We start from the raw sequence: 230,686 nt of genomic DNA, 5'->3' as shown, positions 1-230,686 counted from the left end.
ACTGGCGAAAGGCTTAGACCCTGTGGAATTTCCTGCTGTTACGGCGATTGGCAGTATGGCACATTATATTACTACCGCTAATCCGGACCATTTTCAACCGATGAATGCGAACTTTGGATTGTTTCCTGCACTTCCGAAGAAAATTCGTGATAAAAAAGAAAGAAATATGGAATACGCACGCCGAGCATTAGAAACAATTCATAACTTTGTGAAAAGTTTGTAGAAACATTGCAAGGGCTGCTGATATATGTTACTATTTAGTAGCCCTGTGAGGTGTCCAACATGGAAGATGAGTTGAAGTTCTTTTTGCAGTATTTGCAAATAGAAAAAAACTACTCCGAATATACAATTGACAATTATCGCCGTGATATCGAGCAGTTTTATAAGTTCATGATTGAGCAAAGTATCAAAAAGGTCGAGGATGTGGAGTATATAGATGCCCGGCTTTTTTTGACGAAGTTATATGAAGAGCAAATGGCTAGAACGACCGTTTCTAGAAAAATATCCAGTTTAAGAAGTTTTTATCGCTTTTTAGAAAGAGAAAATAAGATTACTGGAAATCCATTTTTACTTGTGTCCCAGCCTAAAAAAGGAAAAAGGCTGCCTGACTTTTTTTATGATGAAGAAATGCAAGCTTTATTTGCTGCTTGTGAAGGCGAGGAACCCCTTGCCATCCGAAATAAAGCGTTGCTGGAACTATTATACGCCACCGGAATTCGCGTAAGCGAGTGCGCTAATATTCAAATGAATGATATTGATTTCGAATTGTGTACACTTTTAGTGAAAGGAAAGGGAAAAAAAGAAAGATATGTCCCTTTTGGCAGTTTTGCCGAAGAAGCCATCAAGCGTTACATACAAAAATCTAGAAGCATACTTATACAAAAAAATGACCATCAACATTCCGCCTTATTTGTGAATGCCCGCGGTGGACCATTAACGCCCAGGGGCATACGGCATATTTTAAATCAAATCATAAAAAAAGCATCATTATCAGGAAAAATTCACCCTCATATGTTAAGGCACACCTTTGCAGCGCATATGTTGAATAATGGGGCGGATTTGCGAGCGGTTCAGGAATTGTTGGGCCATTCTCATTTATCGTCTACTCAGCTGTACACACATGTGACGAATGAGCATTTGCGAAAGAGTTACTTAAATCATCATCCTCGGGCTTAGTCCGGATAAGGAGGAAGGATAGTGAGCAATTTTCATGCGACAACCATTTTTGCCATACAGCATAATGGTCAATGTGCAATGGCGGGGGATGGCCAAGTCACGTTTGGCGAAGCCGTAATCATGAAACACACGGCTCGAAAAGTCAGAAAAATTTTCAACGGACGTGTGCTTGCTGGTTTTGCCGGAAGCGTAGCGGATGCCTTTACTTTATTCGACATGTTTGAAGGAAAGCTTCAAGAGTATAATGGAAATCTGCAAAGGGCTGCTGTGGAGCTTGCCAAAGAATGGCGAAGCGATAAAGTGCTTCGAAAATTGGAGGCCATGTTGATTGTCATGGATCAAAAAGATCTTCTACTCATCTCTGGAACAGGGGAAGTCATTGAACCGGATGACGGTGTTTTGGCGATTGGTTCCGGAGGGAATTATGCACTGGCTGCCGGCCGCGCCTTAAAAAGATTTTCTGGAAATGAGCTCTCGGCGAAAGAAATTGCGAGAGCGGCTCTTGAAATTGCCGGTGAAATTTGTGTCTATACGAATGACCATATTATAGTGGAAGAGCTGTAAAGGGGTGAGTTTCCATGAAAAAAAGCGCTCTGGAATTAACGCCAAAACAAATTGTCGATCGGCTTGATCAATATATCATCGGGCAAAAGGAAGCGAAGAAAGCAGTGGCGGTGGCACTGAGAAATCGATATCGCCGCAGTTTGCTTCCGGATCATGTTCGGGATGAAATTATTCCGAAAAATATTTTGATGATTGGACCGACAGGAGTCGGTAAAACGGAAATCGCTCGACGAATTGCCCGAATAGTCGGAGCTCCATTTGTCAAAGTAGAAGCGACAAAATTCACGGAAGTCGGATATGTGGGACGTGATGTTGAATCAATGGTCCGTGATCTGGCGGAAGTTTCGGTCCGTATGGTAAAAGAAGAAAAAATGCTGGGGGTAAAAGAACGTGCAGAAGAAGCGGCAAACAGGCGGCTTGTTGAACTGCTCGTTCCCGGCAAAAACAATTCCCATCACTATAAAAACCCTTTTGAAATGATATTCGGCAGCAGCACCGAATCGGAATCAAATCAAGCGGGCGACGCGGATGATGATCAAAATATCCACGAAAAGCGCAAGATAATTGCCGAAAGGTTGGCAAAAGGGGAATTAGAAGACGAACTGGTCACCATTGAAATTGAAGAACAACAACCTTCCATGTTCGACCTTCTGCAAGGGTCCGGAATTGAACAAATGGGGCAAAACTTCCAAGAGGCCCTTGGCAGCCTTATGCCAAAGAAAAAGAAAAAACGAAAAATGCCGGTGAAAGAAGCGCGGAAAGTACTCACCAATGAAGAAGCTCAAAAATTAATTGATATGGACGAAGTCGTTCAAGAAGCCATCTATCGTGCTGAACAGACTGGCATTATTTTCATCGATGAAATTGATAAAATCGCCAATAAAAATGGAACCTCTTCTTCTGCCGATGTATCGAGAGAAGGTGTTCAAAGAGATATTTTGCCAATCGTAGAAGGCTCGACTGTGACGACCAAATATGGTTCAATTAAAACGGATTATATTTTGTTCATTGCAGCAGGGGCTTTCCATATGGCAAAACCGTCTGATCTCATACCGGAACTTCAGGGCCGCTTTCCGATCAGGGTAGAACTGCAAAAGTTGTCTGTAGAAGATTTTCAACGCATTCTTGTTGAACCTGATAATGCATTGATTAAACAATATCAAGCATTATTGGAAACGGAAGGTATAAAAATAGAATTTTCTGACGATGCTATAAAAAGAATCGCTGAACTTGCATTTAAGGTTAATCAAAATACTGATAATATTGGAGCCAGAAGACTTCAAACGATCATGGAAAAATTGTTGGAAGACTTATCCTTTGAAGCACCGGATATCAATTTGGAAACGATCCAAATCACTCCTCAATATGTGGATGAAAAATTAGCAGCAATTTCAAAGGATAAGGATTTAAGCCAGTTTATACTCTAGTTTGAATCTTCTTGACAGAGTTATAAAATAGGGGAAATGCAACGTTCATACCATAAATAAAAATTGAATAGTATTAGGAGGAACAGTAATGGATCTATTAACAAAAACTAGAAAAATTAATGCGATGCTACAAAAAGCTGCAGGAAAACCTGTGAATTTTAAAGAAATGGCGATCACGATGGCCGAAGTGATTGGGGCCAACGTGTTTGTGGTAAGCCGTCGAGGAAAATTGCTCGGGTTTGCTGTTCATCAGCAAATTGAAAATGAGCGTATGAAAAAAATGCTGGAAGAACGCCGTTTTCCGGAAGAGTATACGAATAACTTGTTCAACATTAAAGAAACTTCTCCAAACTTGGATATCGACAGTGAATATACTGCTTTTCCGGTTGAAAACAAAGACTTGTTCAGAAATGGCTTAACAACAATCGTGCCAATCGTGGGCGGAGGAGAGCGTCTTGGAACTCTCATACTTGCCCGTCTGCATGAACAATTTTCAGACGATGACTTGATCTTGGCGGAATATGGAGCCACTGTAGTCGGAATGGAAATTTTACGTGAAAAAACGGAAGAAATTGAAGAAGAAGCCCGCAGCAAAGCGGTTGTTCAAATGGCTATCAGTTCCCTTTCTTACAGTGAATTGGAAGCGATCGAACATATATTTGAGGAACTGGACGGCAAAGAGGGGCTGTTAGTGGCTTCGAAAATCGCTGACCGTGTCGGCATTACCCGCTCTGTTATTGTCAACGCCCTTCGCAAACTGGAAAGTGCCGGAGTGATCGAATCACGCTCTCTTGGAATGAAAGGTACTTATATTAAAGTATTAAACGATAAATTTTTAGTGGAACTTGAAAAATTAAAATCTCATTAATCATGTTCAACCGCCGATTTTTCGGCGGTTTTTTTATGAGTGAGCATTTTGCAAAATTAGATTTTTTGGATAAAAGTATAAAAAATAAAGCACTCGACAAATAGCTACCAGCATGTTATTTTACAAAATATTACAATAATCTTGTTTTCGGGCATACCTACAGAATTTTTCACATTGAATTTTTTTAAGCGGCTTTCTTCCCTTTATTTTCCTTTGCCATCGCTAGCGCTGAAACAAGTAATACAATAGCGTTCAGGTAAATATGGGTCTTTACTTTTTCAATTCCCCATACATGTAGGGAGTTCGCCGTAAGGTAGCTTTTCATTCTTGAATTACAGCGTTCTACACTTGTCCTCTCGTTGTAAAGCTCTTTCCAACGTTTTGTATCACGGTGCGGATTGGAATATCGGCGCACATCCTTTTTGATGTCGACTTTTACCACCATTCCATAGTTGGAAGATGAACAGGCTGCCATTCCTAATGGGCAATCCACTTTGCCGGTTGCGTGAGGACATCTGAACTTGAGCTGGTCCTTATCAGCTCCCCAATAAGTCATTTCATAACCCATGGAACAACGCGGAGTTCCATTGGAAGAAATCCCTTCAGGAGGCTCTTTTTCGTTGCGCAAATTGAGCGGGATAATGGCTTGCGCTCCAATGTTTTTGGCTGATTCATAGTTTTTTAGTTGGTCATATCCGCCATCCATGATCAGAAATTCAATTTTGGATTTGGTACGCTCTGCCACTTGCTCTATTCATTCTGGTGCGACTTCTCCATCGTTCACATGGGCAGGGGTTACTTTTATGGCCATTGGCAGTTCGCTTGCGGTATCGACTGAAAGATGCATCTTATAGCCAAACCAGGTAATTTTATTGCCGAAGGAATCATATTTTGCGCCCCAATTGGCATTACCCGTTTGTTCACTACGCTTTTTGGGCTGTTTCTTTTCATAGGCATCAATGGCGGCACTGTCGATGGCCTGGTGGCTGCCGTCAATTATTCCTTCCTCCTGAGCTAACTGTACCAAGTCAAGGAAGATCTTTTCAGCCAGCTTTTTTTTGGTAAGTGCCGCAAAAACCCGGCTGAGAGTGGAGATAGACGGTGCGGGGCGATCAATCGATAAACCGCATTGATAACGGAAACGAAGGTCTTTATCCAATCGATGATGAAGGGCGGTAAAGGTGTCGATGCCTTCGAGTGGGGCAGCGATGAGAGCCCTTAGAATCCCTTCTCTGGAATGACCGTCAGCCCCTCGGGGTGAAGAACTTCTCAACTGTTTAGCATAAGGGCGTAAATCAAGCGAGCTAAAAAAGATAGGTAATTTCTCTTTTGACTCTAATTTTTGCAGTTCTTCAAAGGAAAATAGGCTTTCTTGTAGAATATACAAAGTGACTTCCTCCTTTTGAATTTTTGTGCTTTCGTCACTTCAAAAATTCTACATTTTAGGGGTGAAGTCCTTTTTTGTGTCTTTGAAATCCTTATGGCTCTTGGGTCAAAAAATATGCAAAATGCTCGAGTATAAATACAAAAGACGAATGTAACATTTCAAATAAATGAACAATCGGATTTCAACAAATGGAAAAGTCTTATAATTCTCTTTTCATTGACAATAGTCATGCAATGAAGGAACTGGCTGTATTCACGTAGATGTACAAAAAATGACAAGATGCGGCCGTTCATATAAAGCGGTATAAGCCCAATGTATGATAGGAAAAGGAGATAACGACAAAAGTGTGAGTAAAATGTTTGTGGGAGAAATTCTTAGAATTCCCCGATGAGGGGGTTGGGAACGTATGTTCTCAATCCCCTCATCGGGGCCACCAAGCAAAGCGCGGTAGGATCCCAAGCAGGAAACATGAAAAAAGGACTCTCTCCCTGGTAAGATGATCATTGTTCACACCATCAAACAGGAGGAGAGAGTCCCATGAATATTCAACAACATCTTACCACAAATTCGTTGACATGGAAAGAGATCGAACTTGATTTGTTTCGAGCCTTGCAAAACGCCTTCACCGAGCTGTTTACGGCTCTGTTGGAGGACATCGACCGACAATTGGCGGAAACCCGGGACAAGCGCCGGTACCACTTGAAAGACAAACGACGCACCACGATTCAAACCTTGTTTGGCGAAGTTACCTTTGAGCGAAACTACTATTTAGACCGAGAACAAAACCGTTACACGTTTTTGCTTGATTCCTTTTTAGCGTTTGATGGATCGCAGTCAATCAGCCCTTGTCTAGAAGAAACGGCGATGGGATTGGCTGTGGAGTGCTCTTCCTATCGCAAAGCGGCTCATACGCTTGCCCAGATGGTCGGGTATCCGGTGATGAGCCATGAGACGATCCGCCAGTTGGTGCTCGAGGCTGAAGTTCCGCTGCACTGCCCGGTTGACCAGCGATATGGACGGGTGCTGTTTGTGGAGGCCGATGGACTGTTTGTCTCTCTCCAAGGGAAGGGAAAACGGGCCAAGGAAGACAAAATCCTGACCGTTCACGAAGGATGGAAGCGCAACGGCTCACGGATCGAATTCGTGAATCAGCGCCATTACGTCCATGAAGGCAAGGGGGAGGTGTGGGAAGGCTTCGAGGAATTTTTGATGAACGAATATGCCTATGATCCGTGTCGGGATCTTCTTGTCATCAACGGGGACGGCGCTCCATGGATTACCGCGTGCCGGGAGTATTTCAAAGGACGGGTCTGCTTCCAATTGGATCGATTCCACGTGGCGCGTGAGTTGCGCCAATGCCTCTCGGGCCATCCACGGTGGCAGGCGATTCGGCAAAAGCTGGCGAAGCAGGATGAAGAGAAGCTGCTTGTGGAACTGAACAGCGCCCTCGGCACGCTGGGGGACGAAGCGAAAGAACAACAGCTGGCTGCCTTGATCCACCGGATCGAATCGATGCCGGGATGCATCCGTGATTACCGGGAATGGCTGAAGGAGCAAGGAGTGGACACAACGGGCATGTATCCGATGGGGAGGGCTGAAAGCGTGATGAGCCAGCTGGCGTATCGGGTGAAATACCGCCGCAGTTGGACAGACAAGGGACTCAGGGCGTTTTTCAAGGCAATGATTGCCCGGATGGATGGGATTCGTCTTTTCGGACATCGTTTAGGAGAAGAATCGTCGCATCCGGCGGAGGAAACGGCATCTACCAAACAGACGATCGTGAACAAGGCGAAACAACGCATCCGCCGTCTTCTTCCAGAGGTAACGCGGAATAACGTGCCATATTTACAGCAATCGTCCGGGACTCCGATCTATCATGCCCTGTCTGAATTCAAGGGATGGTAAAAAAAGGTATACATATTCGTCTGTCATGGCAAGGGATGAGAGTCCGAAAGCGCTTACGGATGAAATTCAAAAAAATGGTTCGCTAACCTATGACTTACATCTATTTTCAGCGAACCAAAAAAATTCCCACAAAGTCTTGACTGACTCTCTCAATTAAAGGCGCTTGTGTAAACCAGGAATCCATGAGAACATAGTCAGCTATAATCCCTTTTTCAAGCGCATGATCAAGTAAAGCTGAAGCCACGTCCGGTTTTGATTTCAGAGCTTCCTGGCGACGCTTATAGCCAGATGTTCGTTTATCAATATTGGTATTGTTTTCTTGCAGGCGATTTTCCTTTTTCGGTGAACTTAGAAGAGCAAAATCAACGGGAATAAAAGTAAAACGATCGGTCCAGCCAAGGGTAAGCATTTGAAACCCTTTCAAGTACTGATGGGTAGAGTGATCAAAAACCTTAGCCAACAGTTCAACCGACTTACTACGGTTTCTTGAAAAGACAGAATCATCAATCACAAAAGCTGTGACACGATCTTTTGAAGTTAATGGTTGAAGCAGACGGATCATTTCACTGCTTCATGAAAGCAGAAACTTTCTCCAATGATAGGTTGGTGTATTTAAAAAGCGATAGACTGTATCCTTTCCGGGCAGATCCTGAGATCGTTTACTCATAAAAGCACGAAACCAGTTCTTATATTGGAAGACTAAAAGAAAAATCAGTTTGAAAACAGTAAGACAAGAATACCCGGAAAGTTTCGTAATATTCGCTTTTCTTAAATGATATCCAATATTTAATTCGGAAAATCCTTGTTTAATTTCTTTTGGTAATTGCGCAAAGTAGTCTTTATTCGTTATCATAGTGGTGACACCTTTCTTTTGGATTTGGTTTCGTCACCAATATTTTACCAAAAGAATAGGTGTCTTTCTTTATGTTTTAAAAAATGTCAAATGATAATTTTGTCTTCCCAAAACCATTTACATCAAGCATTTAAACAAGATTTTGGACTGCGAAAGCTGAGTTACAACTATATTAAGAGCAAAAAGTCCCAGTGTTTCGACAAAGGGAAATATGATATATTTTACATTGTAGGATTTTTTAGTTAATAGGTCATGGTACAAATATGTCCCATAGGTTATTATTGGTAAGGGGATGTTGAGATTTTTGTCTTGTCCATCATGATTGGAATTGGCCGCGACACCATCATTCTAAAAAAACATGATCAATTATCGAAAAAGAAGGATTTTGACGGTTTTTAAGACAAAGAATTCAAGGGATGGGGGGTGAAAAAATGGATTTCTTTTCAAATTCAATCACAACGCTAGAACAGGCGCTAAACTATTCGGCATTAAAACAAAAGGTCATAGCCAATAATATCGCCAATGTCGACACGCCCAACTACAAAGCCCAGGATGTCAGTTTCCAAAAACTGCTGGAATCGTCCAAGTCCAACCAATTAAGCGCTTATCGAACGGATCGGAGACATTTCCCGTTTCCGAATGAAAACACATTGTCTAGTGCCATTTTCAGTCGCCCATCCTCCTATAACGAAAATGGAAATAGTGTCGATATGGATAAAGAAATGTCGGATCTTGCAAGTAATCAAATTTATTATAATGCGATGGCCGAGTTGATTAGTGGAAAATTTTCTTCCTTAAATACGGTTATTAAAGGTGGGAAATAGTCATGTCGATTTTTCAAAGCTTGAATATAAGCTCTTCCGCATTAACTGCTGACAGAGTAAGAATGGACGTCATATCGTCTAATATGGCGAATATGGATACGACAAGGGCGAAAATGGTCAACGGACATTGGGAGCCTTATCGGAGAAAAACGGTTGTTTTGGAGCCGCAACAGACCAATTTTTCATCCTACATGCAGGCAGCGATAAATGGCGGCAATGCCCCCACTGCCGGCGGCGGCGTAAAAGTGACGAAAATTGTAGAAGACCAGACGACACCTTTTCAACTTGTTTATGATCCGGAAAATCCAGATGCCAATGCGGCCGGATACGTACAAATGCCCAATGTCGATCCTTTAAGAGAAATGGTGGATTTAATGTCATCAACCCGTTCGTATGAAGCAAATGTCACCGTACTGAATGCCACAAAGGGGATGTTAATGAAAGCTTTGGAAATCGGAAAATAAGCTCATAAACTTATAATCACACTGAAAGGAGTTATGCAAATATGGCGATTCAATCAATAGGTGCGGTTGAGTCCGTTTTTAAGCCGTCCGCTCCTACACTCACAAAAGCTGCTGATACAAACCAGCAAAAAGACTCCAGTTTTCGTGATATATTAAAAAATTCCATAAACAGCTTGAATGACAGCCAATTGCAGGCCGACCAACTTAGCCAAAAACTGGCTCTCGGTGATGATGTAGATCTTCATGAAGTCATGATTGCTTCCCAAAAAGCACAAGTAGCGCTGAATTTAGCGGTAGAAGTTAGAAATAAAGCGGTCGAAGCTTACCAGGAAATCATGAGAATGCAAGTTTAATATAACGGTTATGTTGAGAGATTAAGAGAAATAACCGGGGGATCATAATGAACGAAAAATTAAAACAGTATTTTGCGAACGCATCAAATTTCTGGAAAAGTCGTTCAAAGAAACAAAAAACGATTTTTCTAAGCAGCTTAGCGTTAATTGTGCTACTGGCGAGTGTTATCACCTTTTTTGCAACGCGAACGAAAATGGAGCCTTTGTACAGCAATTTATCGCCGGAAGAAGTCGGTTCAATCAAGCAAGATTTGGATTCCCGCGGCGTCAAGTATGAAATTACCGACGGGGGAACCACCATCATGGTGCCTTCAGATTCGGTGGATTCTTTGAAAGTGGACCTGGCGGCTGAAGGATTGCCTAAAACGGGACAGATTGACTACAGCTTTTTTAGCCAAAATGCAAAATTCGGAATGACAGACAACGAATTCAACGTGTTGAAGTTGGATGCCATGCAAACCGAACTTGCGAACTTAATTAAAAGCATTGATGGTGTCAAAGATGCAAAAGTCATGATCAATCTTCCAGAAAAAAGTGTGTTTGTCAGTGATAAAAAAGAAGAAGCATCAGCTTCTGTCGTTTTGCAAACCGAGCCGGGATATCAATTTGATAACAAGCAAATCAAAGCCCTTTATCATTTGGTTTCCAAAAGCGTTCCGAATTTGCCGGAAGATAATATTGTCATTATGAACCAAAATTTTGAGTACTATGATTTGCAAAATAATGACGATACAACCGGCGATGAGTTCGCACAGCAATTGAATGTGAGAAAGCAAGTGGAACGGGACATCCAACAGCAAGTCCAAACCATGCTCGGTACTTTGATGGGCCAAGACAAAGTAGTCGTATCTGTTACGGCCGATATCGACTTTACAAAAGAAAAACGGGACGAAAAATTGGTAGAACCTGTTGATAAAGAAAATATGAAGGGAATTGAGATCAGCGCCCAACGAATATCCGATACATATACTGGGACAAACGCTGCTCAAGGAGGAACCCCTCAATCCCAAAACCAAGCGGATACAGTAGGATCCACTTATGTTCAAGGTCAAACCGGCAGCGGAAATTCCGAACATAAAGAAGAAACGATTAACTATGAGATCAACCGCATTCATAGACAAATTGTAGAAAGCCCTTATAAAATTCGCGATTTAGGTATTCAAGTGTTAGTTGAGCCGCCAAAAGCGAATGATCCGGCGTCTCTACCGCAAAGCCGGGTGGACGACATAAAAAAAATATTGTCAACTGTTGTTAGCACGTCCATTGACAAGAGTACAGGAACACAGTTGACGGATAATGACATTCAAAACAAAATTGCCGTTTCTGTTCAACCGTTTAACGGCAAAATCAAGTTTCAGGATCAAAAGCAGCCGCTCCTTCCGTGGTGGGCTTATTTGATCGGAGCGATCTTATTATTAATCATTGGCTTGCTTGTTTTCTTCTTAATCCGTTCGCGGATGGCAAGAGAGGACGAATTAGAGGAAGAACTGTTGGAGTCTGAACTTGCAGCTGAAAAAATTCAACAAGAAGAAGAAAAAAATAATGAGCAATTGGAGCGCAGGAAGCAGATAGAAAAAATGGCGAAAGAAAAGCCAGAAGAGTTTGCAAAACTAATCAGAACTTGGTTGTCTGAGGAATAGGAGGGTGAAGGTTGGCCGGAACGAAAAACAAGTTAACAGGCAAACAAAAAGCGGCCATTCTCCTTATTTCGATGGGGCCGGATGTTTCGGCGTCCGTCTACAAACATTTGACCGAAGAAGAGATTGAGCGGTTAACATTGGAGATTTCCAATGTGAAAAAAGTAGATTCAAAGGCAAAAGACGAAGTGATGGAAGAATTTCAGCAACTTGCCATGGCCCAAGACTATATTTCTCAAGGAGGGATCGGTTACGCGAAAACGATCCTTGAAAAAGCGCTTGGCAAAGAACAAGCTCAGGACATCATCAATCGGCTTACTTCTTCCTTGCAAGTCCGTCCGTTCGATTTTGCACGGCGAGCGGACCCGAGTCAAATTTTAAATTTTATCCAAAATGAGCATCCGCAAACGATTGCGTTAATACTTTCTTATTTGGATCCGCAGCAAGCAGGGCAAATCCTGTCAGAATTGCCTCAAGATGTTCAAGCGGATGTGGCGCGTAGAATAGCGATTATGGACCGGACTTCGCCGGAAATCATCAGTGAAGTTGAGGCGATATTAGAAAGAAAATTAAGCGCCACCGTTACGCAAGACTACACGCAAACTGGAGGAATTGAAACAGTTGTTGAAGTTTTAAACGGTGTGGACCGTTCGACGGAAAAAACGATTTTAGATACTTTGGAAATTCAAGATCCGGAATTGGCAGAAGAAATTAAAAAGAGGATGTTTGTATTTGAAGATATCGTGACATTAGATAACCGTTCGATCCAGCGTGTTATCCGCGATTGCGAAAATGAAGATTTGCTGCTTGCATTAAAAGTCGCCAGCGAGGAAGTGAAAGAAGTAGTCTTTCGAAATATGTCGTCCAGAATGGCAGAAACGTTTAAAGAAGAAATGCAATATATGGGTCCTGTCCGTCTTCGTGATGTCGAAGAAGCTCAGTCGCGCATTGTCGGCGTCATTCGGAAATTGGAAGATGCTGGAGAAATTATCATTGCCCGGGGCGGAGGAGATGATATTATTGTCTAAAATATTGAAATCTTCGTGGGGCTACCAACAAAAACGATCCGCGAGAGTGATCAACATAAGAGAAGTCTCCACCACCGAATTAAATGAAGAGTCTGCTGCCGACACAGACTTAGACAAGGGGCAACTACTTGTAAAGGCAAGGCAAGAAGCAGATGAAATCATGGAGAAAGCGGAATACGAGGCAAAAAAGCTAAAGGAACAACTAGAACAAGAAAAATTGTCGTGGAAACAAGAAAAGGAATCTTTAATGGAGCAAGCTTATCAGGAAGGATATGAACGAGGGATAGAACAAGGACGGCAGGATGGCTACAAAGAATATAAAACGTTGCTTCAATCCGCGAAAAATGTTGTCGAACAATCAAAAATGGAAGCTCAAAAGAATATTATTCAGTCGGAAAAAGTCATTTTGGAGCTGGCGATGAAAACTGCGGAAAAGATTTTAGGGACGGTTTTAGAAAAAGATGAGGAACTGTTCTCGTCTCTTGTAAAAAGGAGTTTTAAAGAAATTAAGGATTCACGGGAAGTTGAAATCCACGTTCATCCGTCTCGTTATGAGTTTTTGCTTTCGCAAAAGGAAGAATTGGAGGCCATTTTTCCGGCTGTCGTTGAACTTTATCTGTATCCGGATGAAGACTTAGACATAAATGATTGCATTATCGAAACTATACATGGAAGGCTGGACGCCAGCGTTGACAGTCAATTGTTTAAAATCAGGCAGACGCTCATGGAAATGTTTGAAGGTGATCTTGCTTGAAAGCGGCTGATCTCATTCATAAAATCGCCAATATATCGTCCTATCAGCAATATGGACGAGTCAAGCGGGTCGTCGGACTTATGATCGAATCTCAAGGCCCCGATTGTTCGGTAGGCGATATATGCTATATTTACCCTTCGCAAAAACAATCAGATAAGAAGATTCTGGCGGAAGTTGTCGGTTTTCGCGATGAAATGGTCATTTTAATGCCATATACCCATTTGAGTGAAATTGCGCCAGGAAGTTTAGTAGAATCTGAGGGAAAACCGTTGGAAATTAAAGTAGGCTCCGCTTTGATCGGCAAAATTGTCGATCCGCTCGGTATGCCGATGGACGGTTCGGTATTGCCTAGAGGTCTCTCGTCTATCGCAACCGATCAAGAACCGCCCAATCCGTTAAAGCGCCCTCCTATATCGGAGCGCTTGGAAGTAGGGGTTCGTGCAATCGACAGCCTGCTTACGGTAGGAAAAGGTCAGCGTGTCGGCATTTTTGCGGGAAGCGGCGTCGGCAAAAGCACATTGCTTGGCATGATTGCCCGCAATACGAAAGCGGATCTCAACGTGATCGGCCTCATCGGAGAAAGAGGAAGAGAAGTGCGCGAATTTGTTGAGCGAGATTTGGGGCCGGAAGGTTTATCCCGTTCCATTGTAGTGGCTGCAACTTCCGACCAGCCTGCCCTCATGAGGATCAAGGGGGCCTATACGGCGACAAGCATTGCAGAATATTTTCGTGATAAAGGATTCAATGTCATGCTGCTGATGGATTCTGTCACCCGCGTAGCAATGGCTCAGCGGGAAATCGGGCTTGCTACCGGAGAGCCGCCGGCGACAAAGGGTTATACGCCAAGCGTTTTTGCCATTTTGCCTAAATTGCTGGAGAGAACCGGTACTAGCGAAAAAGGAACCATCACCGCTTTTTACACGGTGCTTGTAGACGGTGATGACATGAACGAACCGATTGCAGACACCGTTCGTGGAATATTAGACGGACATATTGTTTTGGACCGGAACCTTGCGAATAAAGGGCAATTCCCGGCCATTCATGTACTGAAAAGCATCAGCCGCTTGATGAACACGTTGGCGGGAGAAGACCACAAACATGCTGCTGCGCAAATAAGAGAAATGATGAGTACATATTTAAACGCCGAAGATTTAATTAATATCGGCGCCTATAAAAAAGGCTCATCCGAGGATATTGACAAAGCGATTGCCTATTATCCAAAAATTGTTTCCTTTTTGAAACAAGATGTGAATGAAAAGTCGACAATGGAAGAAAGTATCCGTTCGCTTATTCAATTAGGTGAAAAAGGAGACTGGCAGTAATGGGATACTATTTTAAGTTTGAAAAAATCCTGCAAATAAAAGAACGCGAAAAAGAAGAAATTCAATCGGGATATCACCGCGCCAAAAGGCAATTTGAACAAGTCGCCGAGAAATTATACGAGTTATTAAAGAAAAAGGAAGATTTGCTGGCGTTTCAAGAGGCCCAATTGGCATCCGGCTTTCCGGTGTATGAAATCCAGCATTATCAGCTGTTCATCAGTAATTTGGAAAAGATGATTGACTATCAGCAGCAACTGGTGATGAACGCTCGAAATAGAATGTTCTGGTTTGAAAACCAGCTGAAAGAAAAGAACATAGAAGTGAAAAAATACGAAAAAATCAAAGAAAAAGAATGGCAGAAATATAAAAAGTTGTTAGGGCAAATGGAAAACAAAGAAATGGATGAACTTTCCGTTATTCAGTTTATGAATCGGAGAAACAGGTGAGTCAATATGGCAAAAAACAAGAAATCCGGCAAACAAGACCAAGAAGAGAAAGGGTATAGCGCTTTTCAATGGATATTATTTGTTGGCATCATACCGCTTGTGTTTGCTGCTGTGATTGCTTATTTTGTTATGTCAGTGTCCGGTGTATCGTTTGCTGATGCTATCAAAAAAGCGGGAGGCAAAATTCCGTTTTTAGATCAAATGGCCGCTTCCCAAGAGCAGAAGCAAAAGATGAATGAATATGTGCACAAAATTGCTTCCTTAGAGAAAGAAGTGAAAAAAAAGCAATCGAAAATTGATCAATTGCAAAATCAGCTGGATTCTGCCAATTCAAAAATGGAGGATCTGCAAGTAGAAAATGATCGACTAAATATTGAGATGGAAAATCTCTCGAAGCAAAAACAAGCAGCCAATAAAGCTCAAATGAGCAAAAACGTTGCGAAAACGTACGAAACGATGTCGCCTCAAAATGTAGCGGCCATATTAATGAAAATGACGGATGAACAAGCGGTCAACATTTTGTCACAGCTGAATACGGATCAACAAGCTCAAGTGTTGGAAAAACTACCGCCAGTTACAGCCGCCAAATACACAAGATTGATGGCCAATCCGTAAAATGACATTTCTTCTGTAACGATAAGAGCTGGAAAGGAGGTGAGGGTTTGAATGCAGGGATGAAACAAATGCCCTTGTTGGGGAGCATGTTCCCCTTTTCAAGCAAAACCGGGGCTACTTTAAATGCAGGAATGATGAAAATGCCTTTGTTGGGGGCGATCCAATCAACGGCTGCATTAGAGATGCCTGATTTCCAAATGGCTGAAGGCTCGCCGTTTGCTGCTTTGTTCAGCCAAGTTATGGAAGAAAGCGGAAAGGGATCAAAGTCCGTTACCACATCGCAGCAAAACAATGCGTCTTCGCAAGACTGGATCGCTCGTGTTTTGCAGATTCTTGAGGGCAGTCAAGGCTCGGGGGAGGGTTTGGAAAAATCGTCCATCGAGTGGCAAGGCGAATCGTTAAAAGATCTAGTGTTGCCGTCTGAATTATTACAAAAGGCTCAAGCTGTGGTTTCAGATGCCCTCCACAAATGGCTGGGATCAGGAGCGCCTGACATCGAACAAAACGATTCAAAGATACAAAAGGATTCTGTTGAACAATTGATCGCAGTGTTAGAAGGGCTAGTCGCTTTACCGATCGATCAGTGGAAAAAACTAGATCCAAATGTAATGGTGCCACTGTTCGCAGCGGCAAAACAGCTAACGAACCTCGACAGTAAAGCACAGTTATCACCGAATGTATCAGAGTCTGTGCACTGGATTCAAAAGCTTTTAAGTGAAATCAGCCAAAAAGCGGAGACGGAAACGGTTGAAGCCGATAATCAGCAGCTGGCCATTTTGAAAAGGGCTTATTCCCATTATGTTCAACCGCAAACGCAAACGACAGATGGAGAAAAGGAACTGTCAGGACTTGAATCGGTCGCTAAATGGGGAGAGAGTGCAAAGGAAATTCAGCCGTTGAATGAACATGAAGCGTCTTTTAATTCTTCATTGCAGTCCAATACGGCTAAGGCCGGGGAAACGATTTCAGTTCCGTTGCAATCAAATCCGAAACTGATGAACTTGCAGCAGTTTATTGATAAATTTAGACAGATCTTAGAAAAGTCGCAATTTGCTAAACAACCGAATGCGAATACTTTAATGATTAAATTGTATCCAGAGAATTTGGGGACGCTGCGGATTGAGCTGCAGCAAAAAGATGGCGTTGTAACAGCGCGAATTTTGGCTTCCGCTCAAACCGTTAAAGAATTGATTGATTCTAATATAGCTTCTTTAAAACAGGCATTCACTCAACAAAATATTTCCGTAGATAAAGTGGAGATCGTGTTTCATCCGCCTGAATTAGACACATATCATCGCGATTCATCTGAAGGCGGGCGCCAAGAACAGCGGCAGCAGCCGCAAAAACAAAAGGACGATGAAAAAGAATCCGACCGTTCCTTTGAAGAACTACTCATTAATATGGAAGTTTAGGTGAGAATATGGGAAATACCATTGATCCAAGCCTTTATTTATCGACGACTAATAATCAATCCAATACGAATGGAAAAGACAATTCGATTTTAGGAAAAGATGATTTCTTAAAACTGTTAATGGCCGAGATGCAAAATCAAGATCCTTTGAGTCCGATGGACAATAATGAGATGATCGGCCAAATGGCGCAATTTTCGACGTTGGAACAAATCACGAATTTGGCTTCTTCTTTAGAAAAACTTTTGAACATGGAGCAGCAAAATCAATATATTGCTTACAGTTCTTTTGTCGGGAAAAACGTCACTTATCACAAACTGGAAGACAGCGATGATCCAAATGGAGACCCGGTGGTGCAGGAAGGACATGGAGTGGTATCATCCGTACGATTTACAGGAGACAGCGTTGAGTTTGTGTTAACGGATGGCACAGTATTGGAGCCTGCCAATATTTCAGAAATTCAAGCATCGTCTTCTAAAACTCCTAGTACGGATGAAACCTGAAAAAGTCTGTGCATGGCTTGATAAAGACGGAAACTGCCGTCATTTGAAGCTGGAAACGAAAAAAATGATGAATAGAACGGCCTCTTATTATGGGACTCTTTGAGACAAGCGATGAACTGTCGCAGAAAATCGGAAAGGGGAAATGTGATATGCTTCGATCCATGTACTCGGGAATCGGCGGAATGAAAAATTTCCAAACGAAACTCGATGTCATCGGGAACAATATTGCCAACGTCAACACTTATGGCTTTAAAAAAGGACGTACGATTTTTAAAGACCTCGTCAGCCAGGAAATTTCCGGGGCAAGTGCTCCAGTGGCTGGGGCAGTAGGAGGAACAAATCCGAAACAAGTCGGTTTGGGCTCTACACTTGGTGCTATCGATACAGTGCAAACGCAAGGAAGCTTGCAGACTACCGGCAGGACGCTTGATTTGGCCATTTCCGGTGATGGATTTTTTATTGTAAGTGATGGAACGAATGATTACTTAACTAGAGCCGGAAACTTTTATCTCGATAAAAATGGAGATCTTGTGAATGAAGATGGGCTATATGTAATGGGTATGGGTGACAAAAAAATTAATATTCCCACTTCAGCTAAATCGATTAGTATAGGTGCTGATGGAACAGTTACTTATGTAGATGATTCGGACACTCTAAAAACGGCAGGGCAAATCGCATTGGCTAAGTTGCCCAACCCCGAAGGTTTAGAAAAGGTTGGAAATAACCTTTATCAGGTCACAACTAATTCAGGCAATATGAATAGTAATGCACCAGGAACAAAGGGAGCAGGAAAAATTGTTCCCGGTGCTTTGGAAATGTCCAATGTCGATTTATCTGAAGAATTCACGGAAATGATTGTGGCCCAACGTGGCTTTCAAGCCAATTCAAGGATTATTACGACTTCGGACCAAATTTTGGAAGAGCTGGTCAATCTAAAACGATAGAATACGAGTTTTTTAGCAAGGGAGGGAGGGGCCGCAGGCTCTTAGCGGCCCTCTGACAGTATGATTACATTAACGCGCTTAAATGGAAGGCCCTTTCAGTTAAACGCACTTTACATAGAAACGATCGAAGCTTTTCCGGATACGACGATTACGTTAACGAATGGGCGCAAATATGTAGTGAAAGAATCCAAAGATCAGGTGCAAAAGCTGGTGCTGGATTTTTATCGGAGCATTCAGCTGTTCGGAAAATTGGATAAGGAGGTGTCTGGCGATGGGAAATGAAGCGGTTGGCCAAGGTCGAAATAAACTGCTGACCATTATGCTTATTATTTTAACCGTCATCACATTGGCCGGTGCTGTTGCGCTGGTGATCATGTTAAAGTCGAACAGCGGGCATCAAGGAAAAGAACCGGATATTGATCAAGTTCTGGAATGTTCCGTCGATGTACCGGAAATTACAACCAATTTGGCTTCAAACGACTTCATCCGCATTTCCTTTAAAATTCAAACCGACAGCAAAAAAGCAAAACAAGAACTCGAAAAACGTGATTTTCAAACAAAGGACATCATTATAGAATTATTATCTGGGATGAGAGCGGAAGATTTGAAAGGGGCAGCCGGAAAAGAAAAGCTGGCGGAAATGTTGAAATCAAGATTAAACGAGGTGATGCAGGAAGGAAAAATCGTCAAAGTGTACATTACCTCCTATATCATCCAACAATCTTGATGGAACCGTAAGGAGGTGAAGCTCTTTGTCGGAGGAAGTATTATCCCAAAGCGAAATAGATGCTCTTTTGTCGGCTCTATCTGCCGGGGAAATGAATGCGGATGAATTAAAAAGAGAAGAGGAAGAAAAAAAGGTAAAAGTATACGACTTTAAACGGGCACTACGGTTTTCAAAAGATCAAATCCGTAGTTTAACACGGGTGCACGAAAACTTTTCACGGTTATTGACGACGTTTTTTTCTGCCCAGTTGCGAACTTATGTACAAATATCTGTTGCTTCAGCGGACCAAATTCCTTATGAAGAATTTATACGATCGATCCCCAATTTGACGATTTTAAACGTATTTGAGGTTCCGCCGTTAGACGGAAGGATTATTATGGAAATTAATCCGAATATCGCCTATGCGCTGGTTGACCGTCTGCTGGGTGGAAAAGGATCAGGGACCAGTAAAATTGAAAAATTGACGGAAATCGAAACGAATATTATGTCGAATATGTTTGAACGAGCTTTTTATCATTATCGGGAAGCATGGGAAAACATTGTCGAAATCAATCCGTCATTGACTGAATTTGAAGTAAATCCCCAGTTTTTACAAATGGTTTCGCCCAATGAAACCGTCGTTGTCATTTCTTTGAACACGGTCATTGGCGAAGTGATGGGCATGATCAATATTTGTATCCCTCATGTAGTGTTGGAACCTATTCTTCCGAAATTATCCGTACACTATTGGATGCAAACATCTGAAAAAAAAGAGCGCAAGCCCGGGGAATTGGAGATTTTAGAAAAGAATCTACGAAATGCGCAAATTCCGGTGACGGCAGAACTGGGAACTTCTGAGATTACGATTGAGGAATTTTTAACGTTGGATGTGGGAGATGTCATCAGACTGGATAGAAAAATCGATGAGCCATTGATAATCAAAACAGGGGATGTTCCTAAATTTATCGGCCAACCGGGAAGAGTCAATAAACAACTGGCTGTGCAAATTATAGATTCCATTGAGGGGGGAGAAAACGATGAAAAATGATGACATGCTCTCGCAGGATGAGATTGATGCTTTGCTGAAAGGGACTTTGAATGACGCAGACGCTCCGAATCAAGAGATAGCCGATGAGGAAACTCAACAAGGAAAACAAGAACAACAGGCAATCATACATACGGAAGATTATTTAACGCCGGTTGAAGAAGATGCCCTGGGTGAAATCGGCAATATCTCGTTCGGCAGCTCGGCAACAGCCTTGTCCAGTCTATTAAACCAAAAAGTAGATATTACCACACCGTCTGTTTCGATTATCCCTCGGAGCAAAATTCAAGATGAATTTCCTCATCCGTATGTTGCGATATTGGTAGAATATCGCGATGGGTTTGCCGGAATGAATCTTTTAGTGATTAAACAGCAAGACGCCGCGATCATTGCGGATCTCATGCTAGGGGGAACTGGTGAGAATCCAAGCGAAAATTTGGATGATATCAAACTAAGCGCCGTCCAAGAAGCAATGAACCAAATGATGGGTTCAGCGGCCACATCCATGTCCACCATCTTCCAAAAGCGGGTAGATATTTCACCGCCTTCGCTCGTCTTAATGGACTTAAAAAACGGGGAAGGAACTGACGCTATACCTGATCACGAACTGTTCGTCAAAATCTCCTTCCGTTTAACGATTGGAAACTTAATTGATTCCAATATCATGCAATTATTGCCGATTTCATTTGCCAAAAGTCTTGTAGAAGAATTGGTGAACCCTTCAACCGATGGGGAAGAGCCGCAAATGGCAAATGAAGAAAACGCATCAGATAAAAATTCTGTTCAAAAAGGAACAATCGATGAGGGAAGGAAAGAGACTGCGTCGAAAACCGACCGACCACAACCCGATGTTCAGAAAGAAGAGAATGTAGGAAAAAGCAGGAAAACGGAACCGATGGTTCATGTGGAGCCTGCCGCTTTTGCGGAATTTCAACCGACAACCGCACCTTCTGTTGAAACAAGAAATTTAGATTTATTGCTTGATATTCCTTTAAATGTGACTGTCGAGCTCGGAAGAACCGTGCGCACGGTAAAGGATATTCTGGAACTTTCCTCCGGCTCTATCATTGAGCTCGATAAACTGGCAGGAGAACCAGTGGATATATTGGTGAATAATAGGTTGATAGCAAAGGGCGAAGTTGTGGTTATAGATGAAAATTTCGGTGTTCGTATAACGGAAATACAAAGCCAAAGTGAACGCATTCATCAATTAAAATAATCATTTGAGGAGGAATGAAAATGGGAAATCGTATTTTAGTCGTAGATGATGCAGCTTTTATGAGAATGATGATCAAAGATATTTTAACGAAAAACGGTTATGAAGTGGTCGGTGAAGCGGCCGATGGAAATCAAGCGGTGGAAAAATATAAAGAGTTGCAGCCGGACCTTGTGACGATGGACATTACGATGCCTGAGATGGATGGAATTGAAGCGTTAAAAGCGATAAAAGCGATTGATGCCAATGCAAAAGTCATCATGTGTTCGGCCATGGGACAACAGGCTATGGTCATTGATGCGATTCAAGCCGGAGCGAAAGACTTTATCGTCAAGCCTTTCCAAGCGGATCGGGTGATAGAAGCGATTAAAAAAACGCTTGGTTAATGTTAAGAAGGTGCTTTCGATTGAATCTGGAACGAATCAAAAAGTGTTTGATCATATTCATTAGCCTGTTTCTCTTGGGTATTGGCGGAACATCCGTCACTGCCGCGGGAACTTTGAGCGGAAACGTAAAAGATTGTATCGAACATCCTGATAAATGTCAGGATTCAGGAACATCTAAAAAAGAAAAAAGCACTGCGACGGACGATATTTCCGGAGTCAGTGCTTGGGATTATGCAAGAATGCTGTTCGCGCTCCTTTTTGTGATTGTATTAATCTACTTTTTAATCAAATTTATCAATAAAAAAAGCCAAACTTTTCAAGATTCGAAGCTGATCCAGCATTTGGGCGGTTCTCCTCTTGGAGGAAACCGCTCCATCCAATTGGTAAAGGTGGGAGAACGCATTTTTATTCTGGGGGTTGGTGAAAACATAGAACTGCTGAAAGAAATCAACGACCAAGAAGAATATAAACAGCTTTTGCAAGTTTACAATCAACAAAAGGATCTATTGCTGGATACGAAAGATATTTTTACGGTTGCTTTGAGAAAATGGCAGGAGAGAAAACAAAAAGCGGTCAAAAAAGGCGGTTCAGCGCCTTTTAAAAGTGTGCTTGAAAAGCAGTTGAACGAAATAAAAACTTCAAGGGAGCAAGCGCTCCAGCAGCTGGAAACCAAGGAGAAGAAGTCTGATGAATGAATTTATGCATTATTTTAATAACAGCTCCCCGGAAAATGTGTCATTGTCGGTGAAACTGCTTCTTCTTTTGACCGTTTTATCGCTGGCGCCGAGCATTTTGATTTTAATGACTTGTTTTACGCGCATCATCATTGTGCTGTCTTTTGTCCGTACTGCCCTGGGAACGCAACAGATGCCGCCGAACCAAGTATTGGTGGGCCTTGCTTTGTTTTTGACTTTTTTTATCATGACGCCGGTGTTTCAACAGGTCAATAAAGAAGCTTTGACTCCTCTTTTTAAAAATGAAATCAATCTGGAAGAAGCTTATGATCGGGCGAGCGTCCCTTTTAAAGACTTTATGAGTCGATATACGAGAGAAAAGGATTTGGACTTATTTTTGCAATATTCGAATGCGAAACGGCCAAAAAGCATAGAGGATATACCGTTAACCGCGCTTGTGCCGGCGTTTGCGATCAGCGAATTGAAAACGGCGTTTCAAATGGGATTTATGCTTTTTATTCCTTTTCTTGTCATCGATATGGTGGTGTCCAGTGTACTCATGTCTATGGGGATGATGATGCTTCCTCCGATTATGATTTCATTGCCGTTTAAAATATTATTATTCGTTCTTGTCGATGGCTGGCATTTAGTGATTGAGTCGCTTTTACAAAGTTATAAGTAGGTGAAGAGTACATGAATCCCGAAATGGTCATTTCTCTCGCAGAAAAAGGAGTTTATATGATTTTGATTCTATCCGGTCCGATCATGCTGATTGGGCTTATTGTCGGACTTGTCGTGAGTATTTTTCAAGCAATGACTCAAATTCAAGAACAAACACTCGCTTTCATTCCTAAAATTGTGGCGATGCTGGTTGGATTGGTATTTTTTGGTCCTTGGATGCTGACTCATATGATTTCTTATACTTCGCAAATTTTATCGAATTTAACACAGTTTGTGGGATGATGGCATGGATCAGCTAGTTCCGAAATTCTCCGTGTTTCTTCTCATTTTTGTCCGGGTAGCGTCTTTTTTTGTGACCGTGCCGCTTTTTTCGTATCGGACCATTCCGGCCATACATCGGATGGGCGTTTCTTTCGCTCTTTCTTGGATGATGTACTATACCATGAATACTGCGCCGATCGCGATAGATGGCGCCTACTTTTTATTAATATTAAAAGAGATGCTTGTCGGTCTGTTGATTGGATTTACAGCTGCGTTGGTGATGGCGGCGGTTCAAGTAGCCGGAGCTCTCATTGATTTTCAGATGGGGTCTACCATTGCCAATGTCATTGATCCTCACACAGGAATGCAAAGTCCGATCATGGGACAATATTTTTACATGTTTGCTCTGCTTTTTTTGCTTTCTGTAAACGGGCATCATCTTCTCTTGGACGGAATTTATTACAGTTATCAGCTCATACCGCTGGAACAAGGGAAGTTTTCGCTTGGCAGCAGCTCTTTTGCGCAGTATATGATTCATGCTTTCCAATCCATGTTTGTCATCGCCTTTCAAATGGCCATTCCGGTGGTTGCATCCCTATTTCTAGTCGACGTCGCGTTGGGGATTATTGCCCGCACCGTTCCGCAGATGAATATTTTTGTTGTCGGATTTCCTGTGAAGATTGCCGTGGCTTTTATTGTCATGATCGTGGTGATGAGTGCCATTTTCGCGGTGGTGCAACATTTATTTGAAATGATGCTATACGCGATGAGAGATGTGATGAAAATCATCGGAGGGACGTAAAGTGAGATTATTGACCGTTGATTTGCAGTTTTTTGCGGGGGAGAAAACGGAAAAAGCCACACCCAAAAGAAGGGAAGAAGCGAAGAAGAAAGGTCAAGTGGCAAAAAGCCAAGAGGTCGTTACGGCAATCAATCTGTTGGCTGTTTTTTCCTCGCTCTATTTTGCTTCTTCTTTTCTTGGCAATATTGTGAGGCGGCTCTTTTCACGTTCTTTTCAAGATTATATGCTCATGCCTATTACGGAAGGAAACTTAAAATCCATCGTTTTAGATGTATTGAAAGATTTTGCATATATGGTCGGCCCTTTTCTGCTTGTCGCATTAGTGGGAAGTTTAGCCGCCAATTATCTGCAAGTTGGGTTTTTATTTACGACGGAGACGTTGGTTCCCAAGCTGGAAAAAATCGATCCTATGAAAGGATTTCAAAGGATTTTTTCGATTAAGGCACTAGTAGAGTTACTGAAGTCCATTTTAAAAATTTCCATTGTCGGAACCGTGACCTTTGTGATTTTGTGGATGAATATGGACAGAGTACTTGGCCTGTCTTTTGAGTCATTGTCCGATTCATTGAAAACGGTAGGAACGTTAACGGTGCAAATGGGAATTTCTGCTTCGATCGCTCTGTTGTTTTTGGCCTTGTTTGATTATCTTTATCAGAAATACGATTTTGAAAAAAGCATCCGAATGTCAAAGCAAGACATTAAAGATGAATATAAAAACTCAGAAGGCGACCCGCAAATCAAATCACGGATTAAGCAAAGACAACGGGAAATGGCGATGAGAAGAATGATGCAAGAAGTGCCTAACGCAGACGTCGTAATCACCAATCCAACTCATTTTGCCGTTGCGCTGAAATATGAAGAGGAGAAAATGGATGCGCCGGTTGTAGTCGCTAAAGGGGCAGATTATTTGGCGCAAAAGATTAAGGCCATCGCCAAAGAGAATCATGTTGAAACGGTTGAAAACCGTCCGTTGGCAAGGGCTCTGTACACCCAGGTGGAAATTGGAGAGAGGATACCGGAAGAATTTTTCAAAGCGGTCGCTGAAATTTTGGCGTATGTGTACCGATTAAAAAATAAAGTGTAGGTCTTATTGAAAGTTGGGAGAGAACATCATGAAGGTAAGAGATTTTTCGGTGTTACTGGGAGTCATTTTAATCGTCGCAATGCTTATTATTCCTTTTCCTTCATGGCTATTAAGCATTTTGATTATCCTGAACATATCTCTTGCGTTATTGGTGCTGTTAACAACCATGAATATGAATGAAGCGCTCCAATTTTCCGTATTTCCGTCTTTGCTGCTTCTATTAACCTTGTTTCGATTAGGTTTAAACGTGTCGACAACGCGTTCTATTTTGAGCAAAGGGGAGGCAGGAGGCGTTGTCGAAACGTTTGGAACGTTTGTTGTCGGCGGAAATTTGGTTGTTGGTTTAGTCGTGTTCCTCATATTAATCATTATTCAGTTTGTTGTCATCACGAGAGGAGCAGAACGCGTTTCTGAAGTGGCAGCACGTTTTACTTTAGATGCTATGCCGGGTAAACAGATGGCCATTGACGCGGATTTAAATGCAGGAATGATATCGGAGCAGGAAGCGCGGGAACGACGTGAAAATATTTCACGGGAAGCAGATTTTTACGGAGCGATGGATGGTGCGACTAAATTTGTAAAAGGCGATGCGATCGCCGGTATTATTATCGTCATCATCAACTTGATTTTTGGAATGGTCATTGGCATGGTCCAGCAAGGTATGGGGTTTCAAGATGCAGCCAATCATTATTCATTGTTGACAGTGGGGGACGGACTTGTCAGCCAGATACCGGCATTATTAATTTCCACCGCTACTGGCATCATTGTCACTCGAACCGCTTCAAACAGCAATCTTGGCGAAGATGTAATGTCTCAATTGTTATCCTATCCTAAAATGTTATATGTTACGGCTGGTACCATTTTTTTGCTTGGAATTGCCACGCCTATTAATGATTTGCTGACGATTCCGGTTGCGGCGCTGCTTGCGATCGGAGGATACAGGCTTCAAAAAGTTCCGGATGAGCCGGTGGAAACGGAAGAGGTTCAAGAAGAGAACGAAGCAGAAGAATTGCGGCGGCCCGAAAATGTCGTCAATTTATTAAATATTGACCCGATTGAATTTGAATTTGGCTATGGACTTATCCCTCTTGCCGATGCAAACCAAGGCGGCGACTTGCTTGATCGGATTGTGATGATCCGAAGACAGCTGGCCATGGAATTAGGGATTATTCTTCCGGTTGTGCGCATCAGAGATAATATTCAATTAGCCCCGAATGAATACAGAATTAAAATTAAAGGAAATGAAGTGGCCAAAGGAGAGTTGTTTCTTGATCACTATTTGGCCATGAATTCCGGCGAAGAAGAGGATTCGATTGAAGGAATTGATACGATTGAGCCCTCATTCGGTCTTCCTGCCAAATGGATTACGGAAGAAGTAAAAGATCAAGCAGAAATGCTGGGCTATACTGTCGTCGACCCACCGAGTGTTGTTTCCACTCATTTAACGGAAGTATTGAAAGCAAATGCCCATGATTTGCTCGGAAGACAAGAAACGCAGCAATTGATTGACCATATGAAAGAAACGTATCCTGTTCTTGTTGAAGAAGTAACACCGAATCCTTTATCCGTTGGAGACATACAAAAAGTATTGGCAAAACTGTTAAAAGAAAATATTTCGATACGCAATCTGCCGATCATTTTTGAAACGCTAGCCGATTACGGCAAGTTAACATCCGACACCGATTTGTTAACCGAGTATGTTCGTCAAGCTTTATCACGACAAATTACCAATCAATATGCCGATGAAGGAACCATCAAAGTGATCACTTTGTCAGCGCAGGTGGAAAAATTGATCGCTGATAGTGTACAACAAACAGAGCATGGAAATTATTTGTCGATCGACCCGGTCAATTCGCAAAAATTAATAGAAGCCGTTTCAAAAAAAGTAGAAGAAGTTTCTATCATGCAGCAAATGCCGGTCATTTTATGTTCTCCGGCAATTCGAATGTTTGTAAGGCAGCTGTTGGAAAGATATTTTCCACGATTACCGATCCTATCTTTCAACGAACTTGAACCAAATGTGGAAGTACAAAGCGTCGGGGTGGTGACCATCGAATGAAAGTGAAGAAATTTATAGCCCCTTCCATGCCGGAAGCCATGAAAAAAATTAGAAAGGAGTTAGGCGAGCACGCTGTTATTCTGAATTCCAAGATTACGTACGGTGGAGGCTTTCTCGGTTTTTTTAAAAAGAAACAATTTGAAGTGATTGCCGCTGTGGATCCTGAACTGGAAATGATGGAAAGGATGGAAGCGGAACAGCCGAAAATGCCTCTCCATGTTTCAGAACGGCAAAAGCAAGCTGACCACGGCGAAAATCAACAGCTCAAACAGGAATTAGAAGAATTAAAGTCGATGATCGCTCTTTTGACATCAAAAGAGGATCGTTCCAAATACCCGGAAATGATTCATTCCATTCTGTCAGAATTGGAGCAAAAAGAAATCGGATCCGACCATGTGCGAACCATCGGGGACGAGCTATATGCGTTTTATATTGAATCCAAGGGCGAAGTGAGCGAAACAGAAATACGCAAACGAGCCATTGATTACTTAAAAAGAAAACTTCAATCAGTTCAAACCGACAACCCGCTATTTGCTAAAAAATATATCAATGTTGTCGGGCCGACCGGCGTGGGAAAAACGACTACGTTGGCGAAATTGGCGGCAAAAGCAGTGCTGGAACACAAGAAAAAAATTGCTTTTATCACCACGGATACTTTCCGAATTGCCGCGATTGAACAATTAAAAACTTATGCCAATTTGCTGAACGTGCCTGTAGAGGTTGTTTATAATTCTGCTGATTTTGAAAAGGCGACGCAAAAATTTTTGGATTATGACCTCGTTTTGATTGACACGGCGGGACGTAATTATCGGGAAAATCAGTATATCGACCAATTAAAAGAAATCATTCCGGTCCGTGAAGAGATGGAGACATATCTTGTGCTGGCTCTTACGTCCAAAGCAGAAGATTTGGAAGAAATAATAGAAAAATTTCAAGACCTTCCATTTGATCAATTTATTTTTACGAAATTAGATGAAACAAAGCGAAAAGGCTCATTGTTCAATCTTGTTTGCAAGTACAGGAAAAAAGTAGGATTCCTGGCGAATGGACAAAACGTCCCGGACGATTTATTGACTGGCAATCCTGAAATCATTTTGAAAGAAATATTGAGGGAGTAAGCATATGAAAGACCAAGCAGAAGGATTAAGGCTGAAATTGAGAGAGTTGCATCAGTCACCCGCTAAAACGGCTGCCGTGATCAGCGGTAAAGGGGGCGTGGGAAAGTCCAATATTTCTGTGAACATAGCTGTCATTTTGGCGCAGTTAGGAAAAAAAGTTTTATTGTTTGATTTGGATATTGGCATGGCGAATATTCATATTTTATCAGGTATTAGTGCGGATCGCTCGATTGTAGATTTTATAGAAAACGGATACGAATTGAAGGATCTGATCATTTCCGGTCCGGGGGGCTTTTCCTACATATTCGGCGGTTCTGGTCTTGGGCGTCTTCTTGAATGGTCTGAGAATGATTTTCAACGTTGGATCGAGTCCGTAGCAAAATTGCAGTGGGAATATGATTATATTTTGTTTGATATGGGGGCCGGAGCATCAAAAGAAAGCTTGGAGCTGTTGATGTCTGTTGATGATTTATTGGTGATCACGACCCCTGAACCGACTGCTGTGACAGACGCGTATTCCATGATGAAATATATTCAAATAAGAGATCAAGACAAACATTTTTATTTGATTTGCAATCGTGCTGAATCCAATCAAGAAGGACAAGTCACGCTCGAACGTATATCGATGGCCATGGAGAAATTTTTGCATAAAGAGGTTTCAAAACTCGGAATATTGCCTGAAGATAAAATCGTAAAGAATGCAGTCGCAAGCCAGACACCTTTCTTTTTATACAATCCTTATTCCAGTATTTCCCGCTCATTAAAATCGATCGTGGAAATTTATTTGTCCCAATCGAACGTAATGGGAACCATCCAAAAGGGTCGTTTTATTGGGAAGCTTCGCCAGTTTTTTCTGAAAGGCAGTGTTGGAGATGGGTAAAAAGAAAGTACTCATAGTAGATGATTCCGCATTCATGAGAAAATTGATCTCGGACTTTGTTTCCGAACATCCTGAATTGGAAGTGGTCGGGACAGCTAGAAACGGAAAAGATGCCATAGAAAAAGTGAAGACGTTATGTCCGGATGTCGTCACGATGGACATCGAAATGCCAGTCATGAACGGACTTGAAGCGCTAAAATGGATCATCAGCCATTATCAGCTGCCGGTTGTAATGCTGTCAAGTACGACGAAGGAAGGAACAGAAAATGCGATTAAAGCTCTTGAAAATGGAGCTTTTGATTTTGTGGCAAAGCCGTCCGGACCGATTTCGCTGGATCTGGATAAGGGAAAAAATGAATTGATCTCGAAACTTTTACTGGCTTCAAAGGTAAAAAAGGGAATGAAAAGCAACGTGCGGGTCCATACAGACGAGATGGATCGCGGCCTAATGACGTCCAATAGGGAGTCGGAGTTAAACCATCGGAGTACGAAAGAATATGCAAAAAGTTTAGTGCTAATTGGCACTTCCACCGGTGGACCGAGAGCGCTTCAAGAAGTTTTGCCGCAACTGCCAAAGGAAATTGGAGCGCCTATTCTAATCGTTCAACACATGCCTCCAGGATTTACAAAATCCTTGGCTGAACGTTTGAACCAACTGTCACGCATCTATGTTAAAGAAGCGGAAGACGGTGAACTGTTGAAAAAAGGAATCGCCTATATCGCCCCCGGGAATTTTCATATGAAAATCAAGGAGGTAGGAAGGTCTCTTGCCATCTCGCTTGATCAATCTCCCCGAATGAACGGTCACAAGCCTTCTGTAGATGTTCTTTTTGAGTCAGCCAGCAAATTGGAATTTTATAAAAAAATTGCCGTTATTTTAACTGGAATGGGTTCAGATGGGACTTATGGTCTGATAAAATTAAAAGAAAAAGGCAATGTACATGCCATCGCTGAGTCTAAAGACTCATGCGTTGTATTTGGAATGCCAAAATCTGCAATTGAAGCGAATGTCATTGATGAAGTGAAACCGATTCAAGATATCGCTCAATCAATCTTAAAATATTTGCCTTAGGAAGAGGTGGAACAGATGGAAACGACTCAATATCTTGAAATATTCATAGATGAAAGCAAAGAGCATTTGCAAGCCATTAATGAAAATCTTCTTGAGCTTGAAAAAAACCCGGAAAATATGGAGATCGTCAATGAGGTATTCACGTCTGCCCATACTTTAAAGGGAATGTCCGCCACAATGGGATTTGAAGATTTAGCAAACCTCACTCATAAAATGGAAAATGTTCTGGATGCCATCCGCAACCATAAAATAAAAGTTACAACAGACGTATTAGATGTTGTCTTTGCTTCGGTGGATGATTTGGAGGCCATGATTCAAGATATTGCTTCTGGTGGAGATGGCAAAAGAAATGTAGAGGAGATAGTGGCACGGCTTAAAGCGATTGAAAGCGGATCGAACGTCGAAAAGAAGGAGAAAAGTGAAGTACGAGAGCCAAGCCATTCAAGTGAAGGGAATTCTGTGCAATATGACGAATTTGAAACAACCGTTATTCAGCAGTCGAAAGAACAAGGATTTTCCTGTTACGAAGTGATCGTTACATTAAAGGAAGACTGTCTGTTAAAAGCGGCACGGGTTTATATGATTTTTGAAGTTCTTGAAAAATGCGGAGAAATCATTAAATCTGTTCCTGCAGTAGAAGAGTTGGAAGAAGAGCATTTTGATCATCGATTTACGGTAACGATTGTGACGAAAGACGAAGCTTCTGAGATTGAAAAGAAAGTGATGAAAGTTTCAGAAGTAGAAAAAGTGGTCGTTCAGCCTTTTGCAGATTCTCCAAAACAAGCCAGCGGCCATTCAAAAGAAACAGATCATTCCGACAAGGAGGAAAAGAAAAAGGCCTCTGCAGAAAAAAACGCGAAAGATCATCAAGCAGATGGAGGCAAACAAAGAAAATCCAAAAATGTTTCCAATAAAACGATTCGTGTCAACATCGAACGTTTGGACAGCTTGATGAATTTATTTGAAGAACTGGTGATTGACCGCGGACGACTTGAGCAAATCTCCCGTGAGTTAAATCACCCTGAATTGACTGAAACAGTGGAACGGATGTCCAGAATTTCCGGAGACTTGCAAAATATTATTTTAAATATGCGGATGATTCCGGTTGAAACGGTATTTAATCGTTTCCCGAGGATGGTTCGTCAACTAGCCCGCGAATTAGATAAACAAATTAATTTAGAAATCATCGGGGCGGAAACGGAGCTGGACCGGACGGTTATAGATGAAATCGGTGATCCGCTTGTCCACTTGCTCAGAAATGCTGTCGATCATGGAATTGAAACGAAAGAAGAAAGAAAAGCGAAGGGGAAACCGATAGAAGGTACAGTAAAGTTAAAAGCCTATACAAGCGGAAACCATGTTTTCATTGAAGTAGAGGATGATGGAGCGGGAATCAACCGTGAGAAAGTATTAAAAAAAGCCATTGATAAAGGAATTGTATCTCAAGAGGAAGCGGAGAAATTAACGGACAGTGAAGTATTTGGCCTCATTATGGAATCCGGTTTTTCGACAGCCGACCGTATTACGGATATTTCCGGAAGAGGTGTGGGACTTGATGTAGTCAAGGCGACAATTGAGTCGATTGGCGGATCCATCAATATCAACTCAGTTGAAGGCAAAGGTTCCGTCTTTTCTATTCAGCTGCCGCTGACACTCTCTATTATTTCAGTCATGTTGATCGAAGTAGGAAATGAAAAATATGCCATCCCGTTATCCTCCATCATCGAAACAGCCATTATCAAAAAAGAAGACATCTTAAGTGCGCATAGTAAAAAAGTCATTGATTTTAGAGGGAAAGTCGTGCCTCTTCTCTTTTTGGAAAAGCTCTTCGAGGTACCGAAAGAAGAGGCGGAAGATGATTACTTGTCAGTTGTCATCGTCCGAAAAGGCGACAAAATGGCGGCCTTGGTCGTGGATTCTTTTATTGGGCAGCAAGAAGTGGTCTTGAAAAGTCTCGGGAATTATCTAACGAACGTATTTGCCATATCCGGAGCAACTATTTTAGGAGACGGTCAAGTAGCATTAATCATTGATTGTAACGCACTAATCAAATAGGGAAGGGGAGAGAAAAAATGAGCAAAATATCAGCACCTTCTGTTCTGAAGGTTATTGCCTTTCAATTAGGCGACAACGAATATGCGCTGCCAATCCATCAAGTCCAATCCATCGAAAGATTGATGCCTATTACTCGAGTACCTAAGACGGTCCCGTTTATCAAAGGTGTGATCAATTTAAGGGGAGTGGTCACCCCGATCATAGATTTAAGAACACGATTTGGGCTTCCCGAAAAAGAGTTTGATGATGGTACAAGAATTATTGTTGCGACGCTGAATGAAATGGAAGTAGGGTTCATTGTGGACGGAGCAAATGATGTGTTAGATATTTCCGAAGAGTTCATCGAACCCCAGCCTGAAATGGTAGGAGAAATTGAAGCAGAATATATCACGGGTGTTGCCAAATGGGAAAAAAGGCTTCTTATTTTATTAAGTCTTGAAAAAATTCTAGAAAAATAAGGATGAAAGCTGATGAGTTACTTAGATCGGATACAAAACGCTCATTTAGACACGTTCAAGGAAATCGGAAATATCGGGGCGGGCCATGCAGCCACTGCTTTGTCCACTTTGATGAATAAAAAAATAAATATGGTGGTTCCCACTGTACAAATCCTTCACTTCGATGACGTGATGGAAATGGCAGGCGGACCGGACAACATTGTAGCAAGCGTTTTTTTGCGGATTGAAGGAGATATTGAAGGAAGCATGTTTTTCGTCCTCCAGCTGGAACAGGCAGCACTTTTTATACAAAAGCTGACTGGCGACCAATCTTTTTCTTTTGACCATCCGCCCTATTCGGAAATGGCTTTATCGGCGCTTCAAGAATTAGGAAATATTTTGTCCGGTTCGTATTTGTCTGCTTTGGGAGATTTTACGGGTCTGCATGTTTTTCCGTCCGTACCCGCCTTGGCCATTGATATGGTGGGAGCCGTAATGAGTGATGGATTGTTTGAAATATCCCAATACAGCGATTATGCCATTTTTATTGACACGACTTTGAAAGAAGCAGATGGAAAAGCCTCTGATTCCGTGAAAGGACATTTTTTTCTCTTGCCTGACCCGAATTCCTTTTGGAAAGTTTTGGATGCATTGGGAGTGCCGCTAGATGAATGAGACGGTAAAAGTCATTAAAGTAGGTATCGCTGATTTAAATGTGGTGCGCCCACCCGATCGAATTCGAACGGCTGGTTTAGGTTCTTGCGTTGGAATTGTCATATTTGATGAAAAAACAAAAATTGGCGGGTTGGCTCATATTATGCTGCCGGATTCTTCGCTAGCCAAGACGGAAACATTTAATAAAGCCAAATTTGCTGATACAGCTATTCCCCAATTAACGGATATGTTAATCAACGAAGGTGCGCTGCGTAAACGATTAAAAGCAAAAATTGCCGGAGGAGCACAAATGTTCCAATTCTCGTCCAAAAATGAAATAATGAGAATCGGACCGAGAAATGTCGAGGCAGTGAAAAAACAATTGAACAGAGAACATATTCCCATCGTAGCCGAGGACGTTGGCGGAAACAGTGGAAGAACCATTGAGTTTGATCCTTCCACTGGCCTTTTGGAAATCAGAACCGTGAATAAAGGCGTGTCCATCATTTAACATTTTCTGAAAGAAGCCCGTCTTTAAGCGAAATGAAGGGGCGACGAAAGGGTTTGTTATTTTAGATGTGTGTGACGGGAAAAGGAAACTTCTGATCGAAAAAATAGTAGAATACTAGATGTATTATCATTTCGTATACTCGGATACTGTCTCAAAGAGCAATAGACGATTTTTCATTCGCTTCGCTCGACTGTTGTTTGTTTCGAAATCACATCCGTCGCAATAAAGATCATCTATTTTCTGCTATTTTTACCGCATTCATTCAGGCAAACAAAAAATGGTTGTACGAAAACCGAATATCGGCCTCGCTATGAATCACAAACTTCCCTGGGAAACATTCGAGGAGGAGAATCATGATAGATGTACAACTTGTAGAGGAGAAAAAATGGTGGGATTTATGGCTTACATCAAGAGATCCGGACGCCGGGGATTTGCTTGTCAAACGATATACTCCGCTTGTCAGTTATCATGTTCAGCGCCTCTCTGTTCACATGCCGAAAAATGTAAGCCGGGATGAACTCAAAAGCCTCGGATTTTTAGGCTTGGTGGATGCGTTGACAAAATTTGATCCCTCCAGAGATTTAAAGTTTGATACATACGCTTCTTTTCGTATTAGAGGAGCGATATTAGATGGGCTCAGAAAAGAGGACTGGCTTCCAAGAGGGACGAGGGAAAAAGCGAAAAAAATCGAAGTCAAAATCGAAGAATTAGAGCAGCAATTTTTAAGACATGTCACGGCGGAAGAAGTCGCAAACGAACTAGACATGAGCGTAGAGGAACTTCAACAAATCATGGCGGAATATTATACGGCCAACATATTATCGATGGACGATCAAATAAAAGATCAAGAGGAAATGGATGGAAAAGGCTACGATATAAAAGATGACCGAATCTCTACTCCTGAAGAAGAGGTTGTCAAAGAGGAATTAATCCAAGAGTTATCCCGTGAAATTGCGGGATTGTCTGAAAAAGAAAAATTAGTGCTGAGGCTATTTTATCAGGAGGAGTTAACATTGACTGAAATTGGAGAGATTCTGAATCTTTCCACTTCACGAATTTCACAGATCCATTCGAAAGCTCTTTTTAAATTGCGGAACAAGCTAAAAAAAGTCAGCGGCATCCCTTTTCGCTGCTAAAAGAATTGAAATTCAGGTGGGAATCATGGTGTCAACTTTTTTGTTTTTCATATCCATTATTTTTAATGTCATCACACTGTTTGCTGTTGTGCTCCTTTACATGAGACAAAACCGCCTTTTCGGATTAAAAGAGGAGCAAGAAAAAATGATTCAAGATACGGAAGAAATGTTATCAACCTATCTTCTTCAAATGAAAGATGAAAATGAAGCATTTCTGAAAAAAATATCGTCCATAGAGGCCAAACAGCCGCATCATAAGCATAAAAAGGAAAGTTTCGAGATTCAGTCGAAACAGGATGAACGGAAATGGACCCAGTCCAAACAGCCTATCGTTTCGAAAAAAGAAGCGTTGAAAAAATACCAGCAAGAACCGTCGGTCGTTGGGCCTAAAGAATCCAAAACGGAGATGGACATATTGGATTGGACGGAAGACGACTTATATGAAAATGTATTGTTTTTACAAAAAAAGGGTTTAACGATTGAAGAAATTGCGCATAAATTAAATAAAGGTACAACAGAAATACAACTGCTTTTAAAATTTCGAGCAAATGGGCAATGATAAGCTTGATAGTTAGATTTGATTATGATATAGTAACTTTTGGTGTGAATACACACGTTCTCGGATTTAATCAGAGGGTGCTGATTTTTGTCAGTCTCTGTTTAAATATGAAGAGGACGGAGGATAATAACCCATAGGAGGAAAGAAAAAATGTCTGTTATTTCTATGAAACAATTATTAGAAGCAGGTGTGCATTTTGGACACCAAACACGCCGTTGGAATCCGAAAATGAAAAAATACATTTTCCAAGAACGCAACGGCATCTATATTATCGATCTTCAAAAAACCGTGAAGAAAGTAGAAGAAGCTTACCAATTCGTTAAAGAATTGGCTGCTAACGGCGGAAAAGTTCTTTTTGTTGGTACGAAAAAACAAGCACAAGAATCCGTAAAAGAAGAAGCAGAGCGTTCCGGAATGTATTATGTAAATCATCGTTGGCTCGGTGGAACGTTAACCAACTTCCAAACGATTCAAAAACGTGTTCAACGTCTGAAAGACATCGAAAGAATGGAAGAAGACGGCACATTCGATGTATTGCCTAAAAAAGAAGTCGTTCAGCTGAAAAAAGAACATGAACGCCTTGTGAAATTTCTTGGCGGCATTAAAGATATGAAAGAACTTCCTGACGCTTTGTTTGTGATCGATCCACGCAAAGAACGTATCGCAGTAGCAGAAGCACGGAAATTGAATATTCCGATTATCGGTATTGTTGATACGAACTGCGATCCGGATGAAATTGATTATGTCATTCCTGCGAATGACGATGCGATTCGCGCTGTTAAACTTCTGACTTCAAAAATGGCGGATGCTATTTTAGAAGCTAAACAAGGTGAAGAAACAGCTGAAGTTTCTGAAACGGTAGAAGTTGCTGCTGAATAAGCTCCAGCGCCAATCAAGATAAAAATGAAAAGGTGATAAGAGGGAAGGCCCTTATCACCTTTTTTTAAGAAATTTTACGGTGAAATCAAAAGCTGAATGGCTGTTTTGGCTATTGCGGCTTAGTACATATATTTTTAAGGAGGAAAAAAAGATGGCAATTACTGCGCAAATGGTAAAAGAACTACGTGAAAAAACGGGCGCCGGCATGATGGATTGCAAAAAAGCGCTGACAGAAACGAATGGCGATATGGAAAAAGCGATCGATTTTCTTCGTGAAAAAGGAATGGCCAAAGCTGCCAAAAAAGCTGACCGCGTAGCAGCTGAAGGAACAACTTATCTGTTAAGCGAAGGAAATAAAGCCGTTATTTTGGAAGTCAACTCCGAAACAGATTTCGTGGCTAAAAACGAAAGCTTCCAAAATTTTGTAAAAGAATTGGCTCAACATATTTTGAAAAATGAACCAAAAACAGTCGAAGAAGCTCTTGACCAAACGATGGAAAATGGCGCAAAAGTAAGTGAATACATCAATGAAGCCATCGCTAAAATCGGTGAAAAATTAACTCTTCGCCGTTTCGAAGTGAAGACGAAAGGCGAAAATGAAGTTTTTGGTGAATATTTGCATATGGGTGGACGAATCGGCGTTCTTGCGCTCTTAAGTGGAACGACGGATGAAAGTGTAGCAAAAGATGTAGCTATGCATGCTGCTGCCTTGAATCCAAAATACGTTTCTCGCGACCAAGTGCCGCAAGAAGAAGTAGAGCACGAACGTCAAGTTTTGAAACAGCAAGCTCTCAATGAAGGAAAACCTGAAAAAATTGTTGAAAAAATGGTTGAAGGACGTCTTAACAAATTCTTCGAAGAAATTTGTCTGCTTGAACAATCCTTTGTTAAAAACCCTGATCAAAAAGTTCGCCAATTCGTTGAATCTAAAGGTGCAACTGTCAAAGATTTTGTGCGTTTCGAAGTAGGAGAAGGAATTGAAAAACGCCAAGAAAACTTCGCTGAAGAAGTAATGAATCAAATGAAAAAATAATTTCGACCTTTCCAAGAATATCTGAGTGAGAAGATACTCACTATGCCTTATTTGAAAACAAGATGAATGTTTTTTGTTCTCGGAAATCGAGGGAATAGAGGGAACACAATGTGTTCCCTTTTTTTCAGAATGACATGACATTAAATAAGAGGGTACACAGCTAAACGAAAAAACTAGTGATTTACATACGGAGGTTCTTATGAGCGTTCCAAAATATAAACGTGTTGTATTAAAATTAAGCGGTGAAGCGCTGGCTGGAGATCGGGGCTTTGGCATTCACCCGGAAGTCGTGAAATCCATTGCGGAACAAGTGAAAGAAATTGCTGAACTTGGTGTCGAAGTGGCAGTGGTCGTTGGAGGAGGAAATATTTGGCGCGGGAAAACCGGTAGCGAAATGGGAATGGATCGTGCCACCGCTGATTATATGGGAATGTTGGCAACGGTTATGAATTCAATGGCGCTTCAAGACAGCTTAGAGCAGCTTGGAATTGAAACTCGTGTACAAACTTCCATTGAAATGAGACAGGTGGCGGAACCTTATATAAGAAGAAGAGCCATTCGCCATTTGGAAAAGAAACGGGTTGTGATTTTTGCCGCCGGCACCGGAAACCCTTATTTCTCTACGGATACGACAGCTGCGTTGCGTGCGGCGGAAATTGAAGCAGAAGTCATCTTAATGGCCAAAAATAATGTGGATGGTGTTTACTCTGCAGATCCAAAAGTAGATAAATCGGCTGTGAAATACGATCAGATTTCCTATCTGGATATGTTAAAAGAAGGTCTGGCCGTAATGGACTCCACTGCTTCTTCGTTGTGTATGGACAATGATATACCGCTCATTGTATTCTCTATTATGGAAAAAGGCAATATTAAAAAGGCTGTTTTAGGAGAATCCATTGGAACGATGATAAGGGGGAAAGCCGAATGACAAAACAAGTGATTGAGCAAGCGAAAGACAAAATGTCAAAAGCAATTCAAGCTTTATCCAGGGAATTGGCGACGATTCGGGCAGGGCGTGCAAATGCATCGCTGCTTGATAAAGTAGTAGTGGATTACTATGGAGCACCTACACCGGTGAATCAACTGGCATCAATTTCAGTTCCGGAGGCTAGATTGCTTGTCATTCAGCCTTATGACAAATCCGTTGTCGGAGAAGTGGAAAAAGCGATTTTAAAATCGGATCTTGGATTGACGCCTACGAGCGATGGCAGCGTCATTCGCATCACGATTCCGCCGCTTACCGAAGAACGCCGCAAAGAATTAGTGAAATTAGTGCGAAAAGAAGCGGAAGAAGCGAAAGTAGCAGTACGGAATGTTCGCAGGGATGCAAACGAAGATTTGAAAAAATTAGAGAAGAACGGGGAAATTACAGAGGACGATTTACGCGGCTATACAGAAGATGTCCAAAAGATTACCGATGAACATGTGAAAAAGATTGACGACATGGCGAAAAAGAAAGAAAAAGAAATTATGGAAGTTTGATCGTGTGAAAACCCTCTTGCCAAAAGGGGGTTTTTCCGTTATATACATACTTCGTTTTTATTGATGTGTCTATCGCTGGGATGGATTGTGAAATTCCATCGAAAAAATGAGGAAGATCGGTAATTAATAGAGATACTGTCACAAGTTTTTGGTATTATAGATTTGCACCGTGTGAAAAATAAACACCAATGAGCGCTTATCGCGATAAATGATTGGTAAGGATGCGAAGTGGAGGATGTTATATGATTAATAAAAACAAGCTTTGGAAAACCCATAACAATCTCTCACTGGAAGAACGAATGGAGATTGTTAAAAAAGGCCCCATTCCGAGCCACGTCGCCATCATTATGGATGGAAATGGAAGATGGGCGAGAAAACGCGCCTTACCGAGAATTGCCGGTCATCACGAGGGAATGAAAACCGTTCGCAAAATCACTCGGCTCGCCAATCGTTTAGGCGTGAAAGCATTAACTCTTTACGCTTTCTCAACCGAAAATTGGAAACGTCCCAAAAAGGAAGTGGATTATTTAATGAAGCTTCCCCAAGAGTTTCTTGGAACGTTTTTGCCAGAACTGGTTGAAGAAAATGTAAAAGTGCAAATGATGGGCAACCAACAGCAATTGCCTTCCTATACGGTAGATGCCATTAAAAAAGCGATCAATGATACAAAACAGAATAACGGGCTTATTCTCAATTTTGCCTTGAATTATGGAAGCAGAGCAGAAATTATGGAAGCCGTCCATCATGTACTGGAAGACATTAGAAACGGTGTAATGAACGAAAAGCTTTTAAATGAGGAAACTTTTTCCCGCTATTTAATGACGAAACAGCTGCCTGATCCGGATTTGTTGATTCGTACAAGCGGGGAAATTCGTTTAAGCAACTTTATGCTTTGGCAGCTGGCCTACACGGAACTATGGTTTACAGATACTCTTTGGCCGGATTTTTCAGAACACCATTTTCTTGAAGCGGTGGAATCTTATCAAAAACGGTCACGCCGCTTTGGTGGATTAGGATAATGTCCATTCACGAAAGAGGATGATCAAGCAAAGCGGTTTGTAAAGATTCGTGATCATCGATCAAGGAATGAAGATCATAGAAGAGCTTGAAAAAATCATTTGAAATCATTTTAAAAATGGTATTGTCTGAGATAACGTAGAAAGATGAATTCGGTGATAAAGGGATTTTTTATGAAATAGCTGCGTATGTAATCAAAGTTGGTATGGAGAAAAGTGAGGAGTCAATCGTATGAAACAGCGATTTATAACTGGTGTCATAGCGGCAGCCATCTTTTTGCCTATTGTTCTTTATGGAGGATGGCCGTTTCTAATATTAACGTATTTAATGGCGTCCGTGGGGCTTTATGAAGCACTGAAAATGAAGAAAATTCGGCTATTGTCGCTTCAAAGCGTGATCCCTTTTATTATGTTATGGCTATTGCTCATTCCGAATCGGTATGAGAACCTCATAGAAAAATGGGGGTATCATAAGCTTGAACTTTTGCTTTTCTTGGTGTTGATTTATTTAATGTATACAGTCGTTACCAAAAATCGTTTTACATTTGATGATGCGGCGTTTGGAGTTCTTTCCGCACTGTATGTAGGGTTCGGGTTCTATTATTTAATCGAAACGAGAAATGCGGGAGTGGCTTATGTATTTTTGGCGTTGTTTATCATTTGGGCGACTGACATCGGCGCCTATTTAATAGGAAGATCGTTTGGAAAGAAAAAATTGTGGCCTGATATCAGTCCTAAAAAAACAGTCGAAGGTTTTTTTGGCGGCATTCTTTCCGCCTGTGTAGTCGCTTTTGTCTTTGCGTTCTCGATCCATTTGGAGGTGTCTTTAGCGAAGCTCTTGATAGCGGCTCTCGTGATGGCTGTTTTTGGACAAATTGGCGATTTGGTTGAATCCGCACTGAAGCGGCATTATAATATTAAGGATTCGGGGAATATTTTGCCTGGACATGGCGGAATTTTAGATCGCTGTGACAGCTGGCTGTTTGTTCTGCCGTTGATACATATTTTTCACATCATATAAGACGGCGGAACCAATATGGAGGAGATGAGTTTTTTGAAGAACATCAGTCTATTGGGGGCAACCGGTTCTATCGGAAGGCAAACATTGGATATTATCCGGCAGCATTCAGACTATTTCCGATTATCGTCTTTTTCAGCCGGACGAAATATAGAGGAAACGCGAAAAATTATTAAAGATTTTTCTCCAAAGCTTGTGTCCGTATTGGAAAAAGATGATGCTTTAAGGCTGAAAGGAGAATTTCCTTTCGTTCAATTCGTATATGGAGAAAAAGGTTTAACGGAGACAGCCCTTTTTTCTGCATCAGATACGGTTGTCAATGCAGTCATGGGGAGCGTTGGACTGATTCCAACGTTGGAAGCGATTAAAGCGGGGAAAACAATTGCTTTGGCCAATAAGGAAACACTCGTTACAGCTGGCCATTTGGTGATGAGAGCTGCTCAAAAATATCATGTCGATATTTTGCCTGTGGACAGCGAACATTCGGCTATTTTCCAATGTCTTCAAGGTGAAAACAGCCAGAATGTTGCTAGGCTCATATTAACGGCTTCAGGAGGAAGTTTTCGTGATCGAACGAGAGAAGAGCTTCGGTACGTTACTCGTGAAGAAGCTTTGAACCATCCGAATTGGTCGATGGGTGCCAAGATCACCATTGATTCGGCTACCATGATGAATAAAGGATTGGAAGTCATCGAAGCGCACTGGCTTTTTCAAATGCCATATGAACAAATCGATGTTATACTTCATCGTGAAAGTATTATTCATTCTATGGTAGAATATCAGGACCATTCTGTCATTGCTCAGCTCGGAACTCCTGATATGCGTGTTCCAATTCAATATGCTTTAACTTATCCTGAAAGGCTTCCATTACCTGTTACAAAGCGGCTCAATTTAGCAGCCATTGGGTCTCTTCATTTTGAAGAAGTAGATTTTGACCGTTTTCGTTGTCTTGCATTTGCTTATGAAGCAGGAAAAGCAGGAGGCAGCATGCCTACTGTGTTGAATGCGGCAAACGAAGTGGCAGTAAAAGCCTTTTTGGATGGAAAAATTTCTTTCCTCAAAATTGAAGAATTAATCGGAAAAGCGCTAGAATGGCATACACTAATAAAAGACCCGGATTTAGAATCCATTCAATGCATCGATCGAGAAACACGCCGATTTATCGACTCACTATTATAAAAAGGTGGTTATTCATTTGAGTACAATTTTAGCCTTTGTTGTGATTTTTGGAGCTCTCGTGTTTTTCCATGAATTTGGCCATTTTATTTTTGCTAAAAGAGCAGGGATCCTTTGCCGTGAGTTCGCCATTGGATTTGGTCCGAAGATTTTTGCACACAAAAAAGGGGAAACCGTCTATACGATTCGTTTATTGCCGATCGGCGGATATGTCAGAATGGCCGGCGAAGATGCGGAAACGGTTGAATTAAAACCTGGTTATCGCGCCGGTCTCATCCTTAATGACAAAGGAGAAGCGGTGAAAATCATATTAAATCGAAAAGACCGCTATTCGAATGCAAAAGTAGTGGAAGTAGAGTACGCTGGCTTGGAAAAAGAGTTGTTGATCCGTGGCTATGAAGATGGCGAAGAAGAGTTAAAAACTTTTCCTGTCCATCGAGAAGCAGTTATCGTTGAAAATGGCATGGAAACGCAAATAGCGCCTTTAGACCGTCAATTTGCTTCCAAGTCTCTTGGCAAAAGAGCGATGACGATTTTTGCCGGACCTATGATGAATTTTGTTTTAGCGTTTATTGCCTTTTTGTTAATTGCCGCCTTGCAAGGAGTTCCAACCAATCAACCTGAATTGGGGAAATTAACGGATAATGGCGCTGCAAAACAAGCTGGATTAAAAGAAGGCGATGTTGTACTGAGCATAAATGGAAAAGAAACGAACAGCTGGAACGATATTGTGTCCATTATTCAAAAACATCCGGAACAAGAACTTCGTTTCAGCATAGAACGAGGCAAGAAAACGCTGGAAGTTCCTGTAACTCCCGAAGCAAAGAAAATCGATGGGAAAACGATTGGGATTATTGGCGTTTATAACCCTGTTGAGAAGTCAGTGTTCGGCACTATTACTTATGCGGCTGAAGAAACGTATTCTTGGACCGTTGAGATTTTTCACTTGTTAGGGAAACTTATCACGGGCGGTTTTTCCATTAACATGTTGTCAGGACCTGTTGGTATTTACGCATCCACCGAGACCGTCGCCAAATCAGGAATTATTTATTTAATCAAATGGGCGGGAGTGCTAAGTATTAACATTGGCATTATGAACTTGCTTCCCATTCCGGCGTTGGATGGAGGCCGTTTGATGTTTTTTGCCATTGAAGCGGTTAGAGGAAAACCGATCGATCAACAGAAAGAAGGACTTGTTCATTTTATCGGATTTGCTCTATTAATGCTGCTGATGATTGTGGTAACATGGAATGACATCCAAAGATTCTTTTTATAAATCAATGCTTCATAATCGAAATGAAAATTCCTCAAAAGGCGATGAAACGAAAGATAAGTTTGAAAGTTTATTCACGACCAATAGAAAAATCATGGATGCATGTATGAAAAAATGATCGATCGTTTGTTGCCTGATGAGGAGACTCCCTGCGAAGCAGCGATATTTGAAACAAGATAGAAGTATTAGAAATGATGGGGTGCTAAAGATGAGACAAAGTCAAACGCTTATACCAACTATGAGAGAAATTCCTGCTGATGCGGAAACAAAAAGCCATCAGCTTTTACTTAGAGCGGGATTTATCCGCCAAACAGCAAGTGGAATTTATACTTTTTTGCCTTTAGGGAAGAGAGTTTTAAAGAAAGTAGAAGAAATTGTACGTCAAGAAATGGATGCAGCCGGAGCAGTCGAAATGTTGATGCCCAGCTTGCAACAAGCTGAATTATGGCAAGAATCCGGAAGATGGTATACATACGGCCCGGAGCTTATGCGTTTAAAAGATCGACATGACCGCGAATTCGCACTAGGACCGACTCATGAAGAAGTCGTTACGAGCATTGTTCGTGATGAAATCAAATCATATAAACGCTTGCCGCTCATCGTTTATCAAATTCAAACAAAATTTCGTGATGAAAAGCGTCCTCGTTTTGGACTGCTTCGCGGCAGGGAATTTATCATGAAAGACGCTTATTCTTTTCATTCTAATACACAAAGTTTAGACGAAGTCTATGATCGTATTTTTCAAGCTTATTCTAATATTTTCAGGAGATTAGGATTGAACTTTCGTGCTGTTATTGCCGATTCTGGGGCCATGGGTGGAAAAGATACGCACGAATTTATGGTGCTCTCTGAAATCGGTGAAGACACCATTGCTTACTCCGACTCGTCTGATTATGCAGCAAACATAGAAATGGCGCCGGTAGTGTCTACATACGAAAAACCGGATGAACCGTTAAAAGAAAGGCAGAAAGTTTCCACACCAAATGCCAAAACGATTGAAGAAGTTTCAAAGTTATTAAACGTAGAAGAAACACGCTGCATTAAAACGCTTCTTTTCAAAGTGGATGATAAGTACGTACTTGTGCTTGTACGTGGAGACCACGAAGTAAATGACGTCAAGGTAAAAAATTATTTTCAGGCAAGTGTAGTGGAATTGGCTAGTCCCGAAGAAGTGAAATCCGTTTTAGGCTGTCCTATTGGTTCACTCGGACCTGTAGAAGTAAAAGAAGGTATTCAAGTGATTGCCGATCATGCAGTCCAAGCTATTGTCAACGGAGTTTGCGGCGCGAATGAAGATGGATGGCATTTTGTCAATGTGAATCCGGAAAGAGATTTTCAAGTGACAGCCTATACAGATTTACGTTTTATTCAAGAAGGCGACCCTTCTCCGGATGGAAAAGGAACGATTCGATTTGCGAAAGGAATTGAAGTCGGCCACGTGTTTAAGCTTGGCACGCGATATAGCGAAGCGATGGGGGCTTACTATTTAGATGAAAACGGAAAATCTCAACCGATGATTATGGGATGCTATGGAATAGGAGTCTCCAGAACGGTTTCAGCTGTGGCAGAACAATTTAATGATGAAAAAGGCTTTATTTGGCCTAAACAAATTGCTCCGTTCGATGTACATTTAATTGCGGTCAATACAAAAGATGAAGTTCAAAGAGAACTGGCGGAACAACTTTATCAATCGCTTCAAAAAGAGCGGTACGAAGTGTTGTTTGATGATCGTCCGGAACGTGCCGGTGTGAAATTTGCCGATGCTGATTTAATCGGGCTTCCTGTTCGTGTAACCGTCGGAAAAAAAGCTTCTGAAGGCATTGTCGAAGTAAAAGTGCGTAAAACACAAGAAACGTTTGAAGTCCCTGCATCTGACATTGTTTCTCAACTTGCATCTATTTTTGAGCGCTTGTAAAAAATCTTTTAGACAAGTCGGTCGATACCTATAAGGTGCCTGAAAGGCGCCTTTTTCTCTTTTGAATGGAATGAATTGGGGAATTTATAGAAAGGAAAGTTTCCTTCTATTGAAAGACTAGTGGTCTTTTTTTAAGATGATAGTAGTATGAAGAAATTTAAACAAATTGGGAGAGGTCACAAATGAATGAAAAGGCCGAAGGGAAAAAGCAACGGTTTCAGCTGCTTCTTGAGCAGTTGAATTTGAAAAATCAAGAGCTTGAAACCTATTTTTACAACGCTGAAATCGATAAATTAACCGTATTGCGGAAAGAAAAAAAGTGGCATTTTCATTTTACGTTTGAGCGAATCATCCCGGCGGTCATTTGGAGACAACTGCAGCAGCAGCTATCCATTGCTTTTCGGGAAATCGCGGATGTCACCTTTTCTGCAAAAGTGCTCGATCCTTCGTTCACAGAAGATTTGATAAGAGGTTACTGGCAAGATTGTATTCGAAATTTGGATGGAATTTCTCCGCCGGTGAGAAAAATTCTTGAAACCCAGGAACCGGTTCTTCAAGGAAACAAACTGTTGATTCAAGCCCCCGGCGAAATGGAAGCTTTGACGATCAAAAGAAAATATGGTTCTTTCATTCAAGCAAACTATCAAAACTATGGATTTCCCCTTTTGCAGGTGGATGTCGAGATCAGTCAGCAGCAAGACATGCAAGAATATGCGCAATTTTTGCAGGAAAAACAAAAAGAAGATGAAGAGAGAGCGAAGCAAGCCATTGCGGAAATGCGGAAACGAGAAGAACGTAAGAATGAAGAGGCCAATGGAAGTGCAGAAGATGATGGTCCGCTAATGATCGGATATGCCATAAAAGATGATGCTGATTTCCGGAAGCTGGAAGATATCGTAGATGAGGAACGTCGAGTTACGATCGAAGGTTATGTGTTTGATGCGGAAACAAAAGAGTTGAGAAGCGGCAGAACACTTCTTACTTTTAAAATCACCGACTACACTAGTTCGATCTTAGTCAAAATGTTTTCAAGAGATAAAGAAGATGCTGCTCTGTTAAACAAGGTGAAAAAAGGGATGTGGCTCAGGGTTCGCGGTTCTGTACAAAACGATACGTTTGTCCGCGACCTTGTGATGATCGCCAATGATATTAATGAAGTGAAAGCGGTAGTGCGGGAAGACAAAGCTCCTGAAAATGAAAAGAGAGTGGAACTTCATCTTCATACTCCAATGAGTCAGATGGACGCTGTCACTAGTGTTTCCGACCTAATCGCTCAGGCAAAAAAATGGGGTCATAAAGCAATTGCGGTCACAGACCATGCCGTCGTACAGGCTTTTCCGGAAGCATACAGCGCCAGCAAAAAGCATGGCATCAAAGTGCTGTACGGATTGGAAGCAAACTTAGTGGATGACGGTGTTCCCATCGCGTACAACGACGCAAACCGCCTGCTTGCCGATGATACATTTGTTGTCTTTGACGTGGAAACGACGGGACTCTCAGCTGTATACGACACCATAATTGAACTGGCTGCCGTAAAAATTCGTGATGGGGAAATTATTGATCGATTTGAACGGTTTGCCAATCCGCATCACCCGTTATCAGCGGAAACGATCGAATTGACGGGAATTACGGATGAAATGCTGGAAAATGCACCGGATGATGAGGTCGTTCTAAAAGAATTTTTTGAATGGGCAGGAGATTCGATTTTAGTAGCCCACAATGCTACATTTGACATGGGATTTTTAAATGTCGGTTTCCAAAAAATTGGGCTGGAACGAGCAAAAAATCCGGTTATCGATACTCTGGAACTTGCCAGATTTCTCTATCCGGAGTTGAAAAATCACCGGTTAAATACGTTGGCAAAACGATTTGATGTAGAATTGACGCAGCATCACAGAGCGATCTATGACGCGGAAGCAACCGGTTATTTGTTGTTGAAAATGCTGAAGGACGCCAAAGAAAAAGGAATTGAATACCATCACCAGTTTAATGAGCATATGGGGGAAGGAGAGGCCTATAAGCGGAGCCGTCCGTTCCATTGCACGCTGCTCGCGCAAAATCAAAAAGGATTAAAAAACTTATTCAAACTGGTGTCGATCGCCCATATCGACTATTACTACCGGGTTCCGCGGATTCCGCGCTCAAAGCTGCAACAATACCGAGAAGGCATCATTGTCGGATCCGGCTGCGATAAAGGCGAGGTATTTGTGGGAATGATGCAAAAAGCTCCTGAAGAAGTAGAGGAGATGGCCCGATTTTATGATTATTTGGAAGTTCATCCAAAACCCGTATATGCTCCGCTTCTTGAACAAGGTTTGATCAAGAACGAACAAGATTTAGAGGAGATCATTTCCAATATCGTGAAACTTGGAGAAAAATTGCATATCCCTGTAGTAGCAACCGGGAATGTGCATTATTTGAATCCGACCGATAAAATATATCGCGAAATACTGGTACGGTCACAAAGCGGCGCCAATCCACTGAATCGTTATCAGTTGCCTGAAGTTCATTTTCGGACGACGGATGAAATGCTTGAAGAATTTTCCTTTTTAGGGGAAGAAAAAGCGAAAGAAATCGTAGTGGAAAACACCAATAAAATTGCTGATTTGATTGAAGAAGTGAAGCCGATTAAAGATGAACTGTACACACCGAAAATCGAGGGAGCAGAGGAAGAAATTCGGCGAATGAGCTATGATCGGGCAAAACAAATATACGGCGATCCACTTCCGGAAATAGTGGAAGCCCGTCTGGAAAAAGAATTGCAAAGTATTATCGGGCACGGATTTGCCGTTATTTATTTAATTTCCCATAAACTTGTAAAAAAATCGCTGGACGACGGCTATCTTGTCGGGTCGCGGGGATCTGTAGGATCATCCTTTGTCGCCACGATGACAGAAATTACAGAAGTGAATCCTCTTCCGCCGCACTATGTCTGTCCAAACTGCAAACACTCAGAGTTTTTTAACGATGGATCTGTCGGATCAGGATTTGATTTGCCTGACAAAAATTGTCCTAAGTGCGGAGCCAAATATAAAAAAGATGGACATGATATTCCTTTTGAAACTTTCTTGGGATTCAAAGGCGACAAAGTACCGGATATCGATTTGAATTTTTCCGGAGATTATCAGCCTAGAGCCCACAATTATACAAAAGTGCTTTTCGGTGAAGATAATGTGTATCGAGCTGGAACGATCGGCACTGTGGCTGATAAAACGGCATACGGCTATGTGAAGGGATATGCCCAAGACCACAATTTGCAATTGAGAGGGGCCGAAATCGACCGCCTTGCTCAAGGATGTACAGGTGTAAAAAGGACAACGGGGCAACATCCGGGAGGGATTATCATTGTTCCGGATTATATGGATATTTACGATTTTTCGCCGATCCAATATCCGGCTGACGATCAATCTTCTGAATGGAGAACGACCCATTTTGATTTCCACTCAATCCATGATAATGTGCTGAAAATGGATATTCTCGGCCACGATGATCCGACCGTTATCCGGATGCTTCAAGATTTGAGCGGTATTGATCCGAAGACGATTCCGACCGATGATCCGGAAGTGATGAAAATTTTTCAAAGCCCTGAACCGTTGGGAGTTACAGAAGAGCAAATCATGTGTAAAACAGGAACGCTTGGCATTCCTGAGTTCGGTACTCGATTTGTTCGGCAAATGCTGGAAGACACAAAGCCTTCCACTTTTTCGGAGCTTGTGCAAATTTCCGGATTGTCTCACGGAACGGATGTATGGCTTGGAAATGCAGAAGAATTAATTCAAAATGGCACGTGCGAATTAAGCGACGTGATCGGTTGTCGTGACGACATCATGGTTTATTTGATTTATCAAGGCTTAGAGCCAAGTTTTGCTTTTAAAATCATGGAATCCGTCCGCAAAGGTAAAGGGTTGACGGAAGAGATGGAAGCGGAAATGAGGAATCATGATGTACCGGAATGGTATATCAATTCTTGCAAAAAAATAAAATATATGTTCCCTAAAGCCCACGCGACCGCTTACGTTTTAATGGCTGTCAGAATTGCTTATTTTAAGGTTCATCATCCGCTATTATTCTATGCCGCCTATTTTACGGTAAGAGCGGAGGACTTCGATCTTGATGCGATGGTACGCGGCTCTCAGGCTATCCGTGCTCGAATCGAAGAAATCAATGCCAAAGGTTTGGATGCCTCGCCAAAAGAGAAAAGCTTGTTGACGGTTTTAGAAATGGCGCTTGAAATGTGTGAAAGAGGCTACAAATTTAAAATGGTTGATCTCGAACGGTCGAGCGCTTCTGAATTTATCATCGATGGCGATGCGCTCATTCCGCCGTTTAATGCCATCCCGGGTCTTGGAACAAGCGCGTCCTTAAATATTGTGAAAGCACGATCTGAAGGCGAGTTTTTATCAAAAGAGGACTTGCAGCAAAGAGGAAAAGTGTCGAAAACGATCATGGAATATTTGGATCAACATGGCTGCCTGGATGCTCTTCCTGAACAAAATCAATTGTCCTTGTTTTAGCCATTATTCCGCACTATTGCATAATTTTAATGGTTATGGTATATTTTTAGTGGAAATACTAACAATAACTCTCTTTTGAAAGAGTGGGGTGTCCCCACTCTTTCGTGTTTGTTATCCTATTTTTCATTCTTGGTAAATTTTTTTTCGGCCAGGAGGTTTCTATGAGTAAAATTACAGAATTAGTAGAGCGGCTAGTCCAACCCATACTGGACGATATGAAACTCGACTTAGTCGATGTCGAATATGTAAAAGAAGGAAAAAATTGGTTTCTTCGCGTCTATATTGATAAAGAGGAAGGCGTGGACATCGAAGAGTGCGGAACGGTCAGCGAACGTTTAAGCGAAAAATTAGACGAATTGGATCCAATTTCCCATAATTATTTTTTGGAGGTTTCATCGCCCGGAGCGGAGAGGCCGCTGAAAAAAAAGAGCGATTTCGAAAAAGCCGTTGGAAAGCACGTTCATGTTAAAACTTTTGAACCTATTGATGGCGAAAAAGAATTTGAAGGGAAAATGATATCGTTTCGTGATGATGAATTGGTGTTAGAAATCCGCGTGAAAACACGGAAAAAAGAAGTCATCATTCCGTTCCAAAAAGTGGCCAAAGCCCGTTTAGCCGTTTCCTTCTTTTAATTAAGAACGGATTTAATTCAAAGCGAGTCAGTCTGTACTGTACAAAATCCGTGGAGAGGGATCCGCTTTCGAATGAACGTTATCATATAATGATAGAGCTTAATTGTGATCTTGAAGGGGGATGAACCGACAATGAGCACAGAGTTTTTAGATGCTCTTGTTATTTTGGAAAAAGAAAAAGGGATTTCAAGAGAAGTGATTGTCGATGCCATTGAAGCCGCGCTTGTTTCGGCTTATAAACGGAACTTTAACCAAGCCCAAAACGTTCGTGTCGACTTAAATGTAGAAACGGGAACGATGAGAGTTTTTGCCAGAAAAGAAGTGGTAGAAGAAGTATTTGATTCTCGTTTGGAAATTTCTCTGGACGAGGCTAAAAAAATAAACCCGTCCTATGAAATCGGCGATATTGTAGAATTGGAAGTTACACCGAAAAACTTTGGAAGAATTGCGGCCCAAACCGCGAAGCAAGTAGTGACGCAAAGAGTTCGGGAAGCGGAAAGAGGAATTATTTATTCCGAGTTTATTGACCGGGAAGAAGATATCATGACGGGGATTGTGCAACGGCAAGATTCTCGTTTTATCTATGTCAGTCTAGGGAAGATTGAAGCGCTCCTTCCGCAAAACGAGCAAATGCCGAATGAAACGTACAAGCCGCATGATCGAATTAAAGTCTATATTACGAAAGTAGAAAAAACGACAAAAGGACCGCAAATCTATGTATCGCGTACTCATCCTGGCTTGCTGAAAAGATTATTTGAAATTGAAGTTCCTGAAATTTTTGATGGCACCGTTGAAATTAAGTCGGTCGCTCGTGAAGCGGGAGATCGTTCTAAAATTTCGGTGTATGCGGAAAATCCGGACGTCGATCCTGTCGGTGCTTGTGTCGGTCCTAAAGGCGCCCGTGTTCAGGCGGTTGTAAACGAACTAAAAGGAGAAAAAATCGATATTGTCAAATGGTCCGACGACCCTGTAGTGTTCGTGGCCAATGCGTTAAGCCCTTCCAAAGTGTTGGATGTTCAGGTGAATGAGGAAGGAAAAGCGACGACTGTCGTTGTTCCTGATTATCAACTTTCGCTGGCTATTGGCAAAAGAGGTCAAAATGCTCGGCTTGCGGCTAAACTAACCGGATGGAAAATTGATATTAAAAGTGAATCGGAAGCGAGAAAACTTGGAATCTATCCTCGGGCTGCTGCAAACTCGGAAGAAGAAATAAACGAGAGTGATGAATCTGAAACGACGGAAGAAATGATACAGCTTGAGGAAGTGGAGAATTCACAAGAAACGGGTACAGAAGCAACTGATTTTTCATCTGAAAAAATCGAATAGGGGTGGAGAATCATGGCTGTTCAGAAAAAAATACCATTGCGTAAATGTGTTGCAACGGGTGAAATGAAACCTAAAAAAGAAATGATTCGCATCGTCCGTTCGAAAGAAGGAACGGTTTCGATTGATCCAACCGGCAAAAAATCCGGAAGAGGAGCCTATTTGTCAAAAGATAAAGAAGCGGTCCTTCTGGCCAAAAAAACCAATGCGCTTTCCAGACATTTAAATGTTCAGATCGACGATTCTTTATACTCAGAACTAATCGAGTATATCGAAAAGGAGAAAAAGTAAGTGAAACAGGAAAAGTGGGTTTCACTTCTTGGATTGGCCAATAGAGCGGGGAAAATTATTTCCGGAGAAGAATTGGCAGTGAAAGAAATTCGAACGGGTCGGGCAAAGCTCGTCCTTTTGTCGAAAGACGCCTCGGAAAACACCATAAAAAAAATAAAAGATAAATGCCTTTATTACCAAGTTCCTGTAAAAGAAGTTGACAACCGGTATTTGTTGGGACAATCGATCGGTAAAAAGGAAAGAGTCGTAGTGGCTGTGCTGGACGAAGGCTTTGCGAAAAAGCTGCATTTTCTGCTCGACGAAACTATACGGGGGTGAACATATGAGTAAAATGAGAATATATGAGTATGCCAAGACCAAGCATGTGTCTAGCAAAGAGGTGATTTCTAAGCTTCAGGAATTAGATATTGATGTTTCCAACCATATGACGACCATCAATGATGAAACCATTCAAAAACTGGACAAAGCGTTCGATCAATTACAAAAAGAAAAAGAACATGGCCATCGCCATGAGAAGAATCCGGAAAGGTCAAACAAGCCGCAATCGAAAGCTTCTCCTCAGTTCAAGCAGTCGAATGAGGAAAACGCAAAAGAAAATCGTGTGAAATCACAGCCAAGATCGGGATCAAAAGGCGGAGAAGGCAAAAAACATGATCATCATGATCACCGTCCGAAAGAAACTGCTTCCTTCGACCGTAAAGGAAACAAGCCAAAAAACAACAAGCATAAAAATCAAAAAGGAAAAAAAGCGCATCAATCATCCAATGCCCAACAGCCTTCTGCCAAGAAAAGAGAACTTCCTGAAAAAATAACATTCTCAGGATCTATGACAGTTGCTGAATTTGCCAAAAAATTGCATGTTGAGCCGTCCGAAATCATTAAAAAATTATTTATGCTAGGAATTATGGCCACGATCAACCAAGAATTAGATAAAGATGCCATTGAGTTGATTGCGGACGAATACGGTGTGGCGGTAGAAGAAGAAGTCCAAATTGATGAAACCGATCTGGAAGTGTACTTTACGGAAGATCAACCGGAAGATTTAGTAGAGCGGCCATCTGTTGTGACGATTATGGGGCATGTTGACCACGGGAAAACGACATTGCTGGATTCGATCCGTCATACAAAAGTGACGGAAGGAGAAGCAGGAGGAATTACCCAACATATTGGTGCTTACCAAGTCGAAGTGAACGGAAAGAAAATCACGTTTTTGGATACGCCGGGCCATGCTGCTTTTACAACGATGCGGGCCCGTGGGGCACAAGTGACGGACATCACTGTGCTGGTTGTCGCTGCCGATGACGGGGTAATGCCGCAAACGGTTGAAGCCATCAATCATGCGAAAGCGGCTAATGTACCGATCATTGTAGCGGTCAATAAGATTGATAAACCATCTGCCAATCCGGATCGTGTCATGCAAGAATTGACGGAATACGGATTGGTTCCTGAGGATTGGGGCGGCGATACGATCTTTGTTCCAATATCGGCCTTAACCGGAGAAGGCATCGATAATTTATTGGAAATGATCCTGTTGGTCAGCGAAGTAGAGGAGTTAAAAGCGAATCCGAATCGACTGGCGCTCGGAACGGTGATTGAAGCGCAGCTAGATAAAGGCCGTGGCCCTGTAGCCACATTGCTTGTTCAAAACGGTACTCTTCATGTGGGAGATCCGATTGTAGTAGGAAATACTTACGGTCGGGTTCGTGCGATGGTAAACGATCTAGGGCGTCGTGTCAAAACGGCTGGACCGTCTACTCCGGTAGAAATTACTGGTTTAAACGACGTTCCTCAGGCTGGTGACCGTTTTGTTGTATTTGAAGATGAGAAAAAAGCCCGTCAAATTGGCGAGGCAAGGGCTCAACAAGCACTGGCGGCACAACGAAGCGAAAAAGCGAAGGTCAGCCTCGACAATTTGTTTGAACATATGAAACAAGGGGAAATGAAAGAGTTAAATATCATTTTAAAAGCCGACGTGCAAGGATCGGTTGAGGCACTGGCTGCTGCTTTACAAAAAATTGATGTAGAGGGCGTAAATGTAAAAATTATTCATACGGGTGTTGGAGCGATTACGGAATCAGATATTATTTTAGCAAGTGCTTCCAATGCCATCGTTATAGGTTTTAATGTTCGTCCGGATGTAAATGCTAAACGTGCGGCTGAGACGGAAAAAGTCGATATCCGTCTGCACCGTATTATTTACAAAGCGATTGAAGAAATTGAATCCGCAATGAAAGGAATGCTTGATCCGGAATACGAAGAAAAAATTATTGGTCAAGCAGAGGTTCGACAAACGTTTAAAGTTTCTAAAATTGGTACCATTGCCGGTTCTTATGTAACGGAAGGAAAAATTACCCGTGATAGCGGAGTTCGGCTCATTCGTGACGGCATCGTCATCTTTGAAGGCGAGATTGATACTTTGAAACGTTTTAAAGACGATGTAAAAGAAGTCCATCAAGGATATGAATGCGGAATTACCATTAAAAACTTTAATGACATTAAAGAAGGAGATGTCATTGAAGCATTTGTCATGAAAGAAGTGGAACGTTAATGACGATCGGCAGCCTGGAAGTTGAATTTTTCATCCAGGATGCCCGGTCATTAAAAGAAAAACGGGCTGTACTTCAGCGTGTGTTAACACGTTTGAAGCAAAAAATGAATGTTTCCGTGGCTGAAATCGACCATCAAGATGTCTGGCAACGAACAAGAATTGCGGTTGTGACGGTAGCATCGTCACGACAAGCTTGTGAACGCCAATTGGAGAATGCCCTCCGTTATTTGGATTCATTTCCTGAGTGGGAAAGGTTAAGCGCATCTTATGAATGGTTATAGAGATAGAGGTGATAAATGTGAACCTTCGTGCAAACCGAGTCGGAGAACAAATGAAAAAAGAGCTGTCGGATATCATCGGCAGAAAAATTAAAGATCCGCGTATTGGTTTTGTCACTGTGACGGATGTGCAATTGACAGGCGACTTGCAGCAGGCGAAAGTATTTATTTCCGTGTTAGGCGATGAAAAACAAAAAAAGGATACATTAAAAGCTCTTGCCAAAGCGAAAGGATTCATTCGTTCTGAAATCGGCCAACGAATTCGCCTGCGGAAAACGCCCGATCTTCTTTTTGAATTTGATGAATCCATTGATTATGGCAATCGCATTGAAACGCTGCTGAAAGAAATCAGCAGCAATGAATCCAATCAGGAGAATTAAAGGAAGGGGATAGACCCACAAGTCTATCCTTTTTCTTTAAGGGTTCTGTACGATCTTAAAAAAGGTTCATGTTATGTAATGACCATTCAAACGATGTGTAAAAAGTTTTGAACCATTCAAACGAAGGAAATCGATATTTCTATTGTATTGGTCTGTAATCAGCCCTTTTTCTATATAGAGCTTTTCGTAAAAAATCATTTTCATAATGATAATGAAACCGTCTAGTGACAGAAAAAAAGGATGTGAATCGATGGACGGTATTGTAGCACTTTGGAAAGAACGAGGAATGACATCGCATGACTGCGTTTTTCAAATCCGAAAATTGTTTAAAACAAAACGAGTCGGCCATACAGGTACGCTGGATCCGAATGTGTCCGGTGTTTTACCTATCTGTATAGGCAAAGCGACTAAAATCGCCGAATACATGACGAATGCAGGGAAGACATATGAAGGAGAAGTAACGATCGGACTTTCCACGACAACGGAGGACGCTGACGGAGAAACCGTAGAAGTGAAAAAAGTAGATAAAACCTTTTCTCGAAAAGAAATTTTGGATGTGTTCGAGCGGTTGACGGGTACCATTGAACAAACGCCGCCCATGTTTTCGGCAGTGAAAGTGAATGGAAAGCGACTATACGAATATGCAAGACAAGGGTTGGAAGTGGAAAGACCTAAAAGAACGGTCACCATTTATGAACTGGAGTTATTGGATGACCGTGAATGGTTCTCTGGGGAATTTGTCTCCATTCCATTTAGAGTCGTTTGCAGCAAAGGAACATACATTCGTACTCTTGCTGTCATGATTGGTCAAGAGCTTGGATATCCTGCCCATATGTCCAAATTAACGAGAACAGCGTCGGGTGGTTTTTCCAAAACAGATTGTGTCACGCTTTCAGATTTATCCAAGCTGGCTGAAAAAAATCAGCTGGAAACAATCCTTTTTCCATTGGAACAAGGTGTGTCCCATTTGCCGAAATGGAATATTAGTGATAAAGTAGCGGAGAAAGTAAAAAACGGAGCAATATTGGAAAAACCTATTGATTGGCCGGAAAATGACAGAAAAGTGGCGGTTTTTTACAAAAATCGTCTGATGGCCATCTATCAAACACATCCTACGAAACAGCTATACATAAAACCAGTGAAAGTTTTGACTGAATGAGATAACGGACAGATGTCAGACTCTATTGTCGGCAAGAGCTGGACAGACTGTTTCGCGTCTGTTCAATTCCGCGAAGAGAAAAGCGGAAGAAAGAGGGATAGGTGAGGATAATGAAAGTAACGATGTTGAATCACCCGCACTCCATACAAAAAGAGAAACTGCCCCCGATGGCAATGGCATTAGGATTTTTTGACGGGGTGCATGCGGGGCACCAGCGAGTCATTGAGACAGCAAAAAACATTGCGAACGAGCGAAACTGGAAAAGCGCAGTGATGACGTTTGATCCCCATCCTTCCGTCGTGTTGGGGAAAAAACATGAAAAGATTCGGTATATCACTCCCCTTGATGAAAAGATTCGAATGATAGAACAGCTAGGTATCGATCACTTGTTTGTCATTCGATTTACTTCTGATTTTGCCCGCTTGGAGCCGCAGCAATTTATAGATCAATATATTATTGGTTTAAATGTCCAACATGTTGTGGCAGGCTATGATTTTACATACGGCCGGTGCGGAAATGGAACGATGGACACGCTTCCAGAGCATTCTCGTGGTTTATTTACGATCACGAAAGTGGATAAGCTTGCTTACGACGGAGAAAAAGTCAGCTCCACCAAAATTCGTTGCTTACTAACGGAAGGGCAAATCGAAGAAGCCAATCGTCTTTTAGGGCGGCCTTATCGAATTACCGGGACGGTGGTCCACGGTGACCAACGGGGAAGAAAAATTGGATTCCCGACAGCTAATGTGGAATGTGATGACGACTATTATCTGCCGAAAACGGGAGTATATGCGGTGAGAATGAAAGTGAAAGACAAATGGGTGAATGGTGTATGCAATATTGGGTATAGACCTACTTTTAAACACCCGGATGAACGTTTTATGTCGATTGAGGTTCATTTATTTGAATTTGACCACTCCATCTATGGCGAAGAAGTGACAGTAGAATGGTACAAGCACATTCGCCAAGAACGCAAATTCAACGGTGTTCAAGAATTGGTCGCTCAGATTGAAAAAGATAAACAATCGGCCATCAAATATTTTCAAAATGAAGCCGAATAGACTTGCTTTTTGTTTGAAAACATAGTATTCTAATTATCGTATGAAAAAGAACCATTACTTGGCATGACGTTGCTCCGGCGCTTGCTCAGTAATTGGGGATCGAAAAGAAAATGGAGGTGAAAAGGATGGCTTTATCACAAGAACGCAAAAACGAGATCATCAATCAATTCAAAACACACGAGAATGACACTGGTTCTCCAGAAGTTCAAATCGCTGTCCTGACTGAACAAATCAATGTATTGAATGATCATTTACGTGTTCATAAAAAAGACCACCATTCACGTCGCGGTCTTATGAAAATGGTAGGGAAACGCCGCAACTTATTGACGTACCTACGCAAAAAAGACGTGCAACGTTACCGTGAATTGATTCAAAAACTTGGTTTGCGCCGATAATCAGCAAAAAGCGGGATTTTTCCCGCTTTTTTGTTAGCAGAAAAATAAGTGGCTTTTAGTGCGTGATATAAGCAAGTCGACCGCGCTGAGCCTGTATGTTCCAGGATGACAGATGTTAAATTCGGTAAAAATACATAATACAGAGTTTTGTTCTAATGGGTCTTCCATTTACGACACCCTTAGTTTGTCCGTTTCGTGTTTCATGGCTCGATGGAAAAGTATGGAGATTATTTTTTGTCTATACTTTTCCTGAAAGCAATGATATTCTTGAAGGCAAGAGTGCGTCATTAGGAACTATGTGATTGAATAGAGAGGAGTTCATTTATGGAGCAAGAGAAACAAACATTTTCTATAGATTGGGCTGGACGCAAACTGACGGTGGAAATTGGACAGGTTGCCAAACAAGCGAACGGCGCTGCGCTCGTGTATTATGGTGATACGGTAGTTTTAAGTACGGCAACCGCTTCAAAAGAACCGAAGTCAGTGGACTTTTTTCCGCTTACCGTCAATTATGAAGAAAGATTGTATGCGGTTGGTAAAATCCCAGGCGGATTTATTAAAAGGGAAGGCCGGCCCAGCGAAAAAGCCATTCTTGCAAGTCGTTTAATAGACCGCCCGATTCGTCCGTTATTTGCGGAAGGATTTCGAAATGAAGTTCAAGTCGTAAGTATGGTGATGAGCGTTGACCAAAACTGTTCATCGGAAATGGCAGCGATGCTTGGTTCATCACTTGCGCTCAGCATTTCGGATATTCCTTTTGAAGGACCGATTGCCGGGGTCATTGTCGGGCGCGTTGACGGTGAATTTGTCATTAACCCGACAGTGGAACAAATGGAAAAAAGCGATATTCATTTAACCGTTGCCGGTACAAAAGATGCCATTAATATGGTGGAAGCCGGAGCGAATGAAGTACCAGAAGAAACCATGTTAGAAGCGATAATGTTCGGTCATGAAGAAATCAAACGGTTGATCGCTTTCCAAGAAGAAATCGTCAAATTAGTTGGCAAAGAAAAAATGGAAGTTCAGCTGTATGAAATTGATCCTGAATTGGAAAAACAAGTTCGTTCCATGTGCGAACAAGAAATGTTGGCTGCCATTCAAGTAAAAGAAAAGCATGCCAGGGATGACGCCATCCAAGAGATAAAAGACCGAGTAGTTGCGGAATTTGAAGAGAAAGAAGATATTGAGGAAGAAACGATTAAACAAGTAAAAGAAATACTGGATAAAATCGTGAAAGAGGAAGTCCGTCGTTTGATTACAGTCGAAAAAATTCGCCCGGACGGACGAAAAATCGATGAAATTCGTCCGCTTTCTTCTGCTGTTGGCTTATTGCCGCGTACACATGGTTCCGCATTGTTTACTCGTGGACAAACACAGGCTTTAAGCGTATGTACATTAGGAGCGCTTGGTGATGTTCAAATCTTGGACGGTCTCGGAATTGAAGAATCAAAACGTTTTATGCATCATTATAATTTCCCTCCTTTTAGTGTAGGGGAAACTGGACCAATGAGAGGACCGGGACGCCGGGAAATTGGGCATGGTGCATTGGGAGAAAGAGCTCTGGAACCTGTTGTTCCGAATGAGAAAGAATTCCCTTATACCATTCGTCTTGTTTCTGAAGTTTTGGAATCAAACGGATCGACATCTCAGGCTAGTATTTGTGCTAGTACGCTGGCGATGATGGACGCCGGTGTGCCCATTAAAGCGCCGGTTGCGGGAATTGCAATGGGATTAGTGAAATCCGGAGAACATTATACGGTCTTAACAGACATTCAAGGAATGGAAGATCATCTTGGCGATATGGACTTTAAAGTTGCCGGTACAGAAAAAGGCGTTACCGCTCTGCAAATGGATATTAAAATAAAAGGACTAAATCGTGAAATCTTGGAAGAAGCACTCCAACAAGCTAGACGGGGAAGATTGAAAATCCTTGAACATATGATGAGCACCATTTCAAAACCACGCACCCATTTATCGATGTATGCTCCTAAAATTTTGTCGATGACCATTAATCCGGATAAAATCCGCGATGTCATCGGACCAAGCGGAAAACAAATCAATAAAATCATCGAAGAAACAGGAGTTAAAATCGATATTGAACAAGATGGAACGATCTTTATTTCTTCAGTAGATGAAGAAATGAATAATAAAGCCAAAAAGATCATTGAAGATATCGTTCGAGAAGTTGAACCAGGGCAAATCTATCTTGGGACTGTTAAACGGATTGAAAAATTCGGTGCTTTCGTGGAAATTTTCAACGGAAAAGACGGCTTAGTCCACATTTCTGAATTGGCGGAAGAAAGAATTCGAAAAGTAGAAGATGTCGTGTCGATAGGAGACCAAATATTAGTGAAAGTCATCAATATTGATGAACATGGTCGGATCAATTTATCGCGAAAAGCGGTGTTAAGAGATCAAAAGAATAAAAATGAACAAGCATAATTTTCATCCAGCCATTGAAACGGATTTTCATCCTATGTTATAAATAATGAGTAAAGAGGTCAGGGGTTCCCTGGCTTTTTTGTTGCATGAACGCTTTCAAGAAACGCTGTTCTAACTGTCCCCCTTTTTTCATATGGTAGTGTAGGGGGAGGGAAAACCGTGGCTAAGTTAAGACGAATCTTTGGTATTCTGTTTTTGTGTATGCTATCCTTTTTCATTGTGGATAACCCGATGACGACCCAATATTTATCTTCTTTGAAAACAGAATCGCTTTCTGCAGATGCCAAAGTTGAGCCATCTTTGTATAACCAAATTAAAGAAGCTGATCATAAATATTCCCGAAAAGCTCAAGATGCCGTGATTGATCGGGTTTGGAAGAAAATCCCCGGTTATAATGGGATAAAAGTGGATGTGAAACGTTCTTACGAAAGAATGAAAAAAGACGGAAAGTTTAATGAGGATAAACTTGTTTTTCATCAAACGAAACCCCAAGTTCATTTACATAATCTTCCTCCCGCTCCCATATACCGCGGTCATCCCGATAAGCCGATGGTTAGTTTTGCGGTGAACGTGGCGTGGGGAAATGAGTATTTGCCCAAAATCCTTTCTGTCTTAAAAAAGCATCATATTCATGCCACTTTTTTTCTGGAGGGGCGATGGGTAAAGAAAAATCCGGATTTAGCCAAAATGATTGTGGACGGTGGACATGAAGTGGGAAATCATTCCTTCACACATCCTGACATGAAAACCCTCTCGTCCGACCGAATCAGGGAAGAGATGATCAAAACGAATCAAGTGATAGAGGCGACGACAGGAAAAAACGTTTCGCTCTTTGCGCCTCCAAGCGGAAGCTATCGCGATGAAGTTGTCAAAATTGCGGACAGTCTAGGGATGGAAACAATCATGTGGACGGTTGATACCATTGATTGGAGAAATCCTGCCCCAGATGAATTGGTTAATAGGGTCATTTCCAATGTCGGACCGGGGTCGATTGTTCTCATGCATCCGACAAAAAGCACCGCAGCTTCTTTGGAACGATTAATCACAAAAATTCAAAAAAAGAATTTGAAGATCAACACGGTGTCGCAGTTATTAAACGAAGAACGCATTTTTCCAATAGAAGATGAGAAAAATGACTAATAATGGAAGCAGCAAGATAGGAGGATGCAATTTGATCAAAACTTATACTTGTCAGAATGGAGTAAGAATCGTATTAGAAACTATTCCTACGGTCCGCTCCGTTGCCATCGGAATATGGGTAGGAACCGGTTCGAGGGATGAATCCCCTGAAAACAATGGCATTTCCCACTTTTTAGAGCATATGTTTTTTAAAGGGACAGAATCCAAGAATGCAAAGGAAATTGCTGAGAGTTTTGATAGCATAGGCGGACAAGTCAATGCGTTCACATCGAAAGAATACACGTGCTATTATGCAAAAGTTCTTGATAATCATGCCTCATATGCATTAGAACTGTTAGCCGATATGTTTTTCCATTCCACATTTGAGGAAGAGGAATTAAAAAAAGAAAAAAATGTCGTTTTAGAAGAAATTAAAATGTATGAAGACACTCCTGACGATCTTGTACACGACTTGTTAAGCAAAGCAGCATACGGACGGCATCCTTTAGGATATCCTATCCTTGGAACGGAAGAGACTTTGGAGAGCTTTACTAGCCATAAATTAAAAGAATATATGCATCAAATGTATACTCCGGATCGTGTTGTGATCTCTATCGCAGGAAACGTCGATGAAACGTTTATAAAAGAAGTGGAAAAACGATTTGGCTCTTATGAAGGTGGAAAACGTGATCGGGGATCCATTCAACCCACATTCCATGCTGACCGGATTTCAAAAACAAAAGACACCGAACAAGCCCATTTATGTATCGGTTTCAAAGGATTGGAAGTTGGACATGAAGATAGTTATAATCTCATCATTTTAAACAATGTGCTGGGCGGCAGCATGTCTTCAAGACTGTTCCAAGAAGTCAGAGAGCAAAGAGGGCTTGCTTATTCCGTCTTTTCGTATCATTCATCCTACCGTGACAACGGGATGATCGCCATCTACGGCGGTACAGGGGCCGATCAGCTGGATCAACTTTCTGAAACGATTTTTCAAACGCTGGAACACTTAAAGCAACAGGGTATCACGGAGAAAGAGCTACATAACAGTAAAGAACAACTAAAGGGCAATTTAATGCTAGGGCTGGAAAGCACAAACAGTCGTATGAGCCGAAACGGCAAAAACGAATTATTGCTGAAAAGACATCGCACTTTGGATGAAATGATTCAATTAATCGATCAAGTGAATATTCAGTCCGTCAATGAAATGGCGCAAGAACTTTTTTCGAAACCATATGCCCTTTCGTTGATCAGCCCTGATGGGAAATTGCCGTCATCCCTTATATAATCATCTCCATTCCAGCGGTTGACCGCGGGTGGAAGACGCTGATTAAAAAGAAGAGCTGTAGCCACACAGAACCAGTTCTCTACGTTTATTTTAATGAAAAAGTTGATGCACTGGATCTTTAATTTTTAAAAAAGATTTTTGGATTTTCACATTGAATGGATTTTTTGATGCATAAAAAAGGAATCTGATCCCCTTATAGTAGATAAAATCTGCTATAAGGGGTTTTTGTTTGGCTAGAAATGAGTGGTTCACCTTTTGATCTTGTGCAAAGTATGAGTGAGTTTTAGACGAAAAAAGGCTGCCCATGTTCATCCAAATTAGATCAATAAAACATATGGATTGCAAGCTAAAATTTTTTTGAAAGGAACAAATATATAAATATATAAATTGAAATAAAGGTTTTCTCCCGTTCCACGGCGAATAAATACAAAGAGAAAATAGGGGAACGGAGAGAAAATATGATGCCAAATCACAAAGACGAGATCGAAAAGTTGTCCACTGCCATGAAAGAAGCAAAAAGTAAACGAGCATATGAACGCTACCAAGCGATTTATCTTCATTTGCAGGGATATACCAAAGGAGAAATCGCAACGATTATTGGTCGATCCAAGAAAACTATTTATAACTATATTCATGCCTACGCCCAGCGCGGTCTTGATGGACTGGAGATGAAATACTCACCTGGCGCCCCACGTCGATTGACCCCTGAGCAGGAAAAAGAGCTGGCTTTGATCATTGAACATCAGCTCCCCGTAGATGTGGGATTCGAAGCAAAATATAATTGGACGCTTGCGATAATCGCTGAACTCATTCAACAAAAGTGGGGGCCAACATACACGCTTCGCGGAACAAGTGACATTCTGCATCGGTTAGGGCTAAGCTATACGAAACCGACCTATACACTAGCCAATGCCGATGAAGAGAAACAAAAAGAATTCGTCGAAATCACCTTCCCTGAAGTAAAAAAAAACTGGTAGATGGGAACATCGCCCATGTCCTCTTTCAAGATGAGTCGATGATTCGTGATTACCAAGCGATTCAAAAAACATGGTTTGTCAAAGGAAAACAACGAATCATTCCGACGTTTGGAAAACATCAAGGGCTGAAGCTGATTGGCACGTTGAACTACGAAACAGGGGAAGTGTTTTGCATCGAAGAAGAATGCTATGACGCGGAAACATTTCTTCGATTTCTTCAACTTGTGTTAGAACGCTATCCCACAGGCAAAATAGTGATGATTTTAGATAACGCTCGAATTCACCATGCCAAACTCATTCAGCCATTTTTAAAAGAACACGAAGATCGGTTAGAGCTCGTCTTTTTGCCACCATACAGTCCGCAATTGAACTTGATTGAAGGGCTATGGAAATGGCTGAAATCAGACGTGATTTACAACGTGTTCTATTCGAGTGTGCAAGAAATTAGAAAGAATGTCCAAGCCTTTATTCAGCGAATCAACCAGAAACCAGAACAAACGATCGATCGTTTGTGTGTTCAGTTGTAAATCTTTAATTCAACTTATATAGGTTAAATTCAAAGAAATATCCTGTTTTTTATGTCAACTATTTATTTGATAGGTTGACAATCAAAAATGGAAAGATTATGCTATTTGGTAGAGACAGAAAGGGGAGAGGGTGTTGAAACCAAGAAATATAAAGGCGATTGATTTGACGATGATGGCGTTGTTTGCTGCATTGATGATGATCGGGGCAAATATTACTTCTTTTGCACCTTTTATGGTCATTAATGGGGTGCCCATTACGTTGCAGACGGTCTTTGCCGTTCTGGCTGGTGCGGTTCTCGGCAAACGACTAGGGGCTATCTCCATGACTGTTTATGCCCTTATCGGAATAATCGGTGTACCGGTTTTTGCCCAATTTAAAGGAGGTTTCGAAACGATTTTTAGCCCGACATTTGGGTTTATATTGTCTTTTATTTTGGCTGCGTACATAACAGGATGGATAATCGAAAAAAAGAAAACGCAGACTGCCTACGTAATAGCCTCATTAGCCGGTATGGCAGCCAATTATCTTTTCGGAACAAACTGGATGTATATGGCGATGAAATTATGGGCAGATGCCCCGCCGGCTTTTTCTTATAAAGCCGCTTGGCTGACGATGTTAGTCCCGCTTCCGAAAGATATCCTTTTATCTGTTTTTGCCGGATTTCTTGCTTATCGGTTAGAACGTACTGTACTTTCCAAAAGCAAATTGCGTAATCAAAATGTATAGAAAGAAGGGAAAAAATGTCTAGATGGATCGAACTAGCTGAAAGCGTTTTAAATGGTTATGAAATAAGCGATTTGGAAGCGATGAATATTTTGAATTGCCCCGATGCAGAATTGCTTGAACTGCTTCAGGGAGCCTATCGGATACGGCACCACTATTACGGCAACAAGGTAAAATTAAATATGATTTTAAATACAAAATCAGGACTCTGTCCAGAAAACTGCAGCTACTGCTCTCAATCCGTCATATCCACAGCACCGATTGAAAAATATCGGATGATGGATAAAGAAACGATTTTAAAAGGAGCAGAAAGGGCGCGGCAATTAAATGCCGGAACATTCTGCATCGTGGCGAGCGGAAGAGGACCTAGCAATAAAGAAGTGGAACACATTGCTGCCGCCGTGGAAGAAATTAAAGAGCGATATCAAATGAAAATATGTGCTTGCTTGGGGATATTGAAGCCGGAACAAGCCAAGCGGTTGAAAGAAGCGGGGGTAGACCGTTACAACCATAATATCAATACATCGGAGCGCCACTATGAAAACATCACGACAACGCATACGTACGAGGATCGCGTAGAAACCATTGAAACGGTGAAAGAAAGCGGAATTTCCCCTTGTTCGGGTGTCATAGTCGGAATGAAGGAAACGAAAGAAGATGTCATCCATATGGCCCGCAGTTTGCATATTTTAGATGCAGACTCGATACCGGTGAACTTTTTAAATCCGATAGAGGGAACGCCGCTCGAAGGAGTAAGGGAGTTGAACCCGCTCTATTGTTTAAAAGTTCTATGTTTATTCCGTTATATCAATCCGTCAAAGGAAATTCGCATCGCCGGCGGAAGAGAAGTGAACTTGCGCAGTTTGCAGCCATTTGGACTCTATCCGGCCAATTCGATTTTTATCGGAGACTATTTGACAACGGAAGGCCAGGAAACAACCGCAGACCATCAAATGATTGCCGATTTAGGTTTTGAAATCGAATTCGTGCAAGAAAAAGAACAAGTGATTTAAATAAAAATGCAATCACAAAGAAAGGCTGATTCAGCCGTCGTACAGGACGTCGCTTCCATGAAGCGGCGATTTTTTGTGTTTCGTTCATGGAGGATGGTTTGTCTTGCGCAGGATGGTTAGGACAGTGACAATAAAAGGATGAGACCGTACAATCATGAACGGGTACGGTTGTGGACATCCTATCGTGATAAAAAGCTTAAGGCGTTGATAAAATAAGGACTTTTTTTCATTTCAATCATTCTACGGAAAATTTGTTATGATTTACATATATTTCAAATTATGATATCATTTTGATATAAATTCCACTAGGAAGGGGAAGCGAAAATTGAAAGAGAAAAATGCATGGCACATGAACGGATTTATCGGAATTTTGTTAATTGTCGCTCTGTTGGCTGTGGCTTTTTTAGCCATGACTCGAGATCATTTTTTTCGTTCTATTTTGTTGGTGATCATTGCCATACTGATCGGGAGTGGTCTGACTATTGTACAACCTAACCAAGCCAATGTAGTCGTTTTTTTCGGGCGTTATGTAGGAACCATTCGAAAAAGCGGTATAGCTTTAACTGTTCCATTTACGAATAAGAAAAAAGTGTCTCTTCGCGTGCGAAATTTTAACAGCAAAAAACTGAAAGTAAATGATGTGGAAGGAAATCCGATTGAAATTGCTTCCGTTATCGTCTTTAAAGTCATTGATTCAGCGAAAGCAACTTTTGATGTAGATGATTATGAAGAATTCGTGGAAATCCAAAGCGAGGCTGCCATTCGCCACGTCGCAACAAAGTATCCTTATGATACGTTGGATGACCACCATATTACATTAAGAGGCAATGCGGATATTGTTTCCAAAGAATTGGCCGATGAATTGCAAGAACGGTTAAACGTTGCGGGAGTTCAAGTAATCGAAGCGAGGCTGACCCATTTGGCTTATTCGACAGAAATTGCGAGCGCCATGCTTCAGCGTCAACAGGCCGCCGCCGTTCTATCTGCCAGAAAAATGATTGTAGAAGGTGCTGTCAGCATGGCTCAAATGGCCGTCGAACAGCTTTCGAACGATGGAACGATTGAACTGGATGAGGAAAGAAAAGTGAACATGGTGAATAATTTAATGATTGCGATCATATCTGACCGCGGCGCTCAGCCGGTCATTAATACCGGCAGCTTGTACTAATGGTTGTGGATCAACATGGCCAACAAGAAACATTTTCCGTTGAGAATAGATCCTGAATTGTATGCAATCATTGAACGATGGGCGCAAGAAGAATTCCGTAGTGTGAATGCCCATATTGAATTTTTATTAAGAGAGGCTGCTCGGCGTGAAAAGAGATTGCCAAAGAGAAAAAAAGAGGATGAATAATTTTTTCAAACACTTGCTTTTGATTCATAAATGATAAGGGGATATGATGTTCGTTCAAGAACATATATCCTTTTTTTTTATAGACGTATACGGGGGGACGGATCGATGAAAGGGATTGGCTGAATTTTCTACCATTCTTTTAGACTAGGAAAAAAGGCAGCAGGGAAATCATTGTTTATTCCTATTAAAATATGTTAATATTCTAATATATTATAATTTTCTGAACAATTGAGGGGATGAGTTATGCACGTTCCGTTAGTACTGACAGATTTTTTAGATCGCGCTGCCGAATTATATGCAGACAAAATTGGAATGATTAACGATGATCGCTATATCACTTATCGACAATTAAAAGAAAGAGTGAATCAGTTGTCTCATGGGCTGTATTCACTGGGCATCCGCAAGGGAGACCGCGTGGCATATTTAGCGCCCAACACGTTGGAAATGTTTGAAGGTTTTTACGGAATTTTTCAGATCGGAGCCATTATGGTTCCTTTGAATATTCGTCTGAAACCGGAAGATTATTTGTTTATGCTAAATCACAGTGAATCGAAAGTACTGTTTGTCGACCAAGGTCTTTACCATTTGATCCAACCGGTGAAAGACCGTTTAGCGACTGTTGAACATATTATTGTTCATTATAAAGACAGCGACAATGAAGAATTCGATTATGACCGTTGGTTGAGCATGTTTCCAACTAACGAAATAGAACGACCCGAAATCCATGAAGAAGATGTATGTAGTTTATTGTATACGAGCGGGACGACCGGGAACCCAAAAGGGGTTATGTTGACGCATCGCAATAATTATCTTCATGCACTTTGGTCGATGCATCATTTGCGCGTTTCGGATCGAGACACGTTACTTCATGTACTGCCTATGTTCCACGTCAACGGCTGGGGATCCCCTTTTTATTTCACAGCTAATGGTGCGACTCAAGTAGCTTTGCGAAAAGTGGATGCAAAAACCATATTTGATTTAGTGCAAAAGCATCGTGTCACCATCATGGAAATGGCCCCAACAGTATTAAATTCCTTGCTTCAATATAATGAAAAGCATCATCCGATCATTGAACAAGATGTGCGTGTCGTCATTGCCGGATCAGCTCCTCCGCCTTCCTTTGTGAAAAGAGTAGAGAATGAATTGGGTTGGGAGTTTATCCAAGTTTACGGAATGACGGAAAGTACACCGCTGCATTTGGTTTCCACCGTTCGTTCCCATTTGAGCCATTTACCTTTGGAAGAGCAATGGCGTGTGAGAGCCAAAGCCGGTTATCCGATGATTGGTTGTCGTGTTAAGGTTGTTAATGAACATGGGGAGGAAGTAGCACGAAACGGAAAGGAAATAGGAGAACTGGTTATTCGAAGCAACGCCGTGATGAAAGGTTGTTGGAAAAATGAAGAAGCGACAATGGAGACGATCCGAAACGGTTGGCTTCATACCGGCGATATGGGGACGATTGATGAGTACGGGTATATCGACATTGTGGACAGAAAAAAAGATATTATCATTAGCGGCGGAGAAAATATTTCCTCTATTGAAGTCGAGGGCGTTCTCTACGAGCATCCGGCTGTATTAGAAGCTGCTGTCATCGCCGTACCGCATGAAAAGTGGGGAGAAACTCCGCATGCTTTTGTAGTCAAGAAACCGAACGAAACCGTAACAGAACAAGAATTAATCGAATTTTCCCGTTCAAAGTTAGCTCATTTTAAAGCGATTACAGGAGTAACGTTTGTGGAGGAACTGCCGAAAACGGCATCGGGAAAGATTCAAAAGGTGTTATTAAGAAAAAATTATTGGGAATCAAAAGGAATAACGGGACGATTGGTCAATTAATGAAATGGGCGGCAAGTTTTTTTTTGCCGTTTTTTCATACATTTGGTTCCTCTCATACCCTTCATAACGTTGTTTACGAATATTAGCCGCACCTTTTTCTCCTAAATCAGGTCTGATTTTCTTTTTTGATCTGTACATTATTCAATAAGGAGAGTCGAAAATGGCATCAGGAAAAAAACGGTGTACGTACAATGAATTTTCCTTTACAATAGAAAAAGGGAGCGTACTCTGCTCCCTTTTTCTATCGTTATGGAAATGAGACACGTTTCACAAAAAAAGAAATGAGCTTAAAAAGGAACATTCCTTTTTGGGAGATGAAAACAATGAAAAATCCAATTCTTGATACGTTGAGTCGACCTTTGCGAGATTTGCGTATAAGTGTGACTGACCGCTGTAATTTCCGCTGTCAATATTGTATGCCCGCCGAAATATTTGGCCCGGATTTTGCTTTTTTGCCGAAAGAGGAAGTCCTTTCGTTTGAGGAAATAGAAAGATTGGCAATCATCTTTAGCAAATTGGGGGTCAGAAAAATCCGAGTCACAGGCGGGGAACCGCTCATGAGAAAAGAACTCCCCTCCCTCATTCAGCGATTGTTGAAAATTCCCGGCATTCAAGATATTGGTCTTACAACAAATGGAGTGTATTTGCCTAAATACGCAAAAGAATTGAAAGAAGCTGGTTTAAAACGGGTGAATGTCAGCCTTGACGCTCTGAATGATGAAATTTTTATGAAAATGAACGGCCGAGGAGTCCGTTCCAAGGCAGTCATAAAGGGGATTGACGCTGCTCTTGCCCATGGCCTTAAGGTGAAAATAAACATGGTTGTACAAAGAGGTATGAATGAAGACGAGATTTTGCCGATGGCAGAATTTTGTCGGAAAAAAGGACTTTCTCTCCGTTTTATTGAATTTATGGATGTCGGAAATTCAAATGGATGGAAATTAGATCAAGTGGTAACCAAAAAAGAAATATACGAAAAATTAAAGAGCCGTTTTCAATTAGAGCCAGTGGAACCGGCGTATTTTGGCGAAGTGGCTAAACGGTATCGTTATCAAGGTGAACAAACGGAAGTCGGTTTTATCACCTCTGTTACAGAATCTTTTTGCTCAAGCTGCACAAGAGCCAGAATTTCGGCCGAAGGAAAACTGTATACTTGCCTGTTTGCAAGTGAAGGCTACGACTTGAGAGCTCTTCTGCGAAGCGGGGCGAAGGATGAAGAAATTGCACAAAAAGTAGCAGACATTTGGAACCACCGAGCAGATCGTTATTCAGATGAACGTTTGGCTAATACTCATCATCCCCGTAAAAAAATTGAAATGTCCTATATCGGTGGATAACCGTCCAATAAGAAAAAAAAACAAATGCGCGTATTGTCAAAAACGAACACGATAAATCAGAAAAAATCGAAGGAAATCTTCCATTCAAGGGCTGAAAGTTGATCAAAGCCTGACATATGGAAAAAAGGAGCAAAAGTGACCGGACGGAAGAGATGGGGAATCCATTTCTCCCATTGGTATTTGCTGAACTTCAAAACGACGCCAGGGAAAATATGGTATAATCTACAAAGAATGAAGGATAAAAGAGAAGAACATCATTCGAAAATTTGTTAATTTCCCTTTTATAAAATGGATCGGAACGAAAAAATCACTCGATCGCTCTATATATGGATGAATGGAACGAGTATGGGTCCAACCGGATCAAGAACGTTGACTGGAACTGGCTCAAAGTTGCAGGCGTCGAAGAATGATGGTGGTAAAGAGAAAGGATGAGGATCATGGTGGAACGGAGAAGCCCGATCAAAGTTGGTGAAGCCGTTCGGAGAGTCATGGAGTGGAAGCAGCTTGGAGAAATAGAATATGTGGATATTGATGCGTGCGATCGTCGCTTTTTAGGAAAACCGTTAGTAGCGGATCACGATGTACCGCCTTTTGACCGCTCTCCTTATGATGGGTTTGCCGTCCGCAGCGAAGATACTGCAGATGCGACTAGCGACAGCCCGGTTTTTCTTGAAGTAATCGATGAAATTGGCGCCGGGCAAGTAAGTCCTTTTCGAGTTGGGAAAATGGAGGCAATCCGCATTATGACAGGAGCGGCTATTCCGGAAGGGGCGGACTGTGTCGTCATGCTTGAATTGGTTCATGAGGAAAAACGGGATGGCAAAACATTTATTGCGATCAAACGGCCGTTCCAAAAACATGATAATATTTCCTTTAAAGGAGAAGATGCCAAGAAAGGTCAGCCTTTGATAGAAGAAGGAATTCAAATTAACCCTGGTGTAAAAGCGTTGCTTGCAACTTTCGGTTATGCCAAAGTTCCCGTTGTGAAACCTCCCGTTGTCGGTGTACTTGCTACGGGATCTGAGCTATTAAATGTAGATGAAGAATTGGTGCCGGGAAAAATCCGCAATTCCAATCTGTACATGATCGCTTCGCAAATTGAAAGAGCAGGGGGAAAAGTCAAAACATACGGGCAATGCGCCGATGATGTCGATTCGGTATTAAATGCTGTTAAAACTGCGTACAAAGAATGCGATATAGTCATTACGACGGGCGGAGTTTCTGTAGGAGATTTTGACTATTTGCCGGAAATTTATCGCCAAATGAAGGCTGAAGTGCTTTTTAATAAAATCGCTATGCGTCCTGGTAGTGTGACAACGGCCGCCGTTTTGAATGGCAAATTGCTGTTTGGATTGTCCGGAAATCCTTCTGCTTGCTATGTTGGATTTGAATTGTATGTTCGCCCCCTTATACGTTACTGGCTTCATTCTTCTAAACCATACTTGCGCCAAGGAAAAGCTTTTTTACAATCAGAATTCCCGAAAGCCAATCCTTTTTCCAGGTTTGTGCGCAGCAGAGTCTTTTATGGCGAGGACGGAAAGCTGCATGTAAAACCGGTGGGACTGGATAAATCAAACGTCGTAACGTCCTTGGCGTGGTCAGACTGCTTAATGGTTCTTCCGGGAGGAACAAGAGGGTTTGGAAGCGGAGATCTTGTAGATGTTCTCTTTCTCGAAGATAACACGGGGAGTGAGTCGTGGTGGGAAGAGAGCAAAAGATCTTCCAAATAGTAGGGTATCAAAATAGCGGGAAAACAACTTGGATCGAATATTTGCTTGAATATGCTTCTTTTCACGGAAAAACGGTGGGCGTAGTGAAACATCATGGACATGGTGGACGACCTGTCATCGGAGATAAAGGAAAAGATACAGAAAGGTATCGGAAAAAAGGCGCTTATGCTGTTACGGTAGAAGGCGGAAACACAGCCGTTGTCACGATCAACGGTTACTATGGCTTAGAAGACATATTGAAACTGTATCAATCGCTTCCACTTGATTTCATTTTGATAGAAGGCTATAAAAAAGCTTCGTTTCCTAAAGCGGTTATAATTCACCGAGAAGAGGACAAGAATTTATTGAAATTGGAAAATGTACAAGCCGTCATCACGCCTTTCCCGCATCAATTTAAACAAATTCCTGCTTTTCACGTTGAGGATAAAAAATCAATGGCAGAATGGCTATGGAACTATTTCTTGTTTTAGGCGGAAAAACACGAAAAAATCATTTCAGCATGAAAAATACAAGCAGCTCATAATAAGATTTCTCTGAGATGAACCGTCTTGTTAAATGGTAAATGACGAAAAGCCAAGTCTTTTCCATTGTCTGCTTTTTTGTCGGTGTCAAACTTCAAACAACAGATAAGGACTTTTGTCTTTTCTGACGTTCTAGTAAGCAATTGAGACTGGATGGGAAAGTTTTCAACAGTAAGCACTTCACTTGAAGAGAGCATATGAAAGCCGGAAAAAACACTCAGCGGGTTTTCCCGCTGAGTGTCTCTATTGAAGTCGGTTTTCAACTTCACGACAAACTTCATCGGCGCTTAAGCCGTCGGCGTTGATGACTGGTCCTTTTATGACCGTATTTTGAATGCCTAACATATCGGAGTCCAATCCGGTGACCACACAACAATCGCAGCCGCGGGCGTCAGACTCCTTCTTCAATTCCACCACTTGATATCCTCTTTCTTTTAAGGCTTCGGATACATTATGCAATGATTCTTCTACTCCGATTTTTGCCATTCCTAACACCTCCCTTCCTATCGTTTTCTAGGATGAAAGGATTTATACACAATATGGTGTCTGTTTTTTTCGAAAACGATGAAAGATGGATTTTTTTCTCCATTCATTGGACGAATGAGTTACAATAAAATTAATTGTTATTTGAATTTTCGGTAAAATGGAGGTGTGAGGGATGAAGCAGGGATTTATTTTTGTGTTGCAAATCGCTTTTTTATGGCTTATCAATGAGATTAGCTATAGTATCGTCGAGTTTTTTCATATCCCCATTCCGGGAAACGTGCTGGGAATGGTGATTTTATTTATACTGCTTCTAACTGGAATTGTGAAAATTCATTGGGTGGAGAGGGGAGCTGCTTTTCTAAATAAGCATTTAGCGTTTTTCTTCATTCCCATTTCAGTCGGTTTCATGAGCTATGGGAATTTTTTTGTCAAAAATGGATTTGCATTGATCATTATTTTACTGGGCAGCTCCATTATCGGTCTGTTGATTACGGGGTATACAAGTCAATGGTTTGGAAAAGAGAAAGAAGGGAATATGGATGAAGATCGCCATTACAGTGTTTAGTATTGTCGTGACGATAGCGGCTTATTGGATTTCTCGCATTTTGACCCGGAAATACCCATCCCCCTTGACCACACCTGTTTTTTTGAGTACAGTACTCATCATCATCGTGCTTACGGTATGTAGAATGGATTACAAAGACTATGGGACGGCAAAGGATATTATGACTTATCTGCTTGGACCAGCGACAGTGGCGCTTGCTGTTCCGCTTTATCATAATAAAGATTTGCTGTTAAAAAAATGGATGCCTGCACTTGCCGGACTCGTCTTGGGTACCTTTTCAACCATCATTTCTGCTGTTTTGCTTGCCAAACTATTTGATTTTTCGGGAACCATTGCAGCCTCAGTAGCGACGAAATCGGTTACAACGCCGGTTGCCATAGAAGAAGCGAAGATTATAGGGGGAGATCCTGCGCTATCGGCGATTTTTGTCATGGTCGCCGGCATCTTCGGAGCGATGTTCGGGCCGTGGCTATTGAATGTGACGAGGATATCAGATCCGTTTTCCAGAGGACTGTCCATTGGTACGGTTTCTCACGGTATCGGCACAGCGCAAATACTGTCAGAAGGGTCGTTGCCGGGAGGAGTATCCGGGGCTGCCATGGGGTTTGCGTCCATTTTGACATCAGCCGTTCTTCCGTGGTTGTTTCCCCTCTTGTTCTGACGGACAAACAAGATTTAAGTCACGGACGTGGATTTCCATCCTAAAAAAGCAGCTGGTATGATGCATAAAAAGCGGCTGTCAAGGTAAAGTAAGACAGAGGTGATGGAAATTGAGCAAACGAGTAAAAAAAGATCCTTCCACTATTGGTTTAGGCTCTTCTCAAACGGAGGGGCAAGGAACAACGGAACGAGAAACAGCCGGCGGTGTGAGCCGCTCATCAGCAGAGAAAAAACAGAAAAAGTATTGATTTTTGTTGGTTTCCTCTGGTTTCCATTGGTCATCCTGACTTGGCCCGGAGGAAACTGATTTTTTTATTGAGCGTAAATGTTTGTGAATAACGGATGGACCAAAATAGGATTTTCCTATTTTTTATGTCGAATAAAATTTTCAGAATTTTATAAAATATTATTGTCAGGAATACTCTAATTGATATAACATACCATTAACGGCACATACCGACCGGTTAGTTAATAAAGGAGGCCAAACTTCTATGGATTTTTCGTTTTCCGAAAAAGTGATCAATCTTCAAAAGCGGTTGACAGCCTTTATGGAAGAATACATTTATCCGAATGAAAAAACATTCGAGGAACAGTTGAACGATCAAGAAACTCGCTGGTCCATTCCACCCATTTTAGAAGAGCTGAAGCAGAAGGCAAAGAAAGAAGGATTATGGAATTTGTTTTTGCCTGACAGCGAATATGGCGCCGGATTGACCAATTTGGAATATGCCCCGCTCTGCGAAATTATGGGAAGAAGCATGATCGCTCCGGAAATATTTAACTGCAATGCACCTGATACCGGGAATATGGAAGTTCTCGTCCGTTATGGAAGCGAGCAGCAAAAAGAAAAGTGGCTGAAACCTCTTCTGAACGGCGACATTCGTTCTTGTTTTTCGATGACGGAACCGGATGTTGCGAGCAGCGACGCCACCAATATTTCGGCCAGCATCGTGCGGGATGGAGACGAATATGTGATAAACGGTTTGAAATGGTGGTCTTCCGGAGCAGGGGATCCGCGTTGCAAATTTACCATCGTCATGGGCAAATCGAACCCCGATGCTCCAAAACACGAACAGCAATCCATGATTATCGTTCCTCTTGATACAAAGGGTGTGGAGATTAAACGCATGCTCCCCGTTTTTGGATATGATCACGCTCCACATGGGCATGCGGAAATTCTTTTTCACGACGTGAGGGTACCGGCGAAAAATATCATTTGGGAAGAAGGCAAAGGATTCGCCATCACCCAAGGTAGGTTGGGACCTGGACGAATTCATCATTGCATGAGAATTATTGGCGCTGCAGAAAGAGCGCTGGACGAAATGTGTAAGCGCGTACAAGAAAGGGAGGTTTTTGGCGAATCTTTATCGAAGAAAGGAGTGATCCAAGATTGGATTGCTCAATCGCGGATCGAAATTGAACAGGCAAGGCTGTTGACTTTAAAAGCGGCCTATATGATGGATACGGTCGGCAATAAAGCGGCCAAAAAAGAGATTGCGATGATTAAAGTGATTGCTCCGAATATGGCCTTAAAAGTAATAGACCGCGCCATACAAGCATTCGGTGCGAAAGGCGTCAGCAATGATACGACTCTTGCCGCTCATTGGGCCAATATAAGAACACTAAGACTAGCTGATGGTCCGGATGAAGTTCATAAACAGCAAATTGCGAAGCTGGAATTGCGTGAGCATTCACCGGAAAGGGAGAGATTTCAATGGCAACAGTAAAGGAACTGTTTGACTTAACCGGAAAAACGGCGATTATCACTGGAGGAGGGCGAGGATTAGGAGAGCAGATCGCAGAAGCGTACGCTGAATCAGGAGTGAACGTTGTCCTTTGTTCGCGTAAAGTAGAGAATTGTCAAGAAACAGCTGAACGTTTACAGTCCGTGTACGGGATAAAAACGCTAGCTCTGGAATGCGATGTCACAAAACCGGAGGATGTTCAGACGGTAGTGGATCAAACGATTCGCAAGTTGGGACGCATTGATATTTTAGTGAATAACAGCGGGGTTTCATGGGGGGCGCCAGCGGCGGAAATGCCGATTGATGCTTGGAAAAAAGTAATCAATGTGAATGTTACCGGCACGTTTTTAATGTCGCAAGCGGTTGGGAAAAAAATGATAGAGCAGCAGTCGGGAAAGATTATAAATATGGCTTCGATTGCAGGCTTGGGCGGAACCGATCCCGATTACTTGGATGCCATCGGCTATAATACCAGCAAAGGTGCCATCATTACTTTTACAAAAGATTTGGCAGTGAAATGGGGGCCGTATCATATTCATGTGAATGCGATTGCGCCGGGGTTCTTTCCGACGAAAATGTCGAATGTCGTTATTGAGAAAGGGAAAGATTATTGGCTGTCACATACGCCGTTAAGAAGATTCGGTAGTGACGATGATTTAAAGGGAGCGGCCGTTTTTTTGGCCTCAAAAGCTTCGGATTATATAACCGGGGATGTCCTCTTTGTGGATGGTGGGTCGCACGCTCTTTAACTGAACATTTCCGGATTGACTGTATCACAAAGGGATGTTCTTATGAAGGATGCGTCCCCGATGTCTGCAGGGGGAAACGTTTAAAACCATCGTATTAAATAAGGGGCAGCAAGCGAAAAAGAATGGATCGAATACGGCAAATAGCATCGAAATCTTTAAAAAATATCCAAAATTATTGAATTTGGAAATGAATGGCCCAAAACCAATATAGGGAAAATTTTGAGAAGAGCCAGCCGAGAAGAGTCAATGAAAAAACAATGAAGACTTGTATTGATGCTCTCGTTCTTATAGTATAATCACAAAAAACTGATAACGGTGAGGATTGTACAATGAAAGAAACAATCATGGACAAGAGCATCGAGCTATTTGCTGAAAAAGGCTTTAAAGAAACCTCTATACAGGACATCATGGATGAACTGCATGTAACGAAAGGAACCTTTTATTATTATTTCAAAAGCAAAGAAGAATTGCTAAAGGATATCCATTTGCAATATATCGAACGTCTTTTAGAGAATCAGAAAAAAATCATCTCGGATCCAAGCAAAACGTGTCAAGAAAAATTATTTGCGATCATTTATAAATTAATTCAAGATATCGAAAAAGAAGGACAGCGAGCAAAAGTATTCATAAGGGAAATCAATCATTTAAGCGATCAATATCTTGATATCGTTCTGCCGAAAAGAGATCAATTTCGAGAAAATGTTCAATTATTGATTGAAGAGGGAATCAAAAACGGAGAATTCCGCACAGACTTGCCGCCTGATATTGTTTCATTCGGCATTTTAGGCATTGCCAATTGGAGCTATTTTTGGTTTAAGCCAACAGGAAAAGTGAGCGACAAGCGTGTGGCCGAAATTTTTTATGAAATGCTTATTCACGGCATCCAGCAAAATAACTGAAAGGTGGGTAATGTGTCAAGCGTTAGAACTATCGGGACCTGTGAAGAAAATAGCAGTGAGAGTCAGGATAAAAAAAGCATCCAGCGTCAATGTCGGCTGCATTCGACGGTTTTGAGACCGTTAAGCCAAAAGCCATCAAAGAAGATGTTCAAACGATCATAGAAAAAGGGTAGCATTTTATCTCGTCGATAAAGGAGGAAATCCATTGCATTCAACTGAAATCCGTGTCCGTTTTTGTGAAACGGATGCTTTTGGGCATGTGAATAATACTAGTTATTTTGCTTATTTAGAGGAAGCGCGTCTCGATTTTTTGGAAGAAACGAATATGGATCATTGTTTTATATTGGCTTCCACACGCTGTGATTTTGTTGCTCAAGCCTATTATAATCAAAGGCTTGTTGTCACGACATCGATCAAAAAAATCGGAACGAAAAGTTTTACATTGGGTCACGAAATTATAGACAAACATACTGGCAAAACTGTCGCTTGTGCCGAAGCCGTGATCGTCTATTTTAACTTTGATACCCAAGAAAGCGAACCTTTGCCGACAGAACTGAGAAATTATTTACATCAACACTTGGAAGAAACGGAATTTCTGAAAAGGAAGTGATACCGATTGTCCCATATCATACCTGTCCGAAAAGGAGAGGAAATAAATAAAGAAAAATTGGAAGCGTATTTACGCAAGAATTTTAAGGATTTACCGGATTCGCCGTTAGAGATCCGGCAATTCGGTACGGGAGCCTCCAACCTCACATATGCATTAAACATAGGAAATTGGGAGGCGGTATTAAGGCGTGCGCCTATGGGGCCTGTTGCTCCGAAAGCTCATGATATGAAACGGGAGCATCAATTTCTGTCAGTATTAGCGGAACATTTCCCTTTGGCGCCGCGGCCATTTCTATTTTGCGAAGATGATTCTATTGTGGGAAAGCCATTTATTTTGATGGAAAAAAAAGAAGGGATTTTGATCGATACCGATTTTCCGGAAGAGATTGAACCAACGCCGGCATTAGGGAAGCGCATTTCTGAGATGATGGTCGATATGCTTGTGAATCTTCACTCTGTTCCATATAAAGGAACAATACTAGAGAAAATGACGAAGCCGGAAGGATTTTTACAACGGCAAGTGCATGGCTGGATCGCTCGTTTTGAACGAGTGAAAACGGAAGATCTTCCCGAGTTGGAACGGTTGAAAACATGGCTTGTCCACCATATTCCAACTTCACCTGAACCGGCCATTATCCATTATGATTACAAGCTGAACAATGCTCTATTTTCTGAAGATTTGTCGAAGATGACAGGGTTGCTTGACTGGGAAATGGCAACAGTAGGAGATCCATTGGCTGATTTGGGAGCAGCTATGGGCTATTGGCAGGAACCAGATGATCCGCCCGAGTTGAAAGCAGGATTTGGGAATCCCTCTGTCACAACGTTGGCTGGATTTTACACAAGAAAGGAATTTGTGAAAAGCTACAGCAGGAAAAGCGGAAGGGACGTGGAACATTTTCCATTTTATTTATCGTTCGGATATTTTAAATTAGCTGGTATTTGCCAGCAGATTTATTATCGTTACAAAAACGGCCAGACAAATGATCATCGCTTTGCCCGCTACGGAGAATTTGCCAAATCATTAGTTCGATATTCCTGGCTGACGGCTTTTCATAGTGAAAGAGGTGAGCTATGACAAGGAAGATCCACGTAGTATTGAAAAAAGAAGATTTAGTGATGGAAAGATTGGCAGGAAAAATCGCCGTTGTATTTGATATTATACTGGCCACATCCACCATTACGGCTGCGCTGGAACAAGGGGCCGAAGCCGTGATTCCTGTATACGACAGGGAAGAAGCAGTCGAAGTATCCTCTGCATTTCCGTCATCGTCTGCTGTGCTTGCCGGAGAATATAACGGGAAATCAATGGAAGGGTTTCTGGATCCTTATCCAAAAGAGCTGGGAAAAAGGATTAAAGAAAAAACGCTCATTTTATCGACGACAAATGGTACAGTGGCACTGAAGAAAGCGGAGTCAGCCAAAAAATTATACGCAGCCAGCCTATTAAATACAGAAGCTGTCGCAGCCGACATTGTGAAACATTATCAAAATGAAACCATCCTCCTTATTTGCGGAGGGTCGCGCGGCAGCTTCAGTATGGAAGATTTTTATGGGGCCGGCTACATGGTCGACTGCTTGCTTTCGCTTCATTCTTTTCAGTTGACGGATGCTGCAAAAACGGCGCAATTGTTTTATCGATCCCAAAAGGATCATCCTTATGAACTTTTGCGCTTAACAAGAATCGGAAAAATACTTTCGCGCTATTCGTATGATGATGAATTGGACTTTATTTCCCAAAAAAGTGCCTTTACTGTCGTTCCGCGCTGGAAAGACGGAAAGTTAATCCATGTGGAAAATGAGCAGGATGGTCAACCTCATTTTTAAGGGAAGTCTGAATCCAATCAGATATACAATATGAGTGGGTATATACTCATTACAAAAAGGAGAAGCGTCCAACAATCTATTTAGAAAGCGTTTACTTTTGTTCTGTGATTCCAGCGGAACAGTTGTTCAAATACACGGATCAACGTCGCCACTAATTTATTAGTAGATTCGGTAAGTTGATCAAAAAAATGGGAAAAGGAGATGGAAAAGAATGAGTGATGTATTAGTGGAGAAGCAAGGAAAAATTTTGATTTTGACGTTAAATCGTCCGGAAAGTTTAAACGCTTTTAGCGAGGATATGCTCATTGGTTTGAGAGAACAACTGCAACAAGCGGGTGAGGATGATTCAGTGAAGGCGATCGTCATAAGAGGTTCAGGCAGAGCTTTCTCTGCGGGGGGTGATGTGAAAAGCATGGCCAGCCGAACTGACATCACATCCTTGTATGAGCATGTAGGCCATCTCAATCAATGTATCTTGACGATGCAAGAAGTGGAAAAACCGATTGTGGCAGCCGTTCATGGATATGCGGCAGGAGCGGGATTTAATTTGGCTCTAGCTTGCGATTTTATTCTTGCATCGGATGAAAGTAAATTTATCTTAAGTTTTGCTCAAGTAGGGCTTATTTCCGATGGCGGAGGCCTCCATTTTTTACCTAAAATTTTAGGTCCCCATAAAGTGAAAGAATTGTTCTTCTTAGCAGAGCCTATCACAGCAAAAGAAGCGCTTGCGTTAGGAATCATCAACCGCGTGGTGCCTATCGAAGAGCTGCAGGATGAAGTCATCATTTTTGCCGCCCGCTTATCGCAAGGACCTCTTAAAGCGTATGGAAAAATGAAAAAGTTGATCAATGAGTCTTATCAGCTGACTTTAGAACAAGTGCTTGAAAGAGAAAGGCTCACACAGATGCTGATGGCGGAAACAGAGGACCATAAAGAAGGTATTAACGCTTTTAATGAAAAAAGAACACCGATTTTTCGAGGAAAATAAACGGCTGCACTGAAATACACGATGAAGCTCGACTATGGATCATGATAGAAAGAACGATAAAGATTGTTTCTGATTATGAATAACGTTCAGATGCCTGTGGTAAAGACCGTATAACAAGTTGACACACGAAAACTGGAATATTAGAAATCTCCCTTTTAGACTCCCGGCTGTTTTGATAAAAGGAAAATATTATGAATTCATGAGGTGAGGAGAAAAATGAAAAATACTGCCCATTTTTCATTCTGGCCAACAAGAGTCCCCAAAACGCTAACGGTTCCAAAAACCAATATTTTCGATAATTTAGTTGTTTCCGCCAAACGATTTCCTCAAAAAAATGCCATTTATTATTATGGCGCCACGTATTCTTATCAACAAATTTTGGAAGAAGCAGAGAGAATCGCGGGTTTTTTGGAAAAAAGGCTGCACGTCCAAAAAGGGGACCGTGTCATGCTGTATATGCAAAACTCGCCTCAATTTATCATTTCTTATTATGCCATATCCAGGATTAATGCGATTGTCGTTCCGATCAATCCGATGAATACAACCGAAGAACTTAGATTTTATATTCAAGACGCCCAGATCAAAACCGGCATCGTTTCACAAGAAATTTATGATTATGTTGCCCCGCTTTTGGAACAAACTCCTCTAGAACAGTTAGTGATCGCTTGTTATCTTGATTATTTGCCTGAAGAAGTGGATGATCCAATTCCTCCGGTAGTGGCAGAAAGTCGCCGTCTGTTCTCAAAACAAAATCATTATTTATGGAAAGATGTGTTAGAAGCTGGAGAAAAACCGGAGTGTACGCTGGGAGATGCGGACGATCTTGCCGTCATGCCGTACACATCCGGTACAACGGGTTTGCCAAAAGGATGCTTGCATAAACATAGCAGTGTCCAGGCAAACACGATAGGTGGAGCATATTGGGATATTTTAACGTCCAATTCAGTTTGTTTCACAACATTGCCGATGTTCCATGTGACCGGAATGATTCACAGCATGCATATGCCTATTTTTGCAGGAGCGGAAATGATCGTATTAACGCGCTGGGACCGCGAATATGCCAGAAAAATCATAAAAAAGAAACAGATTTCTCATTGGGTGGTCATCAGTACCATGCTTATTGATTTTCTTGCCAATCCCTTGCTGAAAAAAGAAGATGTCGCCTCGCTGGAATTAATTGCGGGGGGAGGAGCTTCGCTGCCAGCGGCCGTTGGGGAGAAGCTGTACAAATTAACGGGCCTTCGCTATGTAGAAGGATATGGATTATCCGAAACGATTTCTCATACACATTTCAATCCGCCGGATCGCCCAAAATTGCAATGTTTAGGGGTTCCATCGTTCGATGTTGATGCTAGAATCATAAACCCACAAACTTTAGAAGAATTGGACGACGGTAAAGAAGGAGAAATTGTGGTACACGGTCCTCAAGTATTTGTCGGATATTATAACCGCAAAGAGGATAACGAAAAGGCTTTCCTTGAAATAGATGGGAAAAAATTCTTCCGGACTGGCGATATTGGGGTTCGCGATGAAGAAGGATATTATTTCATTGTGGACCGTTTAAAAAGAATGATCAATGCTTCGGGATTTAAAGTTTGGCCGACTGAAGTCGAAACCTGAATCCGTGATGAATTGAAATCGACTTTGATTTTGTTGTAATTTTGATGGATTGATAATCCATAAAACCCTTTTTATGCTTATGACCTATGTCATCTCTATTTCCGAAAATGGAACAAATCTCTTTTTTAGGTATACGAACCAAAAAAATAGACAAAAAAGCACAGGGAGTGACGTTGGACATTAGTGCCCGAACATTCGTTCGTTATCTTGCCTCTCTCCATTTCTGATAGACGTTCAGTAGGGGCTCGCTATAGCCACTCCTTCGCGTCAGTTTCATCCAGGTCTGTCGTGATCGACGGACGAGTCGCCCTGCCATCGTGATCACCGTCTGAATAATCGTCTTGATGCGGCGGCGTTTCACTTTGTGGTGCAACGGATGTCTCGGATCGCTTAATAGATCTTGTCCAATCAGACGAAGAAGATTGTAAACGAAGGCTCCCATGACCAACACGAGCGCATTCGTTTTCATCTTCCCAGATGGAAGCCGCTCTAAATCTAAGTCGCTCTTCAGTTCGCTATGAAACTGTTCGCATGTCGCATGGTCATGATACAACGCGAGCACATCGCTCATTCGAACATGCTCGTATCCTTTGAGCCGCACCCAATAGCTTTCCACTTCATAATCAGGAACGAGCATCAGCTGTCCATTGCGTTCCATCGTCCGTTCCGTCACTTGGGTGACTTGAACGTACGTATACGTGTTTCCATCGATCGCTGCCTTCTGTGGAAGGCATAGCTCATAGGTTTGTACTCCTTCGCTTTGTCCATCATCGACACGTTTGCCCTTTTGCGAAGCGATCTGGAACCAAAGCGCTTTCGATTCTCGGCGTAAGTTTCGCTTGATGACAAAGTCCACGTCTTCCTTTAGGCATACGTGCACATTCGCTTCTGCATCGTTTCCTGCATCCATGCGAACAAGCAGACGAGATGAAGTCAGTTGACGAGCTCGACGGATAGCGGTGACTAAAAACGAGGGCATGTTGTCTTGCACATGTTGTTTCCCTGGACGCAACTCGGCATGAACGAGATACCCTTCCTTCCCTGCATACGCAAACAACGGTGTAAAACCGTCAAATCCTTTATACGTTCGACTGACTCCTTCTTTTTTCGTATCGGAGTTGTCAAATGGGGAACCATCTATATCAAGGGGAAGCCATGTCGTCTTTCCTTTGGTCCAACAAGGGGACAAAGTGGCATGTCGTTGAATCAACAGACGTATGGACTCCTCCCAAAGAATCGTTTCGGTCATCGGAAGACAAGCGAGCTGATCGAGTCGTTGTCGCAAGGTTGGAGAGGAAGGCACGTGCTGAATCCCCATCGATGCCGAAAAGATATCGTCCTGACGATACGCTTCGATATGATCGAAATCCGTTTTTCCTGTGGCAAGCAAGCCAATCATCGAGCGAATGACATCGCTATGGGAAATGTGCACTTCTCGACGAACCGTTGGAAGCCGAAGTGCGTTTACCCGTTTATCCAGTTTCGTTCGATGGAGTAAGTAGCCAACGAGAGCAAGCCCAGCACTTGGGGTAATCGCTTCATCTGTCAATACAAACCGAATCGGGAAATCTTTCATCACATCACCTACTTGATGAAGAATCGTCAACGTCGTTTTTCCTTATCGTATCAACGGTTTGCGACCATTGTAAAGATGTTTTGTCACGGATTCAGGTCGAAAGTTATCTTTACAAACATCCAGCCGTGCAGCAAGCTTGTGTGGTCGGAATTCCAGATCCAAAAAGAGGTGAAAATGTAAAAGCTTTCATCATTTTGAATGAAGACTACAAAGGAAAAATTACGGAAGAAGAATTGATTCGTTGGTCTAAAGAACACATGGCAGCTTATAAATATCCAAGATTTATTGAATTCCGCGATTCCTTGCCCACTACGTCCAGTGGAAAGCTTTTGTGGAGAAAACTCGCGGAAGAAGAGAAGAAAAAATTTGAAATGAATAAATAATTCCTGAAAAAGGTCAAAAAGACCGTGCGTTTCAACATTTGCACGGTCTTTTTCTGTAATCGGATATTTTTTGGACCGAAAACCGATCACGTTTGTGAAAGATTCATTTCGATTGTACTTTTACTGGTGAGAAAGGGGAAGGTTTGATTTTGTTCAAAGTAAAAAAGCGAAACACGGAATTCTCATAAGCATTTGGCCGTTTTTGAAGGAAGAAGAATTCATAAATCGGGGGAAGGTGAAACTTTCAGAATGAACCATCTTCAAAAAAAGTAAAAATCGAATTTATCACAGCAAAGAAAAATAAGGCAAGGCAAAAGAGCCAGATTCCTCCCAGCTTCTCTAAATTCAAGCGATTCGCTGAATTTAGAGGAAAATCAATAGAGGATCCAGCTCTTGTAAGCCCTTACTATTTTACCGCTATTAGTTCAGAGAGATCCACACGCTTTTTACTTCCGTATAGTTTTGCAAAGCGTAGGAGCCCATTTCCCGGCCGATACCGGACTGTTTGTATCCACCGAAAGGACTTGCGGCGTCAAATATGTTGTAACAGTTGACCCAAACGGTTCCGGCGCGGAGATTATTGGCGATGTAATGTGCTTTTTTCACATCTTGTGTCCAAACTCCAGCTGCCAATCCATAAATGGAATCATTTGCACGATTGATTAAGTCGTCTAAATCTTCATATGGAAGGGCAGAAATGACCGGACCAAAAATTTCTTCTTTTGCAATCGTCATATCGTCTTCCACATTAGCGAAAATGGTAGGAGTGACGAAATAACCTTCCTCAAACGGTTTCTTTCCTCCGGTGACTAATTCAGCGCCTTCTTCCAATCCTTTTTCAATATATCCAAGAACGCGATTTTGCTGCTCATCGGATACAAGCGGACCCATTTCTGTATCAGAATGAAGTCCGAAACCTTGCTTAATGTTTTTCGCATAATCCGCCATATCGGAAACGATATTATCATATTGCTTTTTCGGTACAAAGACGCGTGAGCCGGCACAGCATACTTGACCTTGATTGAACATAACCCCGTTTAAAGCTCCCGGGATGGCTTTTGAAAAATCTGCGTCCGGAAGGATGATGTTCGGTGATTTCCCACCCAATTCAAGCGTGATCCGTTTGATCGAATTGGATGCTCGCTTCATAATTAATTTTCCGACTTCTGTTGAACCTGTAAAGGCAATTTTATCGACAAGAGGATGGTCTACAAGCGGTTGCCCGGCTGTTTCACCAAATCCTGGTACGACGTTCACTACTCCTTTAGGAAAACCGGCTTCATCGATCAGCTCAGCTAAATACAAAGCGGATAAAGGCGTTTGTTCTGCTGGTTTTAATACGACGGTGCAGCCGGTAGCAAGTGCGGCCCCTAATTTCCACAACGCCATTAAAAGCGGGAAGTTCCAAGGAATAATTTGGCCGACTACTCCAACCGGTTCATGGCGGGTGTAGTTAAAGAACGGACCGTTCACTGGGATGGTTTGGCCCACGATCTTTGTTGTCCAACCGGCATAGTAGCGTAAATGTTCAATGGCCAGCGGAACATCGGCATTCAAAGTTTCCCTGATCGGCTTACCATTATCGAGGGTTTCTAATTGAGCCAGTTCTTCTTTATTTTCTTCCATTAAATCTGCGAGTTTGTACATTAATCGGCTTCTTTCCGCGGGGGTTAGTTTAGACCACGGACCATTGTCAAATGCTTCTCTTGCTGCTTTTACAGCACGGTCAATGTCTTCTTCCTGCGCTTCATAAACGGTAGCCAACACTTCACCCGTCGCAGGGTTAGGAGTATCAAAAGTTTTTTCAGAGGCGCTTTTTACAAATTCTCCGTTAATGTACAATTTTTTGACACCAGACAAAAATTGTTCAACTTTTTCCTTTAATGGAGTTGCAACTGAGCTCATCGAATTCCTCCTTACATTTTAGTTTGGGAGTTACCACTATCAATCTAACATGAAAATAAAAGACTTTCAATTATTAATATTAAAAATATTCAGTTATTTTTCGACAACAATCTTTTTTTCGTCGTAATTTATAAATATCTTGGCATGATAGAGGGCATTGAATCGAATTTTATATTGAAACTCTTCTTTAGAGCAGCGTTTTTAGAGGAATGAATATGTCAAACAAAAGGAGCGAAACAGAGACGATAAAAGGATCTTCAAAAGTAAAATTACCTCAAATAACCTGAATTTTGTGTATAATAGAAAATAATGACATTTTTCTTCGTTACTAAGGGGTTTAATTTTATGGTGAACAAAAAAAACATTTCATATATTGTGAATAAATTCCAATCGTTGATCAAAGATTCCAGACATTTGATCATGTGTATTTCTTCCAGCGGCAGATTGACGTACGTATCACCGGCTTCAGCTCTCATCCTTGGCTATGAAGCTTACGAATTGCTGGGGACGTTGATCTATTCCTACATCCATCCGGAAGATCGATATAAGTTGGAACATTCCGATCATGGCTGGGATAAGGTTGAATACCGTGCACGAAGAAAGTGCGGTGATTATGTTTGGCTTGAAACGAGCTGCATTGCCATGACAAATGAAATGGAATATTTTTGTATCTCTCATGATGTGTCTGAACGAAAAGTCTTTGAAGAACAAATTCAAGAAGAAAAAGAAAAGTACCTCCTTTTGTTGGAAAATACGGTCGATACAATAGGAATCGTCACGGATGAAGGCTTTTTTGTCGATATTAACCAAGCCGGCAAACAACTACTCGGTTCAGCAAGAAAGGAGGAAATTATTGGCCGTTCCCTTTTCGACTATCTTCTTGAGGAATATATCCCGCTTGTTAAAACATATCTTCAACATCCTCATCAGGAAGATTCGCTGGAAGTTTGCATTAGAAGAGTGGATCAAATTGTTAAATGCGTAGAATTCAAATTAATACCCCTGTTTTACAAAAATCGGCATACATATCAAATCATTTTAAAAGATATTACCAACAAAAAAGAAACGGAAAAAATGCTTCAGAAAGCTGAAAAGCTGACTATTGTCGGACAGTTGGCCGCGGGTATCGCCCATGAAATACGAAATCCGTTAACGGCGATCAAAGGGTTTACCCAATTATTAAGCAACATGGGCCATCGGGATTATACGGATGTGATTTTGACAGAACTCGACCGTATTGATAAAATTGTCAGCGATTTGCTTGTGCTGGCCAAACCGCAGATTTCCCACCTTGAAGAAATCAATTTAGTCGAGCTAATTGATCGTGTTGTCACGCTCCTAAGGACTCAAGCTATTATGTATAATATTGATATTATTTCTGATATTCGCTTAAAGGATTGTCCTGTGATTGAAGCGGAAGCAGATCAAATTAAACAAGTGTTAATTAATCTTATTAAAAATGCGATTGAAGCGATGCCGGAAGGCGGGACCGTCACGATTGAAGCCGAAATGGATCATTCCGAAGATCATGTGGTGATACGTGTGATCGACGAAGGAATTGGAATTCCAAGAGAGCTGATTTCAAGATTGGGAGAACCGTTTTTTAGCACAAAAGAAAAAGGAACGGGTCTTGGATTAATGATATGCCAGAGAATCATAAAAAATCATAAAGGGTCTTTGGAAATTGATAGTGAAGTAAATAAAGGCACTACTTTTACGATTCGATTGCCTAGAAAAATCAGCAAAAAAAACGATAGGCAGAAGATAAATCTGGATGGAACAATATAAAAGCGCCGATCGCGTTTAAAAACGTCCGCCTTCTTAATCTTCTAAACGGAGAGAAACGAAATGGTTTTCCGAATGTTAATTGTTGTTGCGTTTCACTCCAAGGATAAAGATCTTTTATGTGCTTTGCTGAACGGTTCGGGATCTTCGAAATTCGGTTTTAGAAAAAGTCGCACGAATGAAAAATAGAATCTCTCCTTCTTATATTTCGTTGATGATCGTAAAAAACGAAAAGATGATAGGGCTTTATCGCTTTCTTTTTTATTTTTTGGCGAATAATTGAGGGAGAAAATACAAGTTTAATATAAGACTCGAGAGACTCGAGAACCCCCTGTTCCAGAGGACGGAACGACTAAAAAGTCGCATTAAAATAAAAACTAGAATAGTATAAAGAAAGCAGAAGCAGAAAAAGAAAGAGAGCTGGTCAAGAATGAATTTTGCGAGAACAAAGGAAGAACAAGATCGTTTGGAACAAATTGGGGAATTGGCTGTCCGTTTTTCAGAAAGGGCGGGTAAAATAGACGAAGCGGGAGATTTTCCATATGAGAATATGGAAGATTTAAAGAAGGCTGGCTATACGACGTGGACTTTAGACAAAGAATTTGGCGGAAAAGGAATTTCTTTATATGAATTTCTTCTTTATCAAGAAAAAATTGCCGAAGGAGACGGCTCTACGGCTTTGGCAATCGGCTGGCACATGGGCACCATGATGGATTTATCTACAAGGCGTCCATGGAATCAAAATGTTTGGAAAGAAGTCGTGGAGAAAGTAAAAAAAGGGGCTTTAATCAACACTGCAGCTACTGAGCCGCAAACGGGAAGTCCAACACGAGGAGGATTGCCGCAAACTACGGCTGTATTCGAAAACGGACAGTGGGTGATCAATGGCCGAAAAACGCATACGACTTTATCCCCCGTTCTCGATTTCATATTGGTAAAGGCTTATATTCCTCAACGAAAAAAGGTCGGTATTTTTCTCATACCGAAAGAAACGAAAGGGGTTTCCGTTGAAGAAACTTGGAATACCATTTCGATGAGAGGAACCGGAAGCCATGACTTATTATTAAAAGATGTTCGTATAGATGAAAAATATTTTGTGGAGACCGTCGATCCTGTGAACAATCAATCAGCGGGATGGCTGCTCCATATCCCGGCCTGCTACCTTGGAATTGCCGGTGCTGCCCGTAATTATGCCCTACGATTTTCGACTGAATATTCTCCCAACAGCATAGAAGGCACGATCAGTGATTTACCGAATATCCGCCACCTGATTGGGCAAATGGAACTGGAACTCTTGCAAGCTCGTACGTTTATGTATGCAATCGCAGAAAAATGGGATCGTTCGGAATCCAAAGTGGAACTTCAGGCAGCTCTAGGAGCTGTAAAACATGTGGCTGTGAATGCAAGTATACGCGTTGTGGATGCGGCCATGCGGATTGCCGGCTCCAAAAGTTTATTTTTCGAAAATCCTTTGCAGCGTTATTACAGAGATATTCGAGCCGGATTGCATAATCCTCCGATGGATGACGCAGTCATTGCCATGCTGGCCCAAAAAGCTCTTGATGGGATTCAAAATTGAACAAAATGGAATTCCATTATGTGGATAGACATTTGTAAATACCTCCGAGTCTTTTGCTCGGAGGTTTTTTCGCTCGTCTTTAGTATGACCGGGATGTATGAGAGTGGCGGTGTTATTGAAACTCAATGTCGATCGTTTTACGATTAGAAGTCTGCAATTTGTTGGCTCTTATTTCAAGAATACCGTTCTTATAAGTGGCTCGAACGCTGTTTTCATCCACTTTTGCAGGCAAAGTTATTTTCTTTGGAAGCTTCCATAATATCGTTCTTCATGATGAATCTGCTCTGATTCCCTTTTTTCGGTTTTTTCTATTTTTCCAGAAATTTGAAGTTCTGTGCCATCTAAATGAATAAACAAGTCTTCTTTTTTCTCTAATCCTGGAATTTCACAAGTAACAATAACTTCATTATCCGTTTCACGCACATCCATTCTTGGAAAGTTGAAATTATTTTGGAAAAATGAAGGGAAATTTGTATTAAAGAAACGTTCCATGTCTTTTCGAAACTGGCCTAAAGGTTGGAAAGCATCATTGCTTGGCCATTGAATCACCATGATAACCTCCTTTATAAAATGATCGATCCTTTAAATAAGATTCCCACTTCTGAAAAAAACATTCATGGTGCGTTGAAAAATGGTTCCGAGAGGACGATGGATTATCCCTTTTTTATCAATTGTTTCCTTTTGAATGAAAGGGGCTTTGGAAAAGTTGATTTATAAAACAGACAGAAAGAGCGATATTACGTCAAGAAAAGGATTCTCCATTGATTCAGAAGAATTTTTCAGCAAAATGGTTTGAAGTGAAAAATAAAAAGAACAGAACATCAAAGGCAAACTGACAGGGGGAAGGAAATGGATATACGGAATAGACTGAAATCAATTTTGATTTCTGTTAGAAAACGTTGAATTTTTTGTGTGGACTACATTTTGGGGAAAGAATCTTCAAGGAGCGTTTGGGGCTCTCCTTGAGATTGCGTTCGTTCAATCCTTTGGTTCAATATGGACGTGAGCCCCAAATACGTCATATTTTTCCGTTAAAATATTTTCCACTTTGTCGGAAATTCCATGGCTGGAACGGACATCAAGAGTAGGGTCAACGAGGATCACGATATCCACTATGACATTGTTTCCGTATTTTCGTGCTTTGACGCTTTTTACTTTAATCACGCCGGGAACGGTAAGAACAGTTTCTTTAAATTTCTGTAATTGCCCTTCATCAAAACCATCTGTCAAGTCATGAGAAGCATCTCGGAAAATTTCCCATGCGGTACGGCAAATTAATAATCCAATGATGACAGCGGCCAAAGGATCGAGCCAGGTTAGGTGAAATTGGGAGCCGATGATTCCAATTGCTGTCCCGACCCCGACTAAGGCATCAGACAAATTGTCTTTAGCGGCGGCCATAACCGATTGGCTGTTAATGCGTTTGGCGAGACGACGATTATAAAGATAAACAAGAAACATGACAAAAGAGCCGAAAAGAGCGGCCCATGCAGATATCCAATCAGGAATTTGTTCCTTATGATGAAAGATGGAGGAAACAGCGTTGAAAAGCACTTGCAAACCTACCATCATCATAATGAATGAAGCCATAAGAGATGCGACCGTTTCTGCGCGCCAATGGCCATATGGATGATCTTCATCGGCAGGTTTACGCGCCAATCTCAATCCAATGAGTACCGCGACAGAGGCGATGATATCAGTGGTGTTATTCAAACCATCCGCTTTAAGGGCTTCCGAGTGGCTAGTAATTCCGATCAACAGTTTGAAAACCGATAAAAAGAGATAAGAAAAAATGCTGATGACAGCGCCTCTTTCTCCTGCCTTCAGATCTTGAAATTTTTTTTCATCCATATGCGACTATCTCCTTACCAACTTATGCTACTAGAACATGTTACCAAATGGATGGCGTTTGAGTCTATAGCAACCTTTTTAGGAACGTTCATGAATATAGGGAGGTGTAAAAAAAGTTTCTCTATGGAAAAACAAACGTTGTATCGATCGGCTTTTCTATTTTTTACTAACTGCTTTGTTTCATTCAATAAAAAACAGCACAAAGTCGTTTAGAAAAGAATATGTCATTTATTAAGCGGCAGTGCCTGATCGCTTCTTAGATGAGAGCACATTAGATAGAAAAATTGCGTATTCTGTTAACACACCATATCAAAGCAAATCATTCGCCTATACGCGGCCATTTTTTTTTGAATAAACTATAATGTCAAAAATGCGGGAGGAGGGCAGAGCAATGGCAGAGAAAAAAAAGAAACAGCCGAAAAAAGAAAAAATCAAGGAAAAAACTGAGGAGAAGATCGAGGAAAAGACCAAAGAGCAGTCTCCTGAACGATCTCCATCGGTTTGGGACAATTTTTGGCGGATCCGACCCCATGAAGAAGAAGCAACCAACGAGACAAAAGGGGAGGAACAGCCCCGTTTCCGTTGGATATAAAAATCAAATGAATTTTTTTGCATCAATTGGAATTCCTCGGGTTTTGGCTTGCGAAAATCCGAGGATTTTTATAAGGAGAAAACTTTTTTGTTTCTAATTTTCCGATAATTATATATAATATTGACAATCTTAAATTGAAAGAGTGAAGGGAAATGACAAGTATTGCAAAAGAAAAACAACCCATGCCAAAAGGCGCAGTGGCCACCGTATACGGCATCCTTTTGGCCATAAGCACCGGTCATCTTGTGAACGATTCCATCCAGTCGGTCGTCCCGGCTATGTACCCGATTTTAGAACATTCATTACATATTACTTATGCCCAAATTGGGTTGATTGCTTTTATGTTAAACATGACGTCCTCTGTGATGCAGCCGGTGTTTGGTGTCTTTGCGGATAGAAGACCAACCCCTTTTTTGCTTCCTTTTGGGATGTTCATGAGTACATTAGGACTGATCGGATTTTCCATATCCAATGAATTTTGGGCGCTGTTGGCATCGGTCATTTTCATCGGCCTTGGTTCAGCGGTTTTTCATCCTGAAGGCTCGCGGGTAGCGTATATGGCGGCAGGGAGCAAAAGAGGACTGGCGCAATCCATTTACCAAGTAGGGGGGAATGCCGGCCAATCGCTAGCTCCTCTTTTTACAGCTTTGATTTTTGTTCCTTTAGGTCAAAGAGGAGGATTATGGTTTACATTCGTTACGGTTATGGGCATTATTTTATTATTTATGGTTTCGAGATGGTACAGCAGGCAGCCTGTCATTATAGAGAAAAAAAGAATACAAGGTGCAAAACCGGCAAGTCAAAATACGAAAATTCAGCAATCGATTTCTGGCAAAATCAAATGGGCGATGGTCGTGTTGGTTTTCTTCGTGTTTGCTCGTTCTTGGTATTATGCCGGGATCTCCAATTTTTATCAATTTTATTTGTTGGATGATTATGGCTTATCGATTCAAGAAGCGCAAATTTATTTATTTGTTTTTTTAGTTGCTGGAGTGCTAGGAACATTTTTTGGCGGCCCGCTTGCAGACCGTTTCGGACGAAGAAATATCATCGCTGTTTCCATGCTCGGCTCCGCTCCGTTGGCTGTCCTATTGCCGCATGTTCCGTTATGGATGGTAATTCCAATGATAGCACTTATTGGTTTTGTTTTGATGACGAGTTTCAGTGTCACAGTCGTATATGCTCAAGAGCTGATGCCGAAGAAAGTAGGTATGGCTTCGGGGCTAATCGTCGGATTGGCTTTTGGAATGGGAGGAGTTGGATCCGTTTTATTTGGTTCGCTTGCCGATTTGTTCAGCATTCGCTTTGTCATGATTTTTTGTAGTTTATTGCCTCTTTTTGGATTGGTTTCTTGGCTGCTTCCGAGAGATGAAAAAGTTCGCGAGATAACAGGTCAATAGTTTCGTTGTGAATTGGCATGAGTGTTCCTTCATATCAATATGGAACTTGTTCGATTGAAAATCATCGTTCGTTAAAAGCTTTAATTTGGTGCGCTTTTGAGTTTGCGGATGTCAATGCAAATAAAAGTCATTAAATGGCCTATCTTGCGGATAGGCCATCTTTTTTCGAAGATATTCCTACCATTTTGATCGATTTTGTATTATATTAAAGAATATGAAAAGGAGGGAATGATATTGGAATTAGCAGCTCACAATCGTACAGAACAAATGAAAAAACCAATATCAGGTAAACCGCACTATTTTGATATTATGCTGAAAATCATATCAGCGGCCGTTCTTTTAGGAGGTGCCGTCTTTTTATACGAGCGGGTTTCCGTCAGTCAAGCTTTATTATATCTTCTTGGTGGCTTGGGTGGTTTTACTCTTTATCAAGCGCACTTTGGCTTCACTTCTGCTTGGCGTAAGTTCATTCTTTACCGAAAAGGGGAAGGTTTGCGTGCCCACATGATTATGTTGGCAACAGCAAGTCTTTTATTTTTACCTTTTCTAATAAAAGGATCCATATTCGGTCATCCAGTTGAAGGATATGTATCACCCGTCGGAATGTCTGTTTTGATCGGAGCCTTTTTGTTTGGCATTGGAATGCAGCTTGGAGACGGTTGTGCTTCTGGAACGCTTTATCATATAGGCGGCGGAGATGTTAACGGGATTGTGACGTTAATCGGATTTATTATAGGATCTGTAATCGCGACAACTCATTTCAATTGGTGGATGAATACGCCTCATTTTGAACCCATTTCCTTTATCCAAACCTTCGGGCCGCTGGGAGGATACATCTTTCAACTGATTATAATAGCCGTTGTGTTTGTTATCACGATTATGTTAGAGAAACGCCGAAATGGCCATTGGGTTGCGCCGACACTTAAACAGGGAAATGGTTGGAAATCGGTGTTTACCGGACCTTGGTCTCTTGTCATTGGCGGATTATTATTGGCTATTGTGAACACGCTCGTCCTGATTATTCAAGGAAAGCCTTGGGGAATCACTTCGGCGTTTGCCTTATGGGGAGCCAAAATAGTGCAGCTGTTCGGAGGCCATCCGGAACATTGGTCGTATTGGACTGATCCGGCGAGAGCAGCTTCTCTCCACAATCCATTATATATGGATATTACAACAGTGATGGATATTGGTGTGATGGTTGGAGCTTTATTGGCTGCGGCAGTTGCCGGTCGTTTTAGGAAACCTATTGATTGGAAACGCCCGACAAGAATGACCATTGCTGCCCTATGCGGCGGAGTGATTATGGGTTATGGAGCTCGGATTTCCTTTGGCTGCAACATCGGATCTTATTTTGATGGAATCGCATCTTTCAGCGTTCATGGTTGGTTGTGGTTTGCTTCCGCTTATATAGGAAGTATGATTGGAGTCAAATTGCGCCCATATTGTGCTTATGAACAATAGAGAAAAGAGGGACTGGATTGTATTTCCAGTCCTTTTGTGTTTGGGAGAAAATAGTTAAAATCATCTAGGTTTGGGAAAGCAAATCGGTTTAATGAGCAATATGGCTTGATAAAGGATATAGTAAGAAAAAAAGGCCAAAATCATCATAAATCCTTGTAAAATGGGGAATGTATAGGAAACAAGCAGGGCGATGAATGTGCTGAAGGAATCGCCGGCATGAAAATAAGAACGGGGATGATTCCATTGAATAGCTTACGACACAATCGTGGAGACGAAGAAAGCAAAAACTCGAACGTTTTCGTTGGAAGAGCAAAAGAATATTTAAAAGATAAGAGAAAAGCGATGAAACTTATTCGGCGGGCGACAATAAAAGCAGGAAAAAACAAAAGGCGCCTTCGTGATGTTTGGAGCAATTTGCAATTATTATTAGAACTGGCTAAAGCTTGGTCGAAAGGGGAATACCGCCAAATTCCTTATCGTTCGATGCTGTCCATTTTTGCGGCCATCGTCTATTTTGCTGTCCCAACGGATGCGATTCCTGATGTCTTGCTAGGATTTGGACTGATCGATGACGCGGCCGTCATTGGTTTTACATTAAAATTAGTGGAAAAAGACTTAGAGCGATTTAAACAGTGGAAAGAAAAAAAGAACAGTCCCCAAATGATTGATACAAAAGAATAATTTTATAATCCATTGAAAAGAGCTTTAAAATAGGAGTTCATACTGAAAAAGAAATGTTCATGTTTAAAAAAGGGGGAGGGGAAAAAACGAATGAGACAAAAGAAATTCTTTTGCATCATTCCGTGTGGCAAACGGAAAATTTGGGATCAACATCCAGAGTTCGGACCGGTGCGGGCTGATGCGGCCTATATCGGAATATTTCATCGCCTTTGTCAAAACTACGCTCGCCTGTTTTTTGATCATTGGGGCATTTTGTCGGCTAAGCATGGGTTATTGCTTCCGGATGATATTGTCCCTGGTAATTATGATTTATCTTTTTCCGATCATCATCGAAAATCGGAAATGATCGAAATAAGCCAACTGAGAGAACAAGCGGAGGTAAAAGGAGCCGCTGCGGTTGACGTGGTTGTCATGTTGGGTGGAAAAAAATTTCAACCCATTTTGCGGGAAATGTTCCCGGAATGCCACGATATTCAGTTTCCGCTCCAAGGAAGCAGAGGGATCGGCGACATGCAAAAACGATTAAAAGACGCAATCGAAAACAGGAACCCCATTCATAAAATTGATTTTGATTAAAATTTATTATAATAACGTTATGTTAACAAGTGGTCCGCAACGAATTTCTATATTATGTAATGGTAATGTGCTCACTGATGAATAAATCAAAAATCGGTAGCCTTTTTTTCTTTTATCAGATGATTCAGCTGGGTGATTTCGGGTATATAAGAACCGACTTCTCTTGATGGATGTTCAATCCATCACTATGTTTGTTGCATGATGTTTTCAATATGAGTCCATTTCCATTTTAACGTGTTTATCAAAAAGAAATGTTTGGAAACAGCTATTCGACTAAGTAGCAATTCAAATAAGTGTACATAATAATAAGTAAGATTGAAAAGGAAGGAAAGGATTCATTCATGGAGCATATTGAATACCCAGCTGAAGGCTACAGCAAAAAAAGATCCGCCTCTCAACAAGAAAAAAAACATCGTAAACCGGCGGCCGTATTATCAATCTCAACGGTTCCTCTTATTATGACACTTGGGAATTCTATGCTTATACCGGTTCTTCCAGTTATAGAAAAGCAATTGGGGATTTCGAATTTGCAATCGAGCTTGATTATTACGGTTTATTCAGTTGTTCCGATATTGCTTATTCCCATTGCCGGTTATCTTTCGGACAGACTGGGACGTAAAATGGTCATGATTCCGAGTTTGATCATTTCGGGAATAGGTGGGCTTTTGGCGGGATGGGCCTCTTGGAAGATGTCGAACCCATACTATATGATCCTGATCGGCAGGATGCTGCAAGGAGTGGGGGCATCTGGAGCTTTTCCTATTGTACTGCCCCTAGTCGGAGATTTGTTCCGACAAGAAGAGGAAGTAAGCGCGACGCTTGGTGTCATTGAAACGTCGAACACGCTTGGAAAAGTACTCAGTCCCATCTTGGGAGCTTTGTTGGCAGGTTGGATTTGGTTTATGCCTTTTTTTTCTTTTCCGTTATTTTGTTTAGTTTCTATTTTCCTTTTGCTTCTTTTCGTTAAAAGCCCAAAAAGAGAAGAAGAGAATAAAGAATCGATTCGTGAATTTATCCAAAAGGTGAAGGAAATTTTTCAGAGGGAAGGCAGATGGCTTTATGCCGTTTTTGCTATTGGGACTATATTAATGTTTGTTTTGTTTGGATTTCAATTTTATTTATCGAGCATCTTGGAAGATCAATTTCATACTGTTGGAATTATGAAAGGATTTTTGCTTGCAATCCCGCTCGCAGCTTTATGCTTCGCTTCTTTTTTAACCGGGAAATATATTAAAGGGAATAAAAAGACGATGAAATGGATTACAACGATTGGGCTTGTTGTCACTGCTATATCATTGTGTATGATCCTTTTTTCAGATCGATTGTGGTATATATTAGCCATTTTTGTGATCTGCGGGATCGGCATTGGTGCCGGCTTGCCTTGTATGGATGCCATGATCACAAGCAGCATTGAAAAGGAAGAGCGAGGGACGATTACTTCTATTTACAGTGCTATGCGTTTTGCCGGTGTAGCAGCGGGGCCTCCTGTCAGCTCCATTCTCATGAAAAATTCGGAATTTGTGATGTTCTTTATTTTGGCCTTTTTATGCCTCGTATCCGCTTTTTTTTCAATGAAAGCAATAAAGCCAAATTCTTAATGAAAAAGAACGAGAAGGAATTTTTCTTTCTCGTTCTTTATGTTTGCATTGATTTTTCATCAAACTAAGGCAGCAAATAAAACAAAACAGCAAAGAAATGGGCAAATGATCCACCTAAAACAAACAGATGCCAAACCGCATGATGGTAATGAAATCCCCTCCACACGTAAAAAACCGTTCCCACTGTATAGAATATGCCGCCGATGACTAACAGTAAAATTCCGTTTGGAGCCACCGTTTTTGTCAGAGGACCCCATGCGGCAACTACAAGCCAGCCCATCGCCACATACAAAAGAGTGGAGGTGTAAAGAAATTTATTCACAAAAAAACATTTAAAAATGGTTCCGCCCACAGCTATCCCCCACACGATGCCAAAAAGCGTCCATCCAAGCCAGCCTTTTATCGCCAGTAAAGCAAAGGGAGTATAAGTACCAGCGATAAAAAAATAGATCGACGAGTGATCGAAAATTTCAAATAATTTTTTCGCTTTCCCAGGCGGAAGGCTATGCACAATCGTGGAGGATAAGTATAAAAGAAGCATGGTGGCGCCGAACAACGTAAAACAAACGATATGAAGGGGTCCGCCATACGATGCAGAGTGCACAATCAACATCACTAATGCCGCGATGCTAAACAGCGCTCCAATGCCGTGAGTAATCGAGTTGGCAATTTCCTCATTTTTTGAATAAGAATGCGTATTGGCCATTAGTCAGTCCTTTCCATCCATCAGGATCGTTTAACTTATTGAAAGACATTTGAAAAACTTTGTTATCTATAATGATCTTTCTATTCATTTTACCATAAAGTCTTTCGAGTATGTAAAATTGTACAGGTTAAATCTCAAAAAGTTATGGAAATAAATGTAAAGTTAATAATAAATTAACAAATTTTTCATTCAGCATTAACAGTTTAATAGTTTAATAGATTACAGAGAAAAGAAACGATCTAAAACTAGGAGATGAAAAGTAGATGAAGCTAATTACGAAAAAAGGAACCACATTCGCACTAGCTTTAATCATTCCTGCTGTAACACCGGTTGCTGCGGCGAGCAACGAGAAAGTGAGCATTGATTCCATCCAATTTAACGGAATGAATCCACCTTCCACGATTGATCAGATGGTGAATACTTATACCGATGCATCAGTTGAGGTAAAGTACAGCGATGGCAGAGTTCGAAAGTTTCCGCTTGCCTATAAAACATTGTTTAAATCGGAAGATCAAGTGGCCGCGAACAAAGGCGAAAAAATTCCGGCGGGTACACCGATTGATGCACATGGGAATCCCATTATGGATCACAGTGTTGAAGGTAAACCAACTTATTTTATATCGGATGCACCTGACTCAAATAGCTTGTTAAATATAAAAGGTCAACTTTATATGGTGACCCATTATGAATACGACACGTTCGATGCGGCCGGCCATTCAGCTTATGGATTAGTTCCAGCCTCTATGACTTTGACGAAATTAGCGCAGGATAAGAAGACTGGGGAGCTGAAAGCAGTAGAAGTGAAAAAGATTGATTTTTCTTCCGTAAATGGTCTTTGGATTCCATGTAATGGCAGTGTATCGACTTGGAACACTCATCTCGGATCAGAAGAATATGAGCCGGATGCACGCAGTTTTGAATTCAATCCACAATCTTCTGCAAGAACCTGGACAGAAAGTTTTGCTAAGCTTTATTTTGGTGATGAATCGAAAGCAAATCCTTATTACTACGGATTTATTCCGGAGATTACGGTGAAGGAAGACGGTTCAACAAAGGTGGAAAAACATTATAGCGTTGGGCGCTTTTCGCATGAATTAATGAAGGTGATGCCTGATAAACGTACAGCCTTTTTTGGTGATGATGGCTCTTATACTACTTTATTCATGTACGTAGCGGATAAGCCTGCGGATTTATCAGCAGGTACGCTTTATGCTGCTAAATTTCATCAAACCGGCACTGAAAATGGCGGTAGCGGGAAATTAGAATGGATTAAGCTAGGTCATGCTACAGATAAAGAGATAAAAGATATCATTGACAGTGGCATTCAATTTAGTGATATTTTCGAAACTTCAGATGCGCCGAAAGAAGGCTTTACTGCCATCAAGCAATATTCCTACGGCAAAACAGAATATTTAAAATTAAAACCGGGAATGGAAAAAGCAGCTGCCTTTTTAGAATCACGTCGTTATGCAGCCATGCTTGGAGCGACATCTGAATTTAATAAAATGGAAGGTGTCGCACTTAATGCAAAAGATAAAAAAGTGTATATAGCCATTTCAGACCAAAGCAGCGGAATGGCAAAAGATACAAAAGGAACAGATCCTGTTGACGATATTCAATTGCCAGTCATTAAATCGGGTGTCACGTACCAATTGGATTTAACCGGCGGGCAAAAAGATAAGGATGGAAATGCCATTGATAGCGACTATGTTGCCGCGACCATGTCTGGTTTAATTGCCGGTGAAGATTTAACAACAGCGGATTCATACGGCAATACGGCTAATGTGGACAAAGTAGCCAATACGGATAATTTAAGCTATTCCGAGCCGCTTAGAACATTATTCATAGTCGAAGACAGCGGAAAACATACGAACAACTTTGTGTGGGCGTACAATGTCGATACAAAAAAATTGTCCCGTATTTTATCTGTTCCGGCCGGGGCAGAAGCAACCGGTTTGTCAGCGGTAGATAATATGAACGGTTTCTCTTATATTTTGAGCAATTTCCAGCATCCTGGAGATGAATTAGATCAAAACAGCATTACGGCTGTTGACAAATCAGAGTTAAAAAAAGCGATGGAAGAAAAGATTGGAATCGATAAAACAGGCGGTGTTGGGTATATAACCGGACTGCCTTCACTCACAAAATTGCCGAAGCCTTATAAATTCAAAGATGTAGACAAAAGTCATTGGGCTTATGAATATGTCTCGGATTTACAATTAAGAGGAATCGCAAAAGGCATGACAGAAAAATCTTTTGTGCCGAACCAAAATGTGACTCGCGGCCAGTTTACTTCCCTTATCGTCCGTGCTTTAGGATTAGAAGCAAAGGGAAAACCGCCATTTAAGGATATTAAAGGTTTGGAACTTTCTCAAGATATTGCCGCAGCCTATGAAGCAGGAATCATTGATGGAAAAACAAAGGATAAATTTGCTCCGAACGACACAATTACTCGCGAGCAAACAGCGAAAATCTTAATGAAGGCCTATGAAGTGAAAACGGGACAACGTATTGCAACCACACATAAAACCATTTTTAAAGATACATCTGCGATTTCAGCAGAATTTTTGCCTTATGTCAATGCGGCCTACGAAAAAGGCTTCCTTAGTGGCTATCGAGATGGTACCTTCGCTCCTAATAAAAACTTAACTCGTGCTCAAGCGGCCAAACTCGTTGATTTATTTTTAAAAAATGTGGAATCATAGACAAACGGTTGATCCGTTATGCAGATGAGTATCTTTGCTGATCATCGTTGCTTGTTTGTAAAGACTGTGAGAAACTCTGATGTTTATACAGTGGCTTATTCGAACATAAGGATGGTTGTTAAAATAGGAAAAGGCTGGCTCAATATCGCTCCAACGCGATGTTTTGAGTCAGTCTTTTTTTTGACAATGGAAAGTACGGTAATTCCCAATGGCTTGTTTTTTTAATTAAAATATGTATGAATAAGAGAGCGCGGATGCCGTTAAAGTATGTTAAAAAACATGATGAAAAAGCGATGGCTGGAATTCGTTACTGCACACTTTCAGCATGAATTGTTTTGAAAAAAAGAAAAAAGTAAGATAGTATAGGAAACGAATATTTACAAAATAAGAAGGAAGAGAGATATGATTGTAAAAACGGAACAAGAACTAGAAGGGTTAAAGCAAAGCGGTAAAGTGATGGCCGCGATTCGCGACCAATTAAAAATCCATACAAAGCCCGGCATCACAACGAAGGAATTGGATGAATTAGCCGGAAAATTATTTGCAGAATACGGTGCAGAATCAGGACCGAAAAAAGAATACAATTTTCCCGGCTATACTTGTATAAGCGTGAATGATGAAGTAGCACACGGAATACCCGGCGACAAGGTCATTCAAGAAGGGGATCTTGTAAATATTGATGTCTCCGGGTCTTTCGACGGTTTTTTTACAGATACGGGAATTTCATTTGTTGTCGGCAATGGGGATCCAGAACTGTATCGATTATGTGAAACGGCGGAGAAAGCTTTTCAACAAGGAATATTAAAAGCAAAAGCGGGGTCTAAACAAAATCAAATTGGTAAAGCAGTGATGAAAGAAGCAAAGCGCAATGGCTTTTCTGTCATCCTGAATTTAACCGGCCATGGAGTTGGCCGATCACTCCATGAAAAGCCCGATCATATATTGAATTATTACGACCCGTGGGATAATGAATTATTAAAAGAGGGTCTTGTCATTGCGGTTGAGCCGTTTATCTCTACAGGGGCTGATATGATTGAAGAAGCAGGAGATGGATGGACTTACAAAACTCCTGACGGCAGCCTGGTGGCTCAAGTGGAGCATACTATTATCGTAACAAAAGATAAGCCGATTATTTTGACTTTGTAGAAGGAGAAAAGAAATCGACAGCTGGTAGGCTGTCGATTTTTTCGTATGTGCGCCCGGCATGTACATGAACTATAGGGTGTAAGTCCCGAACCCCGAAGACAGAAGTAGAGGTTAGCCAAGAGCAAGGGTGTCCGTGGTGACGCGGAATCTGAAGGAAGCTGGAGGCAAAACACCGGACCGAGGAACACGAACCTCATATAAGGCTAGGTATGATGGAGTGAGTTTGCATAACAAAACAAAGCTCTTTCTGTCGAAGGTCATATCGAGTAAATGAGGCGGATAGATGGTGTGAAAGTGCATGTACTTACCCGGGGAGGTCTGGCGGATAGGTGAAGTACTCTTCATAACCTACTTAGTGATAAGTAGCTGAACCGTCAGAAGTCAGCAGAGGTCATAGTATTAGTTGGTCTAGAACAACTAAGAAGGACCGAACAATGAAGAGAGAATAGCCCTTGGTATTCAGTGAGTCATGATGAACACAGAAAACGTAGTACCTCACTTGAGGGAGGAAGCGGTGAATCCCGTGGGAGACCTCTTGGAGGGTGGAGTGACCACTGGCATAAAGAGAACAGCTATTCACGGAAGTTATAAAGACTTGCGTCAATTATCTTAATTGAACCGCCGTATACGGAACCGTACGTACGGTGGTGTGAGAGGACGGGAGTTAATCGCTCCCTCCTACTCGATTTATGAAATCGTTGTTTCTTCCTCTAAGACGTACGAATTTCGTCCTGCACCTAGTCCAGAAACCAATTGAACGGTTGTGGCTGCCACCAGAAGAAAGAGGGGAACGAACCAGTGGCCTGTCAAGTCATGCAAAAGTCCAAACAGAAAAGGGCCAAATGCTGCGAACAAATAACCGATTGATTGAGCCATACCCGAAAGTCTTGCCGCCGTATAATCCGTTTTTGCCCGCAAAGAAATAAAAGTCAAAGCTAAACCGAACGTCGCTCCTTGCGAGATTCCTATGAGCAAAACCCACCAAATCGTGTAATCGGGATTTTCCATTAGAAGTCCTGCATAGCCGATAATCCCGATCAAGCAGACGATGGTGGATAAAAGCCGTTGACTACTCAAGCGCTCTGCAAGGATCGGAACTATAAAGGTCGCCGGCATACCAACAAACTGCATGATGGAGACCATCCAACCCGATGCCTCAGCACTCATTCCACGATCTTGAAAAACGTTGGGAAACCAGTTAATGGATATATAAAAAACAAAAGACTGGAATCCCATAAAAATCGTCACTTTCCAAGCAAGCTTGGATCTCCAGAGCCGGTTTTTTTCCTTGTTTTTATACGTTGGCAAGTGGTTCATCGTTGTATGGCGGAGCTGAGGCTGCCAAATGAACAGCGCCACAAGCGACAACAAAGCCCAAAACATAAGGGAGCCTTGCCATCCATAGCCAAGAGCATGAGTCAATGGAACACTGAGGCCGGATCCAAGTGCGGCAAAAGTGTTCATCGAAAGAGAATATCCGCCTGTCATCAGCCCTACTTGATGAGGGAAATCCCTTTTGATCAGCCCCGGCAAAAGAACATTGCCAGCAGCAATCGCCGTTCCTATCATAAATGTTCCTAAAAATAACGTAAAAATAGAGGAACAGGAACGTATGAATATACCCGCCGTCAATAACAGCAAGCTGAAAAAGAGCGTGCGTTCCATTCCAAACTTCCCAGAAAGTTGAGGAACCAGTGGGGAAAAAACGAAAAATGCCATAAGCGGGAGTGTGGAAAGCAACCCGGCCACGGAATGGGACAAACCTAAATCTTCTCTGATAAAACCGAGCACCGGCCCCACTGCGGTCAGAGAAGGGCGTAAATTGGCTGCTACGAATAAAATTCCTATTACTAAGAAGACCCATTTTTTATCAAAATGTTTGAACGCAGCCGTTTCTTTCATGACAAAACCACCTTTCATTCACATGCATCCAGTCAATAATTTAAGGAAAATGATTGCAAAATGACGGTACGGCCTCCCATTTTAACGTCTCAATCCATTAAGACTCATCCGCCATCCACAAACTGTTGATGAGTGTATCAACATTAGGGAGTTCATACAGTCGGTTGAACGGATCGTTTAAAAGGCCATTGGCTTAAATGAAAAAAGACTCGAATCCCAGTATATCATATTTCAAAACATGACAGCCGTAAATGTGCCATGACATATCCTAAATTTTTCTTCAGTCGCCAGGGCAAAGAATGATAGTAGAACAATAAAAAAAGGAGACCTTAAGGGGTCTCCTCTTGATTAGCTAAAAGCCTACCGTTTTTCGTGAAAGGTGTGGCTTGAGTTTGTTTGCGCAAAGAAGGATAGAAGATCAGTCCACTAGCCAATAAAGCGGCTCCGAACAAAAATGTTTTTAAATCAGAAGTACCTGCATAAATGACCCAAATGGAATAAATAGTGGACAATAAAGCAATAAGACCATCGGTGTACCGGCTTTTGTTAAGCTGATACGTTTCACCGGTACAAACGAGCTTAAGCTGGAACAAGGATGCAATAAGATAAGGCATGAGATAAGCCAATGTGGCGATATAAATGACAAAGTCAAATGCATGGGCCATTGAATTGGATATGGTTGAAAAAATAAAGAGTTGTCCAAGAACGTTTGACAGCCATAAGGAAAAGGATGGAACGCCTCTTTTGTTTTCTTTTAGAAAAGAAGCTAAAAACAATCCTTGCTTAGCCGCTTGATAAGGAACCTCGGCGCTCATTAACACCCAACCTATTGTGGAGCCGGCTAAACTAATCAAGCCCAATCCAGCGATTAAATAAGCTCCGATTGGTCCGATAATGGTTTCAATAGCATCCACGAGTGGTTTTTCGGAATGTATTAGAGTTTCCTGTGGTAGAACGCCCATCACCAGCAAGGAAATACCGATATAAATCGCCAATGCAATCATTAGCCCAATAATAGTGGCCCGTTTTATATCACTTTGTTTTTTGGCTCTGGAGGCAAATACAATAGCCGATTCAATACCTACGAAAGCCCAAAGTGTTGAGACAGCTGCGTGGTTTATTTGTGTTAAAATTCCTAATGGATGTCCGCTATCATCTAAGCGTGGAGCCGTAAATGGAAGCAAATTACTTTTTTGAAACGCAAACAGGCTTAGGACAATAAATAAAAAGAAACCGATCACTTTTGCGCTCGTTGCCAGAAAATTGATTTTTCCGGCTCCTTCAATTCCTCTTAAAATTAAAAAATGTGTAAACCAAAGCATGGCGGTGCATATAATAAAGGTTAGAACGTTGCCTGTTTTGAAAGCAACGGTTCCGATTGTGAATAACGGAGCTTTGCTGTTTAAAATGGGAAAAAAGGTTGCTAAATAGCTTGTAAAAGTAGTGATAATAGCAACATTTCCAGCGAAGTTTCCGATCCAATACCCCCAAGAAGACATAAATCCTGACAATGTGGAAAGTGTTGATCCCTCTTTAAACAGTTCTTTTGCGTAAATTTGTGGTCCGCCGTTCAGTTCTGGTTTTCGGATGGATAAATTACCGAAGACAAGAGCCGTTGTGAGGACACCGAAACCAGTTAAAGACCATCCCAATAACACAGCAGCTGGATTGGCGGCTTCAGAAAGCGTTCGTGGCAACATGAATATTCCGGATCCTACCATATTTCCAACGACCAGTGCGGTCAAAAGCCAAAACCCTAATCGTTTTTGTTCCATTGAATCAATGAACCCCTTTCTACTTGGATGACGAAACGGTGCTGCAAATGTAAAACGGGGATTGACATTTGCGAAAATGTAATGAGAATGTGTTTATTTATTCGCAACCAGGCAGGTATGTTTTTTATGCATCCTTCATCCGGTAACGTTTACCGCCGTCTCGTTTGAAATTTTCGCAGATGCCTTCAAAATAGTATTCAAGTACGTTGAAAACAGACCGATCAGTCAATCGATCATTATTTGTATATTTTTGCAGAAATGACTATCATTCTTCATTGTGAAGGTATGATTATTTAGAACGCAAAATAAATATACAACAATCGACACAATTCGTCTATTGTTATTTTTATCCGCAGAAAAATCCTTTTGCTGTAAGTTTCACGATATCTTAAGGAAAAAAGGAAGCGAATGGTATTTTGAAGTCGTTCTCACTAAAATCGGTCTTTTAAGGTTATAATCTGTCTTCTCGAGGCATAATCTTAATACGTAGTAGCCATTCGATAGAACGAATGGGAGGGCTAGAAATTTGAGCGAGATTGGCTTTCTGTCAATTAAGTGGTAAGATAGAAGTACGACTTGTTGCTTTATCAGTAAAGTCAGGGCCCTCATCCCAAAATTGGTCGTATACTGTTATGAAGTTGTTCCTCATTCTACGTGAGATCGGGCTTTTTGTGTTTTGCAGAAACATCATCAATTAAAATAAAGGGGTCTTTATTTGTGTATTATAACAAACGGAATCAAGAAGAAGTTGAAATGGTCGAAACGAGTGTCTACGCTTGCCAATCGCCTGATTGCAATGTTTGGATGAGAAAAGAATTTGCGACACCCAATTTGCATTGCCCAATTTGCGGAAGTGAAATGAAAGAAGAGATACGGGAGTTATATCCAATCAAAAAGAACTAATGTATGATGGCAGCTGCCTATAAGTGGCAGCTTTTCTTTTTTTATGACGAGTTTATGTTCTCGCTTTACTTTAAGGCGTTCCCACAAACGCTTAGAAAAAGAATAAAGTCCTCTTTTTTGGGGAAGATTTCCTTTAGATACTAACCCCATGAAGGAGGAATTGGATGTTTTCGGAAAATGCAAGCCAACACATGCCTCCATTTCCCGAGTCTTTTTGGAGATCCAATTTGGAATTACCGTCTTTTCCGAAACTGGAGAAAGATATAGAGGTGGACATTTCCATTGTTGGTGGCGGAATTGTCGGAATCACTTCTGCCAACTTATTAGGAAAAGCAGGATTGAAAGTCGCTCTGATCGACGCTGGCAAAATTCTCACTGGCACAACGGGGCACACAACTGCCAAAATTACCGCTCAGCATGGTTTAATCTACCACGAATTGATGGAACATTTTGGATTGGAAAAAGCACGTGGTTATTATGAAGCGAATATGTCTGCCTTACATTTTATCCGCGACACCGTTTTACGTCATCAAATCGAATGCGATTTTACCGAAGAAGATGCTTATCTCTACACGAATACGGATTCTTATATAAGCAAACTTGAAAAGGAGATGGAGGCCTATGAAAAACTGGGGATAGAGGGAGACTATCGCAACTCTATTCCCATTGATATACCCGTAAAAGCAGCTGTTAGGATGAATGCGCAAGGCCAATTCCATCCATTAAAATATTTAAAAAAACTATTGGAAGAGACCGAACATCAAGGAGCAGAAATATTTGAAAATACGACCGCAGTGGATATAGAGCAAGGGAATGAGATAAAAGTTGTTGCTAGAAATGGCTGCACGATTTCATGTAAGCAAGTAGTCATTGCGTCCCATTATCCGTTTTACGATGGGGCAGGATTTTATTTTGCCAGAATGTATCCAGAACGATCTTATCTTCTTGCCGTCAAACCTCAAAAAACATTTTCTGGCGGCATGTATCTTATGGTTGAAGAACCAACACGATCGTTGCGGTATACGCTGTGCGACAATGAAAAAATATTGCTTGTAGGCGGGGAACGTCATAAGACTGGACAAGGGATTTCTACGATACATCATTATGTTTACTCCTTCTCGTTTCAACGTGGATCCATCAGTGAAAACATTGATTAGAGAAAATACCAATGTCGCGGGGCATTTATTAAAAGGGAAATGGGAATCCCCGTTAAAAACGGTGGATGATTTACAAACGGATGAAGGCTCTGTCATTCGTGTGAATGGAAAAAGAGCGGGGGCCTATAAAGATAAAAATCAAAACGTATATATGGTGGATACCACTTGCCGGCATATGGGGTGTGAAGTGGAATGGAACAGTGGTGATCGTACTTGGGATTGCCCGTGCCACGGGTCACGTTATTCAGTGACAGGAGAAGTATTGGAAGGACCGGCGAAACAGCCGCTCAATAAGGTGGAAGAATGAAAGAATTTGGTTTCGATAGTAAGGATAAGGGAAACTTCCATCAGCAGGGGCAGTGTCCCCGCTGATGGGGCTGAACGAATCGAATTTTTAGGCGGTAGCCTGGCGCCAAATTGTTTTTGTCCATCATGGCCTTAATGAGGACGTTGGCGGAGATGATATTTTTTGAAGGCTTTCGAATTCAAAAGGATGGGAGAGGCGATGGGTGTTTCTTTCTATTTTTTTCCTTTTTAAAGGGTGGTTAAAATGCCTAGCAATACATATGCGGCTGTCGGTATGCCATAATAAATAAACTGATTTGTTGGAACGTTGTTCACTTTTTCCACCTCCCTCTTTATAGCCTCCCCTTAAGCTTTGCTTTTCATGATAAATGGTTGGCTATGGAATTGACAAAATTTTAATTCAATTTATAGTGGAAGTAGACGAAAAAAATGAAAATTCACTGTATGTAAAGGGGGGGATCTACATAATGGCAGAGAATGCTCGAATAAATACTTACTCATATCCGTATTCGGAAGAGGGGTTTTGGCAAGGGGCGAAAGACTGCGTGCCCACGTTATTGGGCTATTGGAGCATCGGTTTTGCAGCCGGTGTGGTGGAAAAAACAGCGGGGCTTACCATCGCGGAAATTGTGCTGATTTCCCTTATTCTTTATGCCGGATCGGGGCAATTTATTGCATCAGGAATGATCGCGGCCGCAAATCCTGTTTCCGCTATTATTTTTACGATCTTTTTTATTAATCTTCGTCATCTTCTCATGAGTGCAGCGATATCCCCTTATTTTCGTCATCTTCCTTTGTGGAAAAATGTGTTGACCGGTTCGTTGTTAACGGATGAAACATTTGGCGTTGCGATGAATCATTTATCTAATCGAGCAGCCGGAAGTTTTAAATGGATGCTCGGTTTGAATGTCACTGCTTATGTCAACTGGCTAATTGGCAATGTAGCAGGGGGATTTTTTGGAGAATGGATTCCAGATCCGAATGCATTTGGACTTGATTTTGCCCTGCCAGCGATGTTTATTGGATTGCTTGTTTTACAGATTACTAGCAGAAAAAAATGGATGGTCGATTTAGCAGTGGCTATATGCAGTGCATCATCGATCGTGATCTTAAGCTTTTTTGTTTCAGGCAGCACGGGAGTGATTACCGCAGCCATCGTGGCGGCAACAGCGGGGGTGTTTATTGAAAAATGGAAATAAGATCATATGTTTTGGCGGTCATTATTGGATCGGGGATTGTCACGATCATACCGCGAATTCTTCCGCTGATGATTTTAAGCCGATTTCAATTGCCCCAATGGGCTGAACGTTGGTTAAGCCATGTGCCTGTTGCGGTCATGACGGCCCTGTTGGCGCAAGAGCTGCTGCTTTCAAACGGAAAATTTTCGATCATGGAAAATCGACTGGAGTTGTTGGCAGCCATACCGGCATTTGTGGTGGCGCTTGCGACCCGCAGTTTATTAGGGACGGTTGTGATAGGAATTGTCGCGATGATGGCTGCGCGCTTTTTTATTTGAGCATTTTGCAAAATTAGATTTTTTGGATAAAAGTATAAAAAATAAAGCACTCGACAAATAGCTACCAGCATGTTATTTTACAAAATATTACAATAATCTTGTTTTCGGGCATACCTACAGAATTTTTCACATTGAATTTTTTTAAGCGGCTTTCTTCCCTTTATTTTCCTTTGCCATCGCTAGCGCTGAAACAAGTAATACAATAGCGTTCAGGTAAATATGGGTCTTTACTTTTTCAATTCCCCATACATGTAGGGAGTTCGCCGTAAGGTAGCTTTTCATTCTTGAATTACAGCGTTCTACACTTGTCCTCTCGTTGTAAAGCTCTTTCCAACGTTTTGTATCACGGTGCGGATTGGAATATCGGCGCACATCCTTTTTGATGTCGACTTTTACCACCATTCCATAGTTGGAAGATGAACAGGCTGCCATTCCTAATGGGCAATCCACTTTGCCGGTTGCGTGAGGACATCTGAACTTGAGCTGGTCCTTATCAGCTCCCCAATAAGTCATTTCATAACCCATGGAACAACGCGGAGTTCCATTGGAAGAAATCCCTTCAGGAGGCTCTTTTTCGTTGCGCAAATTGAGCGGGATAATGGCTTGCGCTCCAATGTTTTTGGCTGATTCATAGTTTTTTAGTTGGTCATATCCGCCATCCATGATCAGAAATTCAATTTTGGATTTGGTACGCTCTGCCACTTGCTCTATTCATTCTGGTGCGACTTCTCCATCGTTCACATGGGCAGGGGTTACTTTTATGGCCATTGGCAGTTCGCTTGCGGTATCGACTGAAAGATGCATCTTATAGCCAAACCAGGTAATTTTATTGCCGAAGGAATCATATTTTGCGCCCCAATTGGCATTACCCGTTTGTTCACTACGCTTTTTGGGCTGTTTCTTTTCATAGGCATCAATGGCGGCACTGTCGATGGCCTGGTGGCTGCCGTCAATTATTCCTTCCTCCTGAGCTAACTGTACCAAGTCAAGGAAGATCTTTTCAGCCAGCTTTTTTTTGGTAAGTGCCGCAAAAACCCGGCTGAGAGTGGAGATAGACGGTGCGGGGCGATCAATCGATAAACCGCATTGATAACGGAAACGAAGGTCTTTATCCAATCGATGATGAAGGGCGGTAAAGGCGTCGATGCCTTCGAGTGGGGCAGCGATGAGAGCCCTTAGAATCCCTTCTCTGGAATGACCGTCAGCCCCCTCCAAGAGGTCTCCCACGGGATTCACCGCTTCCTCCCTCAAGTGAGGTACTACGTTTTCTGTGTTCATCATGACTCACTGAATACCAAGGGCTATTCTCCATAGCCATCAAGTTAAGAATTTGATCTTTTTTCAGCGCCAAAAACATGGTATCCTTTCTAACGAAAATCATCGTTGGAAAGGATTATTTTTTGATGGAAAAAAAGATGAAGGCATGGATAAAAACGATTCGTCAACTCTTCTCCTATGAAGAACTGACTCGTCTGGCACGGAAAGTCGGATTCATTCAGCGGCAGCGTTCATTAACAGCGGAAGCCTTTCTGACGCTATGTGCTTGGGGAGACGGATCGCTCGCCTGTCAGTCGCTTCAGCGGTTGTGTGCCGATTTGGCGCTCTGGCATGATTGCTCTCTCTCGAATGAAGGACTGAATCAGCGGTTTACGCCTCGTGCCGTGGCGTTTTTAAAAGAGGTCTTTTTTACTCTCCTGATGCATCAACGTCCGGCACTCTCTTCCATCACCGAAACGTATCGCGCTTGTTTCACCCGTCTGCGGATCTTAGACTCTACCAGTTTTTTACTTCCGACCGACTATGGTGAGGACTATCAAGGTTCGGTTTCATCTGGCGCCAAAATCCAATTTGAGTATGAGCTGTTATCGGGAACCTGTCTTCAGCTGTGCGTCCAACAGGCCAATGATTCCGATGCCCGTTTTGCTTATCATACCCAGCACACGATTTTACCGAATGACCTTTGCATTCGGGATCTGGGGTTTTTTTCACTCGCCACGCTGGCGGAGATTGATGCTCGAGGTGCTTATTATATTACCCGGTTGCGTTCCGATATCAAAGTCTATATCAAGCAGGACGGGGAGTGGCACGAATGGGATTGGGAATCGATAGGAAATCGATTGGGCGAGGGGGAAGCCGTGGAAGTGGAACACGTGTATATCGGACACCAACGCCTGTATGTTCCGCGTCTGATTTTTCGCCGTCTCACGGCGGAAGAATGGGAAAAACGGCTGGCGTACGTGCGGAAAAAGGAAAAAAAGAAAGGGAAGGCGCTGTCACGCCAAACCCTTGAACAAAAGAAATATCACATCTTACTGACCAATTTACCACAAGAATCGTTTGATGCGCAACAAGTTTATGAGCTGTATTCGCTGCGCTGGCAAGTGGAGCTGTTATTTAAGGGCTGGAAATCCTTATTTGATCTTGACCGTGTCAAAAAGATGAAGAAGGAACGATTCGAATGCCACTTATATGGGACATTGATTGCCATTTTAGTCACGCAGACTCTTCTGTTCCAAGCCCGAAGGTATTGGCATCAACGGGAGGGAATCGAGATCAGTGAATGGAAAGCGCTTAATATCCTCCAATCGTATTGGCATCGGTTTCTTTTGCATCCCCAAGCGATGGAAACCGCCCTTCCATCTCTCCTGTCTCTGTTAAGGAAACACGCGAGGAAAGACCGAAGGAAAGGAGAGGAAACGGTATCGGATCTTTTAAAGAAATTGGGGATATGGTAGTGTGGGTCATGGATATAATTGCCAAATAACCCTCTTCTTGAGGGTTATTTGGCATGCCCAGCATTTGGTTTTCTCTTCATCCTTTGATTGATTTTTCGAACATGCGTATCATCCTAAAAAATTTTATACCGCTAACTTGACGGGTATGGGGCTATTCTCTCTTAATTGTTCGGTCCTTCTTAGTTGTTCTAGACCAACTAATACTATGACCTCTGCTGACTTCTGACGGTTCAGCTACTTATCACTAAGTAGGTTATGAAGAGTACTTCACCTATCCGCCAGACCTCCCCGGGTAAGTACATGCACTTTCACACCATCTATCCGCCTCATTTACTCGATATGACCTTCGACAGAAAGAGCTTTGTTTTGTTATGCAAACTCACTCCATCATACCTAGCCTTATATGAGGTTCGTGTTCCTCGGACCGGTGTTTTGCCTCCAGCTTCCTTCAGATTCCGCGTCACCACGGACACCCTTGCTCTTGGCTAACCTCTACTTCTGTCTTCGGGGGTCGGGACTTACACCCTATAGTTCATGTACATGCCGGGCGCACATAAAGAAAACGGGAAGGAATCATTTTCCTTCCCATTTTTTAACCGTCCTAATAGATGAAAAACCGTAAGAGCTTCTTTTTTCCATTTCCAGTTTCCCTTTTTGGTTAACAACAACTGCTCCTTTAATACCGATCCGTACATCCATCCACCGATCAACTGGACTTTCAAAGGTCTAAGCAATGTTAAGAAGCTTATTCTTCTTTGTTGGCTAAGCAGCGGTCGCATTCCATCATATACGATTCAGCCTGTTCTTCAATATATTCACCGCATTCCGGACAAACTTTTTTAGGAAGATCACGGAACATTTCAACCGGACTTGGAACCATTTTTATTCCTCCTTCCAATTTTTCCATCTTTTGTTCTAAAGCCGAATATTGTCTCAATGAAAAAATAATGAACTTATGAAGTGGATGAAACGGATGTTATTCTTCTGATTGCGCAAGGCAGCGATCGCACTCCATCATATAAGATTCCGCTTGCTCATCCATATGCTGGCCGCATACCGAACAAACTTTAATGGATATGGTTTGGAAAAATTCAACCGGACTTTGAACCATTTCAGGCACCTCCTTTTTATAATACAGATTATAAAATGTTGTTTCTGTTATAATACAGTATACACAACATTTTTCTTGTTGTGTACCCCTTTTTTAAAAAAATTTAAAAAAATAAAATATAAATGAATATTCGCTGAAAAGAATGGATCTAATTTTCATGCAATAGAATTTTTATTTATTTCCATATGAAAGGAAAAAGGGTCGTAAAAGAATTTTTACTATGATAAAAGTATGAACAAAATGGTTCCGCTTAATCCAAAATAAGCGAAACAGATTTTCTATCGCTTCACTTGAAAAAACAGAAGTCGCTCCTTTTTAAAAGAATGAAACTTGTCATTTCACTTTAGTCCAATCAGCTTTTTCGCCGCGAGCTTTTCGTGTACACAGCTGTTTTATTTCGTTGTTTACAATAGATTGATATCTTGGTATAGTATTTTCGAGAATGGATAGGCGGTTCTAATTATTTCTTTTAGTTTGGATTGAAACCGCTGCCATTAACATGTTATTGGAGGAGAGCTGCTGTGAGAGTTGTTTTTTTTCTAACTGGTTTGCTGTTAGTGTATGGGCTTGCCATGTTGGTCAGCTATGATCGAAAACATGTGCGCTATAAGGCAATTTTTACTATGCTGATTGCCCAATTAGTACTTGCTTTTATTATGTTTAATACAAAAGCAGGCATTTCGGTCATTGGATTTGTGTCGAAAATGTTCAGTAAATTGCTTGAGATGGGCAGTAAAGGGGTCGACTTTGTTTTTGGAGGGTTGGAAAACAAAGGGATATCCAATTTTTTTCTTGATGTGTTAATGCCTATTATTTTTATTTCGGTTTTGATCGGTATTTTGAACTATTTCAAAATTTTGCCTGTGATTATTAAATATGTTGGCCTTGTTTTAAGCAAACTAAACGGGATGGGGAAACTAGAAAATTACATTGCGGTTTCTTCTGCTGTCTTAGGACAATCAGAAGTGTTTTTGACGACGAAAAAGCAAATTGGACACATTTCCCGGAAGCGTTTGTACACACTATGTACGTCGGCTATGAGCGCTGTCAGCATATCGATTGTCGGTGCTTATATGACCATGCTGGAGCCGAAATACGTCGTGATAGCGATTATACTCAATATATTTTCCGCTTTGATTGTTGGAAATATCATTAATCCGTATGAAGTTTCAGAGGAAGAGGACTTGCTTGTCGTTGAAGAAACAAAAAAATTGAGCTTTTTTCAAATGATCAGCGAAAGTATTATGGATGGGCTGAAAGTAGCTATTATTGTAGCAGCGATGTTAATTGGATTTATTGCATTGATCAACTTAATTGATTATCTCTTTACGCTGGTCTTCCATATATCATTCCAAACAATACTCGGCTATGTCTTTTCTCCTATCGCCTTTTTAATGGGTGTTCCTTGGGGAGAAGCAGTCAAAGCCGGCAGCATCATGGCTACAAAATTAGTGACAAATGAATTTGTGGCGATGGCTAATTTTACAAAAATATCCCACTCGCTGTCCGAAAAAACAGTTGGAATTGTCTCCGTGTTCCTGATCAGTTTCGCGAATTTTAGTTCGATCGGAATTGTCACTGGCGCCGTGAAAGCGTTAAATGACAAACAAGGAGACGCAGTGGCGAATTTTGGCTTGAAATTATTGTATGGTTCAACTTTGGCGTCCATTTTATCCGGGACGATTATCGGTTTATTTTTGTAATAGGGAATGGTGGTTGAATAAAAAGGATCCGTCTTCATGTTGTGGTTTAACAAAATGAAAGTAGAGTGATACCATGGATGCCAGCAGTGGTCAGTAAGGGTGAAATTCAAAATTCATGGCAATTTCACATCTTTCGGCTTTGAAAATAAGACAAGATCCTATTATCCTTTAAAAGGAAATAGCAGCTGCTGCCGATAGAAAAATATACGGTTAAGGAGATGTACTTCGATGTTGTTGGAAAAAGCAAACATGATTGATCATACATTATTAAAAGCCGATGCTACGAAGGATGATATCGTCCGGTTGGCGGAAGAAGCCAAAAAATACGGTTTTGCTTCGGTGTGCGTAAACCCGGTTTGGGTGAAAACCGCTTATGAAATTTTAAAAGATACCGATGTGAAAGTATGTACCGTCATCGGTTTTCCACTCGGCGCAACCACGCCTGAAGTTAAAGCTTTTGAAACGACCAATGCCATTCAAAATGGAGCCGAAGAAGTGGATATGGTGATCAATATCGGGGCTCTTAAAAGTCGTGATCTGGAATTGGTGGAAAATGATATTCGAGCCGTCGTGGAAGCAGCAAAGGGAAAAGCGCTGGTGAAAGTGATTATTGAAGCCTGCTTGCTGACAGAAGAGGAAAAAGTGCTCGCTTGTCAATTAGCAGTCAAAGCCGGAGCAGATTTTGTCAAAACATCTACCGGTTTTTCGACAGGAGGAGCAACAGTGGAAGATGTTGCATTAATGCGTAAAACGGTTGGACCGGATTTTGGGGTGAAAGCTTCTGGAGGAATTCGAACCGCAGAAGACTTGCTGGCGATGGAAAAAGCAGGGGCAAATCGTATCGGAGCCAGTGCGGGCGTAAAAATTGTGACAGGCCAAGCTTAAAAAGTTAGAAATGTAAAGAGGACAACAAATCCGCACATTTTCAGCCCGCTCCCGTTTTACAAAATTTCTCTAAGGGGGAAGGAACTTGATTAGCGAAACGTTGATTCAAGCAGCTGTCGCGGGGAGAGAAAAAGCATATGTCCCTTACTCTCATTTTAAGGTGGGCGCTGCCATAGCGACTAAAAGCGGAGACATTTATTCAGGATGCAATATTGAGAATGCATCTTATGGTCTATGTAACTGTGCAGAGAGAACGGCCATCTTTAAAGCGATTTCGGAAGGACAAACTGATTTTGCGATGTTGGCGGTGGTCGGGGATACGGATGGTCCTATTTCGCCTTGTGGAGCTTGCCGCCAAGTGATTGCAGAATTTTGCCCTCCGGATATGCCGGTTATTTTAACGAATTTAAAAGGAGAAAGAAAAAAGACAACCGTTAAGGAACTGTTGCCGTATGCTTTTTCACCAAGTCATTTAGATTAATGAAAGGGGATTAAGGAGATGTCCTTGATCCCAAATTGCAGGAATAAATAATCACTCATTTCAGTTTTGAGTCGAGCTGGCTTTTTCATCGGTTAAGCCAGCTTTTTTATTTTACTCTTAAGAAAAAGGTAAATTCTGCAAAAATAAAGCAGCGGACAAAGAACGTTTAGCAAGCATATGAAAATAAGCCGTATGAACGGATAAAACGGCAATGATGATAATGTTTTTAATCGCTTTTCGCTTTTCTTCATCCAGCTGGAAATGCTCCTGAACCATTTCCTCTGCCTTATATTTAATAATTCTTTCGATCGTTTCGATCGTTCCTTCATTCGGTAAGCGGTTTTCGCTCAAAGAATGATCATTGATTTCTTCAAACAGGGTAGAGTAACATGCATACAGATGAATAGGATTGATGAGATCATCTTTTTGGTCATCAGGATCGTTGATAATCAACTTTAATAGTTGACGAATGGATTCAAAGTCAAGGGCTGTTTTTAAATCCTCTACAATGAATAAAAGCGCGGTTTGCTCAAGTGAATATTTTTTTCCTTTTTGGGGAGAGCCGATCATTTCTTTAATATCCCGTTTAATCCAGTTTTGTAACGCCGTGACAGAAAAATTAGTGTACTCGATTTGATTGCCAAGTGCTGCTATTTCGTTTAAAGAAAAACCTCTATCGAGTTTATTCGTTTTTATGATTTTTTCAAAAATGGGCGGAAGCGTTCCAACGTTCGCAGCATTTGGATCGAGTTCGGAGAGAGAACCATGTTCTTCAGAGTGAATCCATGCTTCTTGCAGTACCGAAAGCGGTGGTTTTTTGCTCCAACCTTTTAATGAAAGGAGAAGGAACGCCATTTCCTTTCTTGTTAATTGAAAGGTATTCACGAAGTTTCCTCCTATTTACAAGTTCTTTTGAACTTATCTTACGCTTTGATATTAAGAAAGTCAAATGACTTTGTTACTAAATGAACTTCATGTCGTTACATTTTCTTTTCAAAATGAAAGAAATTCTACTTGAATATTTTTGAATAAGATCATATAATAAGTTCATAAGAACCTGAACATGACAGTTCTTTAAACTAAAATGAAAAATTATAGAAAAGGAGTCGAATTCATCGATGTTCAAAAAATGGGTTAAATGGCTTTCTTCATTGGCTCTTGTTTTTTCCCTTGTTGGACTAGGTATGGTAGACAGCGCATCGGCAAAAGGATACAGATCTGGAAAAGGATTTTATCAGCCGAGTCACAGTCAGCAAGTTGTTCCGAACAAAAATCAAAATTCTAGCATCTTCAATTCGTCAAAATCGAACACTACCCCATACACTCATACGGTTCCACAAAAAAGCAGCAAAGGCAGTTTTGCCAAAGGGCTTTTATTGGGTGGTCTAGGCGGATTTTTAGCAGGAAGTTTGTTTCATGGTCTCGGACCAATCAGCTCCATGCTGGGATTTGTCATCAATTTATTTCTTCTATATGCCGTTGTCATGCTGGTGGTGAGCGCTATAAGATTGATCTTTAATCGCAGACATCAAAGGGAGTATGACTCATGGAGACGTTAAAACTTTCTGAACAAGAAATCATAAATGCCGTCTGTGTTTATGTAGCGGCGAAAGCAAATGTTCGCCCGGAAGATGTCATTACTGAATTACTGTACGATGATGACACTGGATTTGGAGCAGAAGGAGAAATTGCAGGCGTATTGCATCCATTGACAGAACCACAACTTATTGAGGCGATCAGAGGTTGGATTAAGAGCGAGTATCAAATCGATCCGTATGCGGCTGGAATTCAACTGAAATTAGATGATCATGAAGGAATTATCGCTATGATAAACGAATAAAGACATCCAAAATTTTAATATTGTGGCGTTTGAAGTCTCCTTGGGTAAAACCCGAGGAGATTTTATTTTATCATGAAATCATTGCGTATATTTGTAGACTTATACCCACCAAAAGATGAAAAGTTTGAAAATGATGAAATAAATAACATCTAAGAATGGGGATTAATGAAATAACAGAAGAATCATACATGTTTCAACGTAGAGGAAAACGGGGTTTAAACACAATAAAAAATGTTGGAACAACGAGAATTTTCTAAGTGGAAATTTTCCAATGGAAATGAAACAAAGGATGAAAGGAAAAACCATTCATCCTTTAGCCTAATTATTTAGCCAATCTTAGTTCCCACATATTTCCGTTTTTCCAGAATCTTTTTTTGGTTACAAAGCGGTTTCTGGCCGTCTCACTTGAATATTGAAAAAAACTTCTAGAAGTACTGCGTCTGGAAGAACGCCTAGAAGTCCGTCTGGAAGAACGTCTAGAAGTCTGTCTGGAAGAGCGCCTAGAAGTCCGTCTGGAAGAACGTCTAGAAGTCTGTCTGGAAGAGCGCCTAGAAGTCCGTCTGGAAGAACGTCTAGAAGTCCGTCTGGAAGAACGTCTAGAAGTCCGTCTGGAAGAGCGTCTGGAAGTCTGTCTGGAAGAACGTCTGGAAGTCTGTCTGGAAGAGCGCCTAGAAGTCTGTCTGGAAGAACGTCTGGAAGTCTGTCTGGAAGAACGTCTGGAAGTCCGTCTGGAAGAACGCCTAGAAGTCTGTCTGGAAGAGCGTCTGGAAGTCTGTCTGGAAGAACGCCTAGAAGTCCGTCTAGAAGAGCGTCTGGAAGAACGTCTAGAAGAGCGTCTGGAAGAACGCCTAGAAGAGGTGCTCGACCTGCGGGACGTTGATGGACCGCCTTTTACTTCCTTAACGACGCTTGGATCTTGATACATAAAATCCTCTAACCCAGCATCAGTTGCTTTTTCAACGGCCTCTTTAATATCATCATGGGTGATCTGTCCCATGTGAAAACCTCCTTTAAAAATTATATAAAAAATGTAAATTTCTTTTCACGATTCATAGTATGAGGACAATGAGGAATTGCCTGAGACAAATATGTAGTTTTTGTAAAAAAATTATGAAGGTGTCTTCAGGTGTCACCCTCTTATGTTTTTCATATGATTATAGTAATCATGCGAGATTTCTTTATATGGAGCGAGGAGGAGAGAGATGGATAAAAACAACTTGACTCAATATGAACTTTATATCCATCCTAAAGATTACCAAGAGCTGAGAAGAGATATTTGGAACGATGAACCACTGCCGGCAAAATTAAAAATAGGCAACAAGAAGCTTGAAATTGATATCGCTTATCGTGGTTCGCATATCAGAAAATTTAAAAAAAAATCTTATCATATCGCTTTTTATAAACCCCAAATATACAGGGGAGCGAAAGAAATTCATCTGAATGCAGAGTTTAAAGATCCGGCCGTCATCCGAAATAAATTATCATTTGATTTCTTCAACGAAATAGGCGTATTGTCGCCGCGTTCCCAGCATATTTTTTTGTCCATAAATGGCCGAAACGAAGGGATCTATTTAGAATTGGAATCTGTAGATGAATGTTTTCTTAAGAAAAGGAGCTTGCCAGAAGGGGCCGTTTTTTATGCGGTGGATGGTGATGCCAATTTTTCATTAATGAGTGATCTAGACAAGGAAGTGAAACGTTCGTTGGATTTAGGATATGAAATGAAATGGGGGAATGAACAAGACATATTTTACTTGCAAGAGATGATTCTTAAATTGAATACTACTCCGCGGGCGGAATTTGAAAAAGAGATTCAAAAATATTTTCATGTCGAGCAATATCTATACTGGCTTTCCGGAATCGTCTGCACTCAAAATTACGATGGATTTGTTCATAATTATGCGTTATATCTGAACAGGGAAACGGGTTTATTTGAAATTATCCCTTGGGATTATGATGCAACATGGGGAAGGGACATCAATGGAAAGGAAATGTCGGAAGATTATGTGAGAATTCAAGGATATAATACTCTTACAGCTCGACTTCTGGACGTTCCCTCGTTTCGAAAAAAGTATCAATTGATTTTGCAAGAAATATTGGAAGAAAAATATACCGTTGCAAACTTGCAGCCGAAAGTGGAACAGCTCTACAAACAAATTAAACCGTATGTACAAAAAGATCCCTATATAAGAGACCGTCAGATGCAATTTGAAAATGAACCTGAACTCATCTTGCGTTTTATTGAAAAAAGAGGAAATTATATTCGAAATCATTTACAAGTATTGGATTAGTAAGGTGGAAATTTTTGTGAATAGGCAACTACAAGGTTCATCTCTTCCTTGTGATGAGTATACATGCACTGTAGTTATACCATATGGATCACGAACAAGGAGGATATGAATGAATAAGAAATCGAATTTGAACCATCAGTGCAACAAGGAGCGATTTCAATCCTTTTTAGAATCCTTAAAAGGACGGATGGTTACTATATATCGCAACGATCCCGAAGCAAAAACGGGACGTTTGTTGGACGTTCAGTCAGATTATATTGTTTTAGAGCTTGAACATAATACGATCGTTTATTATCAAATTCATCATGTCAAAAGCGTAAGTGAAGATTCCAAAGCCAATCAACCAGTAAAGGAACTGGACGAGGAGTTGGATTTTATTAAAGAGGAGAGCTTTAGTGATCTATTCCGCCACTTAAAAAACGAATATATTCAAATCAATCAAGGCGGGCCTGATTTGGTTGTCGGAACATTACTGGAAACAAGCAACGATTATATTATCTTGGCATTGGAAAACAACGAGATCGTGTATTTTAATCTTGATCATGTGAAAAGTGCATTGAAACTATCTAAGGGAATAAAATCTAATCATTTAACCGAAACGAAAGATTCTGATCAAACAATGGTTTCAGTGTCATCCAAACCTTCGACTTCTATAAGCCACGAGATATTAAAAGCCGAATATTTTGCTGATCTTTTTGATCAATTGATGCATAAATGGGTATTGATCAATCGCCGAGGTCCCGATGCTTTGGAAGGCATTTTAGTGGAAAATGCTGGAGGATATTTCACCATTACGAATAACCATGAAATTACACGAATCAATCCGTTTCATATTAAATGCATAAGTATAGGTCCAAAAACGGATAAAAAAGAAGAAAACGACCAAATTGAAGCCGAGGAAGATCCTCCACTAAGATCACTCCACAAAGAAAAAAAACCATCCCTCGAAAGACGATCCGGAAGACGATCCGGAAGACGATCTGAAAAACGATCCCATTCTAGATCTGCATAGTTAAGAAAAACTTCCATAAGATCGGATAGAATCCAAAATAAGATATAGCACCTCTCGCTCCACAGCCAGAATTAAAAATAGTGATCCATCATAGCGGAACAAAAGGATGAGGTAGAGGAAGAAAACGATTATTGAGAACGGAAAACCGATATCCACAATCATTGCCATCGTGCTGGGTGCATGAGTATGCGACACTGGTGCACCTGGTATTATTATAGGATAGGAAGGAGAATAAGATGGAACAATTAAAAAAATATATCGGCACGGAAATTGAATTGGAGATATCCGATAAGACTAAGCTTTATGGAATTTTAATGGATATTGGCTCTGATATATTAGTCCTGTTTGATGGACGCAAAGATTTTTATATTCCTTTTTTGCATGTCCATAACATTAAAGAACGGAGCGAAAACGAATTGACAGGCGTTCAGCCGCCTGTGACCGTCGGCTTTAAAGATGACGATCATGAACTTTCTTACCGAAAAACACTGTTAAAAGCAAAAGGACATTTTCTTGAATTATTCGCTGCCAAAAACAAATCCCTCCATGGTTATATTACGAGTGTATTAAATGATTACATCGTATTTTACTCTCCCGTTTATAAAACTGTTTTTATTTCCATGCACCATTTAAAGTGGCTTACACCATACTCTGTTCCATCCACCCCATATACGCTAAGCAGAAAAGAACTTCCTGTCGTTCCTTTGAACATCCCGTTGGCTAGATCGTTTGAAGAACAATTAAAAAAATACAAAGAAACGTTAGTGGTTTTTGATTTGGGAGAGGAAGCAGACAAAATCGGACTGTTGAAAAACATAGAGAACAATATGGTCGAACTAGCGGCCGCAGATAGTCGAACGGTTTTTTGGAAGCTCTCTCATTTGAAAATGTTTCATCTCCCTTAAAAAACCAATGAATAACGACTCATTTGTTTTGAAGAATAATAGACACGCTGAAGCTTTAAAAATGGACAACTTCAATGAACTTATAAATTGAAAAATAAAAGGAATCCGAACTGACTAGAGCATAACCGGCAGTCGCTCGAATGACGAACAAGCTGTATCAATCAAAGTCGCTATAGAAGTAAGGAAAAGAGTTATGAAATCAATGAGCGGTCATTTCGCTCCCTAAAAATATCGTTTCGACATCGATTGATCATTGGCATTGTATGCATATAAGGCTAAGAAAGAAACTGGTATACTGAATGACCAATTCCAACCCAAAAAATAAACAAGCAGATACATATTTCCGTCTGCTTGTTTATGTTGATTTCATGATTTTACGCCACTAGCAAAATGATCGTTTGAAGGAAAAACGACCAAATAGAAAGTTAAACTGTCTATTTGCCCCAATGTTCCTTGATAAAAAGATCCCGTCCAGATTTTTCTCTGTCTTCCTTGTATTCTTCTGGATTTTTTTTATAAAAATCTTGGTGATAGTCTTCTGCAGGGTAGAAAGTAGAAGCAGGCAAAATTTTGGTTACAATCGGTTTTTTGAATTTACCGCTTTTTTCGAGGCGTTCTTTTGATTCCTCTGCCAATTTTCGTTGCTCTTCTGTATGATAAAAAATGGCCGTTCGGTAGTTGTCTCCTCGGTCATGGAATTGTCCGCCATCATCTGTCGGATCAATTTGCTGCCAATAAATTTCTAAAATTTTGCTGTAAGGAAAAACAGTTGGATCATAAAGAATTTCCACTGCTTCATAATGACCTGTTTTGCCGGATTTGACTTGTTCATAGGTTGGATTTTCCACATGTCCTCCTGTATAACCGGAAGTTACCTTATGAATGCCATCCCATTGATCAAAAGGTTTTACCATGCACCAAAAACATCCACCGGCAAACGTTGCTTTTTCTAATTGCTTTTTCATTTTAAAACACCTCAAAACGTTGGTTTCACGATACAATGCTCATTTTATCACTAAAAGAAATAAAACGGCAATAAAAGAGATGAAACAGCCATTCTGTATATGTAGAAAAAAAGTTGAAAGGAAGGAGCAGGAGATCGAGAATCACATCGGCACCAGAATAAATTGAAAAGGGAAATAGTGGTGTCGGGATGATTCGTGTGAGGCCAATCATCTTTCGGTGATGACCTTGAATAAAAGCGAAAACAAACTCATTTCAAAGATTTTTTAAATGAAGAATACAACAAAGTTTTGATGGTTCACGATACAACGAATAGGAGTCGTTCTTTCATCGATAAACAGATCATAATGACTTACATTTTTCAGAAGCAGATCATCTTCATATCACAGGAAGCAGGGGATTCGTTGCGGCGGCAAAGCAATAGATGAAGCTTTGCCTTACTCCTGTTCACAGTGATCTTCAATGACCACCCATTCGTTTGCCCAATTTTCCAGCTCCCGTATGAAGGGTTCTAATGCTTTCCCTTTTTCCGTCAAAGAGTACTCGATTCTTACCGGTGTTTCTGGATATACTTTTCGATTGACAATTCCTTCTTGCTCCAATTCCTTTAGTCTTTCGGATAACAGTCGACCACTGATCGGAATAGAAGATTCAATGGTGCAGAAACGCTGTGGACCCGAAAGCAGTTGATGTATGATAAAACCTGTCCAACGTTTGCTGATAATGTTCATTGCTTTTTCAAATTTGGGACATAAGGTTGATTGGCTCAATATGATCACCTCTGGAACCCATTATAACCTAAATTCATATGCTTGTAATCTTTCATAGTCAATAGCAGATGAGGAAAAGTTTCTAGTTTTGAAAATGATTCAAATCAGAATTGGGATCAATTTGAATAAGTTTTATTGCGTTTCTCAGCTAAGAGAAAAATTTAATCAAATACATTAATGGTAAATTTTGAATAATGATTCACAAAACCAATTTAAAAGGATCTGATGAATAAAATCATTAGATCCTTTTTAGCACGTTTATTGTTGTTCCGTCCGGCCTTTGTTTAACGATAGCAAATATTTCGCTAAAGCTATCTGTTCTTTCTTCGTAAAGCCGCTCTCTTGATCGACCCAGAACGAATGGCCTGCGCCGGTTATATGGACGGAATGGAGAGAGGCATTCGCTTTTATGACTTTTTGTCGCTCTTTTCGATCCACAAGCGCGATGATGCTTCTGTATGGATCGACAGGTTTTCCTTTGAGAAGTGTGCCGGTAAGCCCATAGTTATGTTCATACCCCACTGCGACGCCGCCATCATGAAGATAAGGTGCTTGCCAATAAAGGCCGATCAAGCTCGGCGTTTTATAACCCCCTTTTCCATCATGTGCAAAACCTAATCGCAGCTGTTGTTCGTCAATGTTGTTCATCGGGCTTTTCAGCACACGTGCATTTTTTCTGATCGGCACATTCTCAGTCGGTGAATAGAGAAGAGGCTCTGCAAAAATTTTAGCCGTTTTGGCCAGAGCTTTTGCTCTTGACGGTTCTGTTCCAATTTTGTCCGCCGGAATGATTTGATGGTTAGTAAAATAAGAGCCGGCATGACATTTGATGTATCCTGCTTTCGAAAAAACGTTGTATCCATCATCGGTTTCCGAGTTGCTAATGGTTATGTTCGGTTTAGGTGGAACGAGCGCATTTTGAAAAGCAGACATTGCATTGTTTTGTTCATTAAAATGAAACCCAGGGCTGCTGACGATTAAACCATCCGGGGCAACCGGAGATACGTTCGGAAATGTCGGAGGTTTGACCATTTCGTTTATTCCCGGGGCTGAAGGCGTCGGATCCACTTCAGCGAAAAAAGCGGAAGGGCTTTTTCCTTTGCGTGGATCAAATCGAAATGTTGGATTAGCCGCATTTTGCAAAATGGTTCCAATATAGGTTTCTTTCTCAATGTCAAAGAGCGGTTCGGCAATATCTGCTTGTGAAAGGGAATCGGAATTTTGAGCATGAACATTATTGTTAAAAACGGTTAATCCGTGGAATGAACCAGCCATGCCAAATCCACTCCAACTATAAGGGAAATTTTGAAAGGTAAAAGAGGAAGGGATTTGAGCTGGATTTCCTTTTAAATCAATCGTGGAGTCAAAATTCCCTGGTGGCCACAGGAGCAATGTCTTGTCTACCGACTCTTCTAATTTTTCTTTATTGGGAAGTTTAAGATTCCCCTGTTTTTGAAGGAATTGAGAAAAATTAGAAATATTCGCGTGAGTGAAATAGGCAGCTGTATTGGGTGCTAAAGCAAGGAGCAGACCTGCATTTAAATCTGAGTTGGGGGCGCCTTCCACTACACGCTTCGTTTCTTGATCGACCGTCGCGTGGCAAGCCGCGCAGCTAATGCCAGCTTTTAACTCCTTTAGAAAATGAAACAGGCATACCTAAAGGAGCAAAAGAACCTTTTGGAACATCAAGTCCTGTTGAAATCATCTGACCTTTTTTGAATGATTGCCCGCCGATCTTAACGTCTTTTGCCAGTTCTACTTTTAAATTGGTTGTACCTTCCCCTTTTAGAGCAAGGATGGCTTTCATCAAATTAGGTGCCGTTAACGGCCCGTCCAAAATGCCGATAATGTCTGTAAGGAATACTTCGTTTCCAAATGTTTCTTTATAGAAAGCGTCTCTTCCTTTTTCAAACAAATCATGGTCCACTTTCACCGCACCATTCTTTTCTGAAAGTTTTTTTGCATTTCCTTCAGAGAGACTGAGTGTTTGTCCGTACCAATCATAGCCGTTTACATTTCGATAAGAACTGATGATGTCCTCTTTATCAGGGACATAGGCATAATCAAGATCTATAAAATAAACAATGGCTGCGATAAAAATGATGAATCCTATGATGGCTATAAACCAAGACTTGTTTATCAAAGCGATCCCCCCGTCGTCCTGTTGCTCTTTTATGATGGAATGTTGGAAACCAGATGAATGACTTAGATGATGAATGTTTTGGAAATAAAGATTTTGGAAAGAAGATGTATTGAAACAACGTATCGAATTTAAGATACAGCGGGCATCCAACGTTTTTTATTGTTTCTAGAAAACACAGCGTTTATTCCGACAAGTGAAGGCGGTTCAGTGGAACTTTATTTCCGTATGATGGTTGATATTTATGGTTGGATGTAGCTTGTGTATTGTAAAAAGAAAATCGATTAGAAAATGAGTTCATAAAGAAACAAATGTAGATTTTGAATGGACGCAAAATGGGGGTCACTCGACCAGTAAATTAAAACGGCAAAGGGTATACTAAAAAAACTTGCAATGTATATAAGTTGAATTAAAGATTTACAACTGAACACACAAACGATCGATCGTTTGTTCTGGTTTCTGGTTGATTCGCTGAATAAAGGCTTGGACATTCTTTCTAATTTCTTGCACACTCGAATAGAACACGTTGTAAATCACGTCTGATTTCAGCCATTTCCATAGCCCTTCAATCAAGTTCAATTGCGGACTGTATGGTGGCAAAAAGACGAGCTCTAACCGATCTTCGTGTTCTTTTAAAAATGGCTGAATGAGTTTGGCATGGTGAATTCGAGCGTTATCTAAAATCATCACTATTTTGCCTGTGGGATAGCGTTCTAACACAAGTTGAAGAAATCGAAGAAATGTTTCCGCGTCATAGCATTCTTCTTCGATGCAAAACACTTCCCCTGTTTCGTAGTTCAACGTGCCAATCAGCTTCAGCCCTTGATGTTTTCCAAACGTCGGAATGATTCGTTGTTTTCCTTTGACAAACCATGTTTTTTGAATCGCTTGGTAATCACGAATCATCGACTCATCTTGAAAGAGGACATGGGCGATGTTCCCATCTACCAGTTTTTTTTTACTTCAGGGAAGGTGATTTCGACGAATTCTTTTTGTTTCTCTTCATCGGCATTGGCTAGTGTATAGGTCGGTTTCGTATAGCTTAGCCCTAACCGATGCAGAATGTCACTTGTTCCGCGAAGCGTGTATGTTGGCCCCCACTTTTGTTGAATGAGTTCAGCGATTATCGCAAGCGTCCAATTATATTTTGCTTCGAATCCCACATCTACGGGGAGCTGATGTTCAATGATCAAAGCCAGCTCTTTTTCCTGCTCAGGGGTCAATCGACGTGGGGCGCCAGGTGAGTATTTCATCTCCAGTCCATCAAGACCGCGCTGGGCGTAGGCATGAATATAGTTATAAATAGTTTTCTTGGATCGACCAATAATCGTTGCGATTTCTCCTTTGGTATATCCCTGCAAATGAAGATAAATCGCTTGGTAGCGTTCATATGCTCGTTTACTTTTTGCTTCTTTCATGGCAGTGGACAACTTTTCGATCTCGTCTTTGTGATTTGGCATCATATTTTCTCTCCGTTCCCCTATTTTCTCTTTGTATTTATTCGCCGTGGAACGGGAGAAAACCTTTATTTTAATTTATATAGTAAGGAGTTGAATCATTTGCCGAGCGGAAAAGAATTAGAACAGTTGCCAATTTCCAACATAGCCCTTGGAGCGGGAAAAGCCCCCGATCGTTTCGATGGAAAGTTAATCAAAAGCGCATCAAAAAGGGAAGAGAAAAAGAAAATCAATTGAAAACAGTAACAAAAACAGGAAGAGTCCGTGGTTATCGTTTTGACTACTTCTTATCGCTCCATGATCCTTCTCACCAAATATTGGATAGTGAGAATTCGATAGCAAAGAGCAAAAGACATGACTATAAGGAAGCAATAAAGAACAATGGGAGAATTGATCCATTTGTCCTTTTGCTTAGTGCAGGGAGCGTTGGATTTCTAAAAGAGCAAAATAAAAAAGGGGGGATCGAATGGGAGCGATTGAACGGAACGGATATCGGTTTGTGCCGGAGTTCAGTGTGACTTATCAAAAAGGTGCTGTCCATGTGTATCGAAATGGAAAATATCTGGATGAAATTACATTTGATTTTTCGGGAAAATATCCGGATGTTGATCAAATTGAGGAGTTAGTAGAACAATATTGTAAAAACAATCGGATTACGCCATCTTCAAATTAGAGTCATGTGAAATGGCAAAACTGATTGAAAAAGGGCTTGATCTAAAGATCAGCCCTTTTCTTTGGCATTCCTTATGATGAAACACATACTCCGCATATGTCTAACCTTCATTCTTAGGAAGGACACGTTTGAACCATTATGGATATTACAGCCGACCGTTTCGCACAACATCAACCATGGCTTTATTAGGATAATCGTTTTCCATATATTGCTGTACTGTTTTTTCAATATCATAGTTTACTCGTTCAATAGAAACGCGTACATTTCCATCTTCTGCTTCCACGATACCATAAGAAGCCTTCGCTTGGCCGTCGAACGGTAACCCGACGCTGCCAATATTCAATACTGTTTTGCCGTTCAAGAAACGGATATAAGGTAAATGAATATGACCATAAATATAAAAATCAGCCATGTTTTCGGCCATTAGCCTTTTTTCCAAATGAACATCATCGGTGTCGGGACGGATGATGTCAAATAAGCTGTTTGGAGTTGCGTGAAATGCTAGGATTGCCGTACCGTTCAAGTTGAGTTGGAGAGTTTGCGGAAGGTTTTGTAAATAATCGATATCCGCCGAATCTAGATGAGCGACTGTCCATTCTCGTTCCTTTTTCATTACATTCAGCGCCTCATCCGGTACTTCTCCTTTTTGAATGCCGCGTACCACCCATTCGTCGGCATTTCCTTTGATCACATTGGCATTCAATGAACGAATCAGGTCTAAAGCTTGTTTTGGATTCGGCCCTCGAAAGCAAAGATCACCCAGTACATAAATTTGATCAATCTGTTTTTTGGCGATATCTTCCAAAACGGCTTCGAGTGCGAATGCATTTCCATGAATATCAGAGATAAAAGCAGCTTTCATTCATTATGCACCTCTTTTTCATTGAAAAGGATATTGGAATCATCTTTAAGTTGCCAGTCCGTAAAGGCAAATCCACTCTTTTTATACCACATTTTGTGGATTCGACCAATTTGAGAAGCATGGGGCTGAAAATGTATCAAGACTGGAAATGACAGAATAAATCGCCTTTGTTAACGAACAATATAGTAGGAAAAGAAGTAAAGGGAGTGCATGGACATGGAAAGCAACAAATGTTCTTCTAAGGAGGGGCAGCTTGAATGGTGGCAGTTATCCTTAATCGGGGTTGGATGCATAATCGGCACCGGCTATTTTCTTGGATCTGGTCTTGCCATCCGTAATGCCGGGCCATCGGTCATCCTTTCTTATATTCTGGCGGCAATTTCCACTTACATCGTTTTTGATGCGTTAGCAAAAATGACAAAAAATGACCCGCAAAAAGGCTCTTTTAGATCTTATGCCAAAAAAGCTTATGGACGATGGGCTGGATTTTCCACAGGGTGGGTTTATTGGTGTTCGGAAATGTTAATTATGGGAAGCCAAATGACTGCGTTATCGATATTTTCGCGTTTCTGGTTTCCAAATGTCCCATTATGGGTCTTTGCAGCTGGTTATGCCATTTTGGGGATTATGGTTGTATTAACGGGTACGAAAGGCTTTGACAGACTAGAAAATGTTTTTGCCGTTATGAAAGTTTCCGCCATTTTGATGTTTATTGTGATCGCTTCACTTGCATTATGTGGGGTTTTAGACGGAGGAAATGGCTTTCGAGTACCAACTACTATCCAACAACTATTTCCGAATGGAGTCATCGGAGTTTGGGCTTCACTCATCTACGCCTTTTATTCATTTGGCGGGATTGAAATTATGGGAATACTGGCGATTCGCTTGCGGAAAAAAGAAGATGCCCCAAAATCCGGAAGCTTCATGCTTTTTTTGCTGGCACTCATTTACTGCCTCTCGCTCGGTTTGGCGGTGATAATGGATTCTTGGAAGGCCTTTTATTCGAAAGAAAGTCCTTTCGTCATAGCTTTAAAAGACTATCACCTGCCGTTTTTCCCGCATATTTTTAACGGAGCGTTCATTATCGCCGGTTTTTCCACCATGTGCGCTTCTTTGTTTTCGGTTACATCAATGCTTGTGACGTTAGCGCAAGATGGAGATGCTCCCGCCGCGTTATCGAAAAAGGGGAAATGGAAATTAAAAGTTCCTGTAAAAGCTCTGGGCTTGACAGCGGCAGGAATGGCGGCTTCCGTTATATTGGCACTCGCGATGCCGGATAAAGTGTACGAATATATTACAACTGCCGCTGGTTTAATGCTTTTGTATAATTGGTTTTTTATTCTTCTCTCTTCAAGAAGGCTGATCGAATTAAACGCATGGGGCAAAACAAAGAGATGGTCAGGGATGGTGCTCATCATTTTGGCGGTTAGCGGTACCTTACTGGAAGAAACAAGTCGATTTGGTTTTTTCGGCAGCTTATTGTTTGTCGGAATCGTTGCCATTGTAGTGCTGAAAATGCGATCCAATTGGAAAAAGGGACAAAAACCGGCTCCTATTTAATGGGCGATGAGAGTCATAATACCTTGAAAACCGAAATAAAAGCCAAAACCGACGAGCGACAGACCGGATAGAAAAGAAGTCAAATACAAAAAGTTGGTGGACAAAAGTTTGCGAAAACTGCTAGCGATAAATGCCATCGTTAGATCCCATAAAAAAATACCCGCGAAGATGGTTCCGCTCAAAAAGAACAATTGCTCTTTTCCGTAAGTAGTGGCTGTTTTAGCCAGCACCGAACCGTAAATCCCCAACCAAAATAAAATGGTTAACGGATTGGATAAAGACATAAAAAAACCTGAAATAAACGTTTTAAAAAGCGGTTGGCTGGATCGGTGAACATTTGCAGAAATTTTTCCGCCCGTTAAAAGACTTTCAACACCAGTGTAAACAAGTACAAAAAATCCGAACAGCCAAAGAAAGGCTTGGATGAAAGGAGCGTCAAGAAAACGGACAAAACCAAGATAAACAAGCATCATATAAAACGCGTCTGCAATGAGAGCGCCGACGCCGACAAGCCAGGCGTGCATAAAACCGTTTTTGATTCCTTTGTCCAATTGAGCGGCATTAATCGGTCCGATCGGTGCCGCCAACGATAATCCTAAAAGAAGATAACTGACAAATAAACTGACGCTCATTGAGTCTACCCTCCACGTTCTTTGCTCGTAAGATTCTATTCCAAAAGAAAGACTTGTATAACTCAAGCTTTTGGAAAAAAGATAATATCCAGTTAATAGAAAAATGATGAAATGTGATGTAAATGCATGGAGGGAGTTTGACAAAAGATCAACCCAAAATAGAAAAAGGCGGATGCGGACGGATAATGACCATAAGCATGAAAACGAAAAGTCTCTTTTGTGTAAAAAATTATTGGAGACGATCCATATCGAAGCAATAAGGCTGGAAGGAATATCACGAAAAATATTCTGAATTTTCAATAAAAAATATGGTGCTTATGCAGGATTTTTTTATTTTGCCACGAAATAGACAAATAAAATTCATAAATTAGACAAAAATTTCATAAGATACCAATAGAAAGGGAGGCGTAAAGGATGTGGGCATTTTTGGGTGAGCATATGCTATCCATTATTAAATTTTTGATTGGAAGCGTTTACATCATGTTTTTGATAGTCCCGTTTTATTTGGCCAAATATTTTAAGCAATTGGAAGAGCAAGAGAAATGGGACAAATGGAATGAACAGATGGAAAAATACAAACTCTCTGTTCGGAAGAGAAAAAAACGACCCGTCAATTTTTAGAAGTCGCTGGCCCTTGGATGAATCCAAGGGTCTTTTTTAATGGAGAATTTTAAAAAGTATGTACTAAAAAAGAATGGATTCGTTTAAGGAAGCAATTGTTTTTGAAATTTGGGACGAGCAGTTTTTTGATTGAAAAGCGATCAGTGAAAATTCTTTAAATCATGTTTGTTTTTTTGTGTAAGGTGATTTTTCATCATGATATTTGATAAGTAAACTTTTATATAATGAAAGTGAACATAAATGCCACATTTGTTATAATCACTAGTAAGCTTTCACCATGGGAGGGAGATACTGTTGGAAGACAAGGTGACAATGGTCCGATCTGTTTGTCCGCTGGATTGTCCGGATGCTTGCAGTTTGATGGTGGAAAAACGAAATGGAAGAATTGTAAAAGTGGAAGGGAACAAAGATCATCCCGTGACAAAAGGGGTCATTTGCCATAAAGTTCGAAAATTCCCGGAAAGAACCTATCACAAAGAACGTATTCTTTACCCGTTAAAAAGAACAGGAAAAAAGGGGACGATGGCTTTCCAAAGGATATCTTGGGAGGAAGCTTATGATGAAATCGTTACACGATTTCAGCGGGTGATCCAAACTTATGGCAGTGAAGCCATTTTACCTTACAGCTTTTATGGAAATATGGGGATTTTAAACAGCGAAGGGATGGATCGGAGATTTTTTCATAAATTAGGCGCCAGTTTTTTGGACCGGACGATTTGCAATTCGGCCGGAGCGCAAGGATTTCGATACACGATGGGGGCAAACAAAGGCATTGATCCAGAAGAAACGATTTATTCTAAGCTCATTTTGATTTGGGGCTGCAATGCCGTGAGCACTAATTTGCATCAAGTACTCTATGCCAATGAAGCCAAAAAACGTGGAGCGAAAATTGTTGTCATCGATACGCATCGCAACCGTACTGCAAAACGGGCTGATTGGTTTTTGCAGATTCGACCCGGAACGGATGCAGCGTTAGCGCTTGGCTTGATGCATGTACTGATTCAAGAAAACTTGATTGATACAGATTTTATTCAAAAATATACAATCGGCTTTGAAGAATTAAAAAAGGAGGCTTTAGCTTATACTCCTTCCATCACGGCAAAATGGACAGGCCTTTCTGAGGAAGAGATTCTTTCATTGGCTAGATTATACGGTCAAACCACTCCTTCTTTTATTAGAATTGGAAATGGCTTGCAGCACCATGAAAATGGCGGGATGGCCGTCCGTGCCATCGCATGTTTGCCGGCTTTAACCGGACAGTGGGGAATTCGCGGTGGAGGGGCTTTAAAAGGAAACAGTGTTTTTTTCCCTTTCCATCGTTATAAAATACAGCGTCCTGATCTCCATCAAAATCCTCGCGCCTACACCATTAACATGAATCAGCTCGGAAATGCTCTGCTTGATCGGTCTCGCCCGATTAAAGTGTTATTTGTGTATAACAGTAATCCGGCGCAAGTAGCACCTGATCAACAAAAGGTAAGAGCCGGATTGTTGCGGGACGATTTATTTACCGTTGTTCATGATCATTTTCTTACGGATACTTGCCGTTATGCAGATATCGTTCTTCCTGCAACCACTCATTTCGAAAATTGGGACCTGTATAAATCATACTGGCATCTGTATTTGCAGCTTCACGAGCCGGTCATTCCTCCTCAAGGAGAAGCAAAATCGAATTTTACCTTGTTTAAGGAACTAGCGGAGCGTATGGGATTTGATGATGTGGCATTTCGTGTTACTGAAGAAGAGATGATAAAAGAAATTGTAGAGGATATCGGCATCGATTATGACGAATTAAAGAAAAAGGGCTATGTCAAAATAGGCGCTGCAAACAATACTTTTCCGCAGTACTTTCCCACTCCATCCAAAAAAGTGGAATTTTACTCGGAAAGGATGAAAAAAGAGGGGTTGCCGCCTGTCCCTGTATTTACTCCTATTCAACCAATGGAGAAAAAATTCCCTCTCATGTTGATTTCTGGACCCAATCATCAATTCTTAAATTCTACTTTTGGAAATATAGCTGCATTAAAAAAATTTGAAGGAAAACCTCGGCTGCAAATCCATCCAAAAGATGCTATACAACGCGGAATCAAAACGGACGATATGGTCATTGTTTACAATCAGAGGGGGCGCTGCCGTTTGTTCGCAAACGTCACAGAAGATTGTTTAAAAGGAACCGCCGTCATTCAAGGACTTTGGTGGGATGACGAACAATCCGGATTCCAATCCGTCAATGTTTTAACATCGCAGCAATTGGCAGACATGGGAGGAGGAGCTTGCTTTTTTTCTACTTTTGTAGAAGTTCAAAAAGAGAGCCAGTAAGTTTTAGCTGACGATGCAACGATCGTCAGCTTTTTCGCTTGTAAAAGAAGAAAATGCAATGTTTTTGGCGCAAAACATTTTGAAAAGGTTGCTGCAAGCCTAAATGTATGCTGGAGTGTCAGCCTTTGCGACTTATATATTCAAAACGGATTTTTTTCATGCAAATAAAATGAAACATTTTTCCGAACTTTCCATTAGTTCCGCAAACTGTTAAACTAGTAGTATTAGGGGAGGGAGAATCATTTTGGAAAGAGGGGATACAATGCCAAGTGCGCAATATTTGGGCCATGGGATTTCGTTATTGGACGTACGGGATTTAGGACGTGAAAAAAGAACGGGAACATATGTAATTCAAGAAGAAAAATTGACAATTATTGAAACAAGTGGAAGTCCATCTATCCCTTATATTCTGCAGGGATTGGAACAGTTGGGGCTAAAGGCTGCTGACATTCAATACATCATTGTGACACATATTCATCTCGATCACGCTGGAGGAGCAGGACTACTTTTGGAAAAATGCCCGAAAGCAAAAGTGATTGTACATCCAAAGGGGAAACGACATCTTATCGATCCATCGAGATTGATCCAAGGGGCAAAGGCTGTATATGGCGAAAAATTCGAAGAGTTTTTTGAACCTGTTGTGCCTGTTCCGGAAGATCGTTTAATCGTGAAACGGGATGGGGAAACGCTGGAAATTGGTCATGACCGTATACTTACGTTTTTGGATACACCAGGCCATGCTTATCATCATTTTTCTATTTATGACCCGAAAAGCAACGGTATCTTTACGGGGGATACAGTTGGGATTATCTATACCCCGCTTTTGGAAAATGGACTGGATTTTTATTTGCCTACAACATCTCCGAATCATTTTAATCCGGAAGCGATGCTCCAATCCGCTGATCGAATTGAGAAACTAGGGATTAGCCGGATTTATTTTGGCCATTTTGGAATGAGTGAAGATCCAGCTTCTGCTTTCCGGCAATTACGATTTTGGCTTCCTATATTTGTAGAAGCGGGGCAGCAAGTGGCCGACAGCAGCCTTTCTTTTGAAAAAAAGACGGAGGCCGTTTATCAAACATTAAAGAAAAAAGTTACCCGATATTTGGATGAACGAAAGGTGCCACGCACTTCAAACGTTTATGAAATACTCGATTTAGATTTAACAATCTGCTCGATGGGAATTGTTGATTATTTTCAAAAAAGAATGGCTAAATCTGAGAAATAATCGTTCGAGCGGCTTTCAACAAGGAGGGGTCAGATTGAGTAAAGGTCTATCAGGTAAGCGAATCGTGATTGGCGGTTCGCGAAAAACAGAAGAGATGAGCACATTAATCGAAAAACAAGGCGGAATACCGATCGTCCGTCCGCTTCAAGGGACTGTTTTCAAAGCGGAAAAGGAAGTAGAGCCGGATTTGCGGAAATTTGTTGATGAAGGATCGGACTGGACCGTGTTTACAACCGGAGCGGGAGTACAAACGCTTTTGGATTTGGCAGAAAAGATCGGAATACAAGAAAAGTTTTTACATACGATCCAAACCACAAATGTTGCTGCAAGAGGCTATAAGACGATCGCTGCTCTTAAAAAGATCGGAATTCAACCGGTCGTCGTTGATGAAGATGGTACGACAAGAGGACTGATTCGAGCGCTAAAAGGAACCGATTTTTCAGGAAAGAAGGTCACGATTCAGCTGCATGGAGAAAAAGCTCCTCGATTGAAGCAATTTTTTCAAGATCAAGGCGTTTCGAATATTTTAGAGATTCTTCCTTATCAGCATATTCCGCCGAAACGGGAAACAGTGGATACATTATGTCGGGAAATTTTGCAGCATGACGTGGATGCCGTTTGTTTCACGACCGCGATACAAGTTCACTCTTTATTTTCGTTTGCTAAATCACAAAGCTTGGATGAAGAACTGGTCATGGCATTTCGTAATACAGTTTTGCCTGTCGCCGTGGGGAAAGTAACGGCAGAAGCATTGCAAGAGGAAGGGATTGACCGTTATCTCGTTCCGGAAAACGAACGTATGGGAGCGATGATTATAGAACTATCTCGTTATTATCAGCAACAATCAGAAGAAGTCGCAGACAATGTTTGAGGCCGCTTTTTACAAAGCGGTTTTTTCCTCTGCGTTTGCCAGCTTTTTGGCGTTTTCCCTAAACGAACAATCAACTGATCCGCCTTGTTTTTTCTTTCTTCGAGGATTCCAATCAATTTCTTTTTCAAACATTAAGCACATTAGTTTCATTTTTATCAAAAAAAGGGGATAATGGTAAGGTATTTGTTTGAAAGAGGAGTGATTTTGATGAAATGCAAACTAAATCGTAATGCAGCGAAAGTATTAAAGAAAATGCTGGAAAGCCCAGAAGCGGAAGGAAAAATGATTCGAGTATATTTACGGAAATTCACGGTGATCATGCTCATTATGGAATTAAGCTTGATACTCCAACAGAACATGATGAAATCGTGAAAACGGATAAAGATATTGATATCTTATTAGATCGACGCGAAGAGTTTTTAGACGGAGTTTGGGTCCAATATTTCTACGTACCACAGGAAGAATTCGTCATTACAAACCCATGGAAAGAGAAAGAAGCTCACCAGCATCACCATCATCATTAATAATCATTCACAAAAGACAAGCCATCCTTTAGCGCTTGTCTTTTGTTCAAAAGGCAAAAGGATCAGCTCTTTTTCTGTCCATTTTAAACATATTCTGGCTGGTGTTGAAAAATGCTAAATCTTGCTTTTTTATTGTTCTATGTGACTGCAAAAGAAATGATTGAACAAAGGTTTTATTTTATGAGGAGTGTGACATCGTAAAGTATGAAGCAGGAAATATGGCAACTTGGCTAAAACCGTGAACAGATATTATCTTCATTTTTTATATGCCATTTTTTCGCACGGAAAAGACCGATCCAGTTCCGTTCTGCTTAACGTCCGGGAAATATTTTGATCATTATATTGTTTATTGATATAATATTATTAATTTTTTTAATATATTGAATTATATTTATTGTAATTGTATAATTTCATTATATGATCCTTCTTATAAGTTCAAATAATAAATTTTAATAGCGCTTTCAAAAAGTGTAATGTATGAATTTGTTTGAAGAAAATATAAAACTTGTACAATCGATATACTATTCTAAAAATATTTGTAAATCGGTATGTAAAATGGGAATATGGACAAGGAGGTTATGACGATGACTCAATCATTTGATTCGGCAAAAACGCGACGCATCACAAGCAATATCTTTAAAGGATCCGTCGGCAATCTGATTGAATGGTACGACTGGTACGTCTATTCTGCTTTTGCTGTATATTTCTCTGCGGAGTTCTTTCCTGAGGGGGATTCCACCAGCCAACTGCTCAATACGGCTGCTATCTTCGCCGTCGGCTTTCTGATGCGCCCAATCGGAAGCCTATTGATGGGTCGATACGCTGATCGTCACGGCCGACGTGCAGCGCTGACGCTTTCCATCAGCCTCATGGCCGGTGGTTCCCTGATCATTGCCGTTACTCCGAGCTACAGCACGATTGGCGTGTTGGCGCCTATTATTCTAGTTCTCGCACGTCTGCTCCAAGGGATATCGGTAGGCGGGGAGTATGGAACATCGGCCACGTACTTGTCCGAGATGGCAAAGAGCGGTCGACGCGGGTTCTACTCGAGCTTCCAGTACGTCACACTCGTTTCCGGACAGTTAGTGGCACTGGGTGTTCAGATTATTCTTCAACAAATCATCAGCGAACCCGAAATGAAGTCCTGGGGCTGGCGTATTCCTTTCGTCATCGGTGCAATGGGAGCATTGGCCGTGTTGTGGCTGCGACGAACGATGGACGAATCGGAACAGTTTTCCAAATTGGATTCTGAAAGCAGGGCGAGCGCCGGAACCATTCGAGCGCTGATGAAATATCCTAAGGCAGTGCTGACAGTGGTCGGGCTAACACTCGGCGGAACCGTCGCCTTTTATACTTACACGACATACTTACAAAAATTTATGGTGAATACAGTGGGCATTCAAAAGGAGATCGTCAGTTGGATTAATTTTATTGCTTTGTTAATATTTGTCATACTTCAACCGCTCGCCGGGATGCTATCTGACCGGATCGGTCGTCGCCCGCTATTGATGGGTTTCGGTATTTTGGGAACATTGCTGACAGTGCCGCTGTTCCTTTTGATGGAGCAGACGAAGAACCCTTTCGCTGCCTTCTTTCTTATGATGGTTGGACTCATTATTGTCACTGGTTACACTTCCATTAATGCCATCGTGAAAGCGGAACTATTCCCGACCGAAATCCGCGCCCTAGGAGTAGGATTTCCTTACGGCCTTACCGTTGCGGTGTTCGGAGGAACAGCGGAATTCGTTGCATTATGGCTGAAGAGCATTGGAGAAGAGCCGCTCTTTTTTTCTACGTAGCTCTCTGCATTGCGGTGAGTTTGATCGTCTATTGGCGTATGGGTGAGTCTTCGAAGTCTTCTCGCATTGAAGCCGAACAGGATGCAAGCTAGATTATCGTCGTCTGGTACTCTGAAATAAGGTAAGCCACAAGCTGTGGGTTAGCTGTCACGGTCTACACGATTTGCTGGAGCCTTTACAGATTGCTTGATGATTATAGAACGAGAATGGAAAGAACAGACATCGATATGATGATGCCTGTTGTACAACAAAATGAACAAAGCGAACATGGGAAAGGACAGGTCGTTAAACGGCCTGCCTTTTTATGTGGACTCAATTGTCAAGTAGGAAGACAGTAGTAACGGCTCGATTAACGCAAGGGTGTCCGGGAGGGCATGAAAGATGAAGATTGCAAACGGCAAGGTCATTCCAATACCCAATACAAGGAAGTTTGATTGTCCCAAAATAGAGGATGCTTGCTATACTTTAAGAGACGGAAATAGGCAATTTTTCATCAATTCGTTAAAATAAGAATCGACTAGTTTTGATATTCCAGAATCGAATACTCTACTTCCGAAAACGTCATTCCTTCTTATCTAAATGGGGTTAACAAGGACTCGATCCGAAAAAAGGAGTTAGCATATGAAGCAGTATGATTTTACAAGTGGAAATATTATGAAGCAGCTGGTGATGTTTTCGACACCGATTCTGCTGACTAATTTTCTGCAAACCTCTTTTCAATTAATCGATAGCTTATGGGTTGGCAATTTGCTCGGTTCTAACGCTTTAGGAGCTGTTGCCGTTTCTGGAACGGTGATTTTTACCGTCTTGTCATTTATTATCGGTATTAATAATGCTACATTAACCATATTATCCCAGCTGAAAGGGAAAAATGACGAGATCGGCCTAAAACGATATGTGAATGCTTTTGTTGTGATATTAACGTTTATTTCTCTTACACTCGGGGCGATGGGAATGATGTTAGCCGTTCCCATTTTGAAGTTTCTTGGAACTCCGTCGACGATGGTTCCTGAAGCGAAAAGCTATTTAGAAATCAATTTTGCCGGAATTTTGTTTTTATTTGGTTATAATTTTATCGGAACAGTGTTTCGTGCTCTAGGCGACAGCCGGACGCCGATTCGATTTGTTTTCTTTGCCGTAGTGCTGAACGCTGTGTTAGATCCACTTTTTATTGAAGTGTGGGGACTTGGTTTAAATGGAGCGGCTTATGCAACGATTCTTTCCCAAGGAGTTTCATTTCTATATGGATTGTACTACAGTTTACGGAAGCATCTGATTCCCTTTTCAGTTCCAAGATGGCCTCATAGAAAAGAAGTTTCCATGATTTTAAAACTCGGGATACCGGCCGGGCTGCAAATGATGGTGATTTCAGCAGGAACGGCTGCTATTATGAGTGTCGTCACTTCCTTTGGGGGGCATGTTGTCGCTGGTTTCGGCGCTGCTCAACGGATTGACAGTCTTTTGATGCTGCCGGCACAGGCGCTGGGAACGGCTGTCAACAGCATGGCCGGACAAAACATTGGAGCCAATCAATGGACTCGTGTTCGTCAAATCGCTGTAAACGGAGTCCTCTATAATATTTCCATTATGTTGTTCATCGCGTTTTTCGTTGCTTTGCTTGCAGACAGAATCGTCAAGCTATTCATTCAGCAGCCTGAATCATCCGTCTCGTTTGGAGCTGAATATTTGGGAATCATCGCATTTTTCTATCCGTTTTTGGGAATTAATTTTATTTTAAACGGAATTGTGCGGGCTTCAGGTGCGATGTTTCAAGTGCTGGTTCTCAATATCGTATCTTTATGGATTCTCCGATATCCTTTAACAGAATTGTCGGCTTCTTACTTAGGCGAAAAGGGAATTGCCTTTGGAATGGGAGCCAGTTTTGTTATAAGCAGCATCATCGCTTTCCTTTATTATCGTTATGGAACATGGAGGAAAAAACAATTATTTACGGAAAGAGAATAAAATGGAGTAATACAGAAGCAGAATCACGATTCCTGAGTGATTTTGAATCAATATCTTGAACGATTGCTTGAAACACGATATGATGAAAGTAATGAAAATCATTCGGAGAAATGCAATACTTTAAAGTGATCGGAAACCTATTTCGTGAAAACGACATCATTTAAAAACGTCATAGTTCTATTTGTGGAATAGGCTTATTGAGGAGATTCTCGGTTTCATTGCATGAGAAGCGCTGCCTCCTATCCATCATTGGATCAGGAGGGTTTTTTGTGCCGGCAAATGGATGTTCGAATGATATGAAATCGTTCAACTTAATAAAACGTCGAAAGAAAATGATGAAAAGCGGCATTTTGATTTTGGGATTCAGCGTTCTGAAACTGTTGATTCAGCGGCTCTTCGCACCTAAGAAAAAGGGAGTTTGTTAACCCGATATATATTGCAAGTTTGTCACTGGTACGTTGTGGTCGAAAGCATGAGTGATAATATAGGACCAAAAGCTTGGTGTTTCCGGGTACGTGTTGTTTCGAAATAGAGGGGAGGGGGGGACATAAATTAGCTTAACCTCTTGTTTTGTTTACCAGGATTTAGTGGAAGGTGAAACGTATGGACGTGAAACGATTTTTAAAAGGATTGGGCGATCGGAAACCTGACATAATGGGTAGCGAACATTTTTCAAAATTTGCTGTTTTTTTACCGCTGCTTAAAATGAATAAAGAATATCATCTTTTATTTGAAGTGCGCTCTATGCAGCTTAGACATCAGCCGGGCGAAATTTGTTTTCCGGGAGGAAAAATGGAATCTGATGATCGCACGGCGAAAGAGACGGCTATGAGAGAAACGTCAGAAGAGTTGGGAATACCCATCACTTCCTTATCGGACGTTTATCCCTTGGATTACGTTATACCCGGTTTTGGGAAAAGGATCATATATCCGTATGTGGGTCTTATTGAACAGGGCACGGAAATCCGGCCAAATCCTCAAGAAGTTGAAACTGTATTTACAGTACCGCTCTCATATCTTCAATCTGTGGAGCCTGAGTGTTATAAAATCAATTTTAAAATAGCTCCTGAAAAAAATTTCCCATTACATTTGATCCCCGGCGGAAAAAATTATAATTGGCAAATCAAACAAATGGATGAGTACTTTTACTACTACAAAGACTATGTGATTTGGGGATTGACAGCCAGTATATTGAAACATTTTTTGGATTTGACTGCGAAATCAGCCAAAGAACAAGATCGTTTTACAGAATAGTCGCCAATCAAGAAAAGGGGAACAATTGGTTTGTTGCTCCTTACATTACTATTGGATATTACAGATGAAAGAAGCGGAAACTTAAGGGTTCTTATTTCAGGAAAGCTTTTCATTTTATCATCACGATTATTTCGTTATCAATATTTTTTGTAATCAGGATTTTAAAACCCCTGCCTTTGTGATCAGGCAGGGGAAAATCATATAAATATACTGTAGATGAGCATTTTTATTAACAATGATTACCATACGAAAAAGAGACAAACGGGGTACCCCTTATGCCACGTGGAGCTGTTTTTTCACGGCATCAATGGGAATATTTTGTTTTGCTGCACGATAAATGAACTCCACGAGGCTATGTCCTTTTCTCTTGCGCAGGAGATCGAGCCCATCCGAAACATCACTGTTCGACTCGAACATGCTGTACACATACGCAAGTTGCACCAAGATCCAATACCGTTTCACCGCCCGACGCCCGCGAACGCGGTATCCATCGAGTTTCAGCTGGTCTTTCGCTTGACGGAAAAAACATTCGATCGACCAACGCTCGGCATAGTAGCACAAGATGTCTTCATCGCTTAGCTCGCGATCGGTGCTCAAGACGCAATGAAGATGTTTCGGTGTCATCGGCTGATCGGCTTTCCATGCGAGCAGCACCACGGCATCCTTGAGACCGTTCAGAGCACCTTCGTAGCGATACACCCGATAACGCTCTTTTCCCACCGTGACGAGGCGGGTATCCCGTGGCTCCATAGATTTGGCAAATTCCTTTGCTTGAATGGCCGTCCCTTTTGGATAGAGAATCCGATTCGTCTTGAGCATCGCGATGACGTGGAACCCTTTTTTCAAGCAGGCTCCCACGAGGGTTTTCGATGGATACCAAGAGTCCATGAGCACATAAACGGGTCGACTCACATCCAACGAAGAAAGCATCTCGATCGCGAGTTCCCCTTTGCTTTTCCCCGCCGTCTTGTCGTAGAGGCGAAAGGCAAAAGGAAACGCTTGGGTCATCGTATGAACCATGAGCCAAACGAGAGAATGTCCCCAGATCGACTTTTTCTCTGCGTGAGAATAGTGCCAATCACACCCTTGAATGGCGTGTGTTGCCCGTGACGAGGGCTTCGTTTTTTGGCAAATCGTATCATCGATCGAAACAAAAATGGGTTGATTCTCTCGTTTCGAGCTGCGTTCGACACGATGAAGCACCCACTGCTGGAGTTTGCGAAGCAACGTCTCTTCTTCCCATGGGCTTTTCGTGAAAAAATGGCTGAGTGTCGTGCGATGGTTCGGATGAAAACTCCCGTGATGTAGATCGGTCAGTGTTCCCGAAAAGCCCTTTGTAATCATCGCATCCACGATATGAACGAGATGCTTCATGACAGGTTTTGAGAAATAAAGTGCCAACCCCAACATCGTCAAAAACTTGTGGATTCCTAGGTGATGTGCTAATCTATTCATGAGACATGAACCCCCTTGTGAGTAGTTGTGGCACATCTATTCTAACCAAGGAATCGGGTTCATGTCTTCTTTTTTGTTTGGTTGTAAATTTATGTTAGCGAATTTGCTCATCTACAGTAAATATACTCAAATACAATATGGATAATCGATTCATGATATCATACCGTCTGAACAGCAGATCCGTAAGACAAAAACACTCCATTGCAGTATGAAGTTTTATATTATCGTTATTGTTCCTGAGTGATTTTAAAAGTTGCCATACGCTCTTGCAGACTGAGCGCTAGTTCGGATAGAGAAGCGGCTGCTGCTGAAATCTCTTCCATAGAGGCCAATTGTTCTTCCGTTGAAGCCACGACTGTTTGTGAATGGCTGGATGTCTGTTTAGAGGCGGAAGCTAGTTCAAACATCGCGTCTGAAATCATTTGGATTTTTCCAGACATTTCTTGGATAGTTGCAGACAGCGATTGAAGTTCGGATTCGATATCTGTAACCGAATGGACAATTTCTTCAAAGTTTTCCTTCGTATTATTTACGATGCCTAATCCGTTTTGAACATCGTCCTTGACTCGTTCAATGGAATCAGTGGAACGAGCCATTTCCTCTTGGATTTCTTTTATGAGATCCGCAATTTGCTTAGAAGATTCTTGAGATTGTACTGCGAGTTTTCTTACTTCCTCCGCTACAACCGCAAAACCTTTCCCGTGTTCTCCCGCTCTGGCTGCTTCAATTGCGGCATTTAGCGCCAACAAATTGGTTTGATCCGCTATATCCGAAATAACCTTTGTGATCATGTCGATTTCCCGTGATTTATGACCAAGCATTTTAATAGCTTCGCCACTTTCTTGAACGGATTTATGGATTTCATTCATTTGTTTAGAAGTCTGTTGTACGTATAACCCGCCTTGTCTTGCTTTTTCTTTTGCGTCTATTCCTTTTTCCGCCATTTTTTCCGAGTTCATTGATACGTTTTGGATGGCTTTCGACATTGTCTCAATGGCTTTTTCGCTTTTTTCCACACTCATGGTTTGATTTTCGACTGCCTGGGATACTTCCTGTATGGTTTCCGTGATTTGTTCAGCGGTGCTGCTGGTTTGTTCTGCACTGGCTGTTAACTGTTGAGAGGAGGCAGCTACTTGTTCAGACGTTTCCAGTACATGTTGGATCATGATTCGTAAATTTTCTTTCATATCATTATAGCTTTTGGACAATTGTCCTAATTCATCACGGGAAGAATCGTGGACTGAAACCGTAAAGTCTCCTTTTCCTGAATGCTCCAGTGCTTCCGCTAAAACATGCAAACGTTTTTTCAGTGAGTTTGTAAACCAGAACGCAGCCGTTAGAGATAGGAGAACGGCAACGATTAAAACAACGGAAAAGACGATAAGAAATGAATGAATGGTGCGATCGATGATGCTTTGATCAGCTCCTACATATAAAATACCGATAATCTTTCCATTTTTATCATGCAGCGGCATATAGGCGGTTTGGTGCATTTTCCCTGCAACGTTTGCTTCCCCGTAGTAATTTCGTCCTTCTTTAAGAACGGTCCGTTCTACAACGGGCGAAACTTTTGTTCCGATGACTCGTTGTCCTTGTTTCCAAACATTTGTGGCAACCCGGGTATCTCCTTGGAAAATGGTAATGGTATCATTTGTGTCCTTTCCTATTTGATCCACGATTTTTTCATTATTATTCATTAAAGTGGACCCTTTGTACAATTTTCCGTTTTTAATGGCCCAATCACCTTCGTATTTAGAATCAATATAGCGATAGCTTAAACGTAGATCACTTTTGGCTTTATGAATCGCAACATCTTTAATGCTGGTAGAAACTTTTTCCATGGCTGCAATACAAACGGTAAACGAAATAAAAAGAATAATGCTTATGACTAGTACATTAATTTTTGCATTTAACTTCAACATTCTTCACCTTCATATTCCTGTTATCTTTTGATTATATTTTTAAGCAACGATATTTCTGCCGAATAATGGCTGGCATGTATGTAAGGATGGGAGGGGACGTTCACAGCGATGAAAGCGATCGAAAAAATCAGTTCAAAAATTCGGGCAAAACTGAAAAAGAATAGAACAGCACAAAGGCGAATGGAACGTCCTTTCTCGGCACCAAATCGAAAAAAGGCTGAGCAGAAAATAGGGGCTATTCCGCTCAGCCTCTTTTTATAAATAAGAGGGATGGATGTCATCCATTTTCTTTTAATCCTTGCCCCATTCCTTTTAGAAAGTGGAGCCCAAAGCCAATCGCACGATTAATATCCGGATCGTTCAGGACTTTCAATAAATCTCGGAATTTTACTTTATCGCCGTTTTGCAGATGATGATTTCCTTCCTTTATACCGTTCGTGATGCTATTCATTAGTTTTGCGGTGAAGTCGGGATCTATATTGGAAACGGCACCTGCTGCACCCATTAAGTTGTTGATCAAATTAGTTACCGGTTCACGCGATACTTGACCAAGAGCAATTTTGGCGATTTTTTCCCGCGCTTGAAGCATAGCATTTGCGGCTTCCAGCAATCCTGCTTGATTCAATTCGCCGATTATCTTAAGCAAATTCGTCAAATCATCATCATGATCTGCCAGAAGGGATTTCAGTTCATCCAACTTTTGCTGGATTTGCTCTTCTTTCGTCATTTCCTTTTTGCGAATAAAGGTAATGGGTTCCGCCATTTTTAGAATTCCTCCTTTCTATTAGTCTGTTAATTGAACGAAATCACGCCGCTTCCACTTGCGATATACCTCTACACCATTTTGTGGATGGCGCTTTTTGTTGCGTGGATTGGTTTTCGGCAGCGGACTCTTCCCATCTACATCCAATACTTCCAACCGTACTTTCGCTTGTTTATATGCTGGTGTATGGGTACGACCGTCGACCGCTGTCCCTGTTAAAAAGTTAATGGCTGACTCTTTTGACGTTGAGTTCATAGGCAAGAAGAGCTCATTGCCTTTTACTCGGTCGGTAACCAGTGCAGGCAATTTCAACGCTCCAAATGGAGAAACTAAACGAACTATTGATCCGTCCTTAATTCCTCGCTCTTTTGCTAATTCAGGCGATACTTCCACGAAGACATCCGGCACTTTAGAACGGATACCTTTGGATCGATTGGTCAAGTTTCCTTCATGGAAATGTTCTAAAAGCCGACCGTTGTTGATGTGAAGATCGTATTCTTCAGGAAACTCAACGGGAGGAACCCAATCAGACAAGGCAAAACGCGCTTTTTTATCAGGAAAGTTAAAACCGTCAACGTAAAGAAGCGGAGTATTTTTGCCGTCAAGGCTTCCCCATAAAAAGCTGTTCCAGCCTTCCAGAACTTCATAGCTTGCACCGGAGAAGAGCGGAGACAAACTAGCCATTTCTGCAAAAATTTCGCTTGGGTGACTGTAATTCCAACCGGCTCCTAAACGATTGGCAATTTCTTGAATAATCCACCAATCCGGTTTTGAGTCTCCCAGTGTAGGAAGTGCTTGATATAATCTTTGAACACGACGTTCAGTATTGGTAAACGTTCCATCTTTTTCAAGAGAAGGAGCTCCCGGCAAAACAACGTCCGCATATTGAGCCGTTCTTGAAAGAAAGATATCTTGAACAACTAAGAAATCAAGCTTTGAAAGCATTTCATGAACATAATTGGCGTTGGAGTCGACAAGAGCCATGTCTTCGCCAACAATGTACATGCCTTTCAATTTGCCTTCTTCGATTGCATGAAGCATTTGGATATTGTCAAGTCCTGGTTTACCATCAATTTTAACGCCGTACGCTTTTTCAAACTTTGCACGAGCCACATCATCGGTAATATGTTGATATCCAGGCAGCCAGCCAGGAAGGCTTCCCATATCGCAAGCTCCTTGAACATTGTTATGACCGCGGAGAGGATAGGCGCCGGCACCAGGACGGCGGTAGTTTCCGGTGGCGAGCAACAAATTGGAGATGGCTGCAGACGTTTCAGAACCTCCTACGTTTTGGGTAACTCCCATACCCCATAAAATACAAGTACCGTCCGCTTCATGAATCATTTGTGCCACTTGAATGAGCGTTTCTTTTGAAATGCCTGTGATTTCTTCTGCGTATTCAAGCGTATATTTTTCAAGCAGTTCTTTAAATTCATCAAAATATTTAACGTTTTCATCAATAAACGCTTGGTCATGCCAACCTTGATCAATGATATATTTCGTAACGGCCATCAACCATACTTGGTCTGTGCCTTGTTTTGGACTGATAAAAATGTCTGCGCGTTCTGCCATTTCATTTTTACGGAGATCAGCTACAATCAGCTTTTGTCCGTGGAGCTTATGAGCACGTTTTACGCGAGTCGCAAGCACCGGATGCCCTTCTGCTGGGTTGGCTCCGACAATAATAACAAGTCCTGCTTTTGCGATGTCTTTAATCGTTCCAGAGTCGCCTCCCATCCCAACAGTTCTGAACAAACCGTCTGTTGCAGGGGATTGACAGTAGCGGGAACAGTTATCCACATTGTTTGTTTCAAATACTTGCCGGGCCAATTTTTGCATGAGATAGTTTTCTTCATTAGTGGTTTTGGAAGATGAGATGAAACCTAAAGCTCCTGAACCATATTGTTGTTTGATCGATCCCAGTCGGCTTGCTACTAAATCAAGAGCTTCTTCCCAAGTGGATTCCACAAATTCACCGTTTTTACGGATTAATGGTTTGGTCAACCGATCTTCGGAGTTGACAAAATCCCAGCCGAATTTTCCTTTTACGCATGTAGAAATGGCGTTGACTGGAGCATTGTGGCTAGGCTGCACTTTTAAAATTTTGCGTCCTTTCGTCCAGACTTCAAACGTACAACCGACACCGCAGAAAGTACAAACCGTTTTCGTTTTTTTCGTTCGGGTTTCCCGCATAGCGGCTTCTACTTCAGAAATAGCGAAAATACCGCTGTATCCAGGTTCCACTTCTTTGACAAGATCGATCATGGGCTCCAACATGTCTTCTTTCAACCCCGTCATAAATCCAGCTTCGCCCAGCATGGATTTTTCCATTAAGGCGTTGCAAGGGCAGATGGTAACACATTGGCCGCAGCCGACGCACGATGATTCATTGATCGGTACGCCGTCATCCCAAATGACTCGTGGACGTTCAGCTTCCCAGTCGATGGAGAGCGTTTCATTCACTTGAAGGTTTTGACAGACCTCTACGCATTGACCGCAAGCAATACATTGATTAGGGTCATAACGATAAAACGGGTGGGACATATCTACTTCGGATTTATCCACTTTTGGTCGGTACGGATATTTTTGATGCTCAATTCCCATTAGTTCGGCCGTATTATGCAGTTTGCAGTTTCCGTTATTGTTATCACAAACTGTGCAGTATAACAAGTGATTTTCTAAAAGACGGTCCATTGCTTCAGTTTGCGCCTCTTTGGCACGATTGGATGATAGTTCAATATTCATGCCGTCCACAGCAGGTGTCGAGCAAGAACGTACAAGCTTTCCATCCGCTTCGACGATACAGGTGTCGCACGTTTGAATAGGATCCACTTCCGGCACATAGCATATTTGAGGATGTTCAATCCCGTTGGCATTGATGATTTCTAATATGGTTGATCCCGGATCGGCCTCAAATATCTGACCGTTAATCGTGACGTGGATCATTTGATTATCCATCTTGTTACCTCCTTTTTTCAAACACAAAAAAATCCACCATGAAAAGCAACGCCTACTGACAAGCCGCTTTCATGGTGGATTAGTTTATTAGCAGAACTTGCTAACAGACCATCCATTGATATGTGAGTCGATAGAATCATAACAGACCTTGTTATGATTCCATCTTTAAATTCAACTGTTATTATAGTGCTAATTTGAAAAATAGACAATACTTTACAATGAAACTTCCATTTTCTAATTCTTTTTCCAAGCTAGCTAGCTTTTCTTTTTGAAAGGGATGTTTTATGATAGGACATGTAAAATTTATGGAATTTCATGAAAGAAGGGGAAGGGATGTCTAAAAAGATACACGAATTCAATGATATTATCCGCAAACTTCGTAAAGAGCTGTTTGGGAAAGGGCCGGAGAGAATTCATACGGTGTTTGTGGAGAATATGGCGGTCTCCACATTGTACGGCAATTTGACGCCAACGGAAAAATTTATCGCCAACACGCCGGAAGGAAAAGAAATGGTCCATACGGCGAGGACAAGAATGATTCAGGAATTATATTCGATTCATCCTCCTGATGGTATGGAAGAAGTGATAGGAGCTAAGCTTTTGTACTTATTTTCTGATATCAAAGTGGAAGAGGATATAGCAGTTTCGGTCTTTATTTTTGATCAAAACATTACTTGAAAAAGGAGGATCGGATCATGAAGCCGATCGAAGTGAGCCGAAACATTTTTCGTTTTGAGAACGGTTGTGTAGAAGAAAAAGAAGACAAAGTCGTAACAGAATTCCCGGTGACAGTGAAAGTAAACGGACAAGAATTTGTGACGATGGTATGCACTCCGGAATTTATAGAAGATATGGTCATAGGATTTTTAGCTTCAGAAGGGGTGATACGTCGATATGAGGATATCCAAGATATATGGGTGCAGGAGAAAGAAGGATTTGTCCATGTCAAGACGGAGAATATCAACCCTTATTACCGAAATTTTCAAAACAAGCGATATATCACTTCATGCTGCGGAGTGAGCAGACAAGGTTTCGTATTCGTCAACGATGCTTTAACGGCCAAAAAAATGAAGGATATTCGAGTCAAAGTGTCCATAGACGATTGTTTTCGATTGATGAATACCATGCAGGAATCAGCTGAAACGTTTCGCGAAACCGGCGGCGTTCATAATGCGGCGCTATGTGATGTTCATCAAATAATATTAAGTCGAATGGACATCGGGCGCCACAATGCGTTGGATAAAATATATGGCTATTGCCTAAAACATAGTATTCCAATAGGAGATAAAATCATCGTATTTAGCGGACGGATTTCTTCGGAAATCTTGCTTAAAGTAGCGAAAATTGGCTGCGAAGTCATTTTATCCAAATCAGCACCTACGGAATTAGCGCTTCAGCTAGCGGAGGATTTGGGAATTACGGCAGTCGGTTTTATTCGCAATCGTTCGCTTAATGTTTATACCCATCCAGAACGCATCATCGATCTGGAAAAATAGGCATATCGATTTCATTCCGTGTAAGTTTCGAGAGACAGAACGGGGAGGTCGGCTTTTGACTCTCATTTTCAAAAGAGTTTGCATGCTGCCATCTGTTTTGTTATAATTACCATCGTTTTCATGAACCATAAAAATATAGGTAAATATGGATATGGTGTACATGTTTTGTAATATCTTGTCTTGGTATGGTAAAGGAAGCAGCCATCTTGCCCTTTGCATGGGGTGAAGGGTTGTGTGGTTGTTGATATTTTTTGAAGAAAGGGATGATGGGGATGGCGTTTTACAAGCCGGACAAAATTGCAAGTATAGCGATCGACGCGGGGGTGAAAAAAACAAAAGAATCCTTGCCGGCACTATTGATTTTGGGATTTTTCGGCGGTGCTTTTATCGCACTTGGTTATTTGCTTGATATTCGGGTCACCGGGGATCTGCCGCCAGAGTGGGGAAGTTTTGGCAATTTTTTAGGCGCCGCGGTGTTTCCGTTGGGACTTATTTTAGTATTATTGGCTGGATCTGAATTGTTAACGGGTAATATTATGTCCGTTGCTATGGCTGTCTATGCGGGCAAAGTGACCGTTCCGAAATTAATCGCTAACTGGATTGTCATTACCATTATGAATTTTATAGGAGCCATTTTTGTTGCTTATTTCTTTGGACATGTTGTGGGTCTAACGGAAACGGGAACGTTTTTGGATAAAACAGTGTCTATTGCGCAAGGAAAATTAGATCAAACTTTTTGGCAAACTCTTGTCTCTGGAATTGGCTGTAACTGGCTGGTTTGCCTGGCCGTTTGGCTTTCTTACGGGGCTGATGATTTTGCTGGAAAAATACTCGGAATTTGGTTTCCAATTATGGCTTTTGTGGCTATTGGATTTCAACACGTGGTCGCCAATATGTTTGTGATTCCGGCTGCCATTTTTGCGGGACATTTTTCATGGGCTGATTTTATTAGAAATATTATTCCAACCTTGATTGGCAACATCATAGGTGGAGCTATCTTTGTTGGACTTGCTTATTTCCTTGCTTATCAAAAACAAAACAAAGCTGCGGGGGAATAAGAATAATGGTTAAAAAAGGCAGGACGTTTTATGTCCTGCCTTTTTTATCTTTCTTCTCTTTGAGGCTAATGTAAATGTTTCTGACTAGAATGAACCTTTTTTCTTCCTATACACTATATGTCATCTCACTATCAAACAGAATATTCCAATGTTTCTGATGCCGGCATTGGCTTCATGAGCCGATCATAGCCCTTTCTTGCCTTTGACGAGTAAAAAGGACGGTTTCCTAATAATCAAGGTCCAATCATGTCTCATTGTTTATTTTTAAGCGGAATGAAAACTCTTTGTTCTTACGGAAACAAGACAAAGATGGCGCATGAAAAAGAACCATTTTTGAAATGAATTTTTTGATTAGTGTTGGTGCGTATTTCGTTCACTGTATCCATCTTCTAAACTAGCCGATCACCAAATATTGTTTCAGCTCCAACAAGGCCATTTTAAAGGTTTTTCTAATTGCATCGTCATCTTTCATGGAATCACGCAATATGATAAAGGAGACGAATTGGGAGGTGGCAATATGGCCGTTGTAAAGGCGAGAGAATCGGACGTCGCCCTTTTAGCGAGATTGATCAGAGCTGAGGCAGAAGGCGAAGGCGATTACGGAATGTTGTGTGTGGGGAATGTAGGCATCAATCGCATTAGGGCCAATTGTTCAGATTTCGTAGGAATTCGAACCATTCCGCAAATGGTATTTCAACCACATGCTTTCGAAGCCGTTTTATATGGATACTTTTATCAAAGAGCGAGAGAAAAAGAAAAGCGTTTAGCAAGAAGGGTGATAAATGGAGAAAGGCACTGGCCGGCAAAATTCAGTTTATGGTATTTTCGGCCAGAGGGCGATTGTCCTCCGCGTTGGTACAATCAGCCGTTGGCAGGCCGCTACAAATTGCACTGTTTCTATCAGCCAACAGCAGAAGAATGCTTAAATGTTTATTTAACATTTTAATACGCGGGTGGAAAGAGAAATAACCCCACACACCGTAGCGCCAATCGAAAAAATCTTAACGATTAGAATGACAAAAAGCCGTCCTCTCTTTGGACGGTTTTTGTTAGGATTCGGAAAAATTACTTATTCTTTGAATGAAACCTTACAACCTTCAGCAATCAAGAAAATTCCTATATTCACGAATAACGGTTTTTTGAACCATTTTCACTTTAAGATGATTCCACTTGTTAAAGGCTAAATGGGTGTGAATTGCTTATTTTCGTAGTAGTATAGTAGAGAAAGTGATGATTTAATCGAAACATTCACAAGTGAGGAGAAGAGGATCAGCTGATGAAACTTGTATCGTGGAATGTAAACGGCCTTCGGGCTTGTGTCCGCAAGGGATTTCTCGATTATTTTCAAGAAGTGGATGCGGATATCTTTTGTGTTCAAGAGACGAAATTGCAATCCGGACAAATTGAATTGGATTTAAAAGGCTACCATCAATATTGGAATTATGCAGAGAAGAAGGGGTATTCCGGTACCGCTGTATTCACGAAAGAAGAGCCCTTATCCGTTCATTACGGACTGGGCGACGTTGAAAACGAGCCGGAAGGAAGAATAATAACATTGGAGTTTCCAAAGTTTTATTTGGTGAATGTGTACACCCCTAATTCACAAAGGGATCTGGCAAGGCTTCCTTATCGTTTGGAATGGGAAGATCGAATCCGAAGTTATCTCATCGATTTAGATAAGGACAAGCCTGTTCTTTTATGCGGGGATCTCAATGTCGCTCACCAAGAAATCGATTTAAGGAATCCGAAATCCAATCAAGGAAATTCAGGTTTTACAAAAGAAGAAAGGGCGAAAATGTCGGAATTGCTGAATGCCGGCTTTATCGATACGTTTCGATATTTTTATCCCGAAAAAGAAGGGGCTTATACATGGTGGTCCTATATCAATAAAGCAAGAGAGCGCAATATTGGCTGGCGAATCGACTATTTTATTGCATCCAACAGATTATCCAGTTTTTTAAAAACGGCTGATATTCACTCTCATGTGATGGGGAGCGATCATTGTCCGATTGTCTTGGAGATTGATTTCTCGAAATTATAAAAGGATGCAATGCAAGTACTGCATTTTGCAATGGAAATAAAAGAACCGTAGAGAGAATGATAAATCGCGGCGATTCGGAGCTTGATGATTTGTCCCGTGTATTCATGCGTTTTGAAATTCGCCAAAAAAATATCCTAGGTGGATAGATTTATTCAAACCGTTCAATATCGGTTAGATTCAATTTTGACATTAGGAGGGGTCAACGATGAATGAACGAGGCATTCGCCGTATTCAATCAGTAAACTTAAAACAAAACAGTCCCATCCATCAAAATGGATATGTATTAGAACCAGGAAATTGGAAAGAATATGATCCATTTTTGATGTTGATGGAAGATGTTTTCCAAAAAGGAGCTTTTGATTTTCACCCTCACCGCGGCATTGAAACAGTGACATATGTGATCGACGGAACATTAGAACATGAAGATAATCAAGCGGGTAAAGGAAAATTGGAAGCAGGAGATGTTCAATGGATGACGGCAGGAAGAGGGGTTATTCATAAAGAAGATCCGGCGCCTGGTTCCACCGTTCACAGCTTGCAGCTATGGATTAATTTGCCAAAAACAAAGAAAATGACTGAACCGCGTTATCAAAACTTGAAAAGAGAAAGCGTACCGGTACGGAAAGAGGAGGGGGCCGTCATACGTGTTTTTTCAGGCTCTTCTCAAGGTGTAAAAGCAAAAACACTGAACCATGTGTCTATCACGATGGTAGAGATCGACTTGGAACCGAAAGCTAGCATAGTTCAGGATCTTCCGGGCAGCTATAACGGATTTCTTTATGTTTTGGAAGGAAGCGGATTTTTTGGCGTGGATGAAACGGAAGGCCGTGCCGGACAAGTGCTCTTTTTAACTAGGGATAACGAAGATTCAGATAGTATCATTAAAATAACAGCGAAAGAAAAGATGCGGGTGTTATTGTATGCCGGTGAACCGATCAATGAACCGGTGGTAGCGTACGGACCGTTTGTGATGACAACACAAGAAGAGATTCGCCAAGCAATATTGGATTTCCAAAACGGAAAATTTCATCAACAGTGATTTTTTCCGTCATCCGGCATTGAAAGAGTGAGGGAATGGTTGCATCATTTCCTCACCCTATGGTCTTATAAAGCAGATGAAAAAATGAACTTGGATGAGTGTTCACAAGAGGAAAGAGGTTTTTCATATTGCCCTTTCTTTTTTTATTCTTATTCGATGATCCCTACTTCAACAGGTGACGGCCTTTAAGAAATGTCGTTCTCAGATGAGAGGGGTGAACCAGTAGAAGTATGCTGATTGACCCATTCACGAGCGGTATTCGAAACAGTAGACCAATTGGGGATTTCATTGCTGTGTTGGGAAATCCAATCGAAGCAGAACTGTGGATCGATGTTGTGTTCCAAGCATTGAGATAAGAAAGACGAAATGTTCGCGTTATTACAATTTTGCCACGATCCGCATGTCGAACTCCAAATCTCTTCCATCGTTTTTTGGACAAAATGAGGAGTTGTCGTATTCGTTGAAAACTTTTCTTTTGCCAACTGAATTCCTCCCTTTTCAATAAAATGCCTCCTTAGAAGTATATCCAAAGAACCATTAGCCATGCAGACCCCATCACCCTTTTCCATAAACCTTTGCGCTATCTTAATAAAAGAAGTTTCGAAATGATGTCGTATGTATTAGATAGCAAAAAGATTGCAACAAGATCTGATGCATTGATAAAAAACGGTTTGAAGATACAAGATTAGAGATTCTCCTTTTGACCTATACTAGAACTGATGTGTCTCTTCTTTAAGATTCAAATGATAAAGCGGGTGATGAACATTGTCTTGTCAATCAAGCGAGGAGTTAAATGAATTATTATTGGAAGCGAAACATTATACAAAATACGGTACGGTAGCTGATTATATTCCCGCTTTAAAAAAAGCGAATCCTCATGACTTATCAGCCACTATATACTACCCCGACGGAACGTGCCTATCGGCAGGGGACATACAACAAAAAATGACATTGCAAAGCATTTCGAAAGTACTCACTCTTGCATTGGCACTGATGGATTGCGGGGAAGAATCCGTGTTTCATAAGGTCGGATATGAACCAACAGGAGATCCTTTCCATTCTATTTTAAAATTGGAAATAAACAACCCATCCAAACCTTTAAATCCGATGATTAATGCCGGGGCTTTAGCTGTGACTCATATGATTAAAGGAAAAAACATCGAAGAACGATTTCAACGCATTTTGCACTTTGTACATGAATTAACCGGAAATTCAAAAATTACTTATTCTCAAGAAGTGGCGAAATCGGAGTTTGAAACTTCTTTTATCAATCGTTCTCTTTGCTATTACATGAAGCAGGATGGAATTATCACAGAAGATGTGGAAGAACTGATCTGTCTTTATACAAAACAGTGCGCTATTGAATTAGATTGTTTTGACTTGGCCAGAATAGGGGTTGTTTTCGCGATGGACGGGGTAGAACCAATGACTGGAAAAAGACTCCTGCCGGCCGATATAGCGAGACTTTGCAAAACGTTTATGGTAACATGCGGTATGTATAACGCTTCCGGTGAATTTGCTTCTAAAGTAGGGATTCCGGCAAAAAGCGGGGTTTCGGGCGGAATTATGGGAGCGGTGCCTAATCGATTGGGAATCGGAGTATTCGGCCCGGCTTTAGATCGTAAAGGAAACAGCATCGCGGGAGTGAAATTGTTGGAAATGCTGTCTAAGAAGTATTCTTGGAGTATGTTCTAACACTCTCCTATTCGCGTCATTTCGAGCAGATACTCAAAAAAGGAGAGAAACGGTCAAACAACCCGCTTTTCTTTTGTGATCGCAAAACGGCGAATTATTTAGAAGCAGCAACATTTCACCTGTGACTGTGATAAGTTTTTCGACCGAAAGATGGTTATAAATGAAATGAAAAGATAAAAGAAGGTTCGGTTCTTAAAGCAATTCCCCCTCTTCCATCAAACAGAAAGAGAAAAAAGAAGAGGGGAAAACTCAAACGCAATGGTGGCGTTTTTATTTTTCTTCATGTTTGATAATTTGATATCCCCCGACAAATAGTATTACAACCGAGGCAATATACAACAAAGTCATAAGAGCAAAATACACGGTCATTCTCTCCTTTCTTCAAATTCCAATGATAAGGGCAACGAATGAAGGTTGAAAGGAGCAGCCATTCAAAGAAAAATGAAGAACTGCGCTATTGATTTGTAAATGTATGATTCCTTTTCTCACGTGTGGCTGTTATCCATCTAAAATTCGTTGCTTTGAATCGTAAAAGATCATCATCCCTACTTAAGTAGGGAACTTTTTATTATTCCCGCTGTTTTTTGTTTTGAAAAACAATTGGTCAAAACATCTTGCTACTATTATTATATAAGACTTTCGTATTTTCACAATCACTATGTTGCAAAATCCATCAAATTGAAACAATTTTATCGATCTTCAGTTCCATTATGAGTAAAAGATTTGCCTGAGAAAAGATTTACGCCGTTGAATTTCTGAAATCATTTAGATTTTTGTTCGATCGTATTTCTTCCGGTTTGTTTACTATTTTCATCCGATGGCTTTTGTATTTACATAGCGGATGGCAAATAATAAACTTAATATAAAGAAAAGTCAGTATATTCATAAAGAAAGAAGGTTTATCATGATGTGGCATGAAACGGAAGTGACGAAAAGATTATCGTTAAAGTATCCCATCATTCAAGCGGGGATGGCTGGCGGAATTACTACGCCTGAATTGGTTGCGGCTGTATCGAATGCAGGAGGTTTGGGGATGATCGGGGCCGGTTATATGACTCCGAAAGATTTGGAATCATCCATTCAAAAAGTAAAGGAGTGGACTGACCAACCATTTGGGGTGAATTTGTTCGTCCCTGAAAATCCGGTTGTTGTTCAAGAGGAAATAGAAAGAGCAAATCAATTGTTGGAACCCATTCGCCAAAAGTTGGGGGTCGAAAAGAAAAAAGAAGATCCGATACTGAACAACTCTGCTTTTGATGAACAGATTCAAATTGTTATAAAAAACAAAATTCCCGTCGCAAGCTTTACATTTGGCATCCCGCCGAGAAATGTGATCGAGCAATTAAAACAAAACGATATTGTGGTAATCGGAACGGCTACAACCGTAAACGAAGCCATACAAAATGAAGACGCCGGGATGGATATGATTGTCGTCCAAGGAAGTGAAGCGGGTGGACATAGAGGAAGTTTTGCGGAATCTTTTGACCAAGCGATGATTGGAACCATAGCGTTAATACCGCAAGTATCCGATCGGGTGAAGATTCCGGTGATCGCGGCCGGCGGGATTATGGATGGGAGAGGTGTGCTGGCATCGCTAATATTAGGAGCGCAAGCCGTTCAGATGGGAACAGCTTTTGTGACCTGCAAGGAAAGCGGAGCTCATGAACTGCACAAAAAAGCGATTTTAAACAGCAGCGAAGAGCAAACAGCGATCACGTCGGCCTTCAGTGGCAAGCCGGCAAGAGGGGTGAACAATGAATTTATAAGGATAATGAAAAACTATGAGAGTGAATTGCCGCCGTATCCTATTCAAAATAACCTCACTCAAGACATCCGAAAAGAAGCTGCCAAACAAGGAAAAAGAGAATGGATGTCACTCTGGTGCGGACAAAATCCACGTCTTAGTCAACATGTAACGGCAGCAGAACTGATCCGTTCGGTAGTCGATCAAGTAGAAAAAAGCCTTAAATTAATAGAGTTCCAAAAAGTAAATAGTGAATAATAGTTTTCGTATTTTTGTTTTCAAAGCATGTGGATCCAGTATGTGAAGAAAGAGGCTGATGGTGAAATTGGCGTTATTACGTTATGAAGCCGGTTGTTATGTTGCACAAGCTTGCCTCAAACTTTCACCGCAAAGAGGATGACGAGAGAGCGGATGATGAAGCTTGTGCAACCTCAATGCAATGAAGGAAATATCTGCCCCAAGTCACGCACGGTTCGATAACTTTTTCTTTCCTGTATGCCATCCAAACCATTCTATTTATTCTCCTGTCTTTCTTGTACGTTAGTAAAATTATACCCGTCTTTTCCATTTGGATTCCATCTACCAGTATATCCAACTATATCAAGATAACGTATTACGTTTTTTGCTCGTCTTCTGGATAGATGATAATAAAAATAACATAATATACCTAGATAAAAGAATAATCAACTTTCAAATCCGCCATAAATGTAATATTAATTCTTAGCGAGTTAAATAAAATTATTTTATAATGTAATAAAATATAACATTAATATTGACAGAAAACTTAGATAGGATTATGATGAACATAGACGGGAAAATATCGCGCGTAAATTCAGAAAATTATTTTTTATCTGTATTATCATTCTGTCTTTTCGCTTCCCTGTTCGGAGTATATCAATATGGAATGATGATGATTTAAAAAGCGGTTTTTGCATTTGTGCAATCTCCTATTTTAATCATCTTAAGACAAGAGGGAGGGAGATTTATATAAAGATCATTCAAGTCGTAAAGCGATATTATCGAAAAAATTCTTATTATTCTGATTGATAGATTTAGAGGAGGAATCCACCATGAATGAGTATTTAAATCAAAAATTTAAAGTTGCTGCTGTACAAGCATCCTCTATTTTGTACGACAGAGAAAAAAATTTAGAAAAAGCTATTTCTCTTATTGAGGAATCAGCCAAAAAAGGGGCTCAACTAGCAGTGCTGCCTGAATCTTTTATTCCTGGCTACCCTTATCATATATGGCTTGGAACTCCGATGTGGTACCATGAGCTGTTTAAAGAATGGTTTCTCAATTCAGTGGAAGTACCTAGCAAAACAACAGATGCTTTATGTGAAGCAGCGCGCAGAAATAATATATTTGTCGTGATCGGTATCTCAGAACGTGATGGCAATACATGCTACAATACTATTTTATTTATTGATAATAAAGGGGAAATATTCGGGAAACACAGAAAATTAATGCCGACTCATGTAGAACGTGTCCATTGGGGAATGGGCGATGGAAGCTATCTAAACGTTTATGATACGGAACTAGGGCGTATGAGTGGGCTCGTCTGCTGGGAGCATACGATGGATTTGGTTCGTCATTCTCTTATCGCTCAACGTTCTCAACTGCATTGTGCCGTTTGGGTTGGTTTTTCAAGCATTACTGGATGGGAAACACTTTTTGATATGTCCACGGAACTTTCTGCTCGTTATCATGCTCATGTAGGAGAATGTTTTGTTATCAATTCCCAAAGTACAGTTAGTATGGAGAATGTAGAAAAATTAATGCAGACAGAATATCAGAAAGAGTGGATCAAACCGGGTGGTGGTTGGACAGCGATTATTGCTCCCGGTGGATCTATCTTGGCCGGTCCATTAAAAGGGGAAGAAGGGATATTGTATGCTGAAGTGGATATGGGAATGATAGCGGATATGGCTCATTGGCATGATGCGACAGGACATTATTCACGACCGGATGTAACGAATCTTTTATTGAACCGTGACCCTTATCAAATCACCAGAGAGTTGAGCAGCGCTCCTAAAGTAGGGACTACATTTGGACAACCACCGTTTGATCAAGTGATGGACCGGTTGAAACGATTGGAACAAAAAGTTTTCAATAGCGGTTCAGAAGAATTTGAAAAAAGTTTAACAGAATTTCAACGTGAAATCGCTCCGATCATTTCCGGTCAAAAGTAATCTGCCCTTTATAATTTGTGAATGGAACGTAATCTGCGTTATTCATTGGATTTTTGATAAAACGTTGATGAAGATGAAACTTAATCAATATGTACAATGTATAGAAACAACGGCTTGCTTGCATCCATCTTACTCCTTCTTGTTTGTTCGTTTATTATCAGGAGTGCAGAGGAGTTTGGGTGCCAGTAAGCTTTTTTTGCAAAGAACGTTTATTTGTTTGGTTATGGGATTGCGGATATCAATGAATGATTTCGATAAAAAGAAGCTGCCATTTAAAAAATATAGAATGAGAAACAAAATTCATTTGATAAAACACAACTGAGCACCTATTTTTTTGAAAGATAACTATTGAACGTAAAACCCCCAAGCAATATGATACAAAAGGCTAAAATAATGTTCTCAATTGAAACGTATTTAATCCCCAATAAAAGCATTATGGCTAGAACGGCCATGACAATAATGATCGACCAAAAAAGTAAAATTTGATTGTATTTTTTCCTATTGTTAATTGTGCGCTCGTCTTCCATTACCTTGTTATCAGTTATCTTCTTTTTTATATCTCTGTTGTATTCGACAACTGTCAAAACCATGAATACATCCGCAAATAATGACCAAATTGGGAAAGGGTGTTCAAAAATGGCAACGATCAAATTAAGTACAACTAGTGTGGCAATGCACAGCCAAATATTTAACGGTTTTCTGTTAGGTTGCACTAGATTTATCCTCCTCTAAAAAGAAAATATCTTCTACTTGTTTGTTGAAAAACTTCGCAATTTTAAGTGCGAGCTCAAGACTAGGATTGTAGCGGTGATTTTCAATAGCAATAACCGTTTGTCTAGTAATTCTTAGTTCCTTGGCAAGTTGTTCTTGTGTTATTCCCGCTTCATTTCTTAATAGTTTGATATTATTTCTAACCATAGCTGACAACCCCTGGAGAATGAAAATTTCAAATATTTAAACTGGTTTATCACATCTGTTTGTTTTTCTTTCTGAAAAAATTAGTTTTTTTGTGTAAAGTGTTCTTTACATCCATTATATCCAGTTTATTCAAAAAATGTAAATATATATTTACATAAAAAACAACTTTTAGATGCTTTTTCAATGTTTTTGACTTTTTAGGTAATGATCTTTTTTTACTTCAGTTCATGTTAATTTAAATTACACTATAAAGTGAATTTTCTAACTATTTTGTATTAACAGAAAAATATAATAATATTATGATATATTCAAGGAAGAAAATATGACATATTTTGATACATATTTTGTTTTTCCCGTTTTATGTAATTGTAATGATAGATAACGGTTTAGGTTGTTGATATTGTATCATCAAAAATATTTTCAGAAGCGTGGAGTTCAAGTGCGAGTGGTCATCAAAGACATTATATAGGTTAGGAAAAGAGAAACTTGAAATCAGAGGAAACCGATAATTCGATAACAATATCAAAAGTGTTTGCTGATTTAATAGACACATCGAAAGGGGGGATGCCCGGGAGTGAGAATAAACAGCATCAAAGTGGTCGGTAATCTATACTTACAACCATTCTATAGTATAAGGAGCTATTCCTGTAATGAAGAAATTTGAGGTTTGAAACAAAAAGAGCCCTCTTGGTATAGTACAGGGTGTCAATGCATTGACCCCGAATTAATAATTACCAAGGAGGACTCAAGATGAATTATACGCAAAATCGTAAAATCTCGCAAATTACACCATCAACATTAATTGTAGGCATTGATATCGCCAAAGACAAACACGTCGCTCGAGCTCAGGATGATCGAGGAATCGAATTTGGAAAAAGACTGATCTTTGAAAATCGCATACATGGCTATCAAAAACTGCTTGATTGGGTTTCGAGGCATCAAAAGGAACACCAAAAAACACATGTCATTTTTGGTGTTGAGCCGACCGGTCATTTCTGGCTGAGTCTAGCCTATTTCTTGACTGCTAAAGGTTATGACTTTGTCTTGGTCAATCCTATGCATGTCAAAAAAACTAAAGAGCTGGATGATAACTCTCCAACTAAAAACGATACGAAAGATGCACGTGTGATTGCACAGCTGATTAAAGATGGGCGATACTCCGTACCAAATCTCTTAGATGGCATCTATGCAGAGCTAAGAGAAGGCGTCAAATTAAGAGATCAGCTCATCCAGCAGCTTATGATCACAGAAGGTCGTATTCAAAATCACATCCAGCGTTACTTTCCGGAGTTTTTCGATGTATTTAAAGACTGGGAAGGAAAGGCAGCTCTTTGTACATTAAGAAACTTTCCATTCCCCTCTCAGATTAAAGAAATGACATCAGAAGAAGTTCTTGCGAAATGGAAACAAGAAGTAAACCGTGGTGTAGGAATCAAACGAGCTACAAAGTTAATAGAAGCAGCGAAAAAGAGCATTGGTATCCAAATTGGTATCAAGTTTGCTAAACGTGAATTGGATTATTTACTCGATCAATATGAGCTATACAAAGAGCAATTAGGACAGTTAGATAAGGATCTGGAAGCACTTGTAGTAACGATACCTGGAGCGAAGGAAATGATCAATATTCAAGGCTTAGGTCCTACAACAGTCGCGCTATTCTTCGCTGAGGTCGGGGATATAACAAAGTATAGTCATCCCCAGCAATTAGTAAATCTGGCAGGGCTGTCATTACGTGAACATAGTTCCGGGAAGTTTAAGGGGCAAACCAAGATCACAAAACGAGGACGAAGTCGATTGCGAAGAGCTTTATACTTGGCCATTCGTCCACTCGTTGCCCATAATCCAACGTTTAAAGCCCTGCATCAATACTACACAAAGCGTCCTGATCGACCTTTGAAGAAACAGCAGTCACTGATTGCCTTGTGTTGTAAATTACTACGTGTCTTATTTGTCATTGGTCAAAAACAGTGTGAATTTGATGGTTCAAAGTTATTGAGAGGTTTGCCTCAAATCGATTCATTACAGGCAGCTTAAGGCTTTATTAAGTTCATGAAATCATTTCAGAATACCGTAATTATCTCAAATGACAAACACCAATAGTGCAGAGTTGGAGCTTATTTATTCCATACGGGCATGTGACCCAGCAAAGGAGCATATCCAACCTCCACCTCATGGATACGCAGGACGAAGGAATGTATGGAATTCAATCCGGAGAGATGTGGGAGGGTTAGCGACCGTGAGTGATGTGGAGATGATGAAGCACGGTTATACCTTATTTTTACCAAATAAATACAATTTGGTTGATAGGATGCCCCCTACCATGTAAATTATTTAAAAAAATTCAACATATATCCATTAAATGAGGTGTGTATTCTATTAAGTGTCTATGAAATTTTGAGAAAAAGCGAGTATTCGGGAGAAAAATAAACTTTATTGAGGGAGGAAGATATATGAGACATGGAGATATTTCCAGCGGTCATGACACAGTAGGAGTAGCTGTAGTGAACTACAAAATGCCACGTTTGCACACGAAAGCGGAAGTTATTGAAAATGCAAAAAAAATCGCTGACATGGTTGTTGGGATGAAGCAAGGTCTTCCGGGTATGGATCTTGTCATTTTTCCGGAGTACAGCACTATGGGCATAATGTATGATCGGAAGGAAATGTTTGAAACGGCAACAACCATTCCGGGAGAAGAAACAGAAATATTTGCTGAAGCATGTAAAAAGGCAAATACTTGGGGGGTTTTCTCGATAACCGGTGAACGTCACGAAGAACATCCCAATAAAAACCCTTATAATACGTTAATATTGATTAATAATAAAGGAGAAATTGTGCAAAAATACCGAAAGATTATCCCGTGGGTTCCAATTGAAGCGTGGTATCCCGGAGATACAACGTATGTCACAGAAGGACCGAAGGGGTTGAAAATCAGTCTGATCATTTGTGATGACGGGAATTATCCGGAGATCTGGCGCGATTGTGCAATGAAAGGGGCCGAATTGATTGTCCGCTGCCAAGGCTACATGTATCCGTCGAAAGAACAGCAAATCTTGATGGCGAAATCTATGGCATGGGCGAACAACACTTATGTGGCCGTAGCCAATGCAACAGGGTTTGACGGAGTCTACTCGTATTTTGGACATTCGGCCATTATTGGTTTCGACGGCCGGACGCTCGGTGAGTGCGGCGAAGAGGAAAACGGGATTCAATACGCGGAGATTTCGCTTTCTCAGATTCGAGATTTTCGTAAAAATGCCCAATCTGAAAATCACCTTTATAAGCTTTTGCACCGTGGATACACCGGGACCATTCAATCCGGCGATAGCGATAAAGGAGTTGCCGATTGCCCGTTTGAGTTCTATCATACTTGGGTAACGGATGCCGATAAAGCAAGAGAAAATGTTGAGAAGCTAACAAGGAGTACGGCTGGTACCGCCGAATGTCCGATTGAAGGAATCCCGAATGAAGGTAAACCGAAAGAAATCGGCGTGTAATGAGGAAAGATAAAGTTCTATGAAAATAATTGACAGAATTTTCTGTTTTTATCGGGTTGTGGAATGGAAGAGGACACTATCGTTGGGTCAAGCTCACCCAACGGTAGATAGCAATCCGAATAGATATGGAAGGATCGGATAAATTGAAGCCATTGGATTGATTGTTCCAAACAGTATTTGTTCAATCACGTATTGATTCAGTAATATGACTAGTTTAATCAAAGATGGGAGGTATACAAATGAATGGGATTCATGATGTTGGCGGCATGGATGGATTTGGGAAAATTATGTATGTGAAAGAAGAGGAAGATACTTATTTCAAACATGATTGGGAAAGGCTTACTTTCGGTCTTGTTGCCGGCTGCATGGCTCAAGGATTGGGAATGAAGGCTTTTGATGAATTTAGGATTGGCATTGAAAAAATGCGTCCAGTTGATTATCTGACATCATCCTATTATGGTCACTGGATTGCAACCGTCGCATACAACTTGTTGGAAACGGGAGTACTGGATGAAAAAGAATTGGAAGATCGAACACAAGCTTTCATGGAAAAACCCGACACCAAAATACAACGTTGGGAGAATCCGAAATTAGTTAAGGTTGTAGAAAAAGCCCTGCTTGAAGGTTTATCTCCTGTCCGTGAAGTTTCCTCATTTCCACGGTTTGAGGTGGGAGAAAGAATAAAGACAAGGAACATTCACCCAACAGGCCACACTAGATTTCCGCGATACGTGCGCGATAAGTATGGAGTCATTGAAGAGGTATATGGGGCTCATGTTTTCCCTGATGACGCTGCTCACAGAAAAGGAGAAAACCCGCAATATCTCTATCGTGTACGTTTTGATGCCAAAGAATTATGGGGAGTAAAACAGAATGATTCAGTTTATATCGATCTTTGGGAAGGTTATTTGGAACCTGTTTCACATTAATCATTTTTAAAAAGTTTGAAGGAGGAATTCAATATGGCAATTGAACAAAAATTGATGGATGATCATCATGAAGTGGATCCGCGATTTCCGCATCATCATCCCCGGCCGCAATCGTTTTGGGAAGCACGGGCTAAAGCGCTTGAATCTCTGTTAATTGAGAAAAGACTTCTTTCCTCTGACGCCATTGAGAGGATTATAAAACACTATGAACATGAGCTTGGGCCGATGAACGGAGCTAAAGTCGTTGCGAAGGCCTGGACCGATCCTGAATTTAAACAAAGATTGCTGGAAGATCCAGAAACTGTGTTGCGGGAACTTGGATATTTTGGTCTGCAAGGAGAGCATATCAGGGTAGTGGAAAATACGGATACGGTACACAATGTAGTGGTTTGCACTCTATGTTCATGTTATCCTTGGCCGCTGCTTGGTTTACCGCCTTCATGGTATAAAGAACCGGCCTACCGTTCTCGGGTTGTTAAAGAGCCGAGAAAAGTACTGCAAGAATTCGGATTAGACTTGCCGGATTCAGTAGAAATTCGGGTTTGGGACAGTAGTTCAGAAGTTCGTTTTATGGTATTGCCGCAAAGACCTGAGGGCACAGAAGGAATGACGGAGGAGGAGCTGGCGCAAATCGTTACTCGTGACTCCATGATTGGCGTCGCCAAAGTTCAGCCGCCTAAAGTGATCCAAGAATAGGAGGAAAAACATGAAAAGTTGTAAGAGTCAAGCTGAAGAATCCGTACTTATGAATATGTCTGAGGAAGTCGCTCCGCCTAGAAAGAACGGGGAATTAGAATTTCAGGAGCCATGGGAGAGACGCTCTTTTGGTATGACCCTTGCGTTGTATGAGGAAAAGAAATACAGTTCATGGGAAGATTTCCGCTCTCGCTTGATCGAGGAGATCAATGGGTGGGAAAATTCTGAACAAAAAGATGATTCTGACTGGAACTACTATGAACGTTGGCTATCCGCATTGGAACGATTAGTATTGGAAACAGGAATGTTAAACAAGCGCGATGTCGATGCACGCACCAACGAATTTCTCACTGGAAAACGTGATGAAGTTTTTTATTAATCGTTAGCAGAAAAGTAGTTCATAAATGGGGCAACATTAGGTTGCCCCATTTATGAATAATCACATGGCGAAGATGCTTGCCTCATAAGATAGCCGATGTTTGAAAATGGTATTTTTCATGGATCCCCGCCGACAAAAAAAGAAAAGAAAAGCAATAAAAGTAATTCAATTGTTTAATGTTGGATGAAAATCATTCAATCGAATGAAGATTGATGATTCTATTCAGATGGTTCTCATAACATGCATGAAAAAAGGGGGGATATTCATAATGGCAACTTGGAATTTCTATCAATTAAAACATCATGTTCTTATTTGCAACGGTTCTTCTTGCATGAGAAATGAGGCGGAGGAAGTGACGCGAAGTATTCGTCAAGAAATCAGTCAAAAAGGACTTGAGAACATGATACATACGACCAGAACGAGGTGTAATGGGCGATGTCAAGATAAATGTGTTGTGGTGTTGTATCCGGAAGGAATATGGTATAAACAATTTCAACCAAATGATGCTTCATCTTTTGTTGAAGCGTTAAGCAAAGGAATTCCATATGGACAAAAAGTGAGCCACTATTACCAAAATGGTAAGTTTCAAAGAACAGATCATACGGTAAAAGGTGTATTAAAAAAATAAATTCATTATTGATCTTATCTCGTTGGCTATAGAGAATCGAAGCATTTTATTCTGTAAGGAGGTACAGCGATGAAAACAATAAAAATGAAGAAGAAAAACCTCATCATCATTTATTTTGCACTTCTATTCCTATTTATACCGAAACAGGCTTTCGCCATGCATATCATGGAAGGTTTCTTGCCTATTGAATGGGCGCTATTTTGGTGGGGGGTTGCTTTACCTTCTTTAATCATAGGTTTACGATCCATTAAAAAGAAAGTAAAGGATCACCCGGAATTAAAAATGATGTTAGGTTTATCAGGAGCATTTGCTTTTGTGTTGTCAGCGTTAAAAATCCCTTCCGTTACCGGAAGTTGCTCCCATCCAACCGGAGTTGGTTTAGGCGCTGTCCTTTTCGGACCGACTGCGATGAGTGTGGTTGGATTTTGCGTTCTCCTTTTTCAAGCATTGTTGCTCGCACATGGAGGAATCACCACTTTAGGAGCCAATACTTTTTCCATGGCTATCGTGGGTCCTATCATTTCTTATCTTGTATATAAAGGTGCAAACAAAGCGGGTCTTTCATTTTCAGTTGCCATATTTTTAGCTGCTACTTTAGGCGATTTAAGCACTTATGTGGTGACATCTTTTCAATTAGCGTTAGCTTTTCCTTCCGAGGTTGGCGGCATCATGGCTTCTTTTGCTAAATTCGCTAGTATTTTTGCTGTTACACAAATTCCTTTGGCCATCAGTGAGGGACTGTTAACAGTCATTATTATGAATGTCTTAACAAAATATAATCTACAAGCTTTGAAGATGTTACGTGTACTGTCCAAGGAGGGGCGTTGATATGAAGAAGAATATAATACTACTGCTCATTGTGATCATTCTCGGTGTCGGGCCTCTCTTTATCCAGAAAGGGGCAGAGTTTGGCGGATCTGATGGGCAGGCGGAAGCAGCGGTCGGAAAAATCGCACCTGATTATAAGCCTTGGTTCCATACTCTTTGGAAACCTCCCAGCGGAGAAATTGAAAGCTTGTTGTTCGCTTTACAAGCCGGAATCGGAGCAGGGTTTATCGGGTATTTTATTGGTTTTATGAGAGGCAAGAATAAGCAGGTTGATGATGGAAGATAAGAAGGTGCTAACATGCTGCTGATCGATAAATATGCTTATTTTAACAAGCTAAAGAATGTTCATCCGGTGGAAAAAATCACACTTTCTCTAAGTTTGCTGTTGTTCGCTTTAATTGTTAAATCTCCCTTGGTGTCATTCAGCATTTTTATCGTCATGAGTACGATGATTGTCGTTTTAGCGAGGATTCCGCTTTCATATTATTTGAAATTGCTAGTCATTCCGTTATTTTTTCTTTTTTCCGGAATTGTGACGATCCTTATTTCTATCACCGACGGACATACAGTAATCTCGGATGTGATTTGGTCTGCACCAATAGGAAATTGGCAAATTTGTATAAGTGAAGAGAGTTTAAAGCGAGCGGTCAATCTTGTTTTCATCGTTTTAAGCAGTGTAAGTTGTTTATATTTTTTAATTTTAACAACACCTATGACCGCGATTCTCGATGTATTACGAAAACTAAAATTGCCTTCCATATTTATTGAGTTGATTACCTTAACGTATCGATTCATTTTCGTCATCATGGAAGAATCGATCAATATTTATCAATCACAGTCTTCCCGGCTAGGATATATCACGATACGACAAGGGATAAAATCTCTTGGACTGTTGATTTCTGTCCTGTTTTTAAAAGTGTTTGAACGGACGAAACAATTATCCATTGCCATGAATTCCAGAGGTTACGGGGATGAAATTTTGTTTTTTGATCCATCTTATCGTTATTCTCTTGTCAATTGGTTTATCATTTTACTCATATTGGCAGGAATGGCCTTTATCTATGTACAGTTTGGAGGAATTTTATAATGCAGCCAATTCTTTTTGATATCGAAAATTTAACTCATTGTTATGCGGATGGCACCATCGCTTTAAGAAACCTCTCCATTACGGTTAAGCAGGGAAAGAAAATAGCCATATTAGGTAATAACGGAGCCGGGAAATCAATATTGCTGCTGCATTTGAATGGTATTCTGCAGCCGACAAACGGAACCATTCGTTTTAAAGGCAAAGAAGTGAAATATGATCGAAAATCGCTTCTTTCATTACGCAAGCATGTGGGAATTGTCTTTCAAGATCCGGATTCTCAATTGTTCTCGGCTAATGTCATTCAAGATATTGCTTTTGGCCCGCAAAATTTGGGTCTGCCAAAGGAAGAAGTGTCGCGAAAAGTGGAATGGGCCATGGAGCAGACAGAAACGACAGAATTTAGCGATAAGCCGACCCATTTTTTAAGCTTAGGACAAAAAAAACGTGTCGCCATAGCAGGGGTGCTCGCCATGGATCCTGAAATCATCATTCTAGATGAACCTACAGCAGGACTCGATTCTTATTTTTCAAAACAAATCATGAAGGTATTAGATCACATCCAAAAACAGGGAAAAACCATTATTTTGTCTACCCATGATGTGAATCTAGCCTACCAGTGGGCTGATGAAATTATCATCATGCATGATGGAGAAATCTTGTGTTATGGCGATCCGGTCACCGTATTTGAACAAGCTCATTTGATAAGAAAAGCTCATTTAGATGCACCATGGGTTATGGAAACCTTCCAATTTCTCGTACAAGAAAAATTTTTTTCTGCAAATGAAGCGATCCCTCAAATCAAAGAAGAATTGTTTCAAAAGATTAGCTCTATAAAAAGTTGGAATTCAGGCAAAATTTCCGGATGAAAAAACTCACGCCCTTTATACGGGATTAGTCAGAATCAAATGAATGGCTTTACGTTTACTTTGAATAGTTCTGTGAAGAATCCGGAGTAAAAACTGTTCAGAGAAGAGGGTGAGATCGGGAGGCGTTTTCAATTATGTTGAAATAGGATAAAACATCATTGTTGTCCCTAGTGCGGGAAAGAAACGAAGTGTGTTTATAACTATTGATGACAGATCGCAAAACGTCTAAAGGGGGATGGCATGACGAATATTCGAACAAAAAAAGTCGATATGCTTGTAGAAGCGAAAAAATGATTTCCGGAAACAACCTCGGGTGATGCATCGATTCATATCAACGAATATTGATTGAACGGAATGATGGAATGGTCATTCGATCCATAAACAAGTTGAACCACTGCCACTTGTTAGGAATAAAAGGAGTACACTGATGAAAGGAGGTATCAAGCCATGATGGTCCATGAGGCAGCGCAAAAAACCTTCGAAACTCTAACGAAGAAAGGCTTCACATGAATAGGTGTTCATATTGGACAAAGGAGTCGACAGACATCATTTATCTTGCAAGAAAAAGAAACTTCCATTTCCTCAAAAATATTGAAGACGAATCAAAATCCTTCTCATAAAGTGCTTCTACCGGTTCATTCTCCTGGTCAGTTTATTAAAACAAGACCTTAACAATCTGTAAACTTATGCACCCGTATAATATCCTTTCGCAATGTGCTTATAGGTTCCAACCTTATATTACCGTTTTAGATAGAAATTGATCTATTAAAGGATTTTAACGGGAAAGTAAAGGTTTTCCATGCTTGTTTAGATAAGTATCAAATAATGACGAATACAAGGTGAAACGTACCACACTTTACTGAATAAGTGTGGTAAAATAAACTTGATAATAGGGATCATTTGTAGATGGTCTACATCTTTCGAGTGGAGTGTCTATTTATTCATTGGGATTGTTTTTTCCAATGGAATCAACTTAAAGGGGAAACTCGTATATAATGAATTAAGTAGACATTTAAAGAAATAAATTTGATAAACAGAATTATGGCTTAAAGGAGTCTTCGGTATGGGACATCATCACAGTCATGGAAGTCATTCACATGCACATCATGCAAATCGAAAAGCATTGCTATATAGCTTTTTTCTGATTTTCTCTTTTCTCATTGTGGAACTGATCGGTGGAATTATGACGAACAGTCTTGCGTTGCTATCTGATACAGGACACATGTTAAGTGATGCAGCGGCATTAGGTTTCAGCTTGTTAGCTTTGAAAATAGGGGAAAAGCAAGCAAATGAAACGAAAACGTACGGATATAAACGTTTTGAAATTTTAGCTGCATTGTTGAATGGACTGACACTATTGCTTATTTCGGTCATGATTTTCTATGAAGCATACCAACGTTTTTATTATCCACCTAAAGTAATGAGTTCGGGAATGTTGACAGTCGCAGGAATCGGGCTGATCGTCAATATTTTAGCCGCTTGGATTTTGATGAAAGGGGATAAGAACGACAACCTCAACATAAGAAGCGCCTTTATACACGTGCTGGGCGATTTGCTTGGATCCATCGGGGCCATTGTTGCCGGCTTGCTGATATGGCTTTTTGGTTGGAATATTGCCGATCCGATAGCCAGTGTATTGGTTTCTGTTTTAATTATGATCAGTGGTTGGCGCATAGTGAAGGACTCTATCCATATTCTGATGGAAGGGAGACCATCGAATATTGATTTGCAAGAAGTAAAAAATCAATTATTGTCTTTGGCAGGAGTCACCAATGTTCATGATTTACATGTATGGTCCATTACTTCTGATTTTCCTGCTTTAAGCTGTCATCTTGTCGTCCGTCCTCAAATTGATCGGGATCAATTATTATATGAGGCAAGAGAGAAGCTGCATAAACAATTTGGCATTCATCATTCCACTATACAAATAGAAGAAACGAAAAAATGCACGGAAGTGGATATTTGCAATTAATCTCCCACTAATCTTGGGGGATTTTTCATTTTCTTTTTTACAGCAACAATTATAGTCGTAAAAAGATCAAATATACGGCTAGAATACGACTTTTTATGACTATTAAGACATTTGAAGCGATACTATACTATATCATCCTATTTTTTATTGCTTATATAAGCATATTGTTATATTGTGATATATGAATGGAGAAGTGGTAAAATGAATCGAGTGGTTACGAATATAGACGACGTTGCGACAATATTAAAGTTATTAGGCGATAAAACTAGACTTACCATGATGGCGTTATTAGACAATAAAAATTGTTGCGTATGTGAGTTGGTTGAATTTTTTCAGATGAGTCAACCCGCCATTAGCCAACATCTCAGAAAGTTAAAAGATGCAGGTTTACTAAATGAAACCAAGAAAGCCCAATGGGTTTTTTATTCTGTCAATAAGGAACATGAAATGTATTCGCTCATTCAAGATATATTGGCTCATGTTCCTGACCAGCAAGAAAAATTAAAAGAACTTGAAGAAAAAGGCACAAGAATTTTATGTGAATAACGATAGAGGTGATTTTTTGCTTTCCGTCCTACTAGCATCATTGATTTTCCTCGCAACTTTAACATTTGTGATTTGGCAACCCAAAAACTTATCTATTGGCTGGTCTGCATGCGGGGGCGCTCTGCTATCTATTATGGTAGGTGTAGTAGATTTTCAAGATGTCCTAACTATGACAGGAATTGTGTGGAATGCGACTCTTGCTTTTATTTTTATTATTATCATATCAATGATTTTAGATGAAATTGGATTTTTTGAATGGGCAGCATTACATATGGCAAAAGCGGCAAAAGGAAACGGAGTAAAGATGTTTATCTTTGTTTCTATTTTAGGAGCCATAGTAGCCGCCTTTTTTGCGAATGATGGGGCAGCCCTCATTTTAACTCCCATTGTTCTTGCTATGGTACGAGCTTTACAATTTGATGAAAAGAAAGTACTGCCTTTTATTCTGGCAAGTGGTTTTATCGCAGATACAACCTCATTACCGTTTGTGGTTAGTAACCTAGTAAACATTGTTTCCGCCGATTATTTTCATATTAAGTTTGTTGAGTATGCAACGCGCATGATCATTCCTACCGTTTTCTCGTTTGGAGCCAGTATTTTGGTTTTATATTTGTATTTTCAAAAAAATATACCAAAACAATATGATGTGTCTCATTTAAAGAAACCAATTGAAGCCATTAAGGATCAAAAAATGTTTAAGATAGCTTAGAGTGTATTAAGTATTTTATTAGTAGGCTATTTTATCAGTGAATTTACTAAAATTCCTGTGTCTATCATTGCGGGAGTGGTCGCACTTGTTTTCTTGTCCATTGGTAGAAGAACCCCAGCTGTTCACGTTAAACAAATACTAAAAGGCACCATGGGAAATTGTCTTTTTCTCTATTGGTATGTATGTCGTCGTCTACGGATTAAGAAACGTAGGATTGACGAATGTATTATCTGATGTGATTCAAGCCGCGGCCAATAAAGGTTTACTTGTAGGAACCATTTCAATGGGGTTTATCGCAGCGATTCTTTCATCGATTATGAATAACATGCCGACCGTAATGATTGATGCTTTAGCCATAGCTAATACAAACACAACCGGAATCATTCGTGAAGGACTCATTTATGCGAATGTGATTGGTTCTGATTTAGGGCCTAAAATTACCCCAATCGGTTCTTTGGCCACCCTCCTTTGGCTGCATGTATTATCGACGAAAGGAGTCAAAATTACTTGGGGAACCTACTTTAAAAACGGGATTATTTTAACCGTATCAACAATACTCATTACACTGATTGGACTTTATTTATGGTTGCTTATCATCTAATAAAGGAGCATGTGAAAATGAAGAAGAAAACCATTTACTTTTTATGCACCGGAAACTCTTGCCGCAGTCAGATGGCAGAAGGTTGGGCCAAAAAATATCTTGGTGATGAGTGGGAAATATATAGTGCCGGCATTGAGGCCCACGGATTAAATCCGAATGCAGTAAAAGCCATGAAAGAAGTGGGGATTGACATTGCGAACCAAACATCAGATGTCATTGATCCTGACTTGTTAAACAATGCGGATATGGTGGTAACATTATGCGGGCATGCTGCTGATAACTGTCCAGTAACACCGCCTCATGTGAAGCGCGTACACTGGGGATTTGACGATCCTGCAAAAGCGGAAGGGACAGAAGAAGAAAAATGGGCTGTATTCCAGCGTGTTCGCGATGAGATCGGGGAAAGAATTAAGCGATTTGCAGAGACGGGTGAATAAAAGTATTATTGTCTATACAGAAAAATCAATATTATTAACATCAATATATAGCCGTCACTTGCAGCCGAGAGAGTGTTCTCTCGGCTACTATTCTACAGTAAGGAAGGTATATTGTGTGAAAAAGATCAACCAAGCAATGTGTGAACCTACGAGTAAATGGGTTCAAAACATCAATCTTCATTAACAAAAACCGCGATGAAGTGAAAAAGGGACAACAAGACAGTCTTAAGGAACTTGGAAGTTCACAAATCTTATCCCGACTAAATTCACACATGGGTCTGAAAGGAGTAGCACTAATGAAATACACACTAGTTGAAAGAGATCATTTTCAAGTAGTTGGAATCAAGAGAGAAATTTCATTCGCCAATAATGAGAATATTGTGATCATTCCAAAATTATGGGATCAATGGAAGAAGGATGGGACAGTTGATTTATTATTTAAGTTGAACAATGGTGAAATCAAAGGTGTACTAGGTGTATGTACTGCTAACAGTCATACTCAATCGAAGCAAGTAATGGATTATTGGGTAGCAACTGAATATGATGGCAAAACACCTGACGGACTATGTAATTTGAAAATACCTGCATCAAAATGGGCTGTATTTGAAGTTAACGGACCGATGCCTGAAGCTATTCAGAAAGCGTGGGTACAAATTTTTTCAGAATGGTTCCCATCTAGTGGCTATAAGCACGCAGGAACACCAGCGTTAGAAGTGTATACAAATGAAGATCCCGCCAGCCCTGATTTTTATTCGGAAATTTGGGTGCCAGTCAATTGACCTGCTCGTCATTTTCTGCCCTGCCAACTGTCGCTAGTCTTCAAGTTTTTGAACACTCCCTATAGCCAAAAAAGCCGTTGTGAACTTCAGTGACTTTTTTGGCTCAATCGAGAGTTAAGTGGTTAGCTCACGGATCACTTTCGAAAGAAGAACCATTCCTCTATTCAAATCAGCTATAGAAGCATAGGAATAAGAAAGTCGAAGATACTGAGTCGCATGTTGATCGTAGACATTTCCTGGATTCAATAGAATTCCGTGTTCTAATGCTTTTTCAAAAAGTTCACGTATGGAGAGTGAAGGCGATAAGCGAAGCCATACATAAAAACCGCCTTTTGGAACAGACCAGGTCGCAATGTCGGAAAAATACCTTTGCAATGAATCATTCATGACCTCTCTTCGCACCTTCAATGCTTTTCTGACCTCATCCAAATGGCGATGGTATAATCCGCTTGAAAGCCATTCCGCAACCGCCCACTGGGACAAGGGACTGGATCCGTAATCGGTTTGCATTTTAATATCCGCCAATCGCTCAATGACAGGGATCGGCCCAACTACCCAGCCGATTCTCAAGCCGAAAAATGGAAGCCTCGTATAACAGGATGGTTTGGTCAAGAAAATCATTCGAAATTCAACGTTCATCAATTCACATTAGCAGCTGGAGCACGTCGTTTTGAAACTGGTACACCCTCTTTTATCAGCGCTTATGCCGCTGCCGCCGCTCTTCGTTTGCTTCTTGATATAGGAGTGGAGAATATATCTTCTTATTTAAATCCATTAGCTCAATTCGCATTAGATTATGGACAAAGGATTACACGTTGCTGGGCCTCTATCTGCTGATCAACGAGGCGCCATGACAGCTTTTTATGTGAAAAATGCTGAGCATAATCCATTTTGAAAGAGAGAAATATCATTGTTTCTGCCAGAAACGACGTCATCCGAATCGCTCCCCATTTTTACAATACGCAGGATGAAATTCGGCAGGCGATTGATGAGTTGACAATGGTTCTTAATACCAATAAATAAGTAACGGATAGCTTAACAACTGTAGTTGAGCAATTTTAATTACAATAATTACCATGTAAAAGAGACAAACAGGGTACCCCTTATGCCACGTGGAGCTGTTTTTTCACGGTATCAATGGGAATATTTTGTTTCGCTGCACGGTAAATGAACTCCACGAGGCTATGTCCTTTTCTCTTGCGCAGAAGATCGAGCCCATCAGAAAAATCGCTGTTCGACTCGAACATGCTGTACACGTAAGCAAGCTGCACCAAGATCCAGTAGCGTTTCACCGCCCGACGTCCGCGAACGCGGTATCCATCGAGTTTCAGCTGGTCTTTCGCTTGACGGAAAAAACATTCGATCGACCAACGCTGGGCATAGTAGCGCAAGATCTCTTCATCGCTTAGATCCCGGTCGGTGCTCAAGACGCAGTGAAGATGTTCCGATGTCATCGGCTGATCGGCTTTCCAAGCGAGCAGCACCACGGCATCATCGAGACCTTTGAGAGAGCCTTCGTAGCGATAAACCCGATAACGCTCTTCTCCCACCGTGACGAGGTGAGTGTCTTTCGGTTCGATGTAGCGGGCAAACTCCCTCACCTGAACCGCAATGCCTTTTGGATAAAGAAGCCGATTGGCCTTGAGCATTGCGATTACGTGGAATCCCTTTTTCAGACAAGCTTCCACGAGCGTTTGCGATGGATACCAAGAGTCCATCAGCACATAAACAGGACGGTGTACATCCAAAGAAGAAAGCATCTCGATCGCGAGTTCCCCCTTGCTTTTCCCAGCCGCCTTGTCGTAGAGGCGGAACGCAAAGGGAAAAGCCTGGGTCATCGTATGAACCATGAGCCAAACGAGAGAATGTCCCCAGATCGACTTTTTCTCTGTGTGAGAATAGTGCCAATCACACCCTTGAATGGCGTGCGTTGCCTGTGACGAAGGCGTGGTTTTTTGGCAAATCGTATCATCGATCGAAACAAAAAGGGGTTGATTCTCCTGTTTGGCGATGCGTTCGACACGACGAAGCATCCACTGTTGAAGTTTGCGAAGCAGCGTCTCTTCATCCCAAGGGCTTTTCGTGAAAAAATGGCTGAGTGTCGTGCGGTGGTTCGGATGAAAGCTCCAATGATGAAGATCGGTCAATGTTCCCGCAAATCCTTTGGTGGTCAGCGCATCCACGATATGAACGAGATGCTTCATGACAGGTTTTGAAAAATAAAGTGCCAACCCCAACATCGTGAAAAACTTGTGGATTCCTTGATGATGTGCTAATCTATTCATGAGACATGAACCTCCTTGTGAATAGTTTTGGTGACACATCTATTCTAATCAAGGAATCGGGTTCATGTCTCTTTTTTTGTTTGGTTGTAAATTTATGTTAGCGAATTTGCTCATCTACAGTTAACAAGATAAACATCAGGGAAAAACTGAAATGATCCAGGCCAGATAACTCGCAACTTTTTTGGGGGTTAGTAACAAAATATATTGGTTTCAGCGGACAAAAGATTGAAAAAATCGATTTTTTCTTTTGAAAATCAGTGAGAATATTCTATTTTTAAACAAGTGAAATGCATAAATACCCTAGTTGTATAACTAATGGTTTTAACAGCTTTTTTCTTAAGCTCCATTCAATGATCCGATGGAGCTGCAGTATTTATTTAACAAAATAATTTTTTAAAATTTTTGAAGATTATTATTTGTGATTTGCAAATAATGTAGTATAAATAATATAGAGGTGAAAAAAGTGGAAAACATTAGAGAGTTGTTTCAAGTCATGACATGTCGTTTTGGATTGCTGAATAAAAATTGCTGTTCTATTAATGATGTGGATATTTCTCTCGTTCAAAGCCATATTCTTTATGAAATTAACAAAAGTGAATATTCTTCCATGCAACAAGTGGCGGAAGTATTGGGAATGGATATAACAACATTCAGTAGACAAATTCAAAATTTGGTGAAAATGGGATTAGTAAAAAAAACGCCACTTCCTGAAGATCGAAGGGTATACACGTTATCGTTAACCACCGAAGGAAAGTTTATAACAACCACTATTGATCAAGAAATCAATCGATATTTTGACGATGTATTTTCAAATATGACGGAATTTGAGAAAGAAACAGTGATTCGTTCGATTAAATTGTTGAATGAATGCATGGCAAAGACAAGTCTATGTTGCAATCCGTTAGTGATTAGTAGGTAAAGACTTGATCATAAAAAATAACCAAAAAGTTGTAATTTGCAAATAAATAGAATCTGAATGTATGCTAAGAAAGTTTAAAGTGTTTCAATCTTTATAGTCGGCCATGGTTGCTTGTTGTGTTTGCAACTATTATGAGAATTGCTTTTTATATTTGCATTTTTTCGATGATTCCAACTTCGTAAAGGGAATGGTTATTAGGAATGGTCACAACGTTGTGAGTTCGTTCGCAACAATGGAAATTACGATGTTCTTTATCATTATCATTTTAGGAGTGATGGCACATGAATTATGTTCATAACGATCAAATCCGACAAAAGGTTCGCAATCGCTATAAACAAATTGCGATACAGAATAATGTGGAGTCTGGAATCTGCTGTTCCGGTTTTTCAGGATGCTGTGATTTTCTAAACGAAACGTCGGCAAAGTTAGGGTACTCGGATGAGGACTTATCTATCGTGCCAGAAGGATCGAATCTTGGACTTGGTTGCGGAAACCCGCTGGCGATTGCGAAATTGAAGCAGGGAGAAATAGTATTGGATCTTGGCAGTGGTGCTGGATTTGATTGCTTTCTGGCAGCACAACAGGTTGGAGAAACCGGTCGCGTCATTGGGGTGGACATGACGCCGGAAATGATCAGCAAAGCTCGTAACAATGCGGCTAAGGGAGGCTTTCTCAACACGGAATTTCGGTTAGGAGAGATCGAATATTTACCGGTGGCAGATAGATCAGTTGATATCATCATTTCTAATTGTGTTATTAACCTTTCCCCGGATAAACTTAAAGTGTTTAAGGAGGCCTATCGTGTACTGAAGCCTGGAGGCCGCCTTGTTATTTCCGATGTTGTAGCAATGGAAGAACTTCCAAAGGAAATCAAAAACAACACGGACGACTTGTACTCTTGCTGCGTTTCGGGAGCATCATCGATTGATGAGTTGGAATCCATATTACAACAGAGCGGTTTCGTACAGATCGCCATCGAACCAAAAGATGAATCGAAGGAGTTTATCAAAGAATGGGTGACTAGTGCAGACATCACGGACTACATTGTTTCTGCGATTATAAAAGCAACAAAACCTTAAAAATGGTTAATCTGATTTTTACTTGTTCACTGTTCGTCAAGAAAAAAAGAGTTAAGCAGTGAATTCCATTTACCTGTATGGATCATGGTACGGGTGAAAAGCTGAGCAGGTGATTCTAATCGGTGTCATCATGATTTATACATTATCTTAAAAAATTAATCGTGTCGTTCACTATTCTGAATTATTGATGTAAGTTATCAAAATTTTTATTATATGTCATTCGAGGAGAAAATTAGAATAGAAATACCGAAAATAATGTTTCGTTATTCCATAGAAAAGAAGGTTGCGGTGATATTCAGAATGTGGAAGTAAAAAAATCCGGTATTTAGATCATTCAATTATTGAGAGGAATGATAGCTGTCTATAAATCCTTAGACCAACCGTTCTCAATATAAAATAAGGGGTGATTTTGAAGATGAACATTCGTAGTTTTCGTAAAGAAGATTGGTCGCAAGTGAAGGACATTTACGAACAAGGAATTGCGACCGGACAAGCAACATTTGAAACATCAGCACCGTCATTTGAAAAATGGGAATCGACCATTGCCTCAAATTTATGTTTAGTTGCTGAGGATGAAAAAGGCATACAAGGCTGGTGTAAGATTAGTAACGTGTCAGATCGCTGCGTATATAGCGGGGTAGGTGAAGTCAGTGTGTATGTTCGAGATGAAAGTCGAGGAAAAGGAGTTGGAAAATTACTTCTACAAGCGATGATTAAAGAATCAGAGTCAAAAGGATATTGGACATTGAGTGCAGGGGTTTTCCCTGAAAACATACCGAGTTTACATTTACATCAAAGTGTCGGCTTTCATGAAGTCGGGATACGACAACGTATTGGCAAGTTAAACGGTGTATGGCGGGATGTTGTGTTATTAGAACGTCGTAGTCAAAATATAGGGATAGATTGACTATTTGTTGAGAATAAGGGTAAAACCACTCTTTATTTTAAGTACAATGAATATTTGATTTAATTCTAAATTTCGCCTTTCTTGAAAGCAGACTGACTACCAATTGGGTTGTAAAATAAAATTTGGTAATGGTTTGGAATGGTAAATTAAAGCAATTCAATATCATTTAGGTCTGCGATTTTTTATCGAAAAGTGTTAATATTAAAATAAAAACGCAATCGCTTTAACCTACTTTCAAAAGGATCCGAATCATTTGATCAAACTAACCATTCTTAATTGGATCTTAAAAGAGAATTTATACTATGGAACGATTAAAATGAGGCATGGACTTGTTACTCAATTGAATAAACTATAGGATAAGAAACTGTTTTGAATTCATCCAGATCATTTTTCTTCAACAGTTTCCTTTTGCGACAAAAAGCGAAAAATGGTACCATACCCATAAATCTTCTGGTGAAGGGATAGAATAGTCGTGAAAGTAGGAATTGCTTTAGGAGGCGGTGCCGTACGCGGAATAGCCCTTATTGGAGTGTTAAAAGTGTTAAAGAAGCATCGAATCCCCATTGATTTTATAGCAGGAACGAGTATGGGCGGTGCGATTGGAGGCTTAGTTGCCGCGGGTATTGATGTAGAAGAAATTGAAGAGTTTGTTCTAAGCACGCCATCTTATCGATTGATGGATATCGGAATTCGAAAACGTGGAATTTTAGCCGGAAATAAAATATACGCTATTTTGATTCAATTTTTGGAGCAAAAAGGGCTTGGTGATATTAAAATCGAGGATTTGAAGATACCGTTTCGGGCAGTATCGGTCGATTTGATTAAAGGAAATGTTTTCGTGATGAAAGAAGGCAGCCTTGTCTTGGCTATTCGAGCAACCACATCGGTTCCTGGTATTTTTTCTCCCGTTCATTATCAAGGTAAAGTATTGGTGGATGGCGGAATTTTAAATAATCTCCCTGCCGACTTGCTTCATGAAGCCGGAATGGATAAGATCCTTGCCGTAGATGTCGAAAGGGAACATGATGAACAGGAGCCTCGTAATATATTCGAAACGGTTTATCGTTCGTTTACGATTATGATGACTGTGCAGCGCCGTGTCAACTTGAAGTATGTAGATGTCGTTTTTCGCCCGGAAGTAGGTCATATTTTAGCGTTCGACACAAGCAGAATCCGAGAATGCATTGAAGCTGGCGAGCGAGAAGCTCAACGGAAGATTCCTGAAGTGTTATCTTTGTTGGAATCAAAATAGTATAGGGGGTTGAATTGGAAATGGATTTAATCAAAAAAGGATTGGCATTTGGACTAGGTTTGGCTGTTACGAGCAAGGAACAAGCAGAAAAATTTGTGAATGATTTGGTGAAAAAAGGGGAGTTGTCTCTGGAAGAATCAAAAGACATGGTCAATCAGCTGGTTCAGCGGGGAGAAGAAGAAAAAAAAGGATTACAACGCATTGTACGGGAGCAAATCAAACAAATATTAAACGAATTGGATTTAGCGACAAAAGAGGATATTCAAAAACTGGAACAACGAATTCAGAAATTGGAAAATGATGATAAGTAAAGGAACCCTGTCTCGGGTTCCTAGTCTTTTGAAGGGGATATAGTATGATTGGGAAAAGAATTCGTCATATCAGTCGTTATCGCGATATTGCTATTACGCTGATTCGTAACGGTTTTGGAATGGTGGTCGAGGAAACCGGCATTGCTCAATTCCTCTCCCTCCCTCAGCGTCTGTTTTTCGAGAAAAAGAAAAAAGCTTCTAAGTCTGTCGGTGAACGAATTAGAATCGTTCTGGAAGAATTGGGTCCTACTTTCGTGAAATTGGGGCAAATCGCCAGTACTCGCCCTGATTTGATTCCTGAAGAGATCATCAGAGAATTAGAAAAACTGCAAGACCATGTTCCACCTTTCTCTTTTCAAGAAGTGCGTGAAATTGTTCAAAATGAATTAGGAGAAGAAATTGAAAACATATTTCTCCATTTTGAGGACGTGCCACTTGCGGCTGCTTCGATCGGACAAGTCCATCGGGCCACTTTGCGCAACGGGGAACAGGTAGCAGTCAAAATACAACGCCCAAATATTACGACTGTGATTGAAACAGATTTGGAAATTCTTCAAGATTTGGCGACATTAGCTGAACAACGATCGGAATTGGCGGCAAAGTATCAAATTCGCGATATGATAGATGAATTTTCTAAGTCCCTTCGCAAAGAACTCGACTATACGAATGAAGCACGGAATGCGGAGAAAATTGCCAATCAGTTTAAAGATGATTCTACCATCTACGTTCCAAAAGTTTTTTGGGAGTATACCACTAAAAAAGTATTAACGATGGAATATGTCGAAGGGGTAAAATTCAATGAAATAGACCAACTGAAGAAAAATGGCTACAACTTAAAAAACTTAGCTGAACGTCTTGCAAAAGGAATTTTTCAACAAGTTTTCATCGGTGGCTTTTTTCACGGGGACCCGCATCCAGGTAATGTACTAGTATTACCTGGAGAGATCATTGCTTTTCTCGATTTTGGAATGGTAGGGCGGCTTACTCCCGATATGAGATATCATTTTTCATCTTTAATCATTTCGTTGATGCGTCAAAGTACCGATGGGGTGATTCATTCGATCAGTGCAATGGGATTGATTCCGGATGATGTAAACATGAAACAGTTGCGAGCTGATGTAGAACGTATGAGGGAAAAATATTATGATGTTCCTTTAAGCCAAATTCGTTTAGGGGAGGCCGTGAACGATTTATTTCGTTTAGCTTTTCAGCATTCAATCCGAATTCCGGCCGACTTATCGTTATTAGGAAAAACTTTGCTGACGGTTGAAGGCGTAGTTGAAAATCTTGATCCTGAATTCAGCATACTCGATATTGCCGAACCATTTGGCCGTCGACTGTTAAAAGAACGATACCATCCCAAAAATGTAGCAGAAACGGTATGGAAGCAAGTTTCTGATTATGGAGAATTGATTTTGGACTTTCCAAAACACATGAAAGAATTTGCTTCTTTGGCCAAGCGGGGAAGACTTCGTATGGAGGTCGGCATCCCGGAACTGGATCTTTTTTTAAAGAAATTGGATCAGATCAGTAATCGATTATCATTTAGCATTGTTTTATTGTCTTTCAGCATCATTATGGTTGGGATCATTATCGGTTCTTCCATGAATAGACAATCCACGTTGTTGTGGAAGTTTCCCGCCATTGAGATGGGATTCGTGGTAGCGACACTCATGTTTTTTTGGCTTTGGTATTCGATTTTTAAGTCAGGAAGATTTTAATGAAATAGAAAAATGAATGATCGCAAGTGGAAGAACCCCCGGCTGTAGGGGGAGTTTCACTGTATACATTACGATTGGGCAGCAAGTCTAATGCATAACAGGAAAAAGTCTAAAAGGAGAACGCCTTTTAGTGATTGGTATTCGATGATGTTTTTGCGGGATGGTGTCAAAAAATAAGAATAAAATGGGGCTGTATGATTGTGTTTTATACCCCTTACCGGTATAATGTATAATGAAGATGCGATCAGAATGAGGTGATATCAGTGGACCACTGTGAAGATAATTCCATCAATCCTAAAATGGTTCCCCGAACAGAGGAAGAAATCGAAAGTTTAATAAAGCGCTTGAAACGCATTGAAGGACAGGTGCGTGGAGTGCAAAAAATGGTGGAGGACAACCGTTATTGTATTGATATTTTAGTTCAAATTTCGGCTATTCAAGCCGCATTAAAGAAAGTAGGTTTTAATTTGTTGGAACGTCATGCCAATCATTGTGTTTCTAAAGCGATTCGTGAAGGCAACGGAGAAGAATCCATTCAAGAGTTAATGGAAGTTGTTAAGCAATTCTCTAAGTAAAGGGGGGAATGCTTTATGAGTGAACAAAAGATCGTCACATTAAAAGTGACTGGTATGACATGTGCCGCTTGTTCCAATCGTATTGAGAAAGTGCTGAACAAGATGGATGGAGTAGAAGCCAATGTCAATTTAGCGATGGAAAAAGCAACGGTTAAATATGATCCGGCTAAACAAAGTGTAGCCGATATTCAAACAAGAATTAACAAATTAGGATATGGCGTTGCGACTGAAAAAGTAACGCTAGATATTGAAGGGATGACATGCGCGGCCTGTGCGACTCGTATCGAAAAAGGGCTAAAACGCATGGAGGGCGTTACAAGTGCGGTTGTTAACCTGGCGACAAACAGTGCGGTTGTAGAATACAATGAAGGCGTTTCTTCTGTAGAAGATATTTTAGAAAAAATCAAAAAGCTAGGCTACAAGGGACAGATCCACGATGAAGAACAAGATCAAGCTGATCGAAGAAAAGTGCAGCTGAAACAAAAGCAACGACAGCTGGCTATTTCGATCATCTTATCATTGCCCTTGCTTTATACGATGATTGCTCATATGCCTTTTGATTTAGGCTTGCCGCTGCCGCATTTATTAATGAATCCGTGGTTCCAACTTCTTTTAGCGACACCCGTTCAGTTCTATATTGGCGGTCCTTTCTATCTTGGGGCTTATCGGGCATTACGGAATAAAAGTGCAAACATGGATGTATTAGTAGCCCTTGGAACATCGGCCGCTTACTTTTACAGTTTGTATGAAGCTTTTAAAACTTTAGCCAATCCCGAATATATGCCCAAATTGTATTTTGAAACAAGTGCCGTGTTGATAACCCTTGTACTTGTTGGAAAATATTTTGAAACATTGGCGAAAGGGCGAACGACAGAAGCTATCTCTAAGCTGTTAAGTCTGCAGGCAAAAGAAGCTCTTGTCATCCGTAATGGGCAAGAAGTAAAAGTTCCGCTTGAAGAAGTGGTGATCGGTGATACGATTCTCGTCAAGCCCGGAGAAAAAATACCGGTAGACGGTACTGTAATCGCCGGAGTTTCCTCAGTGGACGAATCGATGATTACAGGTGAATCGATTCCGGTTGATAAGAAAGAAGGAGACGCTGTCATAGGAGCTACTTTGAATACAAATGGCGTACTGACCATTCGAGCAGAAAAGGTAGGAAAAGATACAGCCCTTGCCAATATTATTAAAATCGTTGAAGAGGCTCAAGGTTCTAAAGCGCCGATTCAGCGGATGGCAGATGTCATCTCAGGAATTTTCGTGCCTATTGTGGTAGGGATTTCTGTTGCATCGTTTATGATATGGTACTTCATTGTGGCGCCGGGTGACTTGCCAAAGGCGCTTGAAGTGGCCATTGCGGTCCTTGTCATCGCCTGTCCTTGTGCGCTTGGATTGGCTACTCCGACATCCATTATGGTCGGAACCGGTAAAGGGGCGGAAAAAGGGATCCTCTTTAAAGGGGGTGAGTATTTAGAAGGAACGCATACAATCAATGCTGTGCTGCTGGATAAAACAGGTACTGTTACAAAGGGAAAACCAGAAGTAACAGATGTAGTAGAGTTTCAAAATGGCATGCTTGATTATGCCGTTTCAGCCGAGAGCGCTTCTGAACATCCGCTGGCCCAGGCGATAGTGGAATACGGAAAAAAACAAGCGATTTCCATAAAACCATCGGAGCATTTCTCCGCCATTCCCGGCCACGGAATTGAAGCTGTTATTGAAGGCAAACATCTTCTTGTTGGAACGCGAAAATTGATGAAGGAACACTCGATTGACATATCCGAGCATGAAAATCAAATGGCGGATTTTGAAAAACAAGGGAAAACCGCCATGCTGGTTGCCATTGACCATCAGATTGCCGGCATCATTGCTGTCGCGGATACCGTAAAAGAAAGCTCCAAAGAAGCCATTCAAACTTTAAAACAAATGGGTATAGAAGTGTACATGGTAACGGGAGACAATCAACGCACGGCTGAAGCGATAGCGAAGCAAGTGAATGTGGATCATGTGTATGCCGAAGTGCTCCCTGAAGACAAAGCGAAAATCGTTGAAGAACTCCAAAAACAAGGAAAACGAGTGGCGATGGTCGGCGATGGGATCAATGATGCTCCTGCTCTTGCAAAAGCGGATATCGGAATGGCCATCGGCACAGGAACGGATGTCGCGATTGAAACGGCTGATGTAACGTTGGTTGGCGGAGATCTGGCGCATATTCCAAATGCGATTGAGTTAAGCCGTAAAACGATGAGAAACATTCGACAAAATCTATTTTGGGCTTTGTTTTATAATTCTATTGGCATTCCTGTGGCAGCAGCTGGATTATTGGAGCCTTGGGTTGCGGGAGCGGCTATGGCATTCAGCTCTGTATCGGTTGTGACAAACGCGCTTCGTTTGAAACGCGTGAAAATAGAAAATGGAACGATATAAAGGAGGAATTCTTAATGGACATTACATTAAACGTCGAAGGAATGACTTGCGGACACTGCAAAATGGCCGTAACAAATGCTCTTAAAGAGCTGGATGGTGTGAAAAATGTAGATGTGCATCTAAAAGAAGGCACTGTGGATGTAGTTTTTGATGAGACAAAAGTCAGTGTAGAAAAAATGAAAGAAGCGATCGAGGATCAAGGTTACGATGTGAAATAACATCCACAAGAGATCATGGAGCAAAAATCCATGATCTCTTATCATTTTTGACATGATCAACGGTTTGGACGACAAAAGTCTGACAAGCCTAACTATGAACATTTTTACGGACAAATTTGGCATTAGAAATGATGAATACAACCTTTTCCATTTTGATAGGGCGTTAAACTACAAGAAAGCAGAGAAACAGTATGGAGAAACACAAAAAAGGAGTATACAAAGATGGAATCAACTGTTTCAAAGAAAAAAACAATTATTTCCTATATTATAAGCTTCGCTTTTATTATCGCGATGATAACAGCTTCGGTGATACTTAAAGATCGCGAAATCATTTTGCCGGAAGTAGCAGCCATGGCGATTGCCATGTGGGTGTGGCGAGATGAGGGGTGGATAAGACAGCCATTCAAGATTTTTCTGGTTCCTTCTATTACGGCTTTGATCGGTTTCGTGGTGAATCAATTGCCAATTTCTTATTTGAGCATTTTGCATATTTTTTGACCCAAGAGCCATAAGGATTTCAAAGACACAAAAAAGGACTTCACCCCTAAAATGTAGAATTTTTGAAGTGACGAAACCACAAAAATTCAAAAGGAGGAAGTCACTTTGTATATTCTACAAGAAAGCCTATTTTCCTTTGAAGAACTGCAAAAATTAGAGTCAAAAGAGAAATTACCTATCTTTTTTAGCTCGCTTGATTTACGCCCTTATGCTAAACAGTTGAGAAGTTCTTCACCCCGAGGGGCTGACGGTCATTCCAGAGAAGGGATTCTAAGGGCTCTCATCGCTGCCCCACTCGAAGGCATCGACACCTTTACCGCCCTTCATCATCGATTGGATAAAGACCTTCGTTTCCGTTATCAATGCGGTTTATCGATTGATCGCCCCGCACCGTCTATCTCCACTCTCAGCCGGGTTTTTGCGGCACTTACCAAAAAAAAGCTGGCTGAAAAGATCTTCCTTGACTTGGTACAGTTAGCTCAGGAGGAAGGAATAATTGACGGCAGCCACCAGGCCATCGACAGTGCCGCCATTGATGCCTATGAAAAGAAACAGCCCAAAAAGCGTAGTGAACAAACGGGTAATGCCAATTGGGGCGCAAAATATGATTCCTTCGGCAATAAAATTACCTGGTTTGGCTATAAGATGCATCTTTCAGTCGATACCGCAAGCGAACTGCCAATGGCCATAAAAGTAACCCCTGCCCATGTGAACGATGGAGAAGTCGCACCAGAATGAATAGAGCAAGTGGCAGAGCGTACCAAATCCAAAATTGAATTTCTGATCATGGATGGCGGATATGACCAACTAAAAAACTATGAATCAGCCAAAAACATTGGAGCGCAAGCCATTATCCCGCTCAATTTGCGCAACGAAAAAGAGCCTCCTGAAGGGATTTCTTCCAATGGAACTCCGCGTTGTTCCATGGGTTATGAAATGACTTATTGGGGAGCTGATAAGGACCAGCTCAAGTTCAGATGTCCTCACGCAACCGGCAAAGTGGATTGCCCATTAGGAATGGCAGCCTGTTCATCTTCCAACTATGGAATGGTGGTAAAAGTCGACATCAAAAAGGATGTGCGCCGATATTCCAATCCGCACCGTGATACAAAACGTTGGAAAGAGCTTTACAACGAGAGGACAAGTGTAGAACGCTGTAATTCAAGAATGAAAAGCTACCTTACGGCGAACTCCCTACATGTATGGGGAATTGAAAAAGTAAAGACCCATATTTACCTGAACGCTATTGTATTACTTGTTTCAGCGCTAGCGATGGCAAAGGAAAATAAAGGGAAGAAAGCCGCTTAAAAAAATTCAATGTGAAAAATTCTGTAGGTATGCCCGAAAACAAGATTATTGTAATATTTTGTAAAATAACATGCTGGTAGCTATTTGTCGAGTGCTTTATTTTTTATACTTTTATCCAAAAAATCTAATTTTGCAAAATGCTCATATAAAATAATACATATTTTCATTCTGGACTTATGGTTGAATGGAAGGGAAAAAAGTGAGAAAAATTTCGTTTAAATTGGGACTATTATTTTTTGTATTTGTATTAGGAGTAGAAGCGGTTTTATTTGCGTCTTTATATGTTACTCTGGTTCATTCGAGAATTAATGAGGAATTTGAGCAACTCTTAGCAAGAGGGAACAGCCACCGCGATGTGTTGGAAAAAAATTATAATCCTTCAACATTAGAACATGTCAAATTGATGGAATCTGAAGCGGAGACAGACGTCGTAATTACAAATGACAATGGAAAAATATTATATTTTTCCAATCATATTTTGCCGGTTGCAAAAAAAATCATTAAAAAAACAAATAAAAACATTCCCTATCGCGGAATGATTGTACAAAAAAACTGGCAAAAGGAGTCGCATATTGCAACCGTAAGCCCGATTCGAATCAACGGCAAACTAAAAGGATACGTCTATATGTTTCAAAATACCGATTCCATTCAATATATGATTTATAAGTTAAAGCACCATTTCATTATGGTTGGAATTCTTTCTGTCTTTTTAACCATTATTACCATTGCTTTCTTATCAAGAGTCATTACCATTCCTCTCATACGCATGAAACAGATGACCGAAAAATTAAGTAAAGGTGATTTTTCTGTTCGTTTGCAAGTAAAAGGGGGAGACGAATTGGCGGAATTAGGGAAAGCCATTCAAACATTGGCGTTGGATTTGGAATTCTTAAAAAAAGAAAGAAAAGAATTTCTCGCTAGTATATCTCATGAGCTTCGTACTCCATTAACTTATGTAAAGGGGTATGCCGACATCGCCAGGAGAACCAATATTGAAGAAGAAGAGAGAAATCGATATTTGTCCATTATTTATGAAGAAGCAGAGCATATGGAAAAATTAGTAAAAGATCTTTTTGAGTTAGCGCAGATGGATCAACATTCCTTTCACATTCATAAGGAATCTACAAACTTATGCGCATTCTTAAAAAAATTGTATGACAAACTGAATCCTGCTTTTCAAGCGAAAAACATGTCTCTTAACTATTTCTGTGATGGGAATATTACCGTCCACATAGACCAAAAACGTTTTGAGCAAGTAATGATGAATCTGTTAGACAATGCATTAAAATATTCAGATCAAAGTTCAACCGTCTCCATCTATGTAAAAGAGAAAAAAAAGAATGTTATGATTATTGTTTCGGACGAAGGAACGGGAATTCCGGAAGAGGATTTGCCGCATATTTTTGAACGGTTATATCGTGTGGAAAAATCAAGATCAAGAACCAAAGGTGGGACGGGATTAGGTTTAGCCATTGTAAAAGAAATTGTTGAAGCTCATGGAGGTTCTATTTATGCGGATAGTATCCCAGGAAAAGGAACTAAGATAATAATTACACTACAGGAGGGATGAGCGTGCACACGATTTTACTAGTTGACGACGAAAAACGAATGCTAGATTTGCTGGATCTTTATCTTTCCCCTCAAGGGTATCATTGTATAAAGTGCGAGTCCGGTTTATCAGCGTTGCAATACTTAGAAAAGAACAAGGCGGATTTAGTCTTGCTCGATATTATGATGCCGGAAATGGATGGTTGGGAAACTTGCAAACAAATTAGAGAATTTTCCAATATCCCTATTATCATGGTGACGGCAAGAGATCAAACGTTGGATAAAGTAAAAGGACTTAAAATGGGGGCTGATGATTATATTACAAAACCATTTGACGAATCCGAGTTGCTTGCTCGAATTGAGGCCGTACTGCGGCGTTCGGTTGGTAAACGTTCGAAGCTTGAGTTTCAAGGTTTAGTATGGGATGAAGACCAGCATAAAGTTCAGTATAAAAATCAGCTCATTTGTTTAACCCCTAAAGAGTTTGCCGTATTAGGGCTGTTTTTAAAGCATCCAAACAGAGTGTTTAGCAGAGAACAAATCATCGTGTCATTATGGGGCTATGACGCAATCACAGAAGAGCGTACAATAGATTCTCATATAAAAAATATTAGAGAAAAACTTAGGAAAGCTGGTTTTCCGATAGATCAATTTCTTCAAACTGTTTGGGGAGTAGGATATAAATGGGACACATAAGGTGTGACCAATAAAAAATGATTTCTTTTGATCCTTTAAAAGTAGCGACTGAATTGCGATCTAATCTTGAACAAATGAGTTAGATATTTTCTTTGTGTTTACGTTCTATGGGTGCCCAAATTTTGATTACGTAACAAAGGCATTACGAAACTTAGAATATCTACTTGTTATGATGCGTTAGTCTTATCTAATAATTTCAAGAGGTGACCAGAATGAAAATAAAAGGAATGATGGTTTTACTATTCCTCATTTTGATTCTATCGGCGTGCGGTTCCAATCATGAACAATCACATCAAGAGCACTCTTCCAATGGTGATTTGCTTGAAAAAACGGCTTCTGCTGAAGTTTTGCCATCCTTTTTAAAAGGTCAACAGAAAGAAATACGAATGATCTATCAAGCTGCCGGAAAATCAACTGAGTTGTTACAATGGATTCCTTGTTATTGCGGTTGTGGTGAGAGTGCCGGACATAAGAGCAACATGAATTGCTTTGTCAAAAAAATCAATCAAGATGGTTCTGTCATATGGGATGATCACGGAACTCGTTGCGGTGTTTGCTTACAAATCGCAGATGAATCCATTAAGATGAAACAAGAAGGAAAATCTATAAAGGAAATTCGCCATTACATAGATGAAAAGTACAAAGAAGGCTACGCCAACCCAACGAAAACTCCAATGCCTCTGTAAAAAGGTGCTGAAATTACTTGTTGAAATTGTGATTGAATGATGCTCAAAACAGATTTAGCAGGAGATTATATCCATATAAACAGACCAACTCTTGTAAGGAATACTCTCGAGAATTTCTAAAAATAACTTCTTACAAAAAACCCTTGGCCATTCCTTTGGGAATACCAAGGGTTGAAAAGTATGGAGAAGTGTCATGATTGAATAAAATAGCGGTGCGTACAATGGTGTGAACGGTTGAAGGTTCATCAACCAAATTAAAGTTTCCATTGTCATTTTGAAAATGGGCATCGAAACTTAAATGTTTGACACTTTTTCAATTTTTTATTCGCCTTTATTGGTTGTATCATTCGGTTTTGGTTTATAATCCGATTTATAATCAGTATATTTTACTTCTGTCACCATTCCGGCTGAGGCATGATGTAAATCGTGGCAATGGAACATCCAATTTCCCGGATTATCCGCTTTGAATGCGACAACATACTCTTCACCCGGTTTTAAATTCAACGTATCCTTAATCAATGGGGAACCTGTAATGGGCTTGCCGTTTTTGCTTAACACTTGGAAGAAATGTCCGTGTAAATGCATTGGATGTAAATCTGTCGGTGAATTGTTCACTAATTTTACTTTTACGAGATCTCCTTTTTTCACATTGATAGGTGCTGTTTTAGGATATGTTTTGCCATTAATCGTGTAGACCATGCCATCTTTGCCCATTGTGGTTCCTAAATTCATCGTATACTCTACATCATATTTTTGATCTAACGTAAATGAACCTAATTCATGTTTTCCGTATTTTGTCAAATCAACGGTAGGAAGGTCCTCTTTTGCATTTGCTTTGTCCGTATTTCTTTTTGCACCTTCGTATTGAATTTTCACTTTCATGCCATCTGTACCTTTCACATCGCCGTGACATTCTAATAACCATTCTCCTGGATGATTCGCTGTAAATTCAATATCATATCTTTCACCCGGAGCAATATTCAAAAGTTCATCTTTGATTGGCTGCGGATCTTTTATCGGCTGCCCATCTGCAGCAACGATTTTAAACTTGTGACCATGCAGATGAAGCTTGTGAGACATGTACCCTGCGTTTACAAGGCGAAGTCGTACTTTTTCGCCTTTCTTCACTTTTAAAGGTTTAACAGCGGAACCACTTTTCCCATTAATTGTGAAAATATCGTACATACTCATATCATGGGCCATACTGCTCATATCCATTTGACCATGTCCCATATTACTATGATCCATACCGCTCATATTCATATTGCTTTCTGCATTCGGTTTGCTCATCCATTCATCTAACACTAGCGTATAATCTCGATCTACTTTTTCCTCATTCTTAGGCTCTACGATTAAAGTACCGTATAGCCCCTTGTCCACTTGTTTCGCGCTTTCTTGATGGGAATGATACCAATACGTTCCCGGTACGGTTGCAGTAAATTCATACGTATAGGTTTCACCTGGTTTGACTGCATCCATGGTGACCCCTGGAACTCCGTCTTGGCTATTTGGAACAGGGTAGCCATGCCAATGTATCGATGTCGGTTCAGGCAATTCATTTTTAAAGTGAATTATGACACGATCCCCTTGTTTCACTCGAATTTGTGGACCGGGTACAGATCCATTATACGTGTAGACCGGAAGTTTTACTTGATCATTGATTTTTAATAATGCTTCCTTAGCAGTAAGATTAATCTCTTTACCGGTTAAAACTTCTGTATTTGTTGTCAAAGGAAGTTGTTGGCTGGAGTCCTTGGCGGTTTCTTCCTTCTTGTTTGACATATCGTGTCCTTGCATGGAATTGTGCGAAACATTATTATTTGAGCAGGCTGCACCAACAGCGATAACTCCTGCAAATAAAGTTCCTAACAGTAATTTCTTCATGCCTTTCCCCCTTTAAATTTATGGTGTAAATCATACTATCATCATCTTAGATAATAAATGTGCAAAATTTATGGAGGAAAAAGAGAAGCATGCTTGTACTTAGTAATGGGGAGGAAATCAAAAATTCGTTTTAAATTGGAGACATGATATAAAAATAAAAAAACAAGCCACTGTAATGATAACTAAGTTATGAGTTATCGGTAGTGAATGGTTAGAACGAATGGAAGATTTGAATTGAAGGAGGGGACTTTACATCTTTCTTTACAAAGAATGGAAAAGCGAAAATGGATTACTACTTATTGGAGTGATGAGCAAGGATCGGGAGGCCGTAGGAAATATTATCGAATGACTGATGAGGGACGTTACCATTATAATCTGAAAATCGAAGAATGGAATTTTATAAAAAAATTGATCGATACCTTTTTGGAAGAAAGGAAAGATGGATAAAAATGAGGGTGGTTGATGAATATGTTGAACAATTATACAAACATCCAAATCCAAAGCACCCCGATACAAGGGAATTGAAAGAAGAAACCCGAATGCATCTCAATGAATCTGTAAAAGAATTAATGATGGGATGGCTATTCAGAGTCTGATGCGTTCAGAATGGCAGTAGAACGTTTAGGTGGTTTGGAACAAGCAGAAAAATTAATTTCATTGATGCAAATTCGTCAGAAAATCGTTCGCCAATTGCTTGCTGAAAATCTGAATTTCGAGTTTATTCATTGTTAGTTTGCTGTTCATGTTTTTACTATACTTGGGGAACGTTCATGACGCTCATTTTGCGGATATTGGCTATGACGTTGGAGAAAAATTTTCATTCATGAACTCAAAGACGATGCATTCTCTATTTGCTTCAGAACCGTTTGTTCTCAAAGCTTCATTATACAACGCAGATTCGAGGGAATCAGACTTTACTTTTGAAGACAAAAAGCGGTGGATACCTGCTCTATTCAAAAGGGAGTTGTACTACGGAACAGATCAATCTTTTGTCCCGATTGAAATAGTGGATGTTCGTACCATTGGATTTTTCTTATTTACGATAGGTTTTACAGTTTACTATGTTTTATTTACCGTATGGGGATTCATTCAATTGTACCATGCTGGACAATTAAAATTAGCTTGGATACTAAGTTTAATAGTGCTGAATGTTTTTGGTTATGGATTATTTTTGCTAATAAGAAAGAAGGATAATCTTGTTAAGATATATAGCTAGGGGAAAAGGGAGAAAGCATGGATCACGGATATTCCATTTATTACAAGTGAGTCTGCATCCCGCATTATTCTGATTATTCAAATTTAAATGATGAAAAAGAAATCTTGATTCTGAGTAAAAGCTGGTGTGTAGAAGAAAACAAGTTCAAACACTGAGAATATCAATAAGTTAGCTATGAAATTATGAAACTAATTCTCTATACATAAAAGGAAGGTTTCCCCTTCCTTTTATGTATCCATAATAGGTTTAAATCCATAAAAAACTAGTGAATTACTCACATACTTTTTTGTTTTTCCAATGATACAGCATAGAGGCTATCAAAGCAATGACAACAGGACTCAAATTAAACCAATGAGCTGTTGTTATTGCAATCTTTTGTTCACTGTAAAATTTAAAATAATCAATTCCTAATCCGTATCCCAGCAAGCAATAAACGAAAGAAGAGAGAATGAACGCAATGACTGCTATTTTAACTTCCATCTTTCTTATTTTAATTTTCAATCTATTCTTCCTCCTAACTGGATAATTTTAGTATTATTATAGATCATTAAAATATTGCTTTAGCGATGTTTAGTCAGCCTTCTTTGCATTTAGTGGATGGGATTGTTCATTTATAAGTTTTTTTAAATTCATTTAAAAACGAAAGTCCTTATTATTTTGAATCTGTCCTTTATTCGAACGCAACACTTCATTTGAGGTGTTGCGCTTTCTTTTTTGTCTAGAAATTTCGGTAGGGAAAACTTTATTGGATTTCTATAATAATATTATGTAAACAAATTTTAACCATCCCATTATTGATTAAAAAAGGAGTTTAAATCGGTAATCGCAAATCCTTTCTTTCAGCATATTTATAAAACAATACGAAATACTGTATGAGTCTAATATTGGAAGAAAATAAACCAATATGTATTCATTGCGCTTTGAAGTGGGAAGTGTTAACATATTATTCAGATTTATTTTATAGGATATGGAGGAATTGGGATTGGGCAGAGAATTTAACGAGCTATTTGACGAATGGTCCCATTCTTATGATCAAACAGTGTCTGGTCAAGATGCTGAATATGTAGAAGTATTTTCTAAATATGATGAGATTCTTTCAACAGTTGCTGACAAAGCGAAAGGTATTGTTGTAGAATTTGGAGTTGGGACAGGAAATTTAACGACTAAATTGGTTCAAAAAGGTTTGCATGTAATTGGAATCGAACCATCTTCCAATATGAGGAAAATCGCTCGGAATAAGCTTCCAAATGTAAAAATTATAGATGGTGATTTCCTTGATTTTGATGTTACAGAGAAAATCGATACTTTTGTGAGCACGTATGCTTTCCACCACTTAACGGATGTTGAAAAAAGAAAAGCGATTGCCAAATTCAGACAAAGATTAAATCCGCTTGGCCGTGTTGTATTTGCTGATACCGTTTTTGCCACAGATGAGGGTAAGCAAGAAATGATACAGGAATCTTATAAAAAAGGTTTCAATCGTCTTGCTGAAGATTTGCAGCGTGAATATTATACGACCATTCCTGTACTTACGAATTTATTTGAGGAAAATGGTTTTAACGTTTCATTTACGCAATTAAATCGCTTTGTGTGGCTAATGGATGCAAAATTAAAAGGAGATGATAAACATGACGGAACAAAAGAAAATGAACGTTGAAAGTTTTAATTTAGATCATACAAAAGTGAAAGCCCCTTATGTTCGTTTGGCAGGTATTAAAGAGGGGATTCATGGAGATGTCATTCGCAAATACGATATTCGTTTTTGCCAACCGAACAAAGAACACATGGATATGCCAGGACTTCATTCTTTGGAACATATGATGGCAGAATTCAGCCGCAACTATTCTGATAAAATAGTCGATATAAGTCCGATGGGATGCCAAACGGGTTTTTATTTTACTGTTATCAATCATGATGACTATGATGAAGTTCTTGATATCATTGAAAAAACACTTAAAGATGTTTTAAAAGCAACAGAAGTTCCGGCTTGCAATGAAGTTCAATGCGGCTGGGCAGCAAGCCATTCATTAGAAGGGGCAAAAGAAATTGCAAGAAAAATGTTAGCGAAACGTGATGAATGGAAACAAGTTTTTGCCTAAAATGGGGAATGAAAAATGAAATTCGCAAAAAATGTGTTTGAACTTATTGGGAATACACCGTTAGTTGAAATCACTTCTTTTCCCTTGCCTGAAGGTGTACGCCTGTTTGCCAAACTTGAATATCTCAATCCAGGCGGAAGTGTAAAAGATCGTCTCGGGCAATATTTGTTGAAGCGTGCGTTCCAAGAAGGTAAACTAAAAAAAGGTTGGACCATTATTGAACCGACTGCTGGAAACACTGGAATTGGTCTCGCTCTCGCAGCTATTCAATTTGGTGTACAAGCAATATTTGTCGTACCTGAGAAATTCAGTATAGAAAAGCAAACATTGATGAGAGCTCTCGGAGCAAAAGTGATCAATACACCTACGTCTCTTGGAATGGAAGGGGCAATTGAGAAAGCGAAAGAATTGTTGGAAACAACGCCTAATTCTTTTTATCCGGGGCAGTTTCAAAATTTTTCCAATCCTGATACGTATTATGAAAGCCTCGGTCCTGAAATATACGATGCTTTAGACGGCCATGTTGATGTGTTTGTTGCGGGCGCCGGTTCAGGCGGCACTTTTATGGGAACGGCTCGTTATTTAAAAGAAAAAAATCCTCAAATAAAAACGGTGATTGTGGAGCCGGAGGGCTCGATACTAAATGGCGGAGAACCCGGAAGCCATCGTACGGAAGGAATCGGCATGGAATTTCTCCCGCCGTTTATCGATAAAAAGTACTTCGATGCCATTCATACGATTCCTGATGAGGACGCCTTTTTCCGTTTGGCCGAAGTAGCTCGGAAAGAAGGATTGCTTGTAGGAAGCTCTTCAGGTGCAGCGCTTGAAGCTAGTCTGAAAGAAGCGGAAATAGCGAAACCAGGGACCAATATTGTCACCATTTTTCCAGACAGCAGTGAACGTTATTTAAGTAGTGGAATTTATTCATTTTCAAACAATGAATAAAAGATTTTCATTTATTTTCTTTTAAAGGAGTTTTAACATGCGTAAGAAAACAAAATTTATTCACGGTGGTATTAGTCGTGATCCGTATACTGGTGCGGTTTCGACGCCTATTTATCAAGTGAGCACCTACAAACAAGATGGAGTAGGTAATTTTAAATATGAATACTCCAGAACGGGAAACCCGACTCGTGAAGCGTTGGAAAAATTAATTGCCGATATTGAAGAAGGAACGTATGGATTTGCGTTCAGTTCTGGAATGGCGGCCATTACCGCAGCCATTCAATTGTTTTCCGCCGGCGACCACGTCATTGCTACAGATGATGTGTACGGTGGAACGTTCCGCGTCATGACGAAAGTGTTAAATCGTTTCAACATCGATGTTACTTTTGTGGATACAAGTAATCTGGATGCAGTGAAAGAAGCGATTCAACCGAATACGAAAGCGATTTATGTAGAAACGCCAACCAATCCGCTTTTGAAAATCACCGATTTGAAAGCCATTAGTAAAATTGCGAAAGAACATCAATTAACGTTTATCGTAGACAATACATTCAGCACTCCTTATTGGCAAAATCCATTGACGCTTGGGGCTGATATCGTCGTTCACAGCGCAACCAAATATCTTGGAGGACATAGTGATGTCGTCGCCGGACTGATTGTTGTAAAAGATGAAAAACTGGCAGAAGATATTCATTTTATTCAGAATTCAACAGGTGGAATTCTTGGACCACAAGACAGCTGGCTTCTGATGCGCGGCATCAAAACATTAGGTGTCCGCATGGAGGAAATCGAACAGAACACCAAAAGAATCGTGGAATTTTTACAAAACCATCCACAAGTTGAAAAAGTGTACTATCCGGGTCTTGAAACCCATCCAGGACACGAAATTCACCGTTCACAATCTGCCGGATTTGGCGGAATGATTTCCTTTACTGTAGAATCTCAAGAAAAAGCGCTGGATGTATTGAAAAAGACACGCTACTTTACGTTGGCTGAAAGTCTTGGGGCAGTAGAAAGTTTAATTTCGATTCCTTCACTTATGACGCATGCCTCGATTCCACGCGAACGTCGCCTTGAACTCGGCATTGAAGATGGATTGATCCGCATTTCAGTCGGAATTGAAGACATCGAGGATTTGCTTGAAGATCTAGAAGCTGCATTACAATAAAGGTCTATGAGTTCCGTTAAAAATAGAGGTTAAAATATCCCTTGCTTACTGGCAAGGGATATTTTCTTTCAAACGATTTTTTAGTGTTTTTTCCAAATGGGAAATTTCGAATTCAGTTAAAATGAAAGTCGACACATGTAAATGCAATCTCGAAAGCTTATCCAATATACTAAGAAACGCTTTCTGCAATCGTCTCTTTGAAAAATCCGACCTACTTAACTTCAAGCAAATTCTAGATTTCTTCCCTCATCCTGAAACCTTCTTTTTTTATAAATAGATATAGGACGCGTTTCAATCCTCTAAACATTAGTTATCATTCTCTGTTTTCTAAAATTTTGGGTCAATCCGAGAATTCCTTCTATATTTTTTTGAATTAGGCAGCACATTATACGAGAAGTAAGGGATAAATATGAAGGACAAGACGGAAGACAGAAAAAATTCATATTTTGTTTCACTATAAAATATAAATAATTACAAAAGTATGGATGCTCTCCTAATAAAAAACGAGTAGAATGCTTAGGAGAATAAAAACACTTTTTGGAAATGAAGGCTTTAACATTTTCGGAGGTTTCATCAATTGACGGTCTATTTTGTAAGCGTTTCCTCATGTCTTTTTTGACAGAAAGTACTGTACAACAATAACTGAAAAGACAAATGCCTGCGTGTACAGGAATGAATGGTTATTGCTCGATTGTCACACTGTTATAGCCTTTCATCCTGTGACCTATCTTCTGCCATTATTAAATGGACTCATCCAAATTCATAGCGATTCAGAAGTATTTACTTTATTGCCAAAAATGTAGAGAAAATCAGAAATACCCAAGTCTTCATTATAAGGGGGAAATGATGATGAAAGCAGCGAAAATTATTCATCATAAAAAACCATTGGAAATTCAAACCGTGTCGGATCCTAAACCAGGGCCAGAAGACGCGGTGATTAAAATCGAAGCGTGTGGAGTATGCCGCAGTGACTGGCATGCTTGGCAAGGCGATTGGTCGTGGATTGGTTTGTCTCCGGAATTACCCATTACTCCTGGGCATGAATTTGGAGGGATAGTGGAAGAAGTCGGGAAGGATGTGAAGTCATTTCGCCCGGGAGATCGTGTCACCGTTCCGTTCCATTCTGCCTGTGGGCGATGTGAATACTGCAAAAAAGGGGTGCCGAATTTATGCGAGGATCTTCAAATTTACGGATTGGTGTCTGGACTTGAAGGCGGATATGCGGAATATATTTTAATTCGCAACGCGGATTTTAACCTGATCAGGCTCCCTGACAATGTAGACAGTTTGACAGCGGCTGCAGTGGGCTGCCGTTACATGACAGGCTATCACGGTATCGTAAGAGGCAATGTCAAGCCTGGTGATTGGGTCGCTGTACATGGAGCAGGAGGGGTCGGACTTTCTGCCATTCAGGTGGCTAATGCTTTAGGGGCACAAGTCATTGCAGTCGATATTGATGATCAAAAACTTGAAATTGCTAAGCAGGAAGGCGCTGTTGTCACAGTCAATGCCAGAAAAGAAAACGTTTCTGAAGCAATAAAAGAAGTAACAAAAGGCGGTGCCCATGTCGGACTGGATGCTTTAGGGATTAAAGATACCGTGTTAAATTCGGTTTTGTCTCTTAGAAAAGGAGGAAGACATGTTCAAGTAGGGTTAACTACCTCAGAAGAAGGAGGTTTTGTTTCGCTTCCTGTTGACCTCATTACTGCAGCTGAAATTGAATTTGTCGGCAGCCTTGGGAATCCTCATCCGGATTATCGCGGATTACTGAGCTTGATTTCTTCCGGACGACTGAATCCGAAACGATTGATCGAACGGGAAGTCCACTTGAAAGAGGTAAACACGGTATTTGACAATATGACACAATTTAAAACAAAAGGATTTAACGTCATCACTAGATTTCGTTGATGAAAAAAACCTTCCGGATAGCGTTCCGGAAGGGTATTTAGATCGCGATGAGCTTTTGCCAGTGTTCTATTGAGCTATAAAGCGACAAAATTGAATCCGTATCTGATCTTTTTACTATGACTTTTATTGCTGATCTGATTTCCAGTTGAAAGAAAAAGGAATTTTGTTGAGGAATATCGAATCTGTCAAGCAGGAATTTGAATGGTTATAATGGAACATTTTGCACAAATGTTGTTGGATGAACCAGCATCAAATGATACAAAGGGGGTGTATTCCCGGCTGCCAAAATCGTCGTCGTGCACTTTTCGATGGAAGGAATAGTACATCACAGATGTCGTCAACTAACGACGAGCCTCGAAGTACAAGGAAAATCCGACCTGATCCTAAAGCGGCGGTAGGCGATGTTTGCTGGTTCTATCGCCATATTCGAATTTTTACGATTTTAGCAGCTTGGAATGAAATAATGGGTGAAAGGTTTAAAGGAAGAGTAGCCATTGTGACAGGAGGAAGCCGCGGAATTGGAAGAGCGATCGCTGAGCTCTTTGCTGAAGAAGGAGCAAAAGTAGCGATTATAGATTTGAATGAAGAAGCGTTAAGTCAAACGGCTGCTGAATTAAAAGCAAAAGGGTTTGACATTTTTACTAGAGTGGCAAATGTCACTGATGCATCGCAGGTGGAAGACTTTACGAAAAAAACGGTCGACACGTTTGGCTCGATTGATATTCTTGTCAATAATGCTGGAGTCATTCGGGATAACCTGCTTTTCAAAATGACAGACTCTGATTGGAATACCGTGATGGATGTTCATTTAAAGGGATCCTTTTATTGTGCGCGGGCTGTTCAAAAATATATGGTACAAAAACATTATGGTCGTATCATCAACATTTCGTCCACTTCGGCTCTCGGAAATCGAGGTCAGGCCAACTATGCGGCAGCAAAAGCGGGACTGCAAGGGTTTACAAAAACATTGGCTATTGAACTTGGAAAATTTGGGATTACGACTAATGCGGTAGCTCCTGGATTTATCGAAACAGATATGACAAAAGAGACAGCAAAACGACTTGGTTTATCATTTGAGGAATTTGTTCATCACAGCGTTTCACAAATACCGGTTGGAAGAAGCGGAAAGCCTTTCGACATTGCCCATGCTGTCGCCTTCTTTGCAGACGAGAATTCTTCCTTTATCAACGGCCAAGTTTTATACGTAGCGGGAGGTCCGAAAAATTGAAAGGAAGGAGCGACTTAAATGTTTGCGGAACATATTGGAAAATATTCTGAAAAAGTGAAGAATAGAATTGAAAGAAGCGTTGTTAAAAAATTTGCTGAAGCCATAGGCGATCCAAATCCAATCTATTGGGATGAGGAAACTGGAAAAAAATCTAGATATAAAAACAATATCGCTCCGCCAACGTTTCCAAAGGTCTTGGATTACGGTGTGGTGGACGGATTGAAACTTCCAAGCAAAGGGCTTATTCACGGAGAGCAGACTTTTCATTATGAGCGGCCTCTTTTTGTTGAAGAAGAAATTTATTGCTACTCGAAAGTGGAAAAGTACTATGAGAAAAAAGGAAGCAACGATCAGTTAGGATTTTTGGTTATAAAAGGCTACGGAGAAGAACCGTCCGGTGAAATCATTTTTACTACCACACAAACTATCATCATAACTGAAACAGTCAGAAAGGCGATGATCGAATGAAAGAGCTCATAAAATTGCAGGTGGGAGATTCACTGGAAGAGGTACAGCTTCCTCCCGTTACACGGCTTGATTTAATTAAATATGCCGGGGCTTCCGGAGATTACAATCCTATTCATACCATTGATGAAGAAGCGAAAAAAGCCGGTTTGCCGGGAATTATCGCACACGGTATGTGGACAATGGGAAATCTCGCAAAGCTTTTTACTCCTTATTATGAAGATGGGGTTATACAAGATTATTCGGTCCGGTTTAAAAGAATGGTCTTTCTTAACGATATTATTACTTTAAAAGCTACTCTAAAAGAAAAAAATGAGAATCAACTGCGTTTTCATGTTCAAGCTATAAATCAAAACGGGCAGGAAGTGGTAAAAGGAGAAGTTGTATTTTCTCCGTATTAAACATACTAAAGGGCGGATATTTAAGAGTTTTTAAACTGCGAATAGGCCTCCCTTTTTACTGCGGTGCATTTTTGAGAGCCGAGAAGAATCGTGAAGAGAGATGCTGAAATGGGGGACAAGCAGAGAATTCATGATGTGATCTGAATTATACTTGCAACAAAAAATACGAATTTTCACATTATCATTTCTATTTTTATGTTAAAATGTTAGAAAATTTCATTTTAACAGATGATTAGCAGATAAATAGTGGAGGACGATCATGCTTAGACTTCCAATTGACGATCGAACTTATCTCAAATTACTCGAAGAACAGGATGCCGAACCATTATTTAACCTCACGGATTCTTGCAGAACATACCTTAGAGAATGGCTTCCTTGGGTTGACTCGACCAAAGCGGTAGAAGATACGATTTCTTTCATTGAGTCGTCAAAGAAAAAATTTGCTTCAAAAAATGGAATGGATGCAGGTATTTGGTACAACGGTCAGTTGGCGGGGATAATCGGATTACATTTTATTGATTGGACCAACAAGAAAACAAGCATAGGATATTGGTTAGGAGAACCATTTCAAGGCCGTGGTTTGATGACCAAAGCATGTATAGCCATGATCCATCATATTTTCAACGACTTACAATTAAACAGAGTAGAAATAAGATGTGCAGTTTTGAATTCCAAAAGTCGAGCCATCCCAGAAAGATTAGGTTTTTCTAAGGAAGGGACGATCAGGGAGGCTGAATGGCTTTATGACCATTTTGTAGACCACATCGTTTATAGCATGTTAGCCAGAGAATGGAAAACGCAAGAGAAAGATCCGTTTAAACAGTCGATTATCTAACTCTTGAAAAGTCTAAACTTTCCCGAAACTATCAATTGTGATGGGATCGATATTGATAATCTAAAGGATGAGAATTTTCTTACTGTGAATCCACAGTAACCTTGCTTAAAAATTTGGTTTCGCTTCTTAAGAAAGGTAGATTGTCGTGAAGATTAGAAAATTGAATTCAAACGAAGCCCCTCCAATGGATTTACTATTGTTAGCAGATCCTTCCAAAGAATTTGTCGAGGGATATCTAAAAAGAGGTCAATGCTTTGTAGCAGAAGATAATGGACAAATCATCGGAGTCTATATATTATTGCCTACAAGACTAGGAACAGTTGAGTTAGTCAATATGGCCGTTAAAAAAGAGAAACAAGGAATGGGATTGGAAAAGAGTTAGACCAGCATGCTGTACAACATGCGAAAAATCAAGGATATAAAACTATGGAAATAGGTACCGGAAATTCAAGTATAGCACCACTTATCCTTTGTCAAAAATGTGGCTTTAGAATAACAGGAATAGATAGGGATTTCTTCATTCGACATTATTCTGAGGAAATATTTGAAAACGGTATACAATGCAAAGATATGATACGTTTATCAAAAGATCTGTGATGTCTATGTGAGCTGTTAGGAAGATAATAAAGGTCAGCATAGCCTTTAATGAAAATCATAGCAACACAAAATGACCGTTAACGAGAGGAAACGGTTATTCCATAAAAATAGCTGCACTCTAGCAGCTATTTTCAACATGTTTGTTTTTTGGAAATAAAAGAACGGTAGGTTCGTGATATGAAAAAAGCAATGATGATCAAACGGTGACTGCTTGTCCAATACGAGTCGCTTCTGGTACTTCCACGAGACGACCGCTTTTCACGTCATAAATAAATCCGTAGATCGGAATGTAATTTGGCACGAGAGGGTGAGAACGAATGCGTTCAACATCGTCGATGACACTTTGTTTTAGATTACGGATCGGCAAAAATTCTATGTACTCGCCTTCTTTCGAACCGGGGCCTCTTCCTACATCTTTCCAATTTTGTCCGTCAAATTCAGCTGTTTCCAGGCTGTTGGAGAGCAATTGGCGGATCACGTCATTGGTAAATGTCTCCATCCCACAATCGGTATGATGAATCACGAACCATTCTCTTGTTCCTAACAGTTTATATGAGATAATGAGGGAACGAATGGCATCGTCACTTGCCCGACCTCCGGCATTTCGGATCACATGAGCATCACCCTCTGCTAGTCCTGCAAACTTAGCCGGATCAAGACGGGCGTCCATGCAAGTCAGAATGGCAAAACGACGCTTTGGCGGCAGCGGCAAATGGGCTTTATCGCCGAAATGAGCAGAGTATTCTTCGTTGGCGGCCAATACTTCATTTAAAATGTCACTCATTTTCCAACACCCTTTCTTTCGAAACTTCATAAATCATATCTGTTTACTATGATTATATCCAATCGCCGCGTGACCGTCAATTTATTTTTAGAATATTTAGATTTTTATTTTCGGTTTTCTATAAAAAGCGATCATTATTTTCAATAGAATCTATAAAGAGATTTATCCTTATTTTATGAACAGGAATTAGGATCCTTTTTGCGTAATAAAACAAATATAAACGATCTTTTTTGGAGGTGCTGAAGTGACAATTGGTCAAGAGTACTTAAAGGTTGTTCGTGAACGTTTTTTGGATATGAAGAAAACAGCAGAGAGAGCGATGGAACAATTGTCCGAAGATGAACTTTTTTACTGTTTTAACGAAGAATCCAATAGTATTGGCATGATTGTTAAACATATGAACGGCAACATGATTTCGCGCTGGACCGACTTTTTTGCTTCAGACGGAGAAAAACCAAATCGAAATCGCGATGATGAATTTACCAACGATCTAAAAAGCAGGGAAGAACTTCTTGATCACTGGGAAAAAGGATGGCAAATTTTTTTAAAAACTTTATATGAAATCGACGAAAAAGATCTTTTCTTAAATTGCAATATTAAATGCAACAAGTATTGAAAGACCAGATAACCCATGATTAAGTAGAATCGGGACACTCTGCGCGACTTGACGTGGAGTGGTGGGCATGGTAGCCTGGTTGGCCCAGCCAGTACCGTATACCTGGCTTCATGGCTGGTAGCCATGCCCGCAGAGGCTCTTTGTCAAGTTGCTAAAAACCAACCCTTTGGGTTAGCTGGCTTAAGGTTAAGAAGCTAAGCCAGCTAACTCTATTTGGAAACACTCCTCAGGTGTACGATAATTGAGGATCTTCCTTGGAAGATGGTTACACCAATTTTCAACATAGGTAATGGTTTCGTCTGCCACAGAGGAAATGGGTCTCCCCTTTGGTATGAAGCGCCTAATAAGGCCATTATGACGCTCGTTGGTTCCTCGTTCACAGGATGTGTAAGGGTGTGTAAAATAAACCTCTGTTAGATCTTTTTCAACACTAAGGCCGAGGTCAGCAAATTCAGAACCGTTATCAGCCGTAATGGTTTTAAACACTTTAGAGAACCGATTACCATAAGACACTTTCAACTGAGATATGACTTCTGAAACGGATAGACTATCCTTGGCTGTCACTCTCAAAATTATTTCTTTACGGGTTTTGCGCTCAGTAAGAGTCAATAAGGCCTGATCTTTAGTCTTCTTGCCTATAACCGTATCAATTTCCCAGTGACCAAACTCTTGGCGTTCATTGACTTCAATTGGTCGCTCATCGATACTGCGTCCTAAGATCTTCTTATTCTTCCGGTTACGTTTTTTCTTGGTGTTCAGGGTAATTTTCATAGGTAGGTCAATGTTTTTAACGCCTATAAGTCCTAGATCAATATAGTTATAAAGGGTCTTGGTGCAAACCATTTTGTCTTTGAATTTCCCATCACGTTTGGCTCTCCCACATACCGCATCAGGAGACCATTTCTTATCAAGGATCTGAGTTTCGGCATACTTAATAAACTCGATGGCATCGTCTAGTTTTAGCTTGCGGCCACAGGCTTTCCTGTTTCTCTCATAGAGAAGTTGACCTGTGTCTGGAAAATAGACATGAACAATTTTCCCGTTGCTTTTTCTTTGTGGCACTGTACCTCTTCTTAACTCACGGGAGATGGTGCTTTTGTGACAACCAACATAATCTGCAATCTCCTGTTGAGTCTTACCAGCAGCGTGTAAGGCCGCAATTTTCCCACGGTCATAAGCCGTTAAGTGTTTGAAATGCCGAGCTCCTATGGTAGAATTAGTAATTGCCATAGATAAATCCTCCGTATCGATATTGTTTTAGTCGACTTAATCATACGTGGTTTATCTATGGTTTTTCATTTTTTATGCTTGTTGCATTTGATTATACAACTAGCCAAAAAGATCTTTTAAAAACCATCACGATCCGGAATGAGCCTCATACTGTCATCCAAGCTATCGAAAGGCAAATGTACCACTATTCTTATCACATCGGACAGATCGTCTATATTGCAAAACAAATAAAATCTACAGACTGGAAAACGTTAACGATACCAAGGAGGAAGCAGTAGAGTAGCACCATTTTTGGAATGAATGAAGCTGTTAAAATGATTTTTTAAACCAGATTACGATACTGGCTTTTAGGAATTTCTTTTAATGGGGCGAAAGGGGGACTCGATTTGAATTCAGGGAAATCATCTGAGTAACCGTTATGTATTTAGGGAAAATTGTGGAGGCATCGGTTGTTGATCATATTTACAAAGAACCACTTCATCCTTATACGCAAACCCTTGTTTCTTCTATACCTACAGTTTTGAAAGAAGAAAAGCGAAAACGAATTTTTTTAGAAGGGGAGATTCCAAATCCTTCGTCCACTATAAAAGGTTGCTCTTTTCAAAGCCGTTGCTCATTTGCGTATGATAGATGCAAAGTTGAACAGCCAAAGCTAATCAATCTTGATAATGAACGAATGGTTCGTTGTCATTTATATTCTTAAGAAGGTGTGTACAACATGACATTAACCATAACAGAAACCGATCGAGTCGCTTTTGTCATTCCGATAAAGAATTTCCCTCATTTTTTCGGGGCTGACTAGGGAGCTTCCGCTTTTTATCGCTAATAAAACTTGAAACGAATATATTTTTAGAAAATTTTAAAAATAAAATTGACATTTATGGATTTTGGGAGTAAATTTTATATAAAATTAAACCTATATATTTAGTTGGATAAGTAAAGTCTTTCATATTTTTCGTATTTGCCGATTAGTCAACTAAAGGCATCTTCTTCTTTCTAAGAAGCAAAGAAGATAGATGCCTTTTTTTGAAAATTTTTATCAAAATGAATTGGGAAGGGAGAAATGATGATGTCAAACGAAAGAAAGCTCCAGCCTGAAACATTAGCTGTGCATGCAGGGCAAGTTCCAGATCCTACTACTTTATCTAGGGCAGTACCGATTTATCAAACAAGCTCGTTTGTATTTAATGACAGTCAACATGCTGCCGACTTGTTTGGCTTAAAAGAAGAAGGTTTTGTCTACACAAGAATTATTAATCCTACGACTGATGTATTTGAAAAACGAATTGCTGCTCTTGAAGGCGGTGTGGGAGCGCTTGCTCTTGCATCTGGGCAAGCATCTGTCTTTTATTCCATCTTAAATATTGCGTCTGTCGGAGATGAAATTGTTTCTTCATCAAGTCTTTATGGGGGAACGTATAATTTGTTTTCTCATACACTGCCTAGCTTTGGAATTACCGTTAAATTTGTGGATCCTGCCGATCCGAAAAACTTTGAAAAAGCGATTACGAGCAAAACAAAAGCAGTGTTTGCCGAAACGATTGGCAATCCAAAAGGGGACGTATTGGATATCGAAGCCGTTGCGGAAATTGCCCATCATCATTCGATTCCACTCATTGTGGATAACACCATCCCCAGCCCATACTTGCTTCGTCCAATTGACTTTGGGGCAGATATTGTTGTGCATTCTGCCACAAAATTTATCGGAGGGCATGGAAATGCAATCGGCGGCGTTATTGTCGACAGCGGAAAGTTTGACTGGAAAAAGAGCGGAAAGTTCCCGGGATTAACCGATCCGGATCCAAGCTACCACGGCCTAATCTACACAGAAGAAGCCGGAGAAGCGGCCTATATTACAAAAGCACGCGTAAAACTGCTTAGAGATCTTGGTGCGCCTTTGTCGCCATTCAACTCATTCCTATTTTTGCAAGGACTTGAAACTTTACATTTGCGTTTAGAACGCCATAGCCAAAATGCTTTGGAGGTAGCGAAGTTTTTAGAAAAAGAAGAAGCTGTTAAATCAGTAAGTTATCCTGGGTTGGAAAGCCATCCTTCTTATGAATTAGCGAAAAAGTATTTGCCAAAAGGCCAAGGTGTCGTCTTAACATTTGAAATTAAAGGCGGCGTTGAAGCAGGGAAAAAATTGATTGATTCCGTTCAGCTATTTTCTCACTTAGCCAATATTGGTGATTCCAAATCTTTAATTATTCATCCGGCCAGCACAACGCATCAGCAATTAAGCAGCGAGGAACAATTAGATACCGGCGTTACACCTGGACTTATTCGTTTATCTGTAGGTACAGAGGCAATTGACGATATTCTGTATGATCTAAAGCAAGCCATTAAAGCCAGTCAAGAAGTAACTTCCTTTGTGAAGTAAACTCTTTTTTATCGAATCCCCCTCTTAGTTTAATATATTTGTTTTGAGCTCAATCAAATGACGATTGAGCTTTTTTTGGTGCGACGAGCATATCAATCCAATAGTCTGCCATGTGCCAAACCCTAGAATGGGATTGTTTTATCTGCAAGAAAAAGCCATTTAGATCAGTACTTCCAATGAATTAATAGATTTTTTCTATTAATTGTATAAATCTTTCTATCACCGGAAGTCTTGCCATTTCGCGATTTTTGGTGGTAGGATAAATCACAATAATAAAACCTATTATTTCTACCAATTAACTAAGAATAAACAAGGAGAAAGGTAGCGAAAATGAGAAAACTTTATTTATTGGTCTTATTCACGGTTTTATTTGCTATTTTAGTAGGTTGCGGCAAAAACGAAGCCCTTGTCAATGGAAAAGAATCAAAAGGTACAACTGAAAAGAAAACAGTAACATTAAAGATTGGAGCTTCATCGACACCACATGCGGAAATTCTTGAATTTATTAAACCAAAGCTAGAAAAAGAAGGTGTAAAGCTTGACATTAAAATCATTAACGATGGCATTCTGACAAATGAACAGACAGCAAATGGCGAGTTGGATGCAAACTATTTCCAGCATACTCCATTTTTAAAACAGACAAACAAAGATAGCGGGTTAAATCTCGTGAAAGTTGTCGGTGTTCACATCGAGCCGTTTGGCGTTTATTCGAAAAAAATCAAATCGATTGACGAACTGCCAAAAGGGGCAAAGATAGCCATTCCAAAGGATCCTGTTAACTTCTCTCGCGCTTTGCAATTGTTCGCCGCCAACGGACTGATTGAATTAAATGAATCTTCAAATACAAACAAAAATTATACCGTGCAAGACATAAAGAAAAATGAGAAAAAACTTCAATTTATTCCAGTTGATGGTCCGCTTCTGGTGCGTTCACTGGACGATGTCGAGGCGGCCGCCATTAATACAAACTACGCTTTGGAGGCGGGGCTTAAACCAAAAAAAGATGCTCTGATCATAGAGGGAGATAAGTCCCCGTATGTCAACATTTTAGTAGCTCGTCCAGACAATAAGGATTCAGATGCGATTCAAAAACTTGCAAAAGCATTAACAAGTCCAGAAGTAAAGAAGTTTATTGAAGACAAATATGATGGAGCTGTTGTTCCGGCATTTTAAGGCAGGGGGAGTAAAGTGATTGAGTTTCGCAATATATCGAAAATTTTTAAAAATGAAAATCGAACGATCGAAGCGTTAAAAAATATCAATTTGACGATTGAGAAAGGGGAAATTTTCGGCGTTATTGGCTTTAGTGGAGCGGGAAAAAGTACATTGATTCGAATGGTTAATTTGCTGGAAAACCCCACCTCCGGACAAATTTTAGTCGATGGCCAAGATTTTTCACAGTTATCAGAAAAAGAGTTGCGTCAATCGAAAAAAAACATCGGAATGATTTTTCAGCAATTTAATTTACTGGGGTCCAAAACCGTTTTTGACAATGTCGCGATGCCTCTTAAGCTTAGTAAAACACCTAAATCAGTTATTGCTAAGCGCGTTCATGAATTATTAAATTTTGTCGGTCTTTCTGATAAAGCGAACAGCTATCCGAATCAGTTATCAGGCGGTCAAAAGCAGCGTGTAGGCATCGCTCGTGCATTGGCTACAAATCCATCGATTCTCCTTTGTGATGAACCGACTTCGGCACTTGACCCGCAAACAACGACGTCGATTTTGCAGCTTTTAAAACGAGTAAATCAGAAATACAACGTGACGATTTTGATTATTACACACGAAATGGAAGTGATTAAGCAAATATGTGATCGTGTTGCCGTGATGCAGGACGGCGAGATCATCGAAGAAGGCACGATTTTAGATATTTTTTCCAACCCAAAAACTGAGACGGCACGCAATTTTGTTCATTCGGTTTTAAGAGACGAGATACCACCTAGTATTTTTAATATGATTCAATCCAGCAATACATTTAGCAAAATTTACAATATCGAATTTGTTGGAGAAAGTTCCGGAAAGCCTATTTTATCGCAAGTGGCAAAATCGTTCGCGGTGGATGTGAACATTTTGTTTGGCAGTATCAATGAGCTACAGGGAGTTCCATTTGGAAATTTGATCGTTGAGTTGCAGGGAGAAAAAGAAGAAATTTCTCGAGCCTATGATTTTATTGTTCAGCAAAAAGTGATAGTGAATGAGGTGATTCGCAATGGAAGTTAGTCCGGAGTTAATTTTACAGGCATGCTGGGAGACGTTGTATTTGGTTAGCGTGTCGCACATATTTGGGTCATTAATTGGTTTGCCTCTTGGAATTTTATTAGTCGTCACTCGAAAAGGTCATATTTTAGAGAATACGTTTATATTTTCCGTTTTAAATCCGATTGTCAATATTTTACGGTCGATTCCGTTCATTATTTTGCTCGTTGCGATCATTCCGTTTACGAGATTTTTGGTCGGTACGGCAATTGGGACAACGGCAGCCATAGTTCCGCTTGTCCTTCATATCGGACCGTACATGTCGCGGCTGATTGAAAATTCTCTCCTGGAAGTGGATAAAGGAATTATTGAAAGCGCACAAGCGATGGGCGCCGCTCCATTGCAAATTATTTTCCGCTTTCTGTTGCCGGAGGCGCTTCCTTCTATTGTTTTAAGCATCACAACAGCCACGATTGGCCTCATCGGTGCTACAGCGATGGCAGGAGCAGTGGGCGGCGGCGGTTTAGGTGACTTGGCGATTACCTATGGTTATCAGCGTTTCAGCACAATCACCATTGTGGTCACGGTTGTGATACTGGTCTTGCTTGTGCAGGTCATACAATCACTGGGGAATTTTATCGAGCGAAAAATGAGAAAGATGTAGTCAGCATGTAAATGAGAGAGAAGGAGGAAAGATGGTGAAAAAAGCCTTTATATCGATTCTTGTTTTTATTTTGTTCCTTAGTTTGGGAGGGTGCGGAAAAACAACGGTAAGTGAAACGAAAGACAAAAAAATTAAGGTTGGTATTCGCAGTTCTGAATTACGTACGTGGGAATTCATAAAAAAGAAAGCGAAAAAGGAAGGGTTGGATCTTGAATTGGTTAATTTTAACGCCTCTGTTGACCCCAATCAGGCTTTAGCTGAAGGTGATATTGATGTCAATGCGTTTCAGCATATTGCCTATTTAACGAGCTTTAATGAAAAAAACGGTACAGATATTGTCCCGATCGGAACGACGATTATTGCACCGTTAGGTCTTTATTCAAAGAAATACAAATCTCTTGATGAGCTGCCCAAAAAGGCCAAAATCGCAGTGCCAAATGATGCATCGAACTGGGGGCGTGCCTTGTTATTATTGCAAGAAGCAAAGCTGATCAAAGTAGTGGACAATTTTGATGGAAATGGCGGAGTGGACAAAATCAAAGAAAATCCAAAAAACATTAAGATTATTCCCGTTGATGGGGCAAATACTCTGCGAGTCATGGATGACGTTGATGCATCTATTATTAACAACGGTGTAGCGGTAGAAGCAGGATTGTATTTGAAAGATGCGCTCATTCATGAAAGCAAAACGGCTAAGCCTTATATCAACGTGATTGCGGCGCGGAAAGAAGACGCCAACCGCCCTGAGTTAAAGAAATTAGTCAAAATTTATCAAACAGATGAAGTGGCGAATTTCATTAAGAAAACTTATAAAGGCAACTACATTCCAACGTTTATTTCGTTAAAGGAGTTAAAAACATTTAAAGACGCTTACAAAAACTAAAAGGAATTTCATAACTTTGGGGGAGATAAAATTGGCAAAGAAAAAGCAGATTAAATTGGCTGCTTATTTAATTGGAACGGGGATGCATATCGCATCATGGCGGCATCCGGATGCGAAACCGACAGCAAGCATAGACGTCCATCACTTTATCCAACTTGCCCAAACGGCAGAACGAGGTAAATTTGATATGGTGTTTTTCCCCGATAGCTTGGCGATTAACGAGGATTCCCATCCAAACATTTTAAATCGATTCGACCCCGTCGTTTTAATTACAGCGATTGCCACGGCAACATCCAAAATTGGTCTCGTCGCAACGGCTTCAACTTCTTACGGAGAACCGTATATTCTGGCACGGCAATTCGCTTCGGTCGACCATATTAGTAACGGACGCGTTGGCTGGAATGTTGTAACAACAGGAGACGCTACGGGTGCTACGGCGCTAAACTTCAGCAGAACAGAGCACTATCCACACGATGAACGTTATCGAAGAGCTGAAGAATTTATTGATGTTGTTCAAGGACTGTGGGATTCTTGGGAAGATGATGCTTTTGTCTTCGACAAGGAGAAGGGAGTGTTTTTTGATTCAGAGAAGCTCCATACGCTTGATTATAAAGGACAATATTTCTCCGTTCGCGGTCCATTGAACATTGCACGATCGACGCAAGGACATCCGGTTATTGTGCAAGCAGGATCTTCAGAACCGGGTCAGCGGTTAGCCGCAAGAACGGCGGAAGTTGTTTTCGCACAACGTAGTGATTTGGAGAAAGCAAAGGAATTTTACAAAAACTTAAAATCCAAAATGTCAGACTATGGCCGTCATTCAGATGAACTTTCGATTTTAGTCGGCATTTCGCCCATTATTGGGGAGACGGAAGAATTGGCACAAAGAAAATTTGAGGAGCTGCAAAAGCTTGTTCATCCATACCAAGCCTTAAAATTCTTGTCAGGGTACATGGGAAATGTAGATTTTACAAAATATTCACTTGATACACCGGTAAAAGAAGTGAACCTTCCAGATGAAATAAATGGAATTCAGAGTCATTATGAAGAGATAAAACGAATGATTTACACAGAAGATTTAACAGTCGGTCAGCTTTACTCTCGTCTTTTCATCGGTGCAGGCAGGTTTGACAGTTTTGTCGGTACTCCGGAAAAGGTCGCAGCTGAAATGGAAAAATGGGTTGCGGAAGAGGCGGCGGACGGCTTTATTCTTCAGTCACCGTTGTACCCGAGAGATTTAGAAGATTTCGTAAATCATGTCGTACCCATTCTTCAAGAACGCGGTCTATTTCGACGTGAATATGAAGGAGATACGTTGCGCGATCATTTAGGGCTTCAGAAGCCAATTAATCGTTATACGCAAGCAAGACAATCCAAATTAGCTAACAAATAAAGAGGGAATTGCATCATAAAATAGAGAGAGTTCTATCCTTATATAAGGAACGAAAAATAAGCAGTGCTTGTTAGTGGCCGGCCAATCAAATAGCTAAAAGAGCTCATATGGACGATAAAAATGAAGTACTCCCGTTTCAATACTTTGATTTGCTACGCCAAAGAAGGTAATTGAAGTTGACAAGAGAAAATTTTTCTTATGTACACTGAATATCGCTAATCCAGGAAAACTTGCTTGAGGAGACGATTCGACTGCCCTTGGCGGTAGTTGGCATCTCCTCGTTTTTTCATTTGTACAGCGTTCGCCCTTGAAAGCAAGGAGCGTTTTCCAGACTTTCAAAACAGACGTGAAAAGGGGAAAATGCTGAATAGCTTTTTAACATAAGAGAGAACGGCAAGATTCTTTATCCCTCAACGACTAAAAGAGCTTCACATCGCAGCAATTGAACGAAATCCATGGTTAACAACTCGGAAGTGATGAATGGAAAAACAGGAAGTGAAAGATGACTTTTGATGCCAATGTATTATGCGATAGTTTGGTTATATAAGGATTCTTTGCAAATAATAAAGTTCAAATATAAACGAAAATCGGCAAATGGACTTCCAACGAATCATGAAAAGAGGTCCTGTATTGACGATTTCGTTACGGCGAGTGATTGGAATTAAGGTTATCCTAAGTTGCAGGCAATGGATACGCCAGAATGATTGTCCATATGAAAGAGATAGCTTTATTTTTTCATCTGATGAGGAAGCTCACTATACCTTTGGTTTTATCCATTTTGTTTATCCATCTTGTTTATCCATTGTACAAGTATACGAACAAAAAGCGATAGTAAAAAGATGGTTATAAACGAATACATCCATGTCCAATTATGGTACTCGATTAAATCTGTATATTTTTCACAAAGAACTTCAATGATTGTTAAAGCAGCGGTGTACAACGCACATTGCAGAACAATGCCCGGAAACTTGGAATGGTAAGTTGTTTGAAAAAAGTATACACACATAATTGGATAGAGAAAGGATTCAAAAACAATGCTCGTATCGAAATATTTGCTTAAAAACCGAACAGGGTATTCAATCAATTTCTCTTTTGCAACAAAAATGCCAATAAATGTGGAAAAATAAGCTTTTAATAAGAAAACTAAAATCGAGTCTTTGATTAGTGTTTTTTTTCTGAATCTGAAAAGCAATAAGGCTATTCCAATGATTACAAACGCCCACAAAATCATTTTGCTCATGGATCAATCAGTCTCCCGTGTTCATTCTCTTTTGCTTTATTATCCCTAAATCATCGCGGAATATTTATCGATTGCATGAAAGGTTTTTACTGAAGGCATCATTTCTGCTGTTTGAACAGGAAAATATCGGATGATTTTTTTTCTGGTGAAATATCGCTGACTGAACAATTCCGAAAATGCAGATGTTTTGAACAATCGTTTTAATGCTACTCATATAAAACGGATACTCGCAAATGACAGCTCTTAGCAAAAGTTTATTAAAGACCTTTTGTGGTTTGAAAAGAAATTGTAAAAAATGTTTTGCCTTGGTGGGAAAGGAAAGACAATGATTCAAAGATCGTAGAATTTTTATAGGATGGGAAATATTGTTTATGTGATTCGAGGCGACTGCTGTAATCCATTTTCATGATGAATCGTTTTATAAAAAAATAGGGCTATTTTTCTTGAAAAGAAACTTTTCCATTAAATTCAATGATAAATTGCAAACTGGATGAATGGATTCTGCTAGAAAACCAATGATCCGTTTAATGGTAAAAAAGTAATAATTTTTATATTGAAATTTTAGTAGAGGTACATTAAGAAATAACCCAATCTTTATGGACCATTTTTATTATAACGAGTACAAGTTTGCTTCCTTATACGCTCCGGCCACATCTTGAAAAATAATACTTTTCCATCTTTTCCCTATATATTGAAATACGATAAAAAACTTAATCAAAATATTGTTGTATCTTTCGAGTCGTTTTATTTGATCTTTTCTATTAATCATTGTATAAAAGAATACGAAAGGGGTTGCAAAACTACTAGGAAATAAGTTCTTCTTATAGTTTTCCCTTTTTCAAAACAACACACACGTGAAAGGACGGTTCTACAACATGAATCAATTCATCAGCATTACAAAACAATTTATTAATGGGGAGTGGAAAGAAGGTTCCAGCGCCAACAAAGGAACGATTCTTAATCCTTACAACAATGAAGTGATTAAAGAAGTTTCTTTGGCTAATAAAGAAGATATCAACAATGCCTACTTAATCGCTCAAAAAGCGCAAAAAGAATGGGCAAAAACTAGCGCTGAAGAAAAAGCTCAAATTTTGCTAAAAGCGGCTCAATATATGGAAGATCATCAAGATGAAATTGTTGAAGTTCTTGCAAAAGAATCTGGAAGCACCATTGGAAAAGCTCAATTTGAACTTCATGCCAGCTTAGAAACTTTTAAAGATGCTGCTTCCTATCCTTACCGCATGGAAACCACTGTCGCTCCATCTGAAATACCAGGAAAAGTAAACAGAGTCTTTAGAAAACCAATTGGAGTCGTTGGATCTATCAGTCCTTTCAACTTCCCGTTATTCCTCTCCATCAGAACGATTGTTCCGGCTATTGCTACTGGTAATGCTGTCGTTCATAAACCAGACTTACAAACAGCTATCTCCGGTGGCGGAGTCATTGCAAAAGCATTCGAAGAAGCAGGACTGCCGGCTGGAGTATTCAACTTAATCGTTACCGATATTAGCGAAATCGGCGACTATTTTGTCGAACATCCGGTACCTAAATTTATTTCCTTTACTGGATCAACAGCCGTAGGACGTCATATCGGTGCCATTGCTGGACAAAACTTAAAGAAAGTTGCGTTGGAATTAGGCGGAAACAGCCCATTCCTTGTATTGGAAGACGCTGATATCGATCAAGCTGTAGATTCAGCCATCTTTGGTAAATTCCTGCATTCCGGTCAAATTTGTATGATGATCAACCGTATTTTCGTTCATCGCTCCAAATATGATGAATTTGTACAAAAATTCGTTGAACGGGCTAAACAATTGAAATACGGTAATCCTGAAGATCCTACTGTAGTCATCGGCCCAATCATTAACGAAAGACAAATTGAAAAGATCTTAAACTTTGCGAAAATGGCTGAAGAAGACGGAGCAACTGTCGCTTTAAGAGGAGAAAGAGTTGGTAATATTATAACTCCATTCGTCTTCACGGATGTGAAAAACGACAGCCGTCTTGCCCAAAGCGAAATTTTCGGACCTATCGCAACGATCATTCCTTTCGATACAGAAGAAGAAGCTATTCGTTTAGCAAATGAAGTAGAGTATGGTCTAAGTGCCGGTGTATTCACTCAAGATTTAGAACGCGGCCTTGCCGTTGCACAAAGAATCGAAAGCGGTATGGCACACGTGAACGACCAACCTGTAAACGTAGAAGCACAAATGCCATTCGGTGGAGAAAAAGCTTCTGGATTAGGTCGTTTTGGCGGTCAATGGGCATTAGAAGAATTTACGACCGTTCAATGGGTAAGCGTTCAAGAAAAACCAAGAAAATACCCATTCTAATAGTTAAAAAGATAGTAGAGGGCACCTTGTTTATAAGGTGTTCTCTTTTTTATATTTATTTTTTGTCTAAATCATCTCCGTGAAAAATATGGAAGTTGGATTTATACCCCATTGGTCTGTCTTTCATTATTATAATCATAATTTAAAGGGAAATAAATAGTATAATCAAGTAAAAATCGTTTTCCACAAGTTATTTCTTTTACTGGTTCCACCAAGGCAGGCCAACATGTCGGTTCCATCGCAACGAAACATCTGAAAAAAACTGCACTTGAATTGGGTGGAAACAATGCGTTTATTGTACTCGATGACGCCGATGTTGATGAAGCCGTATCTGCTGCAGCCTTTGGAAAATATATGCATTCAGGCCAAATTTGTATTGCTATCAACCGCATAATCATCGATCGAAAACTGTATCCTTCTTTCGTTGAGAAATTTAAAGAAGCAACGAAAGCTATTAAAGTGGGCGATCCATCTGAAGATGATACGATTATCGGCCCGTTAATCAATCAAAAACAAGTAGAAAGAGCCATTCAATTAGTGGAACAAACTTTGAAAGAAGGAGCGACATTAATTCATGAAGGAAAGGTAGAAGGAAACTTAATATACCCGTATATTCTAGGGGATGTAAAAAACGATATGGCAGCTGCACAAAATGAAGTATTTGCTCCGATCGCCATTATTATCCCAGTGGATAGCGAAGAAGAAGCCGTTGAAGTAGCGAATGGAACTCCATTTGGATTAAGCGGAGCCGTATTTTCGGGTTCCATCGAACGAGGAATTAACGTTGCCAGAAAAATTAAAACGGGCATGATTCACGTGAATGACCAAACGATCAATGTGGAACCGAATGTTCCGTTCGGTGGAGAAAAATATTCAGGATTAGGACGTTATTGCGGGGAATGGGCCATTGATGAATTCACCACAGTGAAATGGGTATCCGTCCAAAAACAACCTCGTTCCTATCCGTTTTCGTAATAGGGAAAAAGATAATGTTTTGTCCTTTAAGATATGAAGGTTTTCACCCGTTATAAAATGACTTTCCTCTATCTCAGATCATTTTAACTAGTATCTCTATTAACCATAGACTGAAATTTATCCTCTGGTATAATGCGCTGCATGTTGCTCGTTATTCCGGAGGATCTTTTTTGGTAGGCGGCAAAAACTGTCCAACATTTTAGGACGATTCTTATGAGTAATTTTTCGCAACCCACATATATACCTTCTTCTTAAAAATTTTCTTTCCCATTTAGCTTTATAGCAAGAAGGCTTCATTATATGTTTTTATGCCGGCGAAATAATAGGAATATTACAATAAACCCGTGGTGCTAGTTGAGTGTCAGCGCTCAACCAGCCCTAGTGTGACCAAGGAATAAGCCAACAAGATGCCATCGAGTGCCACTTCAAACCCGGCCATGGAATTCGCTCGAATGTCGGTGATCCGGTATTGGTCTACGAGAATCGAAAACACCGTCTCGATGACTTTGCGTTTTTTCCTGATCCATTCTTCCCATGCCTTGGATGGGCCGTGCTTTTGATTGTGTCGAGACGGTGTCCAGAACGCGGCTTGGTGTTCTTCGTACAGCTTTTCTCGAAGAGCGTGGCTGATGTACCCTTTGTCCCCAAAGTTGTAGGGATGAGGGATTTGAGTCATCACCGTTTCAGCGGCTTTGACGTCGTGGCAGGACGCTTCCGTCACGACATAGCCCATGGCCAGCCCTTGATTGGTCACTTGAAGATGCAGCTTGAAACCGTAGTACCATTGCTTTTTGGAAGCACAATACCCCATATCCGCGATCCCTCGAAACCGCTTGACGCGCTGCATTCTTGCGGGATGGCACAACGGAAGAGGCAAGCTGTCGACGACCGCATAAGCATGGTGTTGGCCACGTTTCGCCAGCTCATGACGGATCCATTTGATGGCGAAACCAAGCGCCCGGCAGCGGCGGTTGTATCGGGAGCGTTCAAGAAACGAGCCGTTTGTGAACAAATTTCCCGTGACAAAACGATGCCAGGCTCGTTCGGAAGAAAAGCCCAGCAGCTTCCCCAAAAGGTGAACCGCCATGACCACTTCGTCTTCTTGCTTGACCAAGTGACGGTTGCGGCGATGAAGATACATTTGAATCAACGACAGTTGGGCAGAAACAAAACAGAAAATAGCGGCATATTGTTTTTGAAGTTTGGCTGGATCTGTAGTAAAATGAAAGTGCTCTTGCATGGGGGATCTCTCCTTTCGAATGTTGGGTGACACTTTCATTCTACTGGAGATCCGCCAGCAAGGGCTATTTTTATGCTTGTCTGAGTTTTATCTAGCACCACGGGTTACAATAAATGAAAATTCACTGTATAATGAAATGGAATCCTGTGATGATTTCTTCCATTTTTTTAATCTTTTGAAAATCAGAGTTTATGAAATCTTGTGTTAGCTCGGAGGAGAGATGATTGGTTATGGAGGGGAAGTTGTTTTTGAGATAATATTTGAAAGAAAGGAATGCTTTTATATCATGAATATGCCAGTCGACATTCGTAAAGCAACCATTCAAGATTTAGAAGAAATTGTAAGATTGCGTTTGGAACTTTTTAAGGAATTAGGAGAAGTGCGATCTGAACAAGAAGAGGCTCTCGTTATAACCGCTACAAAAGAATATTTAGAAGAAGCACTTACAAATAATGAATTCATTTCATACTTAGCTCTATTAAATGATCATGTGATCAGTGTAAGCGGGATGGTTTTATTTAAACGCCCACCTTATTTAGAGAATCTAAAAGGACTGGAGGCTTACATATTGAATATGTATACCATTCCTCAATATCGGGGGAAAGGTATAGCAAGATCATTATTAGAAAAATTGATAAAGGAATGCAAAAAAACAGGAGTGAGACGAATTTGGTTGCACGCATCTGATGATGGAAAGCCGTTATATTCAAAAATGGGATTTACTTTTCATCATGGTGAAATGGAATTATTTATTTAATTAATGGTATTGGAACTATCTTCTTATTGAACAGATCGATTTTGATGCCATGTACTCGAAACTTAAAGAAATTATAGAAAAAATTGATGATTGCGGAGGAGAAAAAATGAACCATCATGTAGTCATAAGACCGGCAACGGAGCAAGATATTTCTGAATTATATGAACTAATGCTGCAGTATATTGTTGATTTTTACAAACAACCTGTCCCTAAAGAAAGGGATTTAAAAGACTTGATTCACCATTTAATGGAAAATCCTTCGAGCGGACTTCAATTTGTTGCTGAACATCAAGGAGAACTGGTAGGTTTTGCTACTTTGTACTTTACTTTTAGCACTTTAAAAGTAAAAAAACAGGCCATTTTAAATGACTTATTTGTGATTCCGAATGCAAGAGGAAAGAAAATCGGACAGAAATTATTTCAAGTATGCTTAGAATACATACGAGAAAACGACTTTGCCTTTATGACATGGGAAACGGCAAAAGATAATAAAATTGCACAGTCTTTATACAACAAAATGGGTGGAAAATTATCGGAGTGGCTATATTATGAAATCAGCTAATTTTCATATCGTTGCAATCGGAAAACATTAAGTAATTATGTCAAAATTCTTGTTTATTCAATCTAACTAATAGAAGAGGAGATAGAACATTGCTTTATTTTTTAGAAGAAGTTTTTAAGATTATCATAAAATTATTACTGTAGTTGAGCAATTTTAATTACAATAATTACCATGTAAAAGAGACAAACAGGGTACCCCTTATGCCACGTGGAGCTGTTTTTTCACGGTATCAATGGGAATATTTTGTTTCGCTGCACGGTAAATGAACTCCACGAGGCTATGTCCTTTTCTCTTGCGCAGAAGATCGAGCCCATCAGAAAAATCGCTGTTCGACTCGAACATGCTGTACACGTAAGCAAGCTGCACCAAGATCCAGTAGCGTTTCACCGCCCGACGTCCGCGAACGCGGTATCCATCGAGTTTCAGCTGGTCTTTCGCTTGACGGAAAAAACATTCGATCGACCAACGCTGGGCATAGTAGCGCAAGATCTCTTCATCGCTTAGATCCCGGTCGGTGCTCAAGACGCAGTGAAGATGTTCCGATGTCATCGGCTGATCGGCTTTCCAAGCGAGCAGCACCACGGCATCATCGAGACCTTTGAGAGAGCCTTCGTAGCGATAAACCCGATAACGCTCTTCTCCCACCGTGACGAGGTGAGTGTCTTTCGGTTCGATGTAGCGGGCAAACTCCCTCACCTGAACCGCAATGCCTTTTGGATAAAGAAGCCGATTGGCCTTGAGCATTGCGATTACGTGGAATCCCTTTTTCAGACAAGCTTCCACGAGCGTTTGCGATGGATACCAAGAGTCCATCAGCACATAAACAGGACGGTGTACATCCAAAGAAGAAAGCATCTCGATCGCGAGTTCCCCCTTGCTTTTCCCAGCCGCCTTGTCGTAGAGGCGGAACGCAAAGGGAAAAGCCTGGGTCATCGTATGAACCATGAGCCAAACGAGAGAATGTCCCCAGATCGACTTTTTCTCTGTGTGAGAATAGTGCCAATCACACCCTTGAATGGCGTGCGTTGCCTGTGACGAAGGCGTGGTTTTTTGGCAAATCGTATCATCGATCGAAACAAAAAGGGGTTGATTCTCCTGTTTGGCGATGCGTTCGACACGACGAAGCATCCACTGTTGAAGTTTGCGAAGCAGCGTCTCTTCATCCCAAGGGCTTTTCGTGAAAAAATGGCTGAGTGTCGTGCGGTGGTTCGGATGAAAGCTCCAATGATGAAGATCGGTCAATGTTCCCGCAAATCCTTTGGTGGTCAGCGCATCCACGATATGAACGAGATGCTTCATGACAGGTTTTGAAAAATAAAGTGCCAACCCCAACATCGTGAAAAACTTGTGGATTCCTTGATGATGTGCTAATCTATTCATGAGACATGAACCTCCTTGTGAATAGTTTTGGTGACACATCTATTCTAATCAAGGAATCGGGTTCATGTCTCTTTTTTTGTTTGGTTGTAAATTTATGTTAGCGAATTTGCTCATCTACAGTTATTATGTAAACTTGAAAGATATTTAAAAGGGAATGCAAAAAAATTCGTTTGATTTATAAAAAATTCGAAGATGAATCTCCGTTGGGAACCTAAATTGTTAAATTGGGGGATGAACATGAATTCCAATCATCTATTTGCTCTTTTAATAATTGATGTTCAACAAGGATTTGAAGATAAAAGATGGGGAAAGCGCAATAATCCGAACGCTGAAGAAAATATTTACATTTTATTAAAAATATGGAGAGCGAAGCAATGGCCTATTATCCATGTCCAACATATATCAACGAATTCTCATTCACCTCTGGCTGCTAACAGTAAAGGAGTATCGTTTAAGGAGATTGTAAAACCGTTAGAAGGCGAAGTGATCATTCAAAAAAAGGTGAATAGTGCCTTTATAGGGACCAACTTGGAACAATACCTTAAGGAACACGGTATCCATCATGTCGTGATCACCGGTTTAACGACTCCTCATTGCGTTTCCACCACGACAAGAATGAGTGGAAACCTAGGATTTAATACATATCTAGTATCAGATGCTACGGCTGCCTTTGGATTAAAAGGACCTGATGGTGTCTATTATGATGCTGATCAAATTCATGTCATTTCTCTTGCCACTTTGCATGGAGAATTTGCAACGGTTCTGACTACTGAAGAACTAATCGATTTTATTGAAAAATCCCATTCCATGAACTAAGCTAAGAGTGAAAACATCGTCCAAACAAGCAATCCGTCTGGCGATACAGGAATTCTTGATTGAAATACTCGTGAAGCAATCTAAATTTGTCAAGAACAATTATTGAAAAACGGAAATTTCTTAGTATATATAGATGTAGACTTTACATGGAAAGGCTATGGATTCATGGATGAGAAAAAACGTACCGTTACAGAAGATTCAAAATATATTCAGCAGCATTTAGCCAACGAACGAACATTTTTGGCATGGATTCGAACAGCGATTGCAATTATGGGAATCGGTTTTCTTATTCTAAACTTGCATATCAAATCGGCTACTCAATCCTTATCCAATATGACTGTGCAAATCATCGGCCTATTATCGGTCTTAACAGGCGTATGTACGATCCTGTTTTCGACTATCAGCTATTTTCAAAAAGCGAAACAAATTAATGAACAAACGTTTCGGCCTTCTCGTTCTCTTATTTTGTTTTTAGCACTTTTAATGTTACTTGTCACTTTCTTGTTCGGTTATTATTTCTTTGTTTCGTTAATAGGAAAATAAATGATCGCTCGAATCCTCATTTGCCTATCATTAGAAGATAGAACAAGTCGATATGGCTTATATCCTATTTGACAAATGCCATTTTCTGTGCTATCTAAACTATTGATTAGCACTCAATATATGAGAGTGCTAATTTTGATCATAAAGCGATAAGGACATTCTTTACATATAGGAATTTTGTTCGTGGAAAGGAGAGTCTTTATGGCGAAAAAGCAGTTTAAGGCAGAATCGAAAAGACTGTTGGAAATGATGATCCACTCGATTTATTCACAAAAAGAAATCTTTTTAAGAGAGCTCATTTCCAATGCCAGTGACGCCATTGACAAAATCTATTACAAAGCGCTGACAGATGATTCGCTCACTTTTGACAAAGACAATTACTATATTAAAATCATCCCCAATAAAGAAAACAGAACATTGACGATCTTGGATACCGGTATTGGAATGACAAAAGAAGAGCTTGAAAATAACCTTGGAACGATAGCAAAAAGCGGTTCTCTTGCTTTTAAAAACGAAAATGAATTGAAAGATGGCCATGAAATCATCGGTCAATTTGGGGTAGGATTTTATTCCGCTTTTATGGTCGCAGATGTAGTGACAGTCATCAGTAAAGCTTTAGGCAGCGATGAAGCATATAAATGGGAATCTCAAGGAGCGGATGGATACACCATTGAACCATGCGAGAAAGATTCAGTTGGAACCGAGATTATTTTAAAGTTGAAAGAAAATACAGAAGATGAAAATTACGATGAGTTCCTTGAAGAGTACCGCTTAAAAGAAATCATCAAAAAATACTCTGATTTCATTCGCTATCCTATCAAAATGGATGTGACGGAAAGAAAACGAAAAGAGGGCAGCGAAAACGAATTTGAAGAGTATAAAGAAGAAAAGATTATTAACAGCATGGTTCCGATTTGGAGAAAAAATAAAAGTGAATTAACGGATGAAGATTACGAGAATTTTTACCAAGAAAAACACTACGGTTTTGACAAGCCGATTAAACATATTCATATCAGCGTCGACGGTACAGTAAGATATCAAGCGATTTTATTTATTCCTGAGAAAATACCTTTTGACTACTATACAAAAGAATTCGAAAAAGGATTAGAACTGTATTCCAGCGGCGTCTTAATCATGGAAAAATGTCCTGATTTGCTTCCAGATTATTTTAGCTTTGTCAAAGGGATGGTCGACTCAGAAGATTTATCTCTCAATATATCCAGGGAAATGCTGCAGCAGGATAAACAATTAAAGTTTATCGCCAAAAACATTAAGAATAAAATTAAGAGAGAATTGGAAAGCTTATTAAAAAATGAACGAGATAAGTATGAAGCATTTTATCAATCGTTTGGCAGACAATTAAAGTTCGGAGTTTATCAAGATTTTGGAAGAGATAAAGAATTATTGCAGGATTTATTGATGTTCTACTCATCAAAAGAGAAAAAGCTGGTTACTTTAAATGAATATGTTTCAAGAATGCCGGAGGATCAAAAATATATTTACTATGCGACCGGAGAAACCATTGAACGAATTGAAAAGCTTCCACAGACGGAATTAGTAGCAGAAAAAGGGTATGAAATTCTCTATTTCACCGAAGATATCGATGAATTTGCGATCAAAATGTTAATGAAATACAAAGACAAAGAATTTAAATCGGTATCCAGCGGCGACTTGGGAATTGAAGAAGACAAAGCACAAACTGAAGCAGAAGAAAAGGAAAACAAAGAACTCTTTGATTATATGAAAGAAGTACTATCGGACAAAGTCAAAGACGTCAGAGCATCCACAAGATTAAAATCCCATCCTGTATGTTTTGCAACAGAAGGGGAAGTATCGATCGAAATGGAAAAAGTCTTTAACTCCATGCCGAACAACCAAAACATCAAAGCGGAAAAAATCTTGGAAATCAACGTCCATCACGACGTCTTCCAATCTTTAAAAGACGCTTACGCAAACGACAAAGAAAAATTAAAACTCTATACCAACTTATTGTACAATCAAGCTCTTCTCATCGAAGGCTTGCCAATCAATGATCCGGTTGAATTTTCGAACGATATTTGCAAGATTATGGTGTGATGTTGTGCATATAGCAAGGACATACCACTTTGTCTTTGGCTATCTTAAGCTTTTATCATTTTGATTAAACTATATATGATCAATGATCACAAAATGACTGAAGACTGTCTTTGTCTTCAGTCATTTTGTATGTGCGCCCGGCATGTACATGAACTATAGGGTGTAAGTCCCGAACCCCGAAGACAGAAGTAGAGGTTAGCCAAGAGCAAGGGTGTCCGTGGTGACGCGGAATCTGAAGGAAGCTGGAGGCAAAACACCGGTCCGAGGAACACGAACCTCATATAAGGCTAGGTATGATGGAGTGAGTTTGCATAACAAAACAAAGCTCTTTCTGTCGAAGGTCATATCGAGTAAATGAGGCGGATAGATGGTGTGAAAGTGCATGTACTTACCCGGGGAGGTCTGGCGGATATGTGAAGTACTCTTCATAACCAACTTAGTGATAAGTAGCTGAACCGTCAGAAGTCAGCAGAGGTCATAGTATTAGTTGGTCTAGAACAACTAAGAAGGACCGAACAATTAAGAGAGAATAGCCCTTGGTATTCAGTGAGTCATGATGAACACAGAAAACGTAGTACCTCACTTGAGGGAGGAAGCGGTGAATCCCGTGGGAGACCTCTTGGAGGGTGGAGTGACCACTGGCATAAAGAGAACAGCTATTCACGGAAGTTATAAAGACTTGCGTCAATTATCTTAATTGAACCGCCGTATACGGAACCGTACGTACGGTGGTGTGAGAGGACGGGAGTTAATCGCTCCCTCCTACTCGATTTAATCTTCTCTACGATCCACCCGTTCGTTCATATACTCATCTTTCTTCTCCTTAAACACAACAGAACAATTCTTAAATCTATTCATCGAAAGGCTAGGTCTTTTTAAAAAATGAATGGGTAATTTTACCTTAAGAATAAGCTTGTCAATTAGAAGAGATGGATCATAATCGATGCTTTTATTGCATTCCTTGTACACGTTCGAATATGAATATTTGTTCAAAAAAAATCATATCTTGATGTTGTAAAAATAAAAGAAAGGAGTAGTTTTATATGGATATGATTTTATTTCGAAACCTGAGATTCACGATGAGTGTTGGATCAATAATCCATTTTAAAAAACAAATTGGATCCGAAAGATTCATGGATGATCATTGATCGAAACAACTCTGAGGAAATACGATATTGTGCTGTAACTTTTGGAAATTCGATAAACAGAAATGTAAGCGTTTTTAAATATGTGCAGATTTGTTTGAACTGATAAATTGATCAAAACAGCAACATGAATTTTGGGGGTATAGCATGGAAAAATTGACAAATTTTTTTACAAATTTAATGAGAAAGTATCTTCCCGATCCTTTCGTTTTTGCGATTGGACTAACCCTTTTAACAATGATTCTATCAATAGTGGTTGAAGGGCAAGGATTTAAAGAAATGACGTTGAATTGGGGAAATGGTTTTTGGGATTTATTGGCGTTCACAGCACAAATGGCCGTTATTCTCGCTGCGGGGTATGTGCTGGCAACTTCTCCGTTGATTGATAAATTGCTAAATAAAATTGCAAGCAAGGTTCGTACTCCGAAAGCAGCCATTATCGTAGCAACCCTTGTTGGAGGCATTGGTTGCTACTTAAATTGGGGATTTGGGCTCGTCATCGGAAGTGTAATGGCGAAAAAATTGGCAGTAAAAGTAAAAGGTGTTCACTATCCGTTAATCATTGCATCTGCCTATAGTGGCTTTACCCTTTATGGATTAGGCTTATCCGCCAGTATTCCCGTGCTTATTTCAACTCCGGGTCATCCAATGGAAAAAACAATGGGGGTTATTCCTCTTTCAGAAACCATTTTTTCACCGCCCGTGATCATGACATCCATTGTTCTTATTATTACTCTTCCAATGTTAAATGCAATGCTGCATCCAAAAAGAAAAGAAAATATTATCGAAATTAATCCATCTGCATTTTCAGAAGAAACAGGAGCGGCTACAGAATTTTTAGAAGAAAATACATTGGCGAATAAATTAAACAATAGTCGTTTATTATCTTTCATTATCGGTATCATTGGAATTATTTATGTATGCATTTACTTTTATGATGGGCATTCTTTGAATCTAAATATAGTTAATTTCATTATTCTATTTCTGGGGATTCTTTTATTAGGCTCGCCAGCCAAATATATAGCTAGTTTAAACGAAGGAATCAAAACGATTTCCGGTATCATCTTGCAATATCCTTTTTATGCAGGCATTATGGCCATCATGACCGGATCGGGATTGGTGAATACCATTGCGAAGGGATTTGTCCATTTCTCTTCAGCAGAATCACTTCCATTTTGGGGACTTATCAGTTCATTTTTTATTAACTATTTCGCTCCTTCTGCAGGAGGACACTGGGTTGTTCAAGGACCGTTTATGATTGACGCAGCAAAAGAACTACATTCCTCTCTTAGTCAAACCTCTATGAGTGTAATGCTTGGCAGTGCTTGGAACGATTTAGTTCAGCCGTTTTGGCTTTTGCCGGCGCTTGCTATATCAAAGTTGAAATTGAAGGATGTTATGGGGTATACGGTTGTCATGATGTTCTGGGTAGGAATTGTTTATATCGCAGCCGTGCTTGTTATGGGATATTTATTTTAAAATACAAGCGGTGTAACAGTGGAAGATTGTTGATATAATTTGATGAATTAGGCTCTTTCCTTTCTCATCCATAAAGGGGTACTGTCAGGAAAATGCGGATTTAGAACGCTAAGCCGATTTTCAAGATGGTTCCCCCGTTTTTAACAACGTTAAGAAAGTTGTACTGGTCTTAAAGAATCTAATGAGACCACTTTCTCCGAATTAAAATGAGATTCTCCTAGTAAATTCATAAGTTCCCAGCCTAAAGGTGACATATGGTGCAATAAGCCTTC

The 230,686-nt window shown here is 40.6% G+C and carries 210 protein-coding genes and 16 pseudogenes (2 of these 226 cut by a window edge); 187 read left to right on the top strand and 39 right to left on the bottom strand.

Translation table 11 applies throughout. From position 1 onward, the window contains the following. From trmFO to codY, 5 genes are all read left to right on the top strand, one after another. Window positions 1-223: the final stretch of an FADH(2)-oxidizing methylenetetrahydrofolate--tRNA-(uracil(54)-C(5))-methyltransferase TrmFO gene (trmFO, locus tag N1I86_RS02150; RefSeq protein WP_445662252.1), read on the top strand. It extends 1,082 nt beyond the left edge of the window; the window shows 223 of its 1,305 coding nt (coding positions 1,083-1,305); its start codon lies off the left edge, out of view; the stop codon is at window positions 221-223. Window positions 224-282: 59 nt separating this feature from the next. Next, on the top strand, window positions 283-1,176 hold the full coding sequence (xerC, locus tag N1I86_RS02145) for a tyrosine recombinase XerC (RefSeq protein WP_341094723.1): 894 nt from the start codon (window positions 283-285) through the stop codon (window positions 1,174-1,176). 21 nt (window positions 1,177-1,197) lie between these two features. Next, window positions 1,198-1,740: an ATP-dependent protease subunit HslV gene (gene hslV, locus N1I86_RS02140; RefSeq protein ID WP_003354569.1), complete on the top strand. Its 543-nt coding sequence runs from the start codon at window positions 1,198-1,200 to the stop codon at window positions 1,738-1,740. A 14-nt stretch (window positions 1,741-1,754) separates the two neighbouring features. Next, on the top strand, window positions 1,755-3,167 hold the full coding sequence (hslU, locus tag N1I86_RS02135) for an HslU--HslV peptidase ATPase subunit (protein ID WP_341094721.1): 1,413 nt from the start codon (window positions 1,755-1,757) through the stop codon (window positions 3,165-3,167). Between the two features lie 88 nt (window positions 3,168-3,255). Beyond that, window positions 3,256-4,035 (top strand): GTP-sensing pleiotropic transcriptional regulator CodY, encoded by a 780-nt coding sequence (codY, locus tag N1I86_RS02130; protein WP_327803087.1) that lies wholly within the window; start codon window positions 3,256-3,258, stop codon window positions 4,033-4,035. Between the two features lie 184 nt (window positions 4,036-4,219). Here the strand turns inward: codY and N1I86_RS02125 are convergent. Continuing rightward, a pseudogene (locus N1I86_RS02125) lies at window positions 4,220-5,422 on the bottom strand (transposase). Window positions 5,423-5,959: 537 nt separating this feature from the next. Between N1I86_RS02125 and N1I86_RS02120 the strand changes: the two are divergent. Further along, window positions 5,960-7,327, top strand: coding sequence for an ISLre2 family transposase (locus N1I86_RS02120; RefSeq protein ID WP_003355652.1), 1,368 nt, complete (start codon window positions 5,960-5,962; stop codon window positions 7,325-7,327). Between the two features lie 112 nt (window positions 7,328-7,439). Here N1I86_RS02120 and N1I86_RS16665 read toward each other — a convergent pair. Next, window positions 7,440-8,180 (bottom strand): annotated as a pseudogene (locus N1I86_RS16665) (IS4 family transposase); the annotation flags it as partial. A gap of 431 nt (window positions 8,181-8,611) precedes the next feature. Between N1I86_RS16665 and flgB the strand changes: the two are divergent. The 64 genes from flgB to mobB all read left to right on the top strand — a co-directional run bounded on the left by flgB (window position 8,612) and on the right by mobB (window position 73,008). Continuing rightward, window positions 8,612-9,004 (top strand): flagellar basal body rod protein FlgB, encoded by a 393-nt coding sequence (flgB, locus tag N1I86_RS02105; RefSeq protein WP_003354572.1) that lies wholly within the window; start codon window positions 8,612-8,614, stop codon window positions 9,002-9,004. A 2-nt stretch (window positions 9,005-9,006) separates the two neighbouring features. Further along, window positions 9,007-9,468 (top strand): flagellar basal body rod protein FlgC, encoded by a 462-nt coding sequence (gene flgC / locus N1I86_RS02100; RefSeq protein ID WP_048623157.1) that lies wholly within the window; start codon window positions 9,007-9,009, stop codon window positions 9,466-9,468. Window positions 9,469-9,509: 41 nt separating this feature from the next. After that, the gene (fliE, locus tag N1I86_RS02095; protein WP_048623158.1) at window positions 9,510-9,821 is read left to right on the top strand and encodes a flagellar hook-basal body complex protein FliE; all 312 of its coding nucleotides are present in this window, start codon (window positions 9,510-9,512) and stop codon (window positions 9,819-9,821) included. Between the two features lie 47 nt (window positions 9,822-9,868). Beyond that, window positions 9,869-11,461 carry a flagellar basal-body MS-ring/collar protein FliF gene (gene fliF, locus N1I86_RS02090; protein WP_341094714.1) on the top strand — a complete coding sequence of 531 codons (1,593 nt, stop codon included), beginning with the start codon at window positions 9,869-9,871 and terminating at the stop codon, window positions 11,459-11,461. 11 nt (window positions 11,462-11,472) lie between these two features. Continuing rightward, window positions 11,473-12,486 carry a flagellar motor switch protein FliG gene (gene fliG, locus N1I86_RS02085; protein ID WP_003354578.1) on the top strand — a complete coding sequence of 338 codons (1,014 nt, stop codon included), beginning with the start codon at window positions 11,473-11,475 and terminating at the stop codon, window positions 12,484-12,486. After that, the gene (gene fliH, locus N1I86_RS02080) at window positions 12,479-13,240 is read left to right on the top strand and encodes a flagellar assembly protein FliH (RefSeq protein WP_341094711.1); all 762 of its coding nucleotides are present in this window, start codon (window positions 12,479-12,481) and stop codon (window positions 13,238-13,240) included. The genes fliG and fliH overlap by 8 nt, the downstream gene beginning before the upstream one ends. After that, on the top strand, window positions 13,237-14,562 hold the full coding sequence (gene fliI / locus N1I86_RS02075; RefSeq protein ID WP_327797870.1) for a flagellar protein export ATPase FliI: 1,326 nt from the start codon (window positions 13,237-13,239) through the stop codon (window positions 14,560-14,562). Before fliH ends, fliI begins: the two co-directional genes overlap by 4 nt. Then, a complete protein-coding gene (gene fliJ / locus N1I86_RS02070) occupies window positions 14,562-15,008 on the top strand; it encodes a flagellar export protein FliJ (protein ID WP_003354581.1) in 447 nt (148 codons plus the stop codon). Before fliI ends, fliJ begins: the two co-directional genes overlap by 1 nt. 6 nt (window positions 15,009-15,014) lie before the next feature. After that, on the top strand, window positions 15,015-15,623 hold the full coding sequence (locus tag N1I86_RS02065) for a MotE family protein (protein ID WP_341094708.1): 609 nt from the start codon (window positions 15,015-15,017) through the stop codon (window positions 15,621-15,623). A 47-nt stretch (window positions 15,624-15,670) separates the two neighbouring features. Beyond that, on the top strand, window positions 15,671-17,035 hold the full coding sequence (locus tag N1I86_RS02060) for a flagellar hook-length control protein FliK (RefSeq protein WP_341094706.1): 1,365 nt from the start codon (window positions 15,671-15,673) through the stop codon (window positions 17,033-17,035). Window positions 17,036-17,043: 8 nt separating this feature from the next. Then, entirely contained in the window at window positions 17,044-17,535 is a 492-nt protein-coding gene (locus N1I86_RS02055; protein WP_341094705.1) for a flagellar hook capping FlgD N-terminal domain-containing protein, read from the top strand. Window positions 17,536-17,684: 149 nt separating this feature from the next. Next, complete coding sequence (gene flgG / locus N1I86_RS02050) at window positions 17,685-18,479, top strand: flagellar basal body rod protein FlgG (RefSeq protein WP_341094702.1); 795 nt, start codon at window positions 17,685-17,687, stop codon at window positions 18,477-18,479. 60 nt (window positions 18,480-18,539) lie between these two features. Next, window positions 18,540-18,761 (top strand): flagellar FlbD family protein, encoded by a 222-nt coding sequence (locus N1I86_RS02045; RefSeq protein ID WP_341094700.1) that lies wholly within the window; start codon window positions 18,540-18,542, stop codon window positions 18,759-18,761. Continuing rightward, window positions 18,751-19,206: a flagellar basal body-associated protein FliL gene (gene fliL / locus N1I86_RS02040; RefSeq protein ID WP_341094697.1), complete on the top strand. Its 456-nt coding sequence runs from the start codon at window positions 18,751-18,753 to the stop codon at window positions 19,204-19,206. The genes N1I86_RS02045 and fliL overlap by 11 nt, the downstream gene beginning before the upstream one ends. 25 nt (window positions 19,207-19,231) lie before the next feature. After that, entirely contained in the window at window positions 19,232-20,233 is a 1,002-nt protein-coding gene (gene fliM, locus N1I86_RS02035; RefSeq protein ID WP_270583013.1) for a flagellar motor switch protein FliM, read from the top strand. After that, window positions 20,223-21,449: a flagellar motor switch phosphatase FliY gene (gene fliY / locus N1I86_RS02030; protein WP_327803068.1), complete on the top strand. Its 1,227-nt coding sequence runs from the start codon at window positions 20,223-20,225 to the stop codon at window positions 21,447-21,449. The genes fliM and fliY overlap by 11 nt, the downstream gene beginning before the upstream one ends. 20 nt (window positions 21,450-21,469) lie before the next feature. Then, window positions 21,470-21,832 carry a response regulator gene (locus tag N1I86_RS02025; RefSeq protein WP_003354590.1) on the top strand — a complete coding sequence of 121 codons (363 nt, stop codon included), beginning with the start codon at window positions 21,470-21,472 and terminating at the stop codon, window positions 21,830-21,832. A gap of 20 nt (window positions 21,833-21,852) precedes the next feature. After that, window positions 21,853-22,527: a flagellar biosynthetic protein FliO gene (locus N1I86_RS02020; protein ID WP_341094692.1), complete on the top strand. Its 675-nt coding sequence runs from the start codon at window positions 21,853-21,855 to the stop codon at window positions 22,525-22,527. Continuing rightward, window positions 22,520-23,188 carry a flagellar type III secretion system pore protein FliP gene (fliP, locus tag N1I86_RS02015; RefSeq protein ID WP_003354593.1) on the top strand — a complete coding sequence of 223 codons (669 nt, stop codon included), beginning with the start codon at window positions 22,520-22,522 and terminating at the stop codon, window positions 23,186-23,188. The genes N1I86_RS02020 and fliP overlap by 8 nt, the downstream gene beginning before the upstream one ends. Window positions 23,189-23,199: 11 nt before the next feature. Then, window positions 23,200-23,469, top strand: a complete 270-nt coding sequence (gene fliQ / locus N1I86_RS02010; RefSeq protein ID WP_003354594.1) for a flagellar biosynthesis protein FliQ — start codon at window positions 23,200-23,202, stop codon at window positions 23,467-23,469. A gap of 4 nt (window positions 23,470-23,473) precedes the next feature. Next, window positions 23,474-24,250 carry a flagellar biosynthetic protein FliR gene (gene fliR, locus N1I86_RS02005; protein ID WP_341094690.1) on the top strand — a complete coding sequence of 259 codons (777 nt, stop codon included), beginning with the start codon at window positions 23,474-23,476 and terminating at the stop codon, window positions 24,248-24,250. Between the two features lies 1 nt (window position 24,251). Beyond that, window positions 24,252-25,334, top strand: coding sequence for a flagellar biosynthesis protein FlhB (gene flhB / locus N1I86_RS02000; protein WP_327823942.1), 1,083 nt, complete (start codon window positions 24,252-24,254; stop codon window positions 25,332-25,334). Between the two features lie 28 nt (window positions 25,335-25,362). Further along, window positions 25,363-27,393, top strand: a complete 2,031-nt coding sequence (gene flhA / locus N1I86_RS01995) for a flagellar biosynthesis protein FlhA (RefSeq protein WP_341094688.1) — start codon at window positions 25,363-25,365, stop codon at window positions 27,391-27,393. Further along, window positions 27,390-28,511, top strand: a complete 1,122-nt coding sequence (gene flhF, locus N1I86_RS01990) for a flagellar biosynthesis protein FlhF (protein WP_341094687.1) — start codon at window positions 27,390-27,392, stop codon at window positions 28,509-28,511. Before flhA ends, flhF begins: the two co-directional genes overlap by 4 nt. Before the next feature lie 4 nt (window positions 28,512-28,515). Continuing rightward, on the top strand, window positions 28,516-29,391 hold the full coding sequence (locus N1I86_RS01985; RefSeq protein WP_003354600.1) for a MinD/ParA family protein: 876 nt from the start codon (window positions 28,516-28,518) through the stop codon (window positions 29,389-29,391). Then, window positions 29,384-30,463 carry a protein-glutamate methylesterase/protein-glutamine glutaminase gene (locus N1I86_RS01980; protein ID WP_341094685.1) on the top strand — a complete coding sequence of 360 codons (1,080 nt, stop codon included), beginning with the start codon at window positions 29,384-29,386 and terminating at the stop codon, window positions 30,461-30,463. Before N1I86_RS01985 ends, N1I86_RS01980 begins: the two co-directional genes overlap by 8 nt. A gap of 15 nt (window positions 30,464-30,478) precedes the next feature. After that, on the top strand, window positions 30,479-32,518 hold the full coding sequence (locus N1I86_RS01975) for a chemotaxis protein CheA (protein WP_341094684.1): 2,040 nt from the start codon (window positions 30,479-30,481) through the stop codon (window positions 32,516-32,518). A 17-nt stretch (window positions 32,519-32,535) separates the two neighbouring features. Then, a complete protein-coding gene (locus N1I86_RS01970) occupies window positions 32,536-32,976 on the top strand; it encodes a chemotaxis protein CheW (protein ID WP_003354603.1) in 441 nt (146 codons plus the stop codon). A gap of 12 nt (window positions 32,977-32,988) precedes the next feature. Further along, on the top strand, window positions 32,989-33,630 hold the full coding sequence (locus N1I86_RS01965; RefSeq protein WP_048623180.1) for a chemotaxis protein CheC: 642 nt from the start codon (window positions 32,989-32,991) through the stop codon (window positions 33,628-33,630). Then, window positions 33,623-34,120, top strand: a complete 498-nt coding sequence (locus tag N1I86_RS01960) for a chemotaxis protein CheD (RefSeq protein WP_003354605.1) — start codon at window positions 33,623-33,625, stop codon at window positions 34,118-34,120. Before N1I86_RS01965 ends, N1I86_RS01960 begins: the two co-directional genes overlap by 8 nt. Before the next feature lie 353 nt (window positions 34,121-34,473). Further along, entirely contained in the window at window positions 34,474-35,256 is a 783-nt protein-coding gene (locus tag N1I86_RS01955) for a FliA/WhiG family RNA polymerase sigma factor (protein ID WP_341094683.1), read from the top strand. 25 nt (window positions 35,257-35,281) lie between these two features. Then, the gene (locus N1I86_RS01950; protein WP_048623182.1) at window positions 35,282-35,815 is read left to right on the top strand and encodes a hypothetical protein; all 534 of its coding nucleotides are present in this window, start codon (window positions 35,282-35,284) and stop codon (window positions 35,813-35,815) included. Window positions 35,816-35,965: 150 nt separating this feature from the next. Further along, complete coding sequence (rpsB, locus tag N1I86_RS01945) at window positions 35,966-36,694, top strand: 30S ribosomal protein S2 (protein WP_341094680.1); 729 nt, start codon at window positions 35,966-35,968, stop codon at window positions 36,692-36,694. 151 nt (window positions 36,695-36,845) lie between these two features. Continuing rightward, window positions 36,846-37,727, top strand: a complete 882-nt coding sequence (tsf, locus tag N1I86_RS01940) for a translation elongation factor Ts (RefSeq protein WP_341094678.1) — start codon at window positions 36,846-36,848, stop codon at window positions 37,725-37,727. A gap of 199 nt (window positions 37,728-37,926) precedes the next feature. Next, on the top strand, window positions 37,927-38,655 hold the full coding sequence (pyrH, locus tag N1I86_RS01935) for a UMP kinase (RefSeq protein ID WP_048623183.1): 729 nt from the start codon (window positions 37,927-37,929) through the stop codon (window positions 38,653-38,655). After that, window positions 38,652-39,209 carry a ribosome recycling factor gene (gene frr, locus N1I86_RS01930; RefSeq protein ID WP_003354612.1) on the top strand — a complete coding sequence of 186 codons (558 nt, stop codon included), beginning with the start codon at window positions 38,652-38,654 and terminating at the stop codon, window positions 39,207-39,209. Before pyrH ends, frr begins: the two co-directional genes overlap by 4 nt. Before the next feature lie 242 nt (window positions 39,210-39,451). Continuing rightward, window positions 39,452-40,228: an isoprenyl transferase gene (locus tag N1I86_RS01925; protein WP_341094676.1), complete on the top strand. Its 777-nt coding sequence runs from the start codon at window positions 39,452-39,454 to the stop codon at window positions 40,226-40,228. A 229-nt stretch (window positions 40,229-40,457) separates the two neighbouring features. Beyond that, window positions 40,458-41,246 (top strand): phosphatidate cytidylyltransferase, encoded by a 789-nt coding sequence (locus tag N1I86_RS01920; protein WP_341094674.1) that lies wholly within the window; start codon window positions 40,458-40,460, stop codon window positions 41,244-41,246. Window positions 41,247-41,279: 33 nt separating this feature from the next. Further along, entirely contained in the window at window positions 41,280-42,422 is a 1,143-nt protein-coding gene (gene dxr, locus N1I86_RS01915; protein WP_341094672.1) for a 1-deoxy-D-xylulose-5-phosphate reductoisomerase, read from the top strand. 16 nt (window positions 42,423-42,438) lie between these two features. Beyond that, on the top strand, window positions 42,439-43,695 hold the full coding sequence (gene rseP, locus N1I86_RS01910; RefSeq protein ID WP_341094667.1) for an RIP metalloprotease RseP: 1,257 nt from the start codon (window positions 42,439-42,441) through the stop codon (window positions 43,693-43,695). A 205-nt stretch (window positions 43,696-43,900) separates the two neighbouring features. After that, window positions 43,901-45,607, top strand: coding sequence for a proline--tRNA ligase (locus N1I86_RS01905; RefSeq protein ID WP_048623187.1), 1,707 nt, complete (start codon window positions 43,901-43,903; stop codon window positions 45,605-45,607). A gap of 182 nt (window positions 45,608-45,789) precedes the next feature. After that, window positions 45,790-50,121, top strand: a complete 4,332-nt coding sequence (locus tag N1I86_RS01900) for a PolC-type DNA polymerase III (RefSeq protein WP_341094664.1) — start codon at window positions 45,790-45,792, stop codon at window positions 50,119-50,121. A gap of 161 nt (window positions 50,122-50,282) precedes the next feature. After that, on the top strand, window positions 50,283-50,753 hold the full coding sequence (gene rimP / locus N1I86_RS01895; RefSeq protein ID WP_003354620.1) for a ribosome maturation factor RimP: 471 nt from the start codon (window positions 50,283-50,285) through the stop codon (window positions 50,751-50,753). 132 nt (window positions 50,754-50,885) lie between these two features. Then, window positions 50,886-52,079: a transcription termination factor NusA gene (gene nusA / locus N1I86_RS01890; protein WP_270582997.1), complete on the top strand. Its 1,194-nt coding sequence runs from the start codon at window positions 50,886-50,888 to the stop codon at window positions 52,077-52,079. A 12-nt stretch (window positions 52,080-52,091) separates the two neighbouring features. Then, window positions 52,092-52,367: an RNase P modulator RnpM gene (gene rnpM, locus N1I86_RS01885; RefSeq protein WP_003354622.1), complete on the top strand. Its 276-nt coding sequence runs from the start codon at window positions 52,092-52,094 to the stop codon at window positions 52,365-52,367. After that, window positions 52,368-52,685 carry a YlxQ family RNA-binding protein gene (locus tag N1I86_RS01880; RefSeq protein ID WP_341094663.1) on the top strand — a complete coding sequence of 106 codons (318 nt, stop codon included), beginning with the start codon at window positions 52,368-52,370 and terminating at the stop codon, window positions 52,683-52,685. Between the two features lie 4 nt (window positions 52,686-52,689). Continuing rightward, window positions 52,690-54,915, top strand: coding sequence for a translation initiation factor IF-2 (gene infB, locus N1I86_RS01875; RefSeq protein WP_341094661.1), 2,226 nt, complete (start codon window positions 52,690-52,692; stop codon window positions 54,913-54,915). Further along, complete coding sequence (locus tag N1I86_RS01870) at window positions 54,915-55,196, top strand: DUF503 domain-containing protein (RefSeq protein ID WP_003354626.1); 282 nt, start codon at window positions 54,915-54,917, stop codon at window positions 55,194-55,196. Before infB ends, N1I86_RS01870 begins: the two co-directional genes overlap by 1 nt. A gap of 17 nt (window positions 55,197-55,213) precedes the next feature. After that, complete coding sequence (rbfA, locus tag N1I86_RS01865) at window positions 55,214-55,573, top strand: 30S ribosome-binding factor RbfA (protein ID WP_003354627.1); 360 nt, start codon at window positions 55,214-55,216, stop codon at window positions 55,571-55,573. Between the two features lie 250 nt (window positions 55,574-55,823). After that, window positions 55,824-56,732, top strand: coding sequence for a tRNA pseudouridine(55) synthase TruB (gene truB, locus N1I86_RS01860; protein WP_003354628.1), 909 nt, complete (start codon window positions 55,824-55,826; stop codon window positions 56,730-56,732). A 110-nt stretch (window positions 56,733-56,842) separates the two neighbouring features. Beyond that, window positions 56,843-57,793, top strand: a complete 951-nt coding sequence (ribF, locus tag N1I86_RS01855) for a bifunctional riboflavin kinase/FAD synthetase (protein ID WP_341094658.1) — start codon at window positions 56,843-56,845, stop codon at window positions 57,791-57,793. Between the two features lie 125 nt (window positions 57,794-57,918). Continuing rightward, window positions 57,919-58,188 (top strand): 30S ribosomal protein S15, encoded by a 270-nt coding sequence (rpsO, locus tag N1I86_RS01850; RefSeq protein WP_003354630.1) that lies wholly within the window; start codon window positions 57,919-57,921, stop codon window positions 58,186-58,188. 324 nt (window positions 58,189-58,512) lie between these two features. Then, window positions 58,513-60,630 carry a polyribonucleotide nucleotidyltransferase gene (gene pnp / locus N1I86_RS01845; RefSeq protein WP_003354633.1) on the top strand — a complete coding sequence of 706 codons (2,118 nt, stop codon included), beginning with the start codon at window positions 58,513-58,515 and terminating at the stop codon, window positions 60,628-60,630. 159 nt (window positions 60,631-60,789) lie between these two features. Then, window positions 60,790-61,770 carry a polysaccharide deacetylase family protein gene (locus tag N1I86_RS01840; RefSeq protein WP_003354634.1) on the top strand — a complete coding sequence of 327 codons (981 nt, stop codon included), beginning with the start codon at window positions 60,790-60,792 and terminating at the stop codon, window positions 61,768-61,770. Window positions 61,771-61,801: 31 nt separating this feature from the next. Next, on the top strand, window positions 61,802-63,040 hold the full coding sequence (locus tag N1I86_RS01835) for a M16 family metallopeptidase (protein ID WP_341094655.1): 1,239 nt from the start codon (window positions 61,802-61,804) through the stop codon (window positions 63,038-63,040). A gap of 458 nt (window positions 63,041-63,498) precedes the next feature. Beyond that, window positions 63,499-64,544 (top strand): IS630-like element ISBs2 family transposase gene (locus N1I86_RS01830; RefSeq protein WP_076611651.1). Its coding sequence is split into 2 segments (ribosomal slippage): window positions 63,499-64,002 and window positions 64,005-64,544, totalling 1,044 coding nucleotides; the frame shifts between segments, so codons are not numbered across the junction. Window positions 64,545-64,677: 133 nt separating this feature from the next. Then, window positions 64,678-65,271: a biotin transporter BioY gene (locus N1I86_RS01825; RefSeq protein ID WP_371836612.1), complete on the top strand. Its 594-nt coding sequence runs from the start codon at window positions 64,678-64,680 to the stop codon at window positions 65,269-65,271. A 14-nt stretch (window positions 65,272-65,285) separates the two neighbouring features. Continuing rightward, on the top strand, window positions 65,286-66,281 hold the full coding sequence (gene bioB, locus N1I86_RS01820) for a biotin synthase BioB (protein WP_270582988.1): 996 nt from the start codon (window positions 65,286-65,288) through the stop codon (window positions 66,279-66,281). A 325-nt stretch (window positions 66,282-66,606) separates the two neighbouring features. Beyond that, entirely contained in the window at window positions 66,607-67,449 is an 843-nt protein-coding gene (locus N1I86_RS01815; RefSeq protein WP_327797844.1) for an SPFH domain-containing protein, read from the top strand. Window positions 67,450-67,464: 15 nt separating this feature from the next. Further along, the gene (locus N1I86_RS01810) at window positions 67,465-67,635 is read left to right on the top strand and encodes a hypothetical protein (protein WP_003354639.1); all 171 of its coding nucleotides are present in this window, start codon (window positions 67,465-67,467) and stop codon (window positions 67,633-67,635) included. Between the two features lie 243 nt (window positions 67,636-67,878). After that, entirely contained in the window at window positions 67,879-69,471 is a 1,593-nt protein-coding gene (locus N1I86_RS01805) for a long-chain-fatty-acid--CoA ligase (protein ID WP_341094653.1), read from the top strand. Window positions 69,472-69,794: 323 nt separating this feature from the next. After that, on the top strand, window positions 69,795-70,808 hold the full coding sequence (moaA, locus tag N1I86_RS01800) for a GTP 3',8-cyclase MoaA (protein ID WP_341094651.1): 1,014 nt from the start codon (window positions 69,795-69,797) through the stop codon (window positions 70,806-70,808). Window positions 70,809-71,245: 437 nt separating this feature from the next. Then, window positions 71,246-72,538: a molybdopterin molybdotransferase MoeA gene (locus N1I86_RS01795; protein ID WP_341094649.1), complete on the top strand. Its 1,293-nt coding sequence runs from the start codon at window positions 71,246-71,248 to the stop codon at window positions 72,536-72,538. After that, window positions 72,508-73,008, top strand: coding sequence for a molybdopterin-guanine dinucleotide biosynthesis protein B (gene mobB, locus N1I86_RS01790; RefSeq protein ID WP_048623202.1), 501 nt, complete (start codon window positions 72,508-72,510; stop codon window positions 73,006-73,008). The genes N1I86_RS01795 and mobB overlap by 31 nt, the downstream gene beginning before the upstream one ends. Before the next feature lie 294 nt (window positions 73,009-73,302). On the opposite strand, the gene N1I86_RS01785 is transcribed toward mobB, so the two are convergent. After that, window positions 73,303-73,545 (bottom strand): YkuS family protein, encoded by a 243-nt coding sequence (locus N1I86_RS01785; protein WP_003354645.1) that lies wholly within the window; start codon window positions 73,543-73,545, stop codon window positions 73,303-73,305. Between the two features lie 172 nt (window positions 73,546-73,717). Between N1I86_RS01785 and N1I86_RS01780 the strand changes: the two genes are divergently transcribed. The 11 genes and pseudogenes from N1I86_RS01780 to N1I86_RS01730 all read left to right on the top strand — a co-directional run. Then, window positions 73,718-74,110 carry a CidA/LrgA family protein gene (locus N1I86_RS01780; RefSeq protein WP_341094646.1) on the top strand — a complete coding sequence of 131 codons (393 nt, stop codon included), beginning with the start codon at window positions 73,718-73,720 and terminating at the stop codon, window positions 74,108-74,110. Next, the gene (locus N1I86_RS01775; RefSeq protein WP_341094645.1) at window positions 74,085-74,771 is read left to right on the top strand and encodes an LrgB family protein; all 687 of its coding nucleotides are present in this window, start codon (window positions 74,085-74,087) and stop codon (window positions 74,769-74,771) included. Before N1I86_RS01780 ends, N1I86_RS01775 begins: the two co-directional genes overlap by 26 nt. Before the next feature lie 109 nt (window positions 74,772-74,880). Then, window positions 74,881-75,018 carry a YuzL family protein gene (locus N1I86_RS01770; protein WP_147542796.1) on the top strand — a complete coding sequence of 46 codons (138 nt, stop codon included), beginning with the start codon at window positions 74,881-74,883 and terminating at the stop codon, window positions 75,016-75,018. 243 nt (window positions 75,019-75,261) lie between these two features. Beyond that, the gene (locus N1I86_RS01765; RefSeq protein WP_341094641.1) at window positions 75,262-76,497 is read left to right on the top strand and encodes an acyl-CoA dehydrogenase family protein; all 1,236 of its coding nucleotides are present in this window, start codon (window positions 75,262-75,264) and stop codon (window positions 76,495-76,497) included. Then, entirely contained in the window at window positions 76,485-77,264 is a 780-nt protein-coding gene (locus N1I86_RS01760; protein ID WP_341094639.1) for an SDR family oxidoreductase, read from the top strand. The genes N1I86_RS01765 and N1I86_RS01760 overlap by 13 nt, the downstream gene beginning before the upstream one ends. A 329-nt stretch (window positions 77,265-77,593) precedes the next feature. After that, complete coding sequence (locus tag N1I86_RS01755) at window positions 77,594-78,163, top strand: TetR/AcrR family transcriptional regulator (RefSeq protein ID WP_003354651.1); 570 nt, start codon at window positions 77,594-77,596, stop codon at window positions 78,161-78,163. Between the two features lie 205 nt (window positions 78,164-78,368). Then, complete coding sequence (locus N1I86_RS01750) at window positions 78,369-78,773, top strand: acyl-CoA thioesterase (protein WP_003354652.1); 405 nt, start codon at window positions 78,369-78,371, stop codon at window positions 78,771-78,773. A 6-nt stretch (window positions 78,774-78,779) separates the two neighbouring features. After that, entirely contained in the window at window positions 78,780-79,850 is a 1,071-nt protein-coding gene (locus tag N1I86_RS01745; protein WP_341094636.1) for a phosphotransferase family protein, read from the top strand. Further along, window positions 79,847-80,599, top strand: a complete 753-nt coding sequence (locus N1I86_RS01740; RefSeq protein WP_328201353.1) for a 2-phosphosulfolactate phosphatase — start codon at window positions 79,847-79,849, stop codon at window positions 80,597-80,599. The genes N1I86_RS01745 and N1I86_RS01740 overlap by 4 nt, the downstream gene beginning before the upstream one ends. 211 nt (window positions 80,600-80,810) lie before the next feature. Next, window positions 80,811-81,587, top strand: a complete 777-nt coding sequence (locus tag N1I86_RS01735; protein ID WP_341094633.1) for an enoyl-CoA hydratase/isomerase family protein — start codon at window positions 80,811-80,813, stop codon at window positions 81,585-81,587. Window positions 81,588-81,803: 216 nt separating this feature from the next. Continuing rightward, window positions 81,804-83,204, top strand: a pseudogene (locus tag N1I86_RS01730) (long-chain-fatty-acid--CoA ligase); the annotation flags it as partial. Window positions 83,205-83,409: 205 nt separating this feature from the next. On the opposite strand, the gene N1I86_RS01725 reads toward N1I86_RS01730, so the two are convergent. Continuing rightward, window positions 83,410-84,783 (bottom strand): IS1380-like element ISGsp2 family transposase, encoded by a 1,374-nt coding sequence (locus tag N1I86_RS01725; RefSeq protein ID WP_003352568.1) that lies wholly within the window; start codon window positions 84,781-84,783, stop codon window positions 83,410-83,412. Between the two features lie 92 nt (window positions 84,784-84,875). Here N1I86_RS01725 and N1I86_RS01720 point away from each other — a divergent pair. Continuing rightward, window positions 84,876-85,166, top strand: a pseudogene (locus N1I86_RS01720) (AMP-binding enzyme); the annotation flags it as partial. 420 nt (window positions 85,167-85,586) lie between these two features. Here N1I86_RS01720 and N1I86_RS01715 read toward each other — a convergent pair. Continuing rightward, the gene (locus N1I86_RS01715; RefSeq protein WP_048623214.1) at window positions 85,587-87,071 is read right to left on the bottom strand and encodes an aldehyde dehydrogenase family protein; all 1,485 of its coding nucleotides are present in this window, start codon (window positions 87,069-87,071) and stop codon (window positions 85,587-85,589) included. Between the two features lie 345 nt (window positions 87,072-87,416). Here N1I86_RS01715 and N1I86_RS01710 point away from each other — a divergent pair, with 345 nt between their 5' ends. Then, a complete protein-coding gene (locus N1I86_RS01710) occupies window positions 87,417-88,859 on the top strand; it encodes a PAS domain-containing sensor histidine kinase (protein ID WP_003354659.1) in 1,443 nt (480 codons plus the stop codon). A gap of 427 nt (window positions 88,860-89,286) precedes the next feature. Beyond that, window positions 89,287-90,435 carry an acyl-CoA dehydrogenase family protein gene (locus N1I86_RS01705; RefSeq protein WP_003354661.1) on the top strand — a complete coding sequence of 383 codons (1,149 nt, stop codon included), beginning with the start codon at window positions 89,287-89,289 and terminating at the stop codon, window positions 90,433-90,435. Between the two features lie 112 nt (window positions 90,436-90,547). Here N1I86_RS01705 and N1I86_RS01700 read toward each other — a convergent pair. Beyond that, window positions 90,548-90,864, bottom strand: a pseudogene (locus N1I86_RS01700) (Hsp20/alpha crystallin family protein). Between the two features lie 549 nt (window positions 90,865-91,413). Further along, window positions 91,414-92,286 carry a cation diffusion facilitator family transporter gene (locus tag N1I86_RS01695; RefSeq protein ID WP_003354664.1) on the bottom strand — a complete coding sequence of 291 codons (873 nt, stop codon included), beginning with the start codon at window positions 92,284-92,286 and terminating at the stop codon, window positions 91,414-91,416. 391 nt (window positions 92,287-92,677) lie between these two features. Between N1I86_RS01695 and N1I86_RS01690 the strand changes: the two genes are divergently transcribed. From N1I86_RS01690 to N1I86_RS01665, 6 genes are all read left to right on the top strand, one after another. Further along, window positions 92,678-92,878: a hypothetical protein gene (locus N1I86_RS01690; protein WP_003354665.1), complete on the top strand. Its 201-nt coding sequence runs from the start codon at window positions 92,678-92,680 to the stop codon at window positions 92,876-92,878. 152 nt (window positions 92,879-93,030) lie between these two features. Beyond that, window positions 93,031-94,278 (top strand): MFS transporter, encoded by a 1,248-nt coding sequence (locus N1I86_RS01685; RefSeq protein WP_003354666.1) that lies wholly within the window; start codon window positions 93,031-93,033, stop codon window positions 94,276-94,278. A 234-nt stretch (window positions 94,279-94,512) separates the two neighbouring features. After that, a complete protein-coding gene (locus N1I86_RS01680; RefSeq protein WP_412677411.1) occupies window positions 94,513-95,739 on the top strand; it encodes a YeeE/YedE family protein in 1,227 nt (408 codons plus the stop codon). Between the two features lie 216 nt (window positions 95,740-95,955). After that, entirely contained in the window at window positions 95,956-96,420 is a 465-nt protein-coding gene (locus N1I86_RS01675; RefSeq protein ID WP_003354668.1) for a YkvA family protein, read from the top strand. Window positions 96,421-96,510: 90 nt separating this feature from the next. After that, window positions 96,511-96,996, top strand: a complete 486-nt coding sequence (locus N1I86_RS01670; RefSeq protein ID WP_003354669.1) for a DUF6884 domain-containing protein — start codon at window positions 96,511-96,513, stop codon at window positions 96,994-96,996. Between the two features lie 341 nt (window positions 96,997-97,337). Further along, window positions 97,338-98,594 (top strand): MFS transporter, encoded by a 1,257-nt coding sequence (locus N1I86_RS01665; protein WP_048623221.1) that lies wholly within the window; start codon window positions 97,338-97,340, stop codon window positions 98,592-98,594. A gap of 64 nt (window positions 98,595-98,658) precedes the next feature. Here the strand turns inward: N1I86_RS01665 and trhA are convergent, their stop codons facing one another. Continuing rightward, on the bottom strand, window positions 98,659-99,300 hold the full coding sequence (trhA, locus tag N1I86_RS01660) for a PAQR family membrane homeostasis protein TrhA (protein WP_003352747.1): 642 nt from the start codon (window positions 99,298-99,300) through the stop codon (window positions 98,659-98,661). Between the two features lie 263 nt (window positions 99,301-99,563). Here trhA and N1I86_RS01655 point away from each other — a divergent pair, with 263 nt between their 5' ends. After that, a complete protein-coding gene (locus N1I86_RS01655; protein WP_341094623.1) occupies window positions 99,564-102,005 on the top strand; it encodes an S-layer homology domain-containing protein in 2,442 nt (813 codons plus the stop codon). A 402-nt stretch (window positions 102,006-102,407) separates the two neighbouring features. Further along, a complete protein-coding gene (gene map / locus N1I86_RS01650; RefSeq protein WP_003352749.1) occupies window positions 102,408-103,151 on the top strand; it encodes a type I methionyl aminopeptidase in 744 nt (247 codons plus the stop codon). 687 nt (window positions 103,152-103,838) lie between these two features. On the opposite strand, the gene N1I86_RS01645 is transcribed toward map, so the two are convergent. Continuing rightward, window positions 103,839-105,053: a CynX/NimT family MFS transporter gene (locus tag N1I86_RS01645; RefSeq protein ID WP_003352750.1), complete on the bottom strand. Its 1,215-nt coding sequence runs from the start codon at window positions 105,051-105,053 to the stop codon at window positions 103,839-103,841. 329 nt (window positions 105,054-105,382) lie between these two features. After that, window positions 105,383-106,828 carry an amino acid permease gene (locus N1I86_RS01640; protein WP_003352751.1) on the bottom strand — a complete coding sequence of 482 codons (1,446 nt, stop codon included), beginning with the start codon at window positions 106,826-106,828 and terminating at the stop codon, window positions 105,383-105,385. Between the two features lie 717 nt (window positions 106,829-107,545). Between N1I86_RS01640 and N1I86_RS01635 the strand changes: the two genes are divergently transcribed. The 4 genes and pseudogenes from N1I86_RS01635 to N1I86_RS01620 all read left to right on the top strand — a co-directional run bounded on the left by N1I86_RS01635 (window position 107,546) and on the right by N1I86_RS01620 (window position 110,710). Further along, window positions 107,546-107,731 (top strand): cold-inducible protein YdjO-related protein, encoded by a 186-nt coding sequence (locus N1I86_RS01635; protein WP_040340877.1) that lies wholly within the window; start codon window positions 107,546-107,548, stop codon window positions 107,729-107,731. Between the two features lie 191 nt (window positions 107,732-107,922). After that, window positions 107,923-109,195: pseudogene (locus N1I86_RS01630) on the top strand (FAD-dependent oxidoreductase). Window positions 109,196-109,661: 466 nt separating this feature from the next. After that, entirely contained in the window at window positions 109,662-110,393 is a 732-nt protein-coding gene (locus tag N1I86_RS01625) for an AzlC family ABC transporter permease (RefSeq protein WP_270584592.1), read from the top strand. Continuing rightward, window positions 110,384-110,710 (top strand): AzlD domain-containing protein, encoded by a 327-nt coding sequence (locus tag N1I86_RS01620; protein ID WP_003352756.1) that lies wholly within the window; start codon window positions 110,384-110,386, stop codon window positions 110,708-110,710. The genes N1I86_RS01625 and N1I86_RS01620 overlap by 10 nt, the downstream gene beginning before the upstream one ends. A 141-nt stretch (window positions 110,711-110,851) precedes the next feature. Here N1I86_RS01620 and N1I86_RS01615 read toward each other — a convergent pair. Next, window positions 110,852-111,919, bottom strand: a pseudogene (locus tag N1I86_RS01615) (transposase); the annotation flags it as partial. Between the two features lie 194 nt (window positions 111,920-112,113). On the opposite strand from N1I86_RS01615, the gene N1I86_RS01610 reads away from it, so the two are divergent. Further along, a complete protein-coding gene (locus tag N1I86_RS01610; protein WP_341094487.1) occupies window positions 112,114-113,445 on the top strand; it encodes an IS4 family transposase in 1,332 nt (443 codons plus the stop codon). Between the two features lie 518 nt (window positions 113,446-113,963). Here N1I86_RS01610 and N1I86_RS01605 read toward each other — a convergent pair. The 3 genes from N1I86_RS01605 to yhfH (N1I86_RS01595) all read right to left on the bottom strand — a co-directional run bounded on the left by N1I86_RS01605 (window position 113,964) and on the right by yhfH (N1I86_RS01595) (window position 114,556). Further along, window positions 113,964-114,110, bottom strand: a complete 147-nt coding sequence (locus N1I86_RS01605) for a hypothetical protein (protein ID WP_341094620.1) — start codon at window positions 114,108-114,110, stop codon at window positions 113,964-113,966. 80 nt (window positions 114,111-114,190) lie between these two features. Continuing rightward, window positions 114,191-114,325 (bottom strand): protein YhfH, encoded by a 135-nt coding sequence (yhfH, locus tag N1I86_RS01600; protein WP_003352759.1) that lies wholly within the window; start codon window positions 114,323-114,325, stop codon window positions 114,191-114,193. A gap of 96 nt (window positions 114,326-114,421) precedes the next feature. Continuing rightward, window positions 114,422-114,556: a protein YhfH gene (yhfH, locus tag N1I86_RS01595; RefSeq protein WP_003352761.1), complete on the bottom strand. Its 135-nt coding sequence runs from the start codon at window positions 114,554-114,556 to the stop codon at window positions 114,422-114,424. A gap of 521 nt (window positions 114,557-115,077) precedes the next feature. Between yhfH (N1I86_RS01595) and N1I86_RS01590 the strand changes: the two genes are divergently transcribed. From N1I86_RS01590 to N1I86_RS01580, 3 genes are all read left to right on the top strand, one after another. Continuing rightward, window positions 115,078-116,259, top strand: coding sequence for a NupC/NupG family nucleoside CNT transporter (locus N1I86_RS01590; RefSeq protein ID WP_003352763.1), 1,182 nt, complete (start codon window positions 115,078-115,080; stop codon window positions 116,257-116,259). 228 nt (window positions 116,260-116,487) lie between these two features. After that, entirely contained in the window at window positions 116,488-117,144 is a 657-nt protein-coding gene (gene deoC / locus N1I86_RS01585; protein ID WP_003352764.1) for a deoxyribose-phosphate aldolase, read from the top strand. Between the two features lie 85 nt (window positions 117,145-117,229). Further along, the gene (locus tag N1I86_RS01580; protein WP_341094616.1) at window positions 117,230-117,625 is read left to right on the top strand and encodes a cytidine deaminase; all 396 of its coding nucleotides are present in this window, start codon (window positions 117,230-117,232) and stop codon (window positions 117,623-117,625) included. A 117-nt stretch (window positions 117,626-117,742) separates the two neighbouring features. On the opposite strand, the gene N1I86_RS01575 is transcribed toward N1I86_RS01580, so the two are convergent. Further along, window positions 117,743-118,510, bottom strand: coding sequence for a DUF1836 domain-containing protein (locus tag N1I86_RS01575; protein WP_003352766.1), 768 nt, complete (start codon window positions 118,508-118,510; stop codon window positions 117,743-117,745). A 233-nt stretch (window positions 118,511-118,743) separates the two neighbouring features. Here N1I86_RS01575 and N1I86_RS01570 point away from each other — a divergent pair, with 233 nt between their 5' ends. Together N1I86_RS01570 and N1I86_RS01565 are read left to right on the top strand one after the other, a co-directional pair. Beyond that, window positions 118,744-119,184 (top strand): hypothetical protein, encoded by a 441-nt coding sequence (locus tag N1I86_RS01570; RefSeq protein ID WP_048623229.1) that lies wholly within the window; start codon window positions 118,744-118,746, stop codon window positions 119,182-119,184. Next, window positions 119,172-119,465 carry a YxcD family protein gene (locus N1I86_RS01565; RefSeq protein ID WP_003352768.1) on the top strand — a complete coding sequence of 98 codons (294 nt, stop codon included), beginning with the start codon at window positions 119,172-119,174 and terminating at the stop codon, window positions 119,463-119,465. Before N1I86_RS01570 ends, N1I86_RS01565 begins: the two co-directional genes overlap by 13 nt. Window positions 119,466-119,787: 322 nt before the next feature. Here N1I86_RS01565 and N1I86_RS16660 read toward each other — a convergent pair whose 3' ends face one another. Then, on the bottom strand, window positions 119,788-120,462 hold the full coding sequence (locus tag N1I86_RS16660) for a CotG/ExsB N-terminal domain-containing protein (protein ID WP_445662251.1): 675 nt from the start codon (window positions 120,460-120,462) through the stop codon (window positions 119,788-119,790). Window positions 120,463-120,667: 205 nt separating this feature from the next. Between N1I86_RS16660 and N1I86_RS01560 the strand changes: the two genes are divergently transcribed. The 3 genes from N1I86_RS01560 to N1I86_RS01550 all read left to right on the top strand — a co-directional run bounded on the left by N1I86_RS01560 (window position 120,668) and on the right by N1I86_RS01550 (window position 123,673). Next, window positions 120,668-121,756, top strand: coding sequence for a CotH kinase family protein (locus N1I86_RS01560; protein WP_003352771.1), 1,089 nt, complete (start codon window positions 120,668-120,670; stop codon window positions 121,754-121,756). Between the two features lie 109 nt (window positions 121,757-121,865). Beyond that, window positions 121,866-122,768: a spore coat protein gene (locus tag N1I86_RS01555; RefSeq protein ID WP_341094613.1), complete on the top strand. Its 903-nt coding sequence runs from the start codon at window positions 121,866-121,868 to the stop codon at window positions 122,766-122,768. 236 nt (window positions 122,769-123,004) lie between these two features. Next, window positions 123,005-123,673 carry a DUF2642 domain-containing protein gene (locus tag N1I86_RS01550; RefSeq protein ID WP_341094611.1) on the top strand — a complete coding sequence of 223 codons (669 nt, stop codon included), beginning with the start codon at window positions 123,005-123,007 and terminating at the stop codon, window positions 123,671-123,673. Between the two features lie 434 nt (window positions 123,674-124,107). On the opposite strand, the gene msrA is transcribed toward N1I86_RS01550, so the two are convergent. The 4 genes and pseudogenes from msrA to N1I86_RS01530 form a co-directional block, all read right to left on the bottom strand. Beyond that, entirely contained in the window at window positions 124,108-124,638 is a 531-nt protein-coding gene (msrA, locus tag N1I86_RS01545; protein ID WP_003352774.1) for a peptide-methionine (S)-S-oxide reductase MsrA, read from the bottom strand. Between the two features lie 435 nt (window positions 124,639-125,073). Next, window positions 125,074-125,406, bottom strand: coding sequence for a winged helix-turn-helix transcriptional regulator (locus N1I86_RS01540; RefSeq protein ID WP_003352775.1), 333 nt, complete (start codon window positions 125,404-125,406; stop codon window positions 125,074-125,076). 258 nt (window positions 125,407-125,664) lie between these two features. Then, window positions 125,665-127,546, bottom strand: a pseudogene (locus tag N1I86_RS01535) (electron transport protein). A 417-nt stretch (window positions 127,547-127,963) separates the two neighbouring features. Further along, window positions 127,964-129,009, bottom strand: a protein-coding gene (locus N1I86_RS01530) for an IS630-like element ISBs2 family transposase (protein WP_076611651.1) whose coding sequence is annotated in 2 segments (ribosomal slippage) — window positions 127,964-128,503 and window positions 128,506-129,009 — 1,044 coding nt in all. Because the reading frame shifts where the segments join, the coding sequence is not laid out codon by codon here. A 96-nt stretch (window positions 129,010-129,105) separates the two neighbouring features. On the opposite strand from N1I86_RS01530, the gene N1I86_RS01525 reads away from it, so the two are divergent. Both N1I86_RS01525 and N1I86_RS01520 read left to right on the top strand, forming a co-directional pair. Next, window positions 129,106-129,240 carry a hypothetical protein gene (locus tag N1I86_RS01525; protein WP_261794203.1) on the top strand — a complete coding sequence of 45 codons (135 nt, stop codon included), beginning with the start codon at window positions 129,106-129,108 and terminating at the stop codon, window positions 129,238-129,240. 229 nt (window positions 129,241-129,469) lie between these two features. Further along, window positions 129,470-129,676, top strand: coding sequence for a YbxH family protein (locus N1I86_RS01520; protein WP_003352780.1), 207 nt, complete (start codon window positions 129,470-129,472; stop codon window positions 129,674-129,676). A gap of 145 nt (window positions 129,677-129,821) precedes the next feature. Here N1I86_RS01520 and N1I86_RS01515 read toward each other — a convergent pair whose 3' ends face one another. Continuing rightward, window positions 129,822-130,538, bottom strand: coding sequence for a metallophosphoesterase family protein (locus tag N1I86_RS01515; RefSeq protein ID WP_003352781.1), 717 nt, complete (start codon window positions 130,536-130,538; stop codon window positions 129,822-129,824). 216 nt (window positions 130,539-130,754) lie between these two features. Between N1I86_RS01515 and N1I86_RS01510 the strand changes: the two genes are divergently transcribed. Further along, window positions 130,755-132,098: an amino acid permease gene (locus tag N1I86_RS01510; RefSeq protein WP_003352782.1), complete on the top strand. Its 1,344-nt coding sequence runs from the start codon at window positions 130,755-130,757 to the stop codon at window positions 132,096-132,098. Here N1I86_RS01510 and N1I86_RS01505 read toward each other — a convergent pair. Further along, window positions 132,095-132,730, bottom strand: coding sequence for a LysE family transporter (locus N1I86_RS01505; RefSeq protein WP_003352783.1), 636 nt, complete (start codon window positions 132,728-132,730; stop codon window positions 132,095-132,097). The genes N1I86_RS01510 and N1I86_RS01505 overlap by 4 nt on opposite strands. A gap of 414 nt (window positions 132,731-133,144) precedes the next feature. On the opposite strand from N1I86_RS01505, the gene N1I86_RS01500 reads away from it, so the two are divergent. From N1I86_RS01500 to N1I86_RS01460, 9 genes and pseudogenes are all read left to right on the top strand, one after another. After that, window positions 133,145-133,351, top strand: a complete 207-nt coding sequence (locus tag N1I86_RS01500) for a hypothetical protein (protein ID WP_003352784.1) — start codon at window positions 133,145-133,147, stop codon at window positions 133,349-133,351. 312 nt (window positions 133,352-133,663) lie between these two features. Beyond that, window positions 133,664-135,670, top strand: a complete 2,007-nt coding sequence (locus N1I86_RS01495; RefSeq protein ID WP_341097222.1) for a molybdopterin-containing oxidoreductase family protein — start codon at window positions 133,664-133,666, stop codon at window positions 135,668-135,670. A gap of 262 nt (window positions 135,671-135,932) precedes the next feature. Continuing rightward, complete coding sequence (locus N1I86_RS01490) at window positions 135,933-136,898, top strand: MBL fold metallo-hydrolase (RefSeq protein ID WP_341094608.1); 966 nt, start codon at window positions 135,933-135,935, stop codon at window positions 136,896-136,898. A 34-nt stretch (window positions 136,899-136,932) separates the two neighbouring features. Then, window positions 136,933-137,769 (top strand): uroporphyrinogen-III synthase, encoded by an 837-nt coding sequence (locus tag N1I86_RS01485; RefSeq protein WP_341094606.1) that lies wholly within the window; start codon window positions 136,933-136,935, stop codon window positions 137,767-137,769. A 207-nt stretch (window positions 137,770-137,976) separates the two neighbouring features. After that, window positions 137,977-138,293: pseudogene (locus N1I86_RS01480) on the top strand (iron-sulfur cluster assembly accessory protein). 584 nt (window positions 138,294-138,877) lie between these two features. Next, window positions 138,878-140,184: pseudogene (locus N1I86_RS01475) on the top strand (MFS transporter). A 529-nt stretch (window positions 140,185-140,713) separates the two neighbouring features. Then, window positions 140,714-142,057: an MATE family efflux transporter gene (locus N1I86_RS01470; RefSeq protein ID WP_341094604.1), complete on the top strand. Its 1,344-nt coding sequence runs from the start codon at window positions 140,714-140,716 to the stop codon at window positions 142,055-142,057. A 269-nt stretch (window positions 142,058-142,326) separates the two neighbouring features. After that, complete coding sequence (locus N1I86_RS01465) at window positions 142,327-142,482, top strand: hypothetical protein (RefSeq protein ID WP_341094600.1); 156 nt, start codon at window positions 142,327-142,329, stop codon at window positions 142,480-142,482. 178 nt (window positions 142,483-142,660) lie between these two features. Then, a complete protein-coding gene (locus N1I86_RS01460) occupies window positions 142,661-143,311 on the top strand; it encodes an NUDIX hydrolase (protein ID WP_341097220.1) in 651 nt (216 codons plus the stop codon). A 273-nt stretch (window positions 143,312-143,584) separates the two neighbouring features. On the opposite strand, the gene N1I86_RS01455 is transcribed toward N1I86_RS01460, so the two are convergent. From N1I86_RS01455 to fdhF, 4 genes are all read right to left on the bottom strand, one after another. Next, window positions 143,585-144,766, bottom strand: a complete 1,182-nt coding sequence (locus tag N1I86_RS01455) for an IS701 family transposase (RefSeq protein ID WP_003353085.1) — start codon at window positions 144,764-144,766, stop codon at window positions 143,585-143,587. Between the two features lie 227 nt (window positions 144,767-144,993). Next, the gene (locus N1I86_RS01450) at window positions 144,994-146,688 is read right to left on the bottom strand and encodes a methyl-accepting chemotaxis protein (RefSeq protein ID WP_341094599.1); all 1,695 of its coding nucleotides are present in this window, start codon (window positions 146,686-146,688) and stop codon (window positions 144,994-144,996) included. 277 nt (window positions 146,689-146,965) lie between these two features. Beyond that, entirely contained in the window at window positions 146,966-147,451 is a 486-nt protein-coding gene (locus tag N1I86_RS01445) for a DUF1641 domain-containing protein (protein ID WP_048623247.1), read from the bottom strand. Window positions 147,452-147,472: 21 nt separating this feature from the next. Beyond that, window positions 147,473-150,409: a formate dehydrogenase subunit alpha gene (fdhF, locus tag N1I86_RS01440; RefSeq protein ID WP_003352798.1), complete on the bottom strand. Its 2,937-nt coding sequence runs from the start codon at window positions 150,407-150,409 to the stop codon at window positions 147,473-147,475. 333 nt (window positions 150,410-150,742) lie between these two features. Here fdhF and N1I86_RS01435 point away from each other — a divergent pair, with 333 nt between their 5' ends. From N1I86_RS01435 to N1I86_RS01410, 6 genes are all read left to right on the top strand, one after another. Continuing rightward, entirely contained in the window at window positions 150,743-151,087 is a 345-nt protein-coding gene (locus N1I86_RS01435) for a DUF2294 domain-containing protein (protein ID WP_270583661.1), read from the top strand. Window positions 151,088-151,104: 17 nt separating this feature from the next. Further along, window positions 151,105-151,905, top strand: coding sequence for a formate dehydrogenase accessory sulfurtransferase FdhD (gene fdhD / locus N1I86_RS01430; RefSeq protein ID WP_327802990.1), 801 nt, complete (start codon window positions 151,105-151,107; stop codon window positions 151,903-151,905). 272 nt (window positions 151,906-152,177) lie between these two features. Beyond that, a complete protein-coding gene (locus N1I86_RS01425) occupies window positions 152,178-152,963 on the top strand; it encodes a formate/nitrite transporter family protein (protein ID WP_327798077.1) in 786 nt (261 codons plus the stop codon). A gap of 517 nt (window positions 152,964-153,480) precedes the next feature. Then, the gene (locus tag N1I86_RS01420; RefSeq protein WP_003352805.1) at window positions 153,481-153,909 is read left to right on the top strand and encodes a cell wall hydrolase; all 429 of its coding nucleotides are present in this window, start codon (window positions 153,481-153,483) and stop codon (window positions 153,907-153,909) included. A gap of 330 nt (window positions 153,910-154,239) precedes the next feature. Then, entirely contained in the window at window positions 154,240-155,004 is a 765-nt protein-coding gene (locus N1I86_RS01415) for an exodeoxyribonuclease III (protein ID WP_341094596.1), read from the top strand. Between the two features lie 205 nt (window positions 155,005-155,209). Beyond that, window positions 155,210-156,043 (top strand): pirin family protein, encoded by an 834-nt coding sequence (locus N1I86_RS01410; protein WP_341094595.1) that lies wholly within the window; start codon window positions 155,210-155,212, stop codon window positions 156,041-156,043. Window positions 156,044-156,228: 185 nt separating this feature from the next. On the opposite strand, the gene N1I86_RS01405 is transcribed toward N1I86_RS01410, so the two are convergent. Then, the gene (locus tag N1I86_RS01405; protein ID WP_341094594.1) at window positions 156,229-156,525 is read right to left on the bottom strand and encodes a hypothetical protein; all 297 of its coding nucleotides are present in this window, start codon (window positions 156,523-156,525) and stop codon (window positions 156,229-156,231) included. 283 nt (window positions 156,526-156,808) lie between these two features. On the opposite strand from N1I86_RS01405, the gene glsA reads away from it, so the two are divergent. The 3 genes from glsA (at window position 156,809) to N1I86_RS01390 (ending at window position 161,674) form a co-directional block, all read left to right on the top strand. Continuing rightward, entirely contained in the window at window positions 156,809-157,738 is a 930-nt protein-coding gene (glsA, locus tag N1I86_RS01400) for a glutaminase A (protein WP_270583657.1), read from the top strand. 907 nt (window positions 157,739-158,645) lie between these two features. Then, complete coding sequence (locus N1I86_RS01395; RefSeq protein ID WP_341097217.1) at window positions 158,646-159,740, top strand: NAD(P)H-dependent flavin oxidoreductase; 1,095 nt, start codon at window positions 158,646-158,648, stop codon at window positions 159,738-159,740. A gap of 812 nt (window positions 159,741-160,552) precedes the next feature. Beyond that, complete coding sequence (locus N1I86_RS01390; protein ID WP_341094592.1) at window positions 160,553-161,674, top strand: carbon-nitrogen hydrolase family protein; 1,122 nt, start codon at window positions 160,553-160,555, stop codon at window positions 161,672-161,674. Window positions 161,675-162,000: 326 nt separating this feature from the next. Here N1I86_RS01390 and N1I86_RS01385 read toward each other — a convergent pair whose 3' ends face one another. Beyond that, window positions 162,001-162,387: a hypothetical protein gene (locus tag N1I86_RS01385; RefSeq protein ID WP_340396971.1), complete on the bottom strand. Its 387-nt coding sequence runs from the start codon at window positions 162,385-162,387 to the stop codon at window positions 162,001-162,003. After that, window positions 162,377-162,592: a helix-turn-helix transcriptional regulator gene (locus N1I86_RS01380; protein ID WP_327798379.1), complete on the bottom strand. Its 216-nt coding sequence runs from the start codon at window positions 162,590-162,592 to the stop codon at window positions 162,377-162,379. Before N1I86_RS01380 ends, N1I86_RS01385 begins: the two co-directional genes overlap by 11 nt. Window positions 162,593-163,342: 750 nt before the next feature. Here N1I86_RS01380 and N1I86_RS01375 point away from each other — a divergent pair. From N1I86_RS01375 to N1I86_RS01305, 15 genes and pseudogenes are all read left to right on the top strand, one after another. Continuing rightward, window positions 163,343-164,626 carry an IS110 family transposase gene (locus N1I86_RS01375; protein ID WP_270584767.1) on the top strand — a complete coding sequence of 428 codons (1,284 nt, stop codon included), beginning with the start codon at window positions 163,343-163,345 and terminating at the stop codon, window positions 164,624-164,626. Between the two features lie 416 nt (window positions 164,627-165,042). Next, window positions 165,043-166,089: an aliphatic amidase gene (locus N1I86_RS01370; protein WP_341094587.1), complete on the top strand. Its 1,047-nt coding sequence runs from the start codon at window positions 165,043-165,045 to the stop codon at window positions 166,087-166,089. A gap of 239 nt (window positions 166,090-166,328) precedes the next feature. Further along, window positions 166,329-167,018: a nitrile hydratase subunit beta gene (gene nthB / locus N1I86_RS01365; RefSeq protein ID WP_341094585.1), complete on the top strand. Its 690-nt coding sequence runs from the start codon at window positions 166,329-166,331 to the stop codon at window positions 167,016-167,018. Window positions 167,019-167,051: 33 nt separating this feature from the next. Next, window positions 167,052-167,714, top strand: a complete 663-nt coding sequence (nthA, locus tag N1I86_RS01360; protein ID WP_341094584.1) for a nitrile hydratase subunit alpha — start codon at window positions 167,052-167,054, stop codon at window positions 167,712-167,714. Between the two features lie 10 nt (window positions 167,715-167,724). After that, window positions 167,725-168,093: a nitrile hydratase accessory protein gene (locus N1I86_RS01355; protein WP_341094581.1), complete on the top strand. Its 369-nt coding sequence runs from the start codon at window positions 167,725-167,727 to the stop codon at window positions 168,091-168,093. Between the two features lie 268 nt (window positions 168,094-168,361). Beyond that, window positions 168,362-168,721 carry a (2Fe-2S) ferredoxin domain-containing protein gene (locus N1I86_RS01350; RefSeq protein WP_327797814.1) on the top strand — a complete coding sequence of 120 codons (360 nt, stop codon included), beginning with the start codon at window positions 168,362-168,364 and terminating at the stop codon, window positions 168,719-168,721. A gap of 69 nt (window positions 168,722-168,790) precedes the next feature. Further along, window positions 168,791-169,549 carry an energy-coupling factor ABC transporter permease gene (locus N1I86_RS01345; RefSeq protein ID WP_341094578.1) on the top strand — a complete coding sequence of 253 codons (759 nt, stop codon included), beginning with the start codon at window positions 168,791-168,793 and terminating at the stop codon, window positions 169,547-169,549. Window position 169,550: 1 nt separating this feature from the next. Then, window positions 169,551-169,835, top strand: coding sequence for an energy-coupling factor ABC transporter substrate-binding protein (locus N1I86_RS01340; protein ID WP_327797812.1), 285 nt, complete (start codon window positions 169,551-169,553; stop codon window positions 169,833-169,835). A 12-nt stretch (window positions 169,836-169,847) separates the two neighbouring features. Next, window positions 169,848-170,636 (top strand): cobalt ECF transporter T component CbiQ, encoded by a 789-nt coding sequence (gene cbiQ / locus N1I86_RS01335; RefSeq protein WP_341094574.1) that lies wholly within the window; start codon window positions 169,848-169,850, stop codon window positions 170,634-170,636. Then, on the top strand, window positions 170,636-171,502 hold the full coding sequence (locus tag N1I86_RS01330; RefSeq protein ID WP_341094572.1) for an energy-coupling factor ABC transporter ATP-binding protein: 867 nt from the start codon (window positions 170,636-170,638) through the stop codon (window positions 171,500-171,502). Before cbiQ ends, N1I86_RS01330 begins: the two co-directional genes overlap by 1 nt. 1,063 nt (window positions 171,503-172,565) lie before the next feature. Further along, window positions 172,566-173,474, top strand: a complete 909-nt coding sequence (locus N1I86_RS01325) for a cation diffusion facilitator family transporter (protein WP_341094570.1) — start codon at window positions 172,566-172,568, stop codon at window positions 173,472-173,474. Between the two features lie 201 nt (window positions 173,475-173,675). After that, the gene (locus N1I86_RS01320; protein WP_003352816.1) at window positions 173,676-174,020 is read left to right on the top strand and encodes an ArsR/SmtB family transcription factor; all 345 of its coding nucleotides are present in this window, start codon (window positions 173,676-173,678) and stop codon (window positions 174,018-174,020) included. Next, window positions 174,013-175,330 (top strand): annotated as a pseudogene (locus N1I86_RS01315) (arsenic transporter). Before N1I86_RS01320 ends, N1I86_RS01315 begins: the two are co-directional and overlap by 8 nt. A gap of 17 nt (window positions 175,331-175,347) precedes the next feature. Further along, complete coding sequence (gene arsC / locus N1I86_RS01310; RefSeq protein WP_003352819.1) at window positions 175,348-175,767, top strand: arsenate reductase (thioredoxin); 420 nt, start codon at window positions 175,348-175,350, stop codon at window positions 175,765-175,767. A gap of 296 nt (window positions 175,768-176,063) precedes the next feature. After that, window positions 176,064-176,546 carry a GyrI-like domain-containing protein gene (locus N1I86_RS01305; RefSeq protein WP_341094568.1) on the top strand — a complete coding sequence of 161 codons (483 nt, stop codon included), beginning with the start codon at window positions 176,064-176,066 and terminating at the stop codon, window positions 176,544-176,546. A gap of 114 nt (window positions 176,547-176,660) precedes the next feature. Here N1I86_RS01305 and N1I86_RS01300 read toward each other — a convergent pair. After that, window positions 176,661-177,119 (bottom strand): annotated as a pseudogene (locus N1I86_RS01300) (aminotransferase class I/II-fold pyridoxal phosphate-dependent enzyme); the annotation flags it as partial. Between N1I86_RS01300 and N1I86_RS01295 the strand changes: the two are divergent. Both N1I86_RS01295 and N1I86_RS01290 read left to right on the top strand, forming a co-directional pair. Further along, on the top strand, window positions 177,051-177,383 hold the full coding sequence (locus N1I86_RS01295) for an aminotransferase class V-fold PLP-dependent enzyme (protein ID WP_341094564.1): 333 nt from the start codon (window positions 177,051-177,053) through the stop codon (window positions 177,381-177,383). The pseudogene N1I86_RS01300 and the gene N1I86_RS01295 sit on opposite strands and share 69 nt — an antisense overlap. A 54-nt stretch (window positions 177,384-177,437) precedes the next feature. Next, a complete protein-coding gene (locus tag N1I86_RS01290; protein ID WP_341094562.1) occupies window positions 177,438-177,569 on the top strand; it encodes a hypothetical protein in 132 nt (43 codons plus the stop codon). 80 nt (window positions 177,570-177,649) lie between these two features. On the opposite strand, the gene N1I86_RS01285 is transcribed toward N1I86_RS01290, so the two are convergent. Continuing rightward, complete coding sequence (locus N1I86_RS01285) at window positions 177,650-178,831, bottom strand: IS701 family transposase (protein WP_341094502.1); 1,182 nt, start codon at window positions 178,829-178,831, stop codon at window positions 177,650-177,652. 463 nt (window positions 178,832-179,294) lie between these two features. Between N1I86_RS01285 and N1I86_RS01280 the strand changes: the two genes are divergently transcribed. The 14 genes and pseudogenes from N1I86_RS01280 (at window position 179,295) to N1I86_RS01215 (ending at window position 192,976) form a co-directional block, all read left to right on the top strand. Further along, on the top strand, window positions 179,295-179,750 hold the full coding sequence (locus tag N1I86_RS01280) for a MarR family winged helix-turn-helix transcriptional regulator (RefSeq protein ID WP_341094560.1): 456 nt from the start codon (window positions 179,295-179,297) through the stop codon (window positions 179,748-179,750). 281 nt (window positions 179,751-180,031) lie between these two features. Then, on the top strand, window positions 180,032-180,829 hold the full coding sequence (locus N1I86_RS01275; protein ID WP_340396984.1) for an arsenite methyltransferase: 798 nt from the start codon (window positions 180,032-180,034) through the stop codon (window positions 180,827-180,829). A gap of 415 nt (window positions 180,830-181,244) precedes the next feature. Continuing rightward, window positions 181,245-181,736, top strand: a complete 492-nt coding sequence (locus N1I86_RS01270; protein WP_327797798.1) for a GNAT family N-acetyltransferase — start codon at window positions 181,245-181,247, stop codon at window positions 181,734-181,736. Window positions 181,737-182,208: 472 nt separating this feature from the next. Beyond that, a complete protein-coding gene (locus N1I86_RS01265; protein WP_341094557.1) occupies window positions 182,209-182,988 on the top strand; it encodes a patatin-like phospholipase family protein in 780 nt (259 codons plus the stop codon). 20 nt (window positions 182,989-183,008) lie between these two features. Continuing rightward, window positions 183,009-183,299 carry a phasin family protein gene (locus tag N1I86_RS01260; protein WP_003352822.1) on the top strand — a complete coding sequence of 97 codons (291 nt, stop codon included), beginning with the start codon at window positions 183,009-183,011 and terminating at the stop codon, window positions 183,297-183,299. Between the two features lie 44 nt (window positions 183,300-183,343). Beyond that, a complete protein-coding gene (gene ubiB / locus N1I86_RS01255; RefSeq protein WP_341094555.1) occupies window positions 183,344-185,020 on the top strand; it encodes a 2-polyprenylphenol 6-hydroxylase in 1,677 nt (558 codons plus the stop codon). Window positions 185,021-185,283: 263 nt separating this feature from the next. After that, window positions 185,284-185,595 (top strand): metal-sensing transcriptional repressor, encoded by a 312-nt coding sequence (locus tag N1I86_RS01250; RefSeq protein WP_003352825.1) that lies wholly within the window; start codon window positions 185,284-185,286, stop codon window positions 185,593-185,595. 15 nt (window positions 185,596-185,610) lie between these two features. Then, on the top strand, window positions 185,611-188,022 hold the full coding sequence (locus N1I86_RS01245; protein WP_341094553.1) for a heavy metal translocating P-type ATPase: 2,412 nt from the start codon (window positions 185,611-185,613) through the stop codon (window positions 188,020-188,022). 14 nt (window positions 188,023-188,036) lie between these two features. Then, window positions 188,037-188,240 carry a copper chaperone CopZ gene (gene copZ / locus N1I86_RS01240; protein WP_003352827.1) on the top strand — a complete coding sequence of 68 codons (204 nt, stop codon included), beginning with the start codon at window positions 188,037-188,039 and terminating at the stop codon, window positions 188,238-188,240. 222 nt (window positions 188,241-188,462) lie between these two features. Further along, window positions 188,463-188,717, top strand: a pseudogene (locus N1I86_RS01235) (hypothetical protein); the annotation flags it as partial. Window positions 188,718-188,843: 126 nt separating this feature from the next. Then, window positions 188,844-190,046: pseudogene (locus N1I86_RS01230) on the top strand (transposase). Between the two features lie 199 nt (window positions 190,047-190,245). Beyond that, on the top strand, window positions 190,246-191,616 hold the full coding sequence (locus tag N1I86_RS01225) for a sensor histidine kinase (protein ID WP_327797707.1): 1,371 nt from the start codon (window positions 190,246-190,248) through the stop codon (window positions 191,614-191,616). Between the two features lie 2 nt (window positions 191,617-191,618). Next, window positions 191,619-192,290 carry a response regulator transcription factor gene (locus N1I86_RS01220; protein ID WP_327797706.1) on the top strand — a complete coding sequence of 224 codons (672 nt, stop codon included), beginning with the start codon at window positions 191,619-191,621 and terminating at the stop codon, window positions 192,288-192,290. 212 nt (window positions 192,291-192,502) lie between these two features. Then, window positions 192,503-192,976 carry a PCYCGC domain-containing protein gene (locus tag N1I86_RS01215; protein ID WP_341094550.1) on the top strand — a complete coding sequence of 158 codons (474 nt, stop codon included), beginning with the start codon at window positions 192,503-192,505 and terminating at the stop codon, window positions 192,974-192,976. Between the two features lie 321 nt (window positions 192,977-193,297). Here the strand turns inward: N1I86_RS01215 and N1I86_RS01210 are convergent, their stop codons facing one another. After that, the gene (locus N1I86_RS01210; RefSeq protein WP_341094548.1) at window positions 193,298-194,860 is read right to left on the bottom strand and encodes a multicopper oxidase family protein; all 1,563 of its coding nucleotides are present in this window, start codon (window positions 194,858-194,860) and stop codon (window positions 193,298-193,300) included. 207 nt (window positions 194,861-195,067) lie between these two features. Here N1I86_RS01210 and N1I86_RS01205 point away from each other — a divergent pair, with 207 nt between their 5' ends. The 3 genes from N1I86_RS01205 to N1I86_RS01195 all read left to right on the top strand — a co-directional run bounded on the left by N1I86_RS01205 (window position 195,068) and on the right by N1I86_RS01195 (window position 196,076). Next, window positions 195,068-195,307 (top strand): PadR family transcriptional regulator, encoded by a 240-nt coding sequence (locus N1I86_RS01205; protein WP_341094546.1) that lies wholly within the window; start codon window positions 195,068-195,070, stop codon window positions 195,305-195,307. A 159-nt stretch (window positions 195,308-195,466) separates the two neighbouring features. Beyond that, on the top strand, window positions 195,467-195,592 hold the full coding sequence (locus N1I86_RS01200) for a hypothetical protein (protein ID WP_341094545.1): 126 nt from the start codon (window positions 195,467-195,469) through the stop codon (window positions 195,590-195,592). A gap of 91 nt (window positions 195,593-195,683) precedes the next feature. After that, entirely contained in the window at window positions 195,684-196,076 is a 393-nt protein-coding gene (locus tag N1I86_RS01195) for a hypothetical protein (protein WP_341094543.1), read from the top strand. Window positions 196,077-196,346: 270 nt separating this feature from the next. Here the strand turns inward: N1I86_RS01195 and N1I86_RS01190 are convergent, their stop codons facing one another. Then, window positions 196,347-196,577: a hypothetical protein gene (locus tag N1I86_RS01190; RefSeq protein WP_341094540.1), complete on the bottom strand. Its 231-nt coding sequence runs from the start codon at window positions 196,575-196,577 to the stop codon at window positions 196,347-196,349. Window positions 196,578-197,058: 481 nt separating this feature from the next. On the opposite strand from N1I86_RS01190, the gene N1I86_RS01185 reads away from it, so the two are divergent. The 10 genes and pseudogenes from N1I86_RS01185 (at window position 197,059) to N1I86_RS01140 (ending at window position 205,722) form a co-directional block, all read left to right on the top strand. Then, window positions 197,059-197,733 carry a class I SAM-dependent DNA methyltransferase gene (locus tag N1I86_RS01185; protein WP_340396389.1) on the top strand — a complete coding sequence of 225 codons (675 nt, stop codon included), beginning with the start codon at window positions 197,059-197,061 and terminating at the stop codon, window positions 197,731-197,733. Then, window positions 197,705-198,175, top strand: a complete 471-nt coding sequence (locus tag N1I86_RS01180) for an S-ribosylhomocysteine lyase (RefSeq protein ID WP_048623280.1) — start codon at window positions 197,705-197,707, stop codon at window positions 198,173-198,175. Before N1I86_RS01185 ends, N1I86_RS01180 begins: the two co-directional genes overlap by 29 nt. 15 nt (window positions 198,176-198,190) lie before the next feature. Then, complete coding sequence (locus N1I86_RS01175) at window positions 198,191-199,120, top strand: PLP-dependent cysteine synthase family protein (RefSeq protein ID WP_341094537.1); 930 nt, start codon at window positions 198,191-198,193, stop codon at window positions 199,118-199,120. A gap of 37 nt (window positions 199,121-199,157) precedes the next feature. Further along, window positions 199,158-200,288, top strand: coding sequence for a bifunctional cystathionine gamma-lyase/homocysteine desulfhydrase (locus tag N1I86_RS01170; RefSeq protein WP_341094535.1), 1,131 nt, complete (start codon window positions 199,158-199,160; stop codon window positions 200,286-200,288). An 849-nt stretch (window positions 200,289-201,137) separates the two neighbouring features. Continuing rightward, window positions 201,138-202,196: a zinc-dependent alcohol dehydrogenase family protein gene (locus N1I86_RS01165; protein WP_341094532.1), complete on the top strand. Its 1,059-nt coding sequence runs from the start codon at window positions 201,138-201,140 to the stop codon at window positions 202,194-202,196. A gap of 463 nt (window positions 202,197-202,659) precedes the next feature. After that, entirely contained in the window at window positions 202,660-203,424 is a 765-nt protein-coding gene (locus N1I86_RS01160; protein ID WP_341097213.1) for a beta-ketoacyl-ACP reductase, read from the top strand. Between the two features lie 18 nt (window positions 203,425-203,442). Then, entirely contained in the window at window positions 203,443-203,892 is a 450-nt protein-coding gene (locus tag N1I86_RS01155; RefSeq protein ID WP_327797682.1) for a MaoC family dehydratase N-terminal domain-containing protein, read from the top strand. After that, a complete protein-coding gene (locus N1I86_RS01150) occupies window positions 203,889-204,290 on the top strand; it encodes a MaoC family dehydratase (protein WP_341094528.1) in 402 nt (133 codons plus the stop codon). The genes N1I86_RS01155 and N1I86_RS01150 overlap by 4 nt, the downstream gene beginning before the upstream one ends. Window positions 204,291-204,549: 259 nt before the next feature. Further along, a complete protein-coding gene (locus N1I86_RS01145) occupies window positions 204,550-205,125 on the top strand; it encodes a GNAT family N-acetyltransferase (RefSeq protein WP_341094526.1) in 576 nt (191 codons plus the stop codon). A gap of 145 nt (window positions 205,126-205,270) precedes the next feature. Then, window positions 205,271-205,722, top strand: a pseudogene (locus tag N1I86_RS01140) (GNAT family N-acetyltransferase). A 196-nt stretch (window positions 205,723-205,918) separates the two neighbouring features. Here N1I86_RS01140 and N1I86_RS01135 read toward each other — a convergent pair. After that, complete coding sequence (locus tag N1I86_RS01135) at window positions 205,919-206,506, bottom strand: beta-class carbonic anhydrase (RefSeq protein WP_327797678.1); 588 nt, start codon at window positions 206,504-206,506, stop codon at window positions 205,919-205,921. Window positions 206,507-206,750: 244 nt separating this feature from the next. Between N1I86_RS01135 and N1I86_RS01130 the strand changes: the two genes are divergently transcribed. Next, a complete protein-coding gene (locus tag N1I86_RS01130) occupies window positions 206,751-207,122 on the top strand; it encodes a DUF1572 family protein (RefSeq protein ID WP_341094524.1) in 372 nt (123 codons plus the stop codon). Window positions 207,123-207,308: 186 nt separating this feature from the next. On the opposite strand, the gene N1I86_RS01125 is transcribed toward N1I86_RS01130, so the two are convergent. Continuing rightward, a complete protein-coding gene (locus N1I86_RS01125) occupies window positions 207,309-208,352 on the bottom strand; it encodes an IS30 family transposase (RefSeq protein WP_048622401.1) in 1,044 nt (347 codons plus the stop codon). A gap of 74 nt (window positions 208,353-208,426) precedes the next feature. On the opposite strand from N1I86_RS01125, the gene N1I86_RS01120 reads away from it, so the two are divergent. From N1I86_RS01120 to N1I86_RS01085, 8 genes are all read left to right on the top strand, one after another. Beyond that, window positions 208,427-208,630, top strand: a complete 204-nt coding sequence (locus tag N1I86_RS01120) for a DUF1572 family protein (protein WP_445662250.1) — start codon at window positions 208,427-208,429, stop codon at window positions 208,628-208,630. Between the two features lie 140 nt (window positions 208,631-208,770). Then, window positions 208,771-209,055, top strand: a complete 285-nt coding sequence (locus N1I86_RS01115) for an oligopeptide/dipeptide ABC transporter ATP-binding protein (RefSeq protein ID WP_341094523.1) — start codon at window positions 208,771-208,773, stop codon at window positions 209,053-209,055. Window positions 209,056-209,421: 366 nt separating this feature from the next. Next, window positions 209,422-210,732: a homocysteine synthase gene (locus N1I86_RS01110; protein ID WP_341094521.1), complete on the top strand. Its 1,311-nt coding sequence runs from the start codon at window positions 209,422-209,424 to the stop codon at window positions 210,730-210,732. 330 nt (window positions 210,733-211,062) lie between these two features. Next, window positions 211,063-211,905 carry a MetQ/NlpA family ABC transporter substrate-binding protein gene (locus N1I86_RS01105; protein ID WP_341094519.1) on the top strand — a complete coding sequence of 281 codons (843 nt, stop codon included), beginning with the start codon at window positions 211,063-211,065 and terminating at the stop codon, window positions 211,903-211,905. Window positions 211,906-211,920: 15 nt separating this feature from the next. Next, window positions 211,921-212,952, top strand: a complete 1,032-nt coding sequence (locus N1I86_RS01100; protein WP_341094516.1) for a methionine ABC transporter ATP-binding protein — start codon at window positions 211,921-211,923, stop codon at window positions 212,950-212,952. Beyond that, the gene (locus N1I86_RS01095) at window positions 212,942-213,592 is read left to right on the top strand and encodes a methionine ABC transporter permease (protein WP_341094514.1); all 651 of its coding nucleotides are present in this window, start codon (window positions 212,942-212,944) and stop codon (window positions 213,590-213,592) included. The genes N1I86_RS01100 and N1I86_RS01095 overlap by 11 nt, the downstream gene beginning before the upstream one ends. Window positions 213,593-213,623: 31 nt before the next feature. Beyond that, window positions 213,624-214,475: a MetQ/NlpA family ABC transporter substrate-binding protein gene (locus N1I86_RS01090; protein ID WP_341094512.1), complete on the top strand. Its 852-nt coding sequence runs from the start codon at window positions 213,624-213,626 to the stop codon at window positions 214,473-214,475. 31 nt (window positions 214,476-214,506) lie between these two features. After that, complete coding sequence (locus N1I86_RS01085) at window positions 214,507-215,868, top strand: LLM class flavin-dependent oxidoreductase (RefSeq protein ID WP_341094510.1); 1,362 nt, start codon at window positions 214,507-214,509, stop codon at window positions 215,866-215,868. A 769-nt stretch (window positions 215,869-216,637) separates the two neighbouring features. Here the strand turns inward: N1I86_RS01085 and N1I86_RS01080 are convergent. Then, window positions 216,638-217,108, bottom strand: a complete 471-nt coding sequence (locus tag N1I86_RS01080) for a CBO0543 family protein (RefSeq protein ID WP_341094508.1) — start codon at window positions 217,106-217,108, stop codon at window positions 216,638-216,640. An 875-nt stretch (window positions 217,109-217,983) separates the two neighbouring features. Here N1I86_RS01080 and N1I86_RS01075 point away from each other — a divergent pair. Continuing rightward, window positions 217,984-219,441, top strand: coding sequence for an aldehyde dehydrogenase family protein (locus tag N1I86_RS01075; protein WP_327805349.1), 1,458 nt, complete (start codon window positions 217,984-217,986; stop codon window positions 219,439-219,441). A 192-nt stretch (window positions 219,442-219,633) separates the two neighbouring features. Further along, the gene (locus tag N1I86_RS01070; RefSeq protein ID WP_341097211.1) at window positions 219,634-220,416 is read left to right on the top strand and encodes an aldehyde dehydrogenase family protein; all 783 of its coding nucleotides are present in this window, start codon (window positions 219,634-219,636) and stop codon (window positions 220,414-220,416) included. Between the two features lie 361 nt (window positions 220,417-220,777). Here the strand turns inward: N1I86_RS01070 and N1I86_RS01065 are convergent, their stop codons facing one another. Continuing rightward, window positions 220,778-221,656: an IS982-like element ISGsp1 family transposase gene (locus tag N1I86_RS01065; protein ID WP_004439648.1), complete on the bottom strand. Its 879-nt coding sequence runs from the start codon at window positions 221,654-221,656 to the stop codon at window positions 220,778-220,780. Window positions 221,657-221,876: 220 nt separating this feature from the next. Here N1I86_RS01065 and N1I86_RS01060 point away from each other — a divergent pair, with 220 nt between their 5' ends. Together N1I86_RS01060 and N1I86_RS01055 are read left to right on the top strand one after the other, a co-directional pair. Then, entirely contained in the window at window positions 221,877-222,413 is a 537-nt protein-coding gene (locus N1I86_RS01060; protein WP_341094506.1) for a GNAT family N-acetyltransferase, read from the top strand. A gap of 106 nt (window positions 222,414-222,519) precedes the next feature. Then, window positions 222,520-222,975 carry a GNAT family N-acetyltransferase gene (locus tag N1I86_RS01055; RefSeq protein WP_341094504.1) on the top strand — a complete coding sequence of 152 codons (456 nt, stop codon included), beginning with the start codon at window positions 222,520-222,522 and terminating at the stop codon, window positions 222,973-222,975. Between the two features lie 198 nt (window positions 222,976-223,173). Here N1I86_RS01055 and N1I86_RS01050 read toward each other — a convergent pair whose 3' ends face one another. Next, entirely contained in the window at window positions 223,174-224,355 is a 1,182-nt protein-coding gene (locus N1I86_RS01050; RefSeq protein WP_341094502.1) for an IS701 family transposase, read from the bottom strand. A gap of 231 nt (window positions 224,356-224,586) precedes the next feature. Between N1I86_RS01050 and N1I86_RS01045 the strand changes: the two genes are divergently transcribed. From N1I86_RS01045 to N1I86_RS01030, 4 genes are all read left to right on the top strand, one after another. Next, window positions 224,587-225,171: a cysteine hydrolase family protein gene (locus N1I86_RS01045; protein WP_341094500.1), complete on the top strand. Its 585-nt coding sequence runs from the start codon at window positions 224,587-224,589 to the stop codon at window positions 225,169-225,171. 165 nt (window positions 225,172-225,336) lie between these two features. After that, window positions 225,337-225,714, top strand: coding sequence for a YidH family protein (locus N1I86_RS01040; RefSeq protein ID WP_327825209.1), 378 nt, complete (start codon window positions 225,337-225,339; stop codon window positions 225,712-225,714). Window positions 225,715-225,915: 201 nt separating this feature from the next. Next, on the top strand, window positions 225,916-227,790 hold the full coding sequence (gene htpG, locus N1I86_RS01035) for a molecular chaperone HtpG (RefSeq protein WP_003352854.1): 1,875 nt from the start codon (window positions 225,916-225,918) through the stop codon (window positions 227,788-227,790). A gap of 1,292 nt (window positions 227,791-229,082) precedes the next feature. After that, window positions 229,083-230,414, top strand: a complete 1,332-nt coding sequence (locus N1I86_RS01030) for a short-chain fatty acid transporter (RefSeq protein ID WP_341094497.1) — start codon at window positions 229,083-229,085, stop codon at window positions 230,412-230,414. Between the two features lie 149 nt (window positions 230,415-230,563). Here N1I86_RS01030 and N1I86_RS01025 read toward each other — a convergent pair. After that, window positions 230,564-230,686: pseudogene (locus N1I86_RS01025) on the bottom strand (Tn3 family transposase); its annotated part runs 439 nt beyond the window's last position; the annotation flags it as partial.

Source organism: Bacillus sp. FSL W8-0116 (assembly GCF_038003825.1).
Taxonomy (GTDB): domain Bacteria; phylum Bacillota; class Bacilli; order Bacillales; family DSM-4216; genus Bacillus_O; species Bacillus_O smithii.
Note: the sequence above shows the minus strand (reverse complement) of the source record. Positions and strands in the feature narration are given on the sequence as shown.

Bases quoted from the DNA above. Each gene is read 5' to 3' on its own strand.
- N1I86_RS01555 (WP_341094613.1), top strand. From the start codon at position 121,866: ATGAATAAGAAATCGAATTTGAACCATCAGTGCAACAAGGAGCGATTT.
- cbiQ (WP_341094574.1), top strand. From the start codon at position 169,848: ATGCTGCTGATCGATAAATATGCTTATTTTAACAAGCTAAAGAATGTT.
- N1I86_RS01965 (WP_048623180.1), top strand. From the start codon at position 32,989: ATGAGTTACTTAGATCGGATACAAAACGCTCATTTAGACACGTTCAAG.
- N1I86_RS01080 (WP_341094508.1), bottom strand. From the start codon at position 217,108: ATGAGCAAAATGATTTTGTGGGCGTTTGTAATCATTGGAATAGCCTTA.
- nthB (WP_341094585.1), top strand. From the start codon at position 166,329: ATGAATGGGATTCATGATGTTGGCGGCATGGATGGATTTGGGAAAATT.
- N1I86_RS01975 (WP_341094684.1), top strand. From the start codon at position 30,479: ATGGAAACGACTCAATATCTTGAAATATTCATAGATGAAAGCAAAGAG.
- N1I86_RS01725 (WP_003352568.1), bottom strand. From the start codon at position 84,783: ATGAAAGATTTCCCGATTCGGTTTGTATTGACAGATGAAGCGATTACC.
- N1I86_RS01040 (WP_327825209.1), top strand. From the start codon at position 225,337: ATGGATGAGAAAAAACGTACCGTTACAGAAGATTCAAAATATATTCAG.
- N1I86_RS01175 (WP_341094537.1), top strand. From the start codon at position 198,191: ATGAAATTCGCAAAAAATGTGTTTGAACTTATTGGGAATACACCGTTA.
- fdhD (WP_327802990.1), top strand. From the start codon at position 151,105: ATGAAGCCGATCGAAGTGAGCCGAAACATTTTTCGTTTTGAGAACGGT.
- N1I86_RS01415 (WP_341094596.1), top strand. From the start codon at position 154,240: ATGAAACTTGTATCGTGGAATGTAAACGGCCTTCGGGCTTGTGTCCGC.
- fliP (WP_003354593.1), top strand. From the start codon at position 22,520: ATGAATGAATTTATGCATTATTTTAATAACAGCTCCCCGGAAAATGTG.
- msrA (WP_003352774.1), bottom strand. From the start codon at position 124,638: ATGAAAAAGCAATTAGAAAAAGCAACGTTTGCCGGTGGATGTTTTTGG.
- N1I86_RS01095 (WP_341094514.1), top strand. From the start codon at position 212,942: ATGGAAGTTAGTCCGGAGTTAATTTTACAGGCATGCTGGGAGACGTTG.
- N1I86_RS01205 (WP_341094546.1), top strand. From the start codon at position 195,068: ATGGTTAGAACGAATGGAAGATTTGAATTGAAGGAGGGGACTTTACAT.
- N1I86_RS01460 (WP_341097220.1), top strand. From the start codon at position 142,661: ATGGACGTGAAACGATTTTTAAAAGGATTGGGCGATCGGAAACCTGAC.
- N1I86_RS01805 (WP_341094653.1), top strand. From the start codon at position 67,879: ATGCACGTTCCGTTAGTACTGACAGATTTTTTAGATCGCGCTGCCGAA.
- N1I86_RS01920 (WP_341094674.1), top strand. From the start codon at position 40,458: ATGAAACAGCGATTTATAACTGGTGTCATAGCGGCAGCCATCTTTTTG.
- xerC (WP_341094723.1), top strand. From the start codon at position 283: ATGGAAGATGAGTTGAAGTTCTTTTTGCAGTATTTGCAAATAGAAAAA.
- N1I86_RS01135 (WP_327797678.1), bottom strand. From the start codon at position 206,506: ATGAGTGACATTTTAAATGAAGTATTGGCCGCCAACGAAGAATACTCT.
- infB (WP_341094661.1), top strand. From the start codon at position 52,690: ATGAGTAAAATGAGAATATATGAGTATGCCAAGACCAAGCATGTGTCT.
- N1I86_RS02055 (WP_341094705.1), top strand. From the start codon at position 17,044: ATGGGAAATACCATTGATCCAAGCCTTTATTTATCGACGACTAATAAT.
- N1I86_RS01125 (WP_048622401.1), bottom strand. From the start codon at position 208,352: ATGGCAATTACTAATTCTACCATAGGAGCTCGGCATTTCAAACACTTA.
- N1I86_RS01665 (WP_048623221.1), top strand. From the start codon at position 97,338: ATGGAGCATATTGAATACCCAGCTGAAGGCTACAGCAAAAAAAGATCC.
- N1I86_RS01435 (WP_270583661.1), top strand. From the start codon at position 150,743: ATGTCTAAAAAGATACACGAATTCAATGATATTATCCGCAAACTTCGT.
- N1I86_RS01050 (WP_341094502.1), bottom strand. From the start codon at position 224,355: ATGAATAGATTAGCACATCATCAAGGAATCCACAAGTTTTTCACGATG.
- N1I86_RS01550 (WP_341094611.1), top strand. From the start codon at position 123,005: ATGGAACAATTAAAAAAATATATCGGCACGGAAATTGAATTGGAGATA.
- N1I86_RS01640 (WP_003352751.1), bottom strand. From the start codon at position 106,828: ATGGAACAAAAACGATTAGGGTTTTGGCTTTTGACCGCACTGGTCGTT.
- fliL (WP_341094697.1), top strand. From the start codon at position 18,751: ATGGGAAATGAAGCGGTTGGCCAAGGTCGAAATAAACTGCTGACCATT.
- N1I86_RS01065 (WP_004439648.1), bottom strand. From the start codon at position 221,656: ATGCAAGAGCACTTTCATTTTACTACAGATCCAGCCAAACTTCAAAAA.
- N1I86_RS01510 (WP_003352782.1), top strand. From the start codon at position 130,755: ATGGAAAGCAACAAATGTTCTTCTAAGGAGGGGCAGCTTGAATGGTGG.
- fdhF (WP_003352798.1), bottom strand. From the start codon at position 150,409: ATGGATAATCAAATGATCCACGTCACGATTAACGGTCAGATATTTGAG.
- N1I86_RS01350 (WP_327797814.1), top strand. From the start codon at position 168,362: ATGGCAACTTGGAATTTCTATCAATTAAAACATCATGTTCTTATTTGC.
- N1I86_RS01055 (WP_341094504.1), top strand. From the start codon at position 222,520: ATGAACCATCATGTAGTCATAAGACCGGCAACGGAGCAAGATATTTCT.
- N1I86_RS01495 (WP_341097222.1), top strand. From the start codon at position 133,664: ATGGTCCGATCTGTTTGTCCGCTGGATTGTCCGGATGCTTGCAGTTTG.
- N1I86_RS01690 (WP_003354665.1), top strand. From the start codon at position 92,678: ATGGCAGAGAAAAAAAAGAAACAGCCGAAAAAAGAAAAAATCAAGGAA.
- N1I86_RS01170 (WP_341094535.1), top strand. From the start codon at position 199,158: ATGCGTAAGAAAACAAAATTTATTCACGGTGGTATTAGTCGTGATCCG.
- N1I86_RS01155 (WP_327797682.1), top strand. From the start codon at position 203,443: ATGTTTGCGGAACATATTGGAAAATATTCTGAAAAAGTGAAGAATAGA.
- flgG (WP_341094702.1), top strand. From the start codon at position 17,685: ATGCTTCGATCCATGTACTCGGGAATCGGCGGAATGAAAAATTTCCAA.
- pnp (WP_003354633.1), top strand. From the start codon at position 58,513: ATGGAGCAAGAGAAACAAACATTTTCTATAGATTGGGCTGGACGCAAA.
- rpsB (WP_341094680.1), top strand. From the start codon at position 35,966: ATGTCTGTTATTTCTATGAAACAATTATTAGAAGCAGGTGTGCATTTT.
- N1I86_RS01370 (WP_341094587.1), top strand. From the start codon at position 165,043: ATGAGACATGGAGATATTTCCAGCGGTCATGACACAGTAGGAGTAGCT.
- pyrH (WP_048623183.1), top strand. From the start codon at position 37,927: ATGAGCGTTCCAAAATATAAACGTGTTGTATTAAAATTAAGCGGTGAA.
- N1I86_RS01445 (WP_048623247.1), bottom strand. From the start codon at position 147,451: ATGGCGGAACCCATTACCTTTATTCGCAAAAAGGAAATGACGAAAGAA.
- N1I86_RS01320 (WP_003352816.1), top strand. From the start codon at position 173,676: ATGAATCGAGTGGTTACGAATATAGACGACGTTGCGACAATATTAAAG.
- rimP (WP_003354620.1), top strand. From the start codon at position 50,283: ATGAGTAAAATTACAGAATTAGTAGAGCGGCTAGTCCAACCCATACTG.
- N1I86_RS01420 (WP_003352805.1), top strand. From the start codon at position 153,481: ATGGCCGTTGTAAAGGCGAGAGAATCGGACGTCGCCCTTTTAGCGAGA.
- fliJ (WP_003354581.1), top strand. From the start codon at position 14,562: ATGGGATACTATTTTAAGTTTGAAAAAATCCTGCAAATAAAAGAACGC.
- N1I86_RS01375 (WP_270584767.1), top strand. From the start codon at position 163,343: ATGAATTATACGCAAAATCGTAAAATCTCGCAAATTACACCATCAACA.
- N1I86_RS01105 (WP_341094519.1), top strand. From the start codon at position 211,063: ATGAGAAAACTTTATTTATTGGTCTTATTCACGGTTTTATTTGCTATT.
- bioB (WP_270582988.1), top strand. From the start codon at position 65,286: ATGTCTAGATGGATCGAACTAGCTGAAAGCGTTTTAAATGGTTATGAA.
- N1I86_RS16660 (WP_445662251.1), bottom strand. From the start codon at position 120,462: ATGGGACAGATCACCCATGATGATATTAAAGAGGCCGTTGAAAAAGCA.
- N1I86_RS01425 (WP_327798077.1), top strand. From the start codon at position 152,178: ATGGCGTTTTACAAGCCGGACAAAATTGCAAGTATAGCGATCGACGCG.
- N1I86_RS01795 (WP_341094649.1), top strand. From the start codon at position 71,246: ATGGTGGAACGGAGAAGCCCGATCAAAGTTGGTGAAGCCGTTCGGAGA.
- N1I86_RS02025 (WP_003354590.1), top strand. From the start codon at position 21,470: ATGGGAAATCGTATTTTAGTCGTAGATGATGCAGCTTTTATGAGAATG.
- N1I86_RS01705 (WP_003354661.1), top strand. From the start codon at position 89,287: ATGAATTTTGCGAGAACAAAGGAAGAACAAGATCGTTTGGAACAAATT.
- flhA (WP_341094688.1), top strand. From the start codon at position 25,363: ATGAAGGTAAGAGATTTTTCGGTGTTACTGGGAGTCATTTTAATCGTC.
- N1I86_RS01160 (WP_341097213.1), top strand. From the start codon at position 202,660: ATGGGTGAAAGGTTTAAAGGAAGAGTAGCCATTGTGACAGGAGGAAGC.
- N1I86_RS01670 (WP_003354669.1), top strand. From the start codon at position 96,511: ATGAGACAAAAGAAATTCTTTTGCATCATTCCGTGTGGCAAACGGAAA.
- ubiB (WP_341094555.1), top strand. From the start codon at position 183,344: ATGATTGGGAAAAGAATTCGTCATATCAGTCGTTATCGCGATATTGCT.
- N1I86_RS01195 (WP_341094543.1), top strand. From the start codon at position 195,684: ATGAACTCAAAGACGATGCATTCTCTATTTGCTTCAGAACCGTTTGTT.
- N1I86_RS01180 (WP_048623280.1), top strand. From the start codon at position 197,705: ATGACGGAACAAAAGAAAATGAACGTTGAAAGTTTTAATTTAGATCAT.
- fliY (WP_327803068.1), top strand. From the start codon at position 20,223: ATGAAAAATGATGACATGCTCTCGCAGGATGAGATTGATGCTTTGCTG.
- N1I86_RS01780 (WP_341094646.1), top strand. From the start codon at position 73,718: ATGAAGCAGGGATTTATTTTTGTGTTGCAAATCGCTTTTTTATGGCTT.
- N1I86_RS01905 (WP_048623187.1), top strand. From the start codon at position 43,901: ATGAGACAAAGTCAAACGCTTATACCAACTATGAGAGAAATTCCTGCT.
- N1I86_RS01450 (WP_341094599.1), bottom strand. From the start codon at position 146,688: ATGTTGAAGTTAAATGCAAAAATTAATGTACTAGTCATAAGCATTATT.
- N1I86_RS02065 (WP_341094708.1), top strand. From the start codon at position 15,015: ATGGCAAAAAACAAGAAATCCGGCAAACAAGACCAAGAAGAGAAAGGG.
- N1I86_RS01655 (WP_341094623.1), top strand. From the start codon at position 99,564: ATGAAGCTAATTACGAAAAAAGGAACCACATTCGCACTAGCTTTAATC.
- N1I86_RS01210 (WP_341094548.1), bottom strand. From the start codon at position 194,860: ATGAAGAAATTACTGTTAGGAACTTTATTTGCAGGAGTTATCGCTGTT.
- N1I86_RS01740 (WP_328201353.1), top strand. From the start codon at position 79,847: ATGACAAGGAAGATCCACGTAGTATTGAAAAAAGAAGATTTAGTGATG.
- N1I86_RS01165 (WP_341094532.1), top strand. From the start codon at position 201,138: ATGAAAGCAGCGAAAATTATTCATCATAAAAAACCATTGGAAATTCAA.
- N1I86_RS01200 (WP_341094545.1), top strand. From the start codon at position 195,467: ATGGCAGTAGAACGTTTAGGTGGTTTGGAACAAGCAGAAAAATTAATT.
- N1I86_RS01710 (WP_003354659.1), top strand. From the start codon at position 87,417: ATGGTGAACAAAAAAAACATTTCATATATTGTGAATAAATTCCAATCG.
- moaA (WP_341094651.1), top strand. From the start codon at position 69,795: ATGAAAAATCCAATTCTTGATACGTTGAGTCGACCTTTGCGAGATTTG.
- arsC (WP_003352819.1), top strand. From the start codon at position 175,348: ATGAAGAAGAAAACCATTTACTTTTTATGCACCGGAAACTCTTGCCGC.
- N1I86_RS01505 (WP_003352783.1), bottom strand. From the start codon at position 132,730: ATGAGCGTCAGTTTATTTGTCAGTTATCTTCTTTTAGGATTATCGTTG.
- N1I86_RS01810 (WP_003354639.1), top strand. From the start codon at position 67,465: ATGGCCAACAAGAAACATTTTCCGTTGAGAATAGATCCTGAATTGTAT.
- N1I86_RS01340 (WP_327797812.1), top strand. From the start codon at position 169,551: ATGAAGAAGAATATAATACTACTGCTCATTGTGATCATTCTCGGTGTC.
- N1I86_RS01570 (WP_048623229.1), top strand. From the start codon at position 118,744: ATGTTCAAAAAATGGGTTAAATGGCTTTCTTCATTGGCTCTTGTTTTT.
- N1I86_RS01120 (WP_445662250.1), top strand. From the start codon at position 208,427: ATGCTTGTTGCATTTGATTATACAACTAGCCAAAAAGATCTTTTAAAA.
- N1I86_RS01735 (WP_341094633.1), top strand. From the start codon at position 80,811: ATGAGTGATGTATTAGTGGAGAAGCAAGGAAAAATTTTGATTTTGACG.
- N1I86_RS01755 (WP_003354651.1), top strand. From the start codon at position 77,594: ATGAAAGAAACAATCATGGACAAGAGCATCGAGCTATTTGCTGAAAAA.
- N1I86_RS01715 (WP_048623214.1), bottom strand. From the start codon at position 87,071: ATGAGCTCAGTTGCAACTCCATTAAAGGAAAAAGTTGAACAATTTTTG.
- N1I86_RS01150 (WP_341094528.1), top strand. From the start codon at position 203,889: ATGAAAGAGCTCATAAAATTGCAGGTGGGAGATTCACTGGAAGAGGTA.
- frr (WP_003354612.1), top strand. From the start codon at position 38,652: ATGACAAAACAAGTGATTGAGCAAGCGAAAGACAAAATGTCAAAAGCA.
- truB (WP_003354628.1), top strand. From the start codon at position 55,824: ATGGACGGTATTGTAGCACTTTGGAAAGAACGAGGAATGACATCGCAT.
- N1I86_RS01030 (WP_341094497.1), top strand. From the start codon at position 229,083: ATGGAAAAATTGACAAATTTTTTTACAAATTTAATGAGAAAGTATCTT.
- N1I86_RS01410 (WP_341094595.1), top strand. From the start codon at position 155,210: ATGAATGAACGAGGCATTCGCCGTATTCAATCAGTAAACTTAAAACAA.
- N1I86_RS01610 (WP_341094487.1), top strand. From the start codon at position 112,114: ATGGAAAAAAAGATGAAGGCATGGATAAAAACGATTCGTCAACTCTTC.
- N1I86_RS01060 (WP_341094506.1), top strand. From the start codon at position 221,877: ATGATTGGTTATGGAGGGGAAGTTGTTTTTGAGATAATATTTGAAAGA.
- trhA (WP_003352747.1), bottom strand. From the start codon at position 99,300: ATGGCCAATACGCATTCTTATTCAAAAAATGAGGAAATTGCCAACTCG.
- N1I86_RS01645 (WP_003352750.1), bottom strand. From the start codon at position 105,053: ATGAAAGAAACGGCTGCGTTCAAACATTTTGATAAAAAATGGGTCTTC.
- N1I86_RS01565 (WP_003352768.1), top strand. From the start codon at position 119,172: ATGGAGACGTTAAAACTTTCTGAACAAGAAATCATAAATGCCGTCTGT.
- N1I86_RS01090 (WP_341094512.1), top strand. From the start codon at position 213,624: ATGGTGAAAAAAGCCTTTATATCGATTCTTGTTTTTATTTTGTTCCTT.
- N1I86_RS01980 (WP_341094685.1), top strand. From the start codon at position 29,384: ATGGGTAAAAAGAAAGTACTCATAGTAGATGATTCCGCATTCATGAGA.
- N1I86_RS01760 (WP_341094639.1), top strand. From the start codon at position 76,485: ATGGCAACAGTAAAGGAACTGTTTGACTTAACCGGAAAAACGGCGATT.
- map (WP_003352749.1), top strand. From the start codon at position 102,408: ATGATTGTAAAAACGGAACAAGAACTAGAAGGGTTAAAGCAAAGCGGT.
- codY (WP_327803087.1), top strand. From the start codon at position 3,256: ATGGATCTATTAACAAAAACTAGAAAAATTAATGCGATGCTACAAAAA.
- N1I86_RS01970 (WP_003354603.1), top strand. From the start codon at position 32,536: ATGAGCAAAATATCAGCACCTTCTGTTCTGAAGGTTATTGCCTTTCAA.
- N1I86_RS01620 (WP_003352756.1), top strand. From the start codon at position 110,384: ATGGAAATAAGATCATATGTTTTGGCGGTCATTATTGGATCGGGGATT.
- N1I86_RS01325 (WP_341094570.1), top strand. From the start codon at position 172,566: ATGGGACATCATCACAGTCATGGAAGTCATTCACATGCACATCATGCA.
- N1I86_RS01330 (WP_341094572.1), top strand. From the start codon at position 170,636: ATGCAGCCAATTCTTTTTGATATCGAAAATTTAACTCATTGTTATGCG.
- N1I86_RS01260 (WP_003352822.1), top strand. From the start codon at position 183,009: ATGGATTTAATCAAAAAAGGATTGGCATTTGGACTAGGTTTGGCTGTT.
- fliQ (WP_003354594.1), top strand. From the start codon at position 23,200: ATGAATCCCGAAATGGTCATTTCTCTCGCAGAAAAAGGAGTTTATATG.
- N1I86_RS01045 (WP_341094500.1), top strand. From the start codon at position 224,587: ATGAACATGAATTCCAATCATCTATTTGCTCTTTTAATAATTGATGTT.
- rnpM (WP_003354622.1), top strand. From the start codon at position 52,092: ATGGCTGTTCAGAAAAAAATACCATTGCGTAAATGTGTTGCAACGGGT.
- N1I86_RS01110 (WP_341094521.1), top strand. From the start codon at position 209,422: ATGTCAAACGAAAGAAAGCTCCAGCCTGAAACATTAGCTGTGCATGCA.
- ribF (WP_341094658.1), top strand. From the start codon at position 56,843: ATGAAAGTAACGATGTTGAATCACCCGCACTCCATACAAAAAGAGAAA.
- N1I86_RS01985 (WP_003354600.1), top strand. From the start codon at position 28,516: ATGAAAGACCAAGCAGAAGGATTAAGGCTGAAATTGAGAGAGTTGCAT.
- N1I86_RS01900 (WP_341094664.1), top strand. From the start codon at position 45,790: ATGAATGAAAAGGCCGAAGGGAAAAAGCAACGGTTTCAGCTGCTTCTT.
- N1I86_RS01390 (WP_341094592.1), top strand. From the start codon at position 160,553: ATGAATGAGTATTTAAATCAAAAATTTAAAGTTGCTGCTGTACAAGCA.
- N1I86_RS01275 (WP_340396984.1), top strand. From the start codon at position 180,032: ATGAATTATGTTCATAACGATCAAATCCGACAAAAGGTTCGCAATCGC.
- flhF (WP_341094687.1), top strand. From the start codon at position 27,390: ATGAAAGTGAAGAAATTTATAGCCCCTTCCATGCCGGAAGCCATGAAA.
- fliF (WP_341094714.1), top strand. From the start codon at position 9,869: ATGAACGAAAAATTAAAACAGTATTTTGCGAACGCATCAAATTTCTGG.
- fliE (WP_048623158.1), top strand. From the start codon at position 9,510: ATGGCGATTCAATCAATAGGTGCGGTTGAGTCCGTTTTTAAGCCGTCC.
- N1I86_RS01380 (WP_327798379.1), bottom strand. From the start codon at position 162,592: ATGGTTAGAAATAATATCAAACTATTAAGAAATGAAGCGGGAATAACA.
- yhfH (WP_003352761.1), bottom strand. From the start codon at position 114,556: ATGGTTCAAAGTCCGGTTGAATTTTTCCAAACCATATCCATTAAAGTT.
- N1I86_RS01765 (WP_341094641.1), top strand. From the start codon at position 75,262: ATGGATTTTTCGTTTTCCGAAAAAGTGATCAATCTTCAAAAGCGGTTG.
- N1I86_RS01500 (WP_003352784.1), top strand. From the start codon at position 133,145: ATGTGGGCATTTTTGGGTGAGCATATGCTATCCATTATTAAATTTTTG.
- N1I86_RS01925 (WP_341094676.1), top strand. From the start codon at position 39,452: ATGATTAATAAAAACAAGCTTTGGAAAACCCATAACAATCTCTCACTG.
- fliR (WP_341094690.1), top strand. From the start codon at position 23,474: ATGGATCAGCTAGTTCCGAAATTCTCCGTGTTTCTTCTCATTTTTGTC.
- N1I86_RS01345 (WP_341094578.1), top strand. From the start codon at position 168,791: ATGAAAACAATAAAAATGAAGAAGAAAAACCTCATCATCATTTATTTT.
- N1I86_RS01470 (WP_341094604.1), top strand. From the start codon at position 140,714: ATGAAGCAGTATGATTTTACAAGTGGAAATATTATGAAGCAGCTGGTG.
- N1I86_RS01215 (WP_341094550.1), top strand. From the start codon at position 192,503: ATGAAAATAAAAGGAATGATGGTTTTACTATTCCTCATTTTGATTCTA.
- N1I86_RS01270 (WP_327797798.1), top strand. From the start codon at position 181,245: ATGAACATTCGTAGTTTTCGTAAAGAAGATTGGTCGCAAGTGAAGGAC.
- N1I86_RS01285 (WP_341094502.1), bottom strand. From the start codon at position 178,831: ATGAATAGATTAGCACATCATCAAGGAATCCACAAGTTTTTCACGATG.
- N1I86_RS01305 (WP_341094568.1), top strand. From the start codon at position 176,064: ATGAAATACACACTAGTTGAAAGAGATCATTTTCAAGTAGTTGGAATC.
- N1I86_RS01355 (WP_341094581.1), top strand. From the start codon at position 167,725: ATGAAAAGTTGTAAGAGTCAAGCTGAAGAATCCGTACTTATGAATATG.
- N1I86_RS01075 (WP_327805349.1), top strand. From the start codon at position 217,984: ATGAATCAATTCATCAGCATTACAAAACAATTTATTAATGGGGAGTGG.
- deoC (WP_003352764.1), top strand. From the start codon at position 116,488: ATGTTGTTGGAAAAAGCAAACATGATTGATCATACATTATTAAAAGCC.
- hslU (WP_341094721.1), top strand. From the start codon at position 1,755: ATGAAAAAAAGCGCTCTGGAATTAACGCCAAAACAAATTGTCGATCGG.
- N1I86_RS01115 (WP_341094523.1), top strand. From the start codon at position 208,771: ATGTATTTAGGGAAAATTGTGGAGGCATCGGTTGTTGATCATATTTAC.
- N1I86_RS01520 (WP_003352780.1), top strand. From the start codon at position 129,470: ATGGGAGCGATTGAACGGAACGGATATCGGTTTGTGCCGGAGTTCAGT.
- N1I86_RS01960 (WP_003354605.1), top strand. From the start codon at position 33,623: ATGAATGAGACGGTAAAAGTCATTAAAGTAGGTATCGCTGATTTAAAT.
- nusA (WP_270582997.1), top strand. From the start codon at position 50,886: ATGAGCACAGAGTTTTTAGATGCTCTTGTTATTTTGGAAAAAGAAAAA.
- nthA (WP_341094584.1), top strand. From the start codon at position 167,052: ATGGCAATTGAACAAAAATTGATGGATGATCATCATGAAGTGGATCCG.
- htpG (WP_003352854.1), top strand. From the start codon at position 225,916: ATGGCGAAAAAGCAGTTTAAGGCAGAATCGAAAAGACTGTTGGAAATG.
- N1I86_RS02120 (WP_003355652.1), top strand. From the start codon at position 5,960: ATGAATATTCAACAACATCTTACCACAAATTCGTTGACATGGAAAGAG.
- N1I86_RS01785 (WP_003354645.1), bottom strand. From the start codon at position 73,545: ATGGCAAAAATCGGAGTAGAAGAATCATTGCATAATGTATCCGAAGCC.
- N1I86_RS01455 (WP_003353085.1), bottom strand. From the start codon at position 144,766: ATGAATAGATTAGCACATCACCTAGGAATCCACAAGTTTTTGACGATG.
- N1I86_RS01145 (WP_341094526.1), top strand. From the start codon at position 204,550: ATGCTTAGACTTCCAATTGACGATCGAACTTATCTCAAATTACTCGAA.
- N1I86_RS01695 (WP_003354664.1), bottom strand. From the start codon at position 92,286: ATGGATGAAAAAAAATTTCAAGATCTGAAGGCAGGAGAAAGAGGCGCT.
- N1I86_RS01515 (WP_003352781.1), bottom strand. From the start codon at position 130,538: ATGAAAGCTGCTTTTATCTCTGATATTCATGGAAATGCATTCGCACTC.
- rpsO (WP_003354630.1), top strand. From the start codon at position 57,919: ATGGCTTTATCACAAGAACGCAAAAACGAGATCATCAATCAATTCAAA.
- tsf (WP_341094678.1), top strand. From the start codon at position 36,846: ATGGCAATTACTGCGCAAATGGTAAAAGAACTACGTGAAAAAACGGGC.
- N1I86_RS01950 (WP_048623182.1), top strand. From the start codon at position 35,282: ATGGTGTCAACTTTTTTGTTTTTCATATCCATTATTTTTAATGTCATC.
- N1I86_RS01395 (WP_341097217.1), top strand. From the start codon at position 158,646: ATGTGGCATGAAACGGAAGTGACGAAAAGATTATCGTTAAAGTATCCC.
- N1I86_RS01775 (WP_341094645.1), top strand. From the start codon at position 74,085: ATGAAGATCGCCATTACAGTGTTTAGTATTGTCGTGACGATAGCGGCT.
- N1I86_RS02045 (WP_341094700.1), top strand. From the start codon at position 18,540: ATGATTACATTAACGCGCTTAAATGGAAGGCCCTTTCAGTTAAACGCA.
- N1I86_RS01685 (WP_003354666.1), top strand. From the start codon at position 93,031: ATGACAAGTATTGCAAAAGAAAAACAACCCATGCCAAAAGGCGCAGTG.
- copZ (WP_003352827.1), top strand. From the start codon at position 188,037: ATGGACATTACATTAAACGTCGAAGGAATGACTTGCGGACACTGCAAA.
- N1I86_RS01870 (WP_003354626.1), top strand. From the start codon at position 54,915: ATGACGATCGGCAGCCTGGAAGTTGAATTTTTCATCCAGGATGCCCGG.
- flgB (WP_003354572.1), top strand. From the start codon at position 8,612: ATGGATTTCTTTTCAAATTCAATCACAACGCTAGAACAGGCGCTAAAC.
- N1I86_RS01955 (WP_341094683.1), top strand. From the start codon at position 34,474: ATGATAGATGTACAACTTGTAGAGGAGAAAAAATGGTGGGATTTATGG.
- N1I86_RS01675 (WP_003354668.1), top strand. From the start codon at position 95,956: ATGAAAATAAGAACGGGGATGATTCCATTGAATAGCTTACGACACAAT.
- yhfH (WP_003352759.1), bottom strand. From the start codon at position 114,325: ATGGTTCCAAGTCCGGTTGAAATGTTCCGTGATCTTCCTAAAAAAGTT.
- N1I86_RS01245 (WP_341094553.1), top strand. From the start codon at position 185,611: ATGAGTGAACAAAAGATCGTCACATTAAAAGTGACTGGTATGACATGT.
- N1I86_RS01490 (WP_341094608.1), top strand. From the start codon at position 135,933: ATGCCAAGTGCGCAATATTTGGGCCATGGGATTTCGTTATTGGACGTA.
- N1I86_RS01560 (WP_003352771.1), top strand. From the start codon at position 120,668: ATGGATAAAAACAACTTGACTCAATATGAACTTTATATCCATCCTAAA.
- N1I86_RS01625 (WP_270584592.1), top strand. From the start codon at position 109,662: ATGGCAGAGAATGCTCGAATAAATACTTACTCATATCCGTATTCGGAA.
- flgC (WP_048623157.1), top strand. From the start codon at position 9,007: ATGTCGATTTTTCAAAGCTTGAATATAAGCTCTTCCGCATTAACTGCT.